Here is a 202,375-nt window from a genome sequence, read left to right as displayed (position 1 = left end):
ACGCCCCCCGCCCCCCCCCCCCGCCCCCCCCCCCCCCCCCCCCCCGGGCGGGGGGCCCCCGGGGGGGCCGGGGGGGGCCCCCCCCCCCCCCCCCCCCCGGCCGCTACTTGTTCAGGTTCGTCGGCGGCGGTATCGGGTTCGTCGCCAGGGACTGGGGGGAGGTCGCCGAGGCGTACGCGGAGGGGGCCGCCATCGCCGCCGTCGGGTCCGCCGTGGACTCGCCGTCCGTGGCGAGCGGGGCCGGGCCGATCATGCGGATGCCCGCCTCGTCCAGCGCCCGCTTGATCCGCCAACGCAGTTCGCGCTCCACGCCGATCGACTTGCCCGGCATCGTCTTCGCGGTCACCCGGACCGTCATCGAGTCCAGCAGGACCGCGTCCAGGCCGAGCACCTCCACCGGGCCCCACAGCCGCTCCGACCAGGGCTCTTCCTTGGACATCGTCTCGGCGGCCGCGGTGATCGCCTTGCGGACCTGCTCCAGGTCCTCGGTCGGGCGCACCGTGACGTCGACCCCGGCCGTGGACCAGCCCTGGCTGAGGTTGCCGATCCGCTTCACCTCGCCGTTGCGGACGTACCAGATCTCGCCGTTGTCGCCGCGCAGCTTGGTGACGCGCAGCCCGACCTCGATGACCTCGCCGGAGGCCACCCCCGCGTCGACCGTGTCGCCCACCCCGTACTGGTCCTCCAGGATCATGAAGACGCCGGAGAGGAAGTCGGTGACCAGGTTGCGGGCGCCGAAGCCGAGCGCCACACCGGCGACACCGGCCGAGGCGAGCAGCGGGGCCAGGTTGATCTTGAAGGCGCCCAGCACCATCAGCGCCGCCGTGCCCATGATCAGGAACGACGCCACCGAGCGCAGCACCGATCCGATGGCCTCCGAGCGCTGGCGTCTGCGCTCCGCGTTCACCAGCAGCCCGCCCAGCGCCGTGCCTTCCACGGCCTGGGCGCTGCGGTTCATCCGGTCGATCAGGTTGGTCAGGGCACGCCGGATCAGATAACGCAGGGTGATCGCGACGGCGACGATCAGCAGGATGCGCAAACCGGTGCTCAGCCAGGTGGACCAGTTCTCCTCGACCCAGCCCGCGGCGTTCCCGGCCTGTTCGGCGGCTTCGCCCAACGAGCCGACCGGCTCGGGAGACGGGGCTGCGGCCAAGAGGGCGGACAAGGACACGATGGGGACCTCCAGGGGGACGACGGCTGGTCAGTAACAGTAACGAAGCCGGGGGAGTGGATCGTTGCCGTACGGAGAGGAGAGACGGGTCTCACCGGGAACACCCGTGCTGTGGTCGATTGCACATCGCGGACGGCCGTCCAGGTGAAACACCTGTCCGGCGTCGGCGGGCGGTGCGCGGGGCCCGGAGTGAGAAAAATCCTCCCGGCCCGTTACCCGTACGTGGTGGCGCTCCGACCAGGCATGAGGAGAGACTGAGATCGGATCGTCCCGGCGCGAGCCACGCGCCGCCGGCGTACAAGGAGGCATCCACCGTGCCGCACGTCCTGGTTCTCAACGCGTCGTACGAGCCCCTCGGCGTCGTACCGCTCCGCCGCGCACTCGTCCTCGTCCTGGAGAACAAGGCCGTCTGTCTGGAGGAGTCCGGCTCCTTCCTGCACAGCGCCACCCGGGCCGTGCCCGCCCCCAGCGTGGTCCGCCTCAAGCGCTTCGTCCGCATCCCCTACCGGGGGCCGGTGCCCCTGACGCGGCGGGCGCTGTTCGCCCGGGACGGCGGACGCTGCATGTACTGCGGGGCCGCCGCCACCAGCGTCGACCACGTCATCCCGCGCAGCCGGGGCGGACAGCACGCCTGGGACAACGTGGTGGCGGCCTGCCGCCGCTGCAACCACGTCAAGGCCGACCGCCACCTGCCCGAGCTGGGCTGGCGACTGCGCCACCAGCCCGCTCCGCCGACCGGCCTGGCCTGGCGGATCATCGGGACCGGACACCGCGACCCGCGCTGGCTGCCGTACCTGCAGCCGTTCGGCGCGGACGACGCGATGGCCCGGATCGACGGCGTTTCCGCCTGAGTCCGGGCCCCGCGCGTTTGCGGAGGCTTGCCGTACGGGCGCTCGCGCCGGAGCGCCACGCGCCCGTACCGGGCCACGTACGGGGCTCAGTCGTCCGCGACCGCGTACGCCTCCACCGACCAGAGCGAGTAGCCGTACCGCGTCGCCCGGCGCTCGCCCTGCACCCGGATGAACCGGGTGTCCTTCTCGTCCATCCGGACCGCCTCGCGCCCGCCCCGGCTCTCCGCCACGGTCGCGGCGGTGCGCCAGGTACGGCCGTCGGCGGAGACCTGAACGCGGTAGCGGGCCGCGTACGCGTCCTGCCACCTCAGCACCACCTGGCCCAGGCGCACCGGCTCCGGCAGCTCCGCCTGCCACCACGCACCGTCCTCCACCGGCGAGGACCACCGGGTCTCCGGGTCGCCGTCGGCGGCCCCCGACGCGGGGAAGTCCGGGGTCTCGTCGCCGGACGAGGACGCCTTGGCGGTACGCACCAGATCCGGGCCGTCCGTCCGCGGGAAGGCCCGTACGGTCAGCGTGGACTCCTGGCCGCCGAAGGCCAGCGGCACCTCGTACTCGCCCACCGGGGTGTCCGCCGGGACGGTGATGTCCACGGGCACCTCCGTACGGGAGCCGCGCGGCACGGTCGTCTGCTTCGGAACCCGCACCTCGATGCCCTTCGGCGCCTTCGCGGTGAGCTTGCCCTTGACCTCGGCCGGGCGTCGGCCGGCCAGCCGCGCCGCGACCCGCTGGGGGCCGCCGCCGATCTCCGCGTCCGTCTCGCCGTGCTTCAGGTGGAGGGTGGCGGCCGGTTCGTCCCCGAACCACGGCACCAGGGCGCGCAGCCGCGGGGGGCCCGGGACGACGGCGGGGGCGGCGGGCAGGTCCTGGCTCAGGTACGGGGGCCGGGCGGCTCGCGGGGCCCGGGGCGCCGACACCCGTACGGCGTCCGCGCGCAGCCCCTTCGCGGCGGTCTGGGTGAAGCCGCTGGGCGAGAGCTTCCCGAGGGTCCGCCACCCCTCGCCGGGCACCCGGGCCTCCACGACGGCGTCGGCGAGGGCGGCCCCGGGCTCGGCGAGCGCCGTGACGGCCTCCACCGGGCGGGGGGCGTCCAGCAGGACCGTATGGCTGTGGGCGTCCTTGACGACCCGGCCCGAGGCGCGGTCGGCGCCGTTCCATCCGGCGGCCACCTTCGCCACCCGGTCCAGGAAGGGGTCCAGCACGCCCTCGCCGACCGTGGCCCGGCCCGCCTCGATCTCCTCGCGCAGCGGTTCCAGGGCCAGCTGGGCGCGCCAGGCGGCGGCCCCGTCGCCGACGGCCTGGGCCTGGAGCAGATCGACGGCCAGCTCGCCCGCCCGGCCGTAGCGGGCCAGCTGCTCCGTCCAGGGGCGCACCTCGCCGGCGAGCCGGCCCCCGGCGGGGGTCTTCAGCCGGTCCGGGGCCTGTCGCATCACGGAGAACGCCGCCCGCAGCTCGCCCGCCGCCCGGTCGCGGCGGGAGGCGTCGGCGCGGGAGCCCCAGAACGCGTCGAACAGGGGCCGGAGGTAGGCGGACTCCTTCGCGCCGAGCACCGAGCCCGCGCTGTTTCCGGCCAGGGCCAGCAACGCGTCCCGCGCGGCGGCGTCCCCGCCCGCCAGCTCCTCGACGGCCGCCCGCCAGGACGCGCCGGGGTCGTACGCCCTCGGGTTCCAGGCGAAGTCGGCGGCGGTGAACAGAGGGATCCGGGAGGCGGCGGCCTGCTCCATCGCGTTGGCCAGCAGCGCCGCCGAACCGCTCGCCACCGCCGGTTCCCGGCCGGTGTACGGGCCGAGGAAGACGCGGTCCTGGGCGTAGTCGTTGACCGGGTAGTTGTCCATCGTCACCAGCGGATGGCGGAACGCGGCGCGGGCCCCGGCCAGCTCCCTCCCGGTGATCTTCTCGGGCACCACCCCGACCCCGGTCCAGGCCACCTGGACCCGGTCGTCCAGCTCGGCCGCCAGCGCGGTGCGGTAGTCCGTGGCCCCGTCCTGGTAGAACTCCGTCGGCAGCACCGACAGCGGGGCCGCCCCCGGATACCGCTCCTCCAGATGCCGGGAGAGGGCCCCCGCGACCCGGGCCTGCGCGCGGGCGGCGGCCTTCGGGCCGTCGCCGAAGGTCTCCGTGTCCAGGTCGCAGTGCCACTCGCTGTAGCTGACGTCCTGGAACTGGAGCTGGAAGACCCGGACGCCCAGCGCCCACATCGCGTCGACCTTCTTCGTCAGCGCCCGCACGTCCTGGTCCGAGGCCATGCACATCGCCTGACCCGGGGAGACGGCCCAGCCCAGCGTGACGTGCTCGGCGCGCGCCCGCTCGGCCAGCGCCCGGAACCCGGCCCGCTCGCCCACCGGGTAGGGCTCGCGCCAGCGCGCCAGCCGGTAGGGGTCGTCGCCCGCCGCGTAGAGGTAGCGGTTCTGCTTGGTGCGCCCCATGAAGGAGATCTGGTCGAGCCGCTCCTCGCGCGTCCACGGCTGCCCGTAGAAGCCCTCGGCCATGCCGCGTACGGCGGTTCCCGGCCAGTCCCGGACCGTCACGCCCGCCACCGCGCCCCCGGCGACCAGTTGACGCAGGGTCTGGACGGCGTGGAAGAGGCCGTCCGCGCCGTGCCCGTCCAGTGCCACGGTGGCCCGTCCGGCGACCTCGCCGACCGCGATCCGGTAGCCGCCGGAGGGCAGGTCGCCCCGGTCGGGGGCGCGCAGCGCCCGCAGCGCCGCCCCGGCCCCCGCGCCGCCGAGGCGGACGACGGGGCCGCGGCCCGGCAGGCTCTCGTGCAGGGTCCGCACCCCCGCCCCGCGCAGCAGTGTGCGGGCCTGCTCCACGGCGTACGGGTCGGCGTCGGGTGCGGCGACGAGGGTGGCCTCGGAGCCCAGTCCCACGGCGGGTCCGGTGGTCTTCATGCTCTGCGGGCGGGGCCACACGGCCGGCGGCGGGGCGTGGTCGGCGCGGTCGGCGAAGGGCCTGGCCGGCTCCGCCGGGGCGGCGGGGGCCGCCGTCGCGGCCGGGGCGATCGCGACGGAACCGAGGAGACCGCCGATCACGGCGGCGGCGACGGCCGTCGCCTGCCTTCTGCGCCCGAACCGCACGTCGCGCTCCCCTTCGTACGTATCCACTGCCGGTCGACGTTCGTAGGTGCCCCCGCCGATCGACGCCGGGAGGGCTCCGAGCCCACCACCCGGGCGCGAGGGTGTCAATGCGCATGGCCGTTCTACGGCTTTTGCCGGAAATGGCGATGACTTCGGGTTCCCTGGAGCGGATGAGGCGGCCGGGGGTGGCCTAAAACGACCCATACCTGCCGTTCAGGGGAACGGAATGTGACCTGGAGCACGTTGGGCTCGTTGGTCGTAACGCCTACATCACGTCCACGTCTGCCACGGCGTGGCTTGGGTAGGGCTTGCTGTGTCCTGTTCTCCATGGCCAGGAGGCCACCATGCCCGCCGCCGCGCAGCTCCTGCTCTCCGCCCTCTCCAAACAGGTACCCGCCCAGACCGAACCCGCCCCGCTGACCAGTGAACTCCCCCTCTCCGACGTCCGGCACCTGATCAGCGGCCCGCCGCTCGCCGACGTCTCCCTCCTGCTCGGCGCCCCCTCGTTCTCCGATTCCGCGCCGCTGACCAGCGAGCCCCCGCTCGCCGACGCCACCCCTCTCACGAGCGAGCCTCCGCTCGCCGCCGTCGCCCCTCTGACCAGCGAGCCGACCGCACCCGGCACCGCAGGGGGCCTGGAGTTCCCAGGAGTCTGAATGGGCTTGTCCCGGCTCGCCGCACTGCACGGTGTCGCCACCTCCTACTCCCCGTCGCCGGACGTCACGGTGTCCGTCCCCGACGACACGGTCGTCGCCGTGCTCGCCGCGCTGGGCGTCGACGCCGGCACCCCGGAGGACGTACGGAGGAGCCTCGCCGCCGCGGAGTCCGGCTCGCGCCTGCTGCCGCCGACCCTGGTGGCCTGGGCCGGCGAGCCCCTGCCGGCCGCTCTGGCCGGTCTGCCCTCCGGCTCGACCGTGACGGTCGAGCCGGAGGCGGCCGACCTCCCGGGGCACCCCCCGGGCCGCTCGCTCGCCCCGCTGAGCATGCGCTCCCGGGCGGCGGCCCCCGCCCCGGCCGCCCCCGCGGCGTCCCCGCCCCCGGCGGCCCCGGGCCCCTCCACGACGTCCCCGGCCCCCGCCGCGGCGGCCCGAGCCCGCCCCGTGGCGCCCCCGGCGGACGGACCGCACGACGCCGCGCCCGCGGGAGCGGGGGCAGAAGGCTCCGCACCGGCGGGAGAGAGCGCGGCGGAAGGAGGCTCCACCCCCGCCTGGTGGATCCCGCCGCCGTACGGCGTCCACCGCATCCACGTCCGTACGCCGGACCACCGCCGGGCCTCCGCCACCCTCATCGCCGCCCCGGCCCGCGTCCCGCAGCCGGCCGAGCGCACCCACGGCTTCCTCGTCCAGCTCTACTCCCTGCTCTCCGCCCGCTCATGGGGCATGGGCGACCTGGGCGACCTGGCGGACCTCGCCGCCTGGGCGGGGCGCACCCTGGGCTCCGGGTTCGTCCAGGTCAACCCCTTGCACGCCGCCGTCCCCGGCCGCCCCACCGACCCCTCCCCGTACCGCCCCTCCTCCCGCCGCTTCCCCGACCCGGTGCACCTGCGCGTCGAGTCGGTCCCGGAGTACGGGCACGTCCGCGACCGGGCCATCCTGGACGACCTCCGGCAGGACGCCGCCGCGCTCAGCGAAGCCGTGCTGAACAAGGGCGCCCTGATCGACCGGGACGCCGTCTGGGAGCTGAAGCGCCAGGCCCTGGAGCTGGTCGTCCAGGTGCCCCTGAGCCCCGGCCGCCGGGCCGACTACTGCGACTTCCTGGCCGAACAGGGGCAGGCGCTGGAGGACCACGCCCTGTGGTGCGCCCTCGCGGAGGTGCACGGCCCCGACTGGCAGAGCTGGCCCGAGGCGCTGCGCGACCCCCGCTCCCCGGGCACCGCCCGGGCCCGGACCGACCTGCTGGACCGGGTCGACTTCCACAGTCGCCTCGCCTGGCTGACCGCCGGCCAGCTCGCCGACGCCCAACGGGCCGCCGAGGACGCGGGAATGGGCGTCGGCGTCGTCCACGACCTGGCCGTCGGCGTGCACCCGTCCGGCGCCGACACCTGGGCCCAGCAGGACGCCTTCGCCCGCGGCATGTCCGTCGGCGCACCGCCCGACGCCTTCAACGCGCGCGGCCAGGACTGGGGGCTGCCGCCCTGGCGCCCCGACACCCTCGCCGCCACCGGTTACGCCGCCTACCGGGGGCTGCTCCGTGCGCAGCTCGCCCACGCCGGGGCCCTGCGCATCGACCACGTCATGGGCCTCTTCCGGCTCTGGTGGGTGCCCGAAGGCCGGCCGCCCACGGACGGCGCCTATGTCGCGTACGACGCCGAGGCGATGCTCGCCGTCCTCGTCCTGGAGGCCCACCGGGCCGGCGCCGTCGTCGTCGGGGAGGACCTGGGCACCGTCGAGCCCGGGGTCCGCGAGGCCCTCGCCCGGCGCGGGGTGCTCGGCACCTCGGTGCTCTGGTTCGAGCGGGACTGGGAGGGCGACGGGCGGCCGATCGCGCCGGAGAAGTGGCGTCGCGCCTGCCTGGCCACCGCGACCACCCACGATCTGCCCTCCACCGCCGCCCGGCTGACCGGCGACCATGTGACGCTGCGCCACCGCCTCGGCCTGCTCACCCGCTCCCTGGAGGAGGAGCTGACCGAGGACGTCACCGACACCGCCGAGTGGCTGGCCCTCCTCGCCCGGCTGCGGATGCTCCCCGAGGGCGACGGCGACGAGGAGGCCGCCGTCCGGGCCGTCCACCGCTTCCTGCTGCGCACCCCCGCCCTGATGACCGGCGTCTGGCTCCCCGACACCGTGGGCGACCGCCGCCCGCAGAACCTGCCCGGCACCTGGGACCAGTACCCGAACTGGCGGCTCCCCATCGCGGACGCCGAGGGGCACCCGGTCACCCTGGAGGAGATCACCGCCTCGCCCCGGCTGCACGCGCTGATGGAGGTCATGAGGCCCCGAAAGCCCCATACGGCACCCCCGGGCGAGCGCCGCCCCTAGGCGTTCGCTACGTTGGCACCGTGGACAAGAAGAACGCTATGCGCGCCGGCGTCGTTGCGGCCGGGACGACGCTGATGATGCTGCTCATGTCGAACCCGGCGCTCGCGCTCACGCCCGACGACGGTGACGACCCGGCTCCGCGCCTGAGCGTGATGGAGACCCTCGGCCTCTACGTGGTCGCGCCCATCGGCCTGTTCGTGGTGATCACGGCCCTGGTCATGGTCCTGGACAAGTCCAAGAAGCAGGTCTGACCCGCCCGGGCCGACACGCTCGCAGGGTGCGCCGCCGGTGGCAACCACCGGCGGCGCACCCGCGCGTGCGGCCCCGGCGCGCCCGCCCCGAGCTCCGGCGCGCCCGCCCCGAGCTCCGGCGCGTACGCCCCGGACGTCTTCGCCCGGTCCGCGCACGCCCCCGCGCGGCGGGGGCCGGTAGGTTGCGCCCATGACCGAGTGGGACGTCAAGAAGCTCCGCATCCTGCGCACGCTGCGCGACCGGGGCACGGTGACGGCGACCGCCGAAGCGCTGCTGATGACCCCCTCCGCCGTCTCCCAGCAGCTCACCAACCTGGCCAGACAGCTCGGTGTGGACCTCCTGGAGGCCCAGGGCCGCCGGGTCCGCCTCACCGACGCCGCCCACCTCGTCCTGCGCCACGCCGAAGCGGTCTTCGCCCAGTTGGAGCGGGCGGAGGCCGAACTGACCGGCTATCTGCGCGGCGAGGCCGGCGAGGTCAGGGTCGCCGCGTTCTCCACCGCCGTGCCCGCCCTCGTCGTCCCCGCCGTCCGGTTGCTGCGCGCCCAGGGCCGCCCCGGACCCGACATACGCGTCCGGGAGGCCGAGGCGGCCCAGGCGTACGACCTGCTCACGGCGGGGGAGGTGGACCTGGCGCTCTCGCTGGCCGCCCACGCGCCGACCGCCCGCGACCCCCGCTTCAGCCTCTTCCCGCTGCTCGCGGACCCGCTGGACGTGGCGCTCCCCGCCGACCACCCGCTGGCCCACGCGCCCGCGCTGCGTCTGGCGGACCTGGCCGCCGACCGCTGGATCTTCGGGGGCTCCGGCCCCTGGTCCGAGATCACCACCGCCGCCTGCGAGGCGGCGGGCTTCGTCCCCGAGCAGGCCCACAGCGCCGCCGGGTGGACCGCGATCCTCGCCCTGGTCGAGGCCGGGATGGGCGTCGCGCTGGTCCCCCGGATGGCCGCCCGGGAACGCCGGGAGGACGTGGTGATGCGGGTGCTGGAGGCGGACCGGCCGCGCCGCCACGTGATCGCCGCTCTCCGCCACGGGGCGGAGAGCGGCCCCGCCGCGGCCCGGGTCCTCGCGGCGCTCACCGAGACCGCCCGTTCGTTCAGCTGAGCTGAACCGTATGTGCGGAAACTTTCGATGGACCTGATGGGTCCGGGGGCGTGAAAGTGGCCGGCATGACCTTCGACGCGAGCGAGACCGCCTACCAGGACCCCGACACCGACCCCCGTGCCAACGACGCCGCGCCCTACGGCGGCGGCGACCCCTACGCCGACTACCGGGAGGCCGGGGACCTCCCCTTCACCGAGCTGGTCGACCTCGCGGACCGCCGCCTCGGCGCGGGCGTGATCGCCGCCAACGACGAGTTCTTCGCCGAGCGCGAGAACCTGCTGATCCGCGAACGCGCCGTGTTCGACCCCGAGCGGTTCGGACACAAGGGCAAGATCATGGACGGCTGGGAGACCCGCCGCCGTCGCGGCGCGGACGCCGACCGCCCCTTCCCGGCCCCCGAGGACCACGACTGGGCCATCGTCCGCCTCGGCGCCCCCGGCATCGTCCGCGGCCTGATCGTGGACACCGCCCACTTCCGCGGCAACTACCCGCAGCGCGTATCGGTGCAGGCCGCCTCCGTCGAAGGCGCACCGGGCCCCGAGCAGCTGCTCGCCGACGACGTGAAGTGGGAGGAGATCCTGCCGCCCACCCCCGTGCGCGGCCACGCCGCCAACGCCTTCGAGATCACCGGCGGCCGCCGCTACACCCACCTGCGCCTCTGCCAGCACCCCGACGGCGGCATCGCCCGGTTCCGCGTGCACGGCGAGGTCGTCCCCGACCCGGCCTGGCTCGCCGCGCTCGGCACCGTCGATCTCATCTCGGTGCTCAACGGCGGCCGTTACGAGGACGCTTCCGACCGCTTCTACTCCTCGCCCACCCAGATCATCCTGCCGGGCACCTCCCGCAAGATGGACGACGGCTGGGAGAACCGCCGCCGCAGGGTCCGCGACACCAACGACTGGGTCCGCTTCCGCCTCCCCGCCCAGGGCGCGGTCCGCGCGGTCGAGATCGACACCGCCTACCTCAAGGGCAACTCCGCCGGCTGGATCGCCCTCCACGGCCGCAACGGCGACACCGGCGAGTGGTTCGAGATCATCCCGCGCACCCGCCTCCAGCCCGACACCCTCCACCGCTTCGTGCTGCGCGCCCAGGCCGTCGTCACCCACGTCCGCCTCGACGCCTTCCCCGACGGCGGTGTGGCCCGGATGCGGCTGCACGGCTCGCTCACCGAGTCCGGCGCGGCCGAGCTGACCCGCCGCTACGAGGAGTCCGGCGCTTAGGGCGTGTCCGGCCCCCCAGCTCCGCCCGGCGGACGGCTGCGCGTCGGCGCCCGTCCGCCGGGCGGCTTCCAACCAGGGCCCGCGGGGCTCAGGCGGCGTACGCGCTCCACCACAGCGTCCTCGCCAGCACCCACCAGGTGGCCCGGGCGAACGCCCGGTTCACCGCGCTGCAGAGGACCCCTCCCGTGCAGTCGGAGGGCCGGTCCTGCCAGGCCCGTACCGTCATGGAGTGGAAGCCGAAGGTCCGGGAGAACGCGAAGCGGATGTGCATGCCCCGGCCCAGCTGATGCCCCGGCAACGTGTTGATCTGGAAGAAGTCGTCCCCGACGGCCTCCACCTCCACCGGATTGCCGCCCAGCAGCTCGCACCGCGCCCCGGCCGAGATGCGTCCCGCGCACCCGCCGCTGACCGGGAACAGCCAGAAATGGTCGGTGAGCTGCCTCCGTACGGCGTCCGGCTCGGTGAACGGGTGCAGACCCAGGCTGTAGCCGTACGTGTAGAGGCCGTAGCAGCCCGCCGGGCCGGCCCGGCAGTCCGGGCGGGCGCTCTCCCCTGCGGCGCCGGAGGGCGCGGCGGGGCCCGCCAGCAGGCCCGCGCACAGGGCCAGCGCGACCGGCACAGCGACGATGCCGGGCATCCGAACCCTCCCGTGGTCCGCCTCCGAGAACTGCGACGACCCTTCGGACCGTAGGCCACGGGAGACCGCATCGCGCGCGGACGGGGCCGAACGCGCGAAGGCGCCCCCACCGCCGATGCGGAGAGGGCGCCCCGGAACCGCGCGGACGACTACGCGGTGGCCGCCGCCGCGTCCGCCGCCTGGGCCTTCAGCGCCCGCTCCACACCGGAGCGCGACTCCGACACCAGCCGGCGCAGCGCCGCGCTCGGCTCCGCCGAGGCCAGCCAGGCGTCGGTGGCGTCCAGCGTCTCCTGCGAGACCTGGAGGGCCGGGTAGAGGCCCACCGCGATCTGCTGGGCCATCTCGTGGCTGCGCGAGTCCCAGACGTCCTTCACCGCGGCGAAGAACTTCTCCGTGTACGGGGCCAGCAGCTCACGCTGGTCCGTCTGGACGAAGCCGCCGATGACCGCTTCCTGGAGCGAGTTCGGCAGCTTGTCGGACTCCACGACCGAGGCCCACGCCTCCGCCTTGGCCGCCTCGGTCGGCTGGGCCGCCCGCGCCGAGGCCGCGTGGCGCTCGCCCGCCGCCGTCCTGTCCCGCTCGTACTCGGCGGCGATCTCCTCCTCGTCCAGCAGCCCGGCCGCCGCCAGCCGCTGCACGAACGCCCACCGCAGCTCGGTGTCGACGGCCAGGCCCTCGATCGTCTCGGTGCCGTCCAGCAGCGACTGGAGCAGGTCCAGCTGCTGCGGGTTGCGGGCGGTGGCCGCGAAGGCGCGGGCCCAGGCGAGCTGGTGGTCGCTGCCCGGCTCCGACGCGCGCAGGTGCGCCAGCGTCGCGTCGGTCCACTGGTTGAGCGCGCCCTCACGGGTCTCCGGGGCCGCGTACAGGTCGAGCGCCGTCTTCACCTGGCGGTGCAGGGACTGGACGACGCCGATGTCCGACTCCTTGCCGATGCCGGAGAGCACCAGCGCCAGGTAGTCGCGGGTCGCCAGCTCGCCGTCGCGCGTCATGTCCCAGGCCGAGGCCCAGCACAGGGCGCGCGGCAGCGACTCGGTGAAGTCGCCCAGGTGCTCGGTGACGACCCGCAGCGACTCCTCGTCGAGGCGGACCTTCGCGTACGACAGGTCGTCGTCGTTGAGCAGGAGGACGGCCGGGCGGGCCCGGCCCACCAGGGCCGGCACGTCGGTGCGCTCGCCGTCGACGTCCAGCTCGATCCGGTCGGTGCGCACGAGCTTGCCGTCCGCGCCGAGGTCGTAGGCCCCGATGGCGATGCGGTGCGGGCGCAGCGTCGGCTCGCCCTTCGCCCCGGCGGGCAGCGCGGGGGCCTCCTGGAGCACGGTGAAGGAGGTGATCCGCCCGTCCCCGTCGGTCTCGATCTCCGGCCGCAGGACGTTGATGCCGGCCGTCTCCAGCCACGCCTTCGACCAGGTCCTCAGGTCGCGGCCGGAGGTCTTCTCCAGCGCGCCCAGCAGGTCGGAGAGGCGGGTGTTGCCGAAGGCGTGCGCCTTGAAGTACGCCTGCACGCCCTGGAAGAAGGCGTCCTTGCCGACGTACGCCACGAGCTGCTTGAGCACCGAGGCGCCCTTGGCGTACGTGATGCCGTCGAAGTTGACGAGGACGTCGTCCAGGTCGCTGATGTCCGCCATGATCGGGTGCGTGGAGGGCAGCTGGTCCTGCCGGTACGCCCAGGTCTTCATGGAGTTGGCGAACGTGGTCCACGAGTGCGGCCACTTCGAGCCCGCCGCGTCGGCCTGGCAGGCGATCGAGGTGTAGGTGGCGAACGACTCGTTCAGCCAGAGGTCGTTCCACCACTCCATCGTCACGAGGTCGCCGAACCACATGTGGGCCAGCTCGTGCAGGATCGTCTCGGCCCGCACCTCGTACGCCGCGTCCGTCACCTTGGAGCGGAAGACGTACTGGTCGCGGATGGTGACCGCGCCCGCGTTCTCCATCGCGCCCGCGTTGAACTCCGGGACGAAGAGCTGGTCGTACTTGGCGAACGGGTACGCGTAGTCGAACTTCTCCTGGAACCACTCGAAGCCCTGCCGGGTCACGGCGAAGATCTCGTCCGCGTCCAGGTACTCCGCGAGGGAGGGACGGCAGTAGATGCCGAGCGGGACGGACTGGCCGTCCTTCTCGTACGTGCTGTGCACCGCGTGGTACGGGCCGGCGATGAGGGCCGTGATGTACGTGGAGATGCGCGGCGTCGGCTCGAACGACCAGACGTCGTCCTTCGGCTCGGGCGTCGGCGAGTTCGAGATGACCGTCCAGCCGGAGGGAGCCTTCACGGTGAACCGGAAGGTCGCCTTCAGATCCGGCTGCTCGAACGAGGCGAACACCCGGCGGGCGTCCGGGACCTCGAACTGGGTGTACAGGTAGGCCTGCTCGTCGACCGGGTCGACGAAGCGGTGCAGCCCCTCGCCGGTGTTGGTGTACGCGCAGTCCGCGACGACCTTCAGCTCGTTGGCGCCCTCGCGCAGGCCGGGCAGCGCGATCCGGGAGTCGTGGAAGACGGCGGCCGCGTCGAGGGCCTCGCCGTTCAGCACGACCTCGTGGACGGCCGGGGCGACCAGGTCGATGAAGGACTCCGCCCCCGCCTCCGCGCAGTCGAAGCGCACGGTGGTCACGGACCGGTAGGTGCCGCCCTCCTGCGCTCCGGAGAGGTCGAGATCGATCTCGTACGCGTCCACGGTCAGCAGGCGCGCCCGCTCCTGTGCCTCTTCGCGGGTCAGATTCGTGCCAGGCACGCGGTCATCTCCTAGGTGTGCGACTTGATATGCGGCGTTTCCGGCCATCCTTCCACGTGACGTGCTCCCAGCGCGATGTCCGTTTTCCGCCGGACGCGGACGGCTCCGGGGGCCAGGCTCGCACCATGACCGGATACCAGCCCCGCCCCATCGGCCCCGCCGCCCTCGCCGATCTCCGAACCGCCGACGACGCGGGCCGCCCCTGCCGCCCGTACCCGGCGGCCGAAGGCGGCCATCCCCTGCGCTGCTGCCTGCGCGGTTGCGAGCCGGGGGAGCGCATCGCCCTCGTCTCCTACGCCCCGTTGCGCCGCTGGGCCGCCGCGACCGGGGCGGACCCGGGGGCGTACGACGAGCAGGGCCCCGTCTTCATCCACGCCGAGCCGTGCGCGGGCCCGGACCCGGAGCGCGCCGGGTACCCCTTCGCCCGCGCGGGGGCGCTGCGCACGGTCCGCCGCTACGACGCGCGGGGCCACATCGTCGGCGGCCGGCTCCTGGAGCTCCCGGACGAACCGGAGAAGGGGTTCGACGCGGCCCTGGACGAGGCGTTCGCGGACCCGGAGGTGGTGGTGGCGCACGTGCGGGCCGTGGAGTACGGGTGCTTCCACTTCGAGGTGCGGCGGCCCCGATGAGGCGGACATGCGGAAGGGGCGGCCGCCGGCGCACTCCGGTGGCCGCCCCTTCGGCGTACGCGGCGTACGGCTGCGGTCAGCCCTTCAGCTCGGCCGCCACCAGCTCCGCGATCTGCACCGCGTTCAGCGCGGCGCCCTTGCGGAGGTTGTCGCTGGAGACGAACAGGGCGAGGCCGTGGTCCACCGTCTCGTCGACCCGGATACGGCCGACGTAACTGGCGTCCTTGCCGGCCGCCTGGAGCGGCGTCGGGATCTCGGAGAGCTCGACGCCCTCGGCGTCCTTCAGCAGCTCGTAGGCGCGCTCGACGCCGATCGGGCGGGCGAAGCGGGCGTTGATCTGGAGCGAGTGGCCGGAGAAGACCGGAACCCGGACGCAGGTGCCGGAGACCTTCAGCTCCGGGATCTCCAGGATCTTGCGGGACTCGTTGCGGAGCTTCTGCTCCTCGTCCGTCTCGAACGACCCGTCGTCCACGATCGAACCGGCCAGCGGCAGCACGTTGAAGGCGATCGGGCGCTTGTAGACCTCCGGCTCGGGGAAGTCCACCGCCCCGCCGTCGTGGGTCAGCTTCTCCGCGTCGGCGACGACCTTGGCCGCCTGTCCGTGCAGCTCGGCGACCCCGGCGAGTCCGGAGCCGGAGACGGCCTGGTAGGTGGCGACGGTCAGCGCTTCGAGGCCGGCCTCCTCGTGCAGCGGGCGCAGCACGGGCATCGCGGCCATCGTCGTGCAGTTCGGGTTGGCGATGATGCCCTTGGGGCGGACCTTCGCCGCGTGCGGGTTGACCTCGGAGACGACGAGGGGGACCTCGGGGTCCTTGCGCCAGGCGGAGGAGTTGTCGATCACCACGGCGCCCTGGGAGGCGACCTTCTCGGCCAGCGCCTTCGAGGTCGCGCCGCCGGCCGAGAACAGCACGATGTCCAGGCCCGTGTAGTCGGCCGCGGAGGCGTCCTCGACGGTGACGGGGGAGCCCTTGAAGTCGATCGTGGAGCCCGCGGACCGGGCGGAGGCGAACAGCCGCAGCTCGTCGACCGGGAAGTCCCGGTCGGCCAGGATCCTGAGCATGACTGTGCCGACCTGACCGGTGGCGCCGACGATTCCGACCTTCACGGGGACTCCTCTGTTCTGCACGGATCTGTTCTGCACGGATGTTCTGCATGGATGTTCTGCGTGGGGGGCGGCTGCCCGGCCCGTGCCTCGGTGCGGCCCGGCCGCGGACGGCTGCCCGGCCGTGCTGCTGTACGGGCCGTTCGCCGCACCATGATGCGTATGTCCTGCCCCGCCTTGTCCAATCCATTGTCCGACCTGCGGACTCCTCGCGCGAGGACCGCGAATTCCGCGCCGGCCGCCCGTACGGGGGGAAAGATCTGCGGCGGCCGCCACGGCCTGTGACGAGGAACACGCACGGCGGGGCGGGTGCTCGCCATGAGCGCCCGCCCCGCCGTCGTACAGCGGTGATCCGTTACGGAGTGACCTTCTCGATCACGACGCTGCCGGTGCCCGCGGCGGTGCCGCGCGCGTTGACCAGCCGGACCTCACCGAAGAACTGACGGCCCTCGGGGGCCGCCCCGGCGACCACGACCTCGGCGCCGACCTGGGCGGACGCGCCGTTGGCCAGGTTCACCGTCTTGGCGGAGTCGACCTTGATCGTGCCGAGCGACGCCGCGTAGTACACGTCGCGGTAGTCGTACGTGGTGGACCCGGACGGGACCGAGTAACCGTCGACCACGACGGTGTACGTGCCCGCGGCGGGCTTCACCAGGCTGACCGCCTCCTCGGAGCCAGCGGTGGTGCCGCTGCCGACCTGGGTGGCGCCCCGGAAGACGTACAGGTCGAGGTCGGCGTTGGCGTCCGACGTGCCGCCGATGGCGAAGTCGAGCTTCTCGACGCCCGCACCGATGGTCACCGTGGTCTCCCGGGTCTGCCCCGTGGAGATCGACGGCTTGGCCACCTTGGCGGAGCCCAGCGAACCGCCCTGGAGCTTGCCCTGGAGGGCGGCGGCCTTGTTGGTGACCTTCCAGTCGACCGCGGCCGGCGCGCCGATCTTCGCCTCGGCGATGGTGCGCACCGCCGGGTCGAACTCCACGCCGAGCAGCGAGACGTCCAGCTTGTACGGGTTGTCCAGCAGCGGCGACGTACGGCGCGACTCGACCTCGATCTCCCAGACGCCGGGCTGCGGGTCCTTGTAGGAGCGCGCGTCCGGACGGCAGGTGTTGGCCGGGTTCTCGTAGTTCGGGTAGCAGTTGACCGTGGAGGTCGGGTCGACCGGCGTCCCGTACGGGTGCAGGGCGACGAACCGGGTCTGGCTGCCCGAGCGCAGCGCGCTGAGGGCGACCTCCAGGGTCTTCGCGCCCTCCGGCACGTTGACGAAGTACGACGTGGTGCCGTTGCGCTGGACCGAGCCGGACGCCTTGTAGGCGTAACCGGGCTGCTGCAGCTCCTGGGCGATGACGACCGTGGTCATGATCTGGTGGTCGACGCCGGAGGTCTTCTTGTCGTCGACCTGGAGGATGGCGCTGTGCACCCCGGCGGTCTTCGCCTTGGCCCTGACCTTGACCTTGACCGGCGTGTCGAGCGGCAGCGAGACGTACTGCGGGCTGCTCAGCTCGAAGGTGCCGTCGTTGTTCTTCCACGCCAGCTTGTGCTGGACGTCGCGGTCCGGGCCGGTGGTCCGGGTGACGACGACGTCGTAGACCTTGCTCTGGCCGACCTTGAGGCCGCCCTCGCGGTCGTAGAGGCCGGTGCCGAAGCCCGGGTCCTTGAGCGCGAAGTCGATTGCGGTGTCGACCGGGGCCTTCACCGAGAACTCGTGCGCGGGCTTGCCCTGCTTGGCGATCTGCTTCCACGCCTTGACGACGTTGATGAGACCGGAGCCCTGGACGTGCGCGGGCACGTCCTCGATGTGGCCGGCGGTGCTGGTCAGCGCCGTGCGCAGGTCCGCCGGGGGGAGCTCGACGCCCTGCTGCTTCGCCTTCGACAGCAGCAGCGCCGCGGCGCCCGCGGCCTGCGGGGAGGCCATCGAGGTGCCCTGGAGCATGGAGTAGCCGGCCGGCAGGTCGTAACCCGCCTCCTTGACCGGCCCGCCCGGAGCCCAGGTCTGGGTGGTGTTGATGGCCGCGCCCGGCGCCGAGAGGATCGGCGTGAAGCCGCCGTCCTCACGCGGACCGCGCGAGGAGAAGGGCAGCATGTCGTACTTCTTGGTGACGTTGGAGCCGTAGTTGGCCGCCCACGTCTCCTTGGAGATCGACGCGCCGACCGAGATCACGTGGTCGGCGAGTGCCGGGTCGCCGATGGTGTTGAGGCCCGGGCCGCTGTTGCCGGCCGAGATGACCAGCTGCACGCCGTAGATGTCCACGAGGCGCTTGTACAGCTCGGCGCGGGCGTTGTTGCCGTCGTTCAGCGGCGGCAGGCCGCCGATCGACATGTTGACGATGTGGACGCCGCGGTTGACGACGAGGTCGATCATGCCCTCGGTCAGCGCGATGTTGGTGCAGCCGCCGGACCAGGTGCAGGCGCGCGAGGAGACGAGCTTGGCGCCGGGGGCGGCGCCGTTCATCTCGCCGCCGAACAGGCCGTTGGCCGCGGTGATGCCCGCGACGTGCGTGCCGTGCGAGCCCTCGATGACACCGATGTTGACGAAGTCGGCCTTCGCGCCGGCCGCGTTGTAGACCACGTTCTTACGGGTCTCGACGACGAACGGGATGCGCTCGACGACCGGCGTCCGCGGGTCGTCCTCACCGAAGTAGGAGACCTGGAACTTGTCCTTGTACGGCTTGAGGACCGTGTCGTCGGAGAAGTCCGCGTTGCCGTTCAGGTCGACCCGCGTGGTGCCGGTGACCGCGTCGTACAGCACGCCCCAGGTGTCGGTGGTGTCACCGTCGCGGTTGAGGTCGCCCGCCATGTCGCCGCCGGTGGTGGCCGACTCGGCGAACGTGGCGAACCGGTAGCTGCCCGCCGGGGCCGAGTAGGTCTTCCCGCCGGAGGTGAACGTGGGACCGGTGACGGTGTCGGACATCCGGAGCCAGGTGCCGTCGCCGTCGCTCACCGGGTCGGTGGCGGTCACCCAGTCGACGATCTTGCGCTCGCCGGTGGTGGTCTTCTTCAGGGCCGGGTGGCCGAGGTCGACGCCGGAGTCCAGGATGCCGATGGTGATCCCGCGGCCGTCCGCCTCGGGGTGCTTCTCGACGAAGTCGACCGCGCCCGTCTCGAACGACGGGTTGTACGGGTTCTTCGCCGGAGTCTTCCGGTCCGGCGCCGGGTAACTGCCGGTGGCCTTCGGCTGCTTCGCCCCGGCCGCCCGGTCGCCCGCGGGCGTCGGGTCGTCCAGCTTGACCTCCTGCTTGAGGTCGATGCCGAGGACGGAGGAGAGCTTCGAGGCCGCCTTGATGGTGGCCTCGGCGCTCTTCGTCGGGACCGTCGCGCGCACGTAGCCGAGCTTGTCGTAGGTCTGGCCGAGCACGGACCCCTCGACGGCGTCCAGCTGCTTGCTGACCTGCTCGGTCGCCCCGGGGGCGGTGGCGACCATCATGGTGACGTTCTTCTCGCCCTTGGCCTCGGCCTTCGCCAGGACATCGGCGTCGGCCTTGCCGAGCTTGTCGCCGCGGTCGCTCGTGGCGGCCGGTTTGACGGGGGCCGGAGCCGGGTCGTCGGCGGCGAGGGCCGGCGCGGCGCCGGACGCGGCCAGCGCGGCCGCCAGTCCGGCCGCGGCCGCGATACGAGCTGCTCGTCTCGCCCCGGGTATGGAGCTGGGGGATTCCTTGGTCATCAGCATCCCTGTAATTGAAAGAGAGAGTCCGGAATTCGGTACCGGATGACCGCTCAGCCTGTCGTAAATGACAGGGGTTTGTGGAGAGTTGACGGAGACGAGTCAGGGACATGGCAGAGATCCGCCAGAGTGCGTGCTGCGCCACGAGGGAGGAACGAGGTCAAACGGTACGCGGGTGACCCCCGGGGCGGGCGTTGCCCCCTTCTTCCCCGCCCGGGCCTGCGCGCGGCGCCGAACCGGGGGACCGCGCGTCGCCCGATCCCCTCCGCGCCCCGCCTCCCGGACCGGCCGCCGGGCCCGCCCTTCCGGGCTGCCGCCCTGCTCAGCGCGGCAGTGCCATCACGTACGCGGCCGGCTCCCGGTCCGCCGCCGCCATCAGCGCCGTCCGCACCACCGTCGCCTGCTGGTCCGCCGCCTCGCGCAGCTTCCTCGGCGTGAGGTGGACGACCGTGACGCCGAGCCGTTCCAATTGCTCCCGCTTCGCGGCGTACGCGGCCCACTGCGGGTCGTCCTCCGCCCGGCCCCTCCGCTCCGGCACGCCGTACCGGGGCGCCCGCGCGTCCAGCTCCACCGCGACGGCGTGATCCGGCCAGTAGGCGTCGACCGCGCCGAGCCGGGGCCCGCCCGGCAGGCGCAACTCCACGTTCCACACCGGATCCGGCAGCCCGTGCTCCCGCACCATCGCGTAGAGCCGGGCCTCCGCCGCCGCCCGCCCCTCGGCCAGCAGCGCGTCCACCGCGCCCACCACGGCGGGCCGCCCCAGCAGCTTCGCCTCACTCAGCTCCCGTACCACGGCCGCCGGCTCGCAGTGCCCCTCGCGCACCGCCTCGACCAGCAGCCGCCGGACGCCGGCCGCCTCCGCCGTGCCCGCCACCGCGTCCGCCAGGGCCCGCTCCACCGGTGCGACGGGCACCTCGCCCACCCGTACCGCGCGCGGCATCACGGCGGTCCGCAGCACCTCCACGAAGCGGGTGGACCGCAGCCGCCGGGTGCGCGGGACCAGTACGTCGATCCGGTGCAGCGCCCCGAGGGGCCCCGCCGCGGCGAAGCCGTGCAGCGCCAGGGCGGCGACCCCGGTGACCATCGCCTCGCCGTACCCGCACCCCGTCTCCGGCGGGTCGGCGGGCGCGCGCCGCGCGGAGGCCGGCGGACGGCCCGCGTACAGCAGCGCCCCGTGCAGCCGCTCCCGACCGGTGGGCGGTCCCGGGTGCAGCAGGTAGACCCCCGGCAGGATCTGCTGCCAGGGACCGCCGGGCAGGCACTGGGCGGACGTCTGTGCGGCGGACACCCCGCGCGCCCGCAGCTGGGCGGCGGACAGGACACGGAGCGTGACGTCCTCGGGGTGGAGGGGGAGGCGGGAGGGGAGCGGGGTGTTCTGGGTCATGCTCCGTGGTTTCCCGCCCCCGGAGGGGGTCCTAACCCCTGTTACACGCCCGTCGACAATCCCGGACAACACCGTCCTCATGCACGGACGTTCGGCAATCGAAATGCGCCGTCGCGCCGGGAATCGGGGGAGGGGCGCTACGGACAGATGTGCGAGCGCCGCTTTCGCGCCGCGCGCACGCCTTGCCCGAGCGCCCCTTGTACACGCTGTTCACGCCCCCGCCCGGCGATGCCTCTCGGCGGCCCCGCGCGGTGACGCCGCGTGGTGGCGCGGGCTCCGCCCCGGCCCGCGCGGGGACGTCCTCGGTGACGCCCCGCGCAGGGCCCCCGCCCGCTCACGCGGTGCGGTCGCGCTCCTGGCCGCGCAGCGCCCGCGCGAGGTCGTCGCGGGCCTCCAGCACCAGCCGCCGCAGCGCCGGGGCCGCGTCCGCGTGCTCCTCCAGCCAGGCGTCGGTCGCCGCCAGCGTCCCGGGACCGTCCTGGAGCCCGGGGAACATCCCCTTCACCACGTGCATGCCGATCTGGATGGACCGCTCCGCCCAGATCCGCTCGATCACCTCGAAGTAGCGCGGTGCGTACGGGGCGAGGAGCTCCCGCTGCGAAGGCTGCTCGAAGCCGTTGATCGTCGCCTCGACCAGCGCGTTGGACAGCTTGTCCGACTCCACCACGGCCGCCCACGCCTGCGCCTTGACCGCCTCCGAGGGACGCGAGGCCAGGCACCGTACGTGGTGGCGCTTGCCGGACGCCGTGTCGTCGCGGGCCAGCTCGGCGTCGATCGCCGCCTCGTCCGCCGCCCCGTGCGAGGCGAGCGGCGAGAGGAAGGCCCAGCGCAGCTCCTGGTCGACGTCGAGACCGTCGATCTTCGCCGTGCCCTCCAGCAGCCCGCCCAGCAGCCGGAAGTCCTCCTCGGACGAGGCGACCGCAGCGAAGAAGCGGGCCCACGTCAGCTGGTGCTGGCTGCCCGGCTCGGCGGCCCGCAGCTCGCGCAGCGCACCCTCGGCAGCCGCCCGGCCGCCCTCCTCGCGCCACTCCGGCGCCGCGTAGTGGACCAGCGCGGACTGCGTCCAGGCGTGCAGCATCTGCAGGACGCCGATGTCGCTCTCCCGCCCGGCGAACGCCAGCACCAGCGCGACGAAGTCGCGGGCCGGCAGAACCGCGTCCCGGGTCAGGTTCCACAGGGCCGACCAGCACAGAGCGCGGGCCAGCGGGTCGGTGATGTCGCCCAGGTGGTCCCGGAGCGTGGCCAGCGACCCCTCGTCGAAGCGGACCTTGCAGTACGTCAGGTCGTCGTCGTTGACCAGGATCAGATCGGGCCGCTCGGAGCCGGCCAGCTCCTCCACCACGGTCCGCTCGCCGGCCACGTCCACCTCGGCGCGCGCGTACCGCGTCAGCTCGCCCTCCGGCGTACGCCGGTACAGGCCGACCGCGACCCGGTGCGGGCGCAGCTCCGGGTGGGAGGCGGCGGCCTCCTGGACGACGGCCAGCTCGGTGAGCACACCGTCCGCGTCGTACGCGGGCACGGGGGTGAGCACGTTGACGCCCGCCGTCTGGAGCCAGGAGCGCGACCAGGCGGTCATGTCCCGGCCCGAGGTCTCGGCGAGCACCGACAGCAGGTCGCCCAGGCGGGTGTTGCCGTACGCGTGCTGCTTGAAGTAGCGCCGGGCGCCCTCGAGGAACGCGTCGCGCCCCACGTACGCCACCAGCTGCTTCAGCACGGACGCGCCCTTGGCGTACGTGATCCCGTCGAAGTTCAGCTTGGCGTCCTCCAGGTCACGGATGTCGGCCGTGATCGGGTGTGTGGAGGGCAGCTGGTCGGCGCGGTAGGCCCACGCCTTGCGGTTGTTGGCGAAGGTGATCCACCCGTTGGTGAAGCGGGTCGCCTCGACCATCGAGAAGGAGCCCATGAAGTCCGCGAAGGACTCCTTCAGCCACAGGTCGTCCCACCACTCCATGGTGACCAGGTCGCCGAACCACATGTGCGCCATCTCGTGCAGGATGACGTTGGCCCGCCGCTCGTAGGCCGCCGAGGTGACCTTGCCGCGGAAGATCAGCTCCTCCCGGAACGTGACGAGTCCGGGGTTCTCCATCGCTCCCAGGTTGTACTCCGGCACGAAGGCCTGGTCGTACTTGCCGAAGGGGTACGGGTAGTCGAAGTGGTCGTGGAAGAAGTCCAGGCCCTGCTTGGTGACCAGGAAGACGTCGTCCGCGTCGAAGTGCCGGGCGAGCCCCTTGCGGCACATCGCGCCGAGCGGGATCTCCAGCGTGGTGCCGTCGTCGAACGTACGGCTGTAGTAGTCCCGCACGTAGTGGTACGGACCGGCGACGACGGCCGTGATGTACGTGGAGATCGGCTTCGTCTCCGCGAACCGCCAGACCTCGCCCTCGCGGGACTCCTCGGCCCCGTTGGACCAGACGTGCCAGCCCTCGGGGGCGGTGACCTGGAACCGGAAGGGCGCCTTGAGGTCGGGCTGTTCGAAATTGGCGAAGACGCGGCGGGCGTCGGCCGGCTCGTACTGCGTGTAGAGGTAGACCTCGCCGTCCTCCGGGTCGACGAAGCGGTGCATGCCCTCACCGGTCCGGCTGTACGCGCAGCGGGCGTCGACCACGAGCACGTTCTCGCCCTCGACGAGCCCGTCCAACGCCACCCGCGTTCCGTCGAACACGACGGCCGGGTCGAGAGCCGTCCCGTTCAGGGTCACCGCGTCCACGGCCGGGGCCACCAGGTCGGCGAAGGTGGAGGCGCCCGCACGGGCCGAGCGGAACCGGATCGTGGTCAGCGAACGGAAGGTCCGCGGACCGGCCTCCTCCTCGCCCCCGTCGGGCTCGCCGACGGCGGACCGCAGGTCGAGTTCGACCTCGTATCCGTCGACGGTCAGCAGCTCGGCCCTCTTCTGGGCCTCGTCGCGGGACAGGTTTTCACCGGGCACGGGCACTCCTTCGTGACGCGCGTCATGTGTCGTGTTCGAACCCATTGATCCTTGCATGCGTCCCCGAGCGGCGGCATGCGGGGAATGGCCCGCCCCCCGGAGGCGTTCTCGCCCGCAGGTGTACCGCGTTCTTCCGAGGAGAGACATGCCCGAGAACACTCCGGCGAACGGCACGACCCCGGTCGACTTCTGGTTCGACCCCCTCTGCCCCTGGGCGTGGATGACTTCGCGCTGGATGCTGGAGGTGGAGAAGGTCCGCGACGTGGCGGTCCGCTGGCACGTGATGAGCCTGGCCGTCCTGAACGAGGACAGGCTGGACGAGCTGCCGGAGGAGTACCGGGACATGCTGGAGAACCAGGCGTGGGGCCCGGTCCGGGTCGTCATCGCCGCCCAGCAGCTCCACGGGGACGCCGTCGTCGGCCCCCTCTACACCGCGCTCGGCACCCGCTTCCACAACAACGGCGAGGGCCCCACCCCGGAGGCCGTGGCCGCCGCGCTGAAGGACGTCGGCCTGCCCGCCGAGCTCGCGGAGTACGCCGACTCCGACCGGTACGACGCCGAACTGCGCGCCTCCCACCGGGAGGGCATCGAGAAGGTGGGCCAGGACGTCGGCACCCCGGTCATCGCCGTTCCCGGGGCGGACGGGGAGCAGATCGCCTTCTTCGGCCCGGTCGTCACCCCCGCGCCCAAGGGCGAGGAGGCCGCGAAGCTCTGGGACGGCACGCTGCTCGTCGCCTCCATCCCGGGTTTCTACGAGATCAAGCGGACCCGGACGCAGGGCCCGGTCTTCGACTGACGCCGGCGGGTGACCGCGTACGCGTCACCGCCCCACGAGCCGCCCCCGGCCCCCGGACGCCGTCCGGGGGCCGTTGTCAGTGGCGGACCGTACGGTGAGGGGCATGCGAATCTCACCGGAGATGATCACGATCGACTGCGCCGGCCCCCAGGCCCTGGCCGCCTGGTGGGCGGAGGCGCTGGGAGTCGACGACGTCCAGGACCACGGGGACTTCGTCGTCCTCGGGGCCGCCCCGCTGGTCCTCGGCTTCCAACGGGTGCCCGAGCCCCGACCCGGCAAGAACCGGGTGCACGTCGACTTCTCCTCGCCGGACCGTCCGGCGGACGTGGAGCGCCTGGCGAAGCTGGGGGCGACCGTCGTCGGCGAGCAGTCGATGGAGGGGATGTCCTGGACCGTCCTCAAGGACCCGGAGGGCAACGAGTTCTGCCTCGCCGACGCGGGGGGCCACTGACGAGGGCTGCCGTGGGCTCCGGGGCGACCGCCCCCGGGGCCCACGCGCACCGGGGGCGGTCTACTTGAGGCCGAGGACCTGCTCCAGCGGGTCGATGAGGAAGTAGACGAGGAAGAGCGCCGCGGTGCCCCACAGCAGCCAGTGGACCTCGCGGGCCTTGCCGAGGCACGCCTTGATGACCACGTAGGCCACGAAACCGGCGCCGATGCCGTTGGTGATGGAGTAGGTGAACGGCATGACGACGATGGTGAGGAAGGCCGGGACGGCGACCTCGTAGCGGTCCCAGTCGATGTGCTTGACCTGGGTCATCATCAGGAACCCGACCGCGACGAGGGCGGGCGCCGCCGCCTGCATCGGCACGATCGTCAGGACGGGCGTGAGGAAGAGCGCGAGCGCGAACAGCCCACCGGTGACCATGTTGGCGAAGCCGGTACGGGCCCCCTCGCCGACCCCGGCGGCGGACTCGATGTAGGTGGTCGCCGACGACGCGGACGCGGCGCCGCCGGCGACGGCGGCCGCGCCGTCGATGAGCAGGACGCGGCCGAGCCCGGGCACCCGGCCCCGCTCGTCGAGGAGGCCGGCCTCCGCCGTGACGCCCACGACGGTGCCCATCGTGTCGAAGAAGTCGGAGAGGATCAGGGTGAAGATGAGCAGGACGACCGTCAGCACGCTGACCTGACCGAACGAGCCGAACAGGTCGAACTGTCCCAGCAGCCCGAAGTCGGGTGCGGCGACGGGGTTGCCGGGGATCGAGGGCGAGGTCAGACCCCACGTCCTGATGTCGGCGAGTTCGTTGACGACGATGGCGACGGCGGTCATCAGGACGATGCTGATGAGGATCGCGCCCTTCACCTTCCGGGCGAGCAGGACGATCGTCAGGAGCACGCCGAGGCAGAAGACGAGCATCGGCCAGCCCGTGAGGGTGCCGGTGCCGAGCTGGACGGGCACGGTGGAGTTGGCGGCATCGGGGATACGGGTGACGAACCCGGCGTCCACGAAGCCGATGAAGGCGATGAACAGGCCGATGCCCACGCTGATGGCCTGTTTGAGGGGTTGCGGGATGGCGTGCATGATCGCCTCGCGCAGCCCCGTGACCACCAGGACGCAGATCAGCAGGCCTTCGAGCACGATGAGGCCCATCGCCTCTTCCCAGCTCATCAGCGGAGCGATCTGGAAGGCGACGACGGCGTTGATCCCCAGCCCCGCCGCCAGGGCCAGCGGCAGGTTGCCGCCCACCCCCATGATCAGCGTCATCACCGCGGCGACCAGGGCGGTGGCGGTGACCACCTGCACGCTGTCCAGCTGCTCGCCGAACTTGTCCTCGGCCCCGCCGAGGATGATCGGGTTGAGCACGAGGATGTATGCCATCGTGAAGAACGTGGCGAATCCGCCGCGTATCTCCCGTATGTAGGTCGAACCGCGTTCGGTGATGCGGAAGAACCGGTCGACGGCGCCCGCTGATCCGGTGGCGGCGCCCCCTGATCCGGTGGGCTTGACGTCGGGCGGCGGACCGGTCGTGCTGGAGTGCATGGCTGATCTCCTGGACCTGCGGACGAGGAAGGGAAAGGAGGGCGCCGGTGCTGCCCGATGTGCGTGGCAGGCCCCTGTGCGAACGCACATGCGGCACCTTGCGAGCGGATCATACGCGGCACCGGCAGGAGCGCAACTACCCGTGTAGAGCGCGTAGTTGATGCCTTTTCGGCCCTGTGGCTTCCTACGGAATCGACGGCGACCTTTGCCGCCAAACCGGCAGGCAGCCGACAAGGGGCATGGAAGTTTCGGTGACAGCGCTCCTACGCTCCGTATATGCACCCCTCACTCCCCTTCAACGGGCGGGCGGCGCGTGCCTTGCGCGAGAAGCTCGGGATGGAGCCCGGGCATGTGGCGTACGGCATGCGCGCGTCCTTCGGTACGACCCACGTCAGCCCCGAGCACGTGATCGCGTGGGAACGCGGAACCCATGTGCCGGATGCGACCGAACTCACCGCCCTGGCGGCGGCGTTGTGGTGCCGTCCCAGTGAACTCATGGGACGTCCCCGCACCCTGCTCGAACACCGCATCGCGCGCGGCGTCCCGGCCGAGGAGGTGGCGCGCGCCACCGGCCTCCCCCTCCACGCCTACCTGGCCATGGAGGAAGCCGGCCTGTGGACCGGTGACAAGCGGCAGTCGGTCAGGCTCGGCGAGGTCCTCGCCCTGCCCGCACGCGACTTCATCGCCATCACCGGCCTGGAGGAGGAGCTGGCCGCCCTCCTCGCCGAGGCCGTCGCCACCCGCTGGCAGGCCCACGTGCGCGCCATCGCCAAGCTCGTCTCGATGGACCGCCGGGAGCTGAAGGCCCCGTTGTCCGCCATGCAGCAGGAGTACCAGGCCCTCATGGCGGCCACCCTGAGCCGGGCGGGCGGCACCACGGCGTCGGGCGAGGACGGTCGCCGCTACATCGAGCACATCGTGGACCACTTCTGGTCCCGGCTGCCGGGCGGTGCGTAAGGGGGCGGGGCGGGGCGTGGTCTTCTTCCCGTGCCACGTCGGGTGCGCCGGTCCTGACCGTGCGCAGGGGCGAAGTCGCTCCGCCTTCGGTAGCCGGCGGGGGGCGGGGATGAGGGGCAGGGACGGGGTTAGCCCAGGGGAAATGACTCAATGTGACCACGTTCTGGCTCCATTGCTCCTGTGAATCCGCGTCGGGGATCTGTCAGAATCGCCCTTTGAGCGTTTGCCGTACGGGGGAGGGCGCTGTGGCGCAGGGGGAAGACGGGGCTGCTCCGGACACGGGGAAGTCGTTCGACAGCCTGTATGCGGTGAATCCGCAGCAGGCTCTGGCGATCGAGGCCCAGAAGATGAAGACCTTCAAGAAGAGGGTCGACGACCTGCTCATCGCCTTGGGCGACTCCGAGGCCGCGCCGGACCGCATGGGTGACGGCCGGGTGGCCCGTGCGCAGTTGGGCGCCGCGGAGTTCGGTGAGGCGCAGTACCTGTACGAGTCGTACACGGTCGTCCACGACGAGCTGGAGAAGCTGTCGAAGGTGCTGGGGGCGCAGATCGAGGGCATGGGGCTGGCGGTCCACTCCTCCCGCGTGGGGTACGCCAACATCGACCAGGACATCCGTGAGCGGATGAGGGCGATCAACGCGGAAGTCACGTCGCACTACGACCGGGAACGCGACCCGTTCGTCCAGGACGCGTCGAAGGAGAAGAAGTCGGAGAAGGAGGCGGGCTTCTGATGGCGGAGGGAGCAAGCGGCGGGAAGCCGCAGCCGCGTCGCACGGACTTCGAGTCGATGACGCACCAACAGCTGGTCGCCCTGATCGCGTCGGCGAATCCGACGGGCGCGTCGAACCTGGCGGCGAAGCTGTCCCAGGCGTCCTCCACGATCACGAAGCTCGGTGAGGATCTGAAGGCGTATGTGGCGGGTCTGCCGTGGCACGGGGAGGGCGGAGACGCGTTCCGCGCCTGGGGCGGGCAGACGGCGAGCGCGACGCTCCGCCTGGGGGAGTACAGCAAAGGCGCTTCGCGGTGGATGGAAGAGGTGGCCCTGGCCATCGGTGAGGCGAAAGCATCGATGCCGCCGGTGTCGGAGACGACGCGGGCGCAGAGCGCGCTGACGAAGGCGAAGGGGGCGTACGACACCGCGACCGACCCCGCCCACCGCAACGACCCGGACGCGCGGGGCCTGGCCCGCACCGCTCAGTCGGATGCCGCTGCGGCGGAGGCCCGGATCGAGGTGCTGCGGGGTGAGGCGGCGCTGCGGTTGCGGAAGTTGGCGCAGACGTATGAGTTCACCGCTCACCAGGTGAACGCGGAGACGCCGCCGACGTTTCCGCCGCCAGCAGCGTTCGGACCGGGTTGGAATGAGAACGATGCGTACCGGCGGGCCCCCGGCGGGGGTGGCGCAGCGGACGGAAGCTCGGCGATCGGCGACGGCCCAGTTGCATCCGCGAGGCCGGTGCCCGGTGAGGAGTCTGTGACCGGCACGACCGGTCCGGCGCGTTCTGGCTCGATGGTGGACCTGCCACGATCCGAGGTCGGCGGCCCGTCGGGGCAGCCCTCGCGCGTGGAGCCTCCGAGGCGGATGGAGATCGACGGTCTCGCGACGCTGCCAACTGCCACGCCACCGTCTTCGGGCCCGCCCCCGGTAAGCCCACCACCTGTCGGTGCCACTGACTCATGGGGCACGCAGCCCACACCGACGCCTCCCGTGTCGGGCTCGGGGGGTGCGAAGGCATCCTGGCAGTCTGCGCCGCCCGTCACGGGGCGGCCCGGCCAGATCGGTGGACGGCCGCCGGCCCTGCCGATCCAAGGGCCGGCGGGACCTGGGGCCACCGGGCGCCTGCCGCACGACAGCGGAATCGTCGGCGGTCGTCCGACGCCCCCGAACGCGACGGGCGCGGGGAGAGGGATGCCACGTGGTCTGGTCGTCGGCGGTGAGGGAACCGCGGGCGCCCGGGGTCCCATCGGGCATCCCCCCGCGATGGGGGCAGGAAGCGGTGGAGCGCGACCGGGAGCGCCTGGCGGGGGCCGCCGCTATGCCTCCGAGACCGGAGGCATCGTCGCAGGCAACCCACGGCAGACAAGCCGGCCAGGGGTCCCCCCGGTGGTGGGAGGCGGAGCGATGGCAAGGCCGGCCTCAACCACACCCCCCGGTCGCGGTGACAAGCGGGGCGCCGACCGCCCCGGCTATCTCGTCGAGGATGAGGACACCTGGAAGCAGAACGGACGCCGTATCGTCCCCCCGGTCGTCGAGTGACATCCGCTCCCCGAATCCGTAAGAGGTAGACACGAGATGCGTATCAGCAGGCTGTACGCCGGGCAGCGACTTGCCCTGACAGCCGTCATGGGACTGGTGCTGGCGGGTGTTGCGACGGCCCCTGCACACGCCGAAACCGCTCGGGAGCAACAGTGGCATCTCGATGCGATGCATGCCGAGAAGATGTGGAAGACGAGCACCGGAGAGGGCGTCACGGTTGCCGTGCTCGACTCCGGAGTCGACAAGAACGCGGTAGATCTGCGCGGTCAGGTCCTTGACGGAGCCGACTACTCCGAGCAGAAAGGTGACGAACACACAGATCTGGTGGATCACGGCACTCAGATGGCCGCTTTGATCGCTGCAACGGGAGCCAGCGGTAAGAATTTCGGAACTTACGGCCTAGCGCCAGATGCCAAGATCCTTCCCGTCAGATTGCCGTATGAATGGGAAAGAAATACGGGGAAGGAGAAGGGGTTCACTGAAAAAATGGCTCTGGCCATTCGGTTCGCTGCCGACTCTGACGCCAAGATCATCAATATTTCCATGAGTGGTCCCATGAGCAGCCCAAAGCTGACCGCTGCTGTGAATTATGCTTTGGGCAAGGGGAAGTTGATTTTCGCGGCGGTCGGGAACAGCGGCGACCTCAGGAACGAAACGCGGTATCCGGCTGCAACCCCGGGTGTTATTGGTGTGGCGGGAGTGGACCGGCACGCCAAGCCGTACAAAGACTCCCAATGGGGCCCACAGGTCGACTTGGCAGCCCCCGCCGTGGATGTTGTCAGCGCCTGCCCGAACGGCAGTCAGATCTGCGGGGGAAACGGTACGAGCATGGCCACCGCCCTCGCCTCCGCCTCCGCCGCGCTCCTCTGGTCGCAGCACCCTGACTGGACCAACTACCAGGTGCTCCGGGTTCTGCTCCAGACGGCCAGTGGCAACGACAAGGGGCTGAGCCGCGACGACGTCATCGGCTACGGCGTCGTCCGCCCCCGGATCGCGCTCACGGAGCCGGGCGATCCAGGCCCGGCCGACGAGTACCCGCTGCCCGATCTGGCCGCGAAGGCCCCCGCGTCCCCGTCTGCGCAGCCCTCCCACCCTGCGAAGGGCTCCGCCGAGCCGGCCGCCGGCCCGGCCGCGTCCGACGGCGGCGACAGCAGCAGCGCCCCGACCGCGGGGATCGCCATCGGGGTCGGCGCCGCCGTCCTGCTCGGCGTGGTGGTCGCGGTGTGGGCGGTCCGCGGGCGTCGCAGCCGGACGGCCTGAGGGCGGCTCCGGAGCTGAGAGGGCCGGGAGCGGGCGCAGGAGGAGGAGCGGCGGCTCAGGCCGGTCGCTCCGCCCCCGCTCCCGGCGCTACCGCTTCCAGCTCCGCCACCGTGCCCGACATGACCGTACGGATATGGCGCGTCAGGTGCTCCGCCGGCCAGTCCCACCAGGCGACCGCCAGCAGGCGCGCGATCTCCGCCTCCTCGTACCGGGTGCGGATCAGGCGGGCCGGGTTGCCGCCGACGATGCCGTAGTCCGGGACGTCCGAGGTCACCACGGACCGTGAACTGATGATCGCGCCGTGCCCGATGTGGACGCCGGGCATGATCACCGCTTCGTAACCGATCCAGACGTCGTTGCCGATGACGGTGTCGCCCCGGTTCGGGAGGCCCGTCAGCAGGTCGAAGTGGTCGGCCCAGGAGCCGCCGAGGGTCGGGAACGGGAACGTGGACGGCCCGTCCATCCGGTGGTTGGCCCCGTTCATGATGAACCGCACCCCCGTGCCCAGCGCGCAGAACTTGCCGATGACCAGGCGTTCCGGGCCGTAGTGGTAGAGCACGTTGCGGGTCTCGAACTCCGTGGCGTGCTCGGGGTCGTCGTAGTACGAGTAGTCCCCGACCTCCACCAGCTCCGAGGTGACCAGAGGCTTCAGCTGCACCACGCGCGGCTGGCCGGGCATCGGGTGCAGGACGGTGGGGTCCGCAGGGACGGGCGCGGAGGGAGAGGTCATGGCAGCACTTCCGGAAGGGGAGTCATGGGGCGTGCGGTGGTCATCGTGACAGCCGGGGACGGTGGGGCGCGGTTATTTTCGGCTCCGCCGGGGTGCGACGATGCGGCGGTGGCACTGGACGCGATCGACGCAGTCGACTGGAGCCGCGTACCGTGCCCCGCCGACGCCGACGCCGACGCCGACGCCGACGCCGACGCCGACGCCTGCGGCCTGGCGGACCCGCCCGCCCGGCGCCCCTCGTCCGCCCGGAACGGACGGCACGTCCCGTCCGACCTGTACGAGCCCGGCCGCGCCGCCGCCGGCCTGCGTGCCCTCGCCACGGCGACGGGCCTCGTCCGGGCCGCCGACGCCGGTTCGCTCCTGGCGGGCGGCGGGCTCCTGCACGACCACAGCGGGGCCGTGTTTCCCGCCGCCGTCACCGCCGCGCCGATCCTCCTCGATATCGTGCGGCACGGCCACCCGCACGCCGCTGCGACCGCCCTCGGACTGCTCGACGACGCCCTCGCGTTCGCCGCCCGCGACGGACGTACCCGGGTGGCGACCCCGTACGCCGAGGCCGTCGCGATCTGCTGCGCCCTCGCGGACCACCTCCGGCGCGAGCGGGACCTGCTCGCCGCCTCCGGGCCCGAGGGCGGACGGCTCCTCGCCGACGCAGCGCACCACTGGCGGTTCGACGTGCACGAGGTCGCTGCCGACGCGGGCGGCGCGACGGCGCTCGGGGTGCTCGCGGGCCGCTTCCCGGACGGTACGCGGACGGCGGAGGCGCACCGCGTCGGCCGCGCCGTCCCCCTCGCCGTACAGGTCGCCCTGTCCTACCCCCTCGTCGCGGGCAGCCCCGACGCCTGCCTCCGCATCGACGGCGCGCGGCCCGGCGAACTCGCCCCGCCCGCCGCCCTGTTCCCGGCCCGGTGCACCGCCGACCCTGCCGTACCTGCCGCCCCCGCCTCCTCGTAACGCCCCTGTACCCGCTCCGTCCCTCCTACGCCGCCGCCCCCGCCCCGCATCCCAGCCGGAACGGCTCCCCCTGCGACCAGGTGGCCGGGACGCCCCGCATCACCAGAGCGCTGTCCAGCACCGCGCTGCCCGGCGGGAAGCGGTCCAGCTCCTCGAAGAACGTGGAGCGTACGGAACGGGCCCGGCCCGCCGTCACCTCCCAGGCGTCCGTGGACAGTTCGAGGACGTCCAGGTGCGTGCCCCCGGCGCGCGGGGAAAGCCCCCGGTTGCCGAGGCGGAAGAACTCCGACGCCTCCGCCAGGTCCGTGAACAGCTCGCTGCCGCGCAGCGCGTCGGCGGGCTCCACCGTGGCGTCCACCTCCACCTCGCCGTCCCGCGTCGCGAAGGCCACCCGTACGGCGTCGGCGTCCTCGCGCACCGTGAAGTCCGCGCGGCCGTGCTCGCCCGGGTAGAGCCGACCGCCCGCGAAGGCGTTCAGGCGGGAGGCGGTGTCGCGGCGCGGGATGTACACGCCGTGTTCGACGCCGTTCGGCCCGTCCCACTCGACCGAGATCCGGTGCGCCGCGTTCTCGCTGGTCAGCCCGGTCGCCGCCGGGGCCCAGCCGGGCCGGACGCCGCCGATCCGCAACAGGCAGATGCCGGCCACCGCCCGGCCGCGCACGAGGTGGGGCCGCAGCGGCGCCGGCAGCAGGCCCGCCGCGATGTACGGGTCGACGCGGTAGTTCACCAGCAGGCGGCGTTCGATGACGCTGGAGAGCCGGGTTCTGATCATGAGGATGCGCTTTCCGGGGAGGGACGCCACTTCGTGTGGCGGAGCACGATCTGTTCGGGGCACACGGCGCTCAGGAAGCGCCCCACGCACATGGCGAGCCGCTCCTCGGCGAGGGAGTAGAGGATGCGGTTGGCGTCCCGGCGCTCGGTGACGAGCCCGGCCCCCTTGAGCACGCCCAGATGGCGCGAGATGGACGGGGCGCTGATCGAGAACCGGCTCGCGATCTCCCCGGCGGCCAGCTCGCCGCCCCGCAGATCCTCCAGGATCTGGCGGCGGGTGGGATCGGCGAGCGCACGGAAGGCGCTCGCCTCGTCGTCGGCGGGCGATTTCATGGTGCATGTTTAGCACATGAGCTAAACAGCTAAGCAGCCGCGGTGGGAGAGCCCCCGCGAGTCACGTCCTCGCGGGGGCTCTCCGGTGTTCCGCCTGCCGGGGTGAAGGTTGAGAAGACGATCACGAGGCAGGGCGTCCGGGGTGTGCCGGCGTCGCCTCAGGGGGCGAGCAGCAGCACGTCCTGCCGCTCCTTGGCGGCGGCGTAGCGCTTCGCCACGTCCTGCCAGTTGACGACCTGCCACATCGCCTCGATGAAGTCCACCTTCTGGTTCTTGTACTGCAGGTAGAAGGCGTGCTCCCAGGCGTCGAAGACCAGGATCGGGACCGAGCCCTGGCCGACGTTGCCCTGGTGGTCGTAGACCTGCTCGACGATCAGCCTGCCGCTCAGGGGTTCGTACGCGAGCACGCCCCAGCCGGATCCCTGGGTGGTGGCCGAGGCCTTCGTCAGCTGGGACTTGAAGCCCGCGAAGGAGCCGAAGGACTCGGTGATCGCGTCGGCGAGGTCGCCCACGCCGTCTGCGGCCAAGGGCTCGCCGCCGCCGTCGCCGGTCATGTTGTGCCAGTAGATGGAGTGCAGGATGTGGCCGGAGAGGTGGAACGCGAGGTTCTTCTGGAGGCCGTTGATCGCACCCCACGCCTCCTTGGCGCGGGCCTCCTCCAACTGTTCCAGGGTGTCGTTCGCCCCCTTGACGTACGCGGCGTGGTGCTTGTCGTGGTGCAACTCGATGATCTGCGGGTTGATGACCGGTTCGAGCGCCGCGTAGTCGTACGGAAGTTCCGGGAGCGTGTACGTGGCCATGATGCGAGCCCTCCGACTGCTGGGAATGCCGTCCAGTTGTTATTGCAACCTATATGCAAGAGCAGGCTAACAGCAGGAGCACTCCGGGGGTGATCAGTCCTTCGGCCTAGGACCTGCGGCACCGCCTCCCCTCTCCTCCGTTCTCCTCCGTTTTGTCCCGCAAAGGTGATTTGCTCCTTCTCTCGTGCTGCGGGTGCCGTCGCGCGTTTGGTCCCGTCGTTCCGGGGGACTCGGCCAAGCAGCCGGGCGGCCGGTGGCGGGACCGCGTGTGCGCCGCCCGCAGCCCGCCCACCCCGCTGATCAGGAGGATTCGATGGCACCCCCCGAAACGCCGAACGGTCCGGACGCCACCTCGGGCGGTCCCGGAGCGAGCAGCCCCGGCACACGCGGCCGTGATCCGCGCCTGGCCCCGCCCCGCGCGGACGCGGCGGGTTGGGGGGAGCTCGACGTCCGCGCCGTCGACACCGTGCGTGTGCTCGCCGCCGACGCCGTGCAGAAGGCGGGCCACGGCCACCCCGGCACCGCGATGAGCCTGGCCCCGCTGGCGTACCTGCTGTTCCAGCAGGTGATGCGGCACGACCCGGCCGACGACCAGTGGATCGGCCGCGACCGCTTCGTGCTCTCCTGCGGCCACTCCAGCCTCACCCTCTACATCCAGCTGTACCTCAGCGGGTACGGCATGGAACTGGCGGACCTGAAGGCGCTGCGCACCTGGGGCTCGGCCACCCCCGGCCACCCCGAGTACCGCCACACCCGGGGCGTCGAGATCACCACCGGGCCGCTGGGCCAGGGCCTCGCCTCCGCCGTGGGCATGGCGATGGCCGGGCGGCGCGAGCGCGGCCTCCTCGACCCGGACGCGCCCGCCGGCACGAGCCCCTTCGACCACCACGTCTACGTCGTCGCCTCCGACGGCGACCTGATGGAGGGCGTGACGTCCGAGGCCAGTTCCCTGGCGGGGCATCAGGAGCTGGGCAACCTGATCGTCTTCTACGACTCCAACCACATCTCCATCGAGGACGACACCGACATCGCCTTCAGCGAGGACGTCACCGCCCGCTACGCGTCGTACGGCTGGCACGTCCAGACGGTCGACTTCACCCGGACCGGCGACTACGTCGAGGACGTCGACGCCCTGCTCGCCGCCGTCGAGGCCGCCAAGGACGAGACCGGCCGGCCCTCCCTGATCCTGCTGCGCACGATCATCGGCTGGCCCGCGCCCACCAAGCAGAACACCGGCAAGGCCCACGGCTCCGCGCTCGGCGACGACGAGGTCGCCGCCACCAAGAAGCTGCTCGGCTTCGACCCGGAGGCCGACTTCGCCGTCGAGGACGACGTACTGGAGCACGCCCGCGCGGTCCGCGAGCGCGGCGCCGAGGCCCACCGCGGCTGGGAACCCGGCTACCAGGAGTGGCGCTCCGCCCACCCCGAACGCGCCCGGCTCCTCGACCGGCTGCGGGAACAGCGGTTTCCGGAGGGCTGGACCGACAGCCTGCCCGTCTTCGCCCCGGACCCCAAGGGCGTCGCCACCCGCAAGGCGTCCGGCGACGTGCTCACCGCCCTGGCCCCCGTGCTGCCCGAACTGTGGGGCGGCTCGGCCGACCTGGCGGGGAGCAACAACACCACCATGGAGGGCGAACCGTCCTTCGTGCCGGAGTCCAAGCAGACCGGCGAGTTCCCCGGCGACCCCTACGGCCGCACCCTCCACTTCGGCATCCGCGAGCACGCCATGGGCGCGATCCTCAACGGCATCGCCCTCCAGAGCCTCACCCGCCCCTACGGCGGTACGTTCCTGATCTTCAGCGACTACATGCGCCCCGCCGTCCGGCTCGCCGCCCTGATGAAGCTGCCGGTCACCTACGTCTGGACCCACGACTCGATCGGCCTGGGCGAGGACGGCCCGACCCACCAGCCGGTCGAGCAACTGGCCGCGCTCCGCGCGATCCCCGGCCTCGACGTCGTACGGCCCGCCGACGCCAACGAGACCGCCGTCTGCTGGCGCACCGTCCTGGAGCACCACGACCGGCCCGCCGGACTCGCCCTGACCCGGCAGCCGCTGCCCGTCCTGGAGCGGGGCGACGGCGACGGCGCGTACGCCTCCGCCGAGGGGGCCGCGCGCGGCGGGTACGTCCTCGCCGACAGCCGGGGCGACACGCCCGACGTCATCCTCGTCGCGACCGGTTCGGAGGTCCACATCGCCCTGGAGGCGCGGGAGTCGCTGGCCGCCGAGGGGCACGACGCCCGGGTGGTCTCGCTCCCGTGCCGCGAGTGGTTCGCCGAGCAGCCGCTCGCGTACCAGGACGAGGTGCTGCCGCCCGAGGTCCGCGCCCGGGTCAGCGTCGAGGCCGCCGTCGCCCAGGGCTGGCGCGACGTGGTGGGGGACGCGGGCCGCATGGTCAGCCTGGAGCACTTCGGCGCCTCCGCCCCCTACGAGCGGCTGTACGAGGAGTTCGGCATCACGCCCGCCGCGGTCGCCGAGGCCGCACGGGAGAGCATCCGCGCGGCGGCCGGACCCGTCCGGCCCGGCGGCGAGCGCCCCGGCGCGGCCCCGACCGAGGGCGGCACCGGGGACGTGGGCTGAGCGGACCCGCCCCCGAAGAAGCCACCCCGCCCGGCCGGCACCGCGAAGAACCGGCCACCGCCCGAAGAACCAACCGCTTCGCGAAGAACCGGCCACCGCCCGAAGAACCACCGTCTCCACGAAGAGGAGCCCCATGTCCCCCGCACGCACCCCCCGCTACACCGTCCCCGGCCTCGGCGTCGACGAGGGCCGCCAGGTCATCGACCTGCTGACCCTGCGTCTGCACGCGCTCAACGATCTCGCGCTCACCCTCAAGCACATCCACTGGAACGTGGTCGGCCCGCACTTCATCGCCGTCCACGAGATGCTCGACCCGCAGACCGCCGCCGTACGGGACATGGCGGACGCCGCCGCCGAGCGCATCTCCGCCCTCGGCGGCGAGCCGAACGGCACTCCGGGCGCTCTGGTCAGGGAGCGGACCTGGGACGACTACAGCGTCGGGCGCGCCGACGCCATCGCCCACCTCGGGGCCCTGGACCTCGTCTACACCGGGATCATCGAGGACCACCGCGCGGCGGCCGAGAAGGCCGGCGAGCTCGACCCCGTCACCGAGGACCTGCTCATCGAGCACCTGCGCGGCCTGGAGCAGTTCCAGTGGTTCGTCCGCGCCCACCTGGAGTCCGGCTCCGGTGCGCTGTCGACCGCCGGCGCCTCCACCGAGGAGGCGGCGGCCGAGGCCGCGTCCCCCAAGCGGGCCGCCGCCCAGCGCACCCCCGCCAAGAAGACGGCGCTGCCCGCCCCGGCGAAGAAGACCGCGAAGAAGGCGGTCAAGAAGACCACGGCGAGCCGCCGCACCACCCGCTGAACGACCTCCGGCCGCGGGCCCCGGGCGGGCGGCTCAGGGCCTGCGGCCGCGGAAGGCGCGGTGCGGAGACGTCAAAGCGTGCCGGGGGCCGGCGGCCTTCACCGGTCGTCCCGGGCCTGCGCCGCGATGTCCGGGAAGTCCGTCACCACCGCGTCCACGCCCTGTCCGTAGTGGAAGGCGTACTCCGCGAAGGCGTCGCCGAAGGCGTGGGGGTCGGTCCCCCGGCGGTACGCGGCCGGGAGGTACTGGTTCTCCGCCCGGAAGGTGTACGCGCCGACCTTCAGGCCCGCCGCGTGGGCGTCCGCCAGCAGCGTGCTCGGCGGGACCAGCCAGGACTTGTCCGGGCCGATCCAGTCCGCGTACGAGGCGATCTCGCGCAGCCCGGCCGGGGTCGCCATCTCACGGTAGGCGGTCCCGTGACCGTACGGGCCGCCGCTCGTGCCCAGCGCCTGCCACAGCGGAAGGCCGAGGCGGGCGGCGGCCACCCGGCGCAGGCTCGTGGGCTCGAAGGACTGGACCACGCAGTCGCGGGCGGTCAGCCGGTTCCGGCGGATCACCCGGATCAGCTCCTCCTCCAGCGGCAGCCCGATCGAACGGAAGTACGTCGGGTGCTTGGTCTCCGGGAAGACCGCGATCCGCCGGCCCGACTCCCGCGACAGCCGCCGGGCCAGCTCCACGACCTCCTGGAACGTCATCACCCGGCCCCGCCCGTCGAAGACCGTGTTGCGGTCGCGGACCAGCGGAAGCCGCTCCACCGTCCGCAGCGTCCGCAGCTCCCGCAGCGTGAAGTCCTCGGTGAACCAGCCGGTCACCGCCTTGCCGTCGACCGTCTTCGTAGTGCGGCGGTCCGCGAACCCGGGGTGGTCGGCGACGTCCGTCGTCCCGCCGATCTCGTTCTCGTGCCGGACCACCAGGACGTGGTCCTTCGTCGGGACGAGGTCCGGCTCGATCCAGTCGGCCCCGGCCCGGACGGCGTAGGTGTACGCGTCGGCGGTGTGCTCGGGCCGCCACCCCGCCGCCCCGCGATGGCCGATGACCAGGGGACCGGACGGGCGGTGGGGCCGCCCGCCCGCGGCGGGGGCGGCGACGGCCGGGGCGGTGGCCGCGGCGGTCACGGCGGCCGTGGCCAGGAGGATCGAACGGCGCCTGGGGGCAACGGACATGACGGCTCCTCGGGTGGGGTGAGCCATCACGGAAGCGAGTACGGGTGACGGCCCGGGGTACGGCGCCCGGCCCGGCGATGTCCTGTCGGCCACGGATGCGCACCGCACCGCCACCGGCCACCGGAGCCCCGAACGCCGAAACGCCGGACCCCGCCCCGATCGTACGAGGAGGAGCCCGGCGTTCGTAGAGGCCGTGCGGGAAGGGGGCGGACTACCGCCGCTGCGCCGGAACCCCGGCCGCGGCGCCGGTCCCGTCGCCCGTGCCGTCCTCGCCCCGCCGGCGCTGGCGTACGAGTCCGATGCCGATCAGCACCAGGGTCAGCGCCCCCGTGGCGAGCAGCTGGTCGCGGGTGTCCGGCTGGCGCAGCATCAGCAGGAAGATGCCCGCCATGGCCGCCAGGGCGAGGATCGTGCCGACGGGGAAGAACCACATCCGCACGACCAGCGTCTCGGGCGCCTCCCGCTCGGTGCGCTTGCGCAGGACCAGCTGGGAGACGGCGATGAAGATCCACACGACCAGGATCACCGCGCCGATCATGTTCAGCAGCCAGGGGAAGACGTCGTCCGGCCGCCAGTAGCTGAGCAGCACGCACAGGAAGCCGAAGACCGAGGAGAACAGCACGGCGTTGCGCGGCACGCCGGAGGAGATCCTGCCGAGCACGGACGGGCCCTGGCCCCGGGCGACCAGCGAGCGGGCCATGCGGGACGCGCCGTAGATGTTGGCGTTCATCGCGGAGAGCAGGGCGATGAGGATGACCACGTTCATGATCTGCGCGGCGCTCCCGATGCCCAGGTGGTCGAGCATCGCGTAGAACGGGCCGACGTCGGCGACCTTCGGGTCGTCCCAGGGGACCAGCGTGACGATGACCGCCATGGAGCCGATGTAGAAGACGGCGATGCGCCACATCGCCGTACGGACCGCCTTGGCGACGCCCTGGACCGGGTTCTCGGATTCGGCCGCCGCGATGGTGACCGTCTCCAGGCCGCCGTAGGCGAAGACGGAGGCGAGGAGGCCGATGATGAAGCCGTCCATGCCCTTGGGGAGGAAGCCGCCGTCCCCCGAGAGGTTGGTCAGGCCGGGCGCGTCCGTGTCGGGCAGCACGCCGAGGATCGCCAGCAGGCCGAGGACCAGGAACAGCGTGATCGCGCCGACCTTGAGCGCGGCGAACCAGAACTCGAACTCGCCGAAGTTCTTCACCGCGGCCAGGTTGGTCCCCAGGAAGACCACCATGAAGAGGGCGACCCAGGCCCACTCCGGGGTTCCCGGCAGCCAGCCGCTGACGATCTGCGCGGCGCCGATGCCCTCCAGCCCCACGGCGACGCAGAGCAGGAACCAGAAGGACCAGCCCGCGGTGAACCCGGCCCAGGGGCCGATCGCCCGCTCGGCGTGCACGGAGAAGGAACCGGACGCCGGGTTGGCGGCCGACATCTCGCCGAGCATGCGCATCACCATCATGACGAGCAGGCCGGAGATGGCGTACGCGACGATGATCGAGGGACCCGCGGCGGCTATGCCGGCCCCCGAGCCGACGAAGAGCCCGGCGCCGATCACCCCGCCGAGGGCGATCATCGACAGGTGCCGCTGCTTGAGGCCGTGGGTGAGCGCGGAGTCCGCCGAGGGGGCGGCGGGGGCCGCGGCGTCAGCGGTGGGGGGAGACGCGGGAGTCCGAGGCATGGACAAGCTCTGTTCGGTAGGCGAGACGGGAGTGGAACCACAGTCTGGGCATCCGCACCGCTCACACGGAAAGAGTGTCCGCTATACGGTCACCAGGCTCACACAAGGTGCACACGCGCCTACGGGACGGTGAACGCGGCACGGACGGCGTTCCCCGTTCCGCGCCCGTCCGCCTCGGGCCGATCGCGTGCGTCCGCGCGCGTCCGTCCGCCCCGGTCCGCCCCTTCGCGTGCTCGCCCCGGCCGGAACCGTCAGGCCGGCGTCCCGCGCTCCCGCCACCCGCGCCCCACCGCCACCAGCAGGACCAGCGCGGTCGCTCCGGCCGACCACAGCACCTGTGGGCGCGCCGCGTCGTCGGTCAGCATCAGCACCAGCACGCCGAGCAGCCCCGCCAGCGTCAGCCAGGTCAGGAAGGGGAAGCACCACATGCGCAGGGACAGCGCCTCGGGGGCCTCCCGCTCCAGCCGGGCGCGCAGCCGCAGCTGTGAGGCGGCGATCAGCGCCCAGACGAACAGCAGCACCGCACCGACCGAGTTGAGCATGTACAGGAACACCGTGTCCGGCCACGCCAGGTTGAGCAGGACGGAGACGAAACCGAAGGCCACCGAGGCCAGCACCGCCCGCCGGGGCACCCCGCCCCCCTGCCCCGGGGAACCCCCGCCCGAGACCTTCAGCAGCCCGCGCGGGGCCTCCCCGCGCTCCGCCAGGGAGAAGACCATGCGGGAGGAGCCGTACAGATTGGCGTTGAGCGCGGAGAGCAGCGCCACGAACACCACGATGTTCATGATCTGCCCGGCCGACGGCACCCCGATCGCGTCCAGCACCTTCACGTACGGGCTCAGCCCGGCCCGCTGCGCGGTCCACGGCAGCACGGTGACGATCACCAGCATCGATCCGACGTAGAAGAAGAGGATGCGCACCACCGCGCTGCGCACCGCCCGTCCCACCGCGCGCACCGGGTCGTCCGTCTCGGCGGCGGCGATCGTGACGACCTCGAGGCCGCCGAAGGCGAAGACCACGGTCAGCACGCCGGAGACGACCCCGCTCCAGCCGTTCGGCAGGAAGCCGCCCCGGCCGGTCAGGTTGGCCGTCCCGACCGGGTCGGTGTCCGGGAGCAGGCCGAGGACCGCCAGCAGCCCGAGCACCAGGAAGAGGACGATCGCGCCGACCTTCAGGGCGGCGAACCAGAACTCGAACTCACCGAAGTTCTTCACCGCCGTCAGGTTCGCCGCGGTGAAGACCACCATGAACAGCAGGACCCACGCCCAGGGTTCCACGGCCGGAACCCAGCCGTGGGCGATCTGCGCGGCCGCCGTCGCCTCCACGGCGAGGACCACCACCAGCAGGAACCAGTACAGCCACCCGACGCTGAACCCGGCCCACCGCCCGAGCGCCCGCTCGGCGTGCACGGAGAACGAACCGGAGGCGGGCATCGCCGCGGACATCTCGCCCAGCATCCGCATCACCAGCATCGCGAGCGCCCCCGCGATCAGATAGGACACGACGATCGCGGGCCCCGCCACCGCGATCCCGGCGCCCGAGCCGACGAAGAGCCCGGCCCCGATCACCCCGCCGAGCCCCAGCATCGTCAGATGGCGCTGTTTGAGCCCGTGCGCCAGCGGCTCGGGCGGCGGGGCGGCCGTCGGGGCGGGGGGAGGGGCGGCGGGGGGAGGAGCCTCGGGCATGGGGGGAGGGGTCACTCTCGGATCAGCGGGCCGTTCGGGACGGGCGGCCGGTGGGCCGGGACCGCGCGGCCGTCGTTCGGGGGCGATCAGAGCGAACTGATCGTTTATGGGGAAGCTACAGTCTCGCCTCCCGGCGTCCTCCCCGCCAAAACGCACCGACACCGCCCTCACCTCCGTGACGCGTGTCACGCGCGAACGGGATTGCGGCGCGAGCTTTGTGTGAATCCCACCAACCCATCAACCGCCGCTTTGTGGGCGGCTGATGGTGATCGGGCATCGGCCCGTGGGCTAACGTCGGCGGGAGCCCGACCCCACCCTGCACGGCGGGGGCCGCCCAGGCCCGACCGCCCTCACCCGCGGAGTCCCGATGAGCACTGCTGCCGCCCCCGTCCGCTCCGGAGCGGTCCTCGCCGACCTGCTGCCCGCAGCCCGCCACCGCTACGCCGTGGACGCGGCCCTGGTCCTCGGCGGCGCCGCCCTGACCGGCATCGCGGCCCAGATCGCCGTGCCGGTCCCCGGCTCCCCGGTCCCGGTCACCGGCCAGACCTTCGCCGCCCTCCTCATCGGCACCGCGCTCGGCGCCCGCCGCGGCTTCCTCTCGCTCGCCCTGTACGCCCTCGTGGGCATGGCCGGCGTGCCGTGGTTCGCGGAGGCGTCCTCCGGCTGGAGCATGCCGTCCCTCGGCTACGTCTTCGGCATGCTCCTGGCCGCCACCGTTGTCGGCGCCCTCGCCCGGCGCGGCGGCGACCGCTCGGTGCTGCGCACGGCGGGCACGATGGTCCTCGGCTCCGCGATCATCTACGCCATCGGCGTGCCCTACCTCGCCCTCTCCACGGGAATGTCGCTGAGCGCCGCCGTCGCGGCCGGCCTCGTCCCGTTCCTGATCGGCGACGCCCTCAAGGCGGCTCTGGCCATGGGCCTGCTGCCGACCACGTGGAAGCTCCTCGGCCGCCGCGGCTGACCCCCCGAGGGCTCAGCTCTCGTACGGCCCCCCGAAGAGGCCCGCCGGATCGTACTGGGAGACCAGGCCGGCGAGCCTCTTCGCCGTCTCCGGCTCGTGGAGACCGGCGGTACGGTCCCCGCCGCCGAAGGAGAAGTTCAGCGACCGCCCCAGCACCCGCGGCCCCAGCACCCCGGCCACCTCCCCGTACAGCGAGCGCACCGCCGCCACGTCCGTACCGTCCAGCGGCGACAGCATCCGCAGCAGGAACCCCGCGTCCCGGTAGGGGACCGCGCTCGCCGTCCCCGGCCGCTCGGCCAGCGCGCCGCCGAGGTGGTTGAGCTGGACCACGGTCATCATCGGCGCGCCCGGCCCGGTCGCCTCCAGCACCCGTGCGGCCCTCTCGGCGTCCAACTCCCGCAGCATCAGCCCGTCCCCGTAGTACGCGTGCGGGAACGGCGGGTCGTTGTGGATGGCGGGGCTCTCCGCGTACGGCATCTCCCGCAGCGAGTCCGCCAGAGCGGGGCCGATCGCCCGCAGCGGGGCCACCAGCCGCTCGCCCTCGGCCGCGTCCCCCGTGAAGGCGACCCGCACCGAGACGACGTACCGCCCCCGCAGCCCCTCGGGAAGCTGCCGCATCTCCGGGTAGACCAGCACGGCCGGCGAGGACGTCAGGGTCCGGGGCACGGTCCGGGTCCACTCCAGATAGCCCGCCACCACTTCGGCGGCCCGCTCCCCGTCGAATGCGATCGAACCTCCGTACAACCGCTCCACCGCCACCAGGTCGATCTCCAGGGCGGTCACCACCCCCAGCCGGTGGCCGCCGCCGCGCAGCCCCCAGAAAAGCTCCGGCTCGCGCTCCGGGGTGACCCGGCGCAGGACGCCGTCGGCGGTCACCACGTCCAGCGCCCGGACCCGGTCGGCGGCGTACCCGAACTCCCGGGCCAAGATGCCCAGTCCGCCGCCCAGCGTGTACGAGACGGCGCCCACCGAGGGCGACGAGCCGTTGAGCGGGGCGAGGCCGTGCGGGGCCGCGGCGGCGGCCACCGCGCCCCAGGTGGCGCCCGCGCCGATCCTGGCGGTGCGGGCGACCGGGTCGACGGTGACCGTGTCCAGGGCGCGGGTGGCCACGAGGACCCCGCCCTCGATCGCACCGGCCAGCCCGTGCCCGGTGGCGTGCGCGGTCACCCGGAGCCCGAGCTCGGCGGCGTACGCCACGGCCTCCCGCACGTCGTCGGCGGTACGGGCCTCCACCACCCGGCCGGGACGGATCGGGAAACCGGTCTGGAAGGCGGCGGGGACGGACCCCTGGGTCGAGGACGGGGACCGGTGCTGGGACGGCATGGGAAAGCTCTCCTTCGCTCGCGTTTCTGCGGTGCGAGGGAGAGCTTCCCCGGCATACCTGACAACAGCCGTCAGGTATGGATCACCCGGGTGCGGATCGCGTACGGATCGGGGCCGTCACCCCGCGACGGCCTTACGGCCGCGCCACTCGCGTACCAGCGAGACGCCCACCACCAGGGCCGCGACCAGGAGCGACAGCACGACCTGCTGGCGGGCGGCGTCGTCGGTCAGCATGTAGACCAGGACGAAGGAGATCATCGCGATGGTCGCCCAGGTGAGGTACGGGAAGAGCCACATCCGCACGACCAGCTTGCCGGGGTTCTCCCGCAGGATGATCCCGCGCATCCGCAGCTGGGTGAAGCAGATGACCAGCCACACGAAGAGCGCGACCGCCCCGGAGGAGTTCAGCAGGAACTGGAACACCGTGTCGGGCCACTGGTAGTTGAAGAACACCGCCACGAAGCCGAAGACCACCGACGACAGGATCGCCGCCTGCGGCACGCCCCGCCGGTTGACCTTGGCGAAGGACTTCGGCGCGTCGCCCCGCTCGCCGAGCGAGAACGCCATCCGGGAGGCGGTGTAGAGGCCGGAGTTGAGGCAGGACAGCACGGCCGTCAGCACGATGAAGTCCATGACCTGGCCCGCGTGCGGGATGCCGATCGAGTCGAGGGCGGCGACGTAGCTGCCCTTCTCGACGATCGAGGGGTCGTTCCACGGCAGCAGGGTCAGCACCACGAAGATCGAGCCGAGGTAGAAGACGGCGATGCGCCAGATCACGCTGTTGGTGGCCTTCGAGACGGCCCGCTGCGGGTCCGTGGACTCCCCGGCGGCCAGCGTCACGATCTCACTGCCCATGAACGAGAAGACGACCATCAGTACACCGGTGAGGATCGCGCCCGGCCCCTCGGGGAAGAACCCGCCGGAGTCCGTCAGATGGGCGAGGCCCGACCCCGGATTGTCCGACCCGGGCAGGAACCCGAAGACCGCGAGGAGGCCGACGACCACGAACGCGCCGATCGCCACGACCTTGATCCCGGCGAACCAGAACTCGAACTCGCCGTAACTGCCCACCGAGACCAGGTTGGTGGCGGTCAGCACGACCATCACGATCAGCGCCCAGGCCCACTGCGGCACCCCGGGGATCCAGCCCTCCAGGATCTTCGCGCCCGCCGTGGCCTCCACCGCGAGCACCACGACCCAGAAGAACCAGTAGAGCCAGCCGATGGAGAACCCGGCCCACCGGCCGAGCGCCTGGTCGGCGTAGGCGGAGAAGGAGCCCGAGCTGGGCCGGGCGGCCGCCATCTCGCCGAGCATCCGCATCACCAGGACGACCATCAGGCCGACCATCGCGTACGAGATGAGGATCGCCGGGCCCGCCGCCGCGATGCCCGCGCTGGAACCCACGAAGAGCCCGGCGCCGATCACACCGCCGATCGCGATCATCGAGAGGTGGCGGTTCTTCAGGCCTGCCTGAAGCCCGTCCGACGAGTCCGGCCGGCCCGGCTCACCGGGCTCTTGACCCGGCTTCGCCAGCGTCGTCTGCGACGTCATGGGGGGAGTCCTTTACGTTTTCGAACCTGAGGGTGCGCCCTGCTCCGCCGTGGGGTGGTGCGAAGACAAGGCCACGCATTGAAGCCCGGAAAGGGCCGGAAGCGGAACCCCCTCTTCCAGATCATTTGCCCGATCGTTGCCCGCGTGGCGTCGACCACAGCGCGCGCGACGGGCGGCAAGCCCGGACCCCGCTGACGATTACCCCCCGAAGTTCGTGCCACACTTCGCACCATGCGCGTGTACCTCGGATCCGACCATGCCGGTTACGAACTCAAGAACCACCTCGTCGAGTGGCTCGGCGCCCACGGCCACGAGGCCGTCGACTGCGGCCCCCACATCTACGACGCCCAGGACGACTACCCGCCGTTCTGCCTGCGCGCCGCCGAGAAGACGGCGGCCGACCCGGACAGCCTCGGCATCGTGATCGGCGGCTCCGGCAACGGCGAGCAGATCGCCGCCAACAAGGTCAAGGGCGTCCGCGCCGCACTGGCCTGGAGCGAGCAGACCGCCGCCCTCGGCCGCGAGCACAACAACGCCAACGTCGTCGCGATCGGCGGCCGGATGCACACGGTCGAGGAGTCCACGAAGTTCGTCGAGATCTTCCTCTCCACCCCGTACTCGAACGAGGAGCGCCACACGCGCCGCATCGAGATGCTCACGGCGTACGAGAACACCGGCGAGCTCCCCCCGGTCCCGGCCCACCACCCGCAGCAGGGCTGACCTCCCGCCGTACCCCCGCCTTCCCGTGCCGCCGGGCCCAGGGCCCGGCGGCACGGCCATGCCGCCGCCCGCCACCCGTGCAACAGGGAGCAGCCCGCCGTGCCCGAGGGACACACCATCCGCCGCCTCGCCGACGACCACGCCGAACGGTTCGCCGGAGCACCGGTCCGGGTGAGCAGTCCCCAGGGCAGGTTCTCCGACGGCGCGGCCCTCCTCGACGGGCGCACCCTCACCGCCGTCGACGCCCACGGCAAGCACCTCTTCCTCGGCTTCGGCCCCGTCGGCTGGGTCCACATCCATCTCGGCCTCTTCGGCAAGCTCGGCTTCGGCGCCGCCCCGCCCCCGCCGCCCACCGACACCGTCCGGCTGCGCCTCGCCAACGCGGCGCACTACGCCGATCTGCGCGGCCCCACCGCCTGCGCCCTGATCACCGAGCCAGAGAAGCGCGCGATACACGAGCGGCTGGGACCGGACCCGCTGCGCGGCGACGAGGACGGGGAGCGCGCCTGGCAGCGGATCTCCCGCAGCCGCACCACCGTCGCCGCCCTGCTGATGGACCAGAAGGTCATCGCGGGCGTCGGCAACGTCTACCGGGCCGAGGTCCTCTTCCGGCACGGCATCGACCCGTACCGCGCGGGCCGCGACCTCACCCGCGCGGAGTGGGACGCCCTCTGGGCGGACCTGGGGGAGCTGATGCGCGAGGGCGTGACGAACAACCGGATCGACACCGTCCGGCCCGAGCACCTCCCCGAGGCCATGGGCCGCCCGCCCCGCCAGGACGACCACGGCGGCGAGGTCTACGTCTACCGGCGGGCGAACCTGCCCTGCCACATCTGCGGTACGGAGATCCGCACCGCGGACCTCGTCTCGCGCAACCTCTTCTGGTGCCCCCGGTGCCAGCCCTCGGGCCTCCCCGGTGGAGAAAAAGGCTGAAAACCGCTCGAAGAAGGCCGCCGGGTACGGGCGGGCGATCCCTTTTCGCGCATCTTGTCACCGGGGCCCCCTGCGCCGGAGGCGTCCGGGTGGATAGGGTCCGGGCAGTGGCCCGCAGCGGAGGAGTAGACGACTTCTGGGCCCGGTGGCGCAAGAACGTGCACCGGGTCCGCAACGGGCTGCGCAGATCCGGGGTCGACTACTTCCGGGGCGACGGCTCCGACTGGATCGCGCTGGCCGGTCTGCTGCTGACGATCCCGGCCATCACCGTCGCCACCGTCGTCAGCCCCGTCTGGATCGACCCCGCCGCCCTCGCCCTGCCCATCGTGGCGGGCGGCCTGCTGCTGCGCCCCGCCAGCCTGCTCGGCCTGTACGCGACGGCCGCCGGCGCGCTGATCGCCGAGGCGCTCACGCTCGGCCCGTACCTGGACGGCCCCGCCCGGGTCACCCCGGGCACGGTGCTGGTGGTCGCCGCCTGCGGGTTCTTCGGGCTGGTCCTCGCCCAGTTCCGGGCCCGGGTCGGCGTGCCCTGGCGGCGCGGCGGCACGATGCTCTTCGACCTGCGCGAACGCATCCGGGTCCAGAGCTCCCTGCCCCGGCTGCCCCAGGGCTGGCACCGCGAGATGGCGCTGCGCCCGGCCGGCGGCCAGTCGTTCTCCGGGGACTTCGTGGTCGCGGCCCGCACCCACGGGGGCCGCACCCTGGAGGCCGTGCTCACCGACGTGTCCGGCAAGGGCATGGACGCGGGCTCCCGGGCCCTGCTGCTGTCCGGCGCCTTCGGCGGCCTCCTCGGCTCGCTGCCCCCGCACGCCTTCCTGCCGGCCGCCAACGGCTATCTGCTGCGCCAGGACTGGGACGAGGGCTTCGCCACCTCGATCCACCTGGTGCTGGACCTGGAGTCGGGCGACTACGAGATCTACTCCGCGGGCCATCCGCCCGCCCTCCAACTGCACGCGGGCAGCGGCCGGTGGGAGGAGAAGTCGGGGGAGGGGCCCCTGCTCGGGGTCTACGACGGGGCCGAGTTCGACGCGGTGAAGGGATCGCTCGCGCCGGGCGATGTGCTGATGCTGTTCACCGACGGCCTCGTGGAGGCGTCCGACCGGGACATCGCCGAGGGCATCGACCGGCTGACCGGCGAGGCCGACCGCTATGTCTCCACCGGCTTCGAGGGCGCGGCCTGGCACCTCATCGAGGCGTGCGCCAAGGACGTCAACGACGACCGGGCCCTGCTGCTGCTCTCCCGCCGGGCCTGAACGGCCACGGCCTCGGCCGTCGGGGACGGTGAGCGCAGCGGGCCCCCTTCGCGGCCCCTCGGGGGCCGCACGCCAGGGGGCGGGGGACGGGGACGGGACCGGGCCCGCACGGTGGAGAGGCGCCCCCTCACCCGTGTCCGGGTGCCGGGGCGCCTCTCCGCGGGCGGCGCCGCTCAGACCGACACGGGGACCTGGTCCCGGTCCTGGTGGCCGTCCTTCTTGCGGCCGCCCGGCAGTATGCGGGCCAGCCAGTGCGAGCGTCCGGCGGCCAGCGGCGCGAGGACGGCGAGCAGGAGGACGTAGCCGGCGATGAACGGCGAGAGCCGCTCGTCCAGTCCGGCGGCAGCCGCCATCGTGGCGAGGATGAGCGCGAACTCCCCCCGGGCCACCAGCGTGGTGGCGATGTTGGCCGTGGCCTGCGCGCCGAAGGAGTACACCTTCGCCGCCGCGAAGCCGGCCGCGATGTTCATGGCGAGCGTCAGCACCACGGCCGCCAGCACCGGCCACAGCACGCTCGGAAGGTCGCCCGGGTCGATGGAGAGGCCGAAGGCGAAGAAGAAGATGGCGCCGAAGGCGTCCCGCAGCGGGTGCACCAGTTTGAGGATGCGGTCGCCGGACGAGGTGGAGCCGAGCATCAGACCCACCATGAAGGCGCCGATCGCGTCGGCCACGCCGAACATCTCGGAGACGCCGGCGACGAAGACCGCCGCACCCAGGAACGAGATGACGAGCAGCTCGTCGTCCTTGGTGTTCATGAGCTTGCCGATGGTCTTCGTGCCGAACCGGGCCGCCAGCGCGAGCAGCAGCAGGAACCCGAACGCCTTGCCGCCGTCGGCCAGCGCGGCCGAGAGGCTGTCGGCGCCGGACAGGATCGGCTGGAGCGCGGCCAGGTAGAGGGCGAGGAAGATGTCCTCGACCACGATGATGCCGAGGATCGGCCGGGTCTCCGGATTACCGATGCGCCCGAGGTCCACCAGGATCTTGGTGACGATCGCGGACGAGGAGATGCCGAGGACGCCGGCGAGGACCAGCGCCTCCGAGGTGCCCCAGCCCAGCGCGAAACCGAAGGCGAGACCGGCGCCGACGTTCAGGGCGAGGTATGTCCCGCCCGCGACGGCCATCTTTCGGCCGCCCGTCTTGAGGTCGTCCATGTGGAACTCGAGCCCCAGGTAGAAGAGCAGGAGGACGAGTCCCAGCGCGGAGAGCATCTCCAGGTCGTGCGGGTTGGAGAGGAGGGTGTATCCGGGGGTGTGCGGGCCGAGGAGGATCCCGGCCAGGATGAACAGGGGGATGGTCGGCAGCCCGATGCGGCCGCCGAGGCGGGCGAGGACGGCAGCGGCCAGGAAGGCGCCGCCCATGGCGAGAAGGGTGTCTGCGTGTCCGATGAGCCTGATTCCTTCGGGGTCGGGTCACGTGCGGGTCAAGAGGGCGTCAAGAATCCATCAGTAATTAGTTTACCGAACGATTGACCCTGCAACTATGGTCCGCCCGTCTTGTCAGGCTTTGCCCGTTCGGTCTGACAGAGGTGGCGCGTCAACCGGTTCATGTCCGGCGCGAGTTCGGGTGCGGACCCGGGGCGGCCGTAGGGTCGGCCCATGACCGGACGCCCATGGAGCCTCTTCGAAGTGGAGGCGATCGCCCGCGCGGCCCACGCGGGCCGGACCGACAAGGCGGGCCGCCCGTACGCGGAACATCTGGCGGCCGTGGCCCAAGGCGTACGGGTGCGCGGCGGCGACGACGGGCAGATCGCGGCGGCCTGGCTGCACGACGCGATCGAGGACGGCGCCCTCTCCGCCGAGTGGCTGGAGGCCGCCGCCCTGCCCCGGCGGGTGAAGGAGATGGTCCTGGCGGTGACCAAGCGGCCCGGCGAGGCGCTGACCTCGTACACCGCCCGGATTCTGGCCACCCCGGGCGCGCTGCTCGTCAAGGAGGCGGACCTCGCCCACAACGCCGACCCCGACCGTCTCGCGGCCCTCGAAACGGCGACGCGTACCCGGCTGACGGCGAAGTATGCGCAGGTACGGGGCCTGTTGGGGCTGCCCGGCGGTGAACCGCCCCCGGACCGAAAGGTTTCGGCCAACCCGGGAACGCGCTGATCCACCCGCGGCCCGCCCGCGGGTGGATCAGCACGAGAGAGTGGGGCCGCCCGCCGCCCGAGGGGGACGGTCGGCGGGCCGGGGGTCAGCGCTTCGCGGGAGCCTTCCGGAACGCCCAGGGCAGCTCCGGCTCGGTGGCCCACTTCAGGGCCCGGCCCACCGGCGGGGTGCACATGAGGGTCACCGCGGCCGCCGCCGCGAGGGAGGCGACGACGAGGCCCACCGGGTCGGAGAGCCAGGCGTGGCGGTCGAACAGGCCCGCGTACTCGGCCCCCTTGATGAGGAAGCCGTGCAGCAGGTAGCCGCAGATCGTTCCGGCGCCGAGCACCGTGAACCACCGGGCCCCGCCGGGCACCCAGGCCAGGAAGCCGATCGTCAGGGCCAGGGCGCAGCCGAACATCGCGAGCGTCATCACCGCGCCCGACCACCACGGCGCGCCCATCTCCTGCGCGCTGTTGGCGCGGTAGAGCCAGCCGAGCTGCATGCGAGGGGCGATCCAGTACGCGAAAAGAAGGGCGCCCGCGAAGAGGGGCACGGACAGCAGCCGCACCTCGCGTCGCCTGACCAGCTGGAAGTGCTCCGGCTTCATCAGCAGGCCGAGCACGAAGAAGGGCAGGAACTGCAGTACCCGCTGGAGATCGAGGTCGTCGCCGATCTCGGGGGAGATCGAGGCGAGCGCCGCGATGGCGAGCGCCACCGGCAGCGGGTGGCGCAGTGACAGCCAGATCGGCGTGGTCACCCGCCAGATGAACAGGGCGATGAGGAACCAGGTCAGGAAGAACGGGTCGATCAGGCTGATCGCCATGTCCGGCGAATCGTCCGCGTACCGCTTGAAGAGCGAATAGGCCGTCTCGAAGAGCACGTACGGCACCACGACACCGGTGATCAGGCGCTTCACCTTGGGCGCCGTCATGTCGAAGTTCCGGGAGAAGTAGCCCGAGATGAGGATGAAGGCCGGCATGTGGAACGCGTACACGATCATGTACAGCGCCCGGGTGGCGCGACTGCCGTCCATCACGGGTTCCCAGGCGTGGGCCACCGCCACGAGAACGATGGCCAGATATTTCACATTGTCGAAGTAGGGATCACGTTTCCTCGTCGGCGCGGGCGCCGGAGCGGCGGCGCGGGGCGCGCCGCCGGCCTGGGCGGGCCGGGGTGCGGTGGCGGTGAGCGTCTGCTCGCGTCTGGGCTCCGGCTCCCGGGTCGCCGGGGGGAGCGGGGCCCTCTGAAATACGCTCGGAGCTTGGAACATCTCAGGCACCTTAGACCGGTCGATTGCCGTGCGTAAAACCGCGGGGAGATATCGCGTGTTCCCCTCTATTCGAATGTGAAACCGTCGAACACGGTCCGATATGACACCCTTGATCCCGATGAAATGGTGCATAACTCCCGGAGGTTGGGGAGGGTGAATTACGTCGCATCCACCCCGTCCCTTGGCTGTGAATAAAGTGTGGGGATGCGGAAACGATTGCCGGAACCGATATTCGGCCGCCGCGATTTCCCGGCCGGTGCACAGGGCGGGCCCGGGCGGCCCGGCCCCCGCGCGGGGGTCGCCCGCACCCCTTGCGCCGAGCGGCCCCGGGGGCTCGGCGCGCCCGTCTCCGCTCGCTGGGCCGGGGTGGCCGGCGCCCGTGAAGGATGGCGGGATCCCGTCACCCCGTTCCGTCACCCCGCAGCACCCACGGGGGAGTTGGTGGCACGATGGGGGGCGACGGGGCGCGCGGCGGTGCACGCTTCCGGGCCGGCAAGGCGGACCGACCGAAGGTGTGATCAGACGTGGCTATTTCACTGTCGATGGTGCTGCTGTTCGCGGTCATCCTGGTGGTAATGATCCGTAGCGGCTCCATCAAGCCCGGCCCCGCGCTCGTCGCCGTGCTCTTCGGCTTCTTCCTGGCCTCGACCGGCATGGCGCCGTCGATCAACAGGTTCATGAACTCGATAGCCGACACCATCAACCAGATCAGCTTCTGACCGGCTTCCGAGCGGGGGGGGGGGGGCCCCCCCCCCCCCCCCGCCCCCCCCCCCCCCCCCCGCGGGGGCCCCCCCCCCCCGCCCGCGGGGGGCCCCCCCCCCCCGCGGGGGGGCCCCCCCCCGCTCGCGGTGCCCCGCCCCGGGAGCACAACGCGCGAGGGCCGGGCCGGAGGATCATCCTCCGGCCCGGCCCTCGGCCACATGGAGCGGGCGACGGGAATCGAACCCGCGTAGCTAGTTTGGAAGACTAGGGCTCTACCATTGAGCTACGCCCGCATGCACCGCACCGCAGGTCCGTGGACCGCGGCACGAAGAGCATCGTAGCGGGTCGGCGGCGGTGTCCGCACACCCGTTGTGCCGACCGCCGGACGCGCTGCCGGACCCGCACCGGGCCGGACCCGGTGGAGCCGCCCCGTAAAGCGGCGTATACCCGGTCGCCGTCCATGTACCCTACGTGTCGCACCGACGGGGTGTGGCGCAGCTTGGTAGCGCGTCCGCTTTGGGAGCGGAAGGTCGTCGGTTCGAATCCGGCCACCCCGACCACCGGCAAGATCGCGTTGTGGGAGTCATCCTCCTTGCCGTTACTATGCAAAATGCGTGCCCGTGTGTCTGATGTACCGGGCTCGGTCCGCGAAGCCGCCACTCGGCGGCCCAGCAGAACCCCAAGAAGTCAGCCACCAAGGAGACCGAACCGTGAAGAGCGCCGTGGAGACCCTGAACCCGACCCGGGTTCGGCTCAGCATCGAGGTGCCCTTCGAGGAGCTCAAGGACAGCCTCGACGCGGCGTACAAGAAGATCAACCAGCAGGTCACGGTGAAGGGCTTCCGCAAGGGCAAGATCCCCGCCCGGGTCATCGACCAGCGGTTCGGCCGCGGTGCGGTGCTGGAGGAGGCCGTCAACGACGCCCTCCCGAAGTTCTACACCGAGGCGGTCAACGAGGGTGAGCTGAACGTCCTCGGCCAGCCCGAGGTCGACATCACCGAGCTGAAGGACGGCGAGCTGCTGGCCTTCACCGCCGAGGTTGACGTACGCCCCGAGATCGAGATCCCGGACTACTCCGGCATCGAGGTCACCGTCGACGCCCTCGAGGTCACCGACGAAGAGGTCGAGAAGGCCGTGGAGCAGCTCCGCGAGCGCTTCGCCTCCACCAACCCGGTCGAGCGCGCCGCCGCCGACGGCGACGTCGTCACGATCGACCTGCAGGCCAAGGTCGACGGCGAGGTCCTGGAGGACGGCGTGGCCGACGGTGTCTCGTACACCATCGGTTCCGGCGAGCTCCTCGACGGCATCGACGAGGCCGTGACCGGCCTGGAGGCCGGCGGCGAGGCCACCTTCACCTCGCAGCTGAAGGGCGGCTCCGCCGAGGGCAAGGACGCGGAGGTCACCGTCAAGGTCACCGCCGTCGCCGCCCGCGAGCTCCCCGAACTGGACGACGACTTCGCCCAGATGGCCAGCGAGTTCGACACGCTGGAGGAGCTGAAGGCCGACAGCCGCAAGCGCCTGGAGACCACCAAGCAGTACGACCAGGCCACCCAGGCCCAGGAGCGCGTCCTGGAGGAGCTGCTGAAGCTCGCCGAGGTCCCGATCCCGGAGAAGCTGCTCGCGGACGAGGTCCAGACCCGCAAGCACAACCTGGAGCACCACCAGCTCGGCCAGATGGGCCTCGACCTGGAGAAGTACCTCGAGATCCAGGGCAAGTCCCTGGAGGAGTTCGAGAACGAGACCTCCGAGCAGGCCGTCAAGGGCATCAAGACCCAGTTCCTCCTCGACGAGATCGTCAACAAGGAGAAGCTGAACGTCAACCAGGAGGAGCTCACCGAGCACCTCATGCGCCGTGCCGCCTCCTCCGGCATGAGCCCCGACCAGTTCGCCCAGGCCGTCGTCGAGGGCGGCCAGGTGCCGATGCTCGTCGGCGAGGTCGCCCGCGGCAAGGCGCTCGCCGTCGTCGTCGAGGCCGCCAAGGTCGTCGACACCAACGGCGAGGTCGTCGACCTGGAGGACGACGAGGACGAGGCCGCCGAGGCCACGGAGACGGCCGAGGCCGCCACCGAGGAGAAGGCGGACGAGAAGGCCGAGGAGAAGAACGAGGCCTGAGCCTCGCTCCCCTCCGCGGCAGCCTCGCGCTGACCGTCACGACGGGCCCCGGACGCACCGCGCGTCCGGGGCCCGTCGCCGTACCGCGCCGCACCGCCGTACGGCCCCGGAACCCGTGTGCGCACGGCCGAGCTTGCGCTCCCAGCGAACAGTTGGGGAAGCGGGATGGCGTTGTCCCACCTGCGCGTTAGGGTCCATGAAGAGGAAGGGTGGGGCAGTGACTTCACCCGCCCGGTACGAAGACGCTGAGACGGCCGGAGCCGTCAGAGACGAGCAGGTGGATACGTGACGAATCTGATGCCCTACGCCGCCGGAGAGCCGTCCCTCGGTGGAGGCCTCGGTGACCAGGTCTACAGCCGACTGCTCGGCGAGCGCATCATCTTCCTCGGTCAGCAGGTCGACGATGACATCGCCAACAAGATCACCGCACAGCTCCTCCTCCTTGCCGCCGAACCCGACAAGGACATCTACCTCTACATCAACAGCCCCGGTGGCTCGGTGACGGCCGGCATGGCCGTCTACGACACCATGCAGTACATCCCGAACGACGTCGTCACCATCGGCATGGGCATGGCCGCCTCCATGGGCCAGTTCCTGCTCACCGGCGGCGCCGCGGGCAAGCGCTTCGCGCTCCCGAACACCGACATCCTGATGCACCAGGGTTCGGCCGGCATCGGCGGTACGGCTTCGGACATCAAGATCCAGGCCCAGTACCTGCTCCGCACCAAGACGCGCATGGCCGAGATCACCGCGCACCACTCCGGCCAGACCGTCGAGACGATCATCCGCGACGGCGACCGCGACCGCTGGTACACGGCGGAGGAGGCCAAGGACTACGGCCTCATCGACGAGATCATCACGGTCGCGTCGGGCATCCCGGGCGGCGGCGGCACCGGCGCCTGATCCGGCTCCCACCGGACCGGCGGCACTCCCGCACCCCCCTCTCGTACGCCGAGACCTCCAGCCCCAGAACGCCACCAGGATGGTGAACACCCACATGAACAACTTCTCCGGCGCCTCCGCGAGCGGCCTCTACACCGGCCCGCAGGTGGACAACCGCTACGTCGTCCCGCGCTTCGTGGAGCGCACCTCGCAGGGCGTGCGCGAGTACGACCCGTACGCGAAGCTCTTCGAGGAGCGCGTGATCTTCCTGGGCGTCCAGATCGACGACGCCTCGGCCAACGACGTCATGGCGCAGCTGCTGTGCCTGGAGTCGATGGACCCCGACCGGGACATCTCGATCTACATCAACAGCCCCGGCGGCTCGTTCACCGCGCTCACCGCGATCTACGACACGATGCAGTTCGTGAAGCCCGACATCCAGACGGTCTGCATGGGCCAGGCGGCCTCCGCCGCCGCCGTCCTGCTCGCCGCGGGCACCCCGGGCAAGCGCATGGCGCTCCCGCACGCCCGGGTGCTCATCCACCAGCCGTCCTCGCAGACGGGCCGTGAGCAGCTCTCCGACCTGGAGATCGCCGCCAACGAGATCCTCCGCATGCGCTCGCAGCTGGAGGAGATGCTGGCCCGGCACTCGACGACCCCGCTGGAGAAGATCCGCGAGGACATCGAGCGCGACAAGATCCTGACGGCCGAGGACGCCCTGGCGTACGGTCTGGTGGACCAGATCGTTTCCACCCGCAAGACCACCGCGGGCGCATCGCTCTGACGTCGGTCTTTCCCCTTGGCACATTCCGTGTCCACGGCCCCGGCCGTGTGAACCGTGCCAAGGGGGGCCCGAACGGGGGCCCAGGCAAGGTACCGTCGAATAGAGGCACCAGGAGCCGCTGAACCAGGCGTCTCCCAGGCGAAGGGGAAGCACCTCGTGGCACGCATCGGTGATGGCGGCGACCTGCTCAAGTGCTCGTTCTGCGGAAAGAGCCAGAAGCAGGTGAAGAAGCTCATCGCGGGGCCTGGTGTGTACATCTGCGACGAGTGCATCGATCTCTGCAACGAGATCATCGAGGAGGAGCTCGCGGAGACGAGCGAGGTGCGCTGGGAGGAGCTTCCCAAGCCCCGCGAGATCTACGAGTTCCTGGAGGGGTACGTCGTCGGGCAGGAGCCCGCGAAGAAGGCCCTCTCCGTCGCGGTGTACAACCACTACAAGCGGGTCCAGGCCGGGGAGAACGGCGGCGGTTCGGGTCGTGAGGACGCGATCGAGCTCGCCAAGTCGAACATCCTCCTGCTGGGCCCCACGGGTTCCGGCAAGACGCTGCTCGCGCAGACGCTGGCCCGCATGCTCAACGTCCCGTTCGCCATCGCGGACGCCACCGCGCTGACGGAGGCCGGCTATGTCGGCGAGGACGTCGAGAACATCCTGCTCAAGCTGATCCAGGCGGCGGACTACGACGTCAAGAAGGCCGAGACCGGGATCATCTACATCGATGAGATCGACAAGGTCGCCCGCAAGAGCGAGAACCCGTCGATCACCCGCGACGTCTCGGGCGAGGGCGTGCAGCAGGCGCTGCTGAAGATCCTGGAGGGCACCACCGCCTCCGTCCCGCCGCAGGGCGGACGCAAGCACCCGCACCAGGAGTTCATCCAGATCGACACGACGAACGTGCTGTTCATCGTGGGCGGAGCGTTCTCCGGCCTGGAGAAGATCATCGAGTCGCGGGCCGGGGCCAAGGGCATCGGCTTCGGGGCCACCATCCGTTCCAAGCGGGAGATCCAGGCGAGCGACCAGTTCCAGGAGGTCATGCCGGAGGACCTGGTGAAGTTCGGGATGATCCCCGAGTTCATCGGCCGCCTCCCCGTGCTGACCTCGGTCCACAACCTGGACCGCGAGGCCCTGCTCCAGATCCTCATCGAACCGCGCAACGCGCTGGTCAAGCAGTACCAGCGCCTCTTCGAACTCGACGGTGTGGAGCTGGACTTCGAGCGCGAGGCGCTGGAGGCCATCGCCGACCAGGCGATCCTGCGCCAGACCGGTGCGCGCGGTCTGCGCGCCATCATGGAGGAAGTCCTCCAGTCCGTGATGTACGAGGTCCCGTCCCGCAAGGACGTCGCCCGCGTCGTCATCACCCCGGACGTCGTCCGCGACCACGTCAACCCGACGCTGGTCCCGCGCGAGCCGCGCACGATCGGCAAGAACGACGGCGGCCGTCACGAGAAGTCCGCGTAGCCGTACCCGAGACGCGTACGCCGAAGGGGCGCCCACCGGTTCGACCGGTGGGCGCCCCTTCGGCGTCGGGCGATCAGATCTTGGTGCGGGAGGTGTTGTAGAGCTTGGCGGCGAGGTCGGCCACATCTTCCTGCGGCCCGCCCTTCCCCGTCAGAGCCGAGGCGATGTCGAGGCTCCCCACGATGCCGACCGTGCTGTAGTCGGCCCAGATGCACACCGGCATGGTGAACTCCTTCGGCCCCTTCGCCGCGGAGCCGGCGGCCTTGTCGTTCACCACCTTGAGGTCCTGGCACTTCATCAGCGCGCCGTCGAAGCCCTCCGGCTTGAACTCCTTGGGGCTGCCCACCAGGGAGACTTTGCTCTTGCCCTCGCCGCCGGACTTCATCATGTTCACCTCGGCCTTGGCGAAGGCGCCGTCGAGCGTCTTGGCCGGGTCCGAGACCTCTCCCCAGACACCCTCGAACATGAGTACCTTCTGGGCGAGCGGGTTGTCCTTGGAGCCGCTCTTGTACTGGGCCTCCACCTTGTTGGCGTCCTTGACCCCCATGGCCTCGGCCTCGGCCTTGTCCTCGCCGGTGGCCGGGCGGGACACGGAGGGCTTGGACGCGTCCTTCTCGAAGTCCTCGACGGAGGCCGGGGGCGTCAGCTTGTACCCCTTCGTGGAGTCCGCCACGTCACCGCTGCCGCCGCCGGCGGTCAGGAAGTACACCCCGCCCGCGATGACCGCCAGCGCCACCACGGCGACCCCGACGATCAGCCCGGTCTTCTTCTTCGGCTGCGGCGGCTGCCCACCGTACGGAGGCTGCCCCCCGTAGGGGGCCTGCCCGTACGGGGGAGCGGGCGGCTGCTGACCGTACGGGCCCGGCTGCTGCGCCTGCGGGTAGCCGTAGCCCTGCGGCTGCTGCGGCTGCTGCGGCTGCGCGTACGGGTTCGGCTGCTGCGGGGGGACGCCCTGCGGGGCCTGCTGCGGGTAGCCGTAGCCGGGCTGGCCCTGCGGCGGCGGGGCTCCGTACGGACCCGGCTGCTGTCCGTACGGTCCGGGCTGGCCCTGCGGCGGCTGCCCGCCGTACGGGCCCGGCTGGTTGTAGCTCATCGGGGTGTCCCCTCCAGATTGTCTCGGGCCGGCCGACACGGGGAGGGCAGCCCTTATGCGTGGTGAACATCCTGACGGAAGCCGCTCCGGCACGGGCGACCGGGCCGGACACCGTTACCGAACCAATCCGTTTCAGTGCAGTCCTGTGACGGCCCTAAACTGTCCCCGTGACCGAGAACTCATCGCAGCAGCCAGCCAGCACCCCCGAACTGCCGACCACGTACGCGCCGGCCGAGGTAGAGGGGAAGCTGTACGAGCTCTGGGTAGAGCGTGGTTACTTCGAAGCCGACGCGAAGAGCGAGAAGCCCCCGTACACCATCGTCATCCCGCCGCCCAACGTCACCGGCGCCCTCCACCTGGGCCACGCCTTCCAGGTCACGCTGATGGACGCCCTGACCCGCCGCAAGCGGATGCAGGGCTTCGAGACGCTGTGGCTGCCCGGCATGGACCACGCCGGCATCGCCACCCAGAACAAGGTGGAGCAGCAGCTCGGCGAGGAGGGCAAGTCCCGCCACGACATCGGCCGGGAGGCGTTCACCGAGCGCGTCTGGCAGTGGAAGGACGAGTACGGCGGGCGCATCCTCGGCCAGCTGCGCCGCCTCGGCGCCGGTCTCGACTGGTCGCGGGAGCGGTTCACCATGGACGAAGGGCTCTCCCGCTCCGTCCAGAAGATCTTCAAGGACCTCTACGACGACGGTCTGATCTACCGCGCCGAGCGCATCATCAACTGGTGCCCGCGCTGCCTCACCGCCATCTCGGACATCGAGGTGGACTACCAGGAGGACGACGGCGAGCTGGTCTCCCTCCGGTACGGCGAGGGCGACGAGACCCTGGTCGTCGCCACCACCCGGGTCGAGACGATGCTCGGCGACACCGCCGTCGCCGTCCACCCCGACGACGAGCGGTACGCCCACCTGATCGGCAAGCGCATCAAGCTGCCGCTCACCGACCGCACCATCCCGGTCGTCGCCGACACCCACGTCGACCCGGAGTTCGGCACGGGCGCCGTCAAGGTGACCCCGGCGCACGACCCGAACGACTTCGCGATCGGCCAGCGCCACGAGCTGGAGTCCCTGACGATCATGGACGAGCGCGGTGTCATCACCGTGCCCGGCCCCTTCCAGGGACTCGACCGCTTCGAGGCGCGTTCCGCCATCGTCGCCGCCCTGCGCGAACAGGGCCGGGTCGTCGCGGAGAAGCGCCCGTACGTCCACTCGGTCGGGCACTGCTCCCGCTGCAAGACCACCATCGAGCCGCGCCTCTCCCTCCAGTGGTGGGTCAAGGTCGACACGCTCGCCAAGGCCGCCGGCGACGCGGTCCGCGACGGACGGGTCGCCCTCCACCCCAAGGAGATGGAGAAGCGGTACTTCGACTGGGTCGACAACCTCAACGACTGGTGCATCTCCCGCCAGCTCTGGTGGGGCCACCGCATCCCCGTCTGGTACGGCCCGGACGGCGAGGTCGTCTGCGTCGGCCCCGACGAGGAGCCGCCCACCGGCGAGGGCTGGACCCAGGACGAGGACGTCCTCGACACCTGGTTCTCCTCCGGCCTGTGGCCGTTCTCCACGCTCGGCTGGCCCGAACAGACCCCGGACCTGGAGAAGTTCTACTCCACGGACGTCCTGCTCACCGGCCACGACATCATCTTCTTCTGGGTCGTCCGGATGATGATGTTCGGCCTGTACGCGATGGACGGCGAGGTGCCGTTCAAGACGGTCGCCCTCACCGGCCTGGTCCGCGACGAGTTCGGCAAGAAGATGTCGAAGTCCAACCCGAACGCGGTCGACCCGATCGAGTGGATGGACGCCTACGGCTCCGACGCCGTCCGCTTCACCCTGGCCAACGGCGCCAACCCGGGCGCCGACGTCCCGATCGGCGAGGACTGGGTCAAGGCGTCCCGGAACTTCGCCAACAAGATCTGGAACGCCACCCGTTTCGCCCTGATGAACGGCGCGACGATCGAGGGCCCGCTGCCGGACCCGGCCGAGATGACGGCCACCGACCGCTGGATCCTCTCCCGGCTCAACGAGACCGTCGCGGACGTCGACCGCTACTACGACGACTTCCAGTTCGCGAAGATCTCCGACGCGCTCTACCACTTCGCGTGGGACGAGGTCTTCGACTGGTACGTCGAGCTGTCGAAGACGACGTTCTTCGCCGGTGGCGAGCAGGCCAAGGTCTCCGGCCGGGTCCTCGGCGAGGTCCTCGACGTCACCCTGCGCCTGCTCCACCCGATCGTCCCGTTCGTCACGGAGACGCTGTGGACCACGCTGACCGGCGGCGAGTCCGTCGTCGTCGCCGCGTGGCCCGCCGACTCCGGCTTCCGCGACGAGGCGGCCGAGAAGGAGATCGAGCTGGTCCAGCAGGTGGTCACCGAGGTCCGCCGCTTCAAGGGCGACCAGGGCCTCAAGCCCGGCCAGAAGGTCCCGGCCGAGCTGACCCTGACCGGCACGGCGCTCGCCCCGCACGAGCCCGCGATCCGTCAGCTGCTGCGCCTGGAGGCGGCCGGGGACGGCTTCAGCGCCACCGCCTCCCTCCCGGTCGCCGGGGCCACCGTCGCGCTGGACCTCTCCGGCACCATCGACGTGGCGGCCGAGCGCAAGCGCCTCACCAAGGACCTGGAGGCGGCGAAGAAGGAGAAGGCCCAGGCGGAGGGCAAGCTCGGCAACGAGGCCTTCCTCGCCAAGGCCCCGGACCAGGTGGTCGACAAGATCCGCGGCCGGCTCGCCAAGGCCGAGGCCGACATCGAGCGGATCGGAGCCCAGCTGGCGGGTCTCCCGCAGAGCTGATGAGCTGAGGGCGAAGCCCCCGCGCACCCGACCGACCGGGCGTGCGGGGGCTTCGCCGTATCCACCGACCGGGTGTACGGGGGCTTCGCCGTATCCACCGACCGGGTGTACGGGGGCTCCGCCGTATCCACCGGCCGGGCGTGCGGGGGCTCCGCCGCACCCGACCGACCGGGCGTGCGGGGGCTCCGCCCTATCCACCGACCGCGCGTACGGGCCCCCGTCCCCACCGGCCGCTCCGGGCCTCGCCGGGCCCCCGGCAGGGAGTCGGCCGGGCGCTGCGTGCGATGGCCGGCCCCATCCGTAGACTGGGCCCGTGAGTGAGCCCCGCCCTTCAGACCGGCACGACGCGCCCGATCCCGACGACACCTTCGAGGGGATCGTCGACGAGGCGACCCAGCGCGACCCCGACCTGGCGGTGATCGAGGCCGGGAGCCGCACGCTGCGCGCCCACTCGGGACAGCCGCAGGGCGAAGCGGTCCCGGCCCGCCCGGCCGACCCCGAGACCGACAAGGCGCTGCGGGCGGTGGAGCAGGAGCTCGCCGGACGCTGGGGCGAGACCAAGCTGGAGCCGTCCGTCACGCGCATCGCCGCGCTGATGGACGTCCTCGGCGAGCCGCAGCGCGCCTACCCCTCCATCCACATCACCGGCACCAACGGCAAGACCAGCACGGCCCGCATGATCGAGGCCCTGCTCAACGCCTTCGAGCTGCGCACCGGCCGCTACACCTCCCCGCACGTCCAGTCGATCACCGAGCGGATCAGCCTGGACGGCGCCCCGATCGCGCCCGAGCGGTTCATCGAGACGTACGAGGACGTCAAGCCGTACGTCGAGATGGTCGACGCCCAGCAGCCCTACCGGCTCTCCTTCTTCGAGGTCCTCACCGGGATGGCGTACGCGGCCTTCGCGGACGCGCCCGTCGACGTGGCGGTCGTCGAGGTCGGCATGGGCGGCACCTGGGACGCCACCAACGTCATCGACTCCACGGTCGCCGTCGTCACCCCGATCTCGCTGGACCACACCGACCGGCTCGGCACCACGCCCGCCGAGATCGCGGGGGAGAAGTCCGGGATCATCAAGCAGGGCGCCACGGTCATCCTGGCGCAGCAGCCGGTGGACGCCGCGCAGGTCATGCTGAAGAAGGCCGTCGAGGTGGACGCCACCGTGGCCCGCGAGGGCATGGAGTTCGGCGTCACGTCCCGCGAGATCGCGGTCGGCGGCCAGTTGCTCACCCTGCGGGGCCTGGGTGGCGCGGCCACCGAGTACACAGAGATCTTCCTCCCGCTGTACGGGGCCCACCAGGCGCACAACGCGGCCGTCGCGCTCGCCGCCGTCGAGGCGTTCTTCGGCATCGGCGCGGAGCAGGCCCGCTCCCTCGACATCGACGCCATCCGCAAGGCGTTCGCCTCGGTGCTCTCGCCGGGCCGCCTGGAGGTCGTGCGCTCCAGCCCGACCGTCGTCCTGGACGCCGCGCACAACCCGGCCGGGGCCAAGGCGGCGGCGGAGGGCGTCTCCGAGGCGTTCAGCTTCTCCCGGCTGATCGGCGTGGTCGGCACGAGCGGCGACAAGGACGTCCGGGGCCTCCTGGAGGCGTTCGAGCCGATCTTCGCCGAGATCGTCGTCACGCAGAACTCCACCCCGCGCGCGATGGACGTGGACGAGTTGGCCGCGATCGCCGTCGAGGTCTTCGGCGACGACCGGGTCCAGGTCGAACCGCGCCTCGACGACGCGTTGGAGGCGGCGATCACGCTGGCCGAGGAGGAGGACGAGTACGCGGGCGCCGGGGTGCTGGTGACCGGGTCCGTGATCACGGTCGGCGAAGCCCGGCTGCTGCTGGGAAGGGGCTGAGGAGAAGGATGCGGACGCTCTGCGCCTCGACGCTGATCGGTGAGTTCTTCGTGATCGGCTTCGCCGGTCTCGTGGCGATGAAGATGGACGACGCCTCCATGGGCGCGGTCTGGACGGTGTGCGGCATCGGCATGGCCCTGTCCGTGCTGCTGTGCGGCATGATCACCCGGCCCGGCGGCGTCCAGCTCGGCTGGGCGCTCCAGGTCGCGCTGGTCCTCAGCGGCTTCGTCGTCCCGGTGATGTTCGTCCTCGGGCTGGCCTTCGGCGCCCTGTGGTGGGCCTCGATCCACTACGGCCGCAAGATCGACGAGGCCAAGGCGCGCTGGGCCGCACAGGAGGCCGGCGAAGCCGCCGCCTGACCCCGGCGCCTGCGGGCGCCGAGCCGCGCCCGGGGGAGCCGGGTCCTCGCACCCCCGGGCCGCCGTGCGGGGGCGCCGGCGGGCCCCCGCCCCCGCGCTCCCGGGGCCCGGCCGACACCCCGGGAAGCCTCCGGTTCCGGCCGGTCCGGGAGGCTCGGAGGTGACCCTGGGTGAACCCCGGCGCAAACCCGCCTCCGTACCCCTGTAATCTCGCCCTCACCGCACCCGCACAGCCCGGTCTTGCAAGGAGCCCGTACATGACCCAGCGCACCCTCGTCCTGCTCAAGCCCGACGCGGTCCGTCGTGGCCTGATCGGCGAGATCGTCGGCCGTATCGAGCGGAAGGCGGACTGGCGGATCACCGCGCTGGAGCTGCGCACCCTGGACCACGGGACGCTGGAGCAGCACTACGGCGAGCACAAGGGCCGCCCGTTCTACGAGCCGCTCATGGAGTTCATGGCCTCCGGCCCCGTCGTGGCCCTGGTGGCCGAGGGCGAGCGGGTCATCGAGGGCGTCCGCGCCCTGGCCGGCCCCACCGACCCGATCGCCGCCGCGCCCGGTTCGATCCGCGGCGACTTCGGCACGATCACCCGGGAGAACCTCATCCACGCCTCGGACTCGGAGGAGTCCGCAGAGCGAGAACTGAAGCTTTTCTTTCCCGGACTTTCCTGACCCGATCGGCCAAACAGCGCTGTACGCCCGGGGCGACCGAAGTAATTCGGTCGCCCCTCGGCATAGGGTTCGGTGTCGCGGGAACGCATCCCTCCGACGTAACGTCACCATGGGTGGAACGGGCACCCGTTCCGCTCGTCATGGCGAAGGACCCTCGCGTTGTGTCCGTGCATACGGCACTACGATGGAAGCTTCCACGCCCGCAGCGCCAACCTCGCCTACCAGAACAAGCCATCTTCGCTTCTTGGGAAGGCCCGACGCATCCTCATGGGGAACAAGGGGAACTCAATGTCGTTCATCGGCCGTGACATGGCTATCGACCTCGGGACTGCCAACACGCTGGTGTACGTCAGGGGGCGCGGCATCGTCCTGAACGAGCCGTCCGTCGTGGCCATCAACACCAACACCGGCGGAATCCTGGCGGTCGGCTCCGAGGCCAAGAAGATGATCGGGCGCACGCCGGGCAACATCGTCGCCGTGCGGCCCCTGAAGGACGGCGTGATCGCCGACTTCGAGATCACCGAGCGGATGCTCCGCTACTTCATCCTCAAGATCCACAAGCGCCGCTACCTGGCCCGCCCCCGGGTCGTCGTCTGCGTGCCCTCCGGTATCACCGGGGTCGAGCGCCGCGCCGTCATCGAGGCGTCCACCCAGGCCGGTGCGCGCCAGGTGCACATCATCGAGGAGCCCATGGCCGCGGCCATCGGCTCCGGTCTGCCGGTCCACGAGGCCACCGGCAACATGGTCGTCGACATCGGCGGCGGCACCACCGAGGTCGCCGTCATCTCGCTCGGCGGCATCGTCACCGCGCAGTCGATCCGCACCGCCGGCGACGAGCTGGACAACGCGATCATCCAGCACATCAAGAAGGAGTACTCGCTCCTCCTGGGCGAGCGGACCGCCGAGCAGATCAAGATCACGATCGGTTCGGCGTACGACCTGGAGAAGGACGAGCACACCGAGATCCGCGGCCGCGACCTGGTCTCCGGGCTGCCCAAGACGGTCGTCATCTCGGCCGCCGAGGTCCGCAAGGCCATCGAGGAGCCGGTCAACGCCATCGTCGACGCCGTGAAGACGACGCTCGACAAGTGCCCGCCCGAGCTGTCCGGCGACGTCATGGACCGCGGCATCGTCCTCACCGGCGGCGGCGCGCTGCTGCGCGGGCTGGACGAGCGGCTGCGCAACGAGACGGGCATGCCGATCCACATCGCCGAGGACCCGCTGGACTCGGTGGCGCTCGGCTCCGGCAAGTGCGTCGAGGAGTTCGAGGCGCTCCAGCAGGTGCTGGACGCCCAGCCCCGCCGCTAGCCGTCCTGCGGGACACACCCGATCCGGAAAGCGGACGCTGACGCTCCGTCCGCCGGATCGTTGATATAGATCGTTGCTGTACGGGCGCCGGTACGGGACTCACCGAACCGGTACCCGTACGGAGACGTACACGGGCACGAACATTCCGACGAGGAAGGCACGGCCGCCGCACGTGAGGGACACACGAGAGAGCCGGCTGCTTCTGGTGCTCTTGATCGCCATCGCATTCGCCCTGATCACGGTGGATATCCGAGGCGGCGAGGAGTCACCGGTCGATGGCGCGCGGCAGGCCGCGGCCACCGTCTTCGGGCCGATCGAGAACGGCGTATCAGCGGCGGTCGACCCGGTCGGCAACGCCATAGGGGCGGTCCGCGACTCCGGCAACCGGCACGACCGGATCTCCGCCCTGGAGAAGGAGAACGCCGCGCTGAAGGCCAGGCTGGGCAGCGACGACCGCACCAACAGCCGCGTCCGCCAGCTCGACGCCATGCTGAAGAAGGCCGGCGCCGGGCAGTACGGCATCAAGGGCGCCGAGGTCATCGCCATAGGAGCGGCCCAGGGCTTCTCCTGGACGATCACCATCGACGCCGGGTCGAACGACGGCATCCGCCGCGACATGACCGTCCTCAACGGGGAGGGGCTGGTCGGCCGGGTCACCACCGTCGGCCCCGGCACCGCCACGGTCCTGCTCGCCAACGACCCCGACTTCACCGTCGGCACCCGGATGGAGAAGACCGACGAGCTCGGTTTCGCCACCGGACAGGGCTCGCGCCCGCTGTCGGTGCAGTTCCTCAACGGGAAGGCCGAGGTGAAGCCGGGCGACCGGCTCGTCACCTTCGGCTCCAGCAAGGACAAGCCCTTCGTGCCCGGCGTGCCGGTCGGCGAGGTCGTCCGCGTCGACCCCTCGGGCGGCGCGCTGACCCGGACCGTCTACGTCAAGCCGTACGTCGGGTTCACCAAGCTCGACATCGTCGGGGTCGTCGTCCAGGCGCCCCGCGAGGACCCGCGCGACGCGGTCCTGCCCAAGAAGCCCGCCAAGGCCGACCCGAAGCCGACCCCCACGGTCACCGTCACCGTCCAGCCCGACGGCGACCTGGTGGACGGCTCCGGCAAGGTCGTCGGCAACATCAACGAGAAGCCGGGCGGCGACGCCGCCGGTGACGCGGCGGGCGACCGGCAGGACGCCGCCCGGCAACCAGACAACGCGGCCGACGACCAGGAGCAGCGCTGATCCCCATGCGTATCAACCGGACTCTGCTCTCCACCGCCCTGGTCGTCGTCGCCCTGGTCGTCCAGGTCTCCGTCCTCGCCCGCCTCCAGCTCCCCGGCGCCGTCCCCGATCTGCTGCTCCTCACCGTCCTCGGACTCGCCTTCGTGTACGGGCCGGTGAGCGGCGCCGTCATCGGGTTCGGCGCGGGCCTCCTCGCCGACCTCGCCCCGCCCGCCGACCACGCCGTGGGCCGGTACGCCCTGGTGCTCTGCGTCATCGGCTACCTGGCGGGCCTGATCCGGCCGGAGAACGGGCAGCTGAAGTCGGCCTTCGCCCCGATGGCCGCGGTCGTCGCCGCCGCGATCGGCTCGACCCTGCTGTACGCGGGCGTCGGCGCGCTCGTCGGCGACACGGCCGCCCGCCACGTGGGGCTGGGCAGCCTCCTGTTCACGGCCGCGATCTACGACCTGCTGCTGGCGCCCTTCACGGTGCCGGTCATCATGGCGCTGGCCAGACGCACCGAGAACGACCCGATCGCGGAGGCGTCCGCCGGCGGCAACGACGTCGCCGCCGGCTGGCTCGCCTCGGGCACCGGCCTGCGGATCGGCAACCAGCGCGGCGGTCTGCGCGTGAAGGCCGCCCGCAACCGCGCCGCCCGCGCGGGCAGGATCAAAGGGGTCAAGCGACTGTGATCCCGTACGTGACCGAGGACGCCGGGGGCGCCGCGTGAGGCTGTACTTCCCGGGGACCCCCCGTACCCCCGGCCGGACCATCAGCGGGGGCGCCGCGTGAGCAACATTCCCGAGACCGGGCGGACCCAGCGGGTCCAGCTCCGGCTCATCGTCATCCAGGTCCTCGTCTTCTCGCTGCTGCTCACCCTCGGCGGACGCCTCTGGTACCTCCAGATCCGCAACGGCGACGAGTACACCGCCGAAGCCGCGGGCAACGGCGTGCAGCAGGTCGTCCAGCCCGCCGTGCGCGGCTCGATCCTCGACGCCCGCGGCGTCCCCCTCGCCGACAACGAGACCCGCCTCGTCGTCTCCGCCAGCCGCACCGAGCTGCTGAAGATGAAGGACGACGGCGAAGGCGTCCTCACCCGCCTCGCCGAGGTCCTGGACATGGAGCCGAAGGAGGTCCGGGACAAGGTCCGCCTCTGCGACTCCAAGACCCCCCAGCCCTGCTGGAACGGATCGCCCTACCAGCCGATCCCGGTCACCGACGAGGCCACCACCCAGCAGGCCCTCCAGATCCGTGAGCGCGCCGAGGACTTCCCCGGCATCACCGCCGAACCCACCGCCGTACGCCGCTACGCGGCCCCCGCCAAGGCGAGGACCGCGCAGGTCCTCGGCTACCTCTCGCCCGTCACCGACGAGGAGATCAAGCGGGCCCAGGACGGGCCGTCGCCCTACCTGCGCTCCGACCAGGTCGGCCGCTCGGGCCTCGAGCGCACCTACGACAAGGAGCTGCGCGGCAAGGCGGGCGTCACCCGCTACGAGGTCGACAACCTCGGCCGCGTCATGGGCGAGGCGGAGAACGACCCGGCGGTGGCCGGCTCCACCCTCGTCACCAGTCTGGACGCCCGGGTGCAGGCGGTGGCCGAGTACGAGCTGGCACAGGCCATGAAGACCGTCCGGCAGGAGACCGACAAGATCACCGGCCGGAAGTACGAGGCCGACTCCGGCGCCGTCGTCGTCATGGAGTCCAAGACCGGCCGCGTCGTCTCGATGGCCTCCCAGCCGGACTACGACCCCAACGACTGGGTCGGCGGCATCTCCGGCAAGCAGTACGCCAAGCTCACCAGCAAGAAGTCCAACTACCCGCTGCTCAACCGGGGCATCCAGGGCCAGGCCCCGGCCGGCTCGATCTTCAAGGTGGTGTCGGCCAGCGCCGCCGTGCGCGGCGGCCACGCCTTCAACGACCTCTACCAGTGCAGCAGCTCCTACAGCCTCGGCAGCCAGACCTTCGCGAACTTCGAGTCCCAGGGCCACGGGCCCATCACCCTCGGGGACGCGCTCAAGTACTCCTGCAACACCGTCTTCTACCGCCTCGGCCACGAGGAGTGGGTCAAGGACGGCGGCATAAAGCCGAAGAAGGACGCCAAGAACTGGTTCTACCGCACCGCCCGCGACTTCGGCCTCGGCTCCGAGACCGGCATCGACCTCCCCAACGAGGTCAAGGGCCGCATCCCGGACCGCCAGTGGAAGCAGGACTTCTGGAAGGCCAACAAGGACGCCTGGTGCAAGGAGGGCAAGAAGGGCGGCACCTACGTCCAGCAGATCGCGTACGAGAGCTGCCTCGAAGGCAACCAGCTCAAGGCGTACGACAGCATCAACTACGCCATCGGCCAGGGTGACGTGCTCGTCACGCCCATCCAGATGGCCACCGCCTACGCCGCCATCAGCAACGGCGGCACCCTCCACGAGCCCACCGTCGGCAAGGCCGTGATCAGCCCCGACGGCAAGTCCGTCCGGGAGATCACGCCCAAGGTCAGCGGGAAGCTGCCGGTCAGCGCCCAGACCATCAAGGACCTCGACAAGGGGCTGCGCTCGGTGGTCGAGCCGGGCGGCACCGCGGCCTGGCGGTTCGGCGGCTGGCCGCAGGACAAGATCCCGATGCGCGCCAAGACCGGCACGGCCCAGGTGTACGGCAAGCAGACCACCTCGTGGTTCGCGACCTACACCGACGACTACACGATCGTCATGACGATCTCCCAGGGCGGTACCGGCTCCGGGGCGTCCGGGCCCGCCGTCCGCAAGATCTACGACGCGCTCTACGGCCTCGACGCCGAGGGCAACCAGGACAAGAAGAGGGCCTTGCTGCCGAAGCCCCAGAAGGCGCTGCCGAAGATCCAGCCGGACGGCTCGATCCACGCCCCGAAGGTCAAGCCCTACAACCCCGCCCCGGCCACGCCCGAGAGGCAGCCGGGCGGGCAGGAACCCCAGCTCCCGCTGCAGCCCGGAGGCCAGCCCGGACTCACCGGATCGCCCGCGTCGACGGGGAGGCAGCCCTGATGGCAGGTGGATTCTCCGTCCCCCGGTACGGCCCCGACCAGGGGCCCTGGGCCAAGCTGACCGCCCGCGACTCCCTCGCGCGGCGGCTGGACTGGCCGCTGCTCGGGGCCGCGCTCGCGCTCTCGTTCGTGGGCGCGCTGCTGGTGTGGTCCGCGACCCGCAACCGCGACCACCTCACCCAGGGCGACCCGTACTTCTTCCTCGTCCGGCACGCCCTCAACACCGGCATCGGGCTCGCCCTGATGATCGGCACGATCTGGCTCGGCCACCGCACCCTGCGCGGGGCCGTCCCGATCCTCTACGGCATCTCGGTGCTGCTGGTCCTGGCGGTCCTCACCCCGCTCGGCACCACCGTCAACGGCGCCCACGCCTGGATCAAGCTGCCGGCCGGCTTCTCGATCCAGCCCTCCGAGTTCACCAAGATCACCATCATCCTGGTGATGGCGATGCTGCTGGCCGCCCGGGTCGACGCGGGCGACCAGACCCACCCCGACCACCGCACCGTCGCCAAGGCGCTGGGGCTCGCGGCCGTCCCGATGGCCATCGTCATGCTGATGCCGGACCTCGGCTCGGTGATGGTCATGGCCGTCATCGTCCTCGGCGTCCTGCTGGCCTCCGGCGCCTCCAACCGCTGGGTCTTCGGCCTCCTCGGGGCGGGGGCGGGCGGCGCCCTCGCCGTCTGGCAGCTCGGCCTGCTCGACGAGTACCAGATCGCCCGGTTCGCCGCCTTCGCCAACCCCGCGCTCGACCCGGCCGGCGTCGGCTACAACACCAACCAGGCCCGCATCGCGATCGGCTCCGGCGGCCTCACCGGCACCGGGCTCTTCGAAGGCACGCAGACCACCGGCCAGTTCGTTCCCGAACAGCAGACCGACTTCGTCTTCACCGTCGCCGGCGAGGAGCTGGGCTTCCTCGGCGCCGGGCTGATCATCGTGCTGCTCGGCGTCGTCCTGTGGCGCGCCTGCCGGATCGCCCGCGAGACCACCGAGCTGTACGGCACGGTCGTCGCCGCCGGGATCATCGCCTGGTTCGCCTTCCAGTCCTTCGAGAACATCGGCATGACGCTCGGCATCATGCCGGTCGCCGGGCTCCCGCTGCCCTTCGTCTCCTACGGAGGGTCCTCGATGTTCGCCGTCTGGGTGGCGATCGGACTGCTCCAGTCGATCAGGGTGCAACGGCCGATGTCCGCCTGAACCCCGGCGGTCGCGGGTAGGTGTCCGTACATGGCGGACACCAAGCGCGAAATCGAGCGGAAGTACGAGGCCACCGACGCCACCCGGCTGCCCGACCTGGGCCGGGTGGCGGGAGTCGACCGGGCCGTCCCCAGAGGCCGGACCGAGCTGGACGCCGTCTACTGGGACACCCCCGACCTCCGCCTCGCCGCCGACGATCTCACCCTGCGCCGCAGGACCGGCGGTGGGGACGAGGGCTGGCACGTGAAGCTCCCCGTCGCCGCCGGCGTCCGGGACGAGATCCGCGAGCCCCTCTCCGACACCCTGCCCCCCACGCTGGCGGCGCTGCTGCGCTCGCGGGTCCGGCACGCGGAGATCGCCCCCGTCGTCCGGCTGCTCTCCTCCCGCGACGTCCACCACCTGCTGGACGCCGACGACAGGCTCCTGGCGGAGGTCAGCGTCGACACGGTCCTCGCGGAGCGGCTGGCGGGGGAGGGGAGCGGCGCCACCGCCACCTGGACCGAGATCGAGGTCGAGCTGGCCGACGACGGCGACCCGGCCTTCCTGGACGCCGTCGAGAAGCGGCTCCGCAAGGCCGGGGTGCGCCCCGCCGCCTCCTCCTCGAAGCTGGCGAGGGCGCTGGCGGAGACCACGCCCGCACGCGAGGAGAAGGGCCGGCCGAAGAGCGCGCCGAGCACCGCCGGCGACCACGTCCTCGCCTACGTACGGAAGCAGATCGACGCGATCGTCCGGCTCGACCCCGCCGTCCGCCGCGACCTCCCCGACTCCGTCCACAAGATGCGCGTCGCGACCCGCCGGCTGCGCAGCACCTTCAAGACCCACCGCGCGATCCTCGACCGCGAGACCACCGACCCGCTCGGCGCGGAGCTGAAGTGGCTCGCCGCCGAACTGGGCCTCGACCGCGACCAGGAGGTCCTGGACCAACGGCTCGGCTCCCACGTCGAGGACGTGGCCGACACCCTCGTCCTCGGCCCGGTGCGCGGCCGGCTCCGCGTCTGGTCGGCCGCCCGCCGCACCGGCGCCCGCAGCAGGATCATCGACGTCCTGGACGGGAAGCGGTATCTGGACCTCCTGGACGCCCTCCACGCGCTGAGCGCCGACCCGCCGCTGCGCCCCGCCGCCTCCCGCAACCCCGGGAAGGTCCTGCCCCGGGTGGTGACCAAGGACCACAAGCGCCTCGCCGCCCGCGTCGAGCACGCCCTCGCGCTGCCGCCCGGACCCGAGCGGGACACCGCGCTGCACGAGGCCCGCAAGGCGGCCAAGCGCGCCCGGTACGCGGGCGAGGCGGCCCGCCCCGCCCTCGGCAAACCCGCCAGGCGCTTCGCGAAGCGGGTGAAGGCCGTGCAGTCCCTCCTCGGCGACCACCAGGACAGCGTCGTCGCCCGCGAGGCCCTGCGCACCCTCGGCATCCAGGCCCACGCGGCGGGCGAGACCGCCTTCACCTGGGGGCTCCTGTACGGGCGGGAGGAGGCCGCCGCCGAGGCCCGGGAGCGCGAACTGCCCGAGGTCTGGGCCCGCGCGGCCGGTCCCCGACTGCGCGCGGATCTGAAGCACCGGTGAGCGAGGTACGCTGGATGGTCACCCCTGCCGGCTCACGAAGGTTCGCGAGATGTCTGCCGCATCGGTCTTCCCACAGCTCGAAGCTCTGCTCCCGCATGTGCAGAAGCCCATCCAGTACGTCGGCGGTGAGCTGAACTCCACCGTCAAGGACTGGGACAGCTGTGACGTCCGCTGGACCCTGATGTACCCCGACGCCTACGAGGTCGGGCTCCCCAACCAGGGCGTCATGATCCTCTACGAGGTACTGAACGAACGCGAGGGCGTTCTTGCGGAGCGCACGTACAGCGTCTGGCCCGACCTCGAAGAGCTGATGCGCGAGCACAACGTGCCCCAGTTCACCGTGGACAGCCACCGCCCGGTCGGCGCGTTCGACGTGTTCGGGCTCAGCTTCTCCACCGAGCTGGGCTACACCAACATGCTCACCGCCCTGGACCTCGCCGGCATCCCGCTGGAGTCCAAGGACCGCACGGTGGACCACCCGATCGTCCTCGCGGGCGGCCACGCCGCGTTCAACCCCGAGCCGATCGCGGACTTCATCGACTGCGCGGTCGTCGGCGACGGCGAGCAGGCGGTCCTGGAGATCACCGAGATCATCCGGGCCTGGAAGGCCGAGGGCCGCCCCGGCGGCCGCGACGAGGTGCTGTTCCGGCTCTCGAAGACCGGCGGCGTCTACGTCCCGCGCTTCTACGACGTCGAGTACCTCCCCGACGGCCGCATCGGCCGCGTCGTGCCCAACCGGTCCGGCGTGCCGTGGCGGGTCTCCAAGCACACGGTGATGGACCTCGACGAGTGGCCCTACCCCAAGCAGCCCCTCGTCCCGCTCGCGGAGACCGTGCACGAGCGGATGTCCGTGGAGATCTTCCGCGGCTGCACCCGCGGCTGCCGTTTCTGCCAGGCCGGCATGATCACGCGCCCCGTGCGGGAGCGAAGCATCACCGGCATCGGCGAGATGGTCGACAAGGGCCTCAAGGCGACCGGCTTCGAGGAGGTCGGCCTGCTCTCGCTCTCCTCCGCCGACCACAGCGAGATCGGCGACATCGCCAAGGGTCTCGCGGACCGCTACACCGAGGACAAGATCGGTCTCTCGCTGCCCTCCACCCGCGTCGACGCGTTCAACGTGGACCTGGCCAACGAGCTGACCCGCAACGGCCGCCGCTCCGGTCTCACCTTCGCCCCCGAGGGCGGCTCCGAGCGCATGCGCAAGGTCATCAACAAGATGGTCTCGGAGGAGGACCTGATCCGCACGGTCGCCACCGCGTACGGCAACGGCTGGCGCCAGGTGAAGCTGTACTTCATGTGCGGCCTGCCCACCGAGACCGACGAGGACGTCCTCCAGATCGGCGACATGGCGGTGAACGTCATCGCCAAGGGCCGTGAGGTCTCCGGCCAGAACGACATCCGCTGCACCGTCTCCATCGGCGGGTTCGTGCCCAAGCCGCACACCCCCTTCCAGTGGGCCCCGCAGCTCAGCGCCGAGGAGACCGACGCGCGGCTGAAGAAGCTCCGGGACAAGATCCGGGACGACAAGAAGTACGGCCGCTCCATCGGCTTCCGCTACCACGACGGCAAGCCCGGCATCGTCGAGGGCCTGCTCTCGCGCGGCGACCGCCGCGTCGGCTCCGTCATCCGGGCGGTCTACGAGGCCGGCGGCCGCTTCGACGGCTGGCGGGAGCACTTCAGCTACGACCTCTGGATGAACTGCGCCGAGAAGACGCTGCCCGCCTTCGGCGTGGACGTCGACTGGTACACCACCCGCGAGCGCACCTACGAGGAGGTCCTGCCCTGGGACCACCTCGACTCCGGTCTGGACAAGGACTGGCTCTGGGAGGACTGGCAGGACGCGCTCGACGAGACCGAGGTCGAGGACTGCCGCTGGACCCCCTGTTTCGATTGCGGCGTCTGCCCGCAGCTCGACCTGGACATCCAGATCGGCCCGACCGGCAAGAAGCTGCTGCCGCTCAGCGTCGTCGACAAGTAGCGCGTCCCCGGACGAACCGCAGGCCCGGCCCGGCAACCCCGGACCGGGCCTGACGTGTCCCTCACAGTATGGCGGACGACGGCAAGCACCAGGCGCCCCGGAGGTACGAGCCGGGCGAGGGCGCCCTGACCACGCTGATCAGGTTCCCGGTGCGGATCGTCGTCCTGGTGCTCGTCCTGCCGGTCCGCATGGTCGGGGACGCGCTCACCGCGCTCCGCCACGGCGCCGACCGCGTCCTGCCGCGTCCGCTCGGCCGGGTCCTGCTGTGGCTGGGGGAGACGCTGGTCCTGACCCGGGCCCCGGCCCGGCGCGCCGCCGTCGAAGCGGGCCGGGCCGCCCGCGCGGCCCTCGCGAGCGCACGGGAAACCGTGCGGCAGGCGCGCCGCGACGCCTGGCGGGCGCTCGCCGGTTCTCCGGCCGCCGCACCGTCCGGGGAACCGCGAGGGATCGCTGCGCGTACTCTGGGTAGTACACCGACTGTCCCCAGCGCGGCGCAGGCGACCGAGACCCCTCCGGGCGGCGAGAAACTCGTCGGGCGGGGGTGAGCCGGAGCGGCACCCCGGGGCGACCCGACATTTCGTGGGCGGTGCGCCACCGCGCCCGCCCCGCACCGAGGAGAAGAACCACTGGGCAAGCGACAGCCCGAAGGCCCGCCGCCCGCACCGGCAGTGCAGCGCATCCGCTTGCGCTACACGAAGCGCGGCCGCCTCCGGTTCACCAGTCACCGAGACTTCCAGCGGGCCTTCGAGCGGGCACTGCGCCGCTCCGAGGTGCCGATGGCGTACTCCGCGGGCTTCACCCCGCACCCCAAGGTCTCCTACGCCAACGCCGCACCCACCGGCACGGGCAGCGAGGCCGAGTTCCTGGAGATCGCCCTCACCGAGGCGCGTGACCCCGACACCCTGCGCGCCATGCTCGACGCCTCGATGCCGACCGGCCTCGACATCGTCGACGCGGTGGAGGCCCGGACGTCCGGCCTGGCCGAACGGCTCACCGCCTCCGTCTGGGAGATGCGCCTCGACGGCGTCGACGCCGAGGACGTCCGCCCCGCGGTGGCCGCCTTCAACGACGCCGAGAGCGTCGAGGTCCAGCGCAAGGCGAAGAACGGCATCCGCACCTTCGACGCCCGCGCCGCCGTCGCGGACCTGCGGGTCGTGGACGCTCCGGCCGATAGGCCGGGCGAGCGGCCCTGTGCGATACTGCGCCTGGTTGTACGGCACGTGACACCTGCCGTGCGACCCGACGACGTCCTGTCCGGTCTCCGAGCTGTGGCCGACCTGGCGCCGCCTGTCCCCGCCGCGGTGACCAGGCTGGCGCAGGGGCTCTTCGACGAGGAGTCCGGCACGGTGACCGACCCGCTCGCGCCCGACCGCGAGGCCGCCCCGACCGCACATCCCGCGGTCGCCGGGGCAGCCGTCGCGACGGCGCCGGAAGGTGCAGGTTCCGCGTAAGGCGGTCGTCGTAGCGCAGCCCTCCGACTCGGGAGCCACCTGGGTCGGGCCGCGCACTGACCCACAAGACTTTCGCCAGGCCGTACGCACACCGCATACGGAACCGGCGAGCCAGACATCAGCTCCCGTGCGGCGCCCGCGCCCCGGACGGCGGTATCGCACCACTGCGGACCGGCCGGACCGGAATCCGACGCGGCGCCCGGGAGCACGACGGGAGAAACGCCCGCATGCCTCAGCCGAACGAACCCGGCACGACCGGGAACAACGAAGAGAACACCCCCGGCGACAAGCTGCCGCCGCGCCGCAGGCGCCGCGCCGCCTCCCGCCCGGCCGGCCCGCCCGGCGGCGCCGCGCCCGCCGTCGAGGACGTCACGCCGGCCATACCGGCCGCCGAGACCGCTGCCCCGGCAGCCGACGACACGCCCGGGGAGACGGCCGCCGAAACCGCCGCGCCCGCCCGCGCCCGCCGCCGCGCCGTGCGCAAGTCCACCGCCCCCGCCGGTGCCCCGCAGCAGGCGGAGACCGCCGAGGCCGCCCCGGCCGCCGAGCCTGCCCCCGCCGCCGAGGCCCCCGTGCCGTCCGCCGCCGACGAGGAGCCGGCCGCACCCGCGCCGCGCACCCGCCGCCGTGCGGTCCGCAAGGCGACGGCCCCGGCCGGCCCGCCGGAGGCCGCCGAGACCGTCGAGGCGCCGGCCGAGGACACCGCCGCGCCCGACCCCGAGGAAGAGGCCGCGGCCGCCGTGGAGACCCCCGAGGAGGCCCCGGCGCCCCGCCGCCGCCGTGCCTCCCGCAAGGCCACCTCGCCGGCCGGCGCCCCGCAGTCCGCCGAGGCCGCCGTCGTGGTGGAGCCCGTCCAGGCCGCCGAGCCCGAGCCCGCCGTGGCGGAGCCCGCCCCCGCCGCCGAGCCGGACGCCCCGCGTGGCCGTACCCGCCGTCGCGCCTCCGCCCCGGCCGGTGCGCCGCAGGCCGCCGCGCCCGTGAGCGAGCCGCAGACGGCCGCCGAGGCCGTCGAAGCCGAGCCCGAGGCGCTCGAATCCGAGACCGTCGAAGAGGCCCCGGCCCCGCGCGCCCGCCGCAGGGCGTCCCGCAAGGCGTCCGCGCCCGCCGGTTCGCCGCAGCCGGCCGAGTCCGTCGAGGCCGCCGAATCCGCCGCCGTCGCGGAGGAGCCCGCCGAGTCCGGCGAGAGCCTGCCCGCCGCCGTCGCCGAGGAGCTCGCCGCCGAAGTGGACGAGGTCGAGGAGGCCGCCCCGCGCGGACGCCGTCGTCGCCGGGCCACCGCCGCCGCCGGCAGCCCCGAGTTCACCGCGAAGACCGAGGAGCCGACGCGGAAGGGCCGGCGCGCGACGCGCCCCGCCGTCGCCGTCTTCCAGGCCCCGGTCTTCGCCGAGCCGATGTTCCAGACCCCCGAGACGGCGGCCGCCGCGGCCGCCGCCGCCGGCTCCGCGTACGACGAGGTCGACGAGGCCGAGGAACAGCCCGCGGCCGAGCCCGTGCAGAGCACCGCCCCCGCCGAGGCCGCGCCGCAGGGCGGCTCGCGTCGCCGTCGCCGCCGCCGCGGCGAGTCCGACGGCGCCGAGCAGGCCGCCGAGCCCGCCGCTCCGGTGGAGACGCCCGCCGACGAGGCTCCCGAGGCCGAGCCGGACGAGCACGAGGGCGACGACGCCGACGAGTACGGCGACCGCCCCTCGCGCCGCCGCCGTCGGGGCGGCCGCCGTCGCCGTCGCGGCGAGGCCCACGACCTGGACGACGAGCAGAACACCGACGACGCGCCCGCCGAGACCCGCGCCGAGGAGCCCCGCTCCGAGGACGAGCAGGACGGGGGCCGGGGCCGGGCCCAGGAGACCGCCGACGAGGACGACGAGGACGACGACTCCTCGGCCTCCGGTTCGAGCAGCAGCTCCCGCCGTCGCCGCCGTCGCCGCCGCCGCAGCGGTGACGCCGCCGCCGACGCCGAGCACGGCACCGCCGACGACCCGGAGCGCACGGTCGTCAAGGTCCGCGAGCCCCGCAAGAAGGAGGAGCGCGAGCCGGGCACCGGCTTCGACGAGGTCCAGTCCATCAAGGGCTCGACCCGGATGGAGGCCAAGAAGCAGCGCCGCCGCGAGGGCCGCGAGCAGGGCCGCCGCCGTGTCCCGATCATCACCGAGGCCGAGTTCCTCGCCCGCCGCGAGGCCGTCGAGCGGGTGATGGTCGTCCGCCAGAACGGCGAGCGCACCCAGATCGGCGTCCTTGAGGACAACGTGCTCGTCGAGCACTACGTCAACAAGGAGCAGTCCACCAGCTACGTCGGCAACGTCTACCTGGGCAAGGTCCAGAACGTGCTGCCGTCCATGGAGGCCGCCTTCGTCGACATCGGCAAGGGCCGCAACGCCGTCCTGTACGCCGGGGAGGTCAACTTCGAGGCGCTCGGCATGGCCCACGGGCCGCGCCGCATCGAGACCGCCCTCAAGTCCGGCCAGTCGGTCCTGGTCCAGGTCACCAAGGATCCGATCGGCCACAAGGGAGCACGGCTGACCAGCCAGGTCTCGCTGCCCGGCCGCTACCTGGTGTACGTGCCCGAGGGCTCGATGACCGGGATCAGCCGCAAGCTGCCCGACACCGAGCGCTCCCGCCTGAAGACGATCCTCAAGAAGATCGTTCCCGAGGACGCGGGCGTCATCGTGCGCACCGCCGCCGAGGGCGCGAGCGAGGACGAGCTGCGCCGTGACGTCGAGCGCCTCCAGCAGCAGTGGGAGGAGATCCAGAAGAAGGCCAAGGGCACCAGCTCCTCCAACGCGCCGACCCTGCTCTACGGCGAGCCGGACATGACCGTCCGGGTGGTCCGCGACATCTTCAACGAGGACTTCTCCAAGGTCATCGTCAGCGGCGACGAGGCGTGGGAGACCATCTACGGGTACGTCTCGCACGTCGCGCCCGACCTCACCGAGCGGCTCTCCCGCTGGACCTCCGAGGTCGACGTCTTCGCGACGTACCGCATCGACGAGCAGCTGATGAAGGCGCTGGACCGCAAGGTCTACCTGCCCAGCGGCGGTTCGCTGGTGATCGACAAGACCGAGGCGATGGTCGTCGTCGACGTCAACACCGGCAAGTTCACCGGCCAGGGCGGCAACCTGGAGGAGACGGTCACCAGGAACAACCTGGAGGCGGCCGAGGAGATCGTGCGCCAGCTGCGGCTGCGCGACCTCGGCGGCATCGTCGTCGTCGACTTCATCGACATGGTGCTGGAGTCCAACCGGGACCTGGTCCTGCGCCGGCTCCTGGAGTGCCTGGGCCGTGACCGCACCAAGCACCAGGTCGCCGAGGTCACTTCGCTCGGCCTGGTCCAGATGACCCGCAAGCGCGTGGGCCAGGGGCTGCTGGAGTCCTTCTCCGAGACCTGCGTCCACTGCAACGGGCGCGGTGTCATCGTCCACATGGAGCAGCCGACGTCCGTCGGCGGCGGCGGTGGCGGCAAGAAGTCCAAGAAGCGCCGCGGTGGCGCGGGCCAGGACCACGAGCACGGTCACGATCACGGCTCCGAGGACCACGGGTCCGCCGAGCCCGTGGAGACCGAGACGGAGGCCGAGCTGGCCGCCGAGGTCGCCGCCCCCGTGGCCGTGGAGCCCGCGGTCGGGGAGGACGACGAGTTCTACGGCAGCCCCGCCGAGGCGGAGGCGGCCGCCACGCGCGGCCGCGGCCGCCGCCGCGCCTCCCGCAGGGCGTCCGCCCCGGTCGGTGCCCCGAGGGCCGAGGCGGCTGCCGAGGCCCCCGCGGCCGAGCCGGTCCGCGACACGCCCGCCGAGGCTCCGGCCGCCGAAGCCCCCGTGGCCGAGGCCCCGGCCGCGGAAGCGCCCGCTGCCGAGGTCCCGGCCGAGGCCGCGCCCCAGGGCCGTACGCGTCGGCGGGCCACCCGCAAGGCGACGGCCCCGGCGGGTGCGCCGAAGCAGGCCGAGGCGGCGGAGCCGGTTCAGCCGGCCGAGCCCGCCACGGATCCGGTCGCGGCCGAGGACCCGGTGGTCGAGCCGCCCGCCTCCGAGGCGCCGGTTCCGGCTCCATCCGAGGCTCCGGCGGAGAAGACCCCCGAGGCCGAGGCCCCCGTGGCCGCCCCGCCGCGTGCCCGGCGCCGGGCGACCCGCAAGGTCACCGCTCCGGCGGGTTCGCCCACCGGAGCGGACGACGCGGCGGTCGTCGTGGTCGACTCGGCGTCCGGGGCCAAGGCTCCGGAAGCCGAAGCCCCGGCTTCCGACGGAACTCCGGAATCCGGAGCAACTGATTCCGGAACCCCGGAATCCGGAACGGCGGAGTCCGAATCCGTGGAGGCCGCCCCGGCGAAGAAGACGGCCCGTAAGGCCGCCGCCAAGAAGGCCCCCGCCAAGAAGGCGGTGGCCAAGAAGACCGCCGCGAAGAAGACGGCCGCCAAAAAGACGACGGCGAAGACCGCTGCGAAGAAGACGACGAAGAAGACCGTCGCCGCCGAGCAGCAGTCGTCGCCCTCCGTAACGGCATCCGCGCCTTCCGTAGAGGGCGAGTCGTCGGCCGGCTGACGAATCCGTAACCGGTTGTTCCTTTTCAGGTGTCCCGCTCCGAGCGCAAGGGGGCGGGACACCTGCTTTGTTTCGGAACTGATGCAAGCGTGGCTTAACCGGCCCGAAATGGGTCGAGAAATCCCTGATAATGTGACGGCGGTTGCCATGCCGGTGAACGTGGTCCACGGGAACTACGGTTGGTGACAGGTCCGGTGCCACGATCGGGCCGCCATTCCTCGGCAGGGCGTCGGCATCGCGCCGGTGGGGTTTCGCGCGACCTCGGTAAGACGTCCCGCACCTCAAAGCTCTGCCTGGTAACGAGCTCTTGCGGTGTTCAAGGAGGACGTCCATGACGAGCATCAACGAGCAGCCGATCCCTGCTGCCCGTCCGGTCATCGGGGAAGACGAGATCGAGGCCGCGGTGCGCGTGCTGCGCAGCGGCCGCGTCGTGCAGGGCCCCGAGGTCGCGGCCTTCGAGGAGGGCTTCTCGCACCTGGTCGACGGCCGGCACTGCGTCGCCGTCAACTCGGGCACCTCGGCCCTCCACCTGCTCCTCCTCGCCCTGGGCATCGGTCCGGGCGACGAGGTGATCGTCCCCTCCTTCTCCTTCGCCGCCTCCGCGAACGCGGTCCGCCTCGTCGGCGCCGACGTCGTGTTCGCCGACATCGAGCCCGGCAGCTTCGGCCTCGACCCGGCGGCGGTCGAAGCCGCGATCACGCCGCGCACCGCCGCGATCATGCCGGTGCACCTCTACGGCCACCCCGCCGCGATGGACAAGCTCATGCCCCTCGCGGAGAAGCACAAGCTCGCCGTCGTCGAGGACGCCTGCCAGGCCCACGCGGCCGCGCTGAACGGCACCCCGGTCGGCGCGTTCGGCGCGGGCGGCACCTTCAGCTTCTACCCGACCAAGAACATGCACTCGCTCGAGGGCGGCATGGTCAGCACGGCCGACGCCGAACTGGCCCGCACCCTGCGCCTGCTGCGCAACCAGGGCATGGAGCAGCGGTACGCCAACGAGATCGTCGGCGCCAACATGCGGATGACCGACGTGTCCGCCGCGGTCGGCCGCGTACAGCTCGCCAAGCTGGAGGGCTGGACCGAGCAGCGCCGCGCCAACGCCGCGTACCTCGACGCCCACATCACCGCGCCGAACGTCATCACGCCGCCGGTGGCCGAGGGCGCCCGGCACATCTACCACCAGTACACCGTGCGCATCCAGGGCGACCGGGACGCCGCGATGGCCAGGCTCACCGAGGCGGGCGTCGGCAACGCGGTCTACTACCCGACGCCGATCCACCGGCTCAAGCCCTACTGGGAGCCGGACCAGAAGGCCGGCCGCACCTGGGACCTGCCCGAGACCGAGAAGGCCGCCGCCGAGGTCGTCTCGCTGCCCGTCCACCCCTCGCTCACCGAGGGCGACCTGGCGCGCATCGTGACCGCCGTGAACTCCCTGGGGGAGAGCCTGTGAGCGCCGTGCTGAAGGCCGGTCTCGTCGGCCTGGGTTCCATGGGCCGCCACCACGCCCGGGTCCTCGCCGGCCTGGAGGGCGTCGAGCTGGTCGGCGTCGTCGACCCGATGGGCGACAAGAACGGCTGGGCCCAGGGCGCCCCCGTCCTGTCCACCGTCGAGGAGCTGATCGCCCTCGGCCTCGACTACGCCGTCGTCGCCTGCCCGACCGCGCTGCACGAGGAGGTCGGCCTCCAGCTCGCCGACGCCGGGGTCTGCGCCCTGATCGAGAAGCCGCTCGCGGACACCGTCGAGGGCGCCCGCCGCCTCGTCGACGCCTTCGAGTCGCGCGGCCTGGTGGCCGGCGTCGGCCACATCGAGCGCTGCAACCCGGCCCTCCTCTCGCTCCGCGCCCGCCTGGAGGCGGGCGAGCTGGGCGACGTCTACCAGGTCGTCACCCGCCGCCAGGGCCCCTTCCCGCACCGGATCGCGGACGTCGGCGTGGTCAAGGACCTCGCCACGCACGACATCGACCTGACGAGCTGGGTCACCGGCCAGGCGTACACCTCGATCGCCGCGCACACCGTCTCCAAGTCGGGCCGCCCGCACGAGGACATGGTCTCCGCAGTGGGCCAGCTCGCCGACGGCACCATGGTCAACCACCTGGTCAACTGGCTGAGCCCGCTCAAGGAGCGGTTCACCTCGGTCACCGGCGAGCGCGGCTGCTTCATCGCCGACACCCTCACCGCCGACCTCACCTTCCACTCCAACGCCGCGGTCACCACCGAGTGGGAGGCGCTGCGCGCCTTTCGCGGGGTCTCCGAGGGCGACATGGTCCGCTACGCCATCCCCAAGCGCGAACCGCTGCTCGTCGAGCACGAGCTGTTCCGCGATGCGGTCCGGGGTGAGCCCGCCGACATCTGCACCCTGCGCCAGGGGCTGCGTACGGTGGAGGTGGCGGCATCCGTCCTGGAATCCGCCGCCACCGGAGCCACGGTGACGTTCGGCGCGGACCAGGAGCGGAAGCAGGGGTCGGATAGGTGACCGCACCCGATGTCACGGTGGTCGTAGCCGTCTACAACACGATGCCGTACCTCACCGAGTGCCTGAACTCGCTGGTGGGCCAGAGCATCGGTCACGAGCGGCTGCAGGTCGTCGCGGTTGACGACGGTTCGACCGACGACAGCGGTAAGGAACTCGACCGCTTCGCCCAGCGGTACCCGGACGTCTTCACCATCGTCCACCAGCCCAACTCCGGTGGCCCGGCCGCTCCCAGCAACCGCGCGCTGGACCTGGCGACCGGACGCTACGTCTACTTCATCGGCTCCGACGACCACCTCGGTGAGGAGGCGCTGGAGCGGATGGTCGCCTGCGCCGACGCCAACGAGTCCGACGTGGTCGTCGGCAAGATGGTCGGCACCAACGGGCGCTACGTCCACCAGAAGCTGTACACCGGGAACCGGGACGTCACCCTCGACGACCCCGCGCTCCCCTTCACGCTGGCCAACACCAAGCTGTTCCGCCGGGAGTTGGTGGAGAAGTACGGGCTCCGCTTCCCCGAGGACATGCCGGTCGGCAGCGACCAGCCGTTCACCATCGAGGCGTGCGTCCGCGCCCGGAAGATCTCCGTGATCTCCGACTACACCTGCTACTACGCGGTCAAGCGCGGCGACGCCAGCAACATCACCTACCGGGCGGACCACCTGGCCCGGCTCCGCTGCGTCCAGCGGATCATGGAGCACACGGCCGCCCTGATCCCCGCCGGCGCGCGGCGCGACGCGGTGTTCAAGCGGCACTTCGACTGGGAGCTGACCAAGCTCCTGCAGAAGGACTTCCCCCTGCTCGACGCCGGCACCCGCCGCCAGGTGTGCGAGGGCGTGGGCGCGCTGGTGGACGCCTACTTCACCGACAGCCTGCGCGACGGCACCGGCGTCAAGCGCCGGGTGCGCTTCGGCCTCGCCCGCAGCGGCGCGGTCGAGGAGCTGACCCGTGCCATCGCGGACGAGGAAGAGCACGGGGCCCCGCCCTTTCTGCTGGAGGGCCAAAGGGCCTTCGCCGCCTACCCGGGCTTTCGGGATCCGGCGGTCGGGCTGGACGAGCACTGGTACGAGGCCCGCGAGACGGTCGCGGGCAGGCTCGCGTCCGGCACCGCGCTGAAGTCGGCGCGGTGGGAGCAGAACGGCGAGAAGCTCACCCTCGCCCTGGAACTGCGGCTCGGTGTCGTCGGCGACACGTCGTCGGCGGTGGTCGCCCTCGTGCAGGGCGCCATGCCGAAGACCGCCGACAAGGCCGGAGCCCGCAAGCTGCCCGCGGACGCCGCGCGCCCGAAGGCGCTCGGAGAGTTCACCAGGGAGCCCGCCGAGGACGGCACGGGCACCCTGCTGAGCGCCCGCATCCCGATCGAGCCGGTCCGCGCCAAGCGCGGCGTACGCGTCTACGTCGACGTCGCCGGCTCCACCTACGAGATCCCCGTCCGTACCGAGGGCCTGCCGATGCCGCTGGCCCGCCGTTGGGGGAGCACCACCCCCTACCGGGTGGCGGCGAACCCCAACCCCAAGGGGCGACTCGTGATCACGACGGCGCCCCTGTGGGAAGCGAAGCCCGGCGTGGGCGCACGGCTGCGCCGCGCTATGTCCAGGTTGAAGAGGAAGTAATCCCGATGAACATCTGTGTAGTCGCGCTCGGCAAGATCGGCCTTCCGCTCGCCGTGCAGTTCGCCGCCAAGGGCCACCGGGTCATCGGCGCGGACGTCAACGAGAAGGTCGTCGAACTCGTCAACGCGGCCACCGAGCCGTTCCCCGGCGAGCACGACCTCGACGTGAAGCTCAAGGAGACCGTCGGCGCCGGTCTGCTCTCCGCCACGACGGACACCACGGCCGCGGTCGCCGCGTCCGACGCCGTCGTGGTCGTCGTCCCGCTCTTCGTGGACGCCGAGGGCACCCCCGACTTCGGCTGGATGGACGCCGCCACCCGGGCGATCGCGGCGGGTTTGAAGCCCGGCACGCTGGTCAGCTACGAGACCACGCTGCCGGTCGGCACCACCCGTACCCGCTGGGCGCCGATGCTGGCCGAGGGCTCCGGCCTGACCCCCGGTGAGGACTTCCACCTGGTCTTCTCCCCGGAGCGGGTGCTGACCGGCCGGGTCTTCGCCGACCTGCGCCGCTACCCCAAGCTCGTCGGCGGCATCGACGAGGCGTCCGCCGCGGCCGGCGTCGCCTTCTACGAGTCCGTCCTCGACTTCGACGAGCGCGAGGACCTGCCCCGCCCGAACGGCGTCTGGGACCTGGGCACCGCGGAGGCGTCCGAGCTGGCGAAGCTCGCCGAGACCACCTACCGCGACGTCAACATCGGCCTGGCCAACCAGTTCGCCCGGTTCGCCGACCAGAACGACATCGACGTCAAGAAGGTCATCGAGGCCTGCAACAGCCAGCCCTACAGCCACATCCACCAGCCCGGCATCGCCGTCGGCGGCCACTGCATCCCGATCTACCCGCGGATGTACCTGTGGAACGACCCGGAGGCGACCGTCGTGCGCTCGGCCCGCGAGGCCAACGCCGCGATGCCCGCGTACGCCGTCGACCTGCTGGCCGCCGCCTACGGCGACCTGGACGGCGTCGGGGTCCTGGTGCTGGGCGCGGCCTACCGCGGCGGCGTCAAGGAGACCGCCTTCTCCGGCGTCTTCGGCGTCGTCGAGGCCCTGAAGGCGCGCGGCGCGGTGCCGTTCGTCTCGGACCCGATGTACACCCCCGAGGAGCTGGCCGCCCTCGGCCTGGTCCCGCACGACGGCCACCAGGCCGTCACCGCCGCGATCCTCCAGGCCGACCACGCCGAGTACCGCGAGCTGTCCGCCGCCGACCTCCCTGACGTCCGCGTCCTGGTCGACGGCCGCCGCACCACGGACCCGGCCAACTGGGCGGGCGTGCGCCGCGTGGTCATCGGGGGCTGACGATGACCTGGCTGATCACCGGCGGGGCCGGCTACATCGGATCCCACGTCGTCGCGCAGATGGCGGGCGAGGAACGTCTCGTCGTCCTCGACGACCTCAGCACCGGACGCGCGGAACGTCTCCCCGAAGGCGTCCCGCTCGTCGTCGGCTCGGTCCTCGACCGGGATCTCCTCGACCGGGTGCTGGTCGACCACGCGGTGACCGGCATCGTGCACATCGCGGGCAAGAAGCAGGTGGCGGAGTCCGTCGAGCGACCGCTGTACTACTACCGCGAGAACGTCGACGGACTGCGCACTCTGCTCGAGGCGGCGGCCGGGGCCGGAATCCAACGCTTCCTGTTCTCCTCGTCCGCCGCGGTCTACGGCATGCCCGACGTCGACCTGGTCACCGAGGCCACCCCCTGCCTTCCGCTGAGCCCCTACGGCGAGACCAAGTTGGCGGGCGAGTGGCTGGTGGCCGCGGCCGGCCGGGCGCACTCCATGGCCACGGCCTCCCTGCGCTACTTCAACGTGGCCGGGGCCGCCTCGGCGGAACTGGCCGACGAAGGCGTCTTCAACCTGGTCCCGATGGTCTTCGAACGCCTGGAGGCCGACGAGGCCCCCCGGATCTTCGGCGACGACTACCCGACCCCGGACGGCACGTGCGTCCGTGACTACGTCCACGTGGAGGACATCGCCTCCGCACACGTCGCCGCCGCCCGCCGACTGGCCCGGGACCCTTCCGCGGAACTGGTGCTGAACATCGGCCGGGGCGAGGGAGCCTCCGTCGCCGAGATGGTCGACATCATCCTCGACGTCACCAACCGATCCGGTCCGCCTCCGGTCACCGAGGCCCGCCGCCCCGGCGACCCGGCCCGGGTGGTCGCCTCCGTGGACGCCATCGCCGAGGAGCTGGGCTGGTCGGCCCGGCACGGCATACGCACCATGGTCGAGTCGGCCTGGTCGGGGTGGCGCCTGCGGCACGGGCCGGGGGCCTCGGAATGAGGTACCGCGTCCCCGCTGGTCCCGGTCACCGGGCATCACGAAGAACGACCACCGAAACTCAGCAGAACGGGAATGACTGAAGTGCCAGGCATGGACGAGCGCAGCGGACCGCGTCCGCATCTGCTGTACTTTGCGATTGGTTTCCCCCCCGCCGCGAAGAGCTCCGCCTTCCGAATGCGGGAGACCGCGAACCAGTTCGCCGCCGCGGGCTGGGACGTGACCGTCGTCACGATCGCGGAGGAGTCATGGATCCGCGACTCCGGCGTGGACCATACGCTCTCGGAATCCGTCGACAAGCGAATCAGGATCGTGGAGCTGCCCCTGTCCCGGGCCGACCTGGAGACGGACATCCGGCTGTACTCCGAGGAGCGGGCGCTGGATCCCCTCAAATGGCTGAGCGACTTCCGTACCGAGGCGCTCAAGAGCTTCCCCGAGCCGGTGTTCGGCGGCTGGCGGGACGCCCTGGAGACGGCCGCGCTGGAGCTTTACCGCGAGCGGCCCGCCGAACTCGTCCTCGCCAGCTGTGTCCCGTACGTTCAGCTCGCCGCCGTCCGCAGGCTCTGGGAGGAGCACAGGGCCCCGTATGCGGTGGACTTCCGTGACGGCTGGTCGCTGGATGTCATCGATGGCGTGGAGGCCTTCCCGAAGGACTCCGAGGCCGGCCGCTGGGAGTCGGACCTGCTGGAGCACGCCCTGTCGCTCTGGGTGGTCAACGACCAGATCGCAGACTTCTACCGAGCCCGCTACCCCGAGCACGCGGAGCGCATCCACGTCGTTCGCAACGGCTACGACAGGGACAGTGTTCCGGAGGTCGAGCTGCGCCCCTCCGCCGGGCGGAACCTCGTCTTCGGCCACCTGGGCACGGTCAGCTTCTCTGTCCAGATGCTGGAGTCAGTCCTCGCCGCCTGGCGCACGGCCCGGGAGCGCGAGCCCCTGCTCGCCGACGCCCGGTTCGAGGTGCGTGGGCACATCGGGGCCGGCTCCAACCGCGAGGCCAACCGGCACGTCGAGGTCCTGCGCGCGGCGGCCGACGACGGCGTCGTGGTGGGGGGCGCCGTGCCGAAGGCCGAGGTCGCCGATGTGTACGGTGGCTGGGACGCCCTCGTGCTCGTCATCATTGGAGGGCCGTTCATGACCTCCGGCAAGGTCTACGAGTACATGGCCACCGGGCTGCCGATCGTCTCCATGCACGCCGCCGACCACGACGCCTCGCGCCTGCTGGACGGCCGCCCGCTGTGGACCGGCCCCCGGGGATTGGACGAGGAGCGGCTTGCCGACGCGTTCTGCGAGGCGGCCCGCATGGTTGTGGAGGCCACCCCCGCGCAACGCGCCGCCGCCCGCGACCATGGCACCGGCTACGCCCGTGATTCCCTGATGGCGAGCGCCGTGGAGAGCCTGACCGCTCTGGTGCTCGACCAGAAGCCCGCACTATCCGGAGGTTCCGGGTCATGACGGACGTACTAGTGATCGTGGGCTCCACGCCCAAGGCGGCCGTCGTGGCGGCTGCGGTGGACAAGTTCCGGCAGCTCGGGGCCCGAGTCCACCTAGTCGGCAACTTCAAGACCGCGGACATCGACGCCGACCTGGGCTGGGCCACGGTGCGCAAGGTGCCTGCCAGCGGTACGGCGAGCAAGCACGTGCGGCGCAAGACGGACGCGATGCGTTTCTCCGAGCGCCTCTGGTTCCACCTGGAGCGTGACCGGACGGCCTGCGCGGTCGTCCGCGGCGCCGACCTGGTCGTGGCTCTCGATCACCGCGCCGTGTACAGCGCGTGGCGCATCTCGCAGTCCAGGCGACAGCCCGAAGTGTGCTTCGGGTTCGCCGCTGGTCTGCGCGCCCTGGAGAAGCGCCTGGAGACGGGCGCCTTGCGACCCGAGCACGTCCCCGGTCCCCTCACGGTGGCCACCGACGGGCTGCGCCGGCGCGTCCGGACCCTGCCGGCCGACCTGCTGCGCAACGCCACCGGACCGCTCGCCCTGCGCAGCCGCGTGGGCGCCCGCGCCTGGCGCGCCGCCGTCTCGGCACCAGGTGTCCCGGACTCGCTGCGGATGATGGCCACCGAGCAGGTTATCGAGGGCATGTGGCTGGCCGGACGTCAGTCCGGGGCGCTGGTCACCGCACGCGCCGCCGCCGAGAAGCTCGCCGACCCGGCTATAAAGGCGCGGCTGCTGGACAACGTGGCATCGAGGGTCATCAGGAACGGCCGCACGCCCGCCAACCTCACCGAGGTGGTCACGGCCTATCTGGACCTGGCCGACCAGCGACATGCGGCAGGTGACCTGACCGCGGCCGCTGACGCCCTGCTGCACGCCACCAAGCTGGCGTTCCACCGCGTCGTCCACATCGACCAGGTCAGCAGCCCGCTGGCCGCGGATCCGGTGGGGTTCATCGAGCCATTCCGGAAGTCCACTGCCGCCTCCGCAGTGGTTCGGCCGAAGGGCCGGCGGACCCCTGCCGCGGCCCCGCCCGGGGACCGGCCGCTGCGACTGCTCATAGCGACGACCTCCAACGCGAACTTCCTGCACCTGATCCGCTCGCACTACGAGGCCAACCCGGACGTCGAGCTGCGCTTCCTCGACATGGCGGAGCACCCGGGCATGAAGCGGCTCAACGGTGCCGCGCAGCGTCATATCGAGAACCGTCTGGGGGGCGAGCCGCTCTTCGCCCACGGCGTGGAGCAGCAGCTGCGGCCGTATCTGGACTGGGCGGACACCGTGTTCGTGGACTGGTGTGTGGCCCCGGCCGCTCTGTTCACCGTGATCGACCCCGGGGACACGCGGATCGTCGTCCGGCTCCACAGCTACGAGGCATTCACCCGCTGGCCGCACATGATGGACTTCTCACGCGTGGACGATGTGGTGTTCGTCGCCGATCACATCCGTGATCTGTCGGTGGCGTCGATCCCCGGGCTGGGCGGAGAGCACGCCCCCCGTACACACGTGATCGACAACGGCATGGACCTCGCCGACTTCCGGCGTACGAAGGACCCGTCCACCCGCTTCAACCTCGGGCTCGTCGGCATCGGGCAGGTGGCGAAAGACCCGCTGTGGGCCCTGGCGGTCCTCAAGCGGCTCAGGGAACGGGACGAGCGGTACCGCCTGTTCCTGATCGGCGGGGACATGGGCCGGCCGAGCAACGCGGCCAAGGCGTACGCGCGCAAGCTGGAGAAGGCGCTCAAGCCGCTCGTGGCCTCGGGAGCCGTTGTGCGGGTCGGCTCCACGGACGACGTGCCCGGGGCGCTCGAGGAGGTGGGCGTCATCCTCAGTACGTCGGTACGCGAGGGCTGCCACGTGGGCCTCATGGAAGGCGCGGCCAGCGGCGCGGTCCCGGTGGTCCGCGACTGGCCGTTCTTCGCGGGCCGTGAGAACGGCGCGGGAACCCTCTACCCGGCCGAATGGATCGTGGGGACCCCCGAGGCCGCCGCCGAGCGGGTTCTGACTCTCACGGCGTCCGAGGAGAGCTGGCGCAACGCCGGGAAGCTGGCCACCGAGCACGCGCTGACCACGTGGGACTGGCCGGTCGTCCGGCTCGACTTCGACCGGCTGCTGTTCGACCGCTGAGCCGGGGCATACGAAGGCCGGGAACCGTGGCGAAACGGTTCCCGGCCTTCGTCGGTACCGCACGGTGGGCTCCCGCCCGCCCGGTGACCGGCCCGCTCAGCGCTCCGCGAGCGCCCCGTCCCTCTCCTCGTACACGGCCCCGCTCTGCGGGCACTCCCAGATCCCCGGCTCGCCCTCGCGCTCGACCAGCCGGACGCCGCTGCGGCCGACCCAGCCGATCTGCCGGGCCGGCACGCCGACGACCAGTGCGAAGTCCGGGACGTCCTTGGTGACCACGGCACCGGCCGCGACCATCGCCCACCGGCCGACACGGACCGGCGCGACGCAGACCGAGCGGGCGCCGAGTGACGCGCCTTCGGCGACCTTCACGCCGACGGCCTCCCAGTCGCCGCCGCGCTTCTGCTTGCCGTCCGGGTCGACCGAGCGGGGGTTGTGGTCGTTGGTGAGGACGACGGCGGGGCCGACGAAGACGCCGTCGCCGAGCTCGGCGGGCTCGTACACGAGGGCGTAGTTCTGCAGTTTCACGTTGTCACCGATGCGTACACCGGTGCCGACGTAGGCGCCGCGGCCGACCACGCAGCCCTCGCCGAGCCTCGCTCCCTCGCGGATCTGCGCCAGCTCCCAGACGCTGGAACCGGCCCCGATCTCGGCGGTCTCGTCGACCTGGGCGGTGGGCTGGACCCTGTAGTTCACGGCATGCCTTTCGGAGAGCTGATGCGCCCGGAAATCATAAGGGTGCCCTGCCCGCCGCCCCGCGTGCGGGGCGGCGGGCAGGGCACAGTCCCGCATACGGGGAGCGCCGCGTCGTCAGACGACGCTGCCGCTCCAGTGCTTGACCGGCGCCTTGAGGTCGGTGCCGGTGCTGATGAAGGAGAACAGGCTGTCGATACGTCGGCCGTCCGCGGACGTACCGGCACGGTAGAGGAGGCCCACGTCCGCCTTGCCGTCCTTGTCGAAGTCGCCGGAGACCGGCTGGCTCGCGTTCCAGTTGAAGGATCCGGTGCTGGCCCACGCCTCACGGGGAGCGGCGAAGTCGGTACCGGTGCTCGCGAAGGTGAAGAGTGCGGACTGGTGCACACCCGCCTCCGTGGTGCCGCGGTTGTAGAGGACGGCGACGTCGTCCCGGCCGTCGCCGCTGTAGTCGCCGGAGGTCAGCTTGGTGGCGTTCCAGTTGAAGGAACCGCTGCTGGTCCAGGTCTTGCGCGGGTTGTCGAAGGTGGTTCCGTTGCTGGTGAACGTGTAGAGCGACGAGATGAACTTGCCGTCGGCCGACTTGCCGCCGTTGTAGAGGACGACGACGTCGTCCTTGCCGTCCTTGTCGTAGTCGCCCGAGGTCACCTGGCCGGCCGCCCAGGTGAAGCCGCCGGGGGTGGTCCAGGTCTTGCGCGGGTTGGCGAAGCCGGTTCCGGTGCTGTTGAAGGTGTAGAGGGAGGACACCTGTCCGGTGGCGGAGGTGCCGCCGTCGTAGAAGACGGCGACGTCGTCCTTGCCGTCCCCGTTGTAGTCGCCCGACGTGACCTTGCTCTTGCTCCAGGTGAAGCCGCCCGGGGTGGTCCAGGTCTTCTTCGGAGAGCTGAAACCGGTGCCCGTGCTGGTGAAGGTGTAGAGAGAGGTGACCGCTCCGGTGTCGGAAACGCCGCTGTCGTAGAGGACGGCGAGGTCGTCCTTGCCGTCGCCGGTGAAGTCCCCCGCCGTCAGCCGGCTCTTGCTCCAGGTGAATCCGCCTGAGCTCCATACCTGCTTGGGCTCGGCGAAACCGGTGCCGGTGCTGTAGAAGGCGAAGAGCGAGGACCTGTTGCCGCCCTCCGTGGAGGGGCCGTTGTCGTAGAACGCGGCGATGTCCTCGCGACCGTCGCCGTTGAAGTCACCGGAGGCCACCTGGGACTCCCCGGGCAGCCCGCGGACCTGGGTCACCCAGTCGACGATGTCGTCGGTCCGGGTCTCCACGGCACCGCCGCGGGTCTCGTCCGAGCCGAAGCACCCCGCCTGCCAGGAGGCGCTGTGGACGGCCGCGAGCATGACCTTGCCGTCCTGCTCGCGCAGGGCGGGGCCGCCGGCGTCGCCCTTGCAGATCGATCCGCCGTCGCGTGTGACGGCCACCGTGGTCGCGCCGGTCGCACTGACGGCGAACGCGCCCGCGTGCAGCCGGTCGGGCACCCAGGAGGTCGCCGTACGCCCGTATCCCAGGGCCCGCAGGCTCTCGCCCGCCACAGGGGCGGAGTCGGAGAGGAGGACCGGGGCGATGTCGGTGACCGGCTGGGCGAGCTTGGCCATGACCAGGTCGCGGTCGGTCCGCGAGACCAGCTCGGTGACCTGGACGACCTTGCCGCCGGTGCCGGTGAGGTCGGTGCGGCCGATGGTCGCGGTGGTCTTCAGCGCCGGGGCGCCGGTGGGTATCGGGTACGCGGGCTGCCCGGCGGCCGCGAAGCAGCTGCTCGCGGTCAGGATCCACTGGGCGTCGACCAGGGAGCCGGTGCAGGAGCGCTGCGCGTCGCCCTCACCGATGTCGAGCTTGGCGGTGAAGGAGTAGGTGCCGGCGGCGACCGCGTCACCGACCGTGGCCTGGGCGGGGGAGGGGAGAGTCAGGGCACCGACCGCGGCGACACCCGCGAACAACACCATGCCCCGCCTACTGCGGGAAGATTTCACAGACACAAGAATTCCTTGCTGGGAGAGACACCATTCGCGACCGGCACGAGACCGGTGGCAGCTACACGCGAGCGCCGATTCCTCTGAGTTTCTGAGATACGGCAGGTATGGATCAGCCGGTCACCCGGATCTCGACGAGAGTGCTCCGGGCGCCGCCCACCACGCCTTCGCCGACGCTCTGGAAGTCGCCGGCTCCCACGTTCACCGTGGTGGTTTCACCACCAGCTGTGAGGTCGGCGCTGATGGGCCGTTCCGAAGTCGCGAGTTCCAGCATGAAGACGCGGGGAAGTTCAAGTGTGAGGTAGCCGCTCTTGGCCGTGGTGCGGAAGCAGTACTGCCCCGCACGACCGCTGGCCGGATCCTCGACCGTCAGGACCTGGATCTGGTTCTGGCTGGGGTCGCAGTCGGCCAGCAGAATGCGGCCGTCACCCTTCTTCAACTTGATCCCCTTGGTCGCCAAAATATTGTCGGCGCCGGGGTAGGAGTAGTCCTCCACTATGGATGGAGGGGCTTCGGTTCCGCCCTGAGTGCTGGAAGGGCTGGAAGCGAATGCCAGTGGGAGGCCAACCGCCATGACCAGGGCACCCACCATTCCCGGAACAAGCAGACTGCGCGCACGGAAAGTCATGAAGGAGTCCTTTCAGGCGTGAAGTCCATACCGGAAGGCGCCTGAACGCCTGTTGGATAGATGAAGTAAAGGTTCGCGCACAACCTAACCGGACCATGTCGAAACATCAAACGGGAAGATTGTGAGAAAGGTCCGTTTGGTGGCCAATCGAACGTATAGCAAAGGGGAAATTTTGCGTCAAAATTTTATGCGATCACCGGCCCCCCTTCCCTGTTGACGCCTGCACCGAGAGCACACAAACCACACTTTCCGTCGATGCGGGGTGGTTTCTTTTTGGTCACGGGAGCGACGGGAGGGCCTGAAATTGTGCATCCCGCTCCTCCTCCGTTCAGGAAGGGGTGAACGCGCCGCAGAGGGGGTCGCCTGTCATCACGGAGCCGATATTCGGCAATCAGTGGACGAAATCGCTGAGAATGCGAACAGGATTTTCGTGAAAAAAGAACAAGCAGATCCGGCCGTCGGTGAACAGTGAACCTTTTTCATCCTGCCCCTGAAGGGCTATAAGGCCTGGTCAGCTGGGGTGGTGACGTGGCAGAGCCCCCGGTCGTTGGCGGTGTTGATTCCACTCGACACTGCCGACATCCCGGGGGCTCTGTTGGTTCCGTATCGAGCCCTGCTCGACGTCTCGTACGAGCTGGTCGAGCATGTTTCCTGGCTGATCTACGCTCGAAGGCGTGAACTGAACTCGCCGTGGAGACGGCTCGGTTGCTTCAAGCAGGCTCTCCTCACGCTGGCCCATCTGCGGAAGAACGAGACGTTTGCCCAGCTCGCGGCCGGCTTCGGCGTCTCGACCGCGACTGCCTGGCGCTACGTCGACGAGATCCTGGGCCTCCTCGCGGCCTGGACACCGGGCCTGCACGAGGCCCTGACCGGCCTGGGCGAGGGCGACTTCGTCATCGTCGACGGCACGCTGATCCCCATCGACCGCATCGCCGCCGACGAACCGTACTACTCGCAAAAACACCGCAAGCATGGCATGAACGTGCAGGTCATCGCCCGTCCTGACGGCACACCGCTGTGGTTCTCCCGTGCGGCACCCGGGCGAACCCGCGATCTGACCGCGGTCCGGGCCCACGGCATCGTCCAGGCCTGCCTCACCAGAGAGATCCTCGTCCTGGCCGACCGCGCATACCAGGGCGCCGGCGCCACCGTCCGTACCCCGTACAAGAACCACCGCGAACAACCCGAGCACTACCAACAGTTCAACCGCGACCACGCCCGCCCGAGAGCTCCCGGCGAACGGGCCTACGCGCAGCTGAAGTCCTGGCGCATCCTCCGCCGAACCAGATGCTCCACCCGACGCATCGGCACCATCGTCCAAGCCGTCCACACCCTCCCGACCTGCAACTATTCAGGATGAAAAAGGCTCAGTGAGCCCTTTGGCGGTGGCCGCTGAACGGGTGACGAGCCGGCGGATTGCGACGCGCGAGGCTCCTGTGCCGTGGAGAGAGGTGTTCGACGCCTCGCCTCATCAGCACAGGAGCCTCGTGGGTTCCCTGTTCTGCGGCACTCGGCCTGCCCCACGCCCTGGTGTGAATGTGCAGGGGACGGTTTTCTCCGGGGGCGCGGCCGGTTTGACCCCCATCCCCCAGCCCCGTAGCCTTGACCCTCGGTGTGTTTCTTCGACGCACTCACCCCTGAGCACATCCCTCCCGGTCACGGTCGGTGTTCGCGCCGTCCGTCAGGAGAGGCCGCTCATCCTTCCGGATCGCCTCGGGCCTCGGCCCGTGCGGGCGGCTGGCATCAGGGGTTCCGTTCCGAGCGAGAGAGAGATCCGCGTGTACGCCATCGTGCGCAGCGGTGGTCGCCAGCACAAGGTTGCTGTCGGCGACATCGTTGAGGTTGACAAGATTTCCACTGCCAAGGTTGGCGACACGGTCGAGCTCTCGACCCTGCTCGTTGTCGACGGTGACGCGGTCACCAGCGACCCGTGGGTGCTCGACGGCATCAAGGTCACGGCCGAGGTCGTGGACCACCACAAGGGCGCGAAGATCGACATCCTTCGCTACAAGAACAAGACCGGCTACCGCCGTCGCCAGGGTCACCGCCAGCAGTACACGGCGATCAAGGTCACCGGTATCCCCGCGGCTGCGAAGTAAGGGACTGAGAACACATGGCACACAAGAAGGGCGCATCTTCCACTCGGAACGGGCGCGACTCCAATGCTCAGCGGCTCGGCGTGAAGCGCTTCGGCGGCCAGGCCGTCAACGCCGGTGAGATCCTGGTCCGCCAGCGCGGCACCCACTTCCACCCGGGCACGGGCGTCGGCCGTGGCGGCGACGACACGCTGTTCGCGCTCGCCGCCGGTGCGGTGGAGTTCGGCACGCACCGCGGCCGCAAGGTCGTGAACATCGTTCCGCTCGCCGTCTGAGTTCTTCCCGGCGCGCGCAGAACGACACAGCACCTTCCGAGGGCGGATCGCAGCTTTCCCGGTGAACGGGGAAGCGGGTCCGCCCTCGGCGTGTTACGACAGAGACAATTCCGCTTTTTCCCGCTGTACCTGGAGGCCCTGACCATGACCACCTTCGTGGACCGCGTCGAGCTGCATGCCGCCGCGGGTAACGGGGGCCACGGCTGCGCCTCCGTACACCGTGAGAAGTTCAAGCCGCTGGGAGGCCCCGACGGGGGCAACGGCGGGCGGGGCGGCGATGTGATCCTCGTCGTCGAGCAGGCCGTGACCACTCTCCTCGACTACCACCACCACCCCCACCGCAAGGCCACCAACGGCCAGCCCGGCGCCGGCGACAACCGTTCCGGCAAGGACGGCCAGGACCTGGTCCTGCCCGTGCCGGACGGCACCGTGGTGCTGGACAAGGCCGGGAACGTCCTCGCCGACCTCGTCGGCCAGGGCACCACCTTCGTGGTCGGCCAGGGCGGCCGCGGCGGCCTCGGCAACGCGGCGCTGGCCTCGGCCCGCCGCAAGGCCCCGGGCTTCGCGCTGCTCGGCGAGCCGGGGGAGAGCCGGGACATCGTCCTGGAGCTCAAGACCGTCGCCGACGTGGCGCTCGTCGGCTACCCGAGCGCCGGCAAGTCCTCGCTGATCTCGGTGCTCTCGGCGGCCAAGCCGAAGATCGCGGACTACCCGTTCACCACCCTCGTGCCGAACCTGGGCGTCGTCACCGCCGGGTCCACCGTCTACACCATCGCGGACGTCCCCGGGCTCATCCCCGGCGCCAGCCAGGGCAAGGGTCTCGGCCTGGAGTTCCTGCGGCACGTCGAGCGCTGCTCGGTGCTCGTGCACGTCCTGGACACCGCGACCCTGGAGTCCGACCGCGACCCCGTCTCCGACCTCGACATGATCGAGGAGGAGCTGAGGCTCTACGGCGGCCTGGAGAACCGGCCCCGCATCGTCGCCCTCAACAAGGTCGACATCCCGGACGGCCAGGACCTCGCCGACATGATCCGCCCGGACCTGGAGGCCCGCGGCTACCGCGTCTTCGAGGTCTCCGCGATCGCGCACAAGGGGCTCAAGGAGCTCTCCTTCGCGCTCGCCGGGATCATCGCCGAGGCGCGCGCCACCAAGCCGAAGGAGGAGGCGACCCGCATCGTCATCCGTCCCAAGGCCGTCGACGACGCGGGCTTCACGGTCACCGCCGAGGGCGAGGACCTCTACCGGGTGCGCGGCGAGAAGCCCGAGCGCTGGGTGCGCCAGACCGACTTCAACAACGACGAGGCCGTCGGCTACCTCGCCGACCGGCTCAACCGCCTCGGCGTCGAGGCGGCCCTGATGAAGGCCGGCGCCCGGGCCGGCGACGGCGTCGCGATCGGCTCCGAGGACAACGCGGTCGTCTTCGACTGGGAGCCGACCGTGCAGGCCGGCGCCGAGATGCTCGGCCGCCGGGGCGAGGACCACCGCCTGGAGGAGCCGCGACCGGCGGCCCAGCGCCGCCGGGACCGCGAGGCCGAACGCGACGACGCGGAGAAGGAGTACGACGAGTTCAACCCCTTCTAGGGGAAGCCTCCGGAGCCCTTCCACCGGAGGCGGCCCCCTTCCCGGGGCGGCCCCCTCCCGAAGGCGTCACCACGCGGCTCCTGAAGGCCCCACCGGACGGCCCGTCTCTGCGGAGGCGGGCCGTCCGGTAGATTCTGGCCCTGGGCGTCGGCGGTTTCCGCCGGTCACACCGGGTGCAGGTGCTGCTCATGTGCCGATTGCGCAACACATCTGTGGGGTCGGTCACCCCGCGTGGCGCCCGGAAGCGCCCAACCTCCCTGGCCAGAGGGTGAACTGCGGGCATCGGCGAGGCGAGCGACGGCCGACGTCCACCTTGCGAGACGGTCACGGAGAGTGCGACCATCACACTGTTCCCCCGTCATAGCAAGGTAGGTCGTCTGTGTCTGTGCCGCACGAAGCCAAGCCCCGGACCACAGCGGTCGTGCTCGCCGGTGGGACCGGCCAGCGCGTGGGCCTGTCGATCCCCAAGCAGTTGCTGAAGATCGCCGGCAAGGCCGTCATCGAGCACACGCTGACCATCTTCGAGAACGCCGAGGGCATCGACGACGTCATCGTGCTGATGGCGCCCGGTTTCGTGCCCGACGTCGAGAAGATCGTCGAGAAGGCCGGACTGACCAAGGTCACCCGCGTCATCGAGGGCGGGAACACCCGCAACGAGACCACCGAGCGCGCCATCGCGGCCCTCGGGGAGGGGCTCGCCGAGGGCGAGGACCGCAACGTCCTCTTCCACGACGCGGTGCGCCCCCTGCTGTCACAGCGCGTGATCAAGGACTGCGTGGACGCCCTCGACCGCTACCAGGCCGTCGACGTCGCCATCCCCTCCGCGGACACGATCATCGTGACCCGCACGCACGGTGAGGACGGCGAGTTCATCACCGACGTCCCCGACCGCTCCCGGCTGCGTCGGGGCCAGACGCCGCAGGCGTTCAAGCTCTCCACGATCCGCAAGGCGTACGAGATCGCGTCGGGCGACCCCAACTTCCAGGCCACCGACGACTGCTCGGTGGTCCTCAAGTACCTCCCCGACGTGCCGATCTACGTGGTCGCGGGCGACGAGTACAACATGAAGGTGACCCAGCCGGTCGACGTCTTCATCACCGACAAGCTCTTCCAGCTGGCCTCCACCGCCGCCCCCCGCCAGGCCGACGAGGCCGCCTACCGGGAGCTGCTCACCGGCAAGACCCTCGTCGTCTTCGGCGGTTCCTACGGCATCGGCGCCGACATCGCCACGCTGGCCGAGAACTACGGGGCCAAGGTCTACGCGCTGGGACGCTCCACCACCGGCACGCACGTGGAGAACCCGGAGCACGTGGACGACGCGCTCTCCACGGCGTACGGCGAGACGGGGCGGATCGACTACGTCATCAACACCGCGGGCGTGCTGCGGATCGGCAAGCTGGCCGAGACCGACAACACGACGATCCAGGAAGCGCTGAACGTCAACTACCTGGCCCCCGTCCAGATCGCCCGCGCCTCGTACAAGTACCTCGCCGAGACCAAGGGCCAGTTGCTGCTCTACACCTCCAGCAGCTACACCCGCGGCCGCGCCGAGTACAGCCTGTACTCCTCGACCAAGGCCGCCATGGTCAACCTCACCCAGGCGCTCGCCGACGAGTGGGCGGGGGAGGGCATCCGGGTCAACTGCGTGAACCCGGAGCGGACCGCGACGCCGATGCGCACCAAGGCGTTCGGCCAGGAGCCCGAGGGCTCGCTGCTCTCCTCGGAGGCCGTGGCGCGCACCTCGCTGGACGTCCTGCTGTCCGCGCTGACCGGTCACGTCATCGACGTACGGCAGCAGGACCCGACCGCGGGGGCCGCAGAGTCCTCCGGGTTCGAGCAGGCGCTGGCCTCCGTGCTGGACCGTCAAGCAGATGTGTAATAATTCTTGACAAATGTGTTTTTACGGGCCTCTGTTGTCGCTTCGCGCGACGACAGAGGCCCGAATGCGTGAAGCCGCACCTTCACATTTCCGCCAATACGTGAATCATCCGGCACCCCGTGGAGCAGGTTCTTCGTGATCTCGACAGCCATTCGCCTGGCCCGTGTGGGCAGCAGGACGGAACTGGCGGCAGCGTTGTTGATGGGGCTCGGATACCCCTGCGTCATGCTCGCCGCGCTCATCCCCCACATCTGGTTCTTCGCGGCGGCCGCCGCCGTCACGTACGCGGCCGACTGGTATCTGCACCAGAAGGGGAGCTATCTGGTCAACCGCCTCGGCAAGGTGCGGGCCGGGCTGTCGATCCGCTTTTTGCTGCGGCAGTTGATGGTCATCCTGCTGCTGGCCCGCCTGGATCTCGCCGAGTCGCCGCTGTTCTACGCGGCGGTCGCCTGCTTCCTGCTCTTCTACGGGCTCCAGGCGCCGCACGGCGCGTTGACCACCCTGATCCGGATGCGCCGCACCATGCCGGTCGTCACCCGCAACGTGGACCTGCACGCGGTCCGCATCCCCGACGCCCCGCCCGGCGTGCTGGTGCGGCGCTCCGCGGAGAAGATGCTGCACCTGGACATCCCGGCCGTGGCGGGCGTCCTGATCGCCGCCGGCACCGGCGACGACGTCATCGGCTACGCGGGCATCGGCCTGACGCTGCTGCTCGCCCTGGCCTACCTCGCGGCGCTCCTCCCCTACGTGCGCCGCGGCCGTCTGGCGCCCCCGGCCCCCGTCGTGCTCAAGGCCGTGGACACCTGGCTGCGCGAGTACCAGCCGACCGTGGTCCTCTACTTCTCCGGCTCCAACGAGTCCGCCTACCAGGGCAACATGTGGCTGGAGACCATGGCCCGCGTCGAGGGCCGGCCGCTGATCATCATGCGGGAGCGCAGTCTCGTCCCGCAGCTCGCCGAGACCTCCGTCCCGGTCCTCTGCGTCCCGGCCGGCACCCATCTGATGAACCTGGACCTCTCGACCGTCCGGGTCTGCCTGTACCCCGCCAACGTCGGCAAGAACATCCACATCCTGCGGGTTCCGACGATGAAGCACGTCTTCATCGGCCACGGCGACAGCGACAAGCTCGCCAGCGTCAACCCGTACTCGAAGGTGTACGACGAGGTCTGGACCGCGGGCCGAGCCGGCCGCGACCGCTACGCCCTGGCCGACGTGGGCGTCCGCGACGAGGACATCGTCGAGGTCGGCCGCCCGCAGCTGGAGCCCATCAAGAGCTGGACGGGCGCCGTCAAGAACCCCATCCCGACCGTGCTGTACGCACCCACCTGGGAGGGCTGGGACGACAACCCGGGCAACACCTCCCTGCTGCTGGCGGGCGAGAACATCGTGCGCCGCCTGCTGACCGCCGCCGACCCGGTCCGGATCATCTACAAGCCGCACCCCTTCACCGGCATCCGCAGCCGCAAGGCCAAGGCCGTCGACGCCCGGCTCCGGGCGATGCTGGAGAAGGCCGCCGCCGAGCGCGCGGCCGACCCCCGCTGGGCGAAGGAGGCGTCCTCGGCCGCCGCCGGGCACAGCGCCGCCCGGGCCGAGCTGGTCCGGATCGAGGCGCGGCTGGCGAAGCTCGCGACCTCCGGGCGCGCGGGCGGCGACGAGGCGGAGGAGTCGCGGATCTCGCTCGCCGACCCGGCCCGCGAGGCGGAGGCCGCCCGGCTGCGGGCCGAGTGGAACGACGCCTACTGGCGCTCCTTCGGCTGGTGGGAGCACCGTACGGTGACCGGCGCGCAGCCCAAGCTGTACGACTGCTTCAACGAGTCCGACGCCATGGTCTCGGACATCTCCAGTGTGGTCTCCGACTTCATCGCGAGCGGCAAGCCCTACGCGGTGACCGACTCGGCGGCGCTCGGGGCCGCGGAGTTCAAGCGGCAGAACACCGCCGTACGCGCCGCGGTCATCCTGTCCAACACGGCCGAGGAGCTGGACGAACTGCTGGCCGCGGTGGCCGACCCGGCCGCCGACCTCCTGGCGGACGCCCGCCGCGAGCTGAAGACCTACCTTCTGGGGCCGGACGAGCCGACCTCCATGGAGCAGTTCAACGCCGCCGTCCGGGCGCTGACCGCCAAGGCCGAGGCCCGCAACCTGGGCGTCGCCCAGCGGCTCGGCGACCAGGCCGTGGCCGTGCCGGACGAGGAGGCCGCCACCAGCGGGGCCGGGGACATCGACCCGCAGGCGGTGGCCGCGGCCACCGCCGCCGCGGACCCGGACGCCCCTGCGGCCGACCCGGAGCAGGTGGAGGCGGAGACCGCCCTCACCGAGGGGAGCTCGCCGGCGCTCTGAGGGGGTCCGGCCGGAACCCGTGCGCCGCCTACACCGGCCTGCGCACAGCCGGGCGGCGCACGGCTGATCGAACGGCCGAATGAGGGGCAACCCCGAACGCGACCCGTACGTCTCTCCTGGGGGAGGGGCGTACGGGTCGTTCGGTGTCGTAATGCGCAAAAGAGTGCAGGATCGGGCGGTCTTCCCTCTTTCGTGATCAAATCGACAGGTGCACATGTTCGACACGCCCAGGACGAACGACGAGCCCGATGTCAGTGTGATCATCGGAGCATATGACGCGATGCCTTACCTGGTCCGGTGCCTGGAGTCCGTGGAAGCCCAGACCATCGGCCCCGGCCGCATGGAGATCGTCGCGATCGACGACGGCTCCACCGACGGCACCGGCGACTACCTGGAGGAGTTCGCCGCCCGGACCGCGGTCCCCACGCGAGTCGTCCGGCAGGAGAATTCCGGGGGGCCCAGCGGCCCGCGCAACCGGGGCCTCGCCCTCGCCCGCGGCCGGTACGTCTTCTTCCTCGACGCGGACGACTACTTCGGCGAGGAGGCCCTGGAGCGCATGGTCGCCATGGGGGACCGGGCGGGCACGGACGTGGTCCTCGGGAAGATCGTCGGCGTCAACCGGGGGGCCGCGAAGTCGATGTGGAAGGAGACGGTCGAACACGCCGACCTCTTCTCCTCCAACGTCAAGTTCACCCTGAGCGCGCAGAAGCTGTTCCGGCGCGACCTCCTCGTCCGCCTCGGCATGGCCTTCGACGAGAAGCTGAAGACGGGCGAGGACGCCCTGTTCACCATGGAGGCGTACCTGCGCGGCAACGGGATCTCCGTCGTCGCCGACTACACCTGCTACTACCTGGTGGGTCGCGAGGACCGCAACCAGATGACCAAGAAGGGCGGCTACCGGCGCCGCTTCGACTCGGCCCGCGCCCTCATGGGGCTCATCGCCGAGCACGTGCCCCCGGGCCCCCGACGCGACGCCCTGATGGTGCGGCCCTTCGTCATCACCCTGCTGCCCCAGTTCGGTCCCGGGCTGGTGAAGCAGAAGCCCGAGGTCCGCGAGCGGAAGATGGCCCTCGCCGCCCCCCTCATGAAGGCCTACTGGACGCCGGGGCTCGCCCGCAACCTGAAGGTGAGCGAACGCCTCCGGCTGATGTGCGTGGCCGAGGGCCGGCTCGACCTGCTCCTGGACATCGCGGCCTTCCTGCGCGCCGGGAAGGAGCCCGAGGTGGTCCGCCGGGGCGACCCGCCCCGCCTCCACCTCGCCTACCCGCACTTCGGGGAGAGCGCCGTGCTCCCCGACCGGGCCTACGAGGTGACCGTCACGGAGTGGGTCGGCGGCCGCAGGATCGATCCGCCGCGGCAGCGGCCCCGCGCCTCCTTCGTCCGGCGCGCGGTCCGCAAGGTCCGCCGCACCGTGTTCGGTGCCCTGCGCGCCGGCCGCGTCTGACCGGTGCCCGGCGGGGCCCCGCCGGGCACCGGAACACCGCCGGGCCCTCCCGGGAGGCCTGCGGGGAGCGCTCGAACACCCGCCTCTCCCGGCGGCCACCGGGCCGGGTTCGTCCTGTGAGAGGTGTCACGTCATACTGTGGGGCAACCATGAGACGGTGGGAGCTGTCTCATTAACGCCCCGTTCTCCAGGGGTTCATCATCTGCACGTCCCCCCGGAAAGGCCCTTCCCCCGTGGCGTCCCTCGAAGCGATCCCCGACGAGCTCAGCCGGCTCATGAAGTACTTCCCGGAGACTCCGGTCGAGGAGCGCCCCGAATTCCACCGGGCGGCGAAGGACTTCCTGGCCCACGCCGCCCCCAAGGTCGTCCGGCAGTTCTCGCCGATGGCGCGGGTCAAGTGGCACCTCGCGGCCAGCGGCCGCGGCGACGAGCTGGTGGAACTGCTGCACTACGAGCGGGAGAACCCGGGAGCCTTCTCCGTCCGCGGCCTGCGGCGCGCCCGCATCGAGCTGCCCGGCGTCGAGAGCTCCTCGCTGCCCCCCTCGGTGCGCAACTTCAACCGCAGCGAGCTCCCCGTGCGCGGCAAGCTCCTCGACCTCGTCTGGGAGGACGGCAAGCTCCTCGTCAAGGGCTACGCCTACATCCCCAACGTTCCCTCGGCCACCGGCAAGCGCTCGCTGCGCGTCGCCGTGCTCCGCCGCCAGGGCAGCCGCTCCACTCTCCCGCTGCGCATGCGCACCGTCCAGGAGCCCCGCGCCACCTCCGAGGCCAAGGGCGCCCTGCACAACTACGACTGGTCCGGCTTCGAGATCGGCATCGACCCGTCCCGCCTCCGTGTACGCGGCCAGTGGCAGTCCGCCACCTGGCGGCTGGGCATCGGCATTCCGCGCCCCGGCGGCATGTCGGTCGGCAGCGTCACCAAGAACAACGCGGGCGCGGCCGGCCACAGCTTCACCCGCGCCCTGGACGACGGCGTCCGGCTCGTCGCCGGCTTCGACCGCAACCGCCTGAAGCTCTCCGTGGACGTCGTCCCCGCCGAGATCGTCGCCCAGGAGGGCGACGGCGAGGGCATGACCGTCACCCTGCGCTCCCGCGTCACCACCCCGGCGGGCAAGTACCCCACGGCCCTGCGCATCGACCACGAGGCGAGCGGCTTCACCACCGACCTCCCCCTCCAGCAGGGCGAGACCGGCGAGGACGGCTGGCTGCGCCATACCGCCCGCCTGGACTTCGCGGACCTGCCCGCCGACGACGTACGCCCCGGCAAGGCCGTCAAGTACCGCACCCAGATCGTCTTCGCGGACGGCACCACCCGCCGTGCCACCAACGGCGCCGCCGGCGTCACCGGCGTCCACCCGCTGGCCGAGGGCCGCGAACTCGCGATCCTCACCGACGGCGCGGGCAACTTCACCCCGCAACTGCGCACCGTCCAGCCCCTCGTCGACGGCGTCGAGTGGACCGCGGACGGCGAGCTGGTCCTCTCGGGCGTCTACACCGGCCCCGCCGAGCAGATGAAGATGGTTCTGCGCCACACCGGCCGCAACGAGGACCGTCCGCTGCCCGTCGAATTCGCCGAGGGCCGCTTCACCGCCCGGCTGCGCCCGGACGTCATGCCCACCTACGAGGGCACCGTGCCGCTGCGCGCCGGCCGCTGGATGCCGCGCCTGCGGCTGCGCACCGAGTGGGACCACACCCGCGACGTGCCCGTCACGATCCGCCCCGACCTCGTGGACACGCTGCCGCTCTCCCACCGGGGCGAGCACCGCACGTACACCGTCGAGCGGCTCGACTTCGACCGGATCTTCATCGAGTCCGGGCCGGTCCTCGCCCCGGAGCTGCGCGGCGCCTACCGCCAGCGCCTCATGCGCGACGTCTACACCCCCGAGCAGCGCAAGCTGCCGCTGCGCGAGGCCGTGCTCTACAACAGCTTCGGCGGCAAGCAGTTCTCCGACTCGCCCCGCGCGGTCTACGAGGAGCTCAAGCGCCGCGGCACCGACGTCGAGCACATCGCCATGGTCCACGACCAGCAGGTCGTGCTGCCGCCCGGCGTCCGGGGCGTCGAGTGGGGCAGCAAGGAGTGGTACGAGGCGCTGGCCCGCAGCCGGTACGTCGTCACCAACGGCGGCATCCGCGAGTGGTTCGTCCGCCGCGAGGGCCAGGTCGTCGTCCAGACCTGGCACGGCACCCCGCTCAAGCGCATCGGCGCCGACCTGCTCGGCACCCCCAAGGCGAACCTGGCCTACATCGCGAGCCTCCCGCAGCGCTCGCGCCAGTACAGCCTGTTCATCACGCCGAACGCCTTCACCACCCCGATCATGACCAACTCCTTCCGCCTCCAGTGCGAGGTCCTGGAAGCGGGCTACCCGCGCAACGACGTCTTCCACGCCCCCGACCGCGTCAAGCGCGCCGCGGCCGTACGCGAGAAGCTCGGCATCCCCGCGGGCAAGAAGGTCGTCCTGTACGCGCCCACCTGGCGCGACGACCAGCGCTACGGCGGACGCCGCTTCAAGCTCGACAACCGGATCGACGTCGAGGCCGCGAAGCGCGAGCTCGGCGACGACCACGTGCTGCTCTACCGCAAGCACCACAAGGTCCTCGACTCCATCCCCGGCGCCGGACAGGGCTTCGTCTACGACGTCACGTACTACCCGGACATCGCCGACCTCTACCTGATCGCCGACGTGCTGATCACGGACTACTCCTCGGTGCTGTTCGACTTCGCGCACTCCGGGCGGCCGATGCTCTTCTTCACGTACGACCTGGAGCACTACCGCGACACCCTGCGCGGCTTCTACTTCGACTTCACCTCCCGCGCCCCCGGGCCGCTGATCAAGACCTCCGAGGACCTGGTCTCCGCGATCCGGAACATCGACGCGGTCAGCGAGGAGTACAAGGAGAAGTACGCCCAGTTCCGCGTCGACTTCTGCGAGCCCTCCGACGGCCGCGCCGCCGCCCGGGTCGTCGACCGGATGCTCGCGATCAAGGACGAGCAGCAGGGCTGAGCCCCCCGGCCGCCCGCACCGCCCGCCGCACCCCGCCCCCGCGGGCTCCGCGGCGTCCACCGACCGGAACGGACGGGCGGCGCGGGCGGCCGCTCGCGTACTGTGCTGTGCCGGGGCGGCACGAGGCCCCGAGGGACACCGGGGCGATCCAGAGCGAGGAAGCACGTGGCAGAGCAGAGGCCGTCACTCCGCGAGACGGCGGTGGCCGGCGCCCGCAGGATCGTCGTCAAGGTCGGCTCCTCCTCGCTCACCACCGCCTCCGGCGGTCTCGACGCCGACCGGGTCGACGCCCTCGTCGACGTCCTCGCCAAGGTCCGGGACGGCGGCGAACGCGAGGTCGTCCTCGTCTCCAGCGGAGCCATCGCCGCCGGACTCGCCCCGCTCGGCCTCGTCCGCAGGCCCAAGGACCTGGCCCGCCAGCAGGCCGCCGCCAGCGTCGGCCAGGGCCTCCTCGTGGCCCGCTACACCGCCTCCTTCGCACGCTACGGAGTCCGCGTCGGCCAAGTGCTCCTCACCGCCGACGACACCAGCCGCCGCGGCCACTACCGCAACGCCTACAGCACCCTGGACCAGCTCCTGGAGATGGGCGCGGTCCCCGTCGTCAACGAGAACGACACCGTCGCCACCGACGAGATCCGCTTCGGCGACAACGACCGGCTCGCCGCCCTCGTCGCCCATCTCGTCCACGCCGACCTCCTCGTCCTGCTCTCCGACGTGGACGGCCTCTACGACGGGCCGCCCGGCACCCCCGGCGCCTCCCGGATCGCCGAGGTCACCGGCCCCGGCGATCTGGCCGGTGTCACCATCGGCAGCGCCGGGAAGGCGGGCGTGGGCACCGGCGGCATGGTCACCAAGGTCGAGGCCGCCAACATCGCCACCGCCGCCGGGGTCCCCGTCGTCCTCACCTCCGCCAGCCGGGCCGCCGACGCCCTCGCGGGACGCGACACGGGCACGTACTTCCACCGCACCGGCCGCCGCTCCGCCGACCGGCTCCTGTGGCTGGCCCACGCCTCCACCCCGCAGGGGGCGCTCACCCTCGACGACGGCGCCGTGCGGGCCGTGGTGGACCGGCGCACCTCCCTGCTGCCCGCGGGGATTTCGGCCGTCGAGGGCGAGTTCAGCGCCGGTGACCCCGTCGAACTGCGCGACCCCCGGGGCGTCCCCATCGCCCGCGGACTCGTCAACTTCGATGCGAAGGAGATCCCCCAACTGCTCGGCCGCTCCACCCGGGAGCTGGCCCGGGAACTCGGGCCCGCCTACGAGCGCGAGGTCGTACACAGGGACGATCTCGTCATTCTCACGCCGCGCCTCACCCCCTGAAACGGCTGAAAGTCCAGCCTTCGGGCGAGCACCTTCACCAAAACCACCCCACGCCCCGCCGTGGACTGGTCCACTTTGTCGTGGGGAACCAGGGGTACCGCACAGCAACAGACCACAGGAGGCCGCCGGTGAGACGAGCGCGCCCGGGGGCGCCGCCCCGAGGCACGGCCGACCGAACCCTGACGAGTGTCGGAGCGGGGACGGACGCCGACCGGAATCCACGCCCGGCGGACACCGCCCAGCGGGAACCGGCCACGACGGCGCGGAAGGAGCCTCCGCAGTCCAAGCTCTGGCACATCACCCTCAGCGTCTCGGGCGCCGAGGCTCCGCTGGCGGAGGTCAGACGCGGCCTGGAACAACTCGCGCACGACCATCCGTTCCTGCTGACCAGCCGCTATGCCAACGACCACGCCGAGATCCGCTACTGGGAAGAGGCCCGCGATCTGCACGACGCGGCCGCCGTCGCGCTGCGGCTGTGGGGCGAACACCGCTCCAGCGCCCAGCTCCCGCCCTGGGCGATCGTCGGCCTCGAAGTCATCGACCGCGAGACCTACCACCTACGGGTCGCCGAGGGGTACGGGCCACCGCCCGCCGCTCCCGTGGGCGTGCACCCCTACTGACCGACGCGACCCGCCCGGGTCCCGCCCGCAGCTCCGTCGAGGGCCCGGGCGGGCCGGTGGAAGGGCGGGCCGGGTCGGTGGAGCGGCGGGGGCGGGACGGGGCCGGGGCGGGGCGCCCGCCACTCGATCCGGTCGTCTCGCATCACGGGATACGTGACGGATGCCCGCAGAGCGCGCATTACTCTGCGGGCATGACCACGCTCTCGCCCTACGACAACCTCTCCCCGGTCGCGCGGACGGCCTACCGGGCCCGTGCGGCCGCCGCCGACATCGCGCCCCTCCCGCGCGCGGCCAAGGACGACGCGCTGCTGGCCATCGCCGACGCCCTCGAAGTGCGCACCGGCGAGATCATCGAGGCCAACGCGCAGGACGTCGAGCGCGCCCGCCGGGCCGGAACGAGCGACGGCGTCATCGACCGCCTGACCCTCACCCCGGAACGCGTCCGCGCCATCGCCGCCGACGTACGGGGCGTGGCAGCCCTGCCCGACCCGGTCGGCGAAGTGGTGCGCGGCTCCACCCTGCCCAACGGCATCGACCTCCGCCAGGTGCGGGTTCCGCTCGGCGTGGTCGGCATCATCTACGAGGCCCGGCCCAACGTCACCGTCGACGCGGCCGCCCTCTGCCTCAAGTCCGGCAACGCGGTCCTGCTGCGCGGCTCCTCCTCCGCCCGCGCCTCCAACACCGCGCTCGTCCGGGTGCTGCGCGACGCGGTCGGAGGCTCCGGACTGCCCGCCGACGCGGTGCAGCTCGTCCCGGGCGAGAGCCGGGAGTCCGTACGCGAACTGATGCGTGCCCGCGGCCTGGTCGACGTCCTCATCCCGCGCGGCGGCGCCTCGCTGATCCGCACGGTCGTCGAGGAGTCCACCGTCCCCGTCATCGAGACCGGTACCGGCAACTGCCACGTCTACGTCGACGCGCAGGCGGATCTGGCCACGGCCGTCGACATCCTGGTCAACTCCAAGGCCCAGCGCCCCAGCGTCTGCAACGCGGCCGAGACGCTCCTCGTCCACAAGGACGTGGCGGACGCCTTCCTGCCGCTCGCCCTGGACGCGCTCGCCGAGGCCGGTGTCACCGTCCACGGCGACGAACACGTCCTCGCCCACGCCGAGGCGTCGAAGGCCACCGCCGTCGCCGCCACCGAGGAGGACTGGGAGACCGAATACCTCTCCCACGACATCGCCGCGGCGGTCGTCGACTCCCTGGACGCGGCGGTCGCCCACATCCGGCTCTGGTCCTCCGGCCACACCGAGGCGATCGTCACCACCTCGCAGGCCGCCGCCCGCCGGTTCACCCAGTTGGTGGATTCGACCACGGTCGCCGTGAACGCCTCCACCCGCTTCACGGACGGCGGCCAGTTCGGCTTCGGCGCCGAGATCGGCATCTCCACGCAGAAGCTGCACGCCCGGGGCCCGATGGGCCTGCCCGAGCTGACCTCGACGAAGTACATCGTCACGGGGGACGGGCACGTCCGCTGACCGCCGCCCGGGCGGCGGGTCCGACGCCTCGTGACGCCGGGCGCGCCGGCCGGCCCCTCCGGTCGGCTCCCCCGGGGCGATCCGGGGGAGTTCGTCGGATCCCTGCCGAAAAAGCCCCGTCCGGGCTACGCTGAATCCGTGCCGGACGACGTGGGGGGCAAGCCGTTTCCTGACGGCCGGGAGCCCGACGACGACCGCGGGGGCGCGGACGAGGACTTCGCCTCCGTGGTGTTCGACGAGGAATTCGTCCGGTCGGCGCCCGTCCACGAGCCCACCGCCGTGGAACGTCTTCTCGCCGCCGCCGAGGCCCGTGCCGAAGCCGAGGAGGCCCGCGCCCGCCGGAGCCGCCGCACCGACGAGGATCCGTACGACCTTTACGACGGCCCCCGGCGCTACCACGACCCCCAGGACCTCGACTACGACCCGGGGCACGGCGCCGGGGACGACGCGTACGGCCCGGGGCCCTACGGCCGCCACGGCGGCTCCCTGCGCCCCTACCGCAACTCCGCCCGCTGGCACCGGCCGGTCGCCTGGCTGCTGGCCGTGGTGATGGGCGTCGGCATGGTCTCCCTGGCCTTCACCGCGGTCTACCGGGGCGCCTCGAACAACCGCGAGGACCAGGTACCGCCCCCCGCCAGCAGCGGGGTGGACAAGCCCGGGGCCGCCCCGTCCGCCTCCGCCGACTACTCCCGCCCCACGGTCTCCGCCGAGCCCCGGGTTCCCTGAGCGACCGCCCGGCCCGGCCGCGTGCCCCCTGCCCCCCACACACCACCCTCCTGTGCCTGGTTCCCCGCGTCCTGTCCCGTGGCCCCGCGCGGCCCGGCTCCGGCTCCCCGCGCCCTGACCTGATCCGGGCCCCCTCCGTCCCGGTCCGCCCCCCCCGTCACCCGATCGCCGACGGCCGCCCCCGGGACTCCCGCGGTTCCCGGCGGTCTCCGCGTTTACGTGAGCCGCAATCGACCTACCCTCAAGGTGTGACCCCTCGCTCCCAGGGGGGCTTCTCGCTGCGGGACGCCGCCGGGCCGAAGCAGACCGTTGCGCACCGAACCGACCGGTGTGGAGACCGGGAGAGAAGTCATGACAGGCCGCTCACAACCGCCGGACGGCCCGCCCGAGAACCCTGCGGGCGGCGATGACGAATACCGCTCGCTCGTCTTCGACGAATCGTTCATCCAGGCTGCCCGGATGCAGGAGTACTCCGCCGAGGAACGGATGGGCCGCCACGCCCGCGCCGTCCGGACCCTGCCCGAGGAACAGGACCTCGTCCGAGGCGGCGGCAGCGGCTCCCGGGCCGCCATAGCCCTGGTCGTCCTCATCGCCCTCGCCTTCACGGTGGCCGTCTACATCGGCTTCCGGAGCCCGTACCCCCAGCCGGCCGTCCGCCGGGCCGAGCCCCTGCGGACGACCGTGGTTCCCCTGGCCCCCCGGGGCGCCGTGCCGGGCGGTTCACCCGAGCGGCTGTACCGGGCCGAACCGGTCTCCGGCTTCCGCTCGGGGGTGGAGGGCATCAACTTCCCCGCCGTGGAGCGCACGCAGAACTTCTCCGACAGCCAGATCACCGCCGCCCTCGCCACGGTCAAGGACTACCTGGTGGAGTCGTCCCTGAACCCCGATGTCCTCACCGGCTCCGTGCGCCGGCCCGTGGAGCACCTCCTCGACCCGGACCAGCGCGCCCAGTTCGAGCGCAGCCTGAGCAGCCCGGAGGACGACGGGAGCCATGCCGCCACCGGCTGGCTGGTGCGCTTCGACCCGGCGCGGGTGGAGCTCGCGGACCCCGAGGTCCGGGTCCGGGGCACCCTCGACTACGAGGAGGAGGCCGCGGGCGTTCTCGGCGTGGTCTCGGACCACACCTTCACCTACGCCCTGCGCCCGGCGGGCGCCTCCCCGCGCGACGGCGACGCCTCCCTGTTCACCGTGCGGCGCGAACTGCACTTCCGCTTCGACCGGGAGGACCTCCGGCTGCACCGCCTGGAGGTGCGGGCCGCCCACGTCCAGGCGGGACCGCAGCCCTGCTCGGCCGACGCGGCCGCGATGTTCCATCCGCTCCTGGCCGGGGAGCGGGCGGACGCCCGCCCCCCGGCCGCCACCGACCCGTACGCCACGGGATCGCCCACCGCGGCCCTGTGCGGAACTCTGGCGGCCCTCAGCCCTGCGACGGCCCCGACGCCCCCGGGCCCCCCTCCTCCGGGTCCTGGGGCCGGCCCGACGCACCGCTCCCGTTCGTAGCGGAACCGCCGCCGGAGCCCGCCCCGGTGAACTTGTCGCGCAGCTTGCCGCCCAGGTCTCCCGCGCCCCCGGCGATGTCGCCCACCAGCTTCATCAGCGGGTCCTTGCTGGTGCGCACCGAGTCCGCGTAGTGCGAGGCGGACTCGCGGAACGAGTCGGTCACCGAGGCGTCCTTGTCCTGGTCGCGCCGGGGGTAGTGGCCGTCCATGAGCCGCTGGAACTCGCGGGTCTCCGACCACTTCTTCAGCTCGGCGGCCCGCACGGTGGTGAACGGGTGCGTCCGGGGCAGCACATTGAGGATCTTGAGGACGGAGTCGCGGAGGTCGCCGCCCTTCTCGTACTCGTCGGCCTGGGCGAGGAACGCGTCCACGTTCATCTCGTGGAGGTGGTTGCCGCCCGCGATCTTCATCAGACCGCGCATGGACGCCTGTATGTCCTGGCCGACCAGGAGCCCGGCCCGGTCCGCCGACAGCTCCGACTTGCGGAACCACTCGCGCAGCGCCGTCACTATCGCCATGATCGCCACATTGCCCAGCGGGATCCAGGCGACCTTCACGGCGAGGTTGGTCAGGAACAGCAGTATCGTCCGGTACACCGAGTGGCCGGAGAGGGCGTGGCCCACCTCGTGGCCCACCACCGCCCGCATCTCCTCCTCGTCGAGCAGCTCGACCAGGCCCGTGGTGACCACGATGATCGGCTCGTCCAGTCCGATGCACATGGCGTTGGGCTGCGGATCCTGCTTCACGTACATCGGCGGGACCTTCTCCAGGTCCAGGATGTAACACGCGTCGCGCAGCATGTCGTTGAGGTGGGCGAACTGCGCGTCGCTCACCCGGACGGAGTCCGAGAGGAAGAGCAGCCGCAGGCTGCGCTCCGGGAGCAGCCCGCTGAGCGCCTTGAACACGGTGTCGAACCCGGTCAGCTTGCGCAGGGCCACCAGGGCCGAGCGGTCGGCCGGGTGCTCGTAGGCCCGGGAGGAGATCCCGGGGAATCGCCGGCGCTGCCTGCTCGGCACGTTCTCGTGACTGCTTTCGGTCATGGATGGCCCCCTGTTCGTACGAGACGTCGCTCGTCCCCCGGACAAAAGCCAGCGTATGCGCTGGCGCTACGGTGTGCGGGGGGCTGTGGATAACCGTGAGGAGCGCCCGAAATGCCGCACACCGCCGTACTGCTCGCCGCCGCGTCCGAGGAGCAGGGACCGGGCGACACCCTCCGGATCGTCCTGCTCGTCTCGATTCTCGGAGCGGCGCTGCTCGCCTGGTTCCTGCTGCGTGGATACCGCAACGACGACAACAACGACTGAGTCGCCGTGAGCGTGCCCGAAGAGGCCGCATACGATGGCCCCGACGTCTTCCTTCCGATTCTCGATCGATAGGTCCTGCCGAAGATGAGCCTCACGAGCACCGCACACCAGCTGGCCACTCTCGCCTCCGGCGGCGGGGAGGGCGGCGGCAACCACGAAAGCCTCAACCCCTACGTCGTCGGCGCCGGGGCCTTCATCGCGCTGATGCTGCTGCTGTGGATCACCACGAGCTTCAACCGCGACCGCTGAGCCGGGGCGTACGGCTGTGCCAGTAGGCTCTGCACGCATGGGAGAGCAGGAAGTGCCTACCGGCCCCGGCAAGCGCCGTATCGGCGTGATGGGCGGGACATTCGACCCGATCCACCATGGACACCTGGTGGCGGCCAGTGAAGTGGCCGCCCAGTTCCACCTGGACGAGGTCGTCTTCGTGCCGACCGGGCAGCCGTGGCAGAAGAGCCACAAGAAGGTCTCCCCGGCCGAGGACCGCTATCTGATGACGGTCATCGCCACCGCGTCCAATCCGCAGTTCTCCGTCAGCCGCAGTGACATCGACCGTGGCGGACCGACGTACACCATCGATACGCTGCGGGACCTGCGCGAGGTCCACGGCGACGCGGACCTCTTCTTCATCACCGGCGCCGACGCGTTGGCCCAGATCCTCACCTGGCGCGACGCGGAGGAGCTGTTCTCGCTCTCCCACTTCATCGGTGTGACCCGGCCGGGTCACGTGCTCACGGACGACGGGCTGCCCGAGGGCGGCGTCTCCCTCGTGGAGGTGCCCGCGCTGGCGATCTCGTCCACGGACTGTCGTGAGAGGGTCGCGCAGGGGGAGCCGGTCTGGTACCTGGTGCCGGACGGCGTGGTCCGCTACATCGACAAGCGCCAGCTGTACCGCGGCGAATGAGCCACGGAGAGGGGCACCGGTGAACGACCGCCAGAACCCGTACGACCCGTACTACCAGGAGCCGCAGATCGTCGGCTACGACGCGTACGGGCAGCCGGTCTACCAGGGGCAGGGCCCCCCGCAGTACGACCAGCAGGGTCAGCAGGGCCAGGGGTACGACCCCTACGCCACCCACCAGGGGCAGGGCCAGGACGCCGGTCACGGCTACGGGTACGACGCGTACGGCAACCCCCTGCAGCAGCCGCAGAGTTACGACCCGTACGGCGGCCAGGGGCACGGCCAGACGCAGCAGGCCCCCCCGCAGTACGGTCAGGCGCAGCAGGGGCAGGGGAGCGGCCAGGGGTACGGCTACGGCTCGTACGCCGACCACGGCTACACCACTGGTCAGCAGCAGCCCGCCGCCGCCGTGGACACCGGAGAGTACTGGAGCATTCCGCAGCAGGGCGGCGCCCCGGGGCCGGAACAGACCGGACCGCCCCCCGTTCAGCAGCCTCCCGTCCAGCAGCCCTCCGTGCGGCAGCAGTCGCCGGACACCGCGGAAGCGGAGGCCGTGCTTCCCGGGCAGCGCGAGCCCGCACCCGACTACCGCACCGAGCAGTTCTCGTTCATCGAGGAGCCCGACGAGGACTCCGAGGACGTCATCGACTGGCTCAAGTTCACCGAAAGCCGCAGCGAGCGCCGCGAGGAGGCCCGGCGCAAGGGCCGCAACCGGATGGTGGCCCTGATAGTCGTGGCCGTTCTCGTCGTCGTCGGCGGGGCCGGCTACCTGTGGTCCGCCGACCTGATCCCCGGCCTCTCCGGGGCGGACGAGAAGAAGGCCGTCGCCGCGGGGGTCCAGCAGCGCGACATGATCGTGGTGCACCTGCACGACACGAAGAACGGCGGCACCTCGACGGCGCTGCTCGTCGACAACTCCACGACCAAGCGGGGCACCACCGTCCTGCTGCCCAACTCGCTCGCCGTGGCGGGCGACGACGGGACCACCACCACGCTCGGCAAGTCCGTCGAGGACGACGGCAGGACTGGTACCCGCGAGGCGATCGACGTCCTCCTGGGTACCCGGATCACCGGTACCTGGCGGCTGGACACCCCGTACCTGGAGAACCTCGTCGAGCTGGTCGGCAACATCGAGGTCGACACCGACACCGACGTGCCCGGCGCGAAGAAGGGCGAATCGCCCCTCGTGACCAAGGGCGAGGCGCAGACGCTCAGCGGCCCGATGGCCGTCGCGTACGCCACGTACCGCGCGGAGGGCGAGCCGGAGGCCAGACAGCTGGCGCGGTTCGGCGAGGTCATGCGGGCCACCCTCCGCAAGATCTCCGAGGACCCGAAGGCCGCGACCGTCACCATCGAGACGCTGCTCCAGGTGCTCGACCCGTCGCTGCCCGAGAAGGACCTCGGGGCGTCGCTCGCCAAGCTGGCCTCCCGCGCGAAGGTCGGCGACTACAAGACGGTCGTGCTGCCGGTCCAGGCGGACGGCACGCTCACCGAGGCCGACACCCGCGACGTCGTCAAGAACGTCCTCGGCGGCACGGTGAGGGCCCCCGAGGCGGGCGCTCCGCTCCGGGTCGCCGTGCGCAACGCCACCGGGAACCAGAAGGCCGCGGAGGCGGCCCGGGTCCAGCTCGTCAACGGCGGTTACGCGTTCGTGGACAGCGGCAAGGCGTCGTCCGAGGCGTCGTCCGTCGTGCTCTACCGCGCCGCCGAGGACAAGGAGAAGGCCGTCGAGGTGGCCAAGACCCTGGGTCTTTCCGCAGGTGACGTGAGGAAGGGCGAGCCGGCCGCCAACGCCGACGTGTCCGCGGTCCTCGGGCAGGACTACAAGCTCCCGTAGCCCGCTCGGCCCCCCGGGGCGGCGCTCCGACGCCGCCCGGGGGCCCGAGGAGAAACGCAGTAAGGCTCTGTCGGCGGTCCGTGAGACCCTGGAGGTTGTATCCGACCGCCGACGAAAGCCTGCATGTGACCGCCACGGACCGCTCCATCGAGCTCATCAACGCCGCCGCTCAGGCGGCCGCCGACCGGCTCGCGCACGACATCATCGCCTACGACGTCAGCGACGTGCTGTCGATCACCGACGCCTTCCTGCTCGCCTCGGCCCCCAACGACCGCCAGGTCAAGTCGATCGTCGACGAGATCGAGGAGCGGCTCCAGAAGGAGCTCGGCGCCAAGCCGGTGCGCCGCGAGGGCGACCGCGACGCCCGCTGGATCCTCCTCGACTACGTCGACATCGTCATCCACGTCCAGCACAGCGAGGAGCGCGTCTTCTACGCGCTGGAGCGCCTGTGGAAGGACTGCCCCGAGATCGCCCTCCCCGAGGACGCGGTCAAGACCCGCGGCAAGGCCGAGGAGCACGCGCAGCTCAACGGCGGCACGGAAGGTGACCAGAGCTGAACGGCAGCAGGAGCGGCAAGGGCCGCAGGATCGTCCTCTGGCGGCACGGCCAGACGGCGTGGAATCTGGAGCGCCGCTTCCAGGGCTCCACGGACATCGAGCTCACCGAGACCGGTGTCGGGCAGGCCCGCCGCGCCGCCCGGCTGCTCGCCTCGCTGAAGCCGGACGCCATCGTGGCGTCCGACCTCCGGCGTGCGGCGGCCACGGCCGCCGAGCTGTCCGCCGTCAGCGGGCTGCCGGTCGCCCATGACGCCGCACTCCGCGAGACGTACGCGGGCGCCTGGCAGGGGCTGACCCACGAGGAGATCATCGAGCGCTACGGCGAGCAGTACGCGGCCTGGAAGCGCGGCGAGCCCGTCCGCCGGGGCGGCGGCGAGCTGGAGACCGAGGTCGCCGACCGGGCGGCGCCGATCGTCCTGGAGCACGTCGACAAGCTTCCGGAGAACGGCACGCTCGTCGTGGTCAGCCACGGCGGCACGATCAGGACGACGATCGGCCGGCTGCTCGGCCTGGAGGCGCACCACTGGGAAGGGCTCGGCGGTCTGTCCAACTGCTGCTGGTCCGTCCTCGGGGAAGGCGCGCGCGGCTGGCGTCTCCTGGAGCACAACGCCGGCACGCTTCCGGAGCCGGTGCTCGGCGACGACGACTAGGCCGCGCCCGTCCGGCGGACCGGAGCCGGACGCGCCCTGGACGACCCGACGGACGGTCGTCCCAGGGGCGTTGAGGGGCGGCCCGGGGCCTGTCCGCGGGCGGCTCCGGCCGGATTTCACTTTCCGGCCGGTCGCAGGCTAGAGTTCTTCTTGTTCGCAGGGCGGAAACGCCGGGAAACACAGCGAACAGCGGGGCTATAGCTCAGTTGGTAGAGCGCCTGCATGGCATGCAGGAGGTCAGGAGTTCAATTCTCCTTAGCTCCACAATCAGGATCCCGTCCCCGTCAGGGGGCGGGATCTTCTGTATGGAGGGCACCGAGCGGGCTGACCCTCTTGCGGGGCCATGGCAGAATCGGAACGCCGGAGGGGGCGACGTACCGATCGGGAGGGAGCGCGATGCCTGCGAGTCGCGTCCACGTTCCCGACCGGCGCCTTGTCACCGCCCCGCTCCCCGGCCCCGTAACGTCCGACGATCGATCCCGTCTCGGCTGTCCGTCCTGCGGTTCGTCCCATGTCGCCCAGATGCTGGGTGACAACGGAGGGGTCTCCTACGTGTGCACGGCCTGCGGCCACAGCTGGAGCTGACTGATGGGTGCACACAGGCGTAAGTGCGACTGGTGCGGCAGCGGGACGCCCATTGTCAGGGACATGGACCCGGTCAACGCCGCGTACCAGTACTGGTGCGAGGAGTGCGCGCGGGCGCTGATCATAAAAGGCGACCCCATCGAGACCTACCGGGAGCTGGAGGGGGAGCCGATCTACGGGCGCCTCCTGGAGGAGCACTGCACGCTCAAGCGCTTCTACTCCTTCGCCACTGCCTGATCGCCCGGCCGGGTTGCTGCCGTCCGGTACCGCCCGTCCGCACCCGTCTGACCTGCGACGGAAGATCCTTCCCTCGGGAGGATTCGGGCATAGCGGTTCAAACTGGAAACGATTTGGTGAAGCACCGGGGTGACCGTGTAATGTTCTCGATGTCGCCAAGGGAAACCGGGCGGAACACAGCACGGGGCTATAGCTCAGTTGGTAGAGCGCCTGCATGGCATGCAGGAGGTCAGGAGTTCAATTCTCCTTAGCTCCACACCGTAAGCAGTGAAGAAGCGGACCATCCGGATCGGGTGGTCCGCTTCTTTTCCTTTGTCCGGACCCGGCCCGATCAGGTCGGGGGCGAGGGAGGCGCCCAGGCCGTGCCCCCGGCGGAGCAACCAGCCGATCGCCGGCCTCTCGTCCCTCGGTCACTCCCCGCAGCCCTCCGGGACCGTGCGGTACCCTGGCGCCATGCGTGCCGTACGCCTTCTGCTTAGCGGGCCGCGCTGAACAGTCCCGACCGGTGAGAACGCCTGGTCGGAGTCAGCGCGGCGTCCCCTCCTGTGCGAGGGGATTTTTCGTTTCCCGGCAGATGACGATCGATGGAGCTTTGAGGATCATGAGCGAGACGAATTCCGCTGCCGAGACGGCCGCGCCGCACCGCTACACGGCGGCCATGGCCGCCGACATCGAAGCACGCTGGCAGGACTTCTGGGACGCCGAGGGGACCTACGAGGCGCCGAACCCCACCGGTGATCTGGCGGGCGACCCCGAGGAGGCCGCCAAGCCGAAGAAGTTCATCATGGACATGTTCCCGTACCCCTCGGGTGCGGGGCTGCACGTCGGACACCCGCTGGGCTACATCGCCACCGACGTCTACGCCCGCCACCAGCGGATGACCGGCCACAACGTGCTGCACACCCTGGGCTTCGACGCGTTCGGCCTGCCCGCCGAGCAGTACGCGGTCCAGACCGGCACGCACCCCCGGGTCTCCACCGAGGCCAACATGGAGAACATGAAGGTCCAGCTGCGCCGGCTGGGCCTGGGGCACGACAAGCGCCGCTCCTTCGCGACGATCGACGCGGAGTACTACAAGTGGACCCAGTGGATCTTCCTGCAGATCTTCAACTCCTGGTACGACACCGAGGCCGACCGGGCCCGCCCGATCGCCGAGCTGGTCGAGCAGTTCGAGAGCGGCACCCGTCCCACCCCCGACGGCCGTGAGTGGGGCGCGCTGAGCGCCACCGAGCGCGCGGACCTGCTGAGCGAGTACCGCCTGGCGTACGCCTCCGACGCCCCCGTGAACTGGGCGCCCGGGCTGGGCACCGTTCTGGCCAACGAGGAGGTCACCGCCGACGGCCGCTCCGAGCGCGGGAACTTCCCCGTCTTCAAGGCCAAGCTGCGCCAGTGGAACATGCGCATCACCGCCTACGCCGACCGGCTGCTGAACGACCTGGACGGGCTGGACTGGCCCGAGGCCATCAAGCTGCAGCAGCGCAACTGGATCGGCCGCTCCGAGGGCGCCCGCGTCGAGTTCCCGGTGGACACCGCGGGCGGCATCACCGTCTTCACCACCCGCCAGGACACCCTGTTCGGCGCCACGTACATGGTGCTGGCGCCCGAGCACGACATGGTGGAGCGGATCATTCCGGCCGCCTGGCCCGAGGGCACCCACCCGGTGTGGACGGGGGGCCACGCGAACCCGGCCGAGGCCGTCACCGCCTACCGCAAGCAGGCCGCTGCCAAGTCCGACGTCGAGCGGCAGGCCGAGGCCAAGGACAAGACCGGTGTCTTCACCGGTGCGTACGCCACCAACCCCGTCAGCGGCGAAAAGGTCCCCGTCTTCATCGCGGACTACGTGCTGATGGGCTACGGCACCGGCGCGATCATGGCCGTACCGGCGCACGACACGCGCGACTTCGCCTTCGCGCGCGCCTTCGAGCTGCCGATGCGCTGCGTCGTCCAGCCCTCCGACGACCGCGGAACCGACCCCGCCACGTGGGACGACGCCTTCAGTTCGTACGACGCGAAGCTGGTCAACTCCGCCAACGACGAGATCTCGCTGGACGGCCTGGGCGTCGTCGAGGCCAAGGCGAAGATCACGGAGTGGCTGCGGGAGCACGGCGTCGGCGAGGGCACCGTCAACTTCCGGCTGCGCGACTGGCTGTTCAGCCGGCAGCGCTACTGGGGCGAGCCCTTCCCGATCGTGTACGACGAGGACGGCATCGCCCACCCCCTGCCCGAGTCGATGCTGCCGCTGGAGCTGCCCGAGGTCGAGGACTACTCGCCGCGCACCTTCGACCCGGACGACGCGACGGCCCAGCCCGAGACCCCGCTGTCGCGCAACGCCGACTGGGTGGACGTCACGCTGGACCTGGGCGACGGACCGAAAAAGTACCGCCGCGAGACCAACACCATGCCCAACTGGGCCGGTTCCTGCTGGTACGAGCTGCGGTACCTGGACCCGAACAACGACCGTCAGCTGGTCGACCCGGCGATCGAGCAGTACTGGATGGGCCCGCGCGAGGGGCAGCCCACCGGGGGCGTCGACCTGTACGTCGGCGGCGCCGAGCACGCCGTACTGCACCTGCTGTACGCGCGCTTCTGGTCGAAGGTGCTGTTCGACCTGGGCCACATCTCGTCCGCGGAGCCGTTCCACAAGCTGTACAACCAGGGCATGATCCAGGCGTTCGTCTACCGCGACAGCCGGGGCATCGCCGTCCCCGCCGCCGAGGTGGAGGAGCGCGACGGCGCGTTCTACCACAACGGCGAGAAGGTCAGCCGCGTCCTGGGCAAGATGGGCAAGTCCCTGAAGAACGCGGTCACCCCGGATGAGATCTGCGCCGAGTACGGTGCGGACACCCTGCGCCTGTACGAGATGGCGATGGGCCCCCTGGACGTGTCGCGCCCCTGGGACACCCGTGCCGTCGTCGGCCAGTACCGGCTGCTGCAGCGCCTGTGGCGCAACGTCGTCGACGAGGAGACCGGCGAGGTCACCGTCGTCGACACGGAGCCGGACGAGGACACGCTGCGCGCCCTGCACAAGGCGATCGACGGGGTCGGCCAGGACATGGCGGGCATGCGGTTCAACACCGCCATCGCCAAGGTCACCGAGCTGAACAACCACCTGACGAAGGCGGGCGGCCCGCTCCCGCGGTCCGTGGCCGAGCGGCTGGTCCTGCTGGTCGCCCCGCTGGCCCCGCACATCGCGGAGGAGCTGTGGCGGCGGCTGGGCCACACCGAATCGGTCGTCCACCAGGACTTCCCTGTGGCGGACCCGGCGTACGTCGTGGACGAGACCGTCACCTGTGTGGTCCAGGTCAAGGGCAAGGTCCGGGCGCGCCTGGAGATCTCGCCGTCGATCACGGACGAGGAGCTGGAGGCGCTGGCGCTGGCCGACGAGGCGGTCGTCGCGGCGCTGGGCGGGGCGGGCATCCGCAAGGTGATCGTGCGCGCGCCGAAGCTGGTGAACATCGTCCCCGCGTAACGCTCGGCGCACGCGGTCAGGGCCATCCCCTACGGGCAGGTTGCGGGTTCCGAAGGAACCCCCGGCCTGCCCGTACCGTTTACGGTGAAGGGGGCGACCCGTACAGGCGGACGCATCGAGAGACCGAGGGGCATTCATGGAAGCCGCGATCACGATCCTGGCGTTGCTCCTGGTCGCGTTCATCGCCCTGGGCGTCTACGCGACCGTGAAGGCGGTCGGCGCGGCCAAGCGCGGCGTGGACCGCACGATCACCCAGGCCCGCCGCACGGTGGAGGACACCACCCTGCGGGCCAAGAGCTTCGGACAGCCGGGGGTCGCGGGCGAGCTCGCGCAGCTCCGGCTCGCCCTGCGCACCTCCATGCGGGCCACCCAGGACGCCCTGCACGCCGGAGCGGCCGAGGACGCGTCGCTGGCCGAGTCGGTGGCCCTGTTCCGGAGGCTGAGCGCGCACGGTCTGGAGCTGGACGGTGAGCTCAAGCGGCTGGAGCGCGAGCCGGACCGGACGACGGTCGCGAGCCTGCTGCCCAAGCTGAGGGAGCGCACACAGCAGATCACGCAGTCGGCGGAGTCGCTGCGCTGGGCGGCGCGGGACCGGGCACGGCAGTTCGCCGACGACGATCTGGACGCGCTGAACGCACAGATCGACATCGAGGCCGGCGCGCTACGGCACTGGACCACGGACGAGTCATCGCGGACGAGTGCCGGGGGGAGCGCCGGTTCCCGGGCGCAGGACCCCGGGACGGACTGGCCCGAGCCGGCCGCCCCCGCCGACCCCTCCGCGGCGAACAGCAGCACGGCCGACGACGCCTGGTCCGGACCGGCCCGCGAGGAGAGCCCCCAGGCGATCACCGCTCCGGACCCGCGGCTGCGCACCACCTACCCGTGGCAGAAGTCCACCCGCCCGGAGACGACGAACTGACGCCCGCGGGGCCGGGGGCCCGGGGCCGCTCCACCCGCCGGGCGGCGTGGGGCGCGTCCCCGTGAGAGGTCGCACGGGGCGCCACGCGTGCCCGATGAGGTGAGGCGGCTGCGCTCCCCGAGGGCGTGCCCCGGCCACGAGCGGGCGGATACGCTCCGAACCGGCCTGGAACGATCAGTGCGCCGGGCCCGGGCTGCCGCACTCCCACCACGCCAGGTAACCTCCGGCTCATGTCCCGCCATGTCGCTATCGTCACCGATTCCACGGCCTACCTGCCGCGCCCGACGATGGAACGGCACGGCATCACCGCGGTGCCGCTGACCGTCGTCCTGGGCGACCGGGCGCTGGAGGAGGGCACCGAGATCTCGGCCCGCTCGCTCGCCCAGGCTCTGCAGAAACGCCACTCCGTGACCACGTCCCGCCCCAGCCCCGCGGTCTTCGCCGAGACCTACCGGGCGGCGGCCGAGGGCGGGGCGGACGCGGTGGTGTCGCTCCACCTGTCGGCGGAGTTCTCGGGCACGTACGACGCCGCGCTGGTCGCGTCGAAGAGCGCCCCGGTTCCGGTACGCGTGGTGGACACCGGCATGGTCGCCATGGCGCTGGGGTTCTGCGCGCTCGCGGCGGCGGAGACCGTCGAGGCGGGCGGCGGCCCGGACGAGGCGGTCGCGGCCGCGGAGAAGCGGGCTGCGAACACCTCGGCGTATTTCTATGTCGACACGCTCGACTATCTGCGCCGGGGCGGCCGCATCGGCACCGCCCAGGCCCTCCTCGGCTCCGCACTGGCGGTGAAGCCGATCCTGGAACTCGACGGGGGCCGGATCGGGATGCTGGAGAAGGTGAGGACGGCGTCCAGGGCCATCGCCCGCCTGGAGGAGATCGCCGCCGAGCGGGCGGGTACCGCCCCGGTGGACATCGCCGTCCACCACCTCGCCGCCCCGGAACGCGCGGAGCGCCTGGCCGAGCGGCTGCGCGAACGCGTGCCGGGCCTTGCCGACCTCCACGTCAGCGAGATCGGCGCGGTGATCGGGGCGCACACGGGGCCGGGGCTGCTCGGTGCGGTGATCTCGCTGCGGTGAGCTCGGCGCGGGCAACGCGGTCAGCGCGTTCCGCTCTGGTCGGGGCGGGTGGGCAGGACGGATTTCACTCGGCGGAGTGGCCGAGATATCCACAACTGCCGGGCTGTCCACAGAATTCGGTCCTGCTCAGCGAGGCCGGGCGGAGATGCCTAACGTCGTGAGGCATGGCCCTTCGAACCTCTTGGGCGTCGGCTCCCGGCGCTCCGACCGCAGCCGCCTCGTCGTCCGACATGTCGTCCGCCCCCGGGCTCGCCCCGCCGTCCCACGTCGGGGCCGCGTCTCCGCCCACCGCGGTGGCCGCCTTCCCGCCCCGCTCCCCGTCCGCGGTTCTGCCGTCGGCCGACCCGTTGTCCGGGCGGCGGCCCGCCCGGGGGAGGCACGCGGCCGGTACGCGCCCGAGCGGTCGGGCGGGGTCAGGTCCCGGCACTCGTTCCGGTGCGGGCCGGGGCGGACGGCGGGCCGTGCGGCGCTCCGCCCTCGCCTCGGCTGCCGCACGTCGTCGTGCGGACGCGCTGATGACCGGTGCGGTCGATGCGTCCGGCGCGTCCGGGCTCGGGGAGGTTGCCGGGGCCGGACCCGTACGTGAGCCGGTGGCCGGGCCCGTGGCCGTACCGGGGGCGCGCGGGCCGGCCCCCGTGCCCGTGGGGGAGAGGGCACCCCACACCGAGGCCGAGGCCGAGCCTGCGGCCCTGCCCGTGGCCGAGGCCGTGGCCGGGGAGGCGCGGACGGGAGGAGACACCTCACCGGTGCGCCGCCTCGTCTCGGCGGTCCGCGAGCGGGTGGCGTGGTGGGTGCGGCTCCGGTGCGGGATGGCTCCGCGTACGCCCGTGGTGCTCGGCCTGGTACTGCTCGCCGCCGTGGCCGTGGCGGCGTTCCACTTCTGGTCCGCGCGCCCCCAGACCGTGCACGCGCCGGAACCGGTCGCGGAGGAGGCGGCAGCGGTCGGCGCGGAACCGGAAGCGTTACGGTCCGGCGCTCCCGATCCGGTGCCCCGCCCGGCCGGCGGGGAGCCGTCCTCCGTGCGGGGGAGCAGCGGCGGGGGCGGGCAGATCGTCGTCGATGTGAGCGGAAAGGTGCACCGGCCGGGGGTCCGGCGGCTTCCGATGGGCTCGCGGGTGGCGGACGCGCTCGAAGCGGCGGGCGGGGTGCGCGCCGGCACGGATCTGGCAGGGCTCAACCGGGCGCGGGTCCTCACGGACGGGGAGCAGGTCCTCGTCGGCCTCCCGCCCGGTTCGCCCCTCGCCGCCGCGGCGGGCGGCGGGGCCGGAGCGGGCGGGGAGGCCGACGGGCCCGGGCCGACGGCGCCGCTGAGCCTGAACACGGCGACCGCCGAACAGCTCGAAACCCTGCCGGGGGTCGGGCCCGTGCTGGCCCAGCACATGATCGACTACCGCACGGAGAACAACGGATTCCGGTCCGTCGAGGAACTCCGCCAGGTCAACGGGATCGGAGACCGCCGTTTCGCCGACCTCCAACCACTGGTACGGCCATGAGCGGCCGGGCGGCGCGGCTCGGCCTCCGCCGAGACGCGGACACGGGGAGGGGCGCTCCCGGAAGCGCGAGCCCCGGCGAGGACCGTGCGACGGCGTCCGTACCGCTGACGGCGGGGCCGCCGGGCGCCCCGGGTGCTGCGGGGGAGGCCGGGGTCCGGTCGGAGGGGCCTGCGGACCTGAGGCTCGTCCCGCCTGCCCTGGCGGTCTGGGCTGCCGCCGCGGTGGCGCTGGGGCTGCCGGGGAGGTGGGCGGCAACGATGGCCGTCGCCTGCGCGGTGCCCGCGCTCGCCCTGCTGGCGGCGGCCTCGCGCACGCGGGCGGCCCCGGCCTCTCGCCCCACGAGGAGGACGGCAGGACGGGTCCGGTTCGTGGCCGCCGGGGGAGCCGCGCTGCTGTGCGCGGCGGGGGGCGCGACAGTGGCCGGGCTGCACGGGGCCGATGTGCGTCGCGGGCCGGTCCCCGCCCTGGCACGGGAGTACGCGCGGGTCGACGTCGTCGTCCGCGTGACCTCCGACCCCCGGACGACGCGCCCGGCGACGCGGGGCAGCCGCAGCGCTCCTCCGCTTCTCCTGCTCGACGCGGAGGTCATGGAGGTGCGGACGGCCCACGGCCGGAGCGCCCGGGTCCGTACCCCGGTGCTGGTCGTGGTCGCGGCCGACGACCACCGGGCGGACTGGCAGAAGCTGTTGCCCTCCACCGGTCTCCGGCTGCGCGGACGGCTGTCGCCCCCCGCGCACGGGGGCGAACGGCGCGCGGCCCTCCTGCGGGTGGACCGCGAAGGAGCACCCCGGATCACCGAGCCTCCGACATGGCTCCAGCGGACGGCGGGAGAGCTGCGTGCCGGGTTGCGGGAGGCGACGGACGGCCTGGACGCGGATGCGCGTGCGCTGCTGCCGGGGCTGGTGGTCGGTGACACCTCCCGAGTCCCGCCGGACCTCCACGAAGCGTTCAAGGCGACCGATCTGACGCACTTGTTGAGCGTTTCCGGAGCCAATTTATCGATCCTCCTCTTCCTTCTCGTCGGACCGCCGGGGACGGCGTCGAGCGCGGAAAGACGCGGCCTGGCACCGCTGTCGGGGCTTTCGCTGCGGGCGACCGCGGTGACCGGAGGGGCGATGACGCTCGCGTTCATCGTCGTGTGCCGCCCGGAGCCGAGCGTGCTCCGTGCCGCCGCCTGCGGGCTCATCACGCTGCTCGCGATCGGAACGGGCCGCCGGAGATCGCTGATCCCCGCCCTGGCGGCGGCGGTCGTCCTGCTGGTGCTCTACGATCCCTGGCTCGCCCGGAGTTACGGCTTCCTGCTCTCGGTCCTGGCCACCGGGGCGCTGCTGACGCTCGCTCCCAGGTGGAGCCTCGCCCTGCGGGCGCGGCGGGTGCCGGGCAGGCTCGCCGAGGTGCTGGCCGCGGCGGCGGCCGCGCAGGCCGTGTGCGCCCCCGTGGTGGTGGTCCTGGCACCGCGGGTCAGCCTGGTGGCGGTCCCGTGCAATCTGCTGGCGGAGTTCGCGGTGGCCCCGGCGACGGTGCTCGGGTTCGCGGCGCTGGCCGTCGCCCCGGTCGCCCTGCCGGTGGCCGAGGTGCTGGCCCGGATCGCGAGCTGGCCGGTCGGGTGGATCGCCGCGGTCGCCCGCACGGGGGCGGAGCTTCCGGGAGCGGAGGTTCAGTGGCCCGGAGGGTGGTCGGGCGCGGCGCTGCTGGCCGGTCTCACGGCGCTGCTCGTGCTCCTGGCCCCGAGGCTGGCCCGCCGCCCCTGGGTCTGCGCGGCCATCGGCCTGCTCCTCGTGCTGGCGGTGCTTCGACCGGCCCCCCTGACCCGGGTCATGACCGGCTGGCCGCCGCCCGGCTGGGCGTTCGCCCTCTGCGACGTGGGGCAGGGCGATGCAATGGTCCTCGCGGCGGGGGAGGGCGCGGGAGTGGTCGTCGACGCCGGACCCGACCCTCGCGCGGTCGACCGGTGCCTGCGCGACCTCGCCGTGACCCGGGTGCCGCTCGTCGTCCTGACCCACTTCCACGCCGACCACGTACGCGGGCTGCCGGGCGTTCTGCGGGGCAGGGCGGTGGGCGCGATCCAGACGACGAGTCTCGAAGCCCCGCCCGAACAGGCCGCGTTCGTGCGGCGGACGGCCGCGAAGGCGCGGGTTCCGACGGTGCGGGCCGCGGCCGGTGAGCACCGCCGGGCGGGCCCGGTCGACTGGCGGGTCCTCTGGCCCCGCCCGGAGCCCGGGGGAGCGGGAGCGGCGGTGCGGGAGCCGAACGATTCCAGCGTGACCCTGCGCGTACGGGCGGCCGGAGGGCTGACACTGCTGCTCCTCGGCGACCTCGAACCCCTGGCCCAGCGGGAGTTGCTTGAGAATTTCAACGGTGGTTGGCACTGCTAACCAGCGGCGACCTGCGGCGCTGGTCGGCTTTGACAGTAGGGGTTGGCATCGAATTTTAACGAAGGATGGCACTTAATGCAGGTTTCAAGCTTGTTGGCACCCTCATAAGCGGAGACGTCAATCTGGAGGCATTTCGCCTACTCAGCGAGCCGAGTCAGAGGCGCCAGGGTCACGGTGAAGCCGTCCGAGGCGTCCGTCAACCCGCGCCGCTTCAGGGCCTCTTGCTTCTCTCTTGGCCTCATGAGCTACCTTGAAAGTCCGTACCCGCAAGGGGTGTTCGCCCTACTATCCGAGCATGGACAACGCTTACGCCGTCGCGAAGCTCACCGGCTTTTTGACACAGGTCAAGGACCATCTGGCCCACCTCGAAGCGCACCTGGAACAAGCTGATCAAGACGTACGTGCGGAGTGGCACCAGGAGCTGGCGCTCAACATGCCGCTGATGCGCGGGCTAGTAGCGGCTTACGTGCCACATGTGCTCAACGAGATCGACCAGTACGACGATGGCAGTACTACTTATTGGCGACTCTTGCGCGACGCGGTCGCCCAGGCTCTTGGACACGCCAGATCCGCAGACGAGTTGGCGGCTTTCCTGCGCCCCACTTCACCGTCGATCGCCGCCGATGCGCTGCACCCCTGGGTATGGGGGTCTGCTGCCCAGCCCTGGAAGGCCGACGCGTATCAGGACGCTGTGGTTGCCGCGTGCCGGACGCTCGCCCATCGTCTGAAACAAAAGGTAGGTCGCCACGACGTAACCGACAAGGAGCTTTGCCAGCAGAGCTTCGCTGTCACGGATCCAACACCGGGCAAACCGCGCCTCAGGTTCGATGGTGACCGAACGACGGCTACCTGGAAGGCGCGACAGGACGGCGCAATGCACATCTCAGCTGGGGCCGTGACCGGGATCCGCAACGTCGCGGCGCACGAGGAGAAGGTCCCCTGGACCGAACAGGAGGCGCTGGAGTACCTGGCGACCCTAAGCGTGGTCGCTAGGTGGATCGAGGAGTGTTCCGTGGAGACTGCTCCCTGACTCGTCGAGGGGACCGTGATCTCCAAGGGTTCCGGGCCGGCCGAAGATGCCAAAAGGTAGAGGCCCGCCACCGTGTGCGGTGGCGGGCAGCCTGGGTCCTGGCCGACGTCGAGGCGAAGCGCCAGCCCTTGGGATGGACGACACCCCCGTGGCTGCCAGAGGTGGAGTTTTGTCCGGTTGCGGGTCCTGGGTTACTGCCGCATCCGCAGTCGGGCCCCTTGATCCCCTGTCAAGGACGGCTGTCGCAGGGGCCCAAATAATTGGCGTCATGAGGTCAATCATTCATGTATGGTTGACCTCATGACAACTAATGCTAGGCCGTTCCGTCGTATCGGTGGAGTCTCGGAAGTGGCGGCAGAACTTGGAGTCAGCCGACAGCAGGTCGCCAAGCTCCGCCAGAACGATGATTTCCCGGCCCCGGTGGCGGCTCTCAGCGCTGGCGACATCTGGGATCTGGACGTCATCCGGCGGTGGGGAAGCAGTGGACTGAGGCGAGGGGCGGGCCGACCCGCCCCTGTTGGACAGCCGCGTTCTGTCGGGCGTCGGTTCGAAATGGGGGCGGAGATCGGAGGCGGCGGGTTCGCGGTCGTGTTCGGCGCGCGTGACCTGAAGGCGGCCGACGATGATCGGGTGGCGGTCAAGGTCTTGCAGCAGACGCACGCACTCGACACGGATACTGTCGCCCGGTTCGAGCGGGAACTCCGCCTGATGTCCACGCTCGGCCATGTGAACGTCATGACGCTGCTGGCGAGTGGGAGAGACGCAGAACTGGGCCTGTGGTACGCAATGCCGCTCGCCCGAGGAGTCCTTTCCGATGAGGTCGGCGGCGTCATGGAGGCCAAGGATGTAGCCGTCGTAATGCGCGAAATTTGCGCCGGCCTCGCATATATTCACAGTCAGGGAGTACTCCATCGCGATCTCAAACCAGCAAATGTGCTACGGACTCCAGAGGGGACCTGGGCCATTGCTGATTTCGGGCTCGCGCGAGTGGTGGAAGAGAGTGGCCTCCTCACTTCCACCTTCGACGGTATGGGTACCCGATTCTATGTAGCCCCGGAGCAGTGGAGGGATGCAAAGCACGTTGACGAGCGTGCGGACATTTACTCCGCAGGAAAGATCATGCAGGCGCTCCTGACGGGAAGTACTCCGGTGGACGACGACGTGCCGGCCGGGCCTCTGAGAGCCGTGGTCCAGCGTGCGATCTCTCAAGACCGCACTCGGCGCCACGGCAGTGCGACCGAATTGCTGGCAGCCATCGAGGCAGCGGTCGCCCCGGCCCCAACCGGACGATGGGAAACCGCCGAGGAGAGGGCTGAGCGCCTGCGCCCCCGACTCAAGGTCGGCCGCATCGTGGATAAATCCGCCTTCGACGAACTCATCCGCTGGGCAGATGAAATGGATTTCACCAATTACGCGGACATGGGGGAGTTTTCCTGGGCTCTTAGTGCCCTGCCATCGGGTTCCGTGAAGTGGTGGTGGGAGCAGAACCCCGAAGGATTCCTCGGCGTCTTCCAGGCGTTCACGAATCGCCTGGAGGGATCTTTCGGATTCGAGCAGTGCGACCTCCTTGCGGATTTCGCTCGTCGCGTCGTCGGCGTCACGGACGATCCTATTGTTCTGCGTGAGGCTGTCCGAGGGCTTGCTCATCTCGGTGAGTACCATAATCGCTGGCATGTCCGTGATGTCGTTGTCGCTATTCTGCAGAATATTCGAACGCCCGAAGACGCGGTTGCCGCTCTCGAAGGACTTCGCATGGCAGGGAAGTCGACTGCGGAATGGAATGTGGGCAGTACGGTAATTCGAACCCTGCATCCCGTGTTGCGAGGCGGTCTTGCCGCTCTCGTCGAGTCGGACGACAGGTGACGGTCCAACTGGTCGTCTGACGGACGGGAGCACGAACTTCGAACAAGTGCGCCAAACCTGCGTTTCTGATGAGCTCTTTCCGTAATGGTTGGAGCTAGTTGTCAGCGAGGGATGGCACCCTACGCGGGTTTCATGCTTGTTCGCATCTCTTTGGTCAAACCCCGCCGAACCTTCTGTGAGCCCTGTCTGCTGCTCCTATGGAGCAGAACAGGGTGGAAGGCGCCGTCGACCCGCGGGTACTTGTGGGGGAAGTGGCGGGCCCGCTCTGGTCGGACGCGTGCGGCTGGCAGGACCTGGCCCTCCTCTGCGGAGACGGAGATCTCGCGGTCGGCCGGGCGATGCTGAGCCTCGATCGTGGCTGGTCAGTCCGGTGGAGGGCGACGTGGAAGGTCGGCAAGGTGAAGCAGGCCGGCCCAGTCGCGGGGTTGAACTCGATGCCGTTGACCGGCTGCGTTCCCTGGCGGGGCTTCACCTGGCGTCGAGGGCAGTTCCACCGCCCTGGTCTGGAGCCCGTGTTGTCGACCGGGCGGCAGCATGCTTTCGAGTCTCATCGCGAAGATCAGTTCATCGTGATGGCGGATTTCACCGGCGAGGCGGAAGAAATACTGTCGCAGCCTTTCCTGCTGGAATTCGAAGGGGAGGGCGGCTGGCGTGAGCACATTCCCGATTTCCTTCTGGTTTCCGGGCGGGGCCGGTGGCTTGTGGATGTCCGGCCGGCGGGCCGGATGGATGAGGACGACCTGATGAAGTTCGCGGCCTCGTCCGAGGCCGCACTCGCGTTGGGGTGGGGCTACGCGGTGGTCACGGGCTGGAGAACGCTGACCTGGAGGAACGTCGATCTTCTCTACTCACGGCGCCGTTCGATGCAGGACCGGCTGGGCCTGAAGCCGAGACTGCTGCAGACCGCCCGGGCCGCTCAGGCACTGTCGCAGCCGCTCACCTTCCGCGCTCTGGCGGACACCTGCGAGTTCCCGGCCCTGGCCCGGCCGGTGATCTTGCACCTGCTCTGGCACCGGCAGTTGGGTGTCGACCTGGCGGCTCCGTTCGGCGACGGCAGCGTCGTCCGCGTCGCGAGGGAGGCCGTTCGATGAGCGGGCAGGCAGCTGGGCTGCTGGAGCTGGCCGTCGGCGAGAGCCTGATCCTGGACGACGAGGAATGGCGGGTGGATTTCGTCGAACCGCAGTACGGACGGGTGCTGTTGTCGTCGGTCACGGGCACGCGGCAGACCGTATCGTTCCGCATGCTGGCCCACCATCCCCGCTGTCGGCGTTCGACGGTGGCGACCGTGTCGGGACGTCATCTGCAGCCGAGGACCGAGGGCGATCTCACCGACCACCAGCGGATGTTGCTGCGGATCAGGCGGGGGCACCTGCTGGAGGTCGAGACGGGCTTTCGCAGCGGAGATCCGTTGCACCCCGGTCCCGGTGAGCCGCGGCCTGAGTACGACCCGGACTGCACCACCGTGACCCAGCGGCGCCGGGCGAAGGTCGCCGAGCTGCGGGCGCTTGATCCTGAGCACGCGAAGGTGCTCGGCCTATCGAAGGTGAGCTACCGGACGTTGACCCGGTGGGAGTCCAAACGGCGGGTCGACGTCACGATGGGTTGCGCCGATGACCGCTGGACTCCCGCTTCGCGCGGCCACCCGAGCGTCACGGAAGAGGTCCGCAAGGCGATCCTCGCCGTCCGGCAGGAGACCCTGCACCGATCGAAGATCAACATGAGAGCCCGGGTCGGGCTCATCCACCAGTACGTGCTGGAGACCTACGGCGAGGAGGCCGTCGAGAAGATCCCCAGCTACGGCACCCTGCGGGTGGTCTGGCAGGAGTGGTTCGGCACGGGTCGCGCTCGTCAGCGTTACGCCCGATCCGCGCTGCTGGAGACCACGGGCGAGCACGTGATCGTCGAACGGCCTGGTCAGGTCGTTGCCCTGGACACCACGGTGTTGCCGGTGATGCTGCGGGAGACGGTCTTCGACGATCCGGTCACCGTCTATCTCACGCTGGCCATGGACGTCTACACGCACTCGATGGTCGGGTTCCGCCTGACGCTGGTGTCGGACACGTCGACCGACGTCGCGATGCTGCTGCGGGACGTGACGATGCCGCTACCGATGCGGGACGACTGGCGCGAGGAGATGGAATGGCCCTATCCGGGCGTCCCCGCGGCCCTGGTCGCCGAGTTCGCCGGCCACGAAGTGGCCGCGCTGCCGTTCTTCGCACCGGAAACGGTCACGACCGATCACGGCAGCGTCTACCGCAACCATCACCTCGTTCAGGCCCAGCACGTTCTGGGAGTGAGGGTGCTACCGGCGAGGGTTCTGCGGCCGACCGACAAGCAGGCCGTCGAGCGAGCCTTCGGCTCCGCACGCTCGATGCTGTTCGAGTACATTCCCGGCTACACCGGCGTCGATGCGTCCGACCGCGGCGCCGATGTCGAGGGCGACGCCGTCCTCACCGTCGCCGAGATGGAGCATCTGCTGGCGACCTGGATCGTCCGCATCTGGCAGAACCGGCGCATGGGCGAGTACGCCCCCTGCTGGGATCCGGTCGGCGATCACAGCCCGAACACCCTGTTCGCGGCCTCGATGGCCCAGGGCGGATGGGCTCTGGAGATTCCTTCGCCGAGCCTCTACTACCAGCTGCTGCCCCGGCACCAGGTCATCATCCAGGGCAAGAAGGGCGTGAAGATCCGCGGACTTTGGTACGACGGCCGGGCCCTGGACCTCTATCGCGATGACGAAGGATCCGGTCGCGGCGGACGGCACAAAGACCGCTGGACCGTGCACCGCGACCCGCGCGACGCCCGGTTCGCGTTCTTCCAGGACCCCCGCACGCACGACTGGCACGAACTGCGGTGGACGGGCATGCCGCCTGCGGGCGAGATCCCCGCGTTCACCGACGCACGCGTACGCGAACTGCTGACCGCCGCGAAGCAGGCCGGGCTCAAGCCCCGCACGGACAGTGAACTGCTGCCGCTACTGCTGGAGTTGCTGGCCGCCCATGTCAAGGCCGAGCAGTGGTCAGGACAGCTGACCAAGGCCCAGCGCAGTGAACGGGCTCGTGAATCTGCCCAAGTGAAGGCGGCAGCAGCCGACCGGCCGACCCCCGGCACGACCGGCGCCGCTATCGGCAGCCGGCCCATCAGGCCGGTCCGAGTGGACGAGGCGGTGGACGCCGAACGCCGAAGCCGGCGCGAGGCCTCCGTCCTGCAGCCGCCACGGGCTCCCCGCCGACTCGGAGAGGGATCACGTCGCAGGGCAAATGCCCTGCTGGCCACGGACGACACGGATGACGCGGACGCGGACCTTCTCCGCGACGACGAGCTGGGACAAGGAGAAGAAGAGTGAACGACGAGTCCGCTGCTTCGCTGAGGTTCATCCTGCCGGGCGAGGTCCCGGACCGGGAGACCGCCGAGGGCTGGACGACCTGGCGCAAGACACGGCACGAGTTCGTCCCCGCACCCCGCATCTCCCGCGCCGCCTATGACAGCAAGACCAAGCGCGACAAGGCCATCCACGACCTTCACCGCCGGGCCACCCACGCGAACCTGCCGCTACTGGAAACCCCGATGAGCCAGGTCGTCTCCGAGCTGATGAGGAACCGGCTGCTGAGCAACTCGATGAAGCGGAAACCGACCACGCGGCCCGGCCTCATGATCAACGGAGGCGGAAACCAGGGCAAGACGGAAACCGCGGCCGAAGCCGCGGCCGCGTTCGAGGACCTCTGGCTGGGGCTTGAGGAGTTCGTGGACGTCCCCGAACTGCCCGGCACCCGTGATCTTCGGGCCACCATCGCCTATGTCCAGACACCTGTCACCGCGACACCGAAGTCGACCTGCCAGGCCATTTTGGACTTCTTCGGACCCAGCGACCCCAACCTGACCTTGACCCAGATCGTCAGACAGGTCCGTGCATCCCTGCGGGACCATCGCACCCGCGTGCTGATCCTGGACGACATCACCCGTCTGCGCATGCACCGCAAGGACGACCAGGACACGCTCGACCTGATCAGGGCCCTGATGAGCATGCGGGTCACCCTGGTCCTGATCGGTGTCGGCATCCCCGACTCCGGCCTGCTCAAAGGAGGCTGGCAGGACCCCAAGACCGGCCAGTGGGAGTTTCCCGAGCCGGGGCGCGAGGACTTCAAGGACGAGGCTTCCACCCAGACCGCCAGGCGGTTCGACCTCGTCGACCTGCGGCCATTCAGCTATGACACGGCCGACGAAATCGCCGACTTCGTCGACCACCTCACCGGCCTGGAGGACGAGCTCAGGCTGTTCAACGCCCGCAAGGGCATGCTGACCGGCGGCGACATGCCCGAGTACATCTACCGCCGCACCGGCGGCGTCGTCGGCCTGATCGAGCGGCTGATCGAGGACGGCGCCTCGCTGGCCATGGACACGCGCATCGAGGAGATCACCGAAGAACTGCTGGACAGAGTGGTGATCCGCACCCAGCACCCCAAGCGCGACCGGGCCGCCGGGGAAGAAGGCGAGGTCCCGCCAGCTCTGCCGTCGAAGAAGGCGGTCCAGGGCCGCAGGCCCCGCAACACCGTCTTCGACGACAAGGGCGTCCCTCTGACCGCGGGCCGGAGGTGAGCCAGCCTTGCCCCCGTTGCGGCCCCTCGCGCGAAGTCTTCCGCCGCTGCAGGACGAGTCCCTGCCCGGGTTCCTCCTCCGGCTGGCCTTCCGGCTGGACACCTCACCGGTCGAACTGGCCGTCCGCACCGGCCTGGCCGACCGTCCTGCCCAAGCGGCCCTGCCAGTGCCGCATCTCATCGGCCTGCCCACCGAGCGGAGGCAGCACTTCGCCACGATGATCAAGGCCACGGACGCCGAGGTCGCCGCCATGCTGCTGGACAATCACGGCAGCCGCTTCCCGCCCGCGCGGCCCTCCGCGACCGGCCGCAACGGCGCGAACCAGCATCACCGCTGGCTGTTCCTGCACTCCACCCGCTACTGCCCCCAGTGCCTGGCCCGCCAGGACACCCCGCTGGAGCGGGCTTTCGGGGGAGCCTGGAAGATCTCCTGGCGTCTGCCGCCCGTCTTCGCCTGCCTGGAACACGGACGCTTCCTGGAACACGTCTGTCCCGCCTGCAAATCGCTGGTCCTCCACACCGCAACCCGCCACGGAGGCAAACGACTCCCACGCTGGAGGGAAGACGTTCTGCACCCCTCGCAATGCCGGGCCTACATCGATGGACCATGCGGGCACCGCCTGAATGAAGAATCCGCCCCCAATCATAAACTGCCGCGCAAATACCGGACGTTCCAAAAGTATCTGCTGGAAGCTCTCGACCCGCACGGCCCTGAGACGATCAGGGTCATCGGCCACGAGACAAGCCCAGCCCACTACTTCAACGACCTCAGATCGGCCTGCCACCTTCTGCGGACATCCTGGCCGAACTCCCGACACCTGCTGGACGATCCAGAACTCATCGCCTCGCTGGAGGCAGGTGTCCTCGACAGCGCAGGGAACATCTCCCGCTCGAAGTTCTTCCGGACGGTCAGCGACACACCCCAACTGGCGGCGCGACCGCATGCAGCACTTCTTCTGGCCGCAGACCGCCTGCTCAGGTCAACCAACCCGGACGCCTTCGCAAGCCAGCTAAGGATTCTGACGACTGCTGACTGCCGGCCATCCAAGGTCGGATGGATCCGAGCCTTTCTCGAAACCCGCCCCGACTGCTCGGAAGGCTTCCTCCACGCGGTCTCCTCAGTAATCGAGACCTATGCCGGGGAGAACCTCGCAAGAAACCTCAAAAGACCAGTCCGGGCGACACATTTCCGTCCCGAGCACATCCCGCAGTTCCTGGAGGAGGATTGGTACCAGCGATATTTCGCCCACATGGACGGGATCGCAACCGTCCACCTGAGGCGCACCGTCGCCTTGAGGCTCAGCCAGACAGCTTCCGGAGGATCGATCCACAAAGCGGCCAACCGGATGGGGCTCTATCTCGGCAACCCCGCGACCACAGCCCGGATCGCCGACAGTCCCAAACTGGCTCACCGATGGGCACGAACCCGCCCGAACCCTCTCGAATTCGAGGCCGCCATCCGCGACCTTGCAGCCGAACTCGACGCCAGAGACAACCTCATCGACTACGAAAGGCGACGGAAGGCTCTGGCGAACTGGTGCATCGGCACTGAGCCATGGCAGGAGATCAAGGCTAGAATCGCTGTTCCAGGCGGGGGATACGCCCCAGGAGGGGGCTTTCCCAAAGACCTGACCGACCGAAAGAGAAACATCGGATCCGTCATCCTCTGGGCTCTCGTGACCCAGAGCGAGCACGTCTTCGCACCGACCCCCATCTGCGATCAACAAGACCCGCAGACCCAGAAGAAGTGGCGGATGAGCATCGACTCGGTCTGGGCCCGCATGCGACACCGCACTACAAGGCCCACCGACAACATCCTGATCACAGCGCTCCACGAGTACGCTGCCTACCTCACCCCCATCATCGACCGCGGCGAGACTCCGTCTCATGACGCCAACCCCTGGAGCTGAGCCACTCCGGCTCGCATGCATCCCCGGAGCCTTGGGTGATAGCTGAGGGTGGGCGGGCTGATGCAGATTACGGAGCCCATGGAACTTTAGTTACGGAGCCGGCATACTTAACGGGATTTACCGGATCGCGATAACTGCCCTTGAATGATACGCGCCCCAAAACGGACAGGATCAGATATGAGCTGACCAGTTGCCAGCATTCAAGCCATTCCTCTGTGCTGAACTTTGGCTTCTTGCGGGATGGGTGGATCACCCCGTTCCTCATACGTGTAATGATCTCGGGTCCTGATCCGCAAGGAGGATTGACGGAGGAGGCCGCCCCGCTCAAACGTGTGAGCTCCGTCGGGATCGTGTTCGAGATTTTGTAGGAGGCAAGCAATGCCGAGATATTGTCATGTGCCGATCTAGCCTTGTATTGACGAGAAGTGACGGTCTGCTGCTCCTCTACGAGTCTTTCGTATGCCAAGAGCTCAAGGCATGCCTGCCCTGCCGATGTCGCCAAGGGCAACGGGTTCATTTCGTTACATTCGAGGTAGTAGCTGATGGCGTTAGACAGCAACTCGCGCTCGAACGGATCTGACCACAAACTGCCAAAACCGGTGAAAATCTGTTCAAGGTCGGCGAACCCTGTTTCGTCGATGACCTGAGCTCTCGCCGTCCATGGGGTGATGTGGAAAACTCTCCAGTCCACCCACGTAAGCGAGTTGCTGGAGTCGTACCCTGACGCAAGCGCGGGTGAAGTTGCGCGACCAAAGGAGAAGCTGAAGATGCACCGCAGAAGATGAAGGACATTTGAGATCTCACCTTCGGAGATCGGTGCGCCATCTTTGCGTGTGAACTCGCCGACGTGCGTGAATACGTACCCGCCAGACTTGCGCAGTTCTTGACGTACCGGGATCCTGTCGTGGCGCTCGTCGATCGTGAACTGCCAATCACCAGCCTCCAGAGACCAACGGCCATTCCAGCTGCCGCCGTGTCCTCGGATCCAGGCCCCGTTAACCTGCGGTACGTTGGGCAGCAAGAAGGTGACTCGACGCACGTCGGAGCTATTTCCGCGCGTTGTGGGCTTGAGCCAGCCATCTATGGACAGGGCCCATGCGCCGGAGGTGTCCTCAGCTGTGGCGGATTCAGAGTCGCCAGAGAGAAGCGGCTCACTTTCCGGGACTGACACCTGAATATCCCCGCCGATCTCCCAGCCGTTCGTCTTGGGATCATCGGTGGCAAACGTGTAAGTGACTCTCGGTGTGGGGAGCCATTCCCATCTGATAACTCCGTCCACAGCGACGGGCGCATCCCCTTCGGAAGCCGTTAGAGTTCCTGAGTAGAGTTCAAGGGGCTCGTTCGGGGCGTTGAACGGATAGGTAGGCGTCAGAGCGGACGGAGCTGCACCAAGAGTCATGACCTGATTCTGGACCAGCGCTCAACCCGACGTAAGGGCATCCGAAGTATTGACGGAAGTTGGTGAATCGCGTTCTCACCCTTCGGTGAGGAGCCAGGTCGGGGTGGGTGCCAACCATCCCTGACAAGGGTCAGGTGCCGCTGAAATTCTCATTGCTGCGGGGCGGGGAGGCCTCGGGCCCGGTGGACGTCCTCAAGGTGGCCCACCACGGTTCGGCCTTCCAGGACGTCGGGCTGCTCCACACCGTACGGCCGAGGCTGGCGCTCATCTCCTGCGGCGCGGACAACCCGTACGGTCACCCCTCGCCCCGCACGGTGGGCGCCCTCCGGGCCGCGGGGGCCAGGGTCCTGCGTACCGACACCGACGGGCCGATCGCGGTGACGGGCGCCGGGAAGGAGCTGCGGGCGGTGAGCCGGTCGTGACCCCGGCGGGGCGGGGCGGGGCCGGGGGCGGGGCGGGGGCGGAGCGGGCCGGTCCGGGCCGGATGGACGGAAGCCGCGCCGGGACGGCCGGGCCCGGCTCCGGGTCGGACGGAACCCGTGCGGGAACGCCGGGCCCCGGCGGTCCCGGCCCCGGCCCCGGCGGGCCCCACCCCCCTTGCCCCCGTCCCGGGCGGGCCCACCCCCCCTCGCCCCTGGCCCCGGGCGGGCCCGGCCCCCCTCGCCCCTGGTCCCGGGCGGGCCCGGCCCCCTCGCCCCCGGTCCCGGGCGCCCGGGTCAGACGAGCCAGACGCCGTCGGCCATCAGGTCGCGGCCGGGGAGTTCGTTCTCCTCGCGCCAGGCGCGCAGCGTGCGGGGGGTGATGAGCAGGAACACCCAGCGGGATCTCTTGCGCGGATCCCAGCTGAGCTTGGCGGCGAACGCGTCGCCCAACGCCGGGGGCAGATCCTTTCCTTCCACGACCCGTGCGTCGCCCTCGATCAGCACCACGTCGCGGGTGTGGCCGACGGTGACTCGGATCGGGCCGGCGGGGGTGACGTTGACGGCGGTCGGGTTGGTCCGCCGGGTGCACATCACCAGGACGTCGGTGTCGTCGTCCCAGGAGAACGACAGGGGCACCAGAGTGGGGACGCCGTTCCGGGAGGCCGTCCCCACCCACGCGTCGTCGTCCTGCCGCAGACGGGTCAGGACGTCCTGTTTGCGCTGCTCCCGGCTGCGGGCGGGACGGGGCTCGGTCATGCCCGACACGTTAGAGGCGGTGATCACGCGGCGCCTCGGGCCACAGCCCTCGGGCAGGAGACCTAGGCCCGGTGGCTCTCGGGGCGAGGCGAGGCGTTCGCGGTGCGGGGTGTTCGCCGTGCGAGGCGTCGGCCGCCGTCGTGGAACCGGGAAAACGGCATGCCTCATTACACCTCGTCGCATCTCGGCGCAAGACCTGCTGAGCTACTCAGTTTGCTCGAACGCCGCAATAGTGATCGAATGCATGCTCGTCGGCGGGCCGCTGATCCGACAGAGACGTCCAGACGGAGCGACAGAGACGTCCGGCAGAACCGGGAGGGACGTTCACCGGTCGGGGGCCCGGAGTGCGCAGCGCCCCTGGGAGTAGGTAAGAGATGTTCGGCCGTTGGCTGGGAAACAGAGGCCAGGCGGGTGGGCGCGGTGGGGCCCTCGCCGGATTCCAGGTGCCCCGCACCGCGGGGGTGCTCAGCTGCCGGGTGCTGGATCCGGTCAACGAACCGGTTCCACAGGCCGAGTTCGTCGTGACCGACAGTGCGGGTCGCCGGGTGACGGGTGGGGAGACGGACCCCTTCGGCCGTGTTCTCGCCACGGTTCCGGCCGGGGACCACCGCCTCGCGATCACGGCCGAGGGGTTCACCCCCTTCCACGGAGCGGTGACGGTGACCGAGGGGATGCACGCCCATGTGGGCGATGTGACGCTCCAGGTGGCGCAGCTTCCGCCGCTGCCCGACCCCGGCGACTGGGACATCGAGCCGAACCACTCGCAGATCGGCTTCACCGCCCGGCACATCGGGCTCGCCCGCATCCACGGCAGGTTCAACACCTTCGCCGGGGCGGTCCGGATCGCCGACCGCATGGAGGACTCCGCCATGCACGTGGTCATCGACGCCGCGTCGATCGACACCAATGTGCAGATGCGCGACGATCACCTGCGCTCCAGCGACTTCCTCGACGTCGGCCGCTACCCGACGCTGGAGTTCTACAGCGAGCGCTTCGTCCACCGGGGCGGCAGCCGCTGGGGCGTCACGGGGGCGCTCACCCTGCACGGGGTGAGCCGGACCGTGACGTTGGACACCCAGTACCTGGGTATCGGCAACGGTCTGGAGGGCGAGACCCGCGCCGCCTGCCGGGCCACCACCGAACTGCACCGCGAGGACTTCACGCTCACCTGGCAGACCATGCTGGCGCGGGGCATCGCGGTGGTGGGGCCGAGCATCGTCATCGACCTGGACATCCAGATCGTGCCCAAGGGCTGAACCCTCGCGGCCCCGGGGGCGCCGCTCACGGTTTCTCCAGCCAGCCCTCGTACTCCTCGGCGAACGCGTCCAGCGCGCCCGGGTCCAGCCGTCCGGCGGGGTCCTCCACGACCACCAGCCACTGGGCGTCCTCGGCGTCGTCCTCGCCGGCCAGCGCGTCCCGTACGAGCTGAGGCTCCTCGGCGACCCCGAAGCGGTCCGCCAGCTCCTCGGCCACCTCCTGTGCCGCGTCGCGGTCGGGCAGCACCAGCACATGTCTCACATCGCTCACCCGGACATTCTCCGGTACGGGCGTCCGTGCCCGGGATCGTGCCCCATGCGTGCTTCGGAGTCGTGCCCCAGGAGTGCTTCGGGGTCGTGCCCCAGGCGTGCCCCGGAGTCGTGCCCCGGCCGTGCGGGCGGTCGGCTGCGGTGGTTGTCGGTGGGGCGTGGGATCCTGTTCGGCGATGGCCACCAGGAAGAGTTCCACCGACGATCCGCTCGCCCCCCTCACCCTCGCCGTGGGCCAGGAGGACCTCCTCCTGGACCGTGCGGTGCAGCAGGTGGTGGCGGCCGCGCGCGCTGCCGACGCCGATACGGACGTACGAGATCTGGCGTCCGACCAACTGCAGCCCGGCACGCTCGCCGAGCTGACCAGCCCCTCGCTCTTCGCCGAGCGCAAGGTCGTGATCGTGCGCAACGCGCAGGACCTCTCGGCCGACACGGTCAAGGACGTCAAGGCGTATCTCGGCTCGCCGGCCGAGGAGATCACGCTCGTCCTGCTGCACGCCGGCGGGGCCAAGGGCAAGGGGCTGCTGGACGCGGCGCGCAAGGCGGGGGCCCGCGAGGTCGCCTGCCCGAAGACCACCAAGCCGGCCGAGCGGCTCTCGTTCGTGCGGTCGGAGTTCCGGACGCACGGGCGGTCCGCGACGCCGGAGGCGTGCCAGGCGCTGGTCGACTCCATCGGCAGCGACCTGCGGGAGCTGGCGAGCGCGGTGTCCCAGTTGATCGCGGACGTCGAGGGCACGATCGACGAGGCGGTCGTCGGGCGCTACTACACCGGGCGCGCGGAAGCCTCGTCGTTCACCGTCGCCGACCGGGCCGTCGAGGGGCGCGCGGCGGAGGCGCTGGAGGCGCTGCGGTGGTCGCTGTCGACCGGGGTTCCGCCCGTTCTGATCACGAGCGCGCTGGCGCAGGGGGTGCGGGCGATCGGGAAGCTGTCCTCGGCCCGGGGCGGCCGGCCCGCCGACCTGGCCCGGGAGCTGGGCATGCCGCCGTGGAAGATCGACCGGGTGCGTCAGCAGATGCGGGGGTGGACACCGGACGGGGTCGCGGTGGCCCTGCGGGCGGTGGCGGCGGCGGACGCCGGGGTGAAGGGTGGCGGGGACGATCCCGAGTACGCGTTGGAGAAGGCCGTCGTGGTGATCGCCCGCGCCGCTCGGGCGGGGCGGTAACCCTCCCGGGGCGCGGTGGGCGGCTCGTCGCGGTGGCCGCCGCTGCTCGCGCCGCTGTGCGCAGGACCTCGTGAGCACCGCCGGTGCTGCCCTCAAGCTCCGGGCGGGCTCGACGGCACGCCCCCGTACGAGCGGAAGCCACGTACGAGCGGAGGGCCCCTGTACGCACAGGGCTTCCGGGGCGCCGGAGCCCACGTACGAGCGGAAGGACCCGTTTGTGCAGGGCCCCCGGAACGCACGGAAGCCCCGGAACGCACGGGAGCTTCGGAATGTACGGGGCCCCGGAACGCACAGGGCCCCCCGAACGCACGAGAGCCTCGGGACGCACGGAAGCCCCGGTCCTCGATCTGGGGAGATCGGGGCCGGGGCTTCCGGATCATGCTCTGGGTGCGCCGCACCCGCGTGGCGAACGCAGGTTCGGTGTGCGGCGCGGGGGCCGGGCAGGGGCGGGGTAGAGGGCCCGCTGGTCCGTTCCGGCGTTCACATCAGTGAGCTTCGGGAAGAAGCTCAGGCCTGCAGGGAGGCAACCTTGGACGCCAGCGCCGACTTCTTGTTGGCGGCGGCGTTCTTGTGGATGACACCCTTCGAGACAGCCTTGTCGAGCTGACGGGAGGCGTCGCGAGCGGCCGTGGTGGCCTTCTCGACGTCACCGGCGACGACGGCCTCGCGGGCCTTGCGGATCGCGGTCTTGAGCGACGACTTGACGGCCTTGTTGCGCAGGCGCGCCTTCTCGTTGGTCTTGTTCCGCTTGATCTGGGACTTGATGTTCGCCACGAAAAGAGCCTTTTCAGGTTCGTTGGATCTTCCAGGTGAGCCCCGCTGCTCGTGAGAGCCACGGGGCACAGCTGTCCACGGTAGCAGCCACCCTCCGACCGGCCCAAACCGGTCGCAGCACCGCAGGCGTGGGACGATGGAGCCTACGTATCGATCCGACCGACCCGACATCGACCCGAGACACGGCGTTCGGCGTCTCAAGAATCAGGACCCTGCGTGCCCGCGACTCCTTCCAACGTGCCCGAGCCGAGCCGTACCGACCCGGCGCTGATCCGCAACTTCTGCATCATCGCGCACATCGACCACGGCAAGTCGACCCTTGCCGACCGGATGCTCCAGCTGACCGGTGTGGTCGACCAGCGGCAGATGCGTGCTCAGTACCTCGACCGGATGGACATCGAGCGCGAGCGCGGCATCACCATCAAGTCCCAGGCGGTCCGGCTGCCCTGGGCGCCCACCGAGGGTGAGGGCAAGGGGCGGACCCACATCCTCAACATGATCGACACCCCGGGCCACGTGGACTTCACGTACGAGGTGTCCCGCTCGCTCGCCGCCTGCGAGGGCACGATCCTGCTGGTCGACGCCGCGCAGGGCATCGAGGCCCAGACGCTGGCCAACCTCTACCTCGCGATGGAGAACGACCTCACCATCGTCCCGGTGCTCAACAAGATCGACCTTCCCGCCGCGCAGCCGGAGAAGTTCTCCGAGGAGCTGGCCAACCTCATCGGCTGCCAGCCCGAGGACGTGCTCAAGGTCTCCGCCAAGACCGGCGTCGGCGTGGACGCGCTGCTCGACCGGGTCGTGCGGGAGGTGCCGGCGCCGGTCGGCGTCGCGGACGCCCCCGCCCGCGCGATGATCTTCGACTCGGTCTACGACTCGTACCGCGGTGTCGTCACCTACGTCCGTGTCGTGGACGGCCAGCTCAACAAGCGCGAGCGCATCCGGATGATGTCGACCGGCGCCACCCACGAGCTGCTGGAGATCGGGGTGTCCTCCCCGGAGATGACCCCGGCGGACGGCATCGGCGTGGGCGAGGTCGGCTACATCATCACCGGGGTGAAGGACGTCCGGCAGTCCAAGGTCGGTGACACGATCACCTCGCTGAGCAACGGGGCGACCGAGGCGCTGGGCGGGTACAAGGACCCGAAGCCGATGGTGTTCTCGGGGCTCTACCCGCTGGACGGCTCCGACTACCCGGACCTGCGCGAGGCGCTCGACAAGCTCCAGCTCAACGACGCCGCCCTGGTCTACGAGCCGGAGACCTCCGCCGCGCTGGGCTTCGGCTTCCGCGTCGGCTTCCTCGGCCTGCTCCACCTCGACGTGGTCCGTGAGCGGCTGGAGCGCGAGTTCGGGCTCGACCTGATCGCCACCGCCCCCAACGTGGTCTACCGCGTCGAGATGGAGGACGGCACCGAGCACGTCGTCACCAACCCGAGCGAGTTCCCCGAGGGCAAGATCGACAAGGTGCACGAGCCGGTCGTCCGCGCCACGGTGCTGGCCCCGAGCGAGTTCATCGGCGCGATCATGGAGCTGTGCCAGGGCCGTCGCGGCACCCTGCTCGGCATGGACTACCTCTCCGAGGACCGGGTCGAGATCCGCTACACCCTCCCCCTCGCGGAGATCGTCTTCGACTTCTTCGACCAGCTGAAGTCCAAGACCCGCGGGTACGCCTCCCTCGACTACGAGCCCACCGGCGAGCAGACGGCCGCCCTCGTCAAGGTGGACATCCTGCTGCACGGCGACAAGGTGGACGCGTTCTCCGCGGTCACCCACAAGGACAAGGCGTACGCGTACGGCGTCCGGCTCGTCGCCAAGCTGCAGAAGCTCATCCCGCGCCAGAACTTCGAGGTGCCGATCCAGGCGGCCATCGGCGCCCGGGTCATCGCCCGTGAGACCGTCCGCGCCATCCGCAAGGACGTCCTCGCCAAGTGCTACGGCGGTGACATCTCCCGCAAGCGGAAGCTGCTGGAGAAGCAGAAGGAGGGCAAGAAGCGGATGAAGATGGTCGGCAACGTGGAGGTTCCGCAGGACGCCTTCATCTCCGTCCTGTCGACCGACGAGTCCGCGGGGGAGAGCAAGGGCAAGAAGTAGCCCGGCGCGGCGTTTCCGCCGCCGCCCCCGAGGTACCGGCGCCGCCTTCCGGCGGTTCCGAGGGCCCCCGCACCGCAGCGCCGCGCGGAGTGGGGGCCCTTCGCCATCGCCGCCGGGCCGTGGACCGCTCACCTCTTCACCGCCGGCCGTCCGGCTCCTCCGCCGCCGTCCCTCCGGTTCCTCCTTCGCCGCCCGCCCGGCCGGGGGACCCCCTGGGCGTGGTCCCTTTCGTTATGAAGCGGCGGCCCGTTGCCTCTTACGCGGCGGACACGCGCGCTTTACTCTGATCACGCCTTGATGGTTACTGACCAGTTAAACAAGCGGAACACGCAGGTTGAGCAGTAGGACGCAGTAGGACAAGGACAGCGAGAGCAACGAGAAGCAGCGGGCAGCAGGACGACAGCAGCTGGCCGTTGTACCAAAGAAGCCGGTCGTAGCAATGCCGCAGGCCCGGAGGACGTCGTGAGCGACACACAGACCTTGATCGATAACCGGCCGCCCTCCGTGGCGTCCCTCTTCATCGACCGCGTGGCGGCGACCCCCGACAGGGAGGCGTACCGCTATCCGGTGCCGTCGGCCTCGGGCCAGGGGCCCGACGACTGGAAGTCCCTCAGCTGGGGCCAGGCCGCCGAGCGGGTCTTCGCCATCGCCGCAGGTCTCATCGCACTCGGCGTGCGGCCGGAGGAGCGCGTCGCCCTCTCCTCCGCCACCCGGGTGGAGTGGATCCTCGTCGACCTCGGGGTGATGTGCGCGGGCGCCGCGACCACCACGGTCTACCCCTCGACCAACGCCGGGGAGTCCGCGTTCATCCTGTCCGACTCCGAGAGCCGGATCCTCGTCGCGGAGGACGCCGAGCAGCTGGCCAAGGCCCGGGAGAGCCGGGCGGACCTGCCGGACCTCGCCCATGTCGTCGTCATCGACCCGGCCGGCGTGGAGCCCGCCGAGGGCGACCCCGAGGGCTGGATCATCACCCTCGCCGACCTGGAGGCGCGGGGCAACGAGCTGCTGGCCAAGACCCCGGACGCGGTCACCGAGCGGGTCGCCGCGATCACCGCCGACCAGCTCGCCACTCTGATCTACACCTCGGGCACCACCGGCCGCCCCAAGGGCGTACGGCTGCCGCACGACAACTGGTCGTACATGGCCAAGGCCACCGTGGCGACCGGGCTCATCACCGCCGAGGACGTGCAGTACCTCTGGCTGCCGCTCGCCCACGTCTTCGGCAAGGTCCTCACCTCCGGGCAGATCGAGGTCGGCCACGTCACCGCGATCGACGGCCGCATCGACAAGATCATCGAGAATCTGCCGGTCGTCCAGCCGACCTACATGGCCGCCGTGCCCCGGATCTTCGAGAAGGTCTACAACGGGGTCGCCTCCAAGGCCCGCGCGGGCGGCGGCGCCAAGTACAAGATCTTCCAGTGGGCGGCCGGGGTGGCCCGCGAGTACGCCAAGGTCTCCCAGGACAACTTCCGGCGCACCGGCAACGCCTCCGTGCCCTTCGCGCTCGGCGCCAAGCACAAGATCGCCGACGCGCTCGTCTTCTCCAAGATCCGCGAGGCGTTCGGCGGCCGGCTGCGCGCCTGCATCTCCGGCTCCGCCGCCCTCGCCCCGGACATCGGCTACTTCTTCGCGGGCGCGGGTGTCCACATCCTGGAGGGCTACGGCCTCACCGAGTCCAGCGCCGCCTCCTTCGTCAACCCGGGCGAGGCCTACCGCACCGGCACCGTCGGCAAGCCGCTCCCCGGCACCGAGGTGCGGATCGCGGACGACGGCGAGATCCTGCTGCGCGGCCCCGGCATCATGCAGGGCTACCACAAGCTGGCCGACAAGACCGAGGAGGTCCTGGAGTCGGACGGCTGGTTCCACACCGGTGACATCGGCGAGCTGTCGGCCGACGGCTACCTCCGCATCACCGACCGCAAGAAGGACCTGATCAAGACGTCGGGCGGCAAGTACGTCGCCCCGGCGGAGGTCGAGGGCCAGTTCAAGGCGGTCTGCCCGTTCGTCTCCAACATCCTGGTGCACGGCGCGGACCGTAACTTCTGCACCGCGCTCATCGCCCTCGACGAGCCCACCCTCCTCGGCTGGGCCGCCGAGAACGGCATGGAGGGCAAGTCGTACGCGGAGGTCGTCGCGGCCCCGCAGACGGTCGAGCTGATCGACGGGTACGTCAAGCAGCTCAACGAGGGCCTCCAGCGCTGGCAGACCATCAAGAAGTTCCGCCTCCTGCCGCGCGACCTGGACGTCGAGCACGGCGAGCTGACCCCCAGCCTCAAGCTGAAGCGGCCGGTCGTCGAGCGCGAGTACCAGGGGCTCATCGACGAGATGTACGCGGGCACGCGCGAGGCCTAGAGACGTCCGGGGGCTCGGCCCCGGGCGGAGGCGGGCGGGGCGTCGGACCCTTTCGAGGGCCGGAGCCCCGCCCGTCGTGCGTCCCCGCCGCCGGTGCGTCCCCGTCCCGCGTGCGTTCCCGTCTCCGCCCGTCGTGCGTCCCCGCCGCCGGTGCGTCCCCGCCCCGCGTGCGCCCCCGCCCCCGCCTGTGCGTGCGGGGAAGGGCCTCACTCGTCGGGCAGGACGAGGAAGACCTCGGAGAAGGTGAGGCCGTGCCGGTCGGTCGTCACCCCGCAGGGGCAGCCCAGGGTGACCAGGCGCCAGTCGCAGACCACGGTCCACGGCCCGTCCGCCGTCGAGCACCCGGGGCAGCGGAACGTGTCGGCCGTCCACACATGGCGGGCGGGCCGCCCGTAGTGCCGGAACCGGCCCGCGTACCGCGTGCGCAGGGCGACGGCCGGAGGGCGGTACGGGCCGGTCTCGGGCGGGGCCGGGGCCGCCAGTGCGGTGAACACGGCGATCAGGCCGGGCAGGAGGGCTTCCCCGGCCTCGGTCGGCGGCGCCTGTGAGCCGTCCGCCGCCCCCTGAACGGTCGTGCCCCGGGGAGCCGTGCCCCGAGGGGCCGGGTAGCGCGGAGCCGCTGCGGCGGGCGGCGGATTCGGGGTGCCGTACCAGGGGACGAAGGCCCGGGCGACGGCGGCCAGCAGGGACGCGGCCGGTGGGCTGACCGCGCCCGCGTCGAGGTGGTGGACCGCGCTGCGCCAGATCCGCTGGAGCCGTCGGTCCCGGTCCACGGCCCGCGTCCGCACCCACTCGGCCCCGCGCCGGGGGAGCGGGGCGGTCAGGCGGGCCAGGAGCCCGGCCGCCGCTGCGGCGTCCGCCGCGTCCGGACGCCACTCCCCGCCCTCCAGCCACCGCCGGGCGCGGTCCGCCTCGCGGTTCAGCGCCCGGACCGGCAGCCGGGGGACACCGGAAGCCCCCGCCGGAATCTCCATGTCAATGACCTCCGCGTCGGCGCCCCGGCCCGGTCACGGGCGCGCCTGCCCACGGCCCCCGCCGGCCCGGCGCCGTCCGGACGCGCCGCCTCCGGCCCGGTTCTCCGCGATGTTCCGGATCTTCCTCGTGCTGCCCGGCCCGGCGAGCAGGGCGAGGACCGCCGGTGCGTTCGTCCTCTCCGCGAGCACATGCTGCATCCACTCCGTGGCCTGCGCCGGCTCGGCGGGGGACGGCACCCGGCCGTCCTCGACCGACAGGTGGAGCAGCCGGTCCTCGACGCGGCGGCGGGCGAACGCGCGGTGTCCCTCCCCCGTGAGCCGGTCGGTCTCCGGCAGCAGCCCGGCCGCCCACCGCCGGAACTCGGCCGGGCCGCTCGCCCGGGTCGCGACCTCGTCCACGAGGGCGACCACCGCCGACTTGGACACCAGCTCGACCGGGTCGCGCAGGATCGCGGCCACGATCGCCCGGTCCCCATCGCGGTTCCGCGAGGAAGCGGCCGCCGAGACGACGCGCCGGTACACGGACCAGCGCACGTGCTCGTCCGCCACCGCCTCCTCGACGTCCACGCCGAGAACGCCGGCTCCCGCGAGCAGCTCCGCCACATCGGCCCGCAAGGCCACCGCTCCACTCCCTCCCGCCGTACGCTCCGCCGTCCTGCCCCCTCGCCGCGCCGTGTGCGCCCGGCAGGGACGGACGGACGGACTCGGTGAAGGTGGTCGCGGGAGGACGCTACCGCGGCACGCGCCGGGGGCCGCGGGGGTTTCGGCAGGCCGTGCGCGGCCCGCGACGGAGCCCCGTCCGGTCGGGGACGGAGCCGTACGGTCGCCGTGCTCGATTTTCCGCTCACTTCGGTGACTCGGTGCTTATGAGCGCCGCCGGTCTGTCACTCTGTCGGTGTCGTCGGATCGTAGGAGCCGTACCGTGGCGCCCCTTCCCTTGCAGCGGAACCCCGTGCACCGTCCCGGCATCACCCGTACCGGGTACGTGCCCGGCCCGCGCCCGGCCGGCCGTACCAGCCTGCCCGGGACACCTCTCACCCCGTCCGCCGCCCGGCGGTTCGTGCGGGCCGTGCTCGCCGAGTGGGCCGGGCTCGGGACGCCCGCCGCCGCGGGGCTCGGCGACCGGCTCGCCGACGACGCCGTGACCGTCGCCAACGAGCTGGTCACCAACGCCGTCGTGCACGCCGGGACCACCGTCGACCTCGTCCTCACGCTGGAGGAGGAGGGCGGCGACGACCCGTCCGCCGCCCTCGTCCTGGAGGTCACCGACCACCATCCGGCCCGCTCGGTCAGCGGCGACGACCCCGCGCCGGAGCCGGAGCCCGCCGGGGAGGCCCCCGACCCCGCCGAGTACGGACGCGGCCTCCAGCTCGTCGCCACCCTCGCCGACTCCTGGGGCATCACCTACCGCACCGGTCGCAAGACGGTCTGGGCCCGCCTCCCCGTCGAGGACTGGAGCGTCCCGGCCGCCCCGCCCGACGGGGACGCCCTCCGACGCGGTCTGCGCGCCGCCGGACTCCTCGCCCCCGCCGCCCGGCGCACCGAGCGCGACGACACGGTCTGGGACAGCCGGGGCGCCCCCGCCTTCCTCGCCGAGGCGTCCGACCTGCTCGCCGGGCAGCTCGACGAGGACCTGGTGGCCGCCATAGCGGGCCAGCTCCTGGTGCCCCGGCTGGCCGACTGGTGCGCGATCTGGCTGGAGCCCGAGGGCGGGGGCCCGGCCGCCGAACCCCGCCTCGCCCGGGTCTGGCACAGCGACGAGGCCGACGCCGACGCCCTGCGCACCGCCCTGGAGGCGGCTCCCCTCAAACTCCCCCCGGCGGCGGGGCCGGGCCCCGTACCGGTCCCCGTCCCCTGGCCCGTCCCGCCGACGGAGGCGGACGGGACGGGCACCGCCCCCCTGCCCGGCGGGGCCGACGACGCCCCGCACCCCGGTCGCCGCGACGGCGCCGCCCTGGCGTTCCGGATCACCGCCGGGGGCCGGGCGCTCGGCACCGTCCTCGTCGGCCGGGAGGGCGTCGCCCGGGTGCCCGAGGCCGTCGCCTCGCTCATCGAGGACTTCGTCCGCCGGCTCGGCCCCGCCGTGGGGGCCGCCCGCGCCTACACCCGGCAGGCCACCATCAGCCGCATCCTCCAGCGCGGACTGCTCCCCAGCAAGGTCGCCGAGATCCCCGGCGTCACCAGCGCCCTCGTCTACGAGCCGAGCGACGACGGCGTGGTCGGCGGCGACTTCTACGACGTCTTCCCCTGCCCCGGCGACCGCTGGTGCTTCGTCCTCGGCGACGTCCAGGGCTCCGGCCCCGAGGCCGCAGTCGTCACCGGCCTCGCCCGCCCCTGGCTGCGGCTCCTCTCCCGCGAGGGCTTCGGTGTGGGGGAGGTCCTGGACCGGCTCAACCGGCTGCTCCTGGACGACGCGATGGAGGCCGCCGAGGCCGCCGCCCTGATGGTCGCCGCAGCCGGGGGCCGGCAGCTCCACGACGGCGCCCAGCCCCGGTTCCTCTCCCTGCTGTACGGGGAGGTCGTGCCGCTCCCCGGCGGCGGGGCCCGCTGCACGGTGGCCAGCGCCGGGCACCCGCTGCCGCTGCTGCTGCGCCCGGACGGTTCCGTACGCCCGGCCGCCGAACCCCAGGTGCTCCTCGGGGTCGTCGAGGACGTGGCGTACGAGAGCCAGGTCTTCGGCCTCGCGCCGGGGGACACCCTGCTCTGCGTCACGGACGGGGTGACCGAGCGGCGGTCGGGCCCGCTGATGTTCGACGACGGGGACGGGCTGGCCCGGGCGCTCTCCGGCTGCGCCGGGCTGCCCGCCGACGCCACCGCCGAGCGGCTGCGGCGGGCCGTCCACGAGTTCGCCGAGCAGCCCCCGGACGACGACATGGCCCTGCTGGTCCTGCACGCGGAGTGAGCGGAGCACTACGCCCTCGCGACGGGCGACAATGGGCGGTATGCCTTCCGTACTGCCCGATGGTGAACCCGTACCCGACGACGGGGCGCTGCCCCGCCACGCCCTGGAAGGCGCGGCCGACCGCCCGCTCGGCTTCTACCTGCACGTCCCGTACTGCGCCACCCGCTGCGGCTACTGCGACTTCAACACCTACACCGCCACCGAGCTGCGCGGCTCCGGCGGCGCCCTGGCCTCCCGCGACAACTACGCCGCCCACCTGATCGAGGAGGTCCGCCGGGCCCGCAAGGTCCTCGGCGACGACCCCCGCCCGGTCCGCACGGTCTTCGTCGGCGGCGGCACCCCCACCCTGCTGCCCGCCGCCGACCTGGTGAGGATGCTGGCGGCGATCCGCGAGGAGTTCGGCCTCGCCGACGACGCCGAGATCACCACCGAGGCCAACCCCGAGTCCGTCGACCCGGCCTACCTCTCCGCCCTGCGCGAGGGCGGCTTCAACCGGGTCTCCTTCGGCATGCAGAGCGCCAAGCAGCACGTCCTGAAGATCCTGGACCGCACCCACACCCCCGGCCGCCCCGAGGCCTGCGTCGCCGAGGCGCGCGCGGCGGGCTTCGACCACGTCAACCTCGACCTGATCTACGGCACCCCCGGCGAGTCCGACGACGACTGGCGGGCCAGCCTCGACGCCGCGATCGGCGCGGGCCCCGACCACGTCTCCGCGTACGCCCTGATCGTCGAGGAGGGCACCCGGCTCGCCCACCGCATCCGGCGCGGCGAGATCCCGATGACCGACGACGACGCGCACGCCGACCGCTACCTCATCGCGGACGAGGCGTTCGCCGCCGCCGGTTTCCACTGGTACGAGGTCTCCAACTGGGCCACCACCGAGGCCGGCCGCTGCCTGCACAACGAGCTGTACTGGCGCGGCGCCGACTGGTGGGGCGCGGGCCCCGGAGCGCACAGCCACGTCGGGGGCGTGCGCTGGTGGAACGTGAAGCACCCCGGCGCGTACGCCCAGGCGCTCGCCGAGGGCCGTTCGCCCGGCGCGGGCCGCGAGGTGCTGAGCGAGGAGGACCGCCGGGTCGAGCGCATCCTGCTGGAGCTCCGGCTGATCGACGGCTGCCCGCTCGACCTGCTGAAGCCCGACGGCCTCGCCGCCTCCCGCCGCGCCCTGGACGACGGGCTGCTGGAGCCGGAGCCGTACGGGAAGGGCCGCGCGGTCCTCACCCTGCGCGGGCGGCTCCTGGCCGACGCCGTCGTCCGCGACCTGGTCGACTGAGGCGGGCCGGGGCGGGGGCTGCCCGGCGTGCGGCCCTCCGCCCGGCGCGCGGCCCCGGCCCGAGCCGCGAGCCCGGACCTCACGGCTCGCACTCCTCCGCCGTCAGCGGCGGGGCGACCCCGGCTGGCTTGCCGCAGACCAGGGTCCGTTCGGCGCTCGGCCCCGGCCGGACCACCTTGACGATGTTGAGGCCGTGCACGTTGTCCGAGACCGAGGACCGCGCCCGGCTGAACGAGATCGTCCCCGTGGGCATGTTGTTGAGGTCCACCGTGTGCAGCGTCGCCCAGGTCTCCGCCGCGCTCCGCCGCTTGTCGCCGCGCGCCGCCGCGTCGTACAGGGCCGCCGTCGCGCTGTAGGAGATGACGGTCTGCCCGCTGGCGAACAGGTCGTCCTCGTACGCCGGACGCCCCGAGGCCAGCGCCGTGACCTCCCCCTCGGGGTGCAGCCGCCGCAGGGTGCGGTACGCGTCCCCGTAGAAACCGAGGTTCTTCCCCCGGTCCAGCGGGGCGAGCGAGGAGTGGTAGAGCGTGACGTTGGCGGCGATCGAGGTGGAGTCGTCGAACGTGCCCTTCGTCAGATCGTCCCCGGTGAACACCGTCATCCGCCGGTCCGAACACCCGGTGGTCTCCGACAGCCCCCGCATCAGCGTCGGCACGTCCTCGACCCGCCCGGCGAAGTACAGCGCGTCCGGCACCCTCTCGGCCCGGCAGATCGTGGTCAGCGGGGCGTTCAGACTCGCCCCGCCCGCGAGGTCGTACTCCACGTCGTCGCCCAGCGAGAACCCCGACCTGCGCAGCATCTCCTTGCCCGCCGCCCGCTGCTCGGCGGTGTACCGGTCCAGGTCCCCGTTGCGGCCCTCGCGCGACAGCACGACCGCGTGCGGGCGGTCCAGCTCCTTCGCGATCTGCCGGGCGACCAGCCCGAGCACGTGCGTCTGCTCCTCGTCCGTCGCCGCCAGACCGAAGTAGTTGGGGAAGTCGCGGGGCAGGTCGCTGCTGGAGTTCGTCGTGTTCACCACCGGCAGCCCGGCCTCGCGCAACAGGTTCACCGCGTCGTCGCTCTCCTCGGTGTTGCGGCCGAGCCCGACCACGCCGACCACCGTGGGATCCCGCCGGGCCACCTCGATGATCTTCCGTACGGCGGTGAGCTGCCGCAGCATGCCCTCGCCGCCGTTGGCGGTCAGCACCCGCAGCTTCACCGAGCGGCGCACGGTCTTGTTCACCGCCCGCTGCTGGAGGTAGACGCCGGTCAGCTCCTCCAGCCCTTTGCGGGTGGCCTCCCGGTCGTTGCCCGGCGCGGTGAGGGGACCGGCGTACACGACCGTCACATACGCGTCGTCCGCCTCGATGTCGTCGTTCTCCTCACGGATCGCCCGTTCGATCCGCTCGAACGTGATGCCCTTGCCCGCCCCGTTCAGCTCCAGGTCGTTGCCGCCCGCGAACAGCACCTCGGGCACGGTCGCCACCCCCACGCACTCCCGGTCCTCGCCCCGCCCCGCCCAGACCGCGTCCGTGTTGCGGTCGGTCAGCGGACCGTGGCAGTAGGTGTCGCGCCAGTGCCCCGCCCACAGGAACGCCCCCAGCAGCGAGCCCACCACGACCCCCGCGACGGCCGCCCGCGACATCACCCACCACGCCCACGTCCGCCGCACCCGGTAGGTGACGAGCTGGGCGTGCGCGTGCTCATGGGTCAGCTTCTCGGTCGACAGCGGCAGCAGCAGCACCCACGCCAGGGTCGCCGCCGCCACCGGCGACTGGCCCAGGCTCAGGTCGTCCACCCAGCGCTCGTAACGGGCCCGTGCCCCGGAGGAACCGGTCGGCGATCCGGGGCCCGGCCGCTCCGGGGGCAGCGGCGGGGTGTGCCGCATGATCTCGGGGGCCGGCAGCGAGGCGAGCAGCAGCAGCGGATCCACCTCGCTGCGCCGCGACCGCACGTTGTTGATCGCGTTGATCAGCAGGATGCCGCCGTTGTCCTGCGTGGCCCGGGGCAGGAACACCACCGGCGGCACCGTGCGCTTGCTGCGCCGCCAGTCCAGGGAGTGCGGGCGGTAGTTGTGCCGCAGGTCCTCCAGGAGGGCCTGCACCCGCAGCTCCAGGTGGAACTGGCGCGCGTACTCGTCGCCCGCCCCCGCGTCCGCCACCCGCTCCGCGACCGCCGCCGCCCGGGCCCGGATCACCCGCCACGAACCGCTCGGCGAGAACCACGACCAGCCGTCCGATGGGTACCCGGTGCTGGACGCGGCCAGCGAGGAGGTGGTGGCGAACCAGCGGCTCGCCCGGCGCAGCCACAGCAGCGGCGGCGCGGCCCGGCTCGCCAGCCCCACCACGGCGAGCCCGATCAGCGCGGTGGCCGCCACCAGGGCCGTCAGCAGCCAGCCGATCTCCCCGAGCAACACGCTGAGCAGGGCGATGAACAGCGCGCCGACGAACGTCTCGGGCCGCACCGACTGCCGCAGCGCGTCCCACCGGGTCGCCCCGTGCGGCCGACCCGACCGCCAGCGCAACCGGCTCAACTGCTCCAGTATCCGCTCCTCGCGGACCTCGGAGGTGTTCCCGGCGGACTGCTCGACCACGGCCGCGGTGGCCTGTTCGATCGCCCCGAGCAGCCGGGAGCGGGGGAAGGAGAAGTTCTTGTACTGGGTGTTCTCGCGGGTCTCCCACGGCTTCTCGGAGAGCGTGCGCACCATGCCGAGCGCCGCCTCGTACGGGGTCGGCCCCTCGCCGTCCAGCAGCCGCACCGGCACCCGGCGCAACTCGTTGGCCCGGTGCACCTGGTGGACCAGCTGCTCCACCCGCGCGTCGATCTCCGGCCCGGCCGCCGCGTCCGCCGCCTGGACCACCACCAGCGGCATCACCGGCCGGTTGACCCGGTACCGGTCGATCAGCTGCTGCATCAGGTGGAAGACGGCCGACGCCGCCTCGTTGTCCGCACTGTCCCGCCAGACCTCGCGCGCCATCGCCCGTGCCCTTCCCCCGTGAGCCCTCCGGCCCGTGAACCGCCTGCCCGCTCCCACCTCTAACCGATGGTGCGTGTGGGACGCAGGCATTCCTAGGGATCGGCACGTGATCGTCGCGGACGGACCGGGATCAGCCCCCGGACATCAGTCCGGAACAGTGACGAAGTCGATCAATTCCTCCACCCGGCCCAGGAGTTGGGGCTCCAGGTCCTTGTAGCTGCGGACCTTGGACAGGATGTGCTGCCAGGCCGCCCCGGTGTTCTCCGGCCACCCCAGCGCCCGGCACACGCCCGTCTTCCAGTCCTGCCCCTTCGGCACCGCCGGCCAGGCGTCGATCCCCACCGAGGACGGCTTCACCGCCTCCCACACGTCGATGTAGGGGTGGCCCACCACCAGCACGTGGTCCCCGGTCACCTCGGCGGCGATCCGGGACTCCTTGGAGCCGGGCACCAGGTGATCCACCAGCACCCCCAGCCGGGCGTCGGGACCGGGTGCGAACTCCCCGACGATCGCCGGGAGGTCGTCGATCCCCTCCAGGTACTCCACGACCACGCCCTCGATGCGCAGGTCGTCGCCCCACACCCGCTCCACCAGCTCCGCGTCGTGCCGGCCCTCCACGTAGATCCGGCCGGCCCGGGCCACCCGTGCCCGCGCCCCGGGCACCGCCACCGAACCGGAGGCGGTACGGGCGGGGCGCGCGGGGCCGCCCGCCGAAGGGCGTACCAGCGTGACGACCTTGCCCTCCAGCAGGAAGCCGCGCGGCTCCATCGGGAACACCCGGTGCTTGCCGAAGCGGTCCTCCAGGGTCACCGTCGGACCCTGGGCGGTCTTCTCGCAGCGGACCACCGCCCCGCAGAAACCGGTGGCGACCTCCTCCACGACCAGATCGGGTTCGGCGGGCACCTCGGGCACGGGGGCGGACCGCTTCCACGGCGGGGTCAGGTCCGGCTGGTAGCTGCGCATGGCCCGACGATAATCGGCGCGCCGCCGGGGAGCGCGGCCCGCCGCCCCGGAGCGCCGCACGCCCTCGCGCGGTGCTCCCCGGCGGCCCTCACGCCACCGCGAACCGCTCCGCCAGCTCCGCCCGCTGCGCCCGGACGAACGCCGCGTCCACCACCGCCCCGTGTCCCGGCACGTACAGCGCGTCCTCGCCGCCCAGCTCCAGCAGCCGGTCCAGCGCGCCCGGCCAGCGCGAGGGGACCGCGTCGTCGCCCGCCTGCGGCTCGCCCGACTCCTCGACCAGGTCCCCGCAGAACACCACCGGCGGCTCGCCGTCCGAGCCCGGCACCAGGACCGCCAGGTCGTGGCCGCTGTGGCCGGGGCCCACGTTCGCCAGCAGCACCCGGCGGCCGCCGAGGTCCAGCGCCCACTCACCGCTCACCTCGTGGCCCGGGGCCACCAGCGTGTCCGCCGACCGGGCCGCCTCGTCCTCCGCCACCCCGTGGCGCACCGCCGACGCGTACAGGTCCTCCGCCCCGTCGCGCAGCAGGCCGCCCAGGCCCACCGCGCCGTACACCCGGGCCCCGGCGAACGCCGCCGTGCCCAGGACGTGATCGAAATGCGGGTGGCTCAGTGCGATATGCGTCACCCTGCGGCCGAGCAGCGCCTCGGCCTGCCGCCGCAGCTCGACGCCCTCGCGCAGCGTCGAACCCGTGTCGTACAGCAGCACCCCCTCCGCACCGGCGACCAGCCCGGCGGTGGCGTCCCAGCCGGGCAGCCGCCGCCTTCCGGCACCGTGGCCCAACCGCTCCCATCCGAAGTCTTCCCAAGCGACGTCCATGCCGGGACGCTATCGGCATCGGCCCCCGCGGCGGTGACGACCTGCGCGGTCCCGGCGGGCCGGGGCCGGTCGCCCTTGCCCCGGCCCCACCCCACCCCCGTACACTGGCGACGGGATTGCTGGCACTCGCACGCGCCGAGTGCCAGACAGGGACACCGGAGAACCACAGCTGGAGGTGTGCGCGATGCTCAGCGAACGCAGACTCGAAGTGCTGCGCGCCATCGTCCAGGACTATGTCGGCACCGAGGAGCCCGTCGGCTCCAAGGCGCTCACCGAGCGGCACCGGCTGGGGGTCTCCCCGGCCACCGTCCGCAACGACATGGCGGTGCTGGAGGAGGAGGGCTTCATCGCCCAGCCGCACACGAGCGCGGGACGCATCCCGACCGACAAGGGGTACCGCCTCTTCGTCGACAAGCTCGCGGGCGTCAAGCCGCTCTCCTCGCCCGAGCGCCGGGCCATCCAGAACTTCCTCGACGGCGCGGTCGACCTCGACGACGTGGTCGGCCGGACGGTGCGGCTGCTCGCGCAGCTGACCCGGCAGGTCGCCGTCGTGCAGTACCCCTCGCTGACCCGTTCGACGGTGCGGCACGTGGAGCTGCTGTCGCTGGCGCCCGCCCGGCTGATGCTCGTCCTGATCACGGACACCGGCCGGGTCGAACAGCGTATGATCGACTGCCCCGCGCCGTTCGGCGAGGCATCGCTCGCGGATCTGCGGGCCCGGCTCAACAGCCGGGTCGTCGGACGCCGCTTCGCGGATGTCCCGCGCCTGGTGCGGGAGCTGCCGGAATCCTTCGACAGCGAGGACCGGGGGACGGTCTCCACGGTTCTCTCCACCCTCCTCGAAACCCTGGTCGAGGAGACGGAGGAGCGGCTGATGATCGGCGGCACCTCCAACCTCACCCGCTTCGGACACGACTTCCCGGTGATGATCCGGCCGGTGCTGGAAGCACTGGAGGAACAGGTCGTCCTGTTGAAGCTGCTCGGTGAGGCGACGGACTCGGGCATGACCGTACGGATCGGGCACGAGAACGCCCATGAGGGGCTCAACTCCACATCCGTCGTCGCGGTCGGCTACGGTTCGGGCGACGAGGCAGTCGCCAAACTCGGCGTGGTCGGACCGACCCGCATGGACTACCCCGGAACGATGGGAGCGGTACGCGCAGTGGCACGTTACGTCGGACAGATCCTGGCGGAGTCGTAAGTGGCCACGGACTACTACGCCGTACTCGGCGTGCGCCGCGACGCCTCCCAGGACGAGATCAAGAAGGCATTCCGCCGGCTCGCCCGCGAGCTGCACCCGGATGTCAACCCGGACCCGAAGACCCAAGAGCGGTTCAAGGAGATCAACGCCGCTTACGAGGTGCTGTCGGACCCGCAGAAGAAGCAGGTCTACGATCTCGGCGGCGACCCGCTCTCCGCCAACGGCGGCGGCGGTGGCGGGGCGGGCGGTTTCGGAGCCGGCGGCTTCGGCAACTTCTCCGACATCATGGACGCCTTCTTCGGCAACGCGGCGCAGCGCGGGCCCCGTTCGCGGACCCGGCGCGGCCAGGACGCCATGATCCGCCTGGAGATCGACCTCAACGAGGCGGCCTTCGGCACCACCAAGGACATCCAGGTCGACACGGCCGTGGTCTGCACCACCTGCAGCGGCGAGGGCGCGGCCCCCGGCACCTCCGCCCAGACCTGTGACATGTGTCGCGGTCGCGGCGAGGTCTCGCAGGTCACCCGGTCCTTCCTCGGCCAGGTCATGACCTCGCGGCCCTGCCCCCAGTGCCAGGGCTTCGGCACGGTCGTGCCCACCCCGTGCCCGGAGTGCGCCGGCGACGGCCGCATCCGCTCGCGGCGCACGCTCACGGTCAAGATCCCCGCGGGCGTCGACAACGGCACCCGTATCCAGCTCGCCGGCGAGGGCGAGGTCGGCCCCGGCGGCGGCCCGCCCGGCGACCTCTACGTGGAGATCCACGAGCTGGCGCACCCGGTCTTCCAGCGGCGCGGCGACGACCTGCACTGCACGGTCACCATCCCCATGACGGCCGCGGCCCTCGGCACCAAGTGCCCGCTGGAGACGCTGGACGGCGTGGAGGAGATCGACATCCGGCCCGGCACCCAGTCCGGCCAGTCGGTCCCGCTGCACGGGCGGGGGATCACCCACCTGCGCGGCGGCGGCCGGGGCGACCTGATCGTGCACGTCGAGGTGATGACCCCCTCCAAGCTCGACCCGGAGCAGGAGCGGCTGCTGCGGGAGCTGGCCAAGCTCCGCGGCGAGGAACGACCCTTGGGTCAATTCCAGCCAGGCCAGCAGGGCCTCTTCTCCCGGCTGAAGGACGCGTTCAACGGCCGCTGAACCGCTTTCCGCCTTTCACCGCACCGCCCGCCGGTTTCCTACCGGCGGGCGGTGCGGCGTACGGAGGGGAACCGGTCAGGCAGGCGACTGGCTGATTCGGCCCCGTTGTGCGGGACGTGGCACGATGCGGTCATGTCCTCCGAGTTGACCGATCTCTGCCGGTATCCGATCGTGCAGGCCCCGATGGCCGGCGGCGCGTCCGGACCCCGGCTCGCCGGGGCCGTCACCGAGGCCGGCGGGCTCGGATTCCTGGCCGCCGGGTACAAGACGGCGGACGGGATGTACCACGAGGTCAAAGAGGTCCGCAGGCTCACCGCCGGACCGTTCGGCGTCAACCTCTTCATGCCGCAGCCCGTCCTCGCCGACCCCAGCGCCGTCGAGGTCTACCGCCACCAGCTCGCCGGAGAGGCCGCCTGGTACGAGACCCCGCTCGGCGACCCGGACGGCAGCGGCGACGACGGGTACGAGGCGAAGGTCGCGATCCTGCTGGAGGACCCCGTCCCGGTCGTCTCCTTCACCTTCGGCTGCCCCACCCGCGACACCCTCGACGCCTTCGCCCGCGCCGGGACGCACACCATCGTCACCGTCACCTCCGCCGAGGAGGCCCGGAGCGCCCAGTGGGCCGGGGCCGACACCGTCTGCGTCCAGGGCGTCGAGGCAGGCGGCCACCAGTCCACCCACCGCGACGACCCGCAGGTCGACCAGACCGGCACCGGGCTGCTCTCCCTCATCGCCCAGGTCCGTGAGACCGTGCAGCTCCCGATCATCGCCGCCGGCGGGCTGATGCGCGGTTCCCAGATCGCCGCCGCCCTCGCGGCGGGCGCGGACGCCGCCCAGCTCGGCACCGCCTTCCTGGTCTGCCCCGAGTCCGGCGCGCACCCCCTGCACAAGCAGGCCCTGACCAACCCGCTGTTCGTCCGCACCGAGCTGACCCGCGCCTTCTCCGGGCGGCCCGCCCGCGGCCTGGTCAACCGCTTCGTCCGCGAACACGGCCCGTACGCCCCCGCCGCCTACCCCCAGCTCCACTACGTCACCAGCGGACTGCGCCAGGCCGCCGCCAAGGCCGGGGACGCCCAGGGCATGGCCCTGTGGGCCGGACAGGGCCACCGGATGGCCCGCGAACTGCCCGTCGGCGAGCTGATCGAGCTGCTCGCCGCCGAACTGGAGGCCGCCCGGGCGGCCCTGAGCATGAGGAGTCCCCGGTGACCGCACCGGTCTTCGTCGTCGAACGGATGCCCACCGGGCCGGAGTTCGTCCTGGACGGCCCCGAGGGGCGGCACGCCGTCTCCGTCCGCCGCCTCCAGCCCGGTGAGGACGTCGTCCTCACCGACGGGCTCGGCCGCTGGGCGGAGGGCGTCGTCCACGCCGCCGAGGGCAAGGACCGCCTGACCGTCGCCCTGCGCACGGGCGTCCGGGAGGAGCCGGAGCCCGCGCCCCGGATCACCGTCGTCCAGGCCCTGCCCAAGGGCGACCGGGGCGAACTCGCCGTCGAGACGATGACCGAGACCGGCGTCGACGCGATCGTGCCCTGGCAGGCCGCCCGCTGCATCACCCAGTGGAAGGGCGACCGGGGCGCGAAGTCCCTGGCCAAGTGGCGCGCCACGGCACGGGAGGCCGGCAAGCAGTCCCGCCGCGTCCGCTTCCCCGAGGTGGCCGACGCCCTGACGACCAAGCAGGTCGCCGCCCTGCTCGCCGACGCCGACTTCGCCGGGGTCCTCCACGAGGACCGGGACCACGACAGCACCCCCCTCGCCACCGCCGGACTCCCGGCCGCCGGCTCCATCGTGCTCGTCGTCGGCCCCGAGGGCGGCGTCTCCCCGCAGGAGCTGACCGCCTTCGCCGAGGCGGGCGCCCGCCCCTACCGGCTCGGCCGCAGCGTGCTGCGCACCTCCACCGCCGGGACCGCGGCGACCGCGCTGCTGCTGGCCCGCACCGGCCGCTGGGGCTGAGGGGGCCCGACCGGCCGGGGATAGCATGCCCCTGTACCGATCACCCGATCACCCGCACCGACGCACCAGCGACCGAGGAGGCCCGGAGCCATGGCGGGAGCGCCGCAGTCCGACTGCCTGTTCTGCAAGATCGTCTCGGGAGAGATCCCGGCGACCATCGTCCGCGAGAGCGAGACCACCGTCGCCTTCCGTGACATCAACCCGCAGGCGCCAACCCACGTCCTGGTCATCCCCAAGGCCCACTACCCGGACGCCGCCTCCCTCGCCGCCGCCGAGCCGCAGGTCGCCGCCGACGTGCTGACCGAGGCCGGAGCGGTCGCCGCCGACGAGAAGATCGACTCCACCGGCTACCGGATCATCCTCAACACCGGGTCCGGCGCCGGCCAGACCGTCTTCCACGCACACGCCCACGTCCTGGGAGGCCGCGGCCTCCAGTGGCCCCCCGGATAACCCCCGTACCGCAGGAGCGTCCTCCCCATGTCCGTACGCGAGCTGGTGGTGCTCGGCACCGCCAGCCAGGTCCCCACCCGGCACCGCAACCACAACGGCTACCTGCTGCGCTGGGACGGCGAAGGCATCCTCTTCGACCCCGGCGAGGGCACCCAGCGCCAGATGCTCCGGGCCGGGGTCGCCGCGCACGACATCCACCGGATCTGCGTCACCCACTTCCACGGGGACCACTCCCTCGGGCTCGCCGGGGTGATCCAGCGGATCAACCTCGACCAGGTGCCCCACCCGGTGACCGCGCACCACCCGGCGAGCGGGCAGCACTTCTTCGACCGGCTGCGGTACGCCACCGCCTACCGCGAGACCGTCGAACTGGCCCAGGCCCCGGCCACCGGGGACGGCGGCATCCTCGCCGCCACCCCCGCCTACACGCTGGATTGCCGCAGGCTCTCGCACCCCGTCGAGTCGTACGGATACCGCCTCACCGAGCCCGACACCCGGCGCATGCTGCCCGCCCTCCTCGCGGAGCACGGCATCGCCGGACCGGACGTCGGCCGTCTCCAGCGCGAGGGCTCCCTCGGCGGCGTCACCCTGGAGCAGGTCTCCGAGCACCGGCGCGGACAGCGGTTCGCGTTCGTCATGGACACCCGGCTCTGCGACGGGGTGTACGCGCTCGCCGAGGGTTGCGACATGCTCGTCATCGAGTCCACCTTCCTCGATGAGGACGAGGGACTGGCCGTCGACCACGGCCACCTCACCGCCGGACAGGCCGCCCGCGTCGCGAAGGAGGCGGGCGTACGCCACCTGGTGCTGACCCACTTCTCCCAGCGCTACGGCTACCCGGAGCTGTTCGAGGCCCAGGCCCGCGCCGCCGGGTTCGACGGCGGACTCACCGTCGCCGAGGACCTGATCCGCGTCCCGGTCCCCACCCGGCACCACTGACCCCACCAGCACCACCGTTTGCGAGACACCGTGCACCTCCCCAAGGCAGAACTCCACCTCCACATCGAGGGCACCCTCGAACCCGAACTGGCCTTCGCCCTCGCCGAGCGCAACGGGGTGGCCCTTCCGTACGCCACCACGGACGAACTGCGCGCCGCCTACGAGTTCGACGACCTCCAGTCCTTCCTGGACCTCTACTACGCGCTGATGGCCGTCCTGCGCACCGAGGAGGACTTCGCCGAACTCGTCGACGCCTACCTCGCCCGCGCCGCCGCCCAGGGCGTCCGCCACGCCGAGATCTTCTTCGACCCGCAGGCCCACACCGCGCGGGGCGTCCCGATCGGCACGGTCGTGGAGGGGCTCGGCCGGGCGCTGGAGCGCAGCGAGGAGACCCACGGCGTCTCCACCCGGCTCATCATGTGCTTCCTGCGCGACCTGTCCGCCGAATCGGCCCTCGGCACCCTCGACGCGGCCAAGCCGTACCTGCACCGGATCAGCGCGATCGGCCTGGACTCCGCCGAGGTCGGCCACCCGCCCGCCAAGTTCCGCGAGGTGTACGAGGCGGCCACCGCGCTCGGCCTGCGCAAGGTCGCCCACGCGGGGGAGGAGGGCCCGCCGGAGTACATCCGGGAGGCCCTGGACGTCCTCGGCGTCGAGCGCATCGACCACGGGCTGCGCTGCCTGGAGGACCCGGAGCTGGTGGCGCGGCTGGTCGCCGACCGGGTGCCGCTCACGCTCTGCCCGCTCTCCAACGTGCGGCTGCGCGCCGTCGACCGGCTCGCCGACCACCCGCTGCCGGCGATGCTGGCCGCCGGACTCCACTGCACGGTGAACTCCGACGACCCCGCCTACTTCGGCGGTTACGCCGGGGACAACTTCGACGCCGTCCGCGACGCGCTCGCCCTCGGCCCCGAGCAGCTGCGCACCCTGGCCCGCAACTCGTTCGAGGCGGCCTTCCTCGACCACGACGAGGAGCGCCGGGCGCGCTACCTGGCCGAGGTCGAGGCGTACACGTTCGACTGAACAGGGGCGGTCCGAGGAGCGGCGCGTCCGGCCGGGCCCGCCGGGCCCGCCGAGCCCGGCCGGTTCGCGGTCAGCCGTTCCCCTGGCCGGACGCGCCGTCCGGACCGGCCGTCCGGACCGCGCTGCGCACCAGCCGTCCGCGCCGCAGCGCCGGTACCCGCAGCTCCGTGACGGGCTGCTCCGGTGCGCCGAGCTTCGGCACCGCGCCGGGCAGGCTGCCGGTGGCGGTGGCGGCCAGCAGGGCGGCCGGGGCGCCACCGCGGCGGCGCACCGAACCGGGCACCAGCGGACGGCCGCCGGTGTGCAGCGCCACGGCGGTCACCGGGGCGGCGACCAGCAGCGTGGCCGCCCCCAGGATCAGGCCCATCGCCGGATATCCGGCCTCCTCGGAGAGCACGCTGCCCAGCAGCGGGCCGCAGGCCACCCCCACCGAGGAGGCCGAGCCCGCCAGCACCGCCCAGCGACCGCGTACGTCCAGGGAGGCGGCCAGCCCGATCAGGTAGGACAGGACCACCGGGTAGACGGTGTTCCACAGGATCTCGCCGGTCGCGAACGACCCGAGGTCCCGGGCCGAGGAGCTGAGCACGATGCTTCCGGCGATGATCACCGTGCCCAGCCCGATGGGCACCGCCCGCCCGAGCCGCCCGCCGAGCAGCCCGGCCCCCGCCACCCCGAGCAGCCCCGCGCCGAGGGCGGCGGCGAACACCGCGCCGACCGTCACCTCGGACAGCCCCGCCTGGACCGCCCCGATGCGGCCGCTCACGCCCCACAGCGCGTTCTGCGCCATGGACCAGACGAGCATGCCGCCCGCCAGGACGAGCCCGGAGCGGCGGTGCGGCAGCCGGCCGGTGACCGGCGACGCGCTGCCCTGCGCCGCCGTCGCCCCGCCGAGCCGCGAGGTCGCGGGCCAGACGAGCAGGGCCACTGCGGCGATCGCGGCGAACGGGAGCCGGTGGCCGCCGCCGAGGTGGGGGACGGTCAGGTAGAGCACGCCCGCCGTGGCGGAGACGGTGAGCAGCCCGAGCGAGGAGGTCCGGTGCGGATCGGGGCGGGCGGCGGTCCCGGCGGCGGCGACCGCGGTCGCCGTGCCCGATCCGAGGCCGCCGACCACCACGCCGAGCACCACCAGCGGTACGGACCCGGCGAGGGCGGCGAAGCCGTATCCGAGGGCGGCCAGCACCAGTCCGGCGCGGGCGGAGGCGCGGGGACCGTACCGCTCGACCCGGCCCGCCAGGGCGAAGCCGGCTCCGGCCGAGCTGAGCAGCAGGGCGCTGCCGACCAGCCCCGCCTGGGCGGGAGCCAGTCCGAGCTGGGCGCTGAGCCGCCCGACGAGGGTGGGCAGGAGGTAGGAGGCGAGGTAACCGGCGGTGAACACGGCCACCAGGGGCCACACGGCGCCAGGGCGCGAGGACATGGGCGTTCCTGAAGACATGCCTGAGCAGGCAGGGGGAGGGGAGGGGAGAGGTACTGCGGCACGGCACGGCGAAGCAGGGGGTACGGGGAGAAGGCAGGGGGGTGCTGCGGAGGTAAGGCGATATGCCGGGAGATCGCGGCTCTCGTCGGACAAGGCGCCCGAAGGTGCTCGCGGGGCAATTTGTATCAAGCGCTTCCCGCCCCCCGGAAGCCGCCCCGCTGTGATCTGACTCACTTATGTGTTTATGCGGGGTCAGGGTGGGTATTAGCGCATGTTTGTGCAGGTCAGGCGTGCTGCGAACACCTGGGCTCGAACAGCGTGTTCCCCTCGCCGGATCGGGCAGACTGGCCGCACCCCACCCGGTCCGGATCACCTCCCGATCCGCACCTCACACGGTCCGGATCGAGCCGAGATCCGGCGCACGAATCCGGGAGCCCACGGTGAGCACAGAGACTCCGGGCATCGACCCGCTGCTGGCGCTGCGCGCCCCCCGCGACCCCGCCTGCGACGTCTTCCTGACCGGCACGGTCTTCCTCGACATCATCTTCACCGGCCTCGACAGCGCCCCGGTGCGCGGGACCGAGTCCTGGGCCCGGGGGATGGGCTCCAGCCCCGGGGGCGTCGCCAACATGGCCACCGCGCTGGCCCGCCTCGGCCTGCACACCTCCCTCGCCGCCGCCTTCGGGGACGACCACTACGGGACGTACTGCTGGGACGCCCTCGAACAGGGGGAGGGGATCGACCTGTCGATGTCGCACACCGTCCCCGGCTGGCACTCCCCGGTCACCGTCTCCATGGCGTACGAGGGCGAGCGCACGATGGTCTCGCACGGCCACGAGGCGCCCCCTCCCCCCGGGCCCCCGGGCCCCGGCGCCCCGGGGGCCACGGCCCCCGCCGCGACCACGACGGCCGCCGGGCCCGCCGCCGGGCGCCCCCCGGTCTTCCCGCACTGCCCGCCGCGCGCCCGCGCCGCCATCGCCTCGCTCGCGCCGGGCCGCAGCGAGCCCTGGGTGGCCGCCGCCGCCCGCAACGGGGCGCTGATCTTCGCCGACGTCGGCTGGGACGAGACCGGCCGCTGGGACCTGGACGCCCTGCCCGACCTGGCGCACTGCGAGGCGTTCCTGCCCAACGCGGAGGAGGCGATGCGCTACACCCGCACCGACTGCCCGCGCGCCGCCGCCCACGCGCTGGCCGAACGCGTCCCGCTCGCCGTGGTCACCCTGGGCGCCGAGGGCGCGTACGCCGTGGACGGGCGTACCGGGGCCGCCGCCGAGGTGCCCGCCATCGAGGTGGAGGCGCTGGACCCGACCGGCGCGGGGGACGTCTTCGTCGCCGGCTTCGTGACCGGCACCCTCGCCGACTGGCCGCTCGCCGACCGGCTCGCGTTCGCGGGGCTCACCGCCGCCCTCTCCGTCCAGGAGTTCGGCGGCTCGCTCTCCGCACCCGGTTGGGCCGAGATCGCCGCCTGGTGGCAGCTGGTCCGCACCTGCGACCGCCAGAACCCCGCCGCTCTGGAGCGCTACGCCTTCCTGGACGACCTGCTGCCCGCCACGGCCCGCGCCTGGCCGCTGCGGCGCGCGGTCCCCACGATCGGCTTCCGCCAGTGACCGGCCCCGGCCGGCGCCCGCCCGTGGCGTCGGCCGGGCCGCCCGCCCGGAACCCGGCCGGCTCGCACACACGCACGGTAAAAGCGCTCTGCGTTGTCACCGTCAGGTCGTACGCTGGGTAGTCCAGAGGTTGTCGAACGGCGAGAACCCTGCAACGGGAGGTATGCGCAGGCCATAGGGCCGGCCCATGACTCAGTCACCCACACAGCCGCAGGCGCGTGCCCAGATCAGGATCCCGGCCGCACACCCCATGGTGATGCTCCTCGGATCGGGCGACTCGCTGTTGCGCGTGATCGAAGAGGCTTTCCCGGCAGCCGACATCCATGTCCGGGGCAACGAGATCAGTGCCACGGGCGAGGCCGCCGACGTCGCCCTCATCCAACGCCTGTTCGACGAGATGATGCTCGTGCTCCGCACCGGAGCGCCGATGACGGAGGACGCAGTGGAACGGTCGATCGCCATGCTCAGGGCGGCCGGCGACGGACAGGGCGACCCTCAGGGCGAGACGCCCGCCGAGGTGCTCACACAGAACATCCTCTCCAATCGCGGCCGTACCATCCGCCCCAAGACGCTCAACCAGAAGCGGTACGTGGACGCGATCGACCAGCACACGATCGTGTTCGGCATCGGCCCCGCCGGTACGGGCAAGACCTACCTCGCCATGGCCAAGGCCGTCCAGGCCCTCCAGGCCAAGCAGGTCAGCCGGATCATCCTGACCCGGCCGGCGGTCGAGGCGGGGGAGCGGCTCGGCTTCCTGCCGGGCACCCTGTTCGACAAGATCGACCCGTATCTGCGCCCGCTCTACGACGCCCTGCACGACATGCTCGACCCCGACTCGATCCCGCGGCTGATGGCGGCGGGCACGATCGAGGTCGCGCCGCTGGCGTACATGCGGGGCCGGACCCTCAATGACGCCTTCATCATCCTGGACGAGGCGCAGAACACCAGCGCCGAGCAGATGAAGATGTTCCTCACCCGCCTCGGCTTCGACTCCAAGATCGTCATCACCGGCGACGTCACCCAGGTCGACCTGCCGAGCGGCACCAAGAGCGGGCTGCGGCAGGTCCAGGAGATCCTGGAGGACGTGGAGGACGTGCACTTCTCCCGGCTCAGCTCCCAGGATGTCGTCCGGCACAAGCTCGTCGGCCGTATCGTCGACGCGTACGAGAAGTACGACAGCCGCAACGGTCAACGAGACGGTCAGGCGGACGGCCGCGAAGACGGCCGGCGCGACCGCCGAAAAGGGAAGTAGTCGCAGCGCACCATGTCGATCGACGTCAACAACGAGTCCGGAACCGAGGTCGACGAGCAGGCGATCCTCGACATCGCCCGCTACGCACTGGCCCGGATGCGGATCCACCCGCTGTCCGAGCTCTCGGTGATCGTGGTGGACACCGACGCCATGGAGCAGCTGCACATCCAGTGGATGGACCTCCCCGGTCCCACCGATGTCATGTCCTTCCCGATGGACGAGCTGCGTCCGCCGGCCAAGGACGACCAGGAGCCCCCGCAGGGGCTCCTGGGCGACATCGTGCTCTGCCCCGAGGTCGCCAAGAGGCAGGGCGAGGAGGCCCCGACGCAGCACTCCATGGACGAGGAGCTCCAGCTCCTGACCGTCCACGGGGTGCTGCACCTCCTGGGGTACGACCACGAGGAGCCGGACGAGAAGGCCGAGATGTTCGGCCTCCAGGCCGCCATCGTGGACGGCTGGCGCGGCGAGCGGGGCCTCACCGGTCCGTCCCCCGCCCCCACCGTCTCGTGAGCGCGCCCCTGATCGTCGGCGTGGTCCTGCTGGTCGTCGTCGGCTGGCTCGCCGCCTGCGCGGAGGCCGGGATCGCCCGCACCTCCAGCTTCCGGGCGGAGGAGGCCGTCCGCTCCGGCCGGCGCGGCAGCGCGAAGCTGGCGCAGATCGCCGCCGACCCGACCCGCTACCTCAACGTCGCCCTGCTGGTGCGGGTGGCCTGCGAGATGTCGGCCGGGGTCCTCGTCACCTACGCCTGCCTCCAGGCGCTCCCCGAGACCTGGGAGGCGCTGGCCGTCGCGATGGGCGTCATGGTCCTGGTGAGCTACGTCGCCATCGGCGTCTCCCCGCGCACCATCGGCCGCCAGCACCCGCTGAACACGGCCACGGCGGCGGCGTACGTCCTGCTGCCGCTGGCCCGGATCATGGGGCCGATCCCCCAGCTGCTGATCCTCGTCGGCAACGCGCTGACCCCGGGCAAGGGGTTCCGCAAGGGCCCGTTCGCCAGCGAGGCCGAACTGCGGGCCATGGTCGACCTGGCCGAGGCGGAGTCGCTCATCGAGGACGACGAGCGCCGCATGGTGCACTCCGTCTTCGAACTGGGCGACACCCTGGTCCGCGAGGTCATGGTGCCCCGTACCGACCTCGTCTGCATCGAGCGGTTCAAGACGATCCGCCAGGCCCTCACCCTCGCCCTGCGCTCCGGCTTCTCCCGGATACCGGTCACCGGCGAGAACGAGGACGACGTCGTCGGGATCGTCTACCTCAAGGACCTGGTCCGCAAGACGCACATCAACCGCGAGTCCGAGTCCGACCCGGTCTCCACCGCGATGCGTCCCGCCGCCTTCGTCCCCGACACCAAGAACGCCGGCGACCTGCTGCGCGAGATGCAGCAGGACCGCAGCCACGTCGCGGTCGTCATCGACGAGTACGGCGGCACGGCGGGCATCGTCACCATCGAGGACATCCTGGAGGAGATCGTCGGCGAAATCACCGACGAGTACGACCGGGAGCTGCCGCCCGTCCAGGAGCTGGAGAATGGCTGCTACCGGGTCACCGCCCGCCTCGACATCGGGGACCTCGGCGACCTCTTCGGACTCGACGAGTACGACGACGAGGACGTGGAGACCGTCGGCGGACTGCTCGCCAAGGCGCTCGGCCGGGTTCCGATCGCCGGGGCGTCGGCCGCCGTCGAACTCCCCGACGGACGCCGGCTCCGGCTCACCGCGGAGTCCCCGGCCGGCCGCCGCAACAAGATCGTCACGGTGCTCGTGGAGCCCGAGCCCGCCGAGTCCGAGGAGAAGGAAGCGGAATGACGCCGGAGCGGCTGCGGGCCTTCTGCCTGGGGTTCAACGCGAGCGCGGAGGAGTTCCCGTTCGGCCCCGAGACCTCGGTCTTCAAGGTGTGCGGCAAGATGTTCGCCCTCACCGCGCTGGACGCCCGGCCGCTCACGGTCAACCTCAAGTGCGATCCCGACGAGGCGGTCCGGCTGCGCGGGACGCACCCCGCGATCGTCCCCGGCTGGCACATGAACAAGCGCCACTGGAACACCGTCACCGTCTCCGGCGTCCCCGACCGGCTGCTGCGCGAGCTGATCGAGGACTCCTACGACCTGGTGGTCGCCGGCCTCCCGAAGGCGGAACGGCTCCGCCTGGACCGGCCGTAGGGCGCGGACGGGGCTTCGCCGGACCTCCTTGACGCAGGTGTACGGAACGGGCCCGCTCCTCCCCGGGAGGAGCGGGCCCGCCCGCGTGCCGGCGGGTGCTCCGCCGCCGGTACGCGGCCGGGGCGTACGGGCCGCTCCCGGGCCGGGGCGGCCGGTGCGGGCCGCCACCCGCTTCGTATGCTCGTGCCATGACCGACACCACCGGCACCACCGACCTCGACGCCGAGGACCGCAAGATCGTCACGCTGGCGCGCAGCGCCCGGGCCCGCAACGGAGTGCCCGAGGGCGCGGCCGTCCGCGACGAAACGGGACGTACGTACGTCGCGGGCACGGTGGCGCTGGAGTCGTTGAAGCTCAGCGCGCTGCAGACCGCCGTCGCCATGGCGGTGGCGAGCGGCGCCACCTCGCTGGAGGCCGCCGCCGTCGTCTCGGCCGCGGAGCAGCCCTCCGACGACGACCGTGCCGCGGTGCGGGACCTCGGCGGACCGGACACCCCGGTGCTGCTCGCGGGCCCGGACGGAGTGGTGCGAGTCCGCGTGACAGCGGGCTGAAGGGCAGCCGGGGCGGCCGTTCGCCCCGCCCCTTCCGCGCTTCCGGGCCCGCCCCTCCGGCGGGTCGCGTCCCGCCCCTCGACGCGACTCCTTCAGGCTCCCCGGCGCGTCCCGGCGTACCGCTGTGCGAGTGCGTCACCGGGATCGGGGAGAATGGGCGCCATGAGCGCTCGACCGAACCACGAATCCGCTGCCCCGCCGGCGGAGACCACCTCCCCCCACCGGGCCGGCTTCGCCTGCTTCGTGGGCCGCCCCAACGCGGGCAAGTCCACCCTCACGAACGCTCTGGTCGGTCAGAAGGTGGCGATCACCTCCAACCGCCCCCAGACCACCCGGCACACGGTGCGCGGCATCGTGCACCGTGACGACGCGCAGCTGATCCTGGTCGACACCCCCGGCCTCCACAAGCCGCGCACGCTGCTGGGCGAGCGGCTCAACGACGTCGTGCGCACCACCTGGGCCGAGGTCGACGTCATCGGCTTCTGCCTGCCCGCCGACCAGAAGCTCGGCCCCGGCGACAAGTACATCGTCAAGGAGCTGGCGGGGATCAGGAAGACCCCCAAGATCGCCATCATCACCAAGACCGACCTGGTCGACTCCAAGACGCTGGCCGAACAGCTCCTCGCCGTCTCCGCGCTCGCACAGGAGCTGGGCTTCGAGTGGGCCGAGATCGTCCCCGTCTCGGCGGTCGCGGACCAGCAGGTCGGCCTGCTGGCGGACCTCATCGCCCCACTGCTCCCCGAGAGCCCGCCGCTCTACCCGGAGGGCGACCTCACCGACGAGCCGGAGATGGTCATGGTCGCGGAGCTGATCCGCGAGGCGGCGCTGGAGGGCGTACGCGACGAGCTGCCGCACTCGATCGCGGTCGTCGTCGAGGAGATGCTGCCCCGCGAGGACCGTCCGGCGGACAAGCCGCTCCTGGACATCCACGCCAACGTCTACATCGAGCGCCCCAGCCAGAAGGGCATCATCATCGGCCCCAAGGGCAAGCGGCTCAAGGACGTCGGCACCAAGTCCCGCAAGCACATCGAGGCGCTGCTCGGCACCCCGGTCTACCTGGACCTGCACGTGAAGGTGGCCAAGGACTGGCAGCGCGACCCCAAGCAGCTGCGGAAGCTCGGCTTCTAGCGCCGCCGTTCCGCTGCCGGGGCCGGTCTCACGCGCCCTCCTTGAGGACGCGTGAGACCAGCGTGCGCTGCGCCCCGGTCAGATCGGGGTCAGCGCAGTACACGGTGGCGCCGTCGACCGTGATCTCGTACCGGAACCCGTCCGGCGTCCCCGTGGGCGGGGCGTCCCGGGCCGAGGAGAGCGCCTGCTCGACGAGCGACCGCCACGCGGCGGCGTCCGCCCGGCCCTCGGTGTCGAGTTCGCCGCGCCGGGCGATGCCGGCGAAGCCGCCGGTCCGGCTGACCTGAATACGCATGGGGTCCTGTCTATCGGGGGCCGGGCGGCGGTTCAACCCCGCCCGTGGACGCGCTGCCGAACCGGACTGCCGGAACGAGGACGCGGCTCCGCCCGCCGGGCCACGCGCCCCGCCGGGGCGAGCCCGCCGGGGCGGGGCGGATCGACCGGGGCGGACCGGCCGGGAGGGGCCGACCGGGGCGCGCCGCCCCGGACGGACCCGGGGGCCCGCCCGCCCCGGGGGCGGGGTCAGGCCCGGGTGGGGACGCCCACCTCGGACCACGCCTTGAGGACCGCCTCCCGCTCGTCCGCCTCGCCGAAGCGGTCGCCCGCCGCCGCGACCGTCAGCCGGGCGAACTGCGCGAAGTCCGCGTCGGCCGTCAGCTCGCCGCCGGTCAGCACGTCGAACCAGATCTGCCCGGCGCGCTCCCAGGAGTTGCCCCCGAGCGCGGTGGCCGTGAGGTAGAACGCCCGGTTGGGGATGCCGGAGTTGAGGTGGACCCCGCCGTTGTCCTCCTCCGTCTCGATGTAGTCCGCCATGGAGCCGGGCTGCGGGTCCTTGCCGAGGACGTCGTCGTCGTACGCCGTGCCCGGGGCCTTCATCGAGCGCAGCGCCTTCCCCTCGACCCCGGGGGCGAGCAGCCCGGAGCCGATCAGCCAGTCCGCCTGCTCGGCGCTCTGGCCCAGCGAGTGCTGCTTCACCAGCGAGCCGAAGACGTCGGACACGGACTCGTTGAGGGCGCCGGACTGGCCCTCGTAGCGGAGGTTGGCGGTGTACTGCGTGAGGCCGTGGGCCAGTTCGTGGGCGATGACGTCGACCGCGACGGTGAAGTCGAGGAAGACCTCGCCGTCGCCGTCCCCGAAGACCATCTGCTCGCCGTCGAAGAAGGCGTTGTTGTACTCCTGGCCGTAGTGCACGGAGCCGACCAGCGGCAGGCCCCTGCCGTCGATGGAGCTGCGCCCGTACGCCGAGAGCAGCAGTTCGAAGGTGGCCCCGAGACCGGCGTAGGCGCGGTTGACGCTGGCGTCGGAGGTGGCCTTGTCGCCCTCGTCGCGGACCTTGGTGCCCGGCAGCGCGGTGCCGTTCTCGCAGTCGTACAGGGTGCGGTGGGGCTTGGTGGGGACCGCGCCCGCGGTGTGCCGGACCGGTGTCGCGGCGAGCGCCGTGATCCGGCGGCGGTCGCGGCGCAGGGCGTCGGCCTCCAGCGTGCGCCGCGCCGGAACGGCGAGCCGGGGTTCGGCCGAGCGGGACAGGTGGTCGAGTAGGTGGGGCGGAACGATGGTGCAGAAGACGGGGTTGAGCTCGCCGTCGGTTCGAAGGTGCATACAACGACTGTGGCACTCCGTCACCGTCCTGTCACCGGTTGCGACGGTGATTGACGAAATGGAGTGATGAGTCACTGTTTTCCCGTCATGGATGCCCGATCCCGCATACTGATACGGACCGACACCACGGGCCACCCTCGGTTACGCTCGTCGCATCATGCGTTTCGGGCTGCTTCTCCTTAGCTGCCGCGGCGAGGGCCTGTAGTCGTAGGCCGACCCCCTCCCCGCGGAGTCTGGTGCTGCAGCGACACCGTCGGCCGATCCCACGTCGGACCCCCGAGGAGCCCTACGCCATGACCAGCCCCGTGAACCCCGCCGCCGACGCCGTCGGCCGCCCCACCCCGGTCACCAACGCGACGCAGCTGCAGAAGCCGTCCGGGATGCCGGTCCACAAGTACCGCGGTTACGAGGCCGTCGACATCGCCGACCGCACCTGGCCGGACAACCGGATCACCGTGGCGCCCCGTTGGCTCTCCACCGACCTGCGCGACGGCAACCAGGCGCTGATCGACCCGATGTCCCCGGCCCGCAAGCGCGAGATGTTCGACCTGCTGGTGAAGATGGGCTACAAGGAGATCGAGGTCGGCTTCCCGTCCTCCGGCGAGACCGACTTCGCGTTCGTGCGCTCCATCATCGAAGAGGGCGCGATCCCCGAGGACGTGACGATCTCCGTCCTGACCCAGGCCCGCGAGGAGCTGATCGAGCGCACCGTGGAGTCGCTGGTCGGCGCCCGCCGCGCCACCGTGCACCTGTACAACGCCACCGCCCCGACCTTCCGCCGCGTCGTCTTCCGCGGCTCCCGCGAGGAGGTCAAGCAGATCGCGGTGGACGGCACCCGGCTGGTCATGGAGTACGCCGAGAAGATCCTGGGCCCCGAGACGATCTTCGGCTACCAGTACAGCCCGGAGATCTTCACCGACACCGAGCTGGACTTCGCCCTGGAGGTCTGCGAGGCCGTCTGCGACGTGTGGCAGCCGGAGGAAAGGCGCGAGATCATCCTCAACCTGCCCGCCACCGTGGAGCGTTCGACGCCCTCCACGCACGCGGACCGGTTCGAGTGGATGTCCCGCCACCTGACCCGCCGCGAGCACATCTGCCTGTCGGTCCACCCGCACAACGACCGGGGCACCGCCGTCGCCGCCGCCGAACTGGCCATCATGGCCGGCGCCGACCGCATCGAGGGCTGCCTGTTCGGCCAGGGCGAGCGCACCGGCAACGTCGACCTGGTCACCCTGGGCATGAACCTGTTCTCCCAGGGCGTCGACCCGCAGATCGACTTCTCCCAGATCGACGAGATCCGCCGCACCAGCGAGTACTGCAACCAGATGGAGGTCCACCCGCGCCACCCCTACGCGGGCGACCTGGTCTACACCGCCTTCTCCGGCTCCCACCAGGACGCCATCAAGAAGGGGTTCGACGCCATGGAGGCCGACGCCGCCGCCCGGGGGAAGACGGTCGACGACATCGAGTGGGCCGTGCCGTACCTGCCGATCGACCCGAAGGACGTGGGCCGCTCCTACGAGGCCGTCATCCGGGTCAACTCGCAGTCCGGCAAGGGCGGTATCGCCTACGTCCTGAAGAACGACCACAAGCTGGACCTGCCGCGCCGGATGCAGATCGAGTTCTCCCGGATCATTCAGGCCAAGACCGACGCCGAGGGCGGCGAGGTCACCCCGACGCAGATCTGGTCCACCTTCCAGGACGAGTACCTGCCGAACGCGGACAACGCCTGGGGCCGTATCCAGCTGCGCTCCGGCCAGACCACCTCCGACACCGACGGCACCGACACCCTGACCGTCGAGGCGGTCGTGGACGGCGTCGACACCGTCCTGACGGGTTCCGGCAACGGCCCGATCTCCGCGTTCTTCGAGGCGCTGCAGGCCATCGGCATCGACGCCCGGCTGCTGGACTACACCGAGCACACGATGAGCGAGGGCGCCAGCGCCCAGGCCGCCTCGTACATCGAGTGCGCCATCGACGGCAAGGTCCTGTGGGGCATCGGCATCGACGCCAACACCACCCGCGCCTCGCTGAAGGCGGTCGTCTCCGCCGTCAACCGCGCCACCCGCTGACACCGCCACGCACCCGTCGAAACCCCGGCCGCCCGCTTCGGGCGGCCGGGGTTTCGGCCATATCCGGGGGTTGTGACGTCCGAGAGGCTGACGCCGCGTCGCGCATGTGGCTAACATCACGTCCACCACACGGCAATGTTGCCGGAGCGTTACGGAGGTGTGCGACGTGCGGTCAGCCAAAGGACAACGCGCTCTGAGGCCGGTCCTCTGCGGCGTTCGCACCGTCTGGGACACCGTCGGCGACGGCGTCTTCTTCTGCTCCGGCTGCGGGGGAGACCGCAACTACCGCCGGCTCACCGGACGCCGCCGCCTCACCGTCCTCGGCGTCCCCCTGGCCCGCCGGGGCGAGGCCGAGCCCGTCGTCGAGTGCGCCGCCTGCCTCGCCCGCTGCGCCCCCGAGGCCCTGGACCACCCGACCACGGCCCGGTTCTCGACGATGCTGCGCGAGGCCGTCCACACCGTCACCCTGGCCGTCCTCGCCGCCGGGGGCACCACCTCCCGCACGGTCCTGGAGGCCGCCGTCGCCACCGTGCGCGACGCCGGGCTCGACGACTGCACCCAGGAGCAGCTGTACACGGTCGTGGAGGTGCTGGCCGCCGACACCGGGTACGGCTCCGGCGCCGACCCGGCCGCCGAGGCGTGCGGCCCGACCCTCGCCATCGAGCTGCACGAGGTGCTGGCCCCCCTCGCCCCGCACCTGGCCGCCCCCGGCCGCGAGTCCCTCCTCCTCCAGGGCGCCCGGATCGCGCTGGCGGACGGGCCCTACCGCGCCGCCGAGCGCCAGGTCCTCACGACGGTCGGCACCGCCCTCCGGCTCCCCGCCGAGGACGTCGCCCGCCTGCTGGCGGCAGCCGCCCGCACACCCTCGTAACCGCCCCCGTACTGCCGTCCGCACGCCCTCGTCACCGCTCCCCGTACTGCCCGCCCGCCACCGGCTCCCGGTGGGCGACAATGGTCGTATGAGCTTGTTCCGGGACGACGGCATCGTGCTGCGTACGCAGAAACTGGGCGAGGCCGACCGGATCATCACGATCCTGACCCGCGGCCACGGCCGGGTCCGCGCCGTCGCCCGCGGGGTGCGCCGCACCAAGTCCAAGTTCGGCGCCCGCCTGGAGCCGTTCTCCCACGTGGACGTGCAGTTCTTCGCCCGCGGCAGCGAGCTGGTCGGCCGCGGGCTGCCGCTCTGCACCCAGAGCGAGACGATCGCCCCCTACGGCGGCGGGATCGTCGCGGACTACGCCCGCTACACCGCCGGCACCGCGATGCTGGAGACCGCCGAACGGTTCACCGACCACGAGGGCGAACCGGCCGTCCAGCAGTACCTGCTGCTCGTCGGCGGCCTGCGGACCCTCGCCCGGGGCGAGCACGCCCCCCACCTGATCCTGGACGCGTTCCTGCTGCGCTCGCTCGCGGTGAACGGGTACGCGCCCAGCTTCGAGGACTGCGCCAGATGCGGAATGCCCGGCCCGAACCGGTTCTTCTCCGTCGGGGCGGGGGGCGTCGTCTGCGGTGACTGCCGGGTCCCCGGGAGCGTCGTACCCTCGGCACAGGCCCTGGAACTGCTGAGCGCGCTGCTCAGCGGCGACTGGGCGACGGCGGACGCGTGCGAGGCGCGTCATGTCAGGGAGGGGAGCGGGCTGGTGTCCGCCTATCTGCACTGGCATCTGGAGCGCGGCCTGCGCTCGCTGCGGTACGTAGAGAAGTGACACAGGGAGACTGAGAAGCTCATGGCAGTACGCGGGATCCTCGGCGGCCGTAACCGGCGCATGTACAAGACCCCCGAGCCGCACCCCTCGGGCGCGACGCCTCCGAAGATCCCCGGAGAGCTGGTGCCGCAGCACGTCGCCGTCGTGATGGACGGCAACGGCCGCTGGGCCAAGGAGCGGGGGCTGCCCCGCACCGAGGGCCACAAGGTCGGCGAGGGCGTCGTCATGGACGTGCTCAAGGGCTGCATCGAGATGGGCGTGAAGAACCTCTCCCTGTACGCCTTCTCCACCGAGAACTGGAAGCGCTCGCCGGAGGAGGTGAAGTTCCTGATGAACTTCAACCGCGACGTGATCCGCCGCCGCCGCGACGAGATGGACGAACTGGGCATCCGCATCCGCTGGGTGGGCCGCATGCCCAAGCTGTGGAAGTCCGTCGTCCAGGAGCTCCAGGTCGCCCAGGAGCAGACCGAGGGCAACGACGCGATGACGCTGTACTTCTGCGTCAACTACGGCGGCCGCGCCGAGATCGCGGACGCCGCGCAGCGCATCGCGCAGGACGTGGCGGCGGGGAGGCTGGACCCGTCGAAGGTCAACGAGAAGACGTTCCAGAAGTACATCTACTACCCGGACATGCCGGATGTGGACCTCTTCGTGCGCCCCAGCGGGGAGCAGCGCACCTCGAACTACCTGATCTGGCAGAGCGCGTACGCGGAGATGGTCTTCCAGGACGTCCTCTGGCCGGACTTCGACCGCCGGGACCTGTGGCGGGCCTGCCTGGAGTACGCCCAGCGCGACCGCCGCTTCGGCGGGGCGGAGGCGGCGGAGGCCGCGGACTCCCTCAAGAAATGACGCCGGAAGGGGCGGGGGCCCCGCCCCCCCCCCCCCCGCCCCCCGGGGGGGGGGGGGCGGGGGGGGGGGCCCCCCCCGGGCCCCGCCCCTTCTCCGTCCGTTCGGCTACGCCTTGGCCGCGGCGCACTCCGCGCAGGTGCCGAAGATCTCGACGGTGTGCGCGACGTTCACATAGCCGTGCTGGGCGGCGATCGCCTCGGCCCACTGCTCGACGGCCGGGCCCTCGACCTCCACCGCCTTGCCGCAGAGGCGGCAGACCAGATGGTGGTGGTGGTCGCCGGTCGAGCACCGCCGGTAGACGGCCTCGCCCTCGGTGGTGCGCAGGACGTCGACCTCACCCGCGTCGGCGAGGGACTGCAGGGTCCGGTAGACCGTGGTCAGGCCCACGGAGTCACCGCGGTGCTTGAGGACGTCGTGCAGCTCCTGGGCGCTGCGGAATTCGTCGACCTCGTCGAGCGCCGCCGCCACCGCCGCCCGCTGCCGGGTGGACCGGCCGCGTACCGGGGCCGCGTTCGTGCCACTGATCGGCGCCGTGGCCACAGCTGCCTCCTCGTGTCGCCCGTACATGTGTCGGGCCATTGTGCCAGCCCGGCCGGCCGCCCCCGGCGAACGCGTACGGTGCGACCCCGTCCCGGGCGCGCCTCCCGGACCCGTCACAGGCGTCACACCCGTACGTCGTCCCGGTCCCGGCGGGCCGGCGGCACCTCCAGGGTGCACGCGGCGCCCTTGGCCTCGGTCGCCCGCGCCCGGCGCCGCGCGAGCGGGGCGGCGAGGGCGGTCAGCGCGACGAACACCGCGATGGCCAGCAGCACGATCGTCGCTCCCGGCGGAACGTCCTGGTAGTACGAGGTGACGGTGCCGGTGAGGGTGACGGCGGTGCCGATCACCACGGACAGCACGAAGGTGACCTTGAAGGACCGGGTGATCTGCTGGGCGGCCGCCACCGGCACCACCATCAGCGCGCTGACCAGCAGCAGGCCGACGACGCGCATCGCGACGGTCACGGTCACGGCGGCGGTGACGGCGATCAGCAGGTTCAGCACCCGCACCGGCAGCCCGGAGACCCGGGCGAACTCCTCGTCCTGGCTGACCGCGAACAACTGCCGCCGCAGCCCCACGGTGACCAGCACCACGAAGGCCGCCAGGACGCAGATCGCGACGACGTCCGACTCGGAGACGGTGGCGAGCGAGCCGAAGAGGTACGAGGTCAGATTGGCGTTGGAGCCCGAGTCGGAGAGGTTGATCAGCATGACGCCGCCCGCCATGCCGCCGTAGAACAGCATCGCCAGGGCGAGGTCGCCGCGCGTGTGCCCGTACCAGCGGATCAGCTCCATCACGACGGCGCCGGCCACCGCGACGGCGGTCGCCATCCAGACGGGGCTGGTGGAGAGCAGGAAGCCGAGGCCGACGCCGGTCATCGCGATGTGCCCGATGCCGTCGCCCATCAGGGCCTGCCGCCGCTGCACCAGGAAGATGCCGATGGCGGGCGCGGTGACGCCGACCAGCACGGCCGCGATGAGCGCCCGCTGCATGAAGGGGGGGTTGAGGAATTCGAGGAGCATCAGGTCAGCAGTCCCGTCCGTACGGGCTCGGCGGCCGCGTGGGGGTGTACGTGGTCGTGGCCGGGCAGGGCGTGCTGGCCGACCGCCTCGGGCGGCGGCCCGTCGTGCGTCACGCAGCCGTCGCGCAGGACGACCGCCCGGTCGATCAGGGGCTCCAGCGGGCCCAGCTCGTGCAGCACCAGCAGCACGGACGCGCCCTCGGCCACCTGCTGCCGCAGGGTCGAGGCGAGGATCTCCTGGCTGGCGAGGTCCACCCCCGCCATCGGCTCGTCCATGATCAGCACCTCCGGCTCGGAGGCCAGGGCGCGGGCGATCAGGACCCGCTGGTGCTGGCCGCCCGACAGGGCGTTCACGGAGTCCTTGGCGCGGTCGGCCAGCCCCACCAGCTCGATGGCGCGGTCCACGGCCGCCCGGTCCGCCTTCCCCGGCCACCGCAGCCCCGTACGGGACAGCCGACCGGAGGCGACGACCTCGCGGACCGTGGCGGGCACGCCGCCCGCCGCCGTGGTGCGCTGCGGGACGTAGCCGATCCGGTCCCACCGGCGGAAGCGGCGCAGCTCGGTGCCGAACAGCTCCACACCGCCGCCGGTCAGCGGGACCTGCCCGATGACCGACCGTACGGCGGTGGACTTGCCGGAGCCGTTGGCGCCCAGCAGGGCGACGACCTCGCCGCGGTGCACGGCCAGGTCCACGCCGCGCAGCACGGGGCGCGCGCCGAGGGTGGCCGTGGCGCCGCGCAGGGCTATGACGGGCTCCTGGAGGGCCTCGTGGGCCTTCTCGCGGGGGGTGCTCTCACGCTCCGGCACGAGCGCCTCCGATCCGGTGGTGGTGCGGGTGGTGCGGGTCACTTCGCGCCGAGGGCCTTCTTCAGCGCGGTGAGGTTGGACTCCATGACCTCGATGTAGTCAGCGCCCTGGGACCGGTCCGTGATTCCCTCCAGCGGGTCCAGGACGCCGGTCTTCAGGCCGGTGTCCTTCGCGAGGGTCTTCGCAGTCCGGTCGCTGGCCAGCGTCTCGAAGAAGACCGTGGTGGCCTTCTCCTTCTCCGCGATGGTGTGGATCTCCTGGATGCGCGCCGGGCTCGGCTCGGCCTCGGGGTCGATGCCCGCGATGCCCTGCTGGGTGAGTCCGTAGCGCTCGGCGAGGTAGCCGAAGGCGGAGTGGGTGGTGATGAAGGTCTTCGTGGCGGTGCTCTTCAGCCCGGTGGCGTACGCCGTGTTCAGCTCGCCCAGCTCGGCGACCAGGGCGTCGGTGTTCTTCTTGTAGTCGGCGGCGTGGTCGGGGTCGGCCTTCTCCAGGGACTTCCCGACGCCCTTGGCGACCTCGGCGTACTTCACCGGGTCGAGCCAGATGTGCGGGTCGGCGCCGCCCTCCTCGCCGTGGTTGTGTCCGTCGCCCTCGGAGTGCTCCCCGTGGCCTTCCTCGCCCTCGTGGCCGTGCTCGCCCTCGTGGCCGTGCTCGTCCTCGTGGCCGTGCTCGTCGGCGTGCTCGCCGGCGGGCTCCTCCTCGCCCTCGTGGCCGTGGTCGTGGCCGCTGACCTCGGAGCCGTGGTTCTCCAGCGTGGTGAGGGTCGCGGCGTCGACGGTGTTCTTGACACCGGACTGCTTGATCGCGTCGTCCACGACGGGCTGGATGCCCTTGAGGTACAGGACGTAGTCGGACTCGCTGATGGAGCCGATCTGGCGCGGGGTGAGCTCCAGGTCGTGCGGCTCGACGCCCGGCTTGGTGAGGCTGGTGACCGCGACGTGCTCGCCGCCGATCTTCTCGGCCAGGAACTGCATCGGGTAGAACGACGCGGTCACCTTCAGCTTGTCGCCGTCGCCCCCGTCCGCCGCGTCGGAGGTGGAGCAGGCGGAGAGAGCGGTCAGGCCGAGGACGACTGCTCCGGCGACGGCGGTGGTGGGTATGAGGCGGCGTACGTTCATGACAGTCATTTTCAACAAAAGTGGAAACGATTGTCAACAAGGCTGATGAGATGCCCGGAAGATCACGAGGTGGTGGCCGGGAGGCTCCGTATGCCCCCACCGATTTGATCCGGGGGGTGCGGCCGCCGGTAACCTGAGCCATTCGCCGTTCGTCATCGTCGTATGAAGAGAGCACCGTGGCCGCCGACAAGATCGACACCATCGTCAGCCTGAGCAAGCGCCGTGGCTTCGTCTACCCCTGCAGCGAGATCTACGGCGGCCAGAAGGCCGCCTGGGACTACGGGCCGCTGGGCGTCGAGATGAAGGAGAACCTGAAGCGCCAGTGGTGGCGCTACATGGTCACCGCGCGCGAGGACGTGGTCGGCATCGACTCGTCGGTCATCCTCGCCCCCGAGGTCTGGGTCGCCTCCGGCCACGTCGCCACCTTCTCGGACCCGCTGACCGAGTGCACCTCCTGCCACAAGCGCTACCGCGCCGACCACCTGGAGGAGGCGTACGAGGAGAAGCACGGCAAGCCGCCGGTCAACGGCCTCGCCGACCTCAACTGCCCCAACTGCGGCAACAAGGGCACCTTCACCGAGCCCAAGCAGTTCTCGGGCCTGCTCTCCACCCACCTCGGCCCGACCCAGGACTCCGGCTCCGTCGCCTACCTGCGCCCCGAGACCGCCCAGGGCATCTTCACCAACTTCGGCCAGGTGCAGCAGACCTCGCGCAAGAAGCCGCCGTTCGGCATCGCGCAGATGGGCAAGTCCTTCCGGAACGAGATCACTCCGGGCAACTTCATCTTCCGGACCCGTGAGTTCGAGCAGATGGAGATGGAGTTCTTCGTCAAGCCGGGCGAGGACGAGGAGTGGCAGCAGTACTGGATGGACCAGCGCTGGAACTGGTACACGGACCTCGGCATGCGCGAGGAGAACATGCGCTGGTTCGAGCACCCGAAGGAGAAGCTCTCCCACTACTCCAAGCGCACCGCGGACATCGAGTACCGCTTCCGCTTCGGCGGCAGCGAGTGGGGCGAGCTGGAGGGCGTGGCCAACCGCACCGACTACGACCTCAAGGCGCACTCCGAGGCGTCGGGCACCGACCTCGTCTACTACGACCAGGAGGCCAACGAGCGCTGGACGCCGTACGTCATCGAGCCCGCGGCCGGTGTCGGCCGCGCGATGCTGGCGTTCCTGCTCGACGCCTACGTCGAGGACGAGGCCCCCAACGCCAAGGGCGTCATGGAGAAGCGCACCGTGATGCGCCTCGACCACCGCCTGGCCCCGGTCAAGGTCGCGGTCCTGCCGCTCTCGCGCAACCAGCAGCTCTCGCCGAAGGCGAAGGGCCTCGCCGCCGACCTGCGGAAGAACTGGAACATCGAGTTCGACGACGCCGGCGCCATCGGCCGCCGCTACCGCCGTCAGGACGAGATCGGCACCCCGTTCTGCGTCACCGTCGACTTCGACACCCTCGACGACAACGCGGTGACCGTGCGCGAGCGCGACACCATGAAGCAGGAGCGCGTCTCGCTGGACCAGATCCAGGCGTACCTGGGCTCGCGTCTGCTCGGCTGCTGACCCCCGTACGACAGGTGAGGCCCCCGGCTCTCCGGAGCCGGGGGCCTCGTCGTACGTCCGGTCCGTACGCCGGGTCCGTACGCCGGGCCCGGAGCCCGCGGCCGGAAAAATCGGTGCGGCGCGCTCGGGACGCGGGGTACGGTTTCCGCATGTCTTCGTTCTTCCAGATCTACGAGTGAGAGCGCGGCGGGTGCGCACACCCCGCCGCGGCCCGGGACCGGCGTGACCGGACCCGATCACCTGTCCTGACTCACTTCACCTTCCCCACGGGAGAACACCATGGCCAAGAGCCGCAACAACCTCCTCGGCGTCGGCGGACAGCGCAAGAAGCTGTCCCGCGCCGAACAGCAGGGCGCGGGCTCCGTGCGCGAGGCCGACCGCAAGGTCGCCGAGGACAAGAAGCAGGAGCTGGTCCGCAAGATGCGCGAGCGCGCCGAGGCCCAGCCGGCCCCGGCCGCCGAGCCGGCCGACCAGAACGCGTCCCCCGCGCAGAGCTGACGCCCGAGCGGCAGGACCTCGTACGTTCCGTACGACCGTGGGCCCGGATCATCCGTGATCCGGGCCCACGCCCGTACCCGGGGCCACGCCCCCCATGTCATGGCTGGGGACGGAGCCCGTACGCCTTCTCTTCAGAACCGGATGAGAGATTGGGCGGGCGGGTCGGATCGCGCGGAACCGGGAGGTCGGGCGTTGGACACGAACAGGCGGGAAGTCCTGGCAGCGGTGGCGTCGTTGGAATGCCCGTCGTCCCCGGAGGTGATCGCCGAAGCCGTGGACGCGCGACGCGTCCGCGTGCGGGGTCGCCTGACCGAGTTCGACGCCGAGGGGGAGTGCGTCGAGGTGGAGGCAGTGCTCGGCCTGCTGCGGGACCTGGAGGAAGCAGGGCAGGTCAAGGGGTACACACGGGATGTGTGGGTGAGCCTGGGAACCGAACCGGGGACCGCCGCGCACCCGACCGCGCTGCTGTGGTGGCCGTTGACCACGTGGCGGGCGGCGGCAGTGCGTCGCGCCCGGCGGGACCTGGCCGCGATGCGGCGCAGGGATGCCCGCAGGGAGGAAGAACGCGCGAAGCGGGCGAGCCGGGTGTCCGACGCGGTGGACAGGGTCCTGGCGCAGCGGCGACGGGACGCCCAGCACCCCTATGACGGGCTCGATCCCCGGTGACGCCGCTCCTCGGTACGACGGAGCCGGCCGCCGGACCGGCCGGACGGTCAGTCTCGTGCGGGGCGTGTGCGGCGCGCGGTGCGTGCGGGTCGCCCGACTGCGGCGTACCAGACCAGGGCCGCGCATATGAAGGCCGCCGCCGCGGAGGCCGATGACCTGATGAGGGAGTCGTTCCGTGCGCCGGAGGCGAGGGCGACGGCCAGTGCCGGCGTCAGGGCGATGGCGGGCAGCGCACGGGGAGTTCGCGTGGGACCTGGCACGGCGGCCGGTGGCAGCAGCCAGGTCGCGAGGCCGTAACAGGCACAGGCCAGCAGTGCGGCTCCCACCACTTCGCTGGGCCGGTGGCCGCCCATGGCCGAACTGGCGGCGGCGATACAGGCGAGCCACAGCACCCCGACCATGGCGACGTAGGGGCGGACGCGGGGGGAAGCCAGGAGGGCGGCAGCTAGGGTCAGCGCGGCGGGGATGGCCGTGTGCCCGCTGGGAAAACCTTGATCAAGGAGATTCTCCGGTGCGCCCACCAGATCGGGGCGGGGCAGGAGGGTCGATTTGAGCACCTCCTTGCCTCCGGTCGTGAGAATGACGACCCCGAGCGCCGCGCCCCCCTGCCACCAGCACCGCCGCACCAGGGTGAGGACCACGATGACGGCCAGGCCCACCATCAGGGTGGGTTTGGCGCTCAATTCCATCGGCGGCAGGGGCGTCGAGCCGTAGGCCGCTCCTGACAGGGGGTAGATCCATGCTTCTTCGCTCCCCCGCGTACTGAGATGAAACAGGGCGTTCTCAGCCCGTTGCCCCCACGGGGTGCAGATGGCGAGCAGGTACACCGTCAGAAACCCCAGGGTGTACAGCAGAGCCGGCATCCACGGCCGTGTCGTACGCGACGGGCGGGGGGCGCCGGGGGCCTCGGGGGCCCGGGGGGCCGTTCCTGAGGCCACCGGACGGTGCGCGGGCGGGGACGGACGATCGTGCTGAGTCATCGTTTCTGTTTCTTCTGTCGGGGGGTTCGGTCCGGCTCGCCTTCCGGCACGACATGGGCCGCCGGGCCGGGCGGGCGCACCGGGGCCGCGCCTATTCGGCGAACGCCTGCCTCTGTCGGCGCTGGGCGGCGATCGCCAGGGCGGGGAGGGGAGCGATCAGCAGGATGAGGACGACCAGCTCCGGAAAGGACTGCATGAACGCGTCCGGCCGGACGACGATCGCCTGCACGCGGACGAGTGCGAACGCCGCGACGGGGATCAGCCACCGGTGGTCGCCGGTGGCGGCCGTCGCCACCCACGCGGCGATCAGCGCGGTGGCTTCGAGGACGAACAGTCCGCGCTGGAAAGCCGGACTGACGGCGATGATGTGCAGGCCCCCGGCCACGAACATGGCGAGGACGACGGGGGCCAGCCAACGGTACGAGCGGCGTCGCAGACGGCTGGGACGGCCGAACGCCAGCACGGCGCACGCGGCGCACAGCACCCCCGACAGCACCAGGTCACGGGCGGTGATCGGGGCGCCGAGGCCGTAGTAGCCGAGGCCCGCCTTGCCCTCGTCGCCGAAGAGGGTACGGCCGTGGGACGTGGCGCCGGCCCAGATCATGGCTGCCGCCGCCGGCAGCGCGATCCACGGTCTGCCTCGCAGCAGGGCGATCAGGCAGCCCAGCGGGAGCAGCCCGTAGGGCAGCAGCCGTATCTGCGTGGGGCCTGCGGCCCACGGGTACCAGCCGGAGAACTGGAAGGCGATGGCGTGCTCGCCGGGGTCGATGCGCAGGGCCCAGTGCCACACATCCTGCAAGTACGGAACCAGAGCCAGGGCGGCGAGGAACAGGGCGGCCAGATGGATGCCGTCCAGCCACCACGGCCGGGCCGTGTCGTCGGCGACGGCACGGACGCGGGCCTGCACCCCGGCGCCCACCAGGGCGGCGACTTCCCGGGGCGGGGGCCAGGAGCGGCCGGGGTACGCCTCGGACAGGCAGCCCAGCACCTCCTCTCCCTGCCGGGAGCGGTAGGGCTCGGGGAAGGCCGCAAGCAGCAGACGGTTCATGCCGGGGCCGCTCCGGCGCCCCGCGCGTGTCCGATGACGACGGCCGCAGCCCGCTGCATCCGCAACGCCTCCCGGCCGACCGCCTCGGTGCCGTCCTCGGTGAGCCGGTAGTAGCGCCGCGCCCGCCCGTCCACGATCTCTTCATGGTCGGCGGCCACCAGCCCTGCCCGCTCCATCCGCTCCAGCGCGCCGTAGAGCGTTCCGACCGCGATCCGGAGCCGCCCGTCGGTGGACTGCTCGGCCGCCTTGATGATGCCGTAACCGTGCAACGGGCCATCCAGGAGTGCGGCAAGGATGAAGTACTGCGGCTCCGTCAAGGGCGGATTCTGTCTGGTCATGCTTCGAGAATATATCGGGCTACGAGATATATCTGCCAGCCCTGAATGATCGCTGTCGGCGCCCCCACGCCCACGGCGAGCGTCATCCGCCCCGGTCGGCGAGCGCGACGACGTTCTCCTCGACCCGCCCGTGCGGTGCCGACGGACGCTCACCGCGACCTGGTCCGGGCCGAACGGAATGTGCTGCCCACCGTGCCCCCGTGACCCGCCTCGCCTCCGTGGACTGCTCGCCCGGACCGGCCGGGAGACCCGCATGCCGTAATCCGATGCGGCTGCCGGCACCGGCCCGCGCTGCGTTGGCCTTCCGCGACGGTGCCAGGCGCCGTTCCCGCAGCGGCCGGGAAAACATGTTGGCCGGCCGCAGGTGAGCTGCGAAGATGCGTCTGCTTCCCAGCCGGAGGAAATGTGTTCGTCTTCGTGTGTGCGGGATGCGGTGCCGACTTGACCATTCCGCTGTCCCAGGTCTCACTGCCGGTCCACGCCCGTCAGAAGTACGGGAACGGCGCCCAGCTTCCGGTGCTCATGGAGTCAGGGACGTTTGCCGTGGACCCGGACCCCTGGGGCGGGCCGTGGCGGAGGTGGGACGAGACCGACCCGGTCGAGGCCGAGGCGCGCGGCATCTACGCGCCGGTCCCCGCCCCGTCCGACGGCACGTCCGGGGCGAATGTGATCGCGCCCGGTGACATCCGTGGCACCCGGTTGATCCCTGAGAAGCGTGGCGGTGCCTGCTGTGGCCTCGACGGGGCCGACGGGCTCAACATGGCCTGCGAGGCATGCGGCCTTCCCGTGGCGACCAGGGTCGACGACTGCTCACTCTGGCAGATGGTGCGACTCGGCTCCGACGTCGTGCACCGCGTCCCCGTCGACGGTATCCACGCCGCGCCGCTCTCCTGGGCGGAGCTGGCGGAGACGGGGGAGAAGACGCCCCCGTTCGAGCCGATCGCCACGTGGGGAGGACGGCTGGGGCCGAACCACTACTGGTCGTGGAGTCCGCGGTGGGAGGCGGCAGCCGGCCAGGCGCTCGCCCACCTGTTGATCGCTTCCCAGGGGCAGCCGGTGAAGGTTCCGGGCGGCCTGACCGCGGACGTGTTCCAACGCGCGCTCGACGCCTTGCTGCCGGCGGGCGCCCTGACGCGGCGCGCCGTCCTGGCCGGACCGGGACGACCCTCCCCGGACGCGGGCGTCGACATCCTCCTCGTCCCCGTCCACCCCCAGACGGGCCGGACCTGGTCCCCTGCCGACCTGAACGCAGGGGCATACCTGGTGCCCCTGCCGCTGGGGGTGTGGCTGTGGCTGGCCGCTCCCGAACCGAACCTGCCGGTTCCCGCCTCGGGCCGCATGGCCCAGGACGTCCTCCGCGACGACCCGCTCCCGCTGCTCCCCAACCGCCTTTTCCGGGCCGACCGGGAAATCTTCCAACACACCTTGGCCCGGCTGCCGGCCGTGCGCAACCCGTGGCTGAGCACCATCCTCGAGAACCTCACGCAGAGCACCTCGGCCGGCCTTTTCTGACCGTCCGGCCATCGAACAGCGCCGGGTCCGCGTGCCTCCCGAAGTGGTCGACACCTACTGTCCCCTTTCCTCTGCTGTCCCCTTTCGGGTTCTGGCCCGACTTCTGTGGAACCGTCACGCTGAGCTGTCCGTCCGTCCTCGAATATTCGAGGCGGCGGGGTGCCGAGGCTTGTAAGGTCCCGAACGGGATGGGGCTCGTAGCGCAGCGGTTGTCGCGCCTTCACCGCATGTGGGAGGACGCCGGTTCGAATCCGGCCGGCCTCATCCTGTTCCTCCTCCAGCAGCTTCCTGTGACGCCCGGGGGCCCCGGACCGCGGCTCGGAGTGCCCAGTCGCAGAAGTTGTGCCAGAGGCCCCGTTTCGTGCACGAAGTCACGAGCACGGCCTGCCGTGCGCGACCTGGGGTCCGCTCAAGCCGGCCGGCCCTCATGGAACGGCCTCCCGTCCCTGCCCTCCGGGAGACTGGCCGCCATGGACAAGGTCGAAGTCGTCGTCGCCCATGCCGAGCGGGCGACCCTGCGCGTCGGTGACGTGTTCCTGAAGGTGGACGCCGACCGGGCGCGGATCGACGCCGAGGTCGAGGCGATGTCCCTCGCCCCGGTCCCGACCCCGGCGGTCCTGTGGCGCAAGCCGCCTGTTCTCGCCCTCGCCGCGGTTCCGGGGGCGACGCTCGGACGTCTCGGCGGGCGGGCGACCGGGTCGGCGGCCAGGTGGGCGGCGGCGGGGGCCGCCATCCGGAAGCTGCACGACGCACCGCCGCCGCCCCGGACCGGCCGGGCCGGCCGGAGCGCCGCCGCGCTGGAGGCGGAACTCGACGCCGAGTGCGCCCTCCTCGTGGCGAACGGCGTCCTGCCCGCCGACCTGGTCGCCCGCAACCGCCGGGTCGCCGAGGCCGCGCTGCGGCCCTGGACCCCGGCCTTCACCCACGGCGACCTCCAGATCGCCCACGTCTTCCTCGACGGCGACGAGGTCACGGGAATCATCGACTGGTCCGAGGCGGGCCGGGGGGACGCCCTCTACGACCTCGCCACCTTCACGCTGGGCCACGAGGGCCACCTCGACGACGTCCTCGCGGGCTACGGCGACGACGTCGACCTCGACGTGATCCACGCCTGGTGGTCGGCGCGCAGCCTGCTGGCGGTGCGCTGGCTGGTCGAGCACGGCTTCGACCCGTTCGCGCCGGGCTGCGAGGTGGACGTACTGAGATCCCGCATGTGAGGACGTACAGGACCTTGGTGAGGGAGAGTCAGCGAAACAGGTGCGGGTGGTGTCGTGCCAACTCCCGGGTGATCGCCTCGTGGGTGGGGTCCGTGATCTCCCAGTCGTGCGCGGCCGGGTGCCCGGCGAACAGGCCGCATGCGGTGTCCGCGCCACGGGGGTCGAGCACGCCGCACCAGGAGAGCGGCGCGAGCCGGGCGGCCCCCACGCCCCACCGGGCCCAGACGGCGCTTCCGGACCGCCCGTCCTGGTGGTGGTCCCACAGCATCGCGGCGTGGGCCTCCTCGTGGTCCTCTCCGAGTTCGCAGAGGACGTGTCCGGGCTCGGGGCTCTGCCCGGGGGCCGCGAGGGCGACCGCGTACGTCGGGGGCGGCAGCAAGGCGACGGCGGTGCACTGGTTCACGGGTACGGGTCGCCCTTCGGGGAGTCTCCGAAGACGAGCCGTTCCGCGACCAGGTCGCCGAGCGGGTCGGCCACGTCCCAGGAGTGGGCCGCGCTGTGCCCCTCGTGCAGCGTGCACCGCCGTACGATCCCCGTCGCGACCTGGCGGAGGATGACGGGGCACCAGGGGACGTACGCGGTCCGGTGGGCGCGCTCCGGCTCGCTGCCGATCCAGAAGAACCACAGGGCAGGGGAGTCGGGCGTACGCCCCGGTACGAGGTAGGCGGCGTGTTCGGAGCCCTGGTCGTCGTGCGCGCCGAGTTCACACAGCACGTACGGCTCGGGGTCCTCGGGGCCGTCCTCGTCGGCGGCGACGAGACGCAGCACGTCCTCGGGTGGGAGGGCGGTCACGGCGGTGCACTGGAGCACGGCGTTCAACTCCTGGTCGAGTGGCGGGATGCCCGGCCCCGCAACCGGACGACGGGGCCTCACAGGACCTCGCCCCGGCTACGGGCGTTGAGCCGTGCGGTACGGGCACGGAGCTGCTCTATGAGGACGGCGGGCCGCACATGGCGGGGCTCGACCTCCCACTCGACACCGCCACCGACTGGCCGCAGCGACCAGTAGGGGCCGGCCACGCCACGGAACTCGCCCACGCGGTCGGCGCGGCTGGTGTCGACCACGAGGGTTCCGGGGGCGGGCACCGGGGTGAGGGCCGGCGCGGGGGTGTCGAAGGGCGTGGGGGTAATCGGGCGTACGTTCTCGCCGTCCATCGATCGCTCCTCTCCGTAGCCGTTTGGCTACCGGGGCGATTCAGGGTGACCTAGGGTCGAGATGTCTTCAACGTGGGGATCTGGGAGGGCACGTTGGCAAACATCAAGCAGTTGAACCCCGAGGCGAGCCCGCAGGCGGCCTTCGGTGCGCGTTTGCGCAGGATGCGCGAGGAGCGGGGCTGGATCCAGGACCAACTGGCCGACATGCTCGGCTGCTCGGGCAGGCACATCTCGGCGATCGAAACTGGCCGCAAACCGGCGACTCTGCCTTTTGCGAGGAAAGCGGACCGGTTATTCGATCTCATCGGGTCGGACCAGTCGTTCGAGCGTCAGTGGCAGGAGATGAAGCACGGGAACCTGCTGGAAGGCTTCCCGGAGTACGTGGGGTACGAGGGCCGGGCCGTCGAGATCAGACTGTTCCAAGTTGGGCTTATTCCTGGCCTGTTGCAGACGTCGGAGTATGCGCGGGCGGTGGCATTCGGAGACGTGGAGCGCGGATCCATCACCGTGGAACAGGCCAATGAGCGCGTCGCGTTCCTGGCGGAGCGGCAGACTGCGCTCGTGCGGTCGCGGCCTCCCATGGTGTTCGTCGTCATGGATGAGAGCTGCCTGCATCAGGCGGTCGGCGGACCGGACGTCATGGACGCACAGCTCCAACGGCTGATCGAGATGTCCGCACGGCCCAACTGGATCATCCAGGTAGCGCCGTTCAGTCTGGGGGCGCGCAGGGCGTTCAACCTGCCGGTCAATCTACTGACCATGGCAGACCGGTCCATCGTCGCGTACGCCGAATCGCAGACGCAGGGGAGCGTCGAGCGCGAAACCTCGTTCGGGGTGCCCATGCTCACGGCCTACCATCAGTTCCAGAGCGAGGCGCTGTCGAAGGCGGCGTCTGTGGCCAAGATCAGCGAGTTGCGAAAGGGCGCCCCGTGACGACCGAATCCCCCAAGTGGTTCAAGTCCTCGTACAGCTCGAACGGCGGCGACTGCGTCGAGGTGGCGGCCAACCTCGTCACCGCTCGCGGCATTGTTCCGGTCCGTGACTCCAAGGTGGCGGACGGACCCGTGGTCACCGTTCCCGTCACGGCGTTCGTGGCGTTCGTCGCGGGCGTGCAGGGCGGCACGTTCGACTCCGTCTGAGGAACCGAGCAGTGTGATCGCCCCACCGTGCCGCGCAGGGTGGGGTGTTCGCGTGTGCGGGGCCCTCTGGTGCCCCACCGGCCGCATCCTGCATGGTGGAGGCACCTGCGGCGAAAGGCACCTTGTGAAGATCGAATCCCCCCGATGGTTCACGTCCTCGTACAGCGCGAACGGCGGCAACTGCGTCGAGGTGGCGGCCAACTTCGCCGCCTCGCGCGGCATCGTCCCCGTCCGTGACTCGAAGGTGGTGGACGGACCCGTGGTCGCCGTTCCCGCCAGGGCGTTCGCGGTGTTCGTCGCGGGGGTTCAAGGTGGGACGTTCGGCACGGTCTGATGGGGCGAGCAGTCCGGACAGCGGCTCGGCCAGGTACCCGGCCGGGCCGTCGTGTCGGTCGTTCCCGCCGGGTGCCCCGGGTCCGCTCGCAGCTGTCTCGGCTGTGGTTTCGCAGGCGTCCGAAGGATGATGGACTCACGCCGTGACGACCTTGCTGCCCCGCGTCCTGCACGCACTTGAGCGGTTCCATGCCACCCGCCCCTGGGATCACAACGCCCACTACCACCGGTGGATTCTGCGCTGCCTCCCCAGCCGTTTCAGCAGGGCTCTGGATGTCGGATCGGGCAGCGGCGACCTCGCCCGACTCCTGGCCTCACGGGCCGGAGCAGTGCGCGGTATCGACATCGACCCCACGATCGTCGAGCGTGCGCGGGAGCTCACGGACGCCGCCGCCCCGGTGACCTTCACGGTCGGGGACGTACTGAAGGAAGTGCCGCCTGGCCCCTACGACGTCATCACCTGTGTCGCCGCCGTTCACCACATGCCGCTCCGCTCCGCCCTCACCCGCTTCCGCCGGCACCTGGCGCCCGGTGGAACCCTGGTCATCGTCGGCGTCTATCGCCCGCAGTCCCCGAGCGACCACCTGATCGACGCCGTGGCGATTCCGGCGAACGTCGCCCTGGCCTGGATCAAGAACAAAGGACGCAAGGTGCCACGCCCGGCCTCGATGATCGCCCCGACCCGGCCGGCGGCCATGACCTTTGCGGACATCGTTCTCGACGCCCATCAGGTGCTGCCCGGTGCCCGCCTGCGCCGCCGCCTGTTCTGGCGCTACACGCTGGTCTGGCACCACCCCTGACGAGGTCGTCCTTTCGGATTCCGTGCGGTCACCCCTCGGGCGTCGACGTATCCAGCTCCGTCCCCCCCTCATCTCGGCGGAACCGGATCATGACAGCGGAGATCCGGTGCCGCCGTAGCCCGGCGCGGCCGGCTCGGTGCACGTATGCCGTCCATGCCCGCGATGATCCGGTCCGGCCGCGACCGGGGCGCCAAGGGCCGGGCCCCGGCGTCGCGGCCGGTCGGTTGCCGTCGCCCGATCCTTTTCAGGCGGCTCGGCTGAGGTCCAGCCGCTCGGCCGACGGCTTGTATCCGGCCGCCGTGTAGGCGGCTACGGCGGCAGCGTTCGAGGTCGGGGTGGTGACGAGTGCGCTTGACGCACCCAGTTCGCGCAGCGCCGCAGCGGCGGCGACACTGATCGCCGTCCCGTAGCCGCGACCGCGATGGCCGGCGTGCACGCCCACCGGCTCCAGCAGGCCGGGCCTGCCGGGTCCGGCCGACCAGACCGTCGCCGCGGCCACCGCGTCGTCCTGGTCGTCGTAGCCGATCAGGCAGCGGGCGTCGGCGTAGACCGGCCCGGCCGCGAGAACGTGCCAGACCTCCTCGGTGAACGTCGGACTGCCGAACGCCGAGCGGTGCACCGCGGTCCGCACCCCCGCCGTCTCCGGACCGGCCACCTCGATCCGCAGCCCGGAGTCCTGTACCGGCTCGGCGAGGTCGCGGCGCAGGGGCGTCCACGGCTCGTCCGGGTTCCAGCCCGCCTCCAGGAGGACCTCGTGGAGCAGGGCGCCGTTGGGGATTTCGATGCTCACCTTCCCGGGCGGCAGGACCCCGCGCTCCGGATCATCGAGGTCCGCCAGCAGGCGGCGTGCCAGATCACCGTCCTGCCGCAGCTCCGGGGCGGTCGTCAGGCGCAGCACATCGGGGCCGTCCAGGTATCCGACGGCGACGATCCGTCCGCCCGTGCTCCAGGTGCGGACGGCCGAGCCCAGTCTCTCCGCACCCAGCGCCCAGGCCCAGCCGAGGTCTCCCGGATGGAGTTGCAGCGGGGTGCGGTCGTCCTGCCATGCGCGGAGGGCATCCACGGCCCCGGCCAGCCCGTCGACGCCGGGCTCGTTCAGAACAATCGTCATGTCCCGCATCCCACACCATCGCGGCCACCGAACGCTCCTGGTTTTCCTTCCTGCGTACCGTAGTTGGCGTTGCGGTCATGGCACGGGACGTACGGCGCCCGGCTCCCCGTTCCCCTTGGCCGGGACTCGCGGGCCGCCGGGGCGACCACCGTCCGCGTAGGGGTTTCCGGGGAGGGGTTCGGAAGGGGAGAGCGCCTACTCGCCGAGCGCGGCGCGTACGGCGGCCAGGCGGCGTCGGGCGTCGGCTCTCCACCCGTAGTCCAGGTCGAGCGGGACGGAGACGACGAGCCCCGTGTCGGGCCCGTCGCGCGCCTCCACCACGTACGGGTGCCCGGCGTACGGGTGCCCGGCGAAGAAGCGGAGGTGGGCCGAGCCGCCCGAGAGGGGCCAGTCGGCCGAGAAGGGGTCGTCCGGGTCGGCGTCGGGGTCGTCCACGGCCTCGTCCATCGCGTCCAGCAGCCGTCCCCAGTCCGCGAGTTCGTCGGAGGTGAACCCGAGGTGGGTGGAGCCGTTCACGAAGCCGCTCGTGACGGTGGCGACGGCGTAGTAGTACTTCAGTCCCCGAGGGTTCACCAGGGCCGGTGCGGTCGAGGTCAGCCGGACGCTGACGCTCTGAACGGCGTCGGCCAGGTGGATCAGCTCCAGCGCGTCGGACGGTGGCGTCCTGTCCGGGGCCGCCGTGTCCGGGTCCGTCGGGGCCGAGGGCGTCGTGTCCGGGGTCTCTGCGTCCATGGCGGGAACCTACGCCAGGCGCGCGGTCCCGGTCCCGTCAGGGGATGGGCGGCGAGGGAACCGGGCTGACCTCGGGCGGCGGACGTACGCGCCGAGGGGCTTCGGCGGGGTGAGAGGGCCGGTCCTGGGGGGACAGCGCGCCCTCGGCGTCCGGGGGCGGAGAGGTGAGGGGCGGGACCGGGGCGCGCCAGAGGTGTGCCGTAGTGGTCGGTGAGCGCCGGTCAGCGCGCGGCGGGATCCGGACGGGCCGGGTCCTCCGTCACGGGCAGGCACTCGGAGAGCAGGTCGAGGACGTCGCGCCAGGCTCGCTGCGCGTGCCGCGGGTGGTGGCCGACGCCGGGGGGCGCGGGGTGGTCGACCGGCGGGTGGTGGAAGGCGTGCAAGGCGCCGCCGTAGACCGTGAGGCGCCAGTCGACGCCGCCGGCCTGCATCTCGGCGGCGAACGCGTCCCGCTGCGCGGGCGGCATGATCGGGTCCTCCGACCCGACCCCGGCCCACACCGGGCAGCGAATGCGCGCCGCCTCGCCCGGTCGGCCCGTCGTCAGCGCGTTGACCGTCCCGATCGCACGCAGGCCGACGCCGTCGCGCCCGAGTTCCAGGCCGACGGCGCCCCCGGTGCCGTAGCCGACGACGGCGATCCGGTCGGGGTCGGTCCGCGGTTCGGCGCGCACCACGTCGAGCGCCGCGTGGCCGATGCCCCGCATCCGGTCGGGATCGGCGAGCAGCGGCATGCAACGGGCCAGCATCTCCTCGGGGTCGGCCAGGTAGCGCCCGCCGTGGAGGTCGAAGGCCAGCGCCACGTATCCCAGCTCGGCGAGAGCATCGGCCCGGCGGCGCTCGACGTCGCTGAGCCCCACGCCCTCCGGCCCGATCAGCACGGCGGGGCCACGGCCGGTACCGGAGGGGAGCGCGAGGTGGCCGATCATCGTCAGGCCGTCGGCCGGGTACTCGACCGCACGCGTCTTCGTCGTCGTCATGGTCGGGACTGTAGTGATCGTCGCGCCCGGTCCGGCGGGAGTTCTGCCGCCGGCAGAAGACCCCGGGCGTCCCGGACAGGGCGAAGGCTTCACGGCTGTTCCGCAGTCCCCAGTCCCTCCGAACTCCCTCCGAACTCCCTCCGACGCGCATCCCGGTCGGACCTCTTCGGCGGGCCCACGCCTCAAGGCGGCTGCGGGCGGCGGGGGGCTTCGGCGGTGTACGTCGTGGGGAGCGGTCCTTGTGAGGAAGGGGTGGCAGCGGTGGTGCGGGCGCCGGGTGCGTACCGGTGGGCGCCGGTCAGTAGCCACCGGGAGGCGGGGCTCCCGGACCGTGGCTCCGCCCACGTCGGCCCGGCCGGGACCTCTCCGCGGCCCGGCCGGAACCCCCCACGGCCGCCCGAGCCCGGTCGGCGGCGTAACACTGCCGCGGGGAGCGGTCACCCCACGAGATCGCGCCAGAACGGTACCGTCGCCCGCGGCGGTGAGGCGTCGTTCCAGCGAGGAGCGCCGTGGGACTCCTGGTCGATGTAGTCCGCCAGATCCGTACCGTAGAAGATGACGTCGGTCTGGTGGATCGACAGCACCGGGTGCCCGTACGTGCCGCCGCCGGCCGGGAGGTAGCGGTGGGAGCGGATCGGGACCATCTGCGGGACGGCGGCCAGCTCCGCACGGGCGCTCTCCAGGGCTTCGGCGGGGTCATCCGGCCTGGCGCCCCACGCCGGTGGCCAGAAGGCGTTGTGCTCCACGTCGAACAGGACGCCGTCCACCGGCCCCGCCAGGCTCGCACGCAAGCCGTCGCGGTCACCGCCGCGCCAGTTCGGCCAGGGCTGCCGCCCACGTGTCGTGGAGGGGCGGCCGACGGGCAGTCCGGCCGCCAGGAACGCCCGGTGGTCATCGGCGAACGTGAACCCGAACTCGGCCTCCACGCGCGCGAATTCGGCGTCCGTCAGGCCGGGGAGGATCTCGGTCCGCCCCAGTCGCGCCAGCCGCCGCGCGGCCTCCTCGCCCAGTCGGGCCCCCGCGTCCGTGGTCATCCCACCATGGTAGGCGCGCGCTCCGAGGCCCCGGGGCCCGCACGGTTTTGAACCCTTTCCCGCGGGCAACCGGCCGCCATGGACACCAATGCGCACACGGAAGAACCGGCGCCCACCCAGGGCGACGAGCACCACCTCCTCCTCAGCGCCGACACCAACGGTGACGGCAAGCCGGACGTGTGGATGACGGACACGACCGGCGACGGCAGAGCGGACCTCTACCAGTTCGACACCACCGGCGACGGCACCGTCGACGTGACGGTGGTCGAGGGCGCGGAGGAGCCCGGCACCGACCGCCTCGTCGTCGAGGGCGACGGCGGCCACCCCCAGGAGGTCTGAGGCTCCCCCTCCGGACCCCGGGCGGGAGAGGCCGGAGGGGGAGGAGGGGACGGAGAGGCCGGAGGGGGAGGAGAGGACGGAGAGGCCGGACGGTGAGGGTGGAGCGGCCGGGGGCGCGGCCGATTCCAGGCGTCCCTCTGCGTACGGGCTGAGGCGGGCCCGAGGCGGCCCCCGCCCCTCGTACGGAACGCCGGGCGGCAGGCGTTTTGGCCGCTCCCCGTGGGCGGGTCAGACTGAGGACGCCTCCCGCCCGCCGGGCCCCGCTCCTCTTCCCCTCAGGAACCGCCGTGTCCCACCCCTCCGCCGCCCCCGGGGCGAGCACCGCCGCCCCGCCGCGCCCCGACGGGCACCGCTTCGGCGCCGTCCTCCGCCGCATAGCCGAGGAGATGGCCGCCCGCGACGACCACGGCGCCCCCGCCGACTACATCCCGATGCTGGCCGGCGCCGACCCCCGGCGCTTCGGCATGGCCGTCGCGGAGCCGGACGGGACCGTGTACGGGGTGGGGGAGTGGCGGCAGCCGTTCTCGACGCAGTCCATCTCCAAGGTGTTCGCCCTCGCCCTGGCGCTCTCCCTGGACGGCGAGCGGATCTGGCGGGGGGTGGGCCGCGAGCCCTCCGGCAACCCCTTCAACTCCCTGGTGCAGCTGGAGTACGAGAACGGCATCCCCCGCAACCCGTTCATCAACGCCGGGGCCCTGGTGGTCACCGACCGGTTGCAGGCGCTGACGGGGGACGCCGCCGGGCAGGTGCGGGAGCTGCTGCGCAGGGAGAGCGGCAACCCCGCCATCGACTTCGTGCCGGAGGTCGCCGCGTCCGAAGCGGCCCACGGCGACCGCAACGCCGCGCTGGCCCACTTCATGGCCTCCTACGGCAACGTCACGCACCCGGTCCCCGACCTGCTCACCGCCTACTTCCGGCAGTGCTCGATCGAGGCTTCCTGCGCGGACCTGGCCCTCTCCGCGGGCTTCCTCGCCCGGCACGGGGTCCGCGCCGACGGTTCCGCACTGCTGACCGGCAGCCAGGCGAAGCAGGTCAACGCGGTCATGCTCACCTGCGGGACCTACGACGCGGCGGGGGAGTTCGCCTACCGGGTGGGGCTGCCGGGCAAGAGCGGCGTCGGCGGGGGCATCATCGCCATCGTGCCGGGGGAGTGCACCCTGTGCGTCTGGAGCCCGGGCCTCGATCGGCGCGGCAACTCGGTGGCGGGCGTGGCGGCCCTCGACCGCTTCACCACCCTCACCGGGCTGTCCGTCTTCTGACCCCGTACGCCGACGGGGCGGGCGAACGGCGCAGCCGGGTGCTCGGATGGCAAGGAGCTGTGTAGGCAAGGGAGTTGGGGGCATCCGGTCGATAGGCCGGTCCGCTTCGGGACCGGATCCGGAGCGACCGACCCGAAGGAGCGAGAAGATGGCTACGCAGTACAGCAACCAGTCGACCGGCCAGCAGCATCACCACGCGCCGAAGGGCGGGGCCGGAGGGAACGTCTTCAGCATCATCGCCATGGTCCTGGGCGTGATCGGGCTCGTCTTCGTACCGATCGTCTTCGCCCTCGGCGGCCTGATCATGGCCATCATCGCCAAGGTGGTGCGGCACGAACGGCTCGCCACGGTGGCCATCGTGGTCAGCGCCGTCGGCCTGGTCGGCGGAATGGTCCTCGGCGCAGTCCTCGCCACCGGGTGACCCGCGGCCTCTCCCGTACGGTTCGCACGACCCGCGGTCCGAGCCCCCCACGTCCGCAGTGGTGGGGCTCGGACCGTTTCCCGTACCGGTGGCGGTGCGTCCGGACCCTGCCCCCCCCGCGCCCTCGGTCTCCTGAGGCCGGTCTCCTGAGGCGCCGGGAGGCCGCAGGCCCTCCCGCCGTCTTCACGGCACCCCGACACATCCTCGACAGCACGTACGCAAATGAGCCCGATTCGGTCGAGTTGTATAGGCCGTTTCCTCCGCCATGGGCCTTTATGCGGCCTCATTTCCCCTGGTGTACCTGTTTCGTCGTCAGCCGAACGCGGCCGGAAATCGACCCTGCCCGTCACACGTTCTCGTCTTCGAACGCATGAACCATCAGGGTCGGGCAGAGAACGGGCATGACGAAACGGGGGATCATGGAACAGGACGGGCCGAGAGCGGCATCCGGCTTGCGGGGGCCGGGCGGAGCGGGCGGAACGGACCGCGCCACCGACCGGGTGGGCGCTCTTCTCTGCTGGACACACGGGCTCGCCATGGTGCTCACCGCCGCCGCAGCCGTGCTCCGGCCGCCGGCCGGCTGGTGGTCGGCGGCGTGGATCGGCGCCTGGGTGCTGACCGGCGTACTGCTGGTCGTCTGGGCGCTGCTGCGGGCCGACCGGAAGCGCCGGTACCGGAAGGGCGGACGGCCCAGCGGCGACGGCGTCCCCGATCCGGAGACGTGCGACGGCTGCTGCGAAGGCGCCCCGGAGGAGTACGGCACGGCGGCTTAGGGCGTACGGGCCGGGGACGGCAGGTCCCGGGCGGGGCCGGGGCGCCACCCGCGCCGGGGCGCCCCGTGCTCCGGTGTGTACACCCCGACGCGCGACAGTCGCGGGGCGTACGCGCCGGGGCGGTGGGGCCCGGTCGCGCACGGGTCGACGGGCCACCCGTCCGGCGTACGCGACAATGGGGCCATGACCACGCTCGCCCCCGCCCTCCCGCAGCTCCGCATCGGCCCGCACACCGTGCAGCCGCCGGTCGTGCTGGCTCCCATGGCCGGCATCACCAACGCCCCCTTCCGGACGCTGTGCCGGGAGTTCTCCGGGGGCAAGGGGCTGTTCGTCAGCGAGATGATCACCACGCGGGCGCTGGTCGAGCGCAACGAGAAGACCATGCAGCTCATCCACTTCGACGCGGCCGAGACGCCGCGTTCGATCCAGCTGTACGGAGTGGACCCGGCCACCGTCGGCAAGGCCGTCCGCATGATCGTGGACGAGGACCTGGCCGACCACATCGACCTGAACTTCGGCTGCCCGGTCCCCAAGGTCACCCGCAAGGGCGGCGGCTCCGCGCTCCCGTACAAGCGCCCCCTGCTGCGGGCCATCCTCCGGGAGGCCGTCTCGGGCGCCGGGGACCTCCCCGTCACCATCAAGATGCGCAAGGGCATCGACGACGACCACCTCACCTTCCTCGACGCGGGCCGCATCGCCGTCGAGGAGGGCGTCACCGCCGTCGCCCTGCACGGGCGCACCACCGCCCAGCACTACGGCGGCACCGCCGACTGGGACGCCATCGCCCGGCTCAAGGAGCACGTCCCGGAGATCCCGGTCCTCGGCAACGGCGACATCTGGTGCGCCGACGACGCCCTGCGGATGATGCGCGAGACCGGCTGCGACGGCGTCGTCGTGGGCCGCGGCTGCCTCGGGCGGCCCTGGCTCTTCGCCGACCTGGTGAGCGCGATGGAGGGGCGCGCGACCCGGCACGCGCCCGCCCTGCGCGAGGTCGCGGACGTCATGGTGCGCCACGCGACGCTGCTGGGGGAGTGGATCGGCGACGAGGCGCGGGGCGTGATCGACTTCCGCAAGCACGTCGCCTGGTACCTCAAGGGCTTCGCGGTCGGCTCCGAGATGCGCAAGAAGCTGGCCGTCACCTCCTCGCTGGAGGAGCTGTCCTCCCAGCTGCACGAGCTGGATCTCGACCAGCCCTGGCCGGACGGTGCGGACGGCCCGCGCGGGCGGACCTCGGGCAACAACCGGGTCGTCCTGCCGGACGGCTGGCTCAAGGACCCGTACGACTGCGCGGGCGTCGGCGCCGACGCCGAGCTGGACACCCCCGGCGGCTGAGCGCCCGGGGGCCCGGTCCCGTCCGCTCCTCCGCGGCGCCCGGGCCGGGTAGGGCCTCAGCCCGCGACGTCCGGGCCGAGTGCAGCCTTCAGGCCGCGACGTCCGGGCCCGCGCGGCGTTCCAGCGGGGGCTGGGCGTAGCGGGCTGAGGCCGTCACGGTGAAGGCGACGGGCCGTCACGGTGAAGGCGACGTCGCCCGCCCGGCGCGGTCGCCCGCCCGCTCGCCGGCGCCGCCGGGTGCTGCCGCCGGACGAACCGCTTCGGCACTCGATGCCACGGCGCGGCTCTCGCTCCGCGAAGAGATCCGCCGCCTTCGGCTCTCGCTCGGGATCGCCCCCGCCTTCGGACCTCGCTCGGGATCACCCCCGTCTTCGTTCGTCGCCCACGGCCGGAGGGAAACCCCTCGACGGCCGACCGGGCCCTGCTCGGCCTCCCGGACGGCGCCGTGGGCCCCCCCCCCCCCCCCCCCCCCCCGGGGGGGCCGGGGGGGGGGGCGGGGGGGGGGGGGGGGGCGGGGGCCCGGCCGCCCCCGGCCCCCGGGCGGCG

Annotated in this window: 168 protein-coding genes, 5 tRNA genes and 1 pseudogene; 121 read left to right on the top strand and 53 right to left on the bottom strand. The window is 71.7% G+C overall.

Annotated elements, in window-relative coordinates; all coding sequences use genetic code 11:
• Positions 1 to 103: 103 nt before the first annotated feature.
• On the bottom strand, positions 104 to 1,171 hold the full coding sequence (locus ACH4K1_RS16530; protein WP_398090014.1) for a mechanosensitive ion channel family protein: 1,068 nt from the start codon (positions 1,169 to 1,171) through the stop codon (positions 104 to 106).
• A gap of 314 nt (positions 1,172 to 1,485) precedes the next feature.
• Here ACH4K1_RS16530 and ACH4K1_RS16525 point away from each other — a divergent pair, with 314 nt between their 5' ends.
• On the top strand, positions 1,486 to 2,022 hold the full coding sequence (locus ACH4K1_RS16525) for an HNH endonuclease (protein ID WP_228991214.1): 537 nt from the start codon (positions 1,486 to 1,488) through the stop codon (positions 2,020 to 2,022).
• Between the two features lie 86 nt (positions 2,023 to 2,108).
• Here ACH4K1_RS16525 and ACH4K1_RS16520 read toward each other — a convergent pair whose 3' ends face one another.
• Positions 2,109 to 5,099, bottom strand: coding sequence for a beta-N-acetylglucosaminidase domain-containing protein (locus ACH4K1_RS16520; protein ID WP_398090054.1), 2,991 nt, complete (start codon positions 5,097 to 5,099; stop codon positions 2,109 to 2,111).
• A 344-nt stretch (positions 5,100 to 5,443) separates the two neighbouring features.
• On the opposite strand from ACH4K1_RS16520, the gene ACH4K1_RS16515 reads away from it, so the two are divergent.
• The 5 genes from ACH4K1_RS16515 (at position 5,444) to alc (ending at position 10,647) form a co-directional block, all read left to right on the top strand.
• Positions 5,444 to 5,755, top strand: coding sequence for a hypothetical protein (locus ACH4K1_RS16515; protein ID WP_398090013.1), 312 nt, complete (start codon positions 5,444 to 5,446; stop codon positions 5,753 to 5,755).
• Positions 5,756 to 8,077, top strand: coding sequence for a 4-alpha-glucanotransferase (gene malQ, locus ACH4K1_RS16510; protein WP_398090012.1), 2,322 nt, complete (start codon positions 5,756 to 5,758; stop codon positions 8,075 to 8,077).
• Positions 8,078 to 8,115: 38 nt separating this feature from the next.
• A complete protein-coding gene (locus tag ACH4K1_RS16505) occupies positions 8,116 to 8,328 on the top strand; it encodes a hypothetical protein (protein ID WP_079190446.1) in 213 nt (70 codons plus the stop codon).
• 190 nt (positions 8,329 to 8,518) lie between these two features.
• Entirely contained in the window at positions 8,519 to 9,427 is a 909-nt protein-coding gene (locus ACH4K1_RS16500; protein ID WP_398090011.1) for a LysR family transcriptional regulator, read from the top strand.
• Between the two features lie 65 nt (positions 9,428 to 9,492).
• Positions 9,493 to 10,647 (top strand): allantoicase, encoded by a 1,155-nt coding sequence (gene alc, locus ACH4K1_RS16495; RefSeq protein WP_398090010.1) that lies wholly within the window; start codon positions 9,493 to 9,495, stop codon positions 10,645 to 10,647.
• An 88-nt stretch (positions 10,648 to 10,735) separates the two neighbouring features.
• Here alc and ACH4K1_RS16490 read toward each other — a convergent pair whose 3' ends face one another.
• Both ACH4K1_RS16490 and pepN (ACH4K1_RS16485) read right to left on the bottom strand, forming a co-directional pair.
• A complete protein-coding gene (locus tag ACH4K1_RS16490) occupies positions 10,736 to 11,284 on the bottom strand; it encodes a hypothetical protein (RefSeq protein ID WP_398090009.1) in 549 nt (182 codons plus the stop codon).
• A 149-nt stretch (positions 11,285 to 11,433) separates the two neighbouring features.
• A complete protein-coding gene (gene pepN, locus ACH4K1_RS16485; protein ID WP_398090008.1) occupies positions 11,434 to 14,010 on the bottom strand; it encodes an aminopeptidase N in 2,577 nt (858 codons plus the stop codon).
• A 125-nt stretch (positions 14,011 to 14,135) separates the two neighbouring features.
• On the opposite strand from pepN (ACH4K1_RS16485), the gene ACH4K1_RS16480 reads away from it, so the two are divergent.
• Entirely contained in the window at positions 14,136 to 14,639 is a 504-nt protein-coding gene (locus tag ACH4K1_RS16480) for a DUF1203 domain-containing protein (protein WP_398090007.1), read from the top strand.
• 76 nt (positions 14,640 to 14,715) lie between these two features.
• Here the strand turns inward: ACH4K1_RS16480 and ACH4K1_RS16475 are convergent, their stop codons facing one another.
• The 4 genes from ACH4K1_RS16475 to pepN (ACH4K1_RS16460) all read right to left on the bottom strand — a co-directional run bounded on the left by ACH4K1_RS16475 (position 14,716) and on the right by pepN (ACH4K1_RS16460) (position 23,709).
• Positions 14,716 to 15,744: an aspartate-semialdehyde dehydrogenase gene (locus ACH4K1_RS16475; RefSeq protein ID WP_398090006.1), complete on the bottom strand. Its 1,029-nt coding sequence runs from the start codon at positions 15,742 to 15,744 to the stop codon at positions 14,716 to 14,718.
• A gap of 352 nt (positions 15,745 to 16,096) precedes the next feature.
• Entirely contained in the window at positions 16,097 to 19,405 is a 3,309-nt protein-coding gene (locus tag ACH4K1_RS16470; protein WP_398090005.1) for a S8 family serine peptidase, read from the bottom strand.
• Positions 19,406 to 19,721: 316 nt separating this feature from the next.
• A complete protein-coding gene (locus tag ACH4K1_RS16465; RefSeq protein ID WP_398090004.1) occupies positions 19,722 to 20,783 on the bottom strand; it encodes a hypothetical protein in 1,062 nt (353 codons plus the stop codon).
• Between the two features lie 334 nt (positions 20,784 to 21,117).
• Entirely contained in the window at positions 21,118 to 23,709 is a 2,592-nt protein-coding gene (gene pepN, locus ACH4K1_RS16460; protein WP_398090003.1) for an aminopeptidase N, read from the bottom strand.
• Between the two features lie 145 nt (positions 23,710 to 23,854).
• Between pepN (ACH4K1_RS16460) and ACH4K1_RS16455 the strand changes: the two genes are divergently transcribed.
• Both ACH4K1_RS16455 and ACH4K1_RS16450 read left to right on the top strand, forming a co-directional pair.
• Entirely contained in the window at positions 23,855 to 24,505 is a 651-nt protein-coding gene (locus ACH4K1_RS16455) for a DsbA family protein (RefSeq protein ID WP_398090002.1), read from the top strand.
• Positions 24,506 to 24,608: 103 nt separating this feature from the next.
• Positions 24,609 to 24,956: a VOC family protein gene (locus ACH4K1_RS16450; protein ID WP_398090001.1), complete on the top strand. Its 348-nt coding sequence runs from the start codon at positions 24,609 to 24,611 to the stop codon at positions 24,954 to 24,956.
• 60 nt (positions 24,957 to 25,016) lie between these two features.
• Here the strand turns inward: ACH4K1_RS16450 and ACH4K1_RS16445 are convergent, their stop codons facing one another.
• Positions 25,017 to 26,486: an NCS2 family permease gene (locus ACH4K1_RS16445; RefSeq protein ID WP_398090000.1), complete on the bottom strand. Its 1,470-nt coding sequence runs from the start codon at positions 26,484 to 26,486 to the stop codon at positions 25,017 to 25,019.
• Positions 26,487 to 26,762: 276 nt separating this feature from the next.
• Here ACH4K1_RS16445 and ACH4K1_RS16440 point away from each other — a divergent pair, with 276 nt between their 5' ends.
• Together ACH4K1_RS16440 and ACH4K1_RS16435 are read left to right on the top strand one after the other, a co-directional pair.
• Positions 26,763 to 27,443 (top strand): XRE family transcriptional regulator, encoded by a 681-nt coding sequence (locus ACH4K1_RS16440; protein WP_398089999.1) that lies wholly within the window; start codon positions 26,763 to 26,765, stop codon positions 27,441 to 27,443.
• Positions 27,444 to 27,688: 245 nt separating this feature from the next.
• A complete protein-coding gene (locus tag ACH4K1_RS16435; protein WP_398089998.1) occupies positions 27,689 to 28,174 on the top strand; it encodes a hypothetical protein in 486 nt (161 codons plus the stop codon).
• A gap of 1,403 nt (positions 28,175 to 29,577) precedes the next feature.
• Here ACH4K1_RS16435 and ACH4K1_RS16430 read toward each other — a convergent pair.
• On the bottom strand, positions 29,578 to 30,030 hold the full coding sequence (locus tag ACH4K1_RS16430) for a hypothetical protein (protein ID WP_398090056.1): 453 nt from the start codon (positions 30,028 to 30,030) through the stop codon (positions 29,578 to 29,580).
• Here ACH4K1_RS16430 and mycP point away from each other — a divergent pair.
• Positions 29,920 to 30,957, top strand: coding sequence for a type VII secretion-associated serine protease mycosin (mycP, locus tag ACH4K1_RS16425; protein WP_398090053.1), 1,038 nt, complete (start codon positions 29,920 to 29,922; stop codon positions 30,955 to 30,957). The two genes, ACH4K1_RS16430 and mycP, sit on opposite strands and share 111 nt — an antisense overlap.
• Positions 30,958 to 31,012: 55 nt before the next feature.
• Here the strand turns inward: mycP and ACH4K1_RS16420 are convergent, their stop codons facing one another.
• Positions 31,013 to 31,687: a CatB-related O-acetyltransferase gene (locus ACH4K1_RS16420; protein ID WP_398089997.1), complete on the bottom strand. Its 675-nt coding sequence runs from the start codon at positions 31,685 to 31,687 to the stop codon at positions 31,013 to 31,015.
• A 108-nt stretch (positions 31,688 to 31,795) separates the two neighbouring features.
• Here ACH4K1_RS16420 and ACH4K1_RS16415 point away from each other — a divergent pair, with 108 nt between their 5' ends.
• Positions 31,796 to 32,641: a hypothetical protein gene (locus ACH4K1_RS16415; protein WP_398089996.1), complete on the top strand. Its 846-nt coding sequence runs from the start codon at positions 31,796 to 31,798 to the stop codon at positions 32,639 to 32,641.
• A gap of 25 nt (positions 32,642 to 32,666) precedes the next feature.
• On the opposite strand, the gene ACH4K1_RS16410 is transcribed toward ACH4K1_RS16415, so the two are convergent.
• From ACH4K1_RS16410 to ACH4K1_RS16400, 3 genes are all read right to left on the bottom strand, one after another.
• The gene (locus ACH4K1_RS16410) at positions 32,667 to 33,413 is read right to left on the bottom strand and encodes a DUF2071 domain-containing protein (protein ID WP_398089995.1); all 747 of its coding nucleotides are present in this window, start codon (positions 33,411 to 33,413) and stop codon (positions 32,667 to 32,669) included.
• Positions 33,410 to 33,745, bottom strand: coding sequence for a metalloregulator ArsR/SmtB family transcription factor (locus ACH4K1_RS16405; protein WP_228991193.1), 336 nt, complete (start codon positions 33,743 to 33,745; stop codon positions 33,410 to 33,412). Before ACH4K1_RS16405 ends, ACH4K1_RS16410 begins: the two co-directional genes overlap by 4 nt.
• 158 nt (positions 33,746 to 33,903) lie before the next feature.
• Positions 33,904 to 34,545, bottom strand: a complete 642-nt coding sequence (locus ACH4K1_RS16400) for a superoxide dismutase (RefSeq protein WP_228991192.1) — start codon at positions 34,543 to 34,545, stop codon at positions 33,904 to 33,906.
• Between the two features lie 313 nt (positions 34,546 to 34,858).
• Between ACH4K1_RS16400 and tkt the strand changes: the two genes are divergently transcribed.
• Positions 34,859 to 37,123 carry a transketolase gene (gene tkt / locus ACH4K1_RS16395; protein WP_398089994.1) on the top strand — a complete coding sequence of 755 codons (2,265 nt, stop codon included), beginning with the start codon at positions 34,859 to 34,861 and terminating at the stop codon, positions 37,121 to 37,123.
• A 133-nt stretch (positions 37,124 to 37,256) separates the two neighbouring features.
• Positions 37,257 to 37,928 carry a Dps family protein gene (locus tag ACH4K1_RS16390; RefSeq protein ID WP_398089993.1) on the top strand — a complete coding sequence of 224 codons (672 nt, stop codon included), beginning with the start codon at positions 37,257 to 37,259 and terminating at the stop codon, positions 37,926 to 37,928.
• Positions 37,929 to 38,026: 98 nt separating this feature from the next.
• On the opposite strand, the gene ACH4K1_RS16385 is transcribed toward ACH4K1_RS16390, so the two are convergent.
• From ACH4K1_RS16385 to ACH4K1_RS16375, 3 genes are all read right to left on the bottom strand, one after another.
• On the bottom strand, positions 38,027 to 39,091 hold the full coding sequence (locus ACH4K1_RS16385) for a glycerophosphodiester phosphodiesterase family protein (protein WP_398089992.1): 1,065 nt from the start codon (positions 39,089 to 39,091) through the stop codon (positions 38,027 to 38,029).
• A 211-nt stretch (positions 39,092 to 39,302) separates the two neighbouring features.
• Positions 39,303 to 40,766, bottom strand: coding sequence for an amino acid permease (locus tag ACH4K1_RS16380; RefSeq protein WP_398089991.1), 1,464 nt, complete (start codon positions 40,764 to 40,766; stop codon positions 39,303 to 39,305).
• Between the two features lie 251 nt (positions 40,767 to 41,017).
• Positions 41,018 to 42,451 carry an amino acid permease gene (locus ACH4K1_RS16375; protein WP_398089990.1) on the bottom strand — a complete coding sequence of 478 codons (1,434 nt, stop codon included), beginning with the start codon at positions 42,449 to 42,451 and terminating at the stop codon, positions 41,018 to 41,020.
• Between the two features lie 367 nt (positions 42,452 to 42,818).
• Between ACH4K1_RS16375 and ACH4K1_RS16370 the strand changes: the two genes are divergently transcribed.
• Entirely contained in the window at positions 42,819 to 43,412 is a 594-nt protein-coding gene (locus ACH4K1_RS16370) for a biotin transporter BioY (RefSeq protein ID WP_398089989.1), read from the top strand.
• Positions 43,413 to 43,424: 12 nt separating this feature from the next.
• Here ACH4K1_RS16370 and ACH4K1_RS16365 read toward each other — a convergent pair whose 3' ends face one another.
• Together ACH4K1_RS16365 and ACH4K1_RS16360 are read right to left on the bottom strand one after the other, a co-directional pair.
• Entirely contained in the window at positions 43,425 to 44,735 is a 1,311-nt protein-coding gene (locus ACH4K1_RS16365) for an FAD-binding oxidoreductase (protein WP_398089988.1), read from the bottom strand.
• Positions 44,736 to 44,852: 117 nt separating this feature from the next.
• Positions 44,853 to 46,286, bottom strand: a complete 1,434-nt coding sequence (locus tag ACH4K1_RS16360; protein WP_398089987.1) for an amino acid permease — start codon at positions 46,284 to 46,286, stop codon at positions 44,853 to 44,855.
• 231 nt (positions 46,287 to 46,517) lie between these two features.
• Here ACH4K1_RS16360 and ACH4K1_RS16355 point away from each other — a divergent pair, with 231 nt between their 5' ends.
• The 3 genes from ACH4K1_RS16355 to ACH4K1_RS16345 all read left to right on the top strand — a co-directional run bounded on the left by ACH4K1_RS16355 (position 46,518) and on the right by ACH4K1_RS16345 (position 49,192).
• The gene (locus tag ACH4K1_RS16355) at positions 46,518 to 47,006 is read left to right on the top strand and encodes a ribose-5-phosphate isomerase (protein ID WP_398089986.1); all 489 of its coding nucleotides are present in this window, start codon (positions 46,518 to 46,520) and stop codon (positions 47,004 to 47,006) included.
• A 99-nt stretch (positions 47,007 to 47,105) separates the two neighbouring features.
• On the top strand, positions 47,106 to 47,939 hold the full coding sequence (locus ACH4K1_RS16350) for an Fpg/Nei family DNA glycosylase (protein ID WP_398089985.1): 834 nt from the start codon (positions 47,106 to 47,108) through the stop codon (positions 47,937 to 47,939).
• 107 nt (positions 47,940 to 48,046) lie between these two features.
• The gene (locus ACH4K1_RS16345) at positions 48,047 to 49,192 is read left to right on the top strand and encodes a PP2C family protein-serine/threonine phosphatase (RefSeq protein ID WP_398089984.1); all 1,146 of its coding nucleotides are present in this window, start codon (positions 48,047 to 48,049) and stop codon (positions 49,190 to 49,192) included.
• A gap of 173 nt (positions 49,193 to 49,365) precedes the next feature.
• Here the strand turns inward: ACH4K1_RS16345 and ACH4K1_RS16340 are convergent, their stop codons facing one another.
• On the bottom strand, positions 49,366 to 50,550 hold the full coding sequence (locus ACH4K1_RS16340) for a cation:proton antiporter (RefSeq protein ID WP_398089983.1): 1,185 nt from the start codon (positions 50,548 to 50,550) through the stop codon (positions 49,366 to 49,368).
• Positions 50,551 to 50,787: 237 nt separating this feature from the next.
• Between ACH4K1_RS16340 and ACH4K1_RS16335 the strand changes: the two genes are divergently transcribed.
• A complete protein-coding gene (locus tag ACH4K1_RS16335) occupies positions 50,788 to 51,288 on the top strand; it encodes an HD domain-containing protein (RefSeq protein WP_398089982.1) in 501 nt (166 codons plus the stop codon).
• 85 nt (positions 51,289 to 51,373) lie between these two features.
• On the opposite strand, the gene ACH4K1_RS16330 is transcribed toward ACH4K1_RS16335, so the two are convergent.
• Positions 51,374 to 52,540 carry an acyltransferase family protein gene (locus ACH4K1_RS16330; RefSeq protein ID WP_398089981.1) on the bottom strand — a complete coding sequence of 389 codons (1,167 nt, stop codon included), beginning with the start codon at positions 52,538 to 52,540 and terminating at the stop codon, positions 51,374 to 51,376.
• Positions 52,541 to 53,064: 524 nt separating this feature from the next.
• On the opposite strand from ACH4K1_RS16330, the gene ACH4K1_RS16325 reads away from it, so the two are divergent.
• Positions 53,065 to 53,259: a hypothetical protein gene (locus tag ACH4K1_RS16325; protein WP_012380975.1), complete on the top strand. Its 195-nt coding sequence runs from the start codon at positions 53,065 to 53,067 to the stop codon at positions 53,257 to 53,259.
• 202 nt (positions 53,260 to 53,461) lie between these two features.
• Here ACH4K1_RS16325 and ACH4K1_RS16320 read toward each other — a convergent pair.
• A tRNA-Gly gene (locus ACH4K1_RS16320) sits at positions 53,462 to 53,535 on the bottom strand.
• Positions 53,536 to 53,725: 190 nt separating this feature from the next.
• On the opposite strand from ACH4K1_RS16320, the gene ACH4K1_RS16315 reads away from it, so the two are divergent.
• The 5 genes from ACH4K1_RS16315 (at position 53,726) to clpX (ending at position 58,474) form a co-directional block, all read left to right on the top strand.
• Positions 53,726 to 53,802: transfer RNA gene (locus ACH4K1_RS16315), tRNA-Pro, on the top strand.
• A 150-nt stretch (positions 53,803 to 53,952) separates the two neighbouring features.
• Complete coding sequence (tig, locus tag ACH4K1_RS16310) at positions 53,953 to 55,353, top strand: trigger factor (RefSeq protein WP_398089980.1); 1,401 nt, start codon at positions 53,953 to 53,955, stop codon at positions 55,351 to 55,353.
• Positions 55,354 to 55,650: 297 nt separating this feature from the next.
• On the top strand, positions 55,651 to 56,256 hold the full coding sequence (locus ACH4K1_RS16305; RefSeq protein ID WP_018511477.1) for an ATP-dependent Clp protease proteolytic subunit: 606 nt from the start codon (positions 55,651 to 55,653) through the stop codon (positions 56,254 to 56,256).
• Positions 56,257 to 56,335: 79 nt separating this feature from the next.
• Positions 56,336 to 57,019 carry an ATP-dependent Clp protease proteolytic subunit gene (locus ACH4K1_RS16300; RefSeq protein ID WP_073766032.1) on the top strand — a complete coding sequence of 228 codons (684 nt, stop codon included), beginning with the start codon at positions 56,336 to 56,338 and terminating at the stop codon, positions 57,017 to 57,019.
• Between the two features lie 156 nt (positions 57,020 to 57,175).
• Positions 57,176 to 58,474, top strand: coding sequence for an ATP-dependent Clp protease ATP-binding subunit ClpX (gene clpX, locus ACH4K1_RS16295; protein WP_073766030.1), 1,299 nt, complete (start codon positions 57,176 to 57,178; stop codon positions 58,472 to 58,474).
• Positions 58,475 to 58,547: 73 nt separating this feature from the next.
• Here clpX and ACH4K1_RS16290 read toward each other — a convergent pair whose 3' ends face one another.
• Positions 58,548 to 59,567 (bottom strand): hypothetical protein, encoded by a 1,020-nt coding sequence (locus ACH4K1_RS16290; protein WP_398089979.1) that lies wholly within the window; start codon positions 59,565 to 59,567, stop codon positions 58,548 to 58,550.
• A gap of 167 nt (positions 59,568 to 59,734) precedes the next feature.
• On the opposite strand from ACH4K1_RS16290, the gene ACH4K1_RS16285 reads away from it, so the two are divergent.
• The 21 genes from ACH4K1_RS16285 to ACH4K1_RS16185 all read left to right on the top strand — a co-directional run bounded on the left by ACH4K1_RS16285 (position 59,735) and on the right by ACH4K1_RS16185 (position 91,383).
• Positions 59,735 to 62,356 (top strand): valine--tRNA ligase, encoded by a 2,622-nt coding sequence (locus ACH4K1_RS16285; RefSeq protein ID WP_398089978.1) that lies wholly within the window; start codon positions 59,735 to 59,737, stop codon positions 62,354 to 62,356.
• A gap of 313 nt (positions 62,357 to 62,669) precedes the next feature.
• Positions 62,670 to 64,202: a bifunctional folylpolyglutamate synthase/dihydrofolate synthase gene (locus tag ACH4K1_RS16280; RefSeq protein ID WP_398089977.1), complete on the top strand. Its 1,533-nt coding sequence runs from the start codon at positions 62,670 to 62,672 to the stop codon at positions 64,200 to 64,202.
• A gap of 8 nt (positions 64,203 to 64,210) precedes the next feature.
• Positions 64,211 to 64,561, top strand: coding sequence for a DUF4233 domain-containing protein (locus ACH4K1_RS16275; protein ID WP_228991173.1), 351 nt, complete (start codon positions 64,211 to 64,213; stop codon positions 64,559 to 64,561).
• A 257-nt stretch (positions 64,562 to 64,818) separates the two neighbouring features.
• Positions 64,819 to 65,232, top strand: a complete 414-nt coding sequence (gene ndk / locus ACH4K1_RS16270; RefSeq protein ID WP_228991172.1) for a nucleoside-diphosphate kinase — start codon at positions 64,819 to 64,821, stop codon at positions 65,230 to 65,232.
• 288 nt (positions 65,233 to 65,520) lie between these two features.
• Positions 65,521 to 66,540, top strand: coding sequence for a rod shape-determining protein (locus ACH4K1_RS16265; RefSeq protein WP_030118912.1), 1,020 nt, complete (start codon positions 65,521 to 65,523; stop codon positions 66,538 to 66,540).
• A gap of 172 nt (positions 66,541 to 66,712) precedes the next feature.
• The gene (gene mreC / locus ACH4K1_RS16260) at positions 66,713 to 67,771 is read left to right on the top strand and encodes a rod shape-determining protein MreC (protein WP_398089976.1); all 1,059 of its coding nucleotides are present in this window, start codon (positions 66,713 to 66,715) and stop codon (positions 67,769 to 67,771) included.
• Positions 67,772 to 67,776: 5 nt separating this feature from the next.
• The gene (mreD, locus tag ACH4K1_RS16255) at positions 67,777 to 68,442 is read left to right on the top strand and encodes a rod shape-determining protein MreD (RefSeq protein ID WP_398089975.1); all 666 of its coding nucleotides are present in this window, start codon (positions 67,777 to 67,779) and stop codon (positions 68,440 to 68,442) included.
• A gap of 96 nt (positions 68,443 to 68,538) precedes the next feature.
• Complete coding sequence (gene mrdA, locus ACH4K1_RS16250) at positions 68,539 to 70,761, top strand: penicillin-binding protein 2 (RefSeq protein WP_398089974.1); 2,223 nt, start codon at positions 68,539 to 68,541, stop codon at positions 70,759 to 70,761.
• Complete coding sequence (gene rodA / locus ACH4K1_RS16245; RefSeq protein ID WP_398089973.1) at positions 70,761 to 71,954, top strand: rod shape-determining protein RodA; 1,194 nt, start codon at positions 70,761 to 70,763, stop codon at positions 71,952 to 71,954. Before mrdA ends, rodA begins: the two co-directional genes overlap by 1 nt.
• 30 nt (positions 71,955 to 71,984) lie before the next feature.
• Complete coding sequence (locus ACH4K1_RS16240; protein ID WP_398089972.1) at positions 71,985 to 73,514, top strand: CHAD domain-containing protein; 1,530 nt, start codon at positions 71,985 to 71,987, stop codon at positions 73,512 to 73,514.
• A 49-nt stretch (positions 73,515 to 73,563) separates the two neighbouring features.
• Positions 73,564 to 75,492, top strand: a complete 1,929-nt coding sequence (locus ACH4K1_RS16235) for a TIGR03960 family B12-binding radical SAM protein (protein ID WP_228991165.1) — start codon at positions 73,564 to 73,566, stop codon at positions 75,490 to 75,492.
• Positions 75,493 to 75,560: 68 nt separating this feature from the next.
• Positions 75,561 to 76,037: a hypothetical protein gene (locus ACH4K1_RS16230; RefSeq protein WP_398089971.1), complete on the top strand. Its 477-nt coding sequence runs from the start codon at positions 75,561 to 75,563 to the stop codon at positions 76,035 to 76,037.
• Positions 76,038 to 76,160: 123 nt separating this feature from the next.
• Positions 76,161 to 76,943 (top strand): TIGR03936 family radical SAM-associated protein, encoded by a 783-nt coding sequence (locus tag ACH4K1_RS16225; RefSeq protein WP_398089969.1) that lies wholly within the window; start codon positions 76,161 to 76,163, stop codon positions 76,941 to 76,943.
• Positions 76,944 to 77,170: 227 nt separating this feature from the next.
• Entirely contained in the window at positions 77,171 to 81,466 is a 4,296-nt protein-coding gene (locus ACH4K1_RS16220) for a ribonuclease E/G (protein WP_398089967.1), read from the top strand.
• A gap of 331 nt (positions 81,467 to 81,797) precedes the next feature.
• Positions 81,798 to 82,916, top strand: coding sequence for a DegT/DnrJ/EryC1/StrS family aminotransferase (locus ACH4K1_RS16215; RefSeq protein WP_398089965.1), 1,119 nt, complete (start codon positions 81,798 to 81,800; stop codon positions 82,914 to 82,916).
• The gene (locus tag ACH4K1_RS16210) at positions 82,913 to 83,938 is read left to right on the top strand and encodes a Gfo/Idh/MocA family protein (RefSeq protein ID WP_398089963.1); all 1,026 of its coding nucleotides are present in this window, start codon (positions 82,913 to 82,915) and stop codon (positions 83,936 to 83,938) included. The genes ACH4K1_RS16215 and ACH4K1_RS16210 overlap by 4 nt, the downstream gene beginning before the upstream one ends.
• Positions 83,935 to 85,548, top strand: a complete 1,614-nt coding sequence (locus ACH4K1_RS16205) for a glycosyltransferase family 2 protein (protein WP_398089961.1) — start codon at positions 83,935 to 83,937, stop codon at positions 85,546 to 85,548. Before ACH4K1_RS16210 ends, ACH4K1_RS16205 begins: the two co-directional genes overlap by 4 nt.
• 5 nt (positions 85,549 to 85,553) lie before the next feature.
• Positions 85,554 to 86,840, top strand: a complete 1,287-nt coding sequence (locus ACH4K1_RS16200) for a nucleotide sugar dehydrogenase (RefSeq protein ID WP_398089959.1) — start codon at positions 85,554 to 85,556, stop codon at positions 86,838 to 86,840.
• A gap of 2 nt (positions 86,841 to 86,842) precedes the next feature.
• Complete coding sequence (galE, locus tag ACH4K1_RS16195) at positions 86,843 to 87,823, top strand: UDP-glucose 4-epimerase GalE (RefSeq protein ID WP_398089958.1); 981 nt, start codon at positions 86,843 to 86,845, stop codon at positions 87,821 to 87,823.
• A gap of 72 nt (positions 87,824 to 87,895) precedes the next feature.
• Positions 87,896 to 89,275 carry a glycosyltransferase gene (locus tag ACH4K1_RS16190; RefSeq protein ID WP_398089956.1) on the top strand — a complete coding sequence of 460 codons (1,380 nt, stop codon included), beginning with the start codon at positions 87,896 to 87,898 and terminating at the stop codon, positions 89,273 to 89,275.
• Positions 89,272 to 91,383 (top strand): glycosyltransferase, encoded by a 2,112-nt coding sequence (locus ACH4K1_RS16185; protein WP_398089954.1) that lies wholly within the window; start codon positions 89,272 to 89,274, stop codon positions 91,381 to 91,383. The genes ACH4K1_RS16190 and ACH4K1_RS16185 overlap by 4 nt, the downstream gene beginning before the upstream one ends.
• Before the next feature lie 96 nt (positions 91,384 to 91,479).
• Here the strand turns inward: ACH4K1_RS16185 and ACH4K1_RS16180 are convergent, their stop codons facing one another.
• The 3 genes from ACH4K1_RS16180 to ACH4K1_RS16170 all read right to left on the bottom strand — a co-directional run bounded on the left by ACH4K1_RS16180 (position 91,480) and on the right by ACH4K1_RS16170 (position 94,660).
• Entirely contained in the window at positions 91,480 to 92,076 is a 597-nt protein-coding gene (locus tag ACH4K1_RS16180) for an acyltransferase (RefSeq protein WP_398089952.1), read from the bottom strand.
• A 114-nt stretch (positions 92,077 to 92,190) separates the two neighbouring features.
• Positions 92,191 to 94,005: an FG-GAP-like repeat-containing protein gene (locus tag ACH4K1_RS16175; RefSeq protein ID WP_398089950.1), complete on the bottom strand. Its 1,815-nt coding sequence runs from the start codon at positions 94,003 to 94,005 to the stop codon at positions 92,191 to 92,193.
• A gap of 139 nt (positions 94,006 to 94,144) precedes the next feature.
• Complete coding sequence (locus ACH4K1_RS16170) at positions 94,145 to 94,660, bottom strand: hypothetical protein (RefSeq protein WP_398089948.1); 516 nt, start codon at positions 94,658 to 94,660, stop codon at positions 94,145 to 94,147.
• Positions 94,661 to 95,213: 553 nt separating this feature from the next.
• On the opposite strand from ACH4K1_RS16170, the gene ACH4K1_RS16165 reads away from it, so the two are divergent.
• From ACH4K1_RS16165 to ACH4K1_RS16105, 13 genes are all read left to right on the top strand, one after another.
• The gene (locus tag ACH4K1_RS16165) at positions 95,214 to 96,020 is read left to right on the top strand and encodes a transposase family protein (protein ID WP_398090052.1); all 807 of its coding nucleotides are present in this window, start codon (positions 95,214 to 95,216) and stop codon (positions 96,018 to 96,020) included.
• Positions 96,021 to 96,438: 418 nt separating this feature from the next.
• Positions 96,439 to 96,759, top strand: coding sequence for a 50S ribosomal protein L21 (rplU, locus tag ACH4K1_RS16160; RefSeq protein WP_018487143.1), 321 nt, complete (start codon positions 96,439 to 96,441; stop codon positions 96,757 to 96,759).
• Between the two features lie 14 nt (positions 96,760 to 96,773).
• On the top strand, positions 96,774 to 97,031 hold the full coding sequence (rpmA, locus tag ACH4K1_RS16155) for a 50S ribosomal protein L27 (RefSeq protein ID WP_026291105.1): 258 nt from the start codon (positions 96,774 to 96,776) through the stop codon (positions 97,029 to 97,031).
• Positions 97,032 to 97,175: 144 nt separating this feature from the next.
• Positions 97,176 to 98,612 (top strand): GTPase ObgE, encoded by a 1,437-nt coding sequence (obgE, locus tag ACH4K1_RS16150; RefSeq protein ID WP_398089946.1) that lies wholly within the window; start codon positions 97,176 to 97,178, stop codon positions 98,610 to 98,612.
• Between the two features lie 379 nt (positions 98,613 to 98,991).
• Entirely contained in the window at positions 98,992 to 100,491 is a 1,500-nt protein-coding gene (locus tag ACH4K1_RS16145; protein WP_073765982.1) for a bifunctional cytidylyltransferase/SDR family oxidoreductase, read from the top strand.
• Positions 100,492 to 100,626: 135 nt separating this feature from the next.
• Positions 100,627 to 102,828, top strand: a complete 2,202-nt coding sequence (locus ACH4K1_RS16140) for a hypothetical protein (RefSeq protein WP_398089944.1) — start codon at positions 100,627 to 100,629, stop codon at positions 102,826 to 102,828.
• 214 nt (positions 102,829 to 103,042) lie between these two features.
• The gene (locus tag ACH4K1_RS16135) at positions 103,043 to 104,272 is read left to right on the top strand and encodes a glycosyltransferase family 2 protein (protein WP_398090051.1); all 1,230 of its coding nucleotides are present in this window, start codon (positions 103,043 to 103,045) and stop codon (positions 104,270 to 104,272) included.
• A gap of 233 nt (positions 104,273 to 104,505) precedes the next feature.
• Positions 104,506 to 107,274, top strand: a complete 2,769-nt coding sequence (locus ACH4K1_RS16130) for a CDP-glycerol glycerophosphotransferase family protein (protein WP_398089942.1) — start codon at positions 104,506 to 104,508, stop codon at positions 107,272 to 107,274.
• Between the two features lie 165 nt (positions 107,275 to 107,439).
• Entirely contained in the window at positions 107,440 to 108,594 is a 1,155-nt protein-coding gene (proB, locus tag ACH4K1_RS16125; RefSeq protein ID WP_398089940.1) for a glutamate 5-kinase, read from the top strand.
• 128 nt (positions 108,595 to 108,722) lie between these two features.
• Complete coding sequence (locus ACH4K1_RS16120; protein ID WP_398089938.1) at positions 108,723 to 109,214, top strand: hypothetical protein; 492 nt, start codon at positions 108,723 to 108,725, stop codon at positions 109,212 to 109,214.
• Positions 109,215 to 109,405: 191 nt separating this feature from the next.
• Entirely contained in the window at positions 109,406 to 110,689 is a 1,284-nt protein-coding gene (locus ACH4K1_RS16115; protein WP_398089936.1) for a glutamate-5-semialdehyde dehydrogenase, read from the top strand.
• Positions 110,690 to 110,827: 138 nt separating this feature from the next.
• A complete protein-coding gene (locus ACH4K1_RS16110; RefSeq protein WP_398089934.1) occupies positions 110,828 to 111,415 on the top strand; it encodes a hypothetical protein in 588 nt (195 codons plus the stop codon).
• Positions 111,416 to 111,766: 351 nt separating this feature from the next.
• Positions 111,767 to 112,915, top strand: a complete 1,149-nt coding sequence (locus tag ACH4K1_RS16105; RefSeq protein ID WP_398089932.1) for a hypothetical protein — start codon at positions 111,767 to 111,769, stop codon at positions 112,913 to 112,915.
• On the opposite strand, the gene ACH4K1_RS16100 is transcribed toward ACH4K1_RS16105, so the two are convergent.
• Positions 112,833 to 113,954: a M48 family metallopeptidase gene (locus ACH4K1_RS16100; protein ID WP_398089930.1), complete on the bottom strand. Its 1,122-nt coding sequence runs from the start codon at positions 113,952 to 113,954 to the stop codon at positions 112,833 to 112,835. The genes ACH4K1_RS16105 and ACH4K1_RS16100 overlap by 83 nt on opposite strands.
• A 111-nt stretch (positions 113,955 to 114,065) precedes the next feature.
• Here ACH4K1_RS16100 and ACH4K1_RS16095 point away from each other — a divergent pair, with 111 nt between their 5' ends.
• The 21 genes from ACH4K1_RS16095 to ACH4K1_RS15995 all read left to right on the top strand — a co-directional run bounded on the left by ACH4K1_RS16095 (position 114,066) and on the right by ACH4K1_RS15995 (position 137,715).
• The gene (locus ACH4K1_RS16095) at positions 114,066 to 114,218 is read left to right on the top strand and encodes a hypothetical protein (protein WP_032748091.1); all 153 of its coding nucleotides are present in this window, start codon (positions 114,066 to 114,068) and stop codon (positions 114,216 to 114,218) included.
• An 84-nt stretch (positions 114,219 to 114,302) separates the two neighbouring features.
• Positions 114,303 to 114,467 (top strand): hypothetical protein, encoded by a 165-nt coding sequence (locus tag ACH4K1_RS16090; RefSeq protein ID WP_228991137.1) that lies wholly within the window; start codon positions 114,303 to 114,305, stop codon positions 114,465 to 114,467.
• 37 nt (positions 114,468 to 114,504) lie between these two features.
• Complete coding sequence (gene nadD, locus ACH4K1_RS16085; RefSeq protein WP_030329499.1) at positions 114,505 to 115,122, top strand: nicotinate-nucleotide adenylyltransferase; 618 nt, start codon at positions 114,505 to 114,507, stop codon at positions 115,120 to 115,122.
• Positions 115,123 to 115,141: 19 nt separating this feature from the next.
• On the top strand, positions 115,142 to 116,956 hold the full coding sequence (locus ACH4K1_RS16080) for an LCP family protein (protein ID WP_398089927.1): 1,815 nt from the start codon (positions 115,142 to 115,144) through the stop codon (positions 116,954 to 116,956).
• A gap of 125 nt (positions 116,957 to 117,081) precedes the next feature.
• The gene (gene rsfS, locus ACH4K1_RS16075) at positions 117,082 to 117,513 is read left to right on the top strand and encodes a ribosome silencing factor (RefSeq protein WP_006124372.1); all 432 of its coding nucleotides are present in this window, start codon (positions 117,082 to 117,084) and stop codon (positions 117,511 to 117,513) included.
• Positions 117,510 to 118,163, top strand: a complete 654-nt coding sequence (locus ACH4K1_RS16070; RefSeq protein ID WP_398090050.1) for a histidine phosphatase family protein — start codon at positions 117,510 to 117,512, stop codon at positions 118,161 to 118,163. Before rsfS ends, ACH4K1_RS16070 begins: the two co-directional genes overlap by 4 nt.
• 191 nt (positions 118,164 to 118,354) lie before the next feature.
• A tRNA-Ala gene (locus ACH4K1_RS16065) sits at positions 118,355 to 118,427 on the top strand.
• A 132-nt stretch (positions 118,428 to 118,559) separates the two neighbouring features.
• Positions 118,560 to 118,748, top strand: coding sequence for a hypothetical protein (locus ACH4K1_RS16060; protein WP_398089925.1), 189 nt, complete (start codon positions 118,560 to 118,562; stop codon positions 118,746 to 118,748).
• Between the two features lie 3 nt (positions 118,749 to 118,751).
• Positions 118,752 to 118,985 (top strand): hypothetical protein, encoded by a 234-nt coding sequence (locus ACH4K1_RS16055; protein ID WP_228991134.1) that lies wholly within the window; start codon positions 118,752 to 118,754, stop codon positions 118,983 to 118,985.
• Between the two features lie 183 nt (positions 118,986 to 119,168).
• Positions 119,169 to 119,241 (top strand) — tRNA-Ala (locus ACH4K1_RS16050).
• A gap of 345 nt (positions 119,242 to 119,586) precedes the next feature.
• Complete coding sequence (leuS, locus tag ACH4K1_RS16045) at positions 119,587 to 122,454, top strand: leucine--tRNA ligase (RefSeq protein WP_398089923.1); 2,868 nt, start codon at positions 119,587 to 119,589, stop codon at positions 122,452 to 122,454.
• Positions 122,455 to 122,590: 136 nt separating this feature from the next.
• A complete protein-coding gene (locus tag ACH4K1_RS16040; protein WP_398089921.1) occupies positions 122,591 to 123,373 on the top strand; it encodes a hypothetical protein in 783 nt (260 codons plus the stop codon).
• 230 nt (positions 123,374 to 123,603) lie between these two features.
• Positions 123,604 to 124,449 (top strand): DegV family protein, encoded by an 846-nt coding sequence (locus ACH4K1_RS16035; protein ID WP_398089919.1) that lies wholly within the window; start codon positions 123,604 to 123,606, stop codon positions 124,447 to 124,449.
• A 461-nt stretch (positions 124,450 to 124,910) separates the two neighbouring features.
• Positions 124,911 to 125,942 (top strand): helix-hairpin-helix domain-containing protein, encoded by a 1,032-nt coding sequence (locus ACH4K1_RS16030; RefSeq protein WP_398089917.1) that lies wholly within the window; start codon positions 124,911 to 124,913, stop codon positions 125,940 to 125,942.
• Positions 125,939 to 128,317 (top strand): ComEC/Rec2 family competence protein, encoded by a 2,379-nt coding sequence (locus tag ACH4K1_RS16025; protein WP_398089915.1) that lies wholly within the window; start codon positions 125,939 to 125,941, stop codon positions 128,315 to 128,317. The genes ACH4K1_RS16030 and ACH4K1_RS16025 overlap by 4 nt, the downstream gene beginning before the upstream one ends.
• Before the next feature lie 295 nt (positions 128,318 to 128,612).
• Complete coding sequence (locus ACH4K1_RS16020; protein ID WP_398089913.1) at positions 128,613 to 129,347, top strand: TIGR02391 family protein; 735 nt, start codon at positions 128,613 to 128,615, stop codon at positions 129,345 to 129,347.
• 348 nt (positions 129,348 to 129,695) lie between these two features.
• On the top strand, positions 129,696 to 131,210 hold the full coding sequence (locus ACH4K1_RS16015; RefSeq protein WP_398089911.1) for a serine/threonine-protein kinase: 1,515 nt from the start codon (positions 129,696 to 129,698) through the stop codon (positions 131,208 to 131,210).
• A gap of 197 nt (positions 131,211 to 131,407) precedes the next feature.
• On the top strand, positions 131,408 to 132,301 hold the full coding sequence (locus tag ACH4K1_RS16010) for a TnsA-like heteromeric transposase endonuclease subunit (protein ID WP_398089910.1): 894 nt from the start codon (positions 131,408 to 131,410) through the stop codon (positions 132,299 to 132,301).
• Entirely contained in the window at positions 132,298 to 134,556 is a 2,259-nt protein-coding gene (locus tag ACH4K1_RS16005; protein WP_398089909.1) for a transposase, read from the top strand. The genes ACH4K1_RS16010 and ACH4K1_RS16005 overlap by 4 nt, the downstream gene beginning before the upstream one ends.
• The gene (locus ACH4K1_RS16000) at positions 134,553 to 135,806 is read left to right on the top strand and encodes an AAA family ATPase (protein WP_398089908.1); all 1,254 of its coding nucleotides are present in this window, start codon (positions 134,553 to 134,555) and stop codon (positions 135,804 to 135,806) included. The genes ACH4K1_RS16005 and ACH4K1_RS16000 overlap by 4 nt, the downstream gene beginning before the upstream one ends.
• Before the next feature lie 7 nt (positions 135,807 to 135,813).
• Positions 135,814 to 137,715: a TniQ family protein gene (locus ACH4K1_RS15995; RefSeq protein ID WP_398089906.1), complete on the top strand. Its 1,902-nt coding sequence runs from the start codon at positions 135,814 to 135,816 to the stop codon at positions 137,713 to 137,715.
• Positions 137,716 to 137,782: 67 nt separating this feature from the next.
• Here ACH4K1_RS15995 and ACH4K1_RS15990 read toward each other — a convergent pair whose 3' ends face one another.
• Complete coding sequence (locus ACH4K1_RS15990; RefSeq protein ID WP_398089905.1) at positions 137,783 to 139,114, bottom strand: hypothetical protein; 1,332 nt, start codon at positions 139,112 to 139,114, stop codon at positions 137,783 to 137,785.
• Positions 139,115 to 139,266: 152 nt separating this feature from the next.
• Between ACH4K1_RS15990 and ACH4K1_RS15985 the strand changes: the two are divergent.
• A pseudogene (locus ACH4K1_RS15985) lies at positions 139,267 to 139,536 on the top strand (ComEC/Rec2 family competence protein); the annotation flags it as partial.
• A gap of 294 nt (positions 139,537 to 139,830) precedes the next feature.
• Here the strand turns inward: ACH4K1_RS15985 and ACH4K1_RS15980 are convergent.
• Positions 139,831 to 140,292 (bottom strand): pyridoxamine 5'-phosphate oxidase family protein, encoded by a 462-nt coding sequence (locus ACH4K1_RS15980; RefSeq protein WP_398089903.1) that lies wholly within the window; start codon positions 140,290 to 140,292, stop codon positions 139,831 to 139,833.
• A gap of 374 nt (positions 140,293 to 140,666) precedes the next feature.
• Between ACH4K1_RS15980 and ACH4K1_RS15975 the strand changes: the two genes are divergently transcribed.
• On the top strand, positions 140,667 to 141,548 hold the full coding sequence (locus ACH4K1_RS15975; RefSeq protein ID WP_398089901.1) for a YceI family protein: 882 nt from the start codon (positions 140,667 to 140,669) through the stop codon (positions 141,546 to 141,548).
• A 25-nt stretch (positions 141,549 to 141,573) separates the two neighbouring features.
• On the opposite strand, the gene ACH4K1_RS15970 is transcribed toward ACH4K1_RS15975, so the two are convergent.
• Positions 141,574 to 141,819 carry a hypothetical protein gene (locus tag ACH4K1_RS15970; protein WP_228991128.1) on the bottom strand — a complete coding sequence of 82 codons (246 nt, stop codon included), beginning with the start codon at positions 141,817 to 141,819 and terminating at the stop codon, positions 141,574 to 141,576.
• 175 nt (positions 141,820 to 141,994) lie between these two features.
• Here ACH4K1_RS15970 and holA point away from each other — a divergent pair, with 175 nt between their 5' ends.
• Complete coding sequence (holA, locus tag ACH4K1_RS15965; protein ID WP_228991127.1) at positions 141,995 to 142,981, top strand: DNA polymerase III subunit delta; 987 nt, start codon at positions 141,995 to 141,997, stop codon at positions 142,979 to 142,981.
• Between the two features lie 507 nt (positions 142,982 to 143,488).
• On the opposite strand, the gene rpsT is transcribed toward holA, so the two are convergent.
• The gene (rpsT, locus tag ACH4K1_RS15960; protein WP_030119167.1) at positions 143,489 to 143,755 is read right to left on the bottom strand and encodes a 30S ribosomal protein S20; all 267 of its coding nucleotides are present in this window, start codon (positions 143,753 to 143,755) and stop codon (positions 143,489 to 143,491) included.
• Between the two features lie 216 nt (positions 143,756 to 143,971).
• On the opposite strand from rpsT, the gene lepA reads away from it, so the two are divergent.
• Positions 143,972 to 145,846 (top strand): translation elongation factor 4, encoded by a 1,875-nt coding sequence (lepA, locus tag ACH4K1_RS15955; protein ID WP_398089898.1) that lies wholly within the window; start codon positions 143,972 to 143,974, stop codon positions 145,844 to 145,846.
• A 462-nt stretch (positions 145,847 to 146,308) separates the two neighbouring features.
• Positions 146,309 to 148,198 (top strand): AMP-dependent synthetase/ligase, encoded by a 1,890-nt coding sequence (locus ACH4K1_RS15950; protein ID WP_398089896.1) that lies wholly within the window; start codon positions 146,309 to 146,311, stop codon positions 148,196 to 148,198.
• Between the two features lie 206 nt (positions 148,199 to 148,404).
• On the opposite strand, the gene ACH4K1_RS15945 is transcribed toward ACH4K1_RS15950, so the two are convergent.
• A complete protein-coding gene (locus tag ACH4K1_RS15945; protein WP_398089895.1) occupies positions 148,405 to 149,172 on the bottom strand; it encodes a hypothetical protein in 768 nt (255 codons plus the stop codon).
• 33 nt (positions 149,173 to 149,205) lie between these two features.
• Positions 149,206 to 149,793: a hypothetical protein gene (locus tag ACH4K1_RS15940; RefSeq protein WP_398089893.1), complete on the bottom strand. Its 588-nt coding sequence runs from the start codon at positions 149,791 to 149,793 to the stop codon at positions 149,206 to 149,208.
• Between the two features lie 301 nt (positions 149,794 to 150,094).
• On the opposite strand from ACH4K1_RS15940, the gene ACH4K1_RS15935 reads away from it, so the two are divergent.
• On the top strand, positions 150,095 to 152,074 hold the full coding sequence (locus tag ACH4K1_RS15935) for a SpoIIE family protein phosphatase (RefSeq protein ID WP_398089891.1): 1,980 nt from the start codon (positions 150,095 to 150,097) through the stop codon (positions 152,072 to 152,074).
• A 31-nt stretch (positions 152,075 to 152,105) separates the two neighbouring features.
• Complete coding sequence (hemW, locus tag ACH4K1_RS15930; RefSeq protein WP_398089889.1) at positions 152,106 to 153,347, top strand: radical SAM family heme chaperone HemW; 1,242 nt, start codon at positions 152,106 to 152,108, stop codon at positions 153,345 to 153,347.
• 79 nt (positions 153,348 to 153,426) lie between these two features.
• On the opposite strand, the gene ACH4K1_RS15925 is transcribed toward hemW, so the two are convergent.
• From ACH4K1_RS15925 to ACH4K1_RS15915, 3 genes are all read right to left on the bottom strand, one after another.
• Complete coding sequence (locus ACH4K1_RS15925; protein ID WP_398089888.1) at positions 153,427 to 156,303, bottom strand: ABC transporter substrate-binding protein; 2,877 nt, start codon at positions 156,301 to 156,303, stop codon at positions 153,427 to 153,429.
• A gap of 144 nt (positions 156,304 to 156,447) precedes the next feature.
• Positions 156,448 to 157,266, bottom strand: coding sequence for a DUF3097 domain-containing protein (locus ACH4K1_RS15920; RefSeq protein ID WP_398089886.1), 819 nt, complete (start codon positions 157,264 to 157,266; stop codon positions 156,448 to 156,450).
• 88 nt (positions 157,267 to 157,354) lie between these two features.
• Positions 157,355 to 158,083 (bottom strand): MBL fold metallo-hydrolase, encoded by a 729-nt coding sequence (locus ACH4K1_RS15915; RefSeq protein WP_398089884.1) that lies wholly within the window; start codon positions 158,081 to 158,083, stop codon positions 157,355 to 157,357.
• Between the two features lie 184 nt (positions 158,084 to 158,267).
• Here ACH4K1_RS15915 and hrcA point away from each other — a divergent pair, with 184 nt between their 5' ends.
• The 7 genes from hrcA to ACH4K1_RS15880 all read left to right on the top strand — a co-directional run bounded on the left by hrcA (position 158,268) and on the right by ACH4K1_RS15880 (position 164,788).
• The gene (gene hrcA / locus ACH4K1_RS15910; RefSeq protein ID WP_228993531.1) at positions 158,268 to 159,284 is read left to right on the top strand and encodes a heat-inducible transcriptional repressor HrcA; all 1,017 of its coding nucleotides are present in this window, start codon (positions 158,268 to 158,270) and stop codon (positions 159,282 to 159,284) included.
• Positions 159,285 to 160,427 carry a molecular chaperone DnaJ gene (gene dnaJ, locus ACH4K1_RS15905; RefSeq protein WP_228993530.1) on the top strand — a complete coding sequence of 381 codons (1,143 nt, stop codon included), beginning with the start codon at positions 159,285 to 159,287 and terminating at the stop codon, positions 160,425 to 160,427.
• A 132-nt stretch (positions 160,428 to 160,559) separates the two neighbouring features.
• A complete protein-coding gene (locus ACH4K1_RS15900; RefSeq protein ID WP_398089882.1) occupies positions 160,560 to 161,633 on the top strand; it encodes a nitronate monooxygenase in 1,074 nt (357 codons plus the stop codon).
• The gene (locus tag ACH4K1_RS15895) at positions 161,630 to 162,376 is read left to right on the top strand and encodes a 16S rRNA (uracil(1498)-N(3))-methyltransferase (protein ID WP_398089881.1); all 747 of its coding nucleotides are present in this window, start codon (positions 161,630 to 161,632) and stop codon (positions 162,374 to 162,376) included. The genes ACH4K1_RS15900 and ACH4K1_RS15895 overlap by 4 nt, the downstream gene beginning before the upstream one ends.
• Positions 162,377 to 162,466: 90 nt before the next feature.
• Positions 162,467 to 162,826, top strand: a complete 360-nt coding sequence (locus ACH4K1_RS15890) for a histidine triad nucleotide-binding protein (protein ID WP_398089880.1) — start codon at positions 162,467 to 162,469, stop codon at positions 162,824 to 162,826.
• A gap of 27 nt (positions 162,827 to 162,853) precedes the next feature.
• Complete coding sequence (locus ACH4K1_RS15885; protein ID WP_398089879.1) at positions 162,854 to 163,765, top strand: ribonuclease Z; 912 nt, start codon at positions 162,854 to 162,856, stop codon at positions 163,763 to 163,765.
• 30 nt (positions 163,766 to 163,795) lie between these two features.
• A complete protein-coding gene (locus ACH4K1_RS15880; RefSeq protein ID WP_228993525.1) occupies positions 163,796 to 164,788 on the top strand; it encodes an adenosine deaminase in 993 nt (330 codons plus the stop codon).
• Between the two features lie 70 nt (positions 164,789 to 164,858).
• Here ACH4K1_RS15880 and ACH4K1_RS15875 read toward each other — a convergent pair whose 3' ends face one another.
• Positions 164,859 to 166,202 carry an MFS transporter gene (locus ACH4K1_RS15875; RefSeq protein WP_398089878.1) on the bottom strand — a complete coding sequence of 448 codons (1,344 nt, stop codon included), beginning with the start codon at positions 166,200 to 166,202 and terminating at the stop codon, positions 164,859 to 164,861.
• A 440-nt stretch (positions 166,203 to 166,642) separates the two neighbouring features.
• On the opposite strand from ACH4K1_RS15875, the gene ACH4K1_RS15870 reads away from it, so the two are divergent.
• The 7 genes from ACH4K1_RS15870 (at position 166,643) to era (ending at position 172,895) form a co-directional block, all read left to right on the top strand.
• A complete protein-coding gene (locus ACH4K1_RS15870; RefSeq protein WP_398089876.1) occupies positions 166,643 to 167,809 on the top strand; it encodes a carbohydrate kinase family protein in 1,167 nt (388 codons plus the stop codon).
• Positions 167,810 to 167,996: 187 nt separating this feature from the next.
• Positions 167,997 to 169,061, top strand: coding sequence for a PhoH family protein (locus ACH4K1_RS15865; RefSeq protein WP_398089874.1), 1,065 nt, complete (start codon positions 167,997 to 167,999; stop codon positions 169,059 to 169,061).
• A gap of 12 nt (positions 169,062 to 169,073) precedes the next feature.
• Positions 169,074 to 169,571, top strand: coding sequence for an rRNA maturation RNase YbeY (gene ybeY, locus ACH4K1_RS15860; RefSeq protein ID WP_073765880.1), 498 nt, complete (start codon positions 169,074 to 169,076; stop codon positions 169,569 to 169,571).
• The gene (locus ACH4K1_RS15855) at positions 169,568 to 170,866 is read left to right on the top strand and encodes a hemolysin family protein (protein ID WP_398089873.1); all 1,299 of its coding nucleotides are present in this window, start codon (positions 169,568 to 169,570) and stop codon (positions 170,864 to 170,866) included. The genes ybeY and ACH4K1_RS15855 overlap by 4 nt, the downstream gene beginning before the upstream one ends.
• On the top strand, positions 170,863 to 171,216 hold the full coding sequence (locus ACH4K1_RS15850; RefSeq protein WP_398089871.1) for an MmcQ/YjbR family DNA-binding protein: 354 nt from the start codon (positions 170,863 to 170,865) through the stop codon (positions 171,214 to 171,216). The genes ACH4K1_RS15855 and ACH4K1_RS15850 overlap by 4 nt, the downstream gene beginning before the upstream one ends.
• A gap of 188 nt (positions 171,217 to 171,404) precedes the next feature.
• Positions 171,405 to 171,767, top strand: coding sequence for a cytidine deaminase (locus ACH4K1_RS15845; RefSeq protein ID WP_398089869.1), 363 nt, complete (start codon positions 171,405 to 171,407; stop codon positions 171,765 to 171,767).
• Positions 171,768 to 171,920: 153 nt separating this feature from the next.
• Positions 171,921 to 172,895, top strand: coding sequence for a GTPase Era (era, locus tag ACH4K1_RS15840; protein ID WP_398089867.1), 975 nt, complete (start codon positions 171,921 to 171,923; stop codon positions 172,893 to 172,895).
• A 28-nt stretch (positions 172,896 to 172,923) separates the two neighbouring features.
• Here era and ACH4K1_RS15835 read toward each other — a convergent pair whose 3' ends face one another.
• Positions 172,924 to 173,190 carry a protealysin inhibitor emfourin gene (locus ACH4K1_RS15835; RefSeq protein WP_398089866.1) on the bottom strand — a complete coding sequence of 89 codons (267 nt, stop codon included), beginning with the start codon at positions 173,188 to 173,190 and terminating at the stop codon, positions 172,924 to 172,926.
• A gap of 227 nt (positions 173,191 to 173,417) precedes the next feature.
• Complete coding sequence (locus ACH4K1_RS15830) at positions 173,418 to 174,494, bottom strand: M4 family metallopeptidase (RefSeq protein ID WP_398089864.1); 1,077 nt, start codon at positions 174,492 to 174,494, stop codon at positions 173,418 to 173,420.
• Between the two features lie 293 nt (positions 174,495 to 174,787).
• Between ACH4K1_RS15830 and leuA the strand changes: the two genes are divergently transcribed.
• The 4 genes from leuA (at position 174,788) to ACH4K1_RS15810 (ending at position 179,121) form a co-directional block, all read left to right on the top strand.
• The gene (leuA, locus tag ACH4K1_RS15825) at positions 174,788 to 176,566 is read left to right on the top strand and encodes a 2-isopropylmalate synthase (protein WP_398089862.1); all 1,779 of its coding nucleotides are present in this window, start codon (positions 174,788 to 174,790) and stop codon (positions 176,564 to 176,566) included.
• Positions 176,567 to 176,732: 166 nt separating this feature from the next.
• On the top strand, positions 176,733 to 177,437 hold the full coding sequence (locus tag ACH4K1_RS15820; protein ID WP_228993514.1) for a TerB family tellurite resistance protein: 705 nt from the start codon (positions 176,733 to 176,735) through the stop codon (positions 177,435 to 177,437).
• A gap of 88 nt (positions 177,438 to 177,525) precedes the next feature.
• A complete protein-coding gene (gene recO, locus ACH4K1_RS15815) occupies positions 177,526 to 178,272 on the top strand; it encodes a DNA repair protein RecO (protein ID WP_073765866.1) in 747 nt (248 codons plus the stop codon).
• A gap of 21 nt (positions 178,273 to 178,293) precedes the next feature.
• Positions 178,294 to 179,121, top strand: coding sequence for an isoprenyl transferase (locus ACH4K1_RS15810; protein WP_398089861.1), 828 nt, complete (start codon positions 178,294 to 178,296; stop codon positions 179,119 to 179,121).
• Positions 179,122 to 179,226: 105 nt separating this feature from the next.
• On the opposite strand, the gene ACH4K1_RS15805 is transcribed toward ACH4K1_RS15810, so the two are convergent.
• The 4 genes from ACH4K1_RS15805 to ACH4K1_RS15790 form a co-directional block, all read right to left on the bottom strand.
• Entirely contained in the window at positions 179,227 to 179,661 is a 435-nt protein-coding gene (locus ACH4K1_RS15805; protein ID WP_398089859.1) for a Fur family transcriptional regulator, read from the bottom strand.
• Between the two features lie 122 nt (positions 179,662 to 179,783).
• On the bottom strand, positions 179,784 to 180,683 hold the full coding sequence (locus ACH4K1_RS15800; RefSeq protein WP_398089857.1) for a metal ABC transporter permease: 900 nt from the start codon (positions 180,681 to 180,683) through the stop codon (positions 179,784 to 179,786).
• On the bottom strand, positions 180,683 to 181,489 hold the full coding sequence (locus ACH4K1_RS15795) for a metal ABC transporter ATP-binding protein (protein ID WP_398090049.1): 807 nt from the start codon (positions 181,487 to 181,489) through the stop codon (positions 180,683 to 180,685). Before ACH4K1_RS15795 ends, ACH4K1_RS15800 begins: the two co-directional genes overlap by 1 nt.
• Before the next feature lie 38 nt (positions 181,490 to 181,527).
• Positions 181,528 to 182,607 (bottom strand): metal ABC transporter substrate-binding protein, encoded by a 1,080-nt coding sequence (locus tag ACH4K1_RS15790; protein ID WP_398089855.1) that lies wholly within the window; start codon positions 182,605 to 182,607, stop codon positions 181,528 to 181,530.
• A gap of 176 nt (positions 182,608 to 182,783) precedes the next feature.
• Between ACH4K1_RS15790 and ACH4K1_RS15785 the strand changes: the two genes are divergently transcribed.
• The 3 genes from ACH4K1_RS15785 (at position 182,784) to ACH4K1_RS15775 (ending at position 185,330) form a co-directional block, all read left to right on the top strand.
• A complete protein-coding gene (locus ACH4K1_RS15785) occupies positions 182,784 to 184,166 on the top strand; it encodes a glycine--tRNA ligase (RefSeq protein ID WP_030193698.1) in 1,383 nt (460 codons plus the stop codon).
• A 279-nt stretch (positions 184,167 to 184,445) separates the two neighbouring features.
• On the top strand, positions 184,446 to 184,664 hold the full coding sequence (locus ACH4K1_RS15780) for a DUF6243 family protein (RefSeq protein WP_398089853.1): 219 nt from the start codon (positions 184,446 to 184,448) through the stop codon (positions 184,662 to 184,664).
• Positions 184,665 to 184,856: 192 nt separating this feature from the next.
• Complete coding sequence (locus ACH4K1_RS15775; protein ID WP_398089852.1) at positions 184,857 to 185,330, top strand: hypothetical protein; 474 nt, start codon at positions 184,857 to 184,859, stop codon at positions 185,328 to 185,330.
• 47 nt (positions 185,331 to 185,377) lie between these two features.
• Here ACH4K1_RS15775 and ACH4K1_RS15770 read toward each other — a convergent pair whose 3' ends face one another.
• The 3 genes from ACH4K1_RS15770 to ACH4K1_RS15760 form a co-directional block, all read right to left on the bottom strand.
• Positions 185,378 to 186,019: a phosphatase PAP2 family protein gene (locus tag ACH4K1_RS15770; protein ID WP_398089851.1), complete on the bottom strand. Its 642-nt coding sequence runs from the start codon at positions 186,017 to 186,019 to the stop codon at positions 185,378 to 185,380.
• Positions 186,020 to 186,401: 382 nt separating this feature from the next.
• Positions 186,402 to 187,358, bottom strand: coding sequence for a hypothetical protein (locus ACH4K1_RS15765; protein ID WP_398089849.1), 957 nt, complete (start codon positions 187,356 to 187,358; stop codon positions 186,402 to 186,404).
• Positions 187,355 to 187,696, bottom strand: coding sequence for a PadR family transcriptional regulator (locus tag ACH4K1_RS15760; RefSeq protein WP_398089847.1), 342 nt, complete (start codon positions 187,694 to 187,696; stop codon positions 187,355 to 187,357). Before ACH4K1_RS15760 ends, ACH4K1_RS15765 begins: the two co-directional genes overlap by 4 nt.
• A 405-nt stretch (positions 187,697 to 188,101) precedes the next feature.
• Between ACH4K1_RS15760 and ACH4K1_RS15755 the strand changes: the two genes are divergently transcribed.
• The 3 genes from ACH4K1_RS15755 to ACH4K1_RS15745 all read left to right on the top strand — a co-directional run bounded on the left by ACH4K1_RS15755 (position 188,102) and on the right by ACH4K1_RS15745 (position 190,425).
• Positions 188,102 to 189,208 (top strand): hypothetical protein, encoded by a 1,107-nt coding sequence (locus ACH4K1_RS15755; RefSeq protein ID WP_398089845.1) that lies wholly within the window; start codon positions 188,102 to 188,104, stop codon positions 189,206 to 189,208.
• A gap of 190 nt (positions 189,209 to 189,398) precedes the next feature.
• Positions 189,399 to 189,472, top strand: a tRNA-Ala gene (locus tag ACH4K1_RS15750).
• Positions 189,473 to 189,678: 206 nt separating this feature from the next.
• Positions 189,679 to 190,425: a phosphotransferase family protein gene (locus ACH4K1_RS15745; protein WP_398089843.1), complete on the top strand. Its 747-nt coding sequence runs from the start codon at positions 189,679 to 189,681 to the stop codon at positions 190,423 to 190,425.
• Positions 190,426 to 190,453: 28 nt separating this feature from the next.
• On the opposite strand, the gene ACH4K1_RS15740 is transcribed toward ACH4K1_RS15745, so the two are convergent.
• From ACH4K1_RS15740 to ACH4K1_RS15730, 3 genes are read right to left on the bottom strand one after another with little or no spacing between them, the layout of a single operon-like run.
• A complete protein-coding gene (locus ACH4K1_RS15740) occupies positions 190,454 to 190,828 on the bottom strand; it encodes a hypothetical protein (RefSeq protein ID WP_398089842.1) in 375 nt (124 codons plus the stop codon).
• Positions 190,825 to 191,235, bottom strand: a complete 411-nt coding sequence (locus ACH4K1_RS15735) for a hypothetical protein (RefSeq protein WP_398089841.1) — start codon at positions 191,233 to 191,235, stop codon at positions 190,825 to 190,827. Before ACH4K1_RS15735 ends, ACH4K1_RS15740 begins: the two co-directional genes overlap by 4 nt.
• A gap of 59 nt (positions 191,236 to 191,294) precedes the next feature.
• On the bottom strand, positions 191,295 to 191,579 hold the full coding sequence (locus ACH4K1_RS15730; protein WP_398089840.1) for a hypothetical protein: 285 nt from the start codon (positions 191,577 to 191,579) through the stop codon (positions 191,295 to 191,297).
• A gap of 93 nt (positions 191,580 to 191,672) precedes the next feature.
• Between ACH4K1_RS15730 and ACH4K1_RS15725 the strand changes: the two genes are divergently transcribed.
• From ACH4K1_RS15725 to ACH4K1_RS15710, 4 genes are all read left to right on the top strand, one after another.
• Positions 191,673 to 192,512, top strand: coding sequence for a Scr1 family TA system antitoxin-like transcriptional regulator (locus ACH4K1_RS15725; protein WP_398089838.1), 840 nt, complete (start codon positions 191,673 to 191,675; stop codon positions 192,510 to 192,512).
• The gene (locus ACH4K1_RS15720) at positions 192,509 to 192,718 is read left to right on the top strand and encodes a DUF397 domain-containing protein (RefSeq protein WP_398089837.1); all 210 of its coding nucleotides are present in this window, start codon (positions 192,509 to 192,511) and stop codon (positions 192,716 to 192,718) included. Before ACH4K1_RS15725 ends, ACH4K1_RS15720 begins: the two co-directional genes overlap by 4 nt.
• A 124-nt stretch (positions 192,719 to 192,842) precedes the next feature.
• The gene (locus ACH4K1_RS15715; RefSeq protein ID WP_398089835.1) at positions 192,843 to 193,052 is read left to right on the top strand and encodes a DUF397 domain-containing protein; all 210 of its coding nucleotides are present in this window, start codon (positions 192,843 to 192,845) and stop codon (positions 193,050 to 193,052) included.
• A gap of 142 nt (positions 193,053 to 193,194) precedes the next feature.
• Positions 193,195 to 193,851 carry a class I SAM-dependent methyltransferase gene (locus tag ACH4K1_RS15710; protein ID WP_398089833.1) on the top strand — a complete coding sequence of 219 codons (657 nt, stop codon included), beginning with the start codon at positions 193,195 to 193,197 and terminating at the stop codon, positions 193,849 to 193,851.
• A gap of 244 nt (positions 193,852 to 194,095) precedes the next feature.
• Here the strand turns inward: ACH4K1_RS15710 and ACH4K1_RS15705 are convergent, their stop codons facing one another.
• The 4 genes from ACH4K1_RS15705 to ACH4K1_RS15690 form a co-directional block, all read right to left on the bottom strand.
• Positions 194,096 to 194,962, bottom strand: a complete 867-nt coding sequence (locus tag ACH4K1_RS15705) for a GNAT family N-acetyltransferase (protein ID WP_398089832.1) — start codon at positions 194,960 to 194,962, stop codon at positions 194,096 to 194,098.
• A gap of 195 nt (positions 194,963 to 195,157) precedes the next feature.
• Complete coding sequence (locus ACH4K1_RS15700; protein WP_398089830.1) at positions 195,158 to 195,694, bottom strand: DUF5959 family protein; 537 nt, start codon at positions 195,692 to 195,694, stop codon at positions 195,158 to 195,160.
• Between the two features lie 221 nt (positions 195,695 to 195,915).
• Positions 195,916 to 196,671, bottom strand: a complete 756-nt coding sequence (locus tag ACH4K1_RS15695; RefSeq protein ID WP_398089828.1) for a dienelactone hydrolase family protein — start codon at positions 196,669 to 196,671, stop codon at positions 195,916 to 195,918.
• A gap of 437 nt (positions 196,672 to 197,108) precedes the next feature.
• Positions 197,109 to 197,705, bottom strand: coding sequence for a hypothetical protein (locus ACH4K1_RS15690; protein WP_398089827.1), 597 nt, complete (start codon positions 197,703 to 197,705; stop codon positions 197,109 to 197,111).
• A 78-nt stretch (positions 197,706 to 197,783) separates the two neighbouring features.
• Between ACH4K1_RS15690 and ACH4K1_RS15685 the strand changes: the two genes are divergently transcribed.
• The 5 genes from ACH4K1_RS15685 to dusB all read left to right on the top strand — a co-directional run bounded on the left by ACH4K1_RS15685 (position 197,784) and on the right by dusB (position 201,829).
• Positions 197,784 to 198,044 (top strand): hypothetical protein, encoded by a 261-nt coding sequence (locus tag ACH4K1_RS15685; RefSeq protein ID WP_398089825.1) that lies wholly within the window; start codon positions 197,784 to 197,786, stop codon positions 198,042 to 198,044.
• 287 nt (positions 198,045 to 198,331) lie between these two features.
• On the top strand, positions 198,332 to 199,303 hold the full coding sequence (locus tag ACH4K1_RS15680; protein ID WP_398089824.1) for a glutaminase: 972 nt from the start codon (positions 198,332 to 198,334) through the stop codon (positions 199,301 to 199,303).
• Between the two features lie 148 nt (positions 199,304 to 199,451).
• Positions 199,452 to 199,724, top strand: coding sequence for a hypothetical protein (locus ACH4K1_RS15675; RefSeq protein WP_398089822.1), 273 nt, complete (start codon positions 199,452 to 199,454; stop codon positions 199,722 to 199,724).
• Positions 199,725 to 200,125: 401 nt separating this feature from the next.
• A complete protein-coding gene (locus tag ACH4K1_RS15670) occupies positions 200,126 to 200,497 on the top strand; it encodes a hypothetical protein (RefSeq protein WP_398089821.1) in 372 nt (123 codons plus the stop codon).
• Between the two features lie 183 nt (positions 200,498 to 200,680).
• On the top strand, positions 200,681 to 201,829 hold the full coding sequence (gene dusB, locus ACH4K1_RS15665; protein ID WP_398089819.1) for a tRNA dihydrouridine synthase DusB: 1,149 nt from the start codon (positions 200,681 to 200,683) through the stop codon (positions 201,827 to 201,829).
• Positions 201,830 to 202,375 lie beyond the last annotated feature (546 nt).

It is taken from the genome of Streptomyces sp. NPDC017448 (genome assembly GCF_044330565.1).
GTDB lineage: Bacteria > Actinomycetota > Actinomycetes > Streptomycetales > Streptomycetaceae > Streptomyces.
Note: the sequence above shows the minus strand (reverse complement) of the source record. Positions and strands in the feature narration are given on the sequence as shown.

Bases quoted from the DNA above. Each gene is read 5' to 3' on its own strand.
- ACH4K1_RS16515 (WP_398090013.1), top strand. From the start codon at position 5,444: ATGCCCGCCGCCGCGCAGCTCCTGCTCTCCGCCCTCTCCAAACAGGTA.
- malQ (WP_398090012.1), top strand. From the start codon at position 5,756: ATGGGCTTGTCCCGGCTCGCCGCACTGCACGGTGTCGCCACCTCCTAC.
- ACH4K1_RS16505 (WP_079190446.1), top strand. From the start codon at position 8,116: ATGCGCGCCGGCGTCGTTGCGGCCGGGACGACGCTGATGATGCTGCTC.
- ACH4K1_RS16500 (WP_398090011.1), top strand. From the start codon at position 8,519: ATGACCGAGTGGGACGTCAAGAAGCTCCGCATCCTGCGCACGCTGCGC.
- alc (WP_398090010.1), top strand. From the start codon at position 9,493: ATGACCTTCGACGCGAGCGAGACCGCCTACCAGGACCCCGACACCGAC.
- ACH4K1_RS16490 (WP_398090009.1), bottom strand. From the start codon at position 11,284: ATGCCCGGCATCGTCGCTGTGCCGGTCGCGCTGGCCCTGTGCGCGGGC.
- ACH4K1_RS16480 (WP_398090007.1), top strand. From the start codon at position 14,136: ATGACCGGATACCAGCCCCGCCCCATCGGCCCCGCCGCCCTCGCCGAT.
- ACH4K1_RS16470 (WP_398090005.1), bottom strand. From the start codon at position 19,405: ATGCTGATGACCAAGGAATCCCCCAGCTCCATACCCGGGGCGAGACGA.
- ACH4K1_RS16465 (WP_398090004.1), bottom strand. From the start codon at position 20,783: ATGACCCAGAACACCCCGCTCCCCTCCCGCCTCCCCCTCCACCCCGAG.
- ACH4K1_RS16455 (WP_398090002.1), top strand. From the start codon at position 23,855: ATGCCCGAGAACACTCCGGCGAACGGCACGACCCCGGTCGACTTCTGG.
- ACH4K1_RS16450 (WP_398090001.1), top strand. From the start codon at position 24,609: ATGCGAATCTCACCGGAGATGATCACGATCGACTGCGCCGGCCCCCAG.
- ACH4K1_RS16445 (WP_398090000.1), bottom strand. From the start codon at position 26,486: ATGCACTCCAGCACGACCGGTCCGCCGCCCGACGTCAAGCCCACCGGA.
- ACH4K1_RS16440 (WP_398089999.1), top strand. From the start codon at position 26,763: ATGCACCCCTCACTCCCCTTCAACGGGCGGGCGGCGCGTGCCTTGCGC.
- ACH4K1_RS16420 (WP_398089997.1), bottom strand. From the start codon at position 31,687: ATGACCTCTCCCTCCGCGCCCGTCCCTGCGGACCCCACCGTCCTGCAC.
- ACH4K1_RS16410 (WP_398089995.1), bottom strand. From the start codon at position 33,413: ATGATCAGAACCCGGCTCTCCAGCGTCATCGAACGCCGCCTGCTGGTG.
- ACH4K1_RS16405 (WP_228991193.1), bottom strand. From the start codon at position 33,745: ATGAAATCGCCCGCCGACGACGAGGCGAGCGCCTTCCGTGCGCTCGCC.
- ACH4K1_RS16400 (WP_228991192.1), bottom strand. From the start codon at position 34,545: ATGGCCACGTACACGCTCCCGGAACTTCCGTACGACTACGCGGCGCTC.
- tkt (WP_398089994.1), top strand. From the start codon at position 34,859: ATGGCACCCCCCGAAACGCCGAACGGTCCGGACGCCACCTCGGGCGGT.
- ACH4K1_RS16390 (WP_398089993.1), top strand. From the start codon at position 37,257: ATGTCCCCCGCACGCACCCCCCGCTACACCGTCCCCGGCCTCGGCGTC.
- ACH4K1_RS16385 (WP_398089992.1), bottom strand. From the start codon at position 39,091: ATGTCCGTTGCCCCCAGGCGCCGTTCGATCCTCCTGGCCACGGCCGCC.
- ACH4K1_RS16380 (WP_398089991.1), bottom strand. From the start codon at position 40,766: ATGCCTCGGACTCCCGCGTCTCCCCCCACCGCTGACGCCGCGGCCCCC.
- ACH4K1_RS16375 (WP_398089990.1), bottom strand. From the start codon at position 42,451: ATGCCCGAGGCTCCTCCCCCCGCCGCCCCTCCCCCCGCCCCGACGGCC.
- ACH4K1_RS16370 (WP_398089989.1), top strand. From the start codon at position 42,819: ATGAGCACTGCTGCCGCCCCCGTCCGCTCCGGAGCGGTCCTCGCCGAC.
- ACH4K1_RS16365 (WP_398089988.1), bottom strand. From the start codon at position 44,735: ATGCCGTCCCAGCACCGGTCCCCGTCCTCGACCCAGGGGTCCGTCCCC.
- ACH4K1_RS16360 (WP_398089987.1), bottom strand. From the start codon at position 46,286: ATGACGTCGCAGACGACGCTGGCGAAGCCGGGTCAAGAGCCCGGTGAG.
- ACH4K1_RS16355 (WP_398089986.1), top strand. From the start codon at position 46,518: ATGCGCGTGTACCTCGGATCCGACCATGCCGGTTACGAACTCAAGAAC.
- ACH4K1_RS16340 (WP_398089983.1), bottom strand. From the start codon at position 50,550: ATGGGCGGCGCCTTCCTGGCCGCTGCCGTCCTCGCCCGCCTCGGCGGC.
- ACH4K1_RS16335 (WP_398089982.1), top strand. From the start codon at position 50,788: ATGACCGGACGCCCATGGAGCCTCTTCGAAGTGGAGGCGATCGCCCGC.
- ACH4K1_RS16330 (WP_398089981.1), bottom strand. From the start codon at position 52,540: ATGTTCCAAGCTCCGAGCGTATTTCAGAGGGCCCCGCTCCCCCCGGCG.
- ACH4K1_RS16305 (WP_018511477.1), top strand. From the start codon at position 55,651: ATGCCCTACGCCGCCGGAGAGCCGTCCCTCGGTGGAGGCCTCGGTGAC.
- ACH4K1_RS16300 (WP_073766032.1), top strand. From the start codon at position 56,336: ATGGTGAACACCCACATGAACAACTTCTCCGGCGCCTCCGCGAGCGGC.
- ACH4K1_RS16290 (WP_398089979.1), bottom strand. From the start codon at position 59,567: ATGAGCTACAACCAGCCGGGCCCGTACGGCGGGCAGCCGCCGCAGGGC.
- ACH4K1_RS16275 (WP_228991173.1), top strand. From the start codon at position 64,211: ATGCGGACGCTCTGCGCCTCGACGCTGATCGGTGAGTTCTTCGTGATC.
- ndk (WP_228991172.1), top strand. From the start codon at position 64,819: ATGACCCAGCGCACCCTCGTCCTGCTCAAGCCCGACGCGGTCCGTCGT.
- ACH4K1_RS16265 (WP_030118912.1), top strand. From the start codon at position 65,521: ATGTCGTTCATCGGCCGTGACATGGCTATCGACCTCGGGACTGCCAAC.
- mreD (WP_398089975.1), top strand. From the start codon at position 67,777: ATGCGTATCAACCGGACTCTGCTCTCCACCGCCCTGGTCGTCGTCGCC.
- rodA (WP_398089973.1), top strand. From the start codon at position 70,761: ATGGCAGGTGGATTCTCCGTCCCCCGGTACGGCCCCGACCAGGGGCCC.
- ACH4K1_RS16240 (WP_398089972.1), top strand. From the start codon at position 71,985: ATGGCGGACACCAAGCGCGAAATCGAGCGGAAGTACGAGGCCACCGAC.
- ACH4K1_RS16235 (WP_228991165.1), top strand. From the start codon at position 73,564: ATGTCTGCCGCATCGGTCTTCCCACAGCTCGAAGCTCTGCTCCCGCAT.
- ACH4K1_RS16230 (WP_398089971.1), top strand. From the start codon at position 75,561: ATGGCGGACGACGGCAAGCACCAGGCGCCCCGGAGGTACGAGCCGGGC.
- ACH4K1_RS16220 (WP_398089967.1), top strand. From the start codon at position 77,171: ATGCCTCAGCCGAACGAACCCGGCACGACCGGGAACAACGAAGAGAAC.
- ACH4K1_RS16215 (WP_398089965.1), top strand. From the start codon at position 81,798: ATGACGAGCATCAACGAGCAGCCGATCCCTGCTGCCCGTCCGGTCATC.
- ACH4K1_RS16200 (WP_398089959.1), top strand. From the start codon at position 85,554: ATGAACATCTGTGTAGTCGCGCTCGGCAAGATCGGCCTTCCGCTCGCC.
- galE (WP_398089958.1), top strand. From the start codon at position 86,843: ATGACCTGGCTGATCACCGGCGGGGCCGGCTACATCGGATCCCACGTC.
- ACH4K1_RS16190 (WP_398089956.1), top strand. From the start codon at position 87,896: ATGACTGAAGTGCCAGGCATGGACGAGCGCAGCGGACCGCGTCCGCAT.
- ACH4K1_RS16185 (WP_398089954.1), top strand. From the start codon at position 89,272: ATGACGGACGTACTAGTGATCGTGGGCTCCACGCCCAAGGCGGCCGTC.
- ACH4K1_RS16175 (WP_398089950.1), bottom strand. From the start codon at position 94,005: ATGGTGTTGTTCGCGGGTGTCGCCGCGGTCGGTGCCCTGACTCTCCCC.
- ACH4K1_RS16170 (WP_398089948.1), bottom strand. From the start codon at position 94,660: ATGACTTTCCGTGCGCGCAGTCTGCTTGTTCCGGGAATGGTGGGTGCC.
- rpmA (WP_026291105.1), top strand. From the start codon at position 96,774: ATGGCACACAAGAAGGGCGCATCTTCCACTCGGAACGGGCGCGACTCC.
- obgE (WP_398089946.1), top strand. From the start codon at position 97,176: ATGACCACCTTCGTGGACCGCGTCGAGCTGCATGCCGCCGCGGGTAAC.
- ACH4K1_RS16135 (WP_398090051.1), top strand. From the start codon at position 103,043: ATGTTCGACACGCCCAGGACGAACGACGAGCCCGATGTCAGTGTGATC.
- ACH4K1_RS16115 (WP_398089936.1), top strand. From the start codon at position 109,406: ATGACCACGCTCTCGCCCTACGACAACCTCTCCCCGGTCGCGCGGACG.
- ACH4K1_RS16105 (WP_398089932.1), top strand. From the start codon at position 111,767: ATGACAGGCCGCTCACAACCGCCGGACGGCCCGCCCGAGAACCCTGCG.
- ACH4K1_RS16100 (WP_398089930.1), bottom strand. From the start codon at position 113,954: ATGACCGAAAGCAGTCACGAGAACGTGCCGAGCAGGCAGCGCCGGCGA.
- ACH4K1_RS16095 (WP_032748091.1), top strand. From the start codon at position 114,066: ATGCCGCACACCGCCGTACTGCTCGCCGCCGCGTCCGAGGAGCAGGGA.
- ACH4K1_RS16090 (WP_228991137.1), top strand. From the start codon at position 114,303: ATGAGCCTCACGAGCACCGCACACCAGCTGGCCACTCTCGCCTCCGGC.
- nadD (WP_030329499.1), top strand. From the start codon at position 114,505: ATGGGAGAGCAGGAAGTGCCTACCGGCCCCGGCAAGCGCCGTATCGGC.
- ACH4K1_RS16060 (WP_398089925.1), top strand. From the start codon at position 118,560: ATGCCTGCGAGTCGCGTCCACGTTCCCGACCGGCGCCTTGTCACCGCC.
- ACH4K1_RS16055 (WP_228991134.1), top strand. From the start codon at position 118,752: ATGGGTGCACACAGGCGTAAGTGCGACTGGTGCGGCAGCGGGACGCCC.
- leuS (WP_398089923.1), top strand. From the start codon at position 119,587: ATGAGCGAGACGAATTCCGCTGCCGAGACGGCCGCGCCGCACCGCTAC.
- ACH4K1_RS16040 (WP_398089921.1), top strand. From the start codon at position 122,591: ATGGAAGCCGCGATCACGATCCTGGCGTTGCTCCTGGTCGCGTTCATC.
- ACH4K1_RS16035 (WP_398089919.1), top strand. From the start codon at position 123,604: ATGTCCCGCCATGTCGCTATCGTCACCGATTCCACGGCCTACCTGCCG.
- ACH4K1_RS16025 (WP_398089915.1), top strand. From the start codon at position 125,939: ATGAGCGGCCGGGCGGCGCGGCTCGGCCTCCGCCGAGACGCGGACACG.
- ACH4K1_RS16020 (WP_398089913.1), top strand. From the start codon at position 128,613: ATGGACAACGCTTACGCCGTCGCGAAGCTCACCGGCTTTTTGACACAG.
- ACH4K1_RS16010 (WP_398089910.1), top strand. From the start codon at position 131,408: ATGGAGCAGAACAGGGTGGAAGGCGCCGTCGACCCGCGGGTACTTGTG.
- ACH4K1_RS16005 (WP_398089909.1), top strand. From the start codon at position 132,298: ATGAGCGGGCAGGCAGCTGGGCTGCTGGAGCTGGCCGTCGGCGAGAGC.
- ACH4K1_RS15990 (WP_398089905.1), bottom strand. From the start codon at position 139,114: ATGACTCTTGGTGCAGCTCCGTCCGCTCTGACGCCTACCTATCCGTTC.
- ACH4K1_RS15980 (WP_398089903.1), bottom strand. From the start codon at position 140,292: ATGACCGAGCCCCGTCCCGCCCGCAGCCGGGAGCAGCGCAAACAGGAC.
- ACH4K1_RS15975 (WP_398089901.1), top strand. From the start codon at position 140,667: ATGTTCGGCCGTTGGCTGGGAAACAGAGGCCAGGCGGGTGGGCGCGGT.
- holA (WP_228991127.1), top strand. From the start codon at position 141,995: ATGGCCACCAGGAAGAGTTCCACCGACGATCCGCTCGCCCCCCTCACC.
- ACH4K1_RS15945 (WP_398089895.1), bottom strand. From the start codon at position 149,172: ATGGAGATTCCGGCGGGGGCTTCCGGTGTCCCCCGGCTGCCGGTCCGG.
- hemW (WP_398089889.1), top strand. From the start codon at position 152,106: ATGGGCGGTATGCCTTCCGTACTGCCCGATGGTGAACCCGTACCCGAC.
- ACH4K1_RS15925 (WP_398089888.1), bottom strand. From the start codon at position 156,303: ATGGCGCGCGAGGTCTGGCGGGACAGTGCGGACAACGAGGCGGCGTCG.
- ACH4K1_RS15920 (WP_398089886.1), bottom strand. From the start codon at position 157,266: ATGCGCAGCTACCAGCCGGACCTGACCCCGCCGTGGAAGCGGTCCGCC.
- ACH4K1_RS15915 (WP_398089884.1), bottom strand. From the start codon at position 158,083: ATGGACGTCGCTTGGGAAGACTTCGGATGGGAGCGGTTGGGCCACGGT.
- hrcA (WP_228993531.1), top strand. From the start codon at position 158,268: ATGCTCAGCGAACGCAGACTCGAAGTGCTGCGCGCCATCGTCCAGGAC.
- ACH4K1_RS15900 (WP_398089882.1), top strand. From the start codon at position 160,560: ATGTCCTCCGAGTTGACCGATCTCTGCCGGTATCCGATCGTGCAGGCC.
- ACH4K1_RS15890 (WP_398089880.1), top strand. From the start codon at position 162,467: ATGGCGGGAGCGCCGCAGTCCGACTGCCTGTTCTGCAAGATCGTCTCG.
- ACH4K1_RS15885 (WP_398089879.1), top strand. From the start codon at position 162,854: ATGTCCGTACGCGAGCTGGTGGTGCTCGGCACCGCCAGCCAGGTCCCC.
- ACH4K1_RS15875 (WP_398089878.1), bottom strand. From the start codon at position 166,202: ATGTCCTCGCGCCCTGGCGCCGTGTGGCCCCTGGTGGCCGTGTTCACC.
- ACH4K1_RS15865 (WP_398089874.1), top strand. From the start codon at position 167,997: ATGACTCAGTCACCCACACAGCCGCAGGCGCGTGCCCAGATCAGGATC.
- ybeY (WP_073765880.1), top strand. From the start codon at position 169,074: ATGTCGATCGACGTCAACAACGAGTCCGGAACCGAGGTCGACGAGCAG.
- ACH4K1_RS15850 (WP_398089871.1), top strand. From the start codon at position 170,863: ATGACGCCGGAGCGGCTGCGGGCCTTCTGCCTGGGGTTCAACGCGAGC.
- ACH4K1_RS15845 (WP_398089869.1), top strand. From the start codon at position 171,405: ATGACCGACACCACCGGCACCACCGACCTCGACGCCGAGGACCGCAAG.
- era (WP_398089867.1), top strand. From the start codon at position 171,921: ATGGGCGCCATGAGCGCTCGACCGAACCACGAATCCGCTGCCCCGCCG.
- ACH4K1_RS15835 (WP_398089866.1), bottom strand. From the start codon at position 173,190: ATGCGTATTCAGGTCAGCCGGACCGGCGGCTTCGCCGGCATCGCCCGG.
- ACH4K1_RS15830 (WP_398089864.1), bottom strand. From the start codon at position 174,494: ATGCACCTTCGAACCGACGGCGAGCTCAACCCCGTCTTCTGCACCATC.
- leuA (WP_398089862.1), top strand. From the start codon at position 174,788: ATGACCAGCCCCGTGAACCCCGCCGCCGACGCCGTCGGCCGCCCCACC.
- recO (WP_073765866.1), top strand. From the start codon at position 177,526: ATGAGCTTGTTCCGGGACGACGGCATCGTGCTGCGTACGCAGAAACTG.
- ACH4K1_RS15810 (WP_398089861.1), top strand. From the start codon at position 178,294: ATGGCAGTACGCGGGATCCTCGGCGGCCGTAACCGGCGCATGTACAAG.
- ACH4K1_RS15800 (WP_398089857.1), bottom strand. From the start codon at position 180,683: ATGCTCCTCGAATTCCTCAACCCCCCCTTCATGCAGCGGGCGCTCATC.
- ACH4K1_RS15790 (WP_398089855.1), bottom strand. From the start codon at position 182,607: ATGAACGTACGCCGCCTCATACCCACCACCGCCGTCGCCGGAGCAGTC.
- ACH4K1_RS15780 (WP_398089853.1), top strand. From the start codon at position 184,446: ATGGCCAAGAGCCGCAACAACCTCCTCGGCGTCGGCGGACAGCGCAAG.
- ACH4K1_RS15770 (WP_398089851.1), bottom strand. From the start codon at position 186,019: ATGGAATTGAGCGCCAAACCCACCCTGATGGTGGGCCTGGCCGTCATC.
- ACH4K1_RS15765 (WP_398089849.1), bottom strand. From the start codon at position 187,358: ATGAACCGTCTGCTGCTTGCGGCCTTCCCCGAGCCCTACCGCTCCCGG.
- ACH4K1_RS15760 (WP_398089847.1), bottom strand. From the start codon at position 187,696: ATGACCAGACAGAATCCGCCCTTGACGGAGCCGCAGTACTTCATCCTT.
- ACH4K1_RS15745 (WP_398089843.1), top strand. From the start codon at position 189,679: ATGGACAAGGTCGAAGTCGTCGTCGCCCATGCCGAGCGGGCGACCCTG.
- ACH4K1_RS15730 (WP_398089840.1), bottom strand. From the start codon at position 191,579: ATGGACGGCGAGAACGTACGCCCGATTACCCCCACGCCCTTCGACACC.
- ACH4K1_RS15705 (WP_398089832.1), bottom strand. From the start codon at position 194,962: ATGACGATTGTTCTGAACGAGCCCGGCGTCGACGGGCTGGCCGGGGCC.
- ACH4K1_RS15700 (WP_398089830.1), bottom strand. From the start codon at position 195,694: ATGGACGCAGAGACCCCGGACACGACGCCCTCGGCCCCGACGGACCCG.
- ACH4K1_RS15695 (WP_398089828.1), bottom strand. From the start codon at position 196,671: ATGACGACGACGAAGACGCGTGCGGTCGAGTACCCGGCCGACGGCCTG.
- ACH4K1_RS15690 (WP_398089827.1), bottom strand. From the start codon at position 197,705: ATGACCACGGACGCGGGGGCCCGACTGGGCGAGGAGGCCGCGCGGCGG.
- ACH4K1_RS15685 (WP_398089825.1), top strand. From the start codon at position 197,784: ATGGACACCAATGCGCACACGGAAGAACCGGCGCCCACCCAGGGCGAC.
- ACH4K1_RS15675 (WP_398089822.1), top strand. From the start codon at position 199,452: ATGGCTACGCAGTACAGCAACCAGTCGACCGGCCAGCAGCATCACCAC.
- ACH4K1_RS15670 (WP_398089821.1), top strand. From the start codon at position 200,126: ATGACGAAACGGGGGATCATGGAACAGGACGGGCCGAGAGCGGCATCC.
- dusB (WP_398089819.1), top strand. From the start codon at position 200,681: ATGACCACGCTCGCCCCCGCCCTCCCGCAGCTCCGCATCGGCCCGCAC.